The sequence below is a fragment of the Streptomyces sp. H51 genome, assembly GCF_035656535.1.
In the GTDB taxonomy this organism is placed as follows: Bacteria; Actinomycetota; Actinomycetes; order Streptomycetales; family Streptomycetaceae; genus Streptomyces.
On the sequence record NZ_JAYMHD010000077.1, the window covers coordinates 193,486 to 388,526 of the forward strand.

Annotated in this window: 174 protein-coding genes, 4 tRNA genes and 3 pseudogenes (1 of these 181 running past the window's edge); 56 read left to right on the forward strand and 125 right to left on the reverse strand. The window is 70.8% G+C overall.

Annotated elements, in window-relative coordinates; genetic code table 11:
• Window positions 1-460 (forward strand): annotated as a pseudogene (locus VKA29_RS29775) (site-specific integrase) (its annotated part extends 112 nt beyond the left edge of the window); the annotation flags it as partial.
• An 84-nt stretch (window positions 461-544) separates the two neighbouring features.
• Here the strand turns inward: VKA29_RS29775 and VKA29_RS29780 are convergent.
• On the reverse strand, window positions 545-859 hold the full coding sequence (locus tag VKA29_RS29780; protein WP_324789102.1) for a hypothetical protein: 315 nt from the start codon (window positions 857-859) through the stop codon (window positions 545-547).
• 92 nt (window positions 860-951) lie between these two features.
• On the reverse strand, window positions 952-5,430 hold the full coding sequence (locus tag VKA29_RS29785) for a polymorphic toxin-type HINT domain-containing protein (RefSeq protein WP_324789103.1): 4,479 nt from the start codon (window positions 5,428-5,430) through the stop codon (window positions 952-954).
• Window positions 5,431-6,050: 620 nt separating this feature from the next.
• Between VKA29_RS29785 and VKA29_RS29790 the strand changes: the two genes are divergently transcribed.
• Window positions 6,051-7,997 (forward strand): glycosyltransferase, encoded by a 1,947-nt coding sequence (locus tag VKA29_RS29790; RefSeq protein WP_420718593.1) that lies wholly within the window; start codon window positions 6,051-6,053, stop codon window positions 7,995-7,997.
• A gap of 22 nt (window positions 7,998-8,019) precedes the next feature.
• On the opposite strand, the gene VKA29_RS29795 is transcribed toward VKA29_RS29790, so the two are convergent.
• From VKA29_RS29795 to VKA29_RS29815, 5 genes are all read right to left on the reverse strand, one after another.
• The gene (locus VKA29_RS29795; RefSeq protein ID WP_324789105.1) at window positions 8,020-9,693 is read right to left on the reverse strand and encodes a serine/threonine-protein kinase; all 1,674 of its coding nucleotides are present in this window, start codon (window positions 9,691-9,693) and stop codon (window positions 8,020-8,022) included.
• A gap of 121 nt (window positions 9,694-9,814) precedes the next feature.
• Window positions 9,815-11,533, reverse strand: coding sequence for a serine/threonine-protein kinase (locus VKA29_RS29800; protein WP_324789106.1), 1,719 nt, complete (start codon window positions 11,531-11,533; stop codon window positions 9,815-9,817).
• Between the two features lie 71 nt (window positions 11,534-11,604).
• Window positions 11,605-13,380 (reverse strand): serine/threonine-protein kinase, encoded by a 1,776-nt coding sequence (locus VKA29_RS29805; protein WP_324789256.1) that lies wholly within the window; start codon window positions 13,378-13,380, stop codon window positions 11,605-11,607.
• 164 nt (window positions 13,381-13,544) lie between these two features.
• Window positions 13,545-16,121: a protein kinase gene (locus VKA29_RS29810; RefSeq protein WP_324789257.1), complete on the reverse strand. Its 2,577-nt coding sequence runs from the start codon at window positions 16,119-16,121 to the stop codon at window positions 13,545-13,547.
• A gap of 164 nt (window positions 16,122-16,285) precedes the next feature.
• A complete protein-coding gene (locus tag VKA29_RS29815; RefSeq protein ID WP_324789107.1) occupies window positions 16,286-18,307 on the reverse strand; it encodes a serine/threonine-protein kinase in 2,022 nt (673 codons plus the stop codon).
• A gap of 241 nt (window positions 18,308-18,548) precedes the next feature.
• Here VKA29_RS29815 and VKA29_RS29820 point away from each other — a divergent pair, with 241 nt between their 5' ends.
• Window positions 18,549-19,592, forward strand: coding sequence for a serine hydrolase domain-containing protein (locus VKA29_RS29820; RefSeq protein ID WP_324789108.1), 1,044 nt, complete (start codon window positions 18,549-18,551; stop codon window positions 19,590-19,592).
• 290 nt (window positions 19,593-19,882) lie between these two features.
• On the opposite strand, the gene VKA29_RS29825 is transcribed toward VKA29_RS29820, so the two are convergent.
• Window positions 19,883-21,589 carry a glycerol-3-phosphate dehydrogenase/oxidase gene (locus VKA29_RS29825; RefSeq protein ID WP_324789109.1) on the reverse strand — a complete coding sequence of 569 codons (1,707 nt, stop codon included), beginning with the start codon at window positions 21,587-21,589 and terminating at the stop codon, window positions 19,883-19,885.
• A gap of 328 nt (window positions 21,590-21,917) precedes the next feature.
• Between VKA29_RS29825 and VKA29_RS29830 the strand changes: the two genes are divergently transcribed.
• Window positions 21,918-23,126 carry a nucleotide sugar dehydrogenase gene (locus VKA29_RS29830; protein WP_324789110.1) on the forward strand — a complete coding sequence of 403 codons (1,209 nt, stop codon included), beginning with the start codon at window positions 21,918-21,920 and terminating at the stop codon, window positions 23,124-23,126.
• Window positions 23,127-23,662: 536 nt separating this feature from the next.
• Here the strand turns inward: VKA29_RS29830 and VKA29_RS29835 are convergent.
• The 4 genes from VKA29_RS29835 to VKA29_RS29850 form a co-directional block, all read right to left on the reverse strand.
• Window positions 23,663-24,787, reverse strand: a complete 1,125-nt coding sequence (locus tag VKA29_RS29835; protein WP_324789111.1) for a GuaB3 family IMP dehydrogenase-related protein — start codon at window positions 24,785-24,787, stop codon at window positions 23,663-23,665.
• 116 nt (window positions 24,788-24,903) lie between these two features.
• A complete protein-coding gene (guaB, locus tag VKA29_RS29840; protein ID WP_324789112.1) occupies window positions 24,904-26,409 on the reverse strand; it encodes an IMP dehydrogenase in 1,506 nt (501 codons plus the stop codon).
• Between the two features lie 173 nt (window positions 26,410-26,582).
• Window positions 26,583-27,170, reverse strand: a complete 588-nt coding sequence (locus VKA29_RS29845; protein WP_108013267.1) for a sigma-70 family RNA polymerase sigma factor — start codon at window positions 27,168-27,170, stop codon at window positions 26,583-26,585.
• 428 nt (window positions 27,171-27,598) lie between these two features.
• A complete protein-coding gene (locus VKA29_RS29850) occupies window positions 27,599-28,210 on the reverse strand; it encodes a response regulator transcription factor (protein ID WP_003948568.1) in 612 nt (203 codons plus the stop codon).
• Window positions 28,211-28,590: 380 nt separating this feature from the next.
• Here VKA29_RS29850 and VKA29_RS29855 point away from each other — a divergent pair, with 380 nt between their 5' ends.
• On the forward strand, window positions 28,591-28,920 hold the full coding sequence (locus VKA29_RS29855; RefSeq protein WP_324789113.1) for a WhiB family transcriptional regulator: 330 nt from the start codon (window positions 28,591-28,593) through the stop codon (window positions 28,918-28,920).
• A 206-nt stretch (window positions 28,921-29,126) separates the two neighbouring features.
• Here VKA29_RS29855 and VKA29_RS29860 read toward each other — a convergent pair whose 3' ends face one another.
• Entirely contained in the window at window positions 29,127-30,026 is a 900-nt protein-coding gene (locus VKA29_RS29860; protein ID WP_324789114.1) for a LysR family transcriptional regulator, read from the reverse strand.
• Between the two features lie 81 nt (window positions 30,027-30,107).
• On the opposite strand from VKA29_RS29860, the gene VKA29_RS29865 reads away from it, so the two are divergent.
• Window positions 30,108-30,776 carry an MOSC domain-containing protein gene (locus tag VKA29_RS29865; protein ID WP_324789115.1) on the forward strand — a complete coding sequence of 223 codons (669 nt, stop codon included), beginning with the start codon at window positions 30,108-30,110 and terminating at the stop codon, window positions 30,774-30,776.
• A gap of 97 nt (window positions 30,777-30,873) precedes the next feature.
• Entirely contained in the window at window positions 30,874-31,647 is a 774-nt protein-coding gene (locus VKA29_RS29870) for an SDR family oxidoreductase (protein WP_324789116.1), read from the forward strand.
• 403 nt (window positions 31,648-32,050) lie between these two features.
• Here VKA29_RS29870 and VKA29_RS29875 read toward each other — a convergent pair whose 3' ends face one another.
• On the reverse strand, window positions 32,051-32,938 hold the full coding sequence (locus VKA29_RS29875) for an AraC family transcriptional regulator (protein WP_324789117.1): 888 nt from the start codon (window positions 32,936-32,938) through the stop codon (window positions 32,051-32,053).
• A 423-nt stretch (window positions 32,939-33,361) separates the two neighbouring features.
• Here VKA29_RS29875 and VKA29_RS29880 point away from each other — a divergent pair, with 423 nt between their 5' ends.
• The 3 genes from VKA29_RS29880 (at window position 33,362) to VKA29_RS29890 (ending at window position 39,579) form a co-directional block, all read left to right on the forward strand.
• Entirely contained in the window at window positions 33,362-33,565 is a 204-nt protein-coding gene (locus tag VKA29_RS29880) for a hypothetical protein (protein WP_324789118.1), read from the forward strand.
• 217 nt (window positions 33,566-33,782) lie between these two features.
• On the forward strand, window positions 33,783-38,195 hold the full coding sequence (gene pglW / locus VKA29_RS29885) for a BREX system serine/threonine kinase PglW (RefSeq protein WP_324789119.1): 4,413 nt from the start codon (window positions 33,783-33,785) through the stop codon (window positions 38,193-38,195).
• Between the two features lie 121 nt (window positions 38,196-38,316).
• Window positions 38,317-39,579: a hypothetical protein gene (locus tag VKA29_RS29890; protein WP_324789120.1), complete on the forward strand. Its 1,263-nt coding sequence runs from the start codon at window positions 38,317-38,319 to the stop codon at window positions 39,577-39,579.
• Window positions 39,580-39,762: 183 nt separating this feature from the next.
• On the opposite strand, the gene VKA29_RS29895 is transcribed toward VKA29_RS29890, so the two are convergent.
• Together VKA29_RS29895 and VKA29_RS29900 are read right to left on the reverse strand one after the other, a co-directional pair.
• A complete protein-coding gene (locus tag VKA29_RS29895; protein WP_324789121.1) occupies window positions 39,763-40,362 on the reverse strand; it encodes a hypothetical protein in 600 nt (199 codons plus the stop codon).
• 55 nt (window positions 40,363-40,417) lie between these two features.
• Complete coding sequence (locus VKA29_RS29900; RefSeq protein WP_324789122.1) at window positions 40,418-43,309, reverse strand: putative dsRNA-binding protein; 2,892 nt, start codon at window positions 43,307-43,309, stop codon at window positions 40,418-40,420.
• Window positions 43,310-43,923: 614 nt separating this feature from the next.
• Between VKA29_RS29900 and VKA29_RS29905 the strand changes: the two genes are divergently transcribed.
• The 3 genes from VKA29_RS29905 (at window position 43,924) to pglX (ending at window position 50,386) form a co-directional block, all read left to right on the forward strand.
• Window positions 43,924-45,351, forward strand: a complete 1,428-nt coding sequence (locus VKA29_RS29905; RefSeq protein ID WP_324789123.1) for a hypothetical protein — start codon at window positions 43,924-43,926, stop codon at window positions 45,349-45,351.
• Window positions 45,352-45,380: 29 nt separating this feature from the next.
• Complete coding sequence (locus VKA29_RS29910; RefSeq protein ID WP_324789124.1) at window positions 45,381-46,445, forward strand: hypothetical protein; 1,065 nt, start codon at window positions 45,381-45,383, stop codon at window positions 46,443-46,445.
• A gap of 161 nt (window positions 46,446-46,606) precedes the next feature.
• Entirely contained in the window at window positions 46,607-50,386 is a 3,780-nt protein-coding gene (pglX, locus tag VKA29_RS29915; RefSeq protein WP_324789125.1) for a BREX-2 system adenine-specific DNA-methyltransferase PglX, read from the forward strand.
• Between the two features lie 50 nt (window positions 50,387-50,436).
• On the opposite strand, the gene VKA29_RS29920 is transcribed toward pglX, so the two are convergent.
• Together VKA29_RS29920 and VKA29_RS29925 are read right to left on the reverse strand one after the other, a co-directional pair.
• Entirely contained in the window at window positions 50,437-50,643 is a 207-nt protein-coding gene (locus tag VKA29_RS29920; RefSeq protein ID WP_324789126.1) for a DUF397 domain-containing protein, read from the reverse strand.
• Window positions 50,640-51,482 carry a helix-turn-helix transcriptional regulator gene (locus VKA29_RS29925; protein ID WP_324789127.1) on the reverse strand — a complete coding sequence of 281 codons (843 nt, stop codon included), beginning with the start codon at window positions 51,480-51,482 and terminating at the stop codon, window positions 50,640-50,642. The genes VKA29_RS29920 and VKA29_RS29925 overlap by 4 nt, the downstream gene beginning before the upstream one ends.
• A gap of 261 nt (window positions 51,483-51,743) precedes the next feature.
• Here VKA29_RS29925 and VKA29_RS29930 point away from each other — a divergent pair, with 261 nt between their 5' ends.
• The 7 genes from VKA29_RS29930 to VKA29_RS29960 all read left to right on the forward strand — a co-directional run bounded on the left by VKA29_RS29930 (window position 51,744) and on the right by VKA29_RS29960 (window position 60,255).
• Complete coding sequence (locus tag VKA29_RS29930) at window positions 51,744-52,838, forward strand: hypothetical protein (RefSeq protein WP_324789128.1); 1,095 nt, start codon at window positions 51,744-51,746, stop codon at window positions 52,836-52,838.
• A gap of 46 nt (window positions 52,839-52,884) precedes the next feature.
• Window positions 52,885-53,331 carry a hypothetical protein gene (locus VKA29_RS29935; protein WP_324789129.1) on the forward strand — a complete coding sequence of 149 codons (447 nt, stop codon included), beginning with the start codon at window positions 52,885-52,887 and terminating at the stop codon, window positions 53,329-53,331.
• Window positions 53,332-53,547: 216 nt separating this feature from the next.
• Complete coding sequence (locus tag VKA29_RS29940; protein WP_324789130.1) at window positions 53,548-53,859, forward strand: hypothetical protein; 312 nt, start codon at window positions 53,548-53,550, stop codon at window positions 53,857-53,859.
• A gap of 7 nt (window positions 53,860-53,866) precedes the next feature.
• Window positions 53,867-58,255 (forward strand): DUF6531 domain-containing protein, encoded by a 4,389-nt coding sequence (locus tag VKA29_RS29945; RefSeq protein WP_324789131.1) that lies wholly within the window; start codon window positions 53,867-53,869, stop codon window positions 58,253-58,255.
• Window positions 58,252-58,566 (forward strand): hypothetical protein, encoded by a 315-nt coding sequence (locus VKA29_RS29950; protein ID WP_324789132.1) that lies wholly within the window; start codon window positions 58,252-58,254, stop codon window positions 58,564-58,566. Before VKA29_RS29945 ends, VKA29_RS29950 begins: the two co-directional genes overlap by 4 nt.
• Before the next feature lie 110 nt (window positions 58,567-58,676).
• Window positions 58,677-59,039 carry a hypothetical protein gene (locus VKA29_RS29955; RefSeq protein WP_324789133.1) on the forward strand — a complete coding sequence of 121 codons (363 nt, stop codon included), beginning with the start codon at window positions 58,677-58,679 and terminating at the stop codon, window positions 59,037-59,039.
• 673 nt (window positions 59,040-59,712) lie between these two features.
• Window positions 59,713-60,255 (forward strand): HIT family protein, encoded by a 543-nt coding sequence (locus VKA29_RS29960; protein ID WP_324789134.1) that lies wholly within the window; start codon window positions 59,713-59,715, stop codon window positions 60,253-60,255.
• A gap of 14 nt (window positions 60,256-60,269) precedes the next feature.
• Here VKA29_RS29960 and VKA29_RS29965 read toward each other — a convergent pair whose 3' ends face one another.
• The 4 genes from VKA29_RS29965 to VKA29_RS29980 are packed head-to-tail and all read right to left on the reverse strand — an operon-like array spanning window position 60,270 to window position 63,537.
• Window positions 60,270-61,037 (reverse strand): hypothetical protein, encoded by a 768-nt coding sequence (locus VKA29_RS29965; RefSeq protein ID WP_324789135.1) that lies wholly within the window; start codon window positions 61,035-61,037, stop codon window positions 60,270-60,272.
• Window positions 61,034-62,146: a thiamine-phosphate kinase gene (thiL, locus tag VKA29_RS29970; protein ID WP_324789136.1), complete on the reverse strand. Its 1,113-nt coding sequence runs from the start codon at window positions 62,144-62,146 to the stop codon at window positions 61,034-61,036. Before thiL ends, VKA29_RS29965 begins: the two co-directional genes overlap by 4 nt.
• 3 nt (window positions 62,147-62,149) lie before the next feature.
• Window positions 62,150-62,833, reverse strand: coding sequence for a (d)CMP kinase (locus VKA29_RS29975; RefSeq protein ID WP_324789137.1), 684 nt, complete (start codon window positions 62,831-62,833; stop codon window positions 62,150-62,152).
• Window positions 62,834-62,853: 20 nt separating this feature from the next.
• Window positions 62,854-63,537, reverse strand: coding sequence for an HIT family protein (locus VKA29_RS29980; protein WP_324789138.1), 684 nt, complete (start codon window positions 63,535-63,537; stop codon window positions 62,854-62,856).
• A 317-nt stretch (window positions 63,538-63,854) separates the two neighbouring features.
• Between VKA29_RS29980 and VKA29_RS29985 the strand changes: the two genes are divergently transcribed.
• From VKA29_RS29985 to VKA29_RS30010, 6 genes are all read left to right on the forward strand, one after another.
• Window positions 63,855-64,355 (forward strand): class I SAM-dependent methyltransferase, encoded by a 501-nt coding sequence (locus VKA29_RS29985; protein ID WP_324789139.1) that lies wholly within the window; start codon window positions 63,855-63,857, stop codon window positions 64,353-64,355.
• A gap of 128 nt (window positions 64,356-64,483) precedes the next feature.
• Window positions 64,484-64,954: an ATP-binding protein gene (locus VKA29_RS29990; protein ID WP_324789140.1), complete on the forward strand. Its 471-nt coding sequence runs from the start codon at window positions 64,484-64,486 to the stop codon at window positions 64,952-64,954.
• Window positions 64,955-65,211: 257 nt separating this feature from the next.
• Window positions 65,212-69,114, forward strand: coding sequence for a hypothetical protein (locus VKA29_RS29995; RefSeq protein WP_324789141.1), 3,903 nt, complete (start codon window positions 65,212-65,214; stop codon window positions 69,112-69,114).
• Window positions 69,114-71,843: a BREX-2 system phosphatase PglZ gene (gene pglZ, locus VKA29_RS30000; RefSeq protein WP_324789142.1), complete on the forward strand. Its 2,730-nt coding sequence runs from the start codon at window positions 69,114-69,116 to the stop codon at window positions 71,841-71,843. The genes VKA29_RS29995 and pglZ overlap by 1 nt, the downstream gene beginning before the upstream one ends.
• A complete protein-coding gene (gene brxD / locus VKA29_RS30005; protein WP_324789143.1) occupies window positions 71,840-73,189 on the forward strand; it encodes a BREX system ATP-binding protein BrxD in 1,350 nt (449 codons plus the stop codon). The genes pglZ and brxD overlap by 4 nt, the downstream gene beginning before the upstream one ends.
• Window positions 73,186-75,366, forward strand: coding sequence for a DEAD/DEAH box helicase (locus VKA29_RS30010; RefSeq protein ID WP_324789144.1), 2,181 nt, complete (start codon window positions 73,186-73,188; stop codon window positions 75,364-75,366). Before brxD ends, VKA29_RS30010 begins: the two co-directional genes overlap by 4 nt.
• A gap of 74 nt (window positions 75,367-75,440) precedes the next feature.
• On the opposite strand, the gene groL is transcribed toward VKA29_RS30010, so the two are convergent.
• From groL to VKA29_RS30030, 4 genes are all read right to left on the reverse strand, one after another.
• Complete coding sequence (gene groL, locus VKA29_RS30015; RefSeq protein ID WP_324789145.1) at window positions 75,441-77,066, reverse strand: chaperonin GroEL; 1,626 nt, start codon at window positions 77,064-77,066, stop codon at window positions 75,441-75,443.
• Between the two features lie 116 nt (window positions 77,067-77,182).
• The gene (gene groES, locus VKA29_RS30020; RefSeq protein WP_055493212.1) at window positions 77,183-77,491 is read right to left on the reverse strand and encodes a co-chaperone GroES; all 309 of its coding nucleotides are present in this window, start codon (window positions 77,489-77,491) and stop codon (window positions 77,183-77,185) included.
• Between the two features lie 266 nt (window positions 77,492-77,757).
• Entirely contained in the window at window positions 77,758-78,333 is a 576-nt protein-coding gene (locus VKA29_RS30025) for a polysaccharide deacetylase family protein (protein WP_420718594.1), read from the reverse strand.
• Window positions 78,334-78,908: 575 nt separating this feature from the next.
• Window positions 78,909-79,805 (reverse strand): polysaccharide deacetylase family protein, encoded by an 897-nt coding sequence (locus tag VKA29_RS30030; RefSeq protein WP_324789146.1) that lies wholly within the window; start codon window positions 79,803-79,805, stop codon window positions 78,909-78,911.
• Window positions 79,806-79,940: 135 nt separating this feature from the next.
• Between VKA29_RS30030 and VKA29_RS30035 the strand changes: the two genes are divergently transcribed.
• Complete coding sequence (locus VKA29_RS30035) at window positions 79,941-81,116, forward strand: class I SAM-dependent methyltransferase (protein ID WP_324789147.1); 1,176 nt, start codon at window positions 79,941-79,943, stop codon at window positions 81,114-81,116.
• A 4-nt stretch (window positions 81,117-81,120) separates the two neighbouring features.
• On the opposite strand, the gene VKA29_RS30040 is transcribed toward VKA29_RS30035, so the two are convergent.
• From VKA29_RS30040 to VKA29_RS30055, 4 genes and pseudogenes are all read right to left on the reverse strand, one after another.
• The gene (locus VKA29_RS30040; RefSeq protein ID WP_420718595.1) at window positions 81,121-82,440 is read right to left on the reverse strand and encodes an RNA polymerase sigma factor; all 1,320 of its coding nucleotides are present in this window, start codon (window positions 82,438-82,440) and stop codon (window positions 81,121-81,123) included.
• A 44-nt stretch (window positions 82,441-82,484) separates the two neighbouring features.
• Complete coding sequence (locus VKA29_RS30045; protein WP_324789148.1) at window positions 82,485-82,841, reverse strand: YciI family protein; 357 nt, start codon at window positions 82,839-82,841, stop codon at window positions 82,485-82,487.
• Window positions 82,842-83,223: 382 nt separating this feature from the next.
• A pseudogene (locus tag VKA29_RS30050) lies at window positions 83,224-84,151 on the reverse strand (endo-1,4-beta-xylanase).
• A 229-nt stretch (window positions 84,152-84,380) separates the two neighbouring features.
• Complete coding sequence (locus tag VKA29_RS30055) at window positions 84,381-85,433, reverse strand: LacI family DNA-binding transcriptional regulator (RefSeq protein ID WP_324789149.1); 1,053 nt, start codon at window positions 85,431-85,433, stop codon at window positions 84,381-84,383.
• A gap of 131 nt (window positions 85,434-85,564) precedes the next feature.
• Between VKA29_RS30055 and VKA29_RS30060 the strand changes: the two genes are divergently transcribed.
• Window positions 85,565-87,871 carry a glycoside hydrolase family 3 N-terminal domain-containing protein gene (locus tag VKA29_RS30060; RefSeq protein ID WP_324789150.1) on the forward strand — a complete coding sequence of 769 codons (2,307 nt, stop codon included), beginning with the start codon at window positions 85,565-85,567 and terminating at the stop codon, window positions 87,869-87,871.
• A gap of 102 nt (window positions 87,872-87,973) precedes the next feature.
• On the opposite strand, the gene VKA29_RS30065 is transcribed toward VKA29_RS30060, so the two are convergent.
• From VKA29_RS30065 to tsaB, 4 genes are read right to left on the reverse strand one after another with little or no spacing between them, the layout of a single operon-like run.
• Window positions 87,974-88,231: a hypothetical protein gene (locus VKA29_RS30065; protein ID WP_324789151.1), complete on the reverse strand. Its 258-nt coding sequence runs from the start codon at window positions 88,229-88,231 to the stop codon at window positions 87,974-87,976.
• Window positions 88,228-89,373 carry a tRNA (adenosine(37)-N6)-threonylcarbamoyltransferase complex transferase subunit TsaD gene (gene tsaD, locus VKA29_RS30070; RefSeq protein WP_324789152.1) on the reverse strand — a complete coding sequence of 382 codons (1,146 nt, stop codon included), beginning with the start codon at window positions 89,371-89,373 and terminating at the stop codon, window positions 88,228-88,230. Before tsaD ends, VKA29_RS30065 begins: the two co-directional genes overlap by 4 nt.
• The gene (gene rimI, locus VKA29_RS30075) at window positions 89,366-89,872 is read right to left on the reverse strand and encodes a ribosomal protein S18-alanine N-acetyltransferase (protein ID WP_324789153.1); all 507 of its coding nucleotides are present in this window, start codon (window positions 89,870-89,872) and stop codon (window positions 89,366-89,368) included. Before rimI ends, tsaD begins: the two co-directional genes overlap by 8 nt.
• Window positions 89,869-90,525 (reverse strand): tRNA (adenosine(37)-N6)-threonylcarbamoyltransferase complex dimerization subunit type 1 TsaB, encoded by a 657-nt coding sequence (tsaB, locus tag VKA29_RS30080; protein WP_324789154.1) that lies wholly within the window; start codon window positions 90,523-90,525, stop codon window positions 89,869-89,871. Before tsaB ends, rimI begins: the two co-directional genes overlap by 4 nt.
• A 114-nt stretch (window positions 90,526-90,639) precedes the next feature.
• On the opposite strand from tsaB, the gene VKA29_RS30085 reads away from it, so the two are divergent.
• Window positions 90,640-91,194 (forward strand): hypothetical protein, encoded by a 555-nt coding sequence (locus tag VKA29_RS30085; RefSeq protein WP_324789155.1) that lies wholly within the window; start codon window positions 90,640-90,642, stop codon window positions 91,192-91,194.
• A gap of 281 nt (window positions 91,195-91,475) precedes the next feature.
• Here the strand turns inward: VKA29_RS30085 and VKA29_RS30090 are convergent, their stop codons facing one another.
• The 8 genes from VKA29_RS30090 to VKA29_RS30125 form a co-directional block, all read right to left on the reverse strand.
• Window positions 91,476-91,670 carry a hypothetical protein gene (locus VKA29_RS30090; protein WP_324789156.1) on the reverse strand — a complete coding sequence of 65 codons (195 nt, stop codon included), beginning with the start codon at window positions 91,668-91,670 and terminating at the stop codon, window positions 91,476-91,478.
• Between the two features lie 146 nt (window positions 91,671-91,816).
• Window positions 91,817-92,329 (reverse strand): tRNA (adenosine(37)-N6)-threonylcarbamoyltransferase complex ATPase subunit type 1 TsaE, encoded by a 513-nt coding sequence (tsaE, locus tag VKA29_RS30095; RefSeq protein WP_324789157.1) that lies wholly within the window; start codon window positions 92,327-92,329, stop codon window positions 91,817-91,819.
• Window positions 92,295-93,593 carry an alpha/beta hydrolase gene (locus VKA29_RS30100; protein WP_324789158.1) on the reverse strand — a complete coding sequence of 433 codons (1,299 nt, stop codon included), beginning with the start codon at window positions 93,591-93,593 and terminating at the stop codon, window positions 92,295-92,297. Before VKA29_RS30100 ends, tsaE begins: the two co-directional genes overlap by 35 nt.
• Window positions 93,594-93,691: 98 nt before the next feature.
• Window positions 93,692-94,885, reverse strand: coding sequence for an alanine racemase (gene alr, locus VKA29_RS30105; protein ID WP_324789159.1), 1,194 nt, complete (start codon window positions 94,883-94,885; stop codon window positions 93,692-93,694).
• A 566-nt stretch (window positions 94,886-95,451) separates the two neighbouring features.
• Window positions 95,452-96,888 carry an NAD(P)H-hydrate dehydratase gene (locus tag VKA29_RS30110; RefSeq protein ID WP_324789160.1) on the reverse strand — a complete coding sequence of 479 codons (1,437 nt, stop codon included), beginning with the start codon at window positions 96,886-96,888 and terminating at the stop codon, window positions 95,452-95,454.
• Window positions 96,889-96,934: 46 nt separating this feature from the next.
• A complete protein-coding gene (locus VKA29_RS30115; RefSeq protein ID WP_324789161.1) occupies window positions 96,935-97,306 on the reverse strand; it encodes a holo-ACP synthase in 372 nt (123 codons plus the stop codon).
• Between the two features lie 27 nt (window positions 97,307-97,333).
• On the reverse strand, window positions 97,334-98,287 hold the full coding sequence (locus tag VKA29_RS30120; protein WP_324789162.1) for a hypothetical protein: 954 nt from the start codon (window positions 98,285-98,287) through the stop codon (window positions 97,334-97,336).
• 80 nt (window positions 98,288-98,367) lie between these two features.
• A complete protein-coding gene (locus VKA29_RS30125; RefSeq protein ID WP_324789163.1) occupies window positions 98,368-98,775 on the reverse strand; it encodes an ATP-binding protein in 408 nt (135 codons plus the stop codon).
• A 229-nt stretch (window positions 98,776-99,004) separates the two neighbouring features.
• Here VKA29_RS30125 and VKA29_RS30130 point away from each other — a divergent pair, with 229 nt between their 5' ends.
• Both VKA29_RS30130 and VKA29_RS30135 read left to right on the forward strand, forming a co-directional pair.
• Window positions 99,005-99,856 carry a helix-turn-helix transcriptional regulator gene (locus VKA29_RS30130; RefSeq protein WP_324789164.1) on the forward strand — a complete coding sequence of 284 codons (852 nt, stop codon included), beginning with the start codon at window positions 99,005-99,007 and terminating at the stop codon, window positions 99,854-99,856.
• A gap of 7 nt (window positions 99,857-99,863) precedes the next feature.
• Complete coding sequence (locus tag VKA29_RS30135; RefSeq protein WP_324789165.1) at window positions 99,864-100,052, forward strand: DUF397 domain-containing protein; 189 nt, start codon at window positions 99,864-99,866, stop codon at window positions 100,050-100,052.
• A gap of 10 nt (window positions 100,053-100,062) precedes the next feature.
• Here VKA29_RS30135 and VKA29_RS30140 read toward each other — a convergent pair whose 3' ends face one another.
• The gene (locus VKA29_RS30140) at window positions 100,063-100,251 is read right to left on the reverse strand and encodes a hypothetical protein (RefSeq protein ID WP_324789166.1); all 189 of its coding nucleotides are present in this window, start codon (window positions 100,249-100,251) and stop codon (window positions 100,063-100,065) included.
• A gap of 204 nt (window positions 100,252-100,455) precedes the next feature.
• Here VKA29_RS30140 and VKA29_RS30145 point away from each other — a divergent pair, with 204 nt between their 5' ends.
• Together VKA29_RS30145 and VKA29_RS30150 are read left to right on the forward strand one after the other, a co-directional pair.
• Window positions 100,456-101,439 (forward strand): hypothetical protein, encoded by a 984-nt coding sequence (locus VKA29_RS30145; RefSeq protein WP_324789167.1) that lies wholly within the window; start codon window positions 100,456-100,458, stop codon window positions 101,437-101,439.
• A gap of 29 nt (window positions 101,440-101,468) precedes the next feature.
• Window positions 101,469-103,283, forward strand: coding sequence for a M16 family metallopeptidase (locus VKA29_RS30150; protein ID WP_324789168.1), 1,815 nt, complete (start codon window positions 101,469-101,471; stop codon window positions 103,281-103,283).
• Between the two features lie 48 nt (window positions 103,284-103,331).
• On the opposite strand, the gene glmS is transcribed toward VKA29_RS30150, so the two are convergent.
• The gene (gene glmS / locus VKA29_RS30155; protein ID WP_324789169.1) at window positions 103,332-105,179 is read right to left on the reverse strand and encodes a glutamine--fructose-6-phosphate transaminase (isomerizing); all 1,848 of its coding nucleotides are present in this window, start codon (window positions 105,177-105,179) and stop codon (window positions 103,332-103,334) included.
• A 222-nt stretch (window positions 105,180-105,401) separates the two neighbouring features.
• Between glmS and coaA the strand changes: the two genes are divergently transcribed.
• The gene (gene coaA / locus VKA29_RS30160) at window positions 105,402-106,370 is read left to right on the forward strand and encodes a type I pantothenate kinase (RefSeq protein ID WP_324789170.1); all 969 of its coding nucleotides are present in this window, start codon (window positions 105,402-105,404) and stop codon (window positions 106,368-106,370) included.
• Window positions 106,371-106,386: 16 nt separating this feature from the next.
• Window positions 106,387-107,334: a DUF389 domain-containing protein gene (locus VKA29_RS30165; RefSeq protein WP_324789171.1), complete on the forward strand. Its 948-nt coding sequence runs from the start codon at window positions 106,387-106,389 to the stop codon at window positions 107,332-107,334.
• 34 nt (window positions 107,335-107,368) lie between these two features.
• Here VKA29_RS30165 and glmM read toward each other — a convergent pair whose 3' ends face one another.
• The 3 genes from glmM to rplM all read right to left on the reverse strand — a co-directional run bounded on the left by glmM (window position 107,369) and on the right by rplM (window position 109,911).
• On the reverse strand, window positions 107,369-108,727 hold the full coding sequence (gene glmM, locus VKA29_RS30170) for a phosphoglucosamine mutase (protein WP_324789172.1): 1,359 nt from the start codon (window positions 108,725-108,727) through the stop codon (window positions 107,369-107,371).
• A 185-nt stretch (window positions 108,728-108,912) separates the two neighbouring features.
• Entirely contained in the window at window positions 108,913-109,425 is a 513-nt protein-coding gene (gene rpsI, locus VKA29_RS30175) for a 30S ribosomal protein S9 (RefSeq protein WP_030173946.1), read from the reverse strand.
• Window positions 109,426-109,467: 42 nt separating this feature from the next.
• Entirely contained in the window at window positions 109,468-109,911 is a 444-nt protein-coding gene (gene rplM, locus VKA29_RS30180) for a 50S ribosomal protein L13 (RefSeq protein ID WP_324789173.1), read from the reverse strand.
• A gap of 323 nt (window positions 109,912-110,234) precedes the next feature.
• Between rplM and VKA29_RS30185 the strand changes: the two genes are divergently transcribed.
• The gene (locus VKA29_RS30185; protein WP_324789174.1) at window positions 110,235-111,116 is read left to right on the forward strand and encodes a hypothetical protein; all 882 of its coding nucleotides are present in this window, start codon (window positions 110,235-110,237) and stop codon (window positions 111,114-111,116) included.
• A gap of 12 nt (window positions 111,117-111,128) precedes the next feature.
• Here VKA29_RS30185 and truA read toward each other — a convergent pair whose 3' ends face one another.
• From truA to rpsJ, 31 genes are all read right to left on the reverse strand, one after another.
• Window positions 111,129-111,983 (reverse strand): tRNA pseudouridine(38-40) synthase TruA, encoded by an 855-nt coding sequence (gene truA / locus VKA29_RS30190; RefSeq protein ID WP_324789175.1) that lies wholly within the window; start codon window positions 111,981-111,983, stop codon window positions 111,129-111,131.
• 77 nt (window positions 111,984-112,060) lie between these two features.
• The gene (gene rplQ / locus VKA29_RS30195) at window positions 112,061-112,585 is read right to left on the reverse strand and encodes a 50S ribosomal protein L17 (protein ID WP_324789176.1); all 525 of its coding nucleotides are present in this window, start codon (window positions 112,583-112,585) and stop codon (window positions 112,061-112,063) included.
• Window positions 112,586-112,776: 191 nt separating this feature from the next.
• Window positions 112,777-113,799, reverse strand: a complete 1,023-nt coding sequence (locus VKA29_RS30200; RefSeq protein WP_003966937.1) for a DNA-directed RNA polymerase subunit alpha — start codon at window positions 113,797-113,799, stop codon at window positions 112,777-112,779.
• A 149-nt stretch (window positions 113,800-113,948) separates the two neighbouring features.
• A complete protein-coding gene (rpsK, locus tag VKA29_RS30205; protein WP_003956432.1) occupies window positions 113,949-114,353 on the reverse strand; it encodes a 30S ribosomal protein S11 in 405 nt (134 codons plus the stop codon).
• Between the two features lie 66 nt (window positions 114,354-114,419).
• Entirely contained in the window at window positions 114,420-114,800 is a 381-nt protein-coding gene (rpsM, locus tag VKA29_RS30210) for a 30S ribosomal protein S13 (protein WP_020135802.1), read from the reverse strand.
• A 195-nt stretch (window positions 114,801-114,995) separates the two neighbouring features.
• Window positions 114,996-115,109, reverse strand: coding sequence for a 50S ribosomal protein L36 (gene rpmJ, locus VKA29_RS30215; protein WP_003998809.1), 114 nt, complete (start codon window positions 115,107-115,109; stop codon window positions 114,996-114,998).
• A gap of 59 nt (window positions 115,110-115,168) precedes the next feature.
• Window positions 115,169-115,390: a translation initiation factor IF-1 gene (gene infA / locus VKA29_RS30220; RefSeq protein ID WP_003948620.1), complete on the reverse strand. Its 222-nt coding sequence runs from the start codon at window positions 115,388-115,390 to the stop codon at window positions 115,169-115,171.
• Window positions 115,391-115,540: 150 nt separating this feature from the next.
• Window positions 115,541-116,377, reverse strand: coding sequence for a type I methionyl aminopeptidase (map, locus tag VKA29_RS30225; protein WP_324789177.1), 837 nt, complete (start codon window positions 116,375-116,377; stop codon window positions 115,541-115,543).
• A gap of 97 nt (window positions 116,378-116,474) precedes the next feature.
• Window positions 116,475-117,137 carry an adenylate kinase gene (locus VKA29_RS30230; protein ID WP_324789178.1) on the reverse strand — a complete coding sequence of 221 codons (663 nt, stop codon included), beginning with the start codon at window positions 117,135-117,137 and terminating at the stop codon, window positions 116,475-116,477.
• Window positions 117,137-118,450, reverse strand: a complete 1,314-nt coding sequence (gene secY, locus VKA29_RS30235) for a preprotein translocase subunit SecY (protein ID WP_324789179.1) — start codon at window positions 118,448-118,450, stop codon at window positions 117,137-117,139. Before secY ends, VKA29_RS30230 begins: the two co-directional genes overlap by 1 nt.
• 189 nt (window positions 118,451-118,639) lie before the next feature.
• Entirely contained in the window at window positions 118,640-119,095 is a 456-nt protein-coding gene (gene rplO, locus VKA29_RS30240) for a 50S ribosomal protein L15 (protein ID WP_324789180.1), read from the reverse strand.
• Between the two features lie 2 nt (window positions 119,096-119,097).
• A complete protein-coding gene (gene rpmD / locus VKA29_RS30245; RefSeq protein WP_003974250.1) occupies window positions 119,098-119,280 on the reverse strand; it encodes a 50S ribosomal protein L30 in 183 nt (60 codons plus the stop codon).
• A gap of 2 nt (window positions 119,281-119,282) precedes the next feature.
• Window positions 119,283-119,888 carry a 30S ribosomal protein S5 gene (rpsE, locus tag VKA29_RS30250; RefSeq protein ID WP_019753099.1) on the reverse strand — a complete coding sequence of 202 codons (606 nt, stop codon included), beginning with the start codon at window positions 119,886-119,888 and terminating at the stop codon, window positions 119,283-119,285.
• Window positions 119,889-119,924: 36 nt separating this feature from the next.
• Window positions 119,925-120,308 (reverse strand): 50S ribosomal protein L18, encoded by a 384-nt coding sequence (gene rplR / locus VKA29_RS30255; protein WP_324789181.1) that lies wholly within the window; start codon window positions 120,306-120,308, stop codon window positions 119,925-119,927.
• A 3-nt stretch (window positions 120,309-120,311) separates the two neighbouring features.
• Window positions 120,312-120,851 carry a 50S ribosomal protein L6 gene (rplF, locus tag VKA29_RS30260; protein ID WP_324789182.1) on the reverse strand — a complete coding sequence of 180 codons (540 nt, stop codon included), beginning with the start codon at window positions 120,849-120,851 and terminating at the stop codon, window positions 120,312-120,314.
• A gap of 24 nt (window positions 120,852-120,875) precedes the next feature.
• Window positions 120,876-121,274, reverse strand: coding sequence for a 30S ribosomal protein S8 (rpsH, locus tag VKA29_RS30265; RefSeq protein ID WP_014674378.1), 399 nt, complete (start codon window positions 121,272-121,274; stop codon window positions 120,876-120,878).
• A 237-nt stretch (window positions 121,275-121,511) separates the two neighbouring features.
• Window positions 121,512-121,697, reverse strand: coding sequence for a type Z 30S ribosomal protein S14 (locus tag VKA29_RS30270; protein WP_003948630.1), 186 nt, complete (start codon window positions 121,695-121,697; stop codon window positions 121,512-121,514).
• Window positions 121,698-121,702: 5 nt separating this feature from the next.
• A complete protein-coding gene (gene rplE / locus VKA29_RS30275; RefSeq protein ID WP_053661885.1) occupies window positions 121,703-122,260 on the reverse strand; it encodes a 50S ribosomal protein L5 in 558 nt (185 codons plus the stop codon).
• Complete coding sequence (gene rplX, locus VKA29_RS30280; RefSeq protein WP_076097138.1) at window positions 122,260-122,583, reverse strand: 50S ribosomal protein L24; 324 nt, start codon at window positions 122,581-122,583, stop codon at window positions 122,260-122,262. The genes rplE and rplX overlap by 1 nt, the downstream gene beginning before the upstream one ends.
• 2 nt (window positions 122,584-122,585) lie before the next feature.
• Window positions 122,586-122,954, reverse strand: a complete 369-nt coding sequence (gene rplN, locus VKA29_RS30285) for a 50S ribosomal protein L14 (RefSeq protein ID WP_003998823.1) — start codon at window positions 122,952-122,954, stop codon at window positions 122,586-122,588.
• Window positions 122,955-123,083: 129 nt separating this feature from the next.
• Window positions 123,084-123,371, reverse strand: a complete 288-nt coding sequence (gene rpsQ / locus VKA29_RS30290) for a 30S ribosomal protein S17 (RefSeq protein WP_003992363.1) — start codon at window positions 123,369-123,371, stop codon at window positions 123,084-123,086.
• The gene (gene rpmC, locus VKA29_RS30295; RefSeq protein WP_003974259.1) at window positions 123,371-123,595 is read right to left on the reverse strand and encodes a 50S ribosomal protein L29; all 225 of its coding nucleotides are present in this window, start codon (window positions 123,593-123,595) and stop codon (window positions 123,371-123,373) included. The genes rpsQ and rpmC overlap by 1 nt, the downstream gene beginning before the upstream one ends.
• A complete protein-coding gene (rplP, locus tag VKA29_RS30300) occupies window positions 123,595-124,014 on the reverse strand; it encodes a 50S ribosomal protein L16 (protein WP_007494765.1) in 420 nt (139 codons plus the stop codon). The genes rpmC and rplP overlap by 1 nt, the downstream gene beginning before the upstream one ends.
• Window positions 124,015-124,019: 5 nt before the next feature.
• Entirely contained in the window at window positions 124,020-124,841 is an 822-nt protein-coding gene (gene rpsC / locus VKA29_RS30305; RefSeq protein WP_014674374.1) for a 30S ribosomal protein S3, read from the reverse strand.
• A complete protein-coding gene (gene rplV, locus VKA29_RS30310) occupies window positions 124,841-125,188 on the reverse strand; it encodes a 50S ribosomal protein L22 (protein WP_030345431.1) in 348 nt (115 codons plus the stop codon). The genes rpsC and rplV overlap by 1 nt, the downstream gene beginning before the upstream one ends.
• 45 nt (window positions 125,189-125,233) lie before the next feature.
• On the reverse strand, window positions 125,234-125,515 hold the full coding sequence (gene rpsS / locus VKA29_RS30315) for a 30S ribosomal protein S19 (RefSeq protein WP_030233885.1): 282 nt from the start codon (window positions 125,513-125,515) through the stop codon (window positions 125,234-125,236).
• A 12-nt stretch (window positions 125,516-125,527) separates the two neighbouring features.
• Window positions 125,528-126,364, reverse strand: a complete 837-nt coding sequence (gene rplB / locus VKA29_RS30320; protein WP_324789183.1) for a 50S ribosomal protein L2 — start codon at window positions 126,362-126,364, stop codon at window positions 125,528-125,530.
• A 38-nt stretch (window positions 126,365-126,402) separates the two neighbouring features.
• Entirely contained in the window at window positions 126,403-126,822 is a 420-nt protein-coding gene (gene rplW, locus VKA29_RS30325; protein ID WP_324789184.1) for a 50S ribosomal protein L23, read from the reverse strand.
• Window positions 126,822-127,478 carry a 50S ribosomal protein L4 gene (gene rplD, locus VKA29_RS30330; RefSeq protein WP_324789185.1) on the reverse strand — a complete coding sequence of 219 codons (657 nt, stop codon included), beginning with the start codon at window positions 127,476-127,478 and terminating at the stop codon, window positions 126,822-126,824. Before rplD ends, rplW begins: the two co-directional genes overlap by 1 nt.
• A gap of 8 nt (window positions 127,479-127,486) precedes the next feature.
• Window positions 127,487-128,131, reverse strand: a complete 645-nt coding sequence (rplC, locus tag VKA29_RS30335) for a 50S ribosomal protein L3 (protein WP_324789186.1) — start codon at window positions 128,129-128,131, stop codon at window positions 127,487-127,489.
• Window positions 128,132-128,149: 18 nt separating this feature from the next.
• Window positions 128,150-128,458, reverse strand: a complete 309-nt coding sequence (gene rpsJ / locus VKA29_RS30340; protein ID WP_003948644.1) for a 30S ribosomal protein S10 — start codon at window positions 128,456-128,458, stop codon at window positions 128,150-128,152.
• A 692-nt stretch (window positions 128,459-129,150) separates the two neighbouring features.
• Here rpsJ and VKA29_RS30345 point away from each other — a divergent pair.
• Window positions 129,151-129,300 carry a hypothetical protein gene (locus VKA29_RS30345; RefSeq protein ID WP_324789187.1) on the forward strand — a complete coding sequence of 50 codons (150 nt, stop codon included), beginning with the start codon at window positions 129,151-129,153 and terminating at the stop codon, window positions 129,298-129,300.
• Window positions 129,301-129,432: 132 nt separating this feature from the next.
• On the opposite strand, the gene VKA29_RS30350 is transcribed toward VKA29_RS30345, so the two are convergent.
• The 3 genes from VKA29_RS30350 to VKA29_RS30360 all read right to left on the reverse strand — a co-directional run bounded on the left by VKA29_RS30350 (window position 129,433) and on the right by VKA29_RS30360 (window position 130,215).
• Entirely contained in the window at window positions 129,433-129,780 is a 348-nt protein-coding gene (locus VKA29_RS30350) for a hypothetical protein (protein ID WP_324789188.1), read from the reverse strand.
• Window positions 129,777-129,974, reverse strand: a complete 198-nt coding sequence (locus tag VKA29_RS30355) for a hypothetical protein (RefSeq protein WP_324789189.1) — start codon at window positions 129,972-129,974, stop codon at window positions 129,777-129,779. The genes VKA29_RS30350 and VKA29_RS30355 overlap by 4 nt, the downstream gene beginning before the upstream one ends.
• Before the next feature lie 115 nt (window positions 129,975-130,089).
• On the reverse strand, window positions 130,090-130,215 hold the full coding sequence (locus VKA29_RS30360) for a hypothetical protein (RefSeq protein WP_324789190.1): 126 nt from the start codon (window positions 130,213-130,215) through the stop codon (window positions 130,090-130,092).
• Window positions 130,216-130,297: 82 nt separating this feature from the next.
• Between VKA29_RS30360 and VKA29_RS30365 the strand changes: the two genes are divergently transcribed.
• Both VKA29_RS30365 and gdhA read left to right on the forward strand, forming a co-directional pair.
• Window positions 130,298-131,095: a YqjF family protein gene (locus tag VKA29_RS30365; RefSeq protein WP_420718596.1), complete on the forward strand. Its 798-nt coding sequence runs from the start codon at window positions 130,298-130,300 to the stop codon at window positions 131,093-131,095.
• Window positions 131,096-131,302: 207 nt separating this feature from the next.
• Window positions 131,303-132,661 (forward strand): NADP-specific glutamate dehydrogenase, encoded by a 1,359-nt coding sequence (gene gdhA, locus VKA29_RS30370; RefSeq protein ID WP_324789191.1) that lies wholly within the window; start codon window positions 131,303-131,305, stop codon window positions 132,659-132,661.
• 93 nt (window positions 132,662-132,754) lie between these two features.
• Here the strand turns inward: gdhA and VKA29_RS30375 are convergent, their stop codons facing one another.
• The 16 genes from VKA29_RS30375 to VKA29_RS30450 all read right to left on the reverse strand — a co-directional run bounded on the left by VKA29_RS30375 (window position 132,755) and on the right by VKA29_RS30450 (window position 152,911).
• Window positions 132,755-133,891 carry an acyltransferase gene (locus VKA29_RS30375; RefSeq protein ID WP_324789192.1) on the reverse strand — a complete coding sequence of 379 codons (1,137 nt, stop codon included), beginning with the start codon at window positions 133,889-133,891 and terminating at the stop codon, window positions 132,755-132,757.
• Window positions 133,892-134,142: 251 nt separating this feature from the next.
• Complete coding sequence (gene tuf / locus VKA29_RS30380) at window positions 134,143-135,336, reverse strand: elongation factor Tu (protein WP_324789193.1); 1,194 nt, start codon at window positions 135,334-135,336, stop codon at window positions 134,143-134,145.
• A gap of 155 nt (window positions 135,337-135,491) precedes the next feature.
• Window positions 135,492-137,618, reverse strand: coding sequence for an elongation factor G (gene fusA / locus VKA29_RS30385; RefSeq protein ID WP_324789194.1), 2,127 nt, complete (start codon window positions 137,616-137,618; stop codon window positions 135,492-135,494).
• A 39-nt stretch (window positions 137,619-137,657) separates the two neighbouring features.
• Window positions 137,658-138,128 carry a 30S ribosomal protein S7 gene (gene rpsG / locus VKA29_RS30390; protein WP_003998848.1) on the reverse strand — a complete coding sequence of 157 codons (471 nt, stop codon included), beginning with the start codon at window positions 138,126-138,128 and terminating at the stop codon, window positions 137,658-137,660.
• A 2-nt stretch (window positions 138,129-138,130) separates the two neighbouring features.
• Window positions 138,131-138,502, reverse strand: a complete 372-nt coding sequence (gene rpsL, locus VKA29_RS30395; RefSeq protein WP_003948652.1) for a 30S ribosomal protein S12 — start codon at window positions 138,500-138,502, stop codon at window positions 138,131-138,133.
• Window positions 138,503-138,880: 378 nt separating this feature from the next.
• Window positions 138,881-139,429, reverse strand: a complete 549-nt coding sequence (locus VKA29_RS30400; protein WP_420718600.1) for a DUF1707 and DUF4190 domain-containing protein — start codon at window positions 139,427-139,429, stop codon at window positions 138,881-138,883.
• A gap of 207 nt (window positions 139,430-139,636) precedes the next feature.
• Window positions 139,637-143,536, reverse strand: a complete 3,900-nt coding sequence (locus tag VKA29_RS30405; RefSeq protein ID WP_324789195.1) for a DNA-directed RNA polymerase subunit beta' — start codon at window positions 143,534-143,536, stop codon at window positions 139,637-139,639.
• 94 nt (window positions 143,537-143,630) lie between these two features.
• The gene (gene rpoB / locus VKA29_RS30410) at window positions 143,631-147,116 is read right to left on the reverse strand and encodes a DNA-directed RNA polymerase subunit beta (RefSeq protein ID WP_324789196.1); all 3,486 of its coding nucleotides are present in this window, start codon (window positions 147,114-147,116) and stop codon (window positions 143,631-143,633) included.
• Between the two features lie 559 nt (window positions 147,117-147,675).
• On the reverse strand, window positions 147,676-148,059 hold the full coding sequence (gene rplL, locus VKA29_RS30415) for a 50S ribosomal protein L7/L12 (RefSeq protein ID WP_324789197.1): 384 nt from the start codon (window positions 148,057-148,059) through the stop codon (window positions 147,676-147,678).
• A 117-nt stretch (window positions 148,060-148,176) separates the two neighbouring features.
• The gene (rplJ, locus tag VKA29_RS30420) at window positions 148,177-148,707 is read right to left on the reverse strand and encodes a 50S ribosomal protein L10 (RefSeq protein WP_324789198.1); all 531 of its coding nucleotides are present in this window, start codon (window positions 148,705-148,707) and stop codon (window positions 148,177-148,179) included.
• Window positions 148,708-149,003: 296 nt separating this feature from the next.
• Window positions 149,004-149,924 (reverse strand): hypothetical protein, encoded by a 921-nt coding sequence (locus tag VKA29_RS30425; RefSeq protein WP_324789199.1) that lies wholly within the window; start codon window positions 149,922-149,924, stop codon window positions 149,004-149,006.
• Between the two features lie 193 nt (window positions 149,925-150,117).
• Window positions 150,118-150,843 (reverse strand): 50S ribosomal protein L1, encoded by a 726-nt coding sequence (gene rplA, locus VKA29_RS30430; RefSeq protein WP_324789200.1) that lies wholly within the window; start codon window positions 150,841-150,843, stop codon window positions 150,118-150,120.
• A gap of 76 nt (window positions 150,844-150,919) precedes the next feature.
• A complete protein-coding gene (gene rplK, locus VKA29_RS30435) occupies window positions 150,920-151,354 on the reverse strand; it encodes a 50S ribosomal protein L11 (protein ID WP_031167035.1) in 435 nt (144 codons plus the stop codon).
• Between the two features lie 170 nt (window positions 151,355-151,524).
• Window positions 151,525-152,367 carry a transcription termination/antitermination protein NusG gene (gene nusG, locus VKA29_RS30440; protein ID WP_324789201.1) on the reverse strand — a complete coding sequence of 281 codons (843 nt, stop codon included), beginning with the start codon at window positions 152,365-152,367 and terminating at the stop codon, window positions 151,525-151,527.
• A gap of 80 nt (window positions 152,368-152,447) precedes the next feature.
• A complete protein-coding gene (gene secE / locus VKA29_RS30445) occupies window positions 152,448-152,732 on the reverse strand; it encodes a preprotein translocase subunit SecE (protein WP_324789202.1) in 285 nt (94 codons plus the stop codon).
• 106 nt (window positions 152,733-152,838) lie between these two features.
• Window positions 152,839-152,911, reverse strand: a tRNA-Trp gene (locus tag VKA29_RS30450).
• A 249-nt stretch (window positions 152,912-153,160) separates the two neighbouring features.
• Here VKA29_RS30450 and VKA29_RS30455 point away from each other — a divergent pair.
• Together VKA29_RS30455 and VKA29_RS30460 are read left to right on the forward strand one after the other, a co-directional pair.
• Window positions 153,161-154,387 (forward strand): pyridoxal phosphate-dependent aminotransferase, encoded by a 1,227-nt coding sequence (locus VKA29_RS30455; protein WP_324789203.1) that lies wholly within the window; start codon window positions 153,161-153,163, stop codon window positions 154,385-154,387.
• Between the two features lie 135 nt (window positions 154,388-154,522).
• Window positions 154,523-155,551 carry an adenosine deaminase gene (locus VKA29_RS30460; protein ID WP_324789204.1) on the forward strand — a complete coding sequence of 343 codons (1,029 nt, stop codon included), beginning with the start codon at window positions 154,523-154,525 and terminating at the stop codon, window positions 155,549-155,551.
• A gap of 251 nt (window positions 155,552-155,802) precedes the next feature.
• Here the strand turns inward: VKA29_RS30460 and VKA29_RS30465 are convergent, their stop codons facing one another.
• The 8 genes from VKA29_RS30465 to VKA29_RS30500 all read right to left on the reverse strand — a co-directional run bounded on the left by VKA29_RS30465 (window position 155,803) and on the right by VKA29_RS30500 (window position 160,873).
• Window positions 155,803-156,858, reverse strand: a complete 1,056-nt coding sequence (locus VKA29_RS30465) for a UDP-N-acetylmuramate dehydrogenase (RefSeq protein ID WP_324789205.1) — start codon at window positions 156,856-156,858, stop codon at window positions 155,803-155,805.
• A gap of 174 nt (window positions 156,859-157,032) precedes the next feature.
• On the reverse strand, window positions 157,033-158,478 hold the full coding sequence (locus VKA29_RS30470) for a DHA2 family efflux MFS transporter permease subunit (protein WP_324789206.1): 1,446 nt from the start codon (window positions 158,476-158,478) through the stop codon (window positions 157,033-157,035).
• A 121-nt stretch (window positions 158,479-158,599) separates the two neighbouring features.
• Window positions 158,600-159,169, reverse strand: a complete 570-nt coding sequence (locus VKA29_RS30475; RefSeq protein WP_324789207.1) for a helix-turn-helix domain-containing protein — start codon at window positions 159,167-159,169, stop codon at window positions 158,600-158,602.
• Between the two features lie 160 nt (window positions 159,170-159,329).
• Entirely contained in the window at window positions 159,330-159,758 is a 429-nt protein-coding gene (locus VKA29_RS30480) for a MaoC family dehydratase (protein ID WP_324789208.1), read from the reverse strand.
• A gap of 7 nt (window positions 159,759-159,765) precedes the next feature.
• Window positions 159,766-160,218: a MaoC family dehydratase N-terminal domain-containing protein gene (locus tag VKA29_RS30485; RefSeq protein ID WP_324789209.1), complete on the reverse strand. Its 453-nt coding sequence runs from the start codon at window positions 160,216-160,218 to the stop codon at window positions 159,766-159,768.
• Between the two features lie 208 nt (window positions 160,219-160,426).
• Window positions 160,427-160,591, reverse strand: coding sequence for a 50S ribosomal protein L33 (rpmG, locus tag VKA29_RS30490; RefSeq protein ID WP_003948671.1), 165 nt, complete (start codon window positions 160,589-160,591; stop codon window positions 160,427-160,429).
• 90 nt (window positions 160,592-160,681) lie between these two features.
• A tRNA-Met gene (locus VKA29_RS30495) sits at window positions 160,682-160,754 on the reverse strand.
• Window positions 160,755-160,800: 46 nt separating this feature from the next.
• Window positions 160,801-160,873 (reverse strand) — tRNA-Thr (locus tag VKA29_RS30500).
• A gap of 274 nt (window positions 160,874-161,147) precedes the next feature.
• On the opposite strand from VKA29_RS30500, the gene VKA29_RS30505 reads away from it, so the two are divergent.
• Together VKA29_RS30505 and VKA29_RS30510 are read left to right on the forward strand one after the other, a co-directional pair.
• Entirely contained in the window at window positions 161,148-162,374 is a 1,227-nt protein-coding gene (locus VKA29_RS30505; protein ID WP_324789210.1) for an amidohydrolase family protein, read from the forward strand.
• A 502-nt stretch (window positions 162,375-162,876) separates the two neighbouring features.
• Window positions 162,877-163,533, forward strand: coding sequence for an NAD(P)H-binding protein (locus VKA29_RS30510; protein ID WP_324789211.1), 657 nt, complete (start codon window positions 162,877-162,879; stop codon window positions 163,531-163,533).
• A 43-nt stretch (window positions 163,534-163,576) separates the two neighbouring features.
• On the opposite strand, the gene VKA29_RS30515 is transcribed toward VKA29_RS30510, so the two are convergent.
• The 3 genes from VKA29_RS30515 to VKA29_RS30525 form a co-directional block, all read right to left on the reverse strand.
• Entirely contained in the window at window positions 163,577-163,789 is a 213-nt protein-coding gene (locus VKA29_RS30515; RefSeq protein ID WP_324789212.1) for a hypothetical protein, read from the reverse strand.
• 83 nt (window positions 163,790-163,872) lie between these two features.
• On the reverse strand, window positions 163,873-164,346 hold the full coding sequence (locus tag VKA29_RS30520) for an NUDIX domain-containing protein (protein ID WP_324789213.1): 474 nt from the start codon (window positions 164,344-164,346) through the stop codon (window positions 163,873-163,875).
• 47 nt (window positions 164,347-164,393) lie between these two features.
• Window positions 164,394-164,645, reverse strand: a complete 252-nt coding sequence (locus tag VKA29_RS30525) for a hypothetical protein (protein WP_324789262.1) — start codon at window positions 164,643-164,645, stop codon at window positions 164,394-164,396.
• Between the two features lie 433 nt (window positions 164,646-165,078).
• Between VKA29_RS30525 and VKA29_RS30530 the strand changes: the two genes are divergently transcribed.
• The 5 genes from VKA29_RS30530 (at window position 165,079) to VKA29_RS30550 (ending at window position 168,834) form a co-directional block, all read left to right on the forward strand.
• Window positions 165,079-165,282, forward strand: a complete 204-nt coding sequence (locus VKA29_RS30530; protein WP_030173817.1) for a cold-shock protein — start codon at window positions 165,079-165,081, stop codon at window positions 165,280-165,282.
• Window positions 165,283-165,529: 247 nt separating this feature from the next.
• Complete coding sequence (locus tag VKA29_RS30535) at window positions 165,530-167,134, forward strand: DEAD/DEAH box helicase (RefSeq protein ID WP_324789214.1); 1,605 nt, start codon at window positions 165,530-165,532, stop codon at window positions 167,132-167,134.
• Window positions 167,135-167,310: 176 nt separating this feature from the next.
• Window positions 167,311-167,577 carry a CBS domain-containing protein gene (locus VKA29_RS30540; protein ID WP_420718601.1) on the forward strand — a complete coding sequence of 89 codons (267 nt, stop codon included), beginning with the start codon at window positions 167,311-167,313 and terminating at the stop codon, window positions 167,575-167,577.
• A gap of 116 nt (window positions 167,578-167,693) precedes the next feature.
• A complete protein-coding gene (locus VKA29_RS30545; protein WP_324789216.1) occupies window positions 167,694-168,008 on the forward strand; it encodes an SCO5918 family protein in 315 nt (104 codons plus the stop codon).
• A 475-nt stretch (window positions 168,009-168,483) separates the two neighbouring features.
• Window positions 168,484-168,834, forward strand: coding sequence for a MerR family transcriptional regulator (locus VKA29_RS30550; protein ID WP_324789217.1), 351 nt, complete (start codon window positions 168,484-168,486; stop codon window positions 168,832-168,834).
• 23 nt (window positions 168,835-168,857) lie between these two features.
• Here the strand turns inward: VKA29_RS30550 and VKA29_RS30555 are convergent, their stop codons facing one another.
• Window positions 168,858-170,375, reverse strand: coding sequence for an FG-GAP-like repeat-containing protein (locus VKA29_RS30555; RefSeq protein WP_324789218.1), 1,518 nt, complete (start codon window positions 170,373-170,375; stop codon window positions 168,858-168,860).
• Window positions 170,376-170,479: 104 nt separating this feature from the next.
• Window positions 170,480-171,916 carry a hypothetical protein gene (locus tag VKA29_RS30560; protein ID WP_324789219.1) on the reverse strand — a complete coding sequence of 479 codons (1,437 nt, stop codon included), beginning with the start codon at window positions 171,914-171,916 and terminating at the stop codon, window positions 170,480-170,482.
• A gap of 394 nt (window positions 171,917-172,310) precedes the next feature.
• Here VKA29_RS30560 and VKA29_RS30565 point away from each other — a divergent pair, with 394 nt between their 5' ends.
• Entirely contained in the window at window positions 172,311-172,649 is a 339-nt protein-coding gene (locus VKA29_RS30565) for a DUF6233 domain-containing protein (RefSeq protein ID WP_324789220.1), read from the forward strand.
• Between the two features lie 209 nt (window positions 172,650-172,858).
• Complete coding sequence (locus VKA29_RS30570; RefSeq protein ID WP_324789221.1) at window positions 172,859-174,865, forward strand: cell wall-binding repeat-containing protein; 2,007 nt, start codon at window positions 172,859-172,861, stop codon at window positions 174,863-174,865.
• Between the two features lie 124 nt (window positions 174,866-174,989).
• On the opposite strand, the gene VKA29_RS30575 is transcribed toward VKA29_RS30570, so the two are convergent.
• Window positions 174,990-175,071: transfer RNA gene (locus VKA29_RS30575), tRNA-Tyr, on the reverse strand.
• 224 nt (window positions 175,072-175,295) lie between these two features.
• Here VKA29_RS30575 and VKA29_RS30580 point away from each other — a divergent pair.
• A complete protein-coding gene (locus tag VKA29_RS30580; protein WP_324789222.1) occupies window positions 175,296-175,784 on the forward strand; it encodes a YajQ family cyclic di-GMP-binding protein in 489 nt (162 codons plus the stop codon).
• 205 nt (window positions 175,785-175,989) lie between these two features.
• Here VKA29_RS30580 and VKA29_RS30585 read toward each other — a convergent pair whose 3' ends face one another.
• Complete coding sequence (locus VKA29_RS30585; protein ID WP_324789223.1) at window positions 175,990-176,256, reverse strand: GlsB/YeaQ/YmgE family stress response membrane protein; 267 nt, start codon at window positions 176,254-176,256, stop codon at window positions 175,990-175,992.
• Between the two features lie 161 nt (window positions 176,257-176,417).
• Here VKA29_RS30585 and VKA29_RS30590 point away from each other — a divergent pair, with 161 nt between their 5' ends.
• Window positions 176,418-177,677 carry an APC family permease gene (locus VKA29_RS30590; protein WP_324789224.1) on the forward strand — a complete coding sequence of 420 codons (1,260 nt, stop codon included), beginning with the start codon at window positions 176,418-176,420 and terminating at the stop codon, window positions 177,675-177,677.
• 196 nt (window positions 177,678-177,873) lie between these two features.
• On the opposite strand, the gene VKA29_RS30595 is transcribed toward VKA29_RS30590, so the two are convergent.
• The 13 genes from VKA29_RS30595 to VKA29_RS30655 form a co-directional block, all read right to left on the reverse strand.
• Window positions 177,874-178,437: an SMI1/KNR4 family protein gene (locus VKA29_RS30595; protein ID WP_324789225.1), complete on the reverse strand. Its 564-nt coding sequence runs from the start codon at window positions 178,435-178,437 to the stop codon at window positions 177,874-177,876.
• A 121-nt stretch (window positions 178,438-178,558) separates the two neighbouring features.
• On the reverse strand, window positions 178,559-178,951 hold the full coding sequence (locus VKA29_RS30600) for a YccF domain-containing protein (RefSeq protein WP_324789226.1): 393 nt from the start codon (window positions 178,949-178,951) through the stop codon (window positions 178,559-178,561).
• Complete coding sequence (gene htpX, locus VKA29_RS30605; RefSeq protein ID WP_324789227.1) at window positions 178,948-179,811, reverse strand: zinc metalloprotease HtpX; 864 nt, start codon at window positions 179,809-179,811, stop codon at window positions 178,948-178,950. Before htpX ends, VKA29_RS30600 begins: the two co-directional genes overlap by 4 nt.
• Window positions 179,812-180,026: 215 nt before the next feature.
• Window positions 180,027-181,550, reverse strand: coding sequence for an NADH-quinone oxidoreductase subunit N (locus VKA29_RS30610; RefSeq protein WP_324789228.1), 1,524 nt, complete (start codon window positions 181,548-181,550; stop codon window positions 180,027-180,029).
• Entirely contained in the window at window positions 181,547-183,121 is a 1,575-nt protein-coding gene (locus VKA29_RS30615; RefSeq protein WP_324789229.1) for an NADH-quinone oxidoreductase subunit M, read from the reverse strand. The genes VKA29_RS30610 and VKA29_RS30615 overlap by 4 nt, the downstream gene beginning before the upstream one ends.
• 6 nt (window positions 183,122-183,127) lie before the next feature.
• A complete protein-coding gene (locus VKA29_RS30620) occupies window positions 183,128-185,122 on the reverse strand; it encodes an NADH-quinone oxidoreductase subunit L (protein ID WP_324789230.1) in 1,995 nt (664 codons plus the stop codon).
• Window positions 185,119-185,526 (reverse strand): NADH-quinone oxidoreductase subunit NuoK, encoded by a 408-nt coding sequence (gene nuoK / locus VKA29_RS30625; RefSeq protein ID WP_324789232.1) that lies wholly within the window; start codon window positions 185,524-185,526, stop codon window positions 185,119-185,121. The genes VKA29_RS30620 and nuoK overlap by 4 nt, the downstream gene beginning before the upstream one ends.
• Window positions 185,526-186,149: an NADH-quinone oxidoreductase subunit J gene (locus tag VKA29_RS30630; protein ID WP_420718597.1), complete on the reverse strand. Its 624-nt coding sequence runs from the start codon at window positions 186,147-186,149 to the stop codon at window positions 185,526-185,528. Before VKA29_RS30630 ends, nuoK begins: the two co-directional genes overlap by 1 nt.
• Complete coding sequence (locus VKA29_RS30635; protein ID WP_324789233.1) at window positions 186,146-186,826, reverse strand: NADH-quinone oxidoreductase subunit I; 681 nt, start codon at window positions 186,824-186,826, stop codon at window positions 186,146-186,148. Before VKA29_RS30635 ends, VKA29_RS30630 begins: the two co-directional genes overlap by 4 nt.
• Before the next feature lie 2 nt (window positions 186,827-186,828).
• Complete coding sequence (locus VKA29_RS30640; protein ID WP_324789234.1) at window positions 186,829-187,797, reverse strand: complex I subunit 1 family protein; 969 nt, start codon at window positions 187,795-187,797, stop codon at window positions 186,829-186,831.
• Complete coding sequence (locus VKA29_RS30645; protein ID WP_324789235.1) at window positions 187,794-189,167, reverse strand: NADH-quinone oxidoreductase subunit C; 1,374 nt, start codon at window positions 189,165-189,167, stop codon at window positions 187,794-187,796. Before VKA29_RS30645 ends, VKA29_RS30640 begins: the two co-directional genes overlap by 4 nt.
• Window positions 189,164-189,847 (reverse strand): NADH-quinone oxidoreductase subunit B family protein, encoded by a 684-nt coding sequence (locus VKA29_RS30650; RefSeq protein ID WP_324789236.1) that lies wholly within the window; start codon window positions 189,845-189,847, stop codon window positions 189,164-189,166. The genes VKA29_RS30645 and VKA29_RS30650 overlap by 4 nt, the downstream gene beginning before the upstream one ends.
• Window positions 189,838-190,230, reverse strand: coding sequence for an NADH-quinone oxidoreductase subunit A (locus VKA29_RS30655; RefSeq protein WP_324789237.1), 393 nt, complete (start codon window positions 190,228-190,230; stop codon window positions 189,838-189,840). Before VKA29_RS30655 ends, VKA29_RS30650 begins: the two co-directional genes overlap by 10 nt.
• A gap of 436 nt (window positions 190,231-190,666) precedes the next feature.
• On the opposite strand from VKA29_RS30655, the gene VKA29_RS30660 reads away from it, so the two are divergent.
• The 4 genes and pseudogenes from VKA29_RS30660 to VKA29_RS30675 all read left to right on the forward strand — a co-directional run.
• Window positions 190,667-191,878: a sensor histidine kinase gene (locus VKA29_RS30660; protein ID WP_324789238.1), complete on the forward strand. Its 1,212-nt coding sequence runs from the start codon at window positions 190,667-190,669 to the stop codon at window positions 191,876-191,878.
• Window positions 191,879-192,000: 122 nt separating this feature from the next.
• Entirely contained in the window at window positions 192,001-193,494 is a 1,494-nt protein-coding gene (locus tag VKA29_RS30665) for a sensor histidine kinase (protein WP_324789239.1), read from the forward strand.
• Window positions 193,495-193,801: 307 nt separating this feature from the next.
• A complete protein-coding gene (locus tag VKA29_RS30670; protein WP_324789240.1) occupies window positions 193,802-194,461 on the forward strand; it encodes a response regulator transcription factor in 660 nt (219 codons plus the stop codon).
• Between the two features lie 260 nt (window positions 194,462-194,721).
• Window positions 194,722-195,041 (forward strand): annotated as a pseudogene (locus VKA29_RS30675) (2-oxoglutarate ferredoxin oxidoreductase subunit alpha); the annotation flags it as partial.

Below are 195,041 nucleotides of genomic sequence, written 5' to 3' on the forward strand. Positions count from 1 at the left end.
TGACCGTCCTGAACACCAAGACGCTTGCTTCCGAAAGCCGCATCGCCCTTCCCACCGCATCAGCTCCCTCAAGATCCACCAGGAACGGCAGGAGGAAGAGCGCCAGGCGGCCGGAACGGGCTGGATGGACAACGGGCTCGTCTTCACCACCCCGAAGGGCAAGCTGCTCGACCCCGGCAACCTCACCCGCCGCTTTCGCCGCCTCCTCCACAGCGCAGGACTCCGGACCATCCGCTTCCACGATCTCCGGCACTCGACCGCGACCCTGCTCCTGGAACAAGGCGTCGACCTCGTCGTCATCAAGGAGCTGCTTGGCCACGCCCACATCGGCGTCACCGCCGGCATCTACGCCCATGTGCGGCTGCGCCTCCAACGCCAGGCCATCGACACCCTCAACGACGCGCTCAGCGCGACCAATAACGCCCCTGAAGACCCGTCGGCCACAGCAGCCGTCCGCTGACGTTGCCGTCAGCGCTGCCGTCAAACCGCACTGATGGCCCCACCGGAATAATCCGGTGGGGCCATCAGATTCACCCAAGGTGAATCAACTCCGTTTCATGCGAAACAGTTCCCGCATTGCCGCTAGTTGGTCTTCTAGCGTTGCGACTTCGGAACAGTCTGCTGGAGCGAAGATATCCACGAGATCGTCATCAGAGAGTTCTTTTCCGGCTTCCAACGAGTAGGCCAATCGACCTTCCGTCATCTGCCTCGCCATCCCCGACGGGAAGACATTCAATCTCGCACCCTGGCAACACAGGAGCAGACCCATGGCTTCGAGATCGCGGCGCGCTGATTTGAGACATTCCAGCAAATCAACCTCTTCGTAGACTCGCTCAAACTCTTCATCGGTCAATCTCATCCGAAGAGTCGAAGGCGGTGTAGAAACCTGGAGCAAAACGTTCACCTTCTCCCCGTTTTCCCTGGTTGCAGTCCGAGCCAACTCCTCCACAATCATCCCCCGCCATAGTTGGGGTTCGGAACCCTAGTTCCGTCTCGAAGTCTGCAAGCAACGATGCAGCTCGTATCAACCCGCCCTGGAATTGCAATCTCCCTTTCATGCGCAAACGGATTCCCAGGAAATTCCTTGTTCACGTCCACTCCATCAACGCCGCGAATTTCGTAGACGTTTCCGCCGCGCTTGATCGCCACAGACTCTGAAGTGGTGGTGGAAATATATCCAGAGTCCCTTGAGTATCCGGATGCGTGCTCCAGGAGGTCCATATTGTCACCTCTCGGCTCAAATCCCGACTCAAATATCTCATCCGGGCCGCGGGTGTCACTTCGGTAGAGCGGACAGGTGCCACCTGAATTGTGAACGAGTACCGGCGTGTTCCCCGCCAGCACATAGTACGTATGCAGGTCACTGACCGTCAGGTTGTGCACCGTCGCTGTCAGAGCCGTCCAGCGCTTCACCGCGGTGATCTGGACCCGTGTTCCCGCGCTGGTGCGCAGCCAGGTGCCGGCCTTGAGGTCCGTCGCCTCGAGCCACTCGCCGAGTTCCGGGACCCAGAAGGGGTGTCCGTCGGTGGCGGTGACCGAGGCGGTCCTGGTGCCCTTCCTGCCGTCGATGTCCACGGTGATCTTGACGAGGTGCTTCAGGCCCTTGCCCTTGATCTCCGCGGTGACCGTCTCGGTCTTGGTCTCGCCCGTCTCGGGGTCGGTGGCCAGGACCTTGTCGCCGACGTCGACGTCCTTGATCTTCTTCGTCGAGCCGTCGGCCATCAACACCTTGGTGTCCGGGGCGAAGCTGTTGACCAGGCAGGACGCGGCAGCCTCGACTTTCTCCGCCGCCTTCTTGCTCCTCCGCCAGCCCTTGAACTCGGCCCACAGCTTCCTGCCCAGGCCGACGATCCGCTTGCCCACGGCAATGGCCTTGTCGACCCTGAGCCCATACTTGACCGCCAGCCGGGCAGCGGGACCGCCGCCGATCAGTGAGGTGATCACATTGAGCGCGGTGGAGCCGCAGGAGCCCAGGCTTCCCGTCGTGAAGCAGTCAAGCGCGTCCGTGAGGCCCAGTTCGTCCGCGATGATCTGGCCGAGTTCCTTGGCTATGGCGATGGCCCGCTGCTTGGCGGCGTCCTCCTTGGCGCGGGCCTCGTCCGCCTTGGCCTGAGCCGGCGTGTAGGTGTACGTGCTGTCGTACGGAGTCTGGCCACCCGACAACCCGGACGCGTTGTCCGTCCACGCGCCCCGGTTCTTCGAGGTTCCTGGTCCGCACTCGTTCCAGCCGCCCACGCAGTTGGCCAGCCGCAGACCCGAGGCGTCGCTGTACGTGACCGGGCTGTTGTTCGCGTACGCGTAGCCGTTGATCTGCTGCGGGTCGCTGTAGTCGATGACCGGGTCGGCCGAGATGAAGCGGCCCGTGTCCGAGTCGTACTCCCGGGCCCCGAGCGTCGTCAGGCCCGTGGACTTCTGGACGGTGCCACCCACGAAGCCCTTGTCGTTGACCCAGCCCGAAGACGAGGAGGACGACGAGGACGACGACGTGGACTCGTCCCGCAGGGTGCCGAACGGGTCCGTGCGCCGGCGGGAGGTCTCCCCCGTCTTGGCGTCGATGGCCAGTTCGGCCGTGCCCTGGTGGTCCGAGGCCAGGAAGTGGACACCGTCCGCCTCCCGCATCGCGACCGTCTGCCCGCCGAAGGAGTAGTAACGGGTCGCCGTCACCGCCTTCGTCGACTTGTCCAGGTGGATCTCCGTGCCCGGCAGGTAGAGCGTCTTCTCGTCCGGCGTCTCACTGGTGATCCGCTCGCCCGAGGCGTCGTACTTGTACGAGGTCACCGTCCCGTCGGCGTTGGTGACCTTGGTCAGCTCGCCCTGCTTGTCCCAGTCCAGGGACTGGGTGTCGCCCCCCAGGACGCGCGTCGCGGTATTGCCGGAGGCGTCGTAGGTGTACGTGTCCCGGGACGTGACCTGCGGGGTCGTGCTCGTCGCCTCGGTCGTCTGCGTCACCGACGAGACCGTGTGCGGGCCGGAATCCGTCCCGTTCGGGCCGGAACCCTCCCCGTACGCGTACGAACGCGTGGACGTCGCGGCTCCGCCGAGCCCGTGCCGCACCTCGCTGGTGCGGTTGCCGATCGAGTCGTAGCCGTACTCCGTCCAGTACGGGGACACACCGCCGACCGTCGAGGACGAGGCGCCCGACGCGCACGCCGCGTCCGTGCTGCCCGTGCCCGACGCGTTGTCGGAGGACACCGACGACGTCCAGGCGTCCGTCAGCCGCTGCAGACCGTCGTAGCCGAAGCACTGCACGTCGCTCGCGCCGGTGCCCGGGGTGTCCGCGATCGACAGGACGTCGCCGACGGCGTCGTAGGTGTAGCGCGCGTCGTACGCCAGAGTCGAGGCACCGCCGACCTTCACCGTCGCGCGGGACAAGCGGTCGGTACCGGTCTCGTAGCCGTACGACAGGGTCGACTTCGGGTCGTCGGTCCCACCGGTCGTGAGCTGCAGCGCCGTCAGAAGCGACGTCGCCGAGTAGGTCGCGTCGGAGACGTAGCTCAGGCCGCCCAGAGACGTGCTGAGCCCCACCGGACGCTGCAGGCTGTCGTACTGGTAGGACAGCGCCTCCGCCGACAGGTCACCGGCCGCCGGGAGCCCCTGGCTCAGCACCGTCCCGTCGTCGTTGTACTGGGTCGTGAACTCGTAGGTGCCACCCAGTTCCGGTTCGGCGGTCTTGGAGACCACGTACCGGGTCAGGGTCGGCCGGTAGTCGTTGTTCTCGTCCAGCTTCGGGTACAGCAGCGACGAATAGACCGCGCCGTCCTTGTAGGTGTAGGTGCCGTACAGCCCGCCCTTGTAGAGCGTGTCGTACTTCGCGACCGACAGCTTGGTCCCGGTGTCCACCTCGCCCTGCCAGGTCGACACCACACGGCCCAGCTCGTCGTACTTGGTCGACTTCTTGTTGCCGCGGCTGTCCGTCACCGAGGTCGGACGGTCCAGCACGTCGTACGTGTAGGACGAGGTGCCGGTGTCCGGGTCGACAGCCGTCTTCTTGCGGCCCAACTCGTCGTAGTAGTACTGCCAGACGTTGCCCTTGTCGTCCGTGACCTTCGACAGCAGTCCCGCGGCCGTGTACTTGTACGCCGTGGTGACCGCGTCACCGTCGGCCGGGTACTGGATCTGAGTGGTCGTCCAGCCCCGGGCGTCGGTCACGGCCGTCGTCTTCGTTCCGCCGGAGGGCGGGGTGGTGGTGACGCGGTCACCGCCGTAGGCGTAAGACGTCCGGTACTTTTCCTGTCCCTTGCCCTTGAAGACAGTGGCGGTGGTGCGGCCCGCGCCGTCGTACTCGGTCACCGTCTGCGCGTCGAGGTCGGAGTCGACGGGTTGGAAGAGCGTCGCGGACGGGGCGCCGGTGGTGTAGTAGGTGTCGTTGACCTTGACCACGCGGCCCGAGCCGTCGTAGCGCGTGTCCGCCACCAGGCGGTTGCCGCCCGGCCCCTCGGTCTGCTCCTGGCGCGGTCGCAGCAGGCCGTCGTACAGCGACCATTCGCTGCCGTAGGACGTGCCGTCCTTCTCCACCTTCTGGGTGTGGACGGCGACGGGACCGCTGTCGCCGCGGACGAGGTACTCGTACTTGATGGAGGGCGTCTTGCCGATACGGTCCGGCAGCCAGACGGAGGTCAGGCGGCCAAGTCCGTCGTAGGCGAGCTCGGTGCGCTTGCCGTTCTGGTCTACCTTCGCGCTCGGCGCCCCCCACTGCGGGGCGTACTCCGTCGAGGTCGTCCAGCCGTCGATGTTGGTCACCGTCGACTTGGTGGCCAGCCCGTAGGTGTCCACGTACGTGGTCGACGAGGTGTATGTGGTGGAGGACGTGTAGGTCCGGGCGTCCTTCACCACGAGCGGGCGGCCGTAGTCGTCGTACGTCGTCACGGCGGTCGTCTGGTACGTGGCCGTCTTTCCGTCGTGCGCGGACAGCCGCTTGACCGTCGTCACGTCGCCCTTGGTGGGCGCGGCTCCCAGCACGGTCGAGCCGTCGTAGAAGGTCAGGTCGTCGGAGATGACGTCCTTGGAGCGGTCCGGGGTGGTGGAGCAGTCGACGCCGACCTTCTCCACCCGTGACACGTACGTGTACAGGTGCAGGCTCGCGCTGTCCGCGTACTCGGTGCGGGTGCACTGGTTGTCGGCGACGCCGACCTCGCCGTCGTCGTCGACCTGCGTCGCACGGCCGGTCACGTCGTCGTAGCTGGTGGTCGACTTGGTGTGCTGCCAGCCGCCCACCGCGAGGGCCGTGTACGTGTCCGTGGAGCCCGCCGCGATGTAGCGCGCCCTGCGCGTGCCGAAGTCCTCCGTCTGGGTCGCCGTCACCGCGGTCCACGGCACCGTCACCGACTTCTGCGTGACGTCGGAGCCGTTGTAGGTGATCGTCTCCAGCTCCTGGCCGGCCTTCCAGTCGGAGTCGTCGTAGGAGACCCCGCCCGAGTCGGTGACCGTCACCGAACGGGTGTTTCCGTCCTTGTCCACATCCCCGTCGAGGCCGCGGAAGAAGACGTGCTCGGTCCTGGTGTTCGAGGCGCAGTCGCCTCCGGCGCCGCGAGCGACACCGACCCCGCCGCCACACAAATATGCCGGCTGCGGCAGTCACCGCCGCAGTCACGCATGTACGCCGGCGCACACCCCACCCCTTGTCCATGCCGCGGACGGACCTCCCCGGCCCGACCTGTGAATGCAGTGAGCGTCGACCAAATAGGGGTTGGACAAACATCGTCAAGGCCTGATCCACAACTCGCCTGCACACAGCATCCACACGGCACGTAACGAACTCCCCCCCTTGCCCAAGTTAATCGTAAGGCAAGAATCTGACTAAAGTTGGACATCGAGGCCTTCACCCTGGTGGCCGAAAACTGGCTATGGGCTGGGACTTCACCGACTGCACACCATGTCGGCACGGGCCAGTCATGGTAAGTTCACAGGCCCGCAGCCGCCCCTCACCACGCACAGGGAAAAGCCTCAGCGGTAGCGAAATACCGCAAGCGCCGGGGAGTTCTCGGTACGTATTGGAGAGCTTGAAAATGACCACCCCGACCGTTTCGGTGATTATCGCCGCCTACAATTCGATGCCCTACTTGACGCGTTGCGTTTCTTCCGCAGTCGAGCAAAGCATCGGTCGGGAAAACCTCGAGGTCATCGTCGTCGACGACGGTTCGACCGACGGGACCGCCGCCGAACTGGAGCGCTTGAGCAGCTTGTACCCGGGGTTGCTGCAGGTCGTCCGTCAGGTGAATTCCGGTGGCCCGTCGGCGCCCAGGAACGTCGGGCTGGACCGGGCGCGGGGGCGGTTCGTCTTCTTCCTCGACGCCGACGACTACCTCGGCCCCGAAGCGCTGGAGCGCATGGTGAGGGCCGCCGAGCAGAACGGCACGGACATCGTGCTCGGCAGGATGGTGGGAGTCGGCGGCCGTGGAGCGCCCACGTCGATGTTCCGGCGCAGTCAGCCGCGCACCGACGTCTTCTCGTCGCGCGTGTACTGGACGCTGAACCCCATGAAGCTGTTCCGTCGGGACCTGCTGGAGCGCCATGGGCTGCGGTTCCCGACCGATCTGACCATCGGTGAGGACCAACTCTTCGTGGGCGCCGCCTACCTGAAGGCGTCCGGTATATCCGTGGTGGCCGACTACGACTGCCTCTTCTGGGTCCTCCGTGACGACGGCGCCAACATCACACGACGCACGTCGAGTTCCGAAGTGCGTATGCGATTTCTGCCGCGCGTGGTCGACATGGTCCTGGAGTACACATCGCCCGGTCCGGGCCGCGACCATCTGGCGCACCGGCACCTCACCGTCGACGTGTGGGAGCTGCTGGCCGACCAGTGGGTCTTCGAACCGCGCGGGATGCAGCAGAAGATGCTCGCCCAACTGGCCGAGGCCGTGGAGCCCCTGTGGCACGAGGGGATGAACGAACGTCTCTCGGCCATGGCCCGGCTGCGTCTGCACCTCATACGGCATCGGATGCTCGACGAACTGCTGAAGGTCGTCGAGTTCGAGAAGGAGATCTCCCGGAGCAAGGCGGCAACCCCTGTCGTGGTGGCCGAGGGTCGCGCCTACGCCCACTACCCGTACCTGCGCGACCCCGCCCGCGCCATCCCCGACTCCTGCTACGACGTCACCGCTCAGCTCGGCACACGTCACCACGTCAGCCGGGCGGAATTACGCGCATCCGTGCTGCACTTGGCCGGCCATGCCTACCTCCACCGGGTCGAAACCCGGGGCGTCACCACCGAACTGATCCTGCGGGAACGCGACACGGCGGTCGAGTACCGGCTCCCGGTCACCCACACCGCCACACCCGGACTCGGCGCGGACGCGGACGAGGGCAGGTTCACCTACGACCTGGCCGGCTTCGAGGCGGCCGTCGACATCACCACGGCCGCCGACGGCGGGCCGCTCGGCGACGGCCTGTGGGACCTCTACCTCTCCGTGGGAGCCCAGGGGATCTCCAAAGAGGTCCGCATCGGCGCGAAGCGGGCCGAAGGCGTCTCCGCCGGGCCCAGCACATACCTGGTCGACGTCGACGGCGTATTGCGCTCCCTCACCCTCTACGCCACCAAGCCGCACGGCAACTTCACGCTGGACCTCGGTGAGCGCAAGCACGAGGTACTGCCCCGACTGGGCCTCGACGGCATCGGCTGGGCGGCTGGGGCGCCGACCGAACTGGAGATCACCGGGCGGTGCGCCCTGGACGGGTATCCGGACGGCGCCCTGAAGGTGGTGCTCGACGAGGGCCGGGGCGGCACCGTGAGCTTCACCGCCCGGCAGGCCGCCGACGGCCGATTCGTCGTCCGGGTCCCCGTACGGGAACTCGCCGCCGGCGTCTGGGGCGGCGAACTGCGCATCGGAAGCTGGGCATTGCCCCTCCCGCAGGTTCCCCGGAGCCTGTCCCCGGCCACGTGGCGCCGCCGCGCCCTGCCCTGGTACGCCGAGCCGGTTCGGGACGCCGGTGGCCGGTTCGCGCTGCTGGTGGCGAGGGCCGGTCTGGTCAGGGGGCTCGCCGGGCCGGGCACGTGACGCGGAGCGGCGGGCGTTCGGCTCAGGGCTTGTCGATCCGCCAGTTCGCCACGGCCGCCGCCGCGATGCGCTTGCCCTCGTCGGTGAAGTAGCCCTTGCCCGGGTAGTCGATCCAGATCCAGTACATGTCGCCGTTGCCGGCACGGTAGTAGAGGGCGCGAGCCTGGCGGACGCGGGGGTGCGTGGGGTCCGTGGTCGTGTAGGTGATGAGGTTCTCCGCGGCCTTGCCGCCCCGGTACGTGGTTTCCCGCGGCTCACCCTTCGGCGCGGGGTCGGCGGCGATGTTCCAGCCGTACTCGCCGTCCTTGAGGTTCGCCCAGTCCGCGAAGGCCTTCTCCGACGCGGACGCGGGGATCTCGTCGTCCTTGTCGTCGGCCTTGACGTCGCGGTTGACGTAGATCCGCACCGCTCCGCTGGGGTCGCTGAACTGCGCGTCCGTGCCGTCGGAGCCGGAGAGGTCGTCCGCGGTGAACGCAGCGGGCACGCTGACGGTCATCCCGGCCTTCGAGCCGAGGTCGTGCGTCTTCCAGCCCTCCGGCAGCGTCCCCGCGAACGGATCCGCGATCAGCAGGTACGCCGCCACCGCGGCCGCGACGACCCCCGCCCCGAGCCCGAGCCACGCCTTGCGGCCCGGCCGGAGACCGCCGCGCACCACCCGCACGGCCTGGGTGGGCGGCGGCGCGGGCGGGTCCGCGGCCTCCCGCAGCAGCGCCCGCACCCGGTCCGCGCCGGGCCTGCGCGCCGGGTCCTTCTGCAGCAGGCCGTTGATGGCCTCGGCGAGCGGGCCCGACGCCGAGGCGGGCGGCGCCGGAGTGGCGTTCAGGACGGACTGCAGGGTGGCCGGCGTGTTGCTGCGGCGGAACGGCGAGACGCCCTCCGTCGCCGCGTACAGCACCACGCCCAGCGACCACAGATCGGAGGCCGGGCCGGGGCGCTGCCCCAGCACCCGTTCCGGGGCGATGTACTCCGGCGAGCCGACGAAGCCGCCGGTGTCCGTCAGGTTGGTCTCGCCCTCGATCTGCGCGATGCCGAAGTCGGTGAGGACGACCCGGTCGTGGCTGCCCAGCAGGACGTTGTCGGGCTTGACGTCCCGGTGCAGGATGCCCGCCGCGTGCGCGGCCTCCAGCGCGCCGAGCACCTCCAGGCCGACGCGGGCCGCCTCGCGCGCGTCCAGCGTGCCTTCCCGCAGGGCGCTGCCGAGCGAGCGGCCCCGCACCAGCTCCATGACGATCCACGGCTGCCCGTCGACCACGGCCACGTCGTGGACGTTGACCACAGCGGGGTGGTCGAGACGGGCGGCGGCACGTGCCTCGCGGCGCATCCGCTCGAAGGCGTTGGCGCGTTCGCGTTCGGGAAGGTGGTCGGGGACGCGGGGCTCCTTGACGGCGACCTCGCGGTCGACCGTCTCGTCCTTTGCGTGCCACACCGTGCCCATGCCGCCGTGTCCGAGCTTGCTGAGCAGCCGGTAGCGGCCGGCGATCAGCCGCCCGGCGCCCGGGTCCTGCGGGGCCTGCGCGGACTGGGCAGCATGTGCCGCATGGGCGGACTGCGCCTGGGGCGGGACCATCCGGGTGGGCGCCGGGTGCGGGTCCGCGTGCGGGTCCGCGTCCGGGCTTCCGTGTGGCCACCTCGGCGGTTGCAGTACAAAACTCGTCGTGTCGTCGGACTCACGACCGGGGCCCCCGTTGCTGCTCATGCGTCCATCCATATCGCGCCGCGCGGCCCCGCAGCCACACCGACGGCCCACTGGTCACAGACCCGTGACTTTCCGGGCACGCCCCGTTCCGGCGTGCCCCCGCCCGGCCCCACGAACGCGGTCAGGCAGGCGTGAATGTGTCGACGGCGACGTCGAAGTACTCCCTCGCCTCCCGCACCTTGCCGACCGGCGCCGACACCCACACGTCGTACAACCGCCCGCCCTCCTCCCAGCACAGGTCGTAGGTGTGCCGGGCGCCTTCCGCCCGCGTGAAGCCGTTCCAGGTGAACTCCCAGAGCGCGGCCGGGTGTCCGTGGTGCCGTGTCTCGCTGACCCGGCCGTCGCGGTAACCGGGGTTGTTCTCGGGGCCGTCGGCGGCCGCGCGGCGCATCACCGCGGTGGGGCCGCCCGCTTCGGCGTCGGCGAGCCGCACGCCGATGCGGAAGGTGTCGTCGGGCGACGTGTAGAAGATCCGTTCCCCCTGCGGACTGCGGGTGAAGCCCTCCGGCACGGCGAGGGCGAAGCCGGCCGGGTCGTCGGCGAGGCGGTAACCGGAAGGGACCGACGGGAGCCTGCGGTCGGCGCGGGAGCCGGTGGCCGACGGGGTGCCCGGCGACGCCGACGCGCTCGCGGAGGTCCCCGGCGACGGGCCGGCCGAGGTCTCCCGTGAGGCGTCGGCCGACGTCCCGGACGCCGGGCTCACCGGCGTACGGCCGCCGCCGTCGCCGCCGTCCGTCAGCAGCGCCGCGGCGGACACGCCCGCCCCGGCCATCGCGGCGACCAGCAGCGCGGCGACCAGCACGCCCCGGATCGAGGGCCGGGTCTGCGCGGTGGGGGACGACGGCGCGGACGGGTGGGGGACGTCCGGCCGGGTGGGGGTGTGGCCGTGGAAGGGCTGCGGGGTGCGGCCGAACGGGAACTGCGGGGTGCGGCCGGACGGGAGCCGCGGGGTGCGGCCGGACGGAAGCCGCGGGGTGCGGCCGGACGGGAGCCGCGGGGTGCGGCCGGTGTCGTGGAACTCGCGCAGCATCCGCTCCGCCCGGTCCGCGTCCAGGCGCCGGCCGGGGTCGCGTTCCAGCAGGCCGCGCACGACCGGCAGCAGCGGCTCGGCCTGCGGGGGCGGGCGGATCTCGTCGAACACGACCGCGTGCAGGATGCCGCCCAAGGAGTCGCGCCGGAACGGCGACCTGCCGCTCAGCGCCGTGCACAGCAGCGCGCCCAGCGACCACAGGTCGGACGCCGGCCCGGTGCCGACCCCGGACATCCGCTCCGGCGCGGTGTATTCGGGCGAGCCGACGAAGGCGCCCGTCTCGGTGAGGGTGGTGGCCCCGGCGACCTGGGCGATGCCGAAGTCGGTGAGGACGACCCGGTCGGTGCCGGGCTCCAGCAGGACGTTGGCGGGCTTGACGTCCCGGTGCAGCACGCCGGCCTGGTGCGCGGTGCGCAACGCGCTCAGCAGGTCGGCGCCGATGCGCGCGACCTCGGCGGCGTCGAGCGGCCCGTGCGCGGAGATCCGGTCGGCCAGGGAGCCGCCGTCGATCAACTCCATCACCAGGTAGGGGCGTTCGTCCTCCTCGACGACGTCGTGGACCACGACGATGTGCGGATGGCGCAGCTGGGCCACCGCGCGCGCCTCGCGCAGGGTGCGGTCGCGCTGGCGGCCGGCCTCCTCCGCGGAGAGCGTCTCGTCCAGATCGAGGGGTATCTCCTTGACCGCCACCTGCCGGCCGAGCAACTGGTCGGTCGCCCGCCACACCACGCCCATGCCGCCGCGTCCGAGCCTGGCCTCGAGCCGGTACCGGCCCGCGATGACGCGGACGCCTTCCCCCTCGGTCCCCATGCGCCCCATCATGCCGCACCGGACGGACCGGCTCCGGGACGCCGACCGGCCAACTCCTCAGTTCGGCCGGATCAGGGCGTCTGCTCCTGCCAGCCCCGCAGCACCGCCGTGAACTGCATGCTGGTGCGCGCCCAGTCCGCCGCCGGCGACGACATGTAGAGCACGTACTCGGTGCCGTTCCGGGCCATGTACGCCTCCTCGACGGCGCGCCGCGGGCCGGGGAACGGTGTGTCCTTGGGCTGCGCGGTCCAGGTGTACTCCCAGATGGAGCCGCTGCGGTCGCGGTAGACGTTCTGCTGGAGCCGTATGACGTTGAAGTCGACCAGCCGCTGCAGTTGCTGCTCCAGGTCGGACTGGTGCGAGTAGGCGTCGTTGAAGTCGGGCGAGGTGTCCACGGCGATGCGGAGGAAGTGCTCGCCGCCGTCGGGCGTGTAGTCGACCTGTCTCAGGTCGGGGTCGGCCTGACTCGGGTCTCCCTCCAACTCGACGACCTGCCGCTTCCAGCCGGAGGGCAGGTAGACGCTGAAACCCCACGGGTCGTCGTAACGCTTCCACGTGGCGGGAACGATTCCCCCGGGCTGCCCGGTGAGCGTGTTCGTCGCCGTCGGGGAGGGGGCGGGCGTCGGCGACGCGGTTCCCCCGGCCGTGCCGTCCTGCCGTCCCGCCTCCCACTTCTGCAGCGCCACGACGGTGCCCGCGCCGACGATCGCGGCCAGGGCCAGCGCGAGCGCGAAGGTGCGCAGCCGCAGGCGCCGGCGTTCGGGCGGCGTGGGCGTGCGGTGCGCGGGCCCGGTCGGCGTGGGTCCGACCGCGGTGGGTCCGACCGCGGTGGGTCCGACCGCGGTGGGGCTGCTGGCCGTGGGTCCGCCGGCCGTGGGTCCGGCCGTCGCGGGCCGGACGGCCGTCGGTCCGGTGACCTGGGGGTACGAGGTGGCGGTGGCCGGGTGCGGCCCGGTGCGCGGCTCCGGCGCCCGGCGGACGGGGCCGGCCTGCGTGGCCCGCGTGGGCACGAACGCCTGCGCCGCGTCGGGCCGGCGCCCCTCGGCGGCCTCGGCGAGCATCTGCTCGGCGGCGTCGGCACCGGGGCGCGCGGCGGGATCCTTGTGCAGCAGCGCGGCGATGACCGGTCCGAGCGGGCCGGCGTGGAGCGGCTCGTCGGCCGCCTCCTCGACGACCGCCTGCATGGTGGACAGCGGCGAGGTGCGCCGGAACGGCGACCTGCCCTCGACCGCCGTGTAGAGCGTCGCGCCGAGCGCCCACAGGTCGGAGGACGGGCCGGGATCGTGTCCGCGGACGCGCTCGGGGGCGAGGTAGTCGACCGAGCCGACGACCTCCCCGGTGCGCGTGATGGTGGTGTCTCCCTCGATCTGGGCTATGCCGAAGTCGGTGAGCAGGACGCGCCCGTCGTGTCCGAGGAGGACGTTGCCGGGTTTGACGTCGCGGTGCAGGACGCCGGCCGCGTGCGCGGCGCGCAGCGCGCGCAGCACCCACAGGCCGATCCGCGCGGCCTCGGCGGAGTCGAACCGGCCGTGCTGCCGGACGGCCTCGGCCAGCGAGCGCCCCTCGACCAGCTCCATCACGATCCACGGGCGCCCGTCGTGTTCGAGCACGTCGTGCACGGTGACGACGGCGGAGTGGTTGATCCGCGCGGCGGCCCGGGCCTCGGCCCGGGTGCGGGCGAGCAGGCGCTCCCGGTCGCTCTCGGAGACGTAGAGCGCGGCCGTCAGCTCCTTGATCGCGACGGCCCGGTGCAGCACCTCGTCGTGGGCACGCCACACGCGGCCCATGCCGCCGGTACCGATCGAGTCGGCGAGCCGGTAGCGGCCCGCGACGAGCTGGCCCTGCATCTGATTCACGTGCCCCCGCAAATGGTCTTGACAGGGTCAGACTAAGGATCGGTCGGCGTCGCGGGAAGCGGCGGCACGCCACGGAGACCGCACTGTGACGGTTGTCGCTCCCGGCTCGGGGGAGCAACCGTTCGGGCCCGTCACGGACCGTCGGGGGGCCGGGGTCAGCCGGTGACCCGGTACGTGGCCGACGCCTGCTCGAACAGCCGCGTCACCTCGTCCCGTTCCGACTCCGGTCCGCGTACCTGTACGACGTGGTAGCGGCCCTTGATCAGGATGGCGAGGTTGCGCACGAACAGGTCGTGCCCCGCGTCGTCGGTCCAGGTGAACTGTCCCTCGGCCATGGTCCGTCCGCCCACCTCGATGGTCCGCAGGCCGGTGGCGGTGGCCCAGCTGGAGCTGCGGTAGGGCTGCAACTCGTTTTCCTTGTCCCGCTGGTAGGCCATCGGGTCGCTGCCGTAGGTGCCCGCGCCGTCCCGGCCGGGCACGACGATGAGCTCGAAGTCGCCGTGTGCGTAGACCACCTGGTTCCGGTTGTTCCTGGGCGTGCGGGACCAGCCCTTGGCCACGGCGACCTGGAAGCCCTCCGGGTCCGTGCGCAGGGTGAAGCCGTCGGCGACGTCGGGGCCGGTGGTCTGCGTCTCGGTGGCGGCGGCCGACTTCGAGGCGCTGGGCTCGGACCCGGGCGAGGTCTGGTCGGGCCGCGGCTCGCTGCTCGCGCTGTCCGACTGCTCGGGCGCCGGGCCGGCCTGGCCCGCCGCCCGGGTGCGGTCACCGCTCGCCGTGCCCTGGTCGCCGGCCTTCGGCATGAACATCACGGCGTAGGCGACCGCCCCGGCCAGCAGGAGCAGGATCAGCACCAGCAGGGTGCGGCCGAGCCGGCGCGGCGAACCCGCCTCCTGACGGGCCCGCTTGTGCCGCCCGTGCGCAGTGGTCGCGGGCAGCCCGGCGCGCCGTCTGCGCACCAGCTCGCCCCGCCGCCGCACGACCGGGAGCCGGCTGACGTCGACGGGCGGCGCCGGGACGACGTGGGTGCCGGCGTCCGGTTCGGGCGCGGACCGCACCAGCGACCGCAGCCAGCCCCCCAGTTCCTCGAAGTCCAGTCGTTCGGTCGGATCCTGACGCAGCAACGACTCCACGACCGGCCTGAGCGGCCCGCACTCCTCGGCGAAGGCGGGCGGCTCGGCGCACACCATCTGCACCAGTTCGGCCGTCGACTCCTCCGGGTACGGCGCGTGCCCCTGCACGGCCCTGAACAGGAGCGCCCCGAGCCCCCACAGGTCGGTCGCGGGCCCGATGGGCGGTGCGAGCTGCCAGTTCTCGTGCACGGGCCCGGCCTGCTCCGGCGCCCACCGCTCGGTCACCGGGCCCACGACCGCCATCCGCGCCTGGCGCGCCCGTTCGGCGGCGAGTGCGGTGGCCGGGCCGCGGTGGCGGGCGGGGGTGCCGGCCACCGGGTCGTCCCAGCGGCCCGTCGACCGGGCGGCGGGGGCCGCGAGGCTGTCAGGGGTGCCGGAAGCGCCGGGGACGTCAGGGGTGCCGGGGGTGCGGCCCGTCGAGGTGCCGACGGCCGGGGGGAGCGCCCCTGCCGCCGGGCCGGGGCCCGCCGTGGTGCGGGGCGACGCGCCGTGCCAGGGCTTGCCGCCCACGCCGTAGGGGTCGGCTATCCGGCCCGGAGGTGTCGTGCTGCCGGGCTGCTGTGCCGGGTCGCCCGCCTGGGTCACCGCGCCGCTCTCGGAGGCGGGGCGGGCGCCGGGCAGGGCCGTCCGTCCGCCCTGCTGTGCCTCCTGGACGCGGGCCGCCGCCCGGGCGCCCGCCCGGTAGGCGGCGATGGCCCCGGCGCGGGCGGCCCTGATGTCCCCGCCCGTTTCGAGCGCGGGGCGCGCGAGGGCGCCCGAGGCGCCGTTCGCCGTGCCGCCACCGGCCTCGGTCGTGGCCGCGGGCAGTCCACCGGCGGCCCGTGCCTCGATCGCGGCTCGCCGGGCGGCTTCCGGATCCCCGGCGAACGCCCCGCCCTGGCCGCTCGTACCCGCGTGACCAGCGGGACCTCCGGGACCGCCGTGGCCTCCGGCGATCCCGGCGCCGCCGGGCTGCGCCGCGCCCGGCCCGGTGTGCTCGTCGTCCGGCGCCGGCACCGGGTCGTAGCCGCACAGCGCCTCCTCGGCGGCGCCCACCGCGAGCCCGGTCAGCATGACCCGGCCGTCGTCGCAGACGAGCACGGTCCGGGCGGTGATGTTCCGGTGCACCCAGCCGTGGGCGTGCAGCACGCGCAGCGCCATGAGGACGTCGGAGGCGACCTCGGCCGCCCGGTACGGCGTCAGCGGCTTCTCGGCGAGCAGGGCGGCGAGTGGCCGCGCGGCCACCGACTCGCTGACGATCCACAGCGAACCGCCCTCGGCGAACACGTCGAAGACCTGGTCAAGGCGTGGGTGGTCGGGAATCCGGGCGGCGGCCTGCGCGGCCTCGACCGCCCGCAGTACGGCCGGATCGGTGGGCCGCCGCTGCCCGCCGCGGCCCGGTGCGCGCCGCGGCCCGCGGTCACGCGCCGTGAAACCGTCGGGCAGCCCCTCCGCGTCGAGCACCTCCGCCTCGACGATCTCCGGCAACGGGACCTGCCGGACGAGGACTTCCTGCCCGCTGTAGGTGTCGAAGGCCCGGGTCTCGGTGAGTTCGTACTCGTCCGAGGGCGGTAGCGGCAGACGGTAACGGTCGGCGAGGACCCGTCCCGCGTAGTCGTTCACGTTGCCTCCCCCGGCCGTCCGGTTGGTCAGATCCGTTCGTCTCACGTCCCGTTCCGTGACTTCGCCCGGCTGCGTACGGTCCGCGAGCCTTCACGATACGTGCCGGAGGCAACCCGCAGAGAGGGGATGTCAGATCTCGCGCCCCGAACACGGGACCGGAGCGTTCACGACTTGGGTTCGAACGCCTTCGCGAGGGTCTTCCAGGTGTCCTCACGGAGGCCGGTGTCCCAATTCGCGGCTTTCGCGGTGTACATCAGCGCATACCCGAGATGGTCGTTGACCACGAAGCCCCGGTCGATGGTCCGGTACTTGGTCCCGCTCTCCTGATAGGTGAATTCCCAGTCGGCCGCGTTCCAGCCGCGGTAGTCCACCTTCTCTATGCGGATCCTGCGGTACTGGGAGCGCGTCATGTAGCGCTCCTGGTTCTTCCAGTCGGCCACCGGGTCGCTCTTGGGCGTGGACGTCCAGGCGATGAGGAGCTTCTGGCCGTCGGGCCCGGTGAACCGGTCCCCGGCGGCCCCCGTCGACCGGTACTTCCAGCCTTTGGGCAGCCCGATCGAGTACCCCTGGCTTCCGTGGTACGTCGACTCGGCCGCGCCGTCGTCACCGGACGAACCGCCGGCGGCCGCGCCGCCCGTGCCGGCGCCGCTGGAGTCGGAGGCGCTCGCGCTCGCGCCGGAGTCGCCGGACGTCGGGGACGCCGACGCGGAAGGGGGCGTCGCGGACCCGTCGGTACGGGTCCCGTCGCCCTTGTCCTCCTTGGTGTCGGTGCCGGAACTCGCGCTCGCGGCGGTCTTGCCCGCACCGCTCCCGGCGCCCTGCGAGCCGTTGTCGTCCCCGCCGAGGGTGAAGGCCAGCACGGTGCCGAGCACGGCGAGCGCCACGGCCACCGCGAGGATGACCAGCGTCCGCCTCGGCACCACGTCGGTGAGCGGCGCCCGGGGCGCCGGCCGCGGCGGCAGATCCGGCGGGGTCATCACGGGCCAGCCCGAACTCCGACCGGCAGGGCGCGTGGTGTCTCCCTGCGCCGCCGGGTTCGGCCCGCCCGGTGAGGCGCCCGCGGCGGACACGGCCGCCGTCGCCGAAGGGGCCGGGGAGGACGTCGCGGCAGCCTGCGACGCCGGGGCGGCCGGTGCTCCCTCGTCCGCGGTGACGTCCTCCCGCTTGCTGCGGGACTTGGCGGCGGCACCGGCCGCCCCGGTGACCAGGCCGGCCTTCCGCACCGAACGCAGCGCCCCACGCAGCCGGTCGGGCTGCTCGGGCAGCGGCACGACCTTCGTCGCGTCGTCCGACGGCTCGGACGGGGCCGCCTTCGGGTCGGGCGCGTGGATGACGGCGTTGAGCATCGCGCGCGCACCAGCGTCGTCGAGTCGCTGCGCGGGATCCTTGGTCAGCAGGCCGTAGATGACGTCCCGCAGCGGCCCGGCGTTCTTCGGTTCCTCCAGCGGCTCGGTCATCACCGCGGTGAGGGTCGCGATCGCGGAGCCCTTGTCGTACGGCGGGACGCCCTCGACCGACGCGTACAGCAGCCCGCCGAGCGACCACAGGTCGGCCGCGGGTCCCGGCTTGTGCCCGCGGGCGCGCTCCGGGGAGATGTAGGAGGGCGCGCCGACGAGCATGCCCGTCGAGGTGATGGACGGGTCGCCCTCGACCTGCGCGATGCCGAAGTCGGTGAGCACGACCCGGTCGGTCCCGGACTCCAGCAGCACGTTGGACGGCTTGACGTCGCGGTGCAGGATGCCTTCGCGGTGCGCCGACCTGAGCACGTCGAGGACGGCGAGGCCGACCTCGGCGGCCCGCTTCGGCTCCAGCAGGCCGTCCTCCCGGATGACCTCGGCGAGCGACCTCCCCTCGACGAGTTCCATCACGATCCACGGCCGGTCGTCCTCGTCGACCACGTCGAAGACCGTGACGGCGCTGTTGTTGCGGATCCGCGCGATCGCCTTGGCCTCGCGCAGCGTGCGCGTGATGAGGCGGCGCTTCTCCTCCTCGTCGATGCTCGCCGGGAACCGCAGTTCCTTGACGGCGACCGTCCGCCCCAGGGTCTCGTCCTCGGCGCGCCACACCGTGCCCATGCCGCCGCGGCCGAGCACCTTTCCCAGCCGGTAGCGCCCGGCGAGAAGACGCTCGCTGTTGTCCTGACGAGTGTCCTGACGGGATGTGCCCGCCCGCTCCGCCTCCGACATGCGTCCCCTCATGCAACCCGCCCTGACAGAGCCTCCATTGTCCCTCACCCGACAAGTGCCCGACGCCCAGGGTGCTTATGGCCCCCTGTCGGCCCCGGCGCGCCCGGCCCGCATGGTTCCGGACACTCGGTGAACCCGGTTCCGGACGCCCTCGCGCCCCGGTCGACGCGGGCCCGGTCCCGATGAAGTGGCCTTTCAGCCGACCTGGATGATGGGCCGCGAGAAGGGAAGGACCCCTGCGATGCCACCGATTCGGACACTTCCGGCCGTACCTGTGGCCGTCGCCCTGCTCGCCCTGTGCCCTGCCGCCTCCTCCGCACCCTCGGTACCGGCGACGGACGCCGTCCTCCCGCTGCTGGTCACCCGGGGCGGAGCCCCCGCCGCGGCCCTGCTCGCCCACGAGGAGACCGGTACCCGCTACGACGGGGCGGGCCGGGGCATCGCCCGCGCCGACCGCTTCCGTGCCGGCAGCATCACGAAGACCTTCCTCGCGACGGTCGTCCTGCAACTGGCCGCGCAGCACCGGCTGTCCCTGTCCGACACCGTGGAGCGGCACCTGCCGGGCGTGGTGCGCGGAGCGGGCAACGACGGTCGCGCGCTGACCCTGCGCGCCCTGCTCACCCACACCAGCGGCCTGTACGACTTCACCCGGGACACCGGAGGCGTCGTCCCCGTCTCCCCTCGCCAGGCATTGCACATCGCGCTCACCCATCCCCCGGCCGATCGCGGCCGCTTCGCCTACTCCAACACCAACTACGTCCTGCTCGGCCTGGTCGTCGAGCAGGTCACCGGCCGCTCCTACGCAGCCGAGGCCGAACGCCGGATCATCGCTCCGCTGGGCCTGACCGGCACCTCCTTTCCCGGTTTCCGCGCCACTCTTCCCTCCCCGCACGGCCACGCCTACGACGCCGACGGGACCGATGTCACCGACCTCGACCCGCGAGTGGCCGGCGCCGCGGGCGAGTTGGTGACCACGCTCGCCGACCTGGACCGCTTCTACGCGGCGCTGCTCGGCGGCGAGCTGCTGCCGGCGCGCGCCCTGCGCGAGATGCTCGACACCCGTGCCGCACACGGCGCGTACGGCATGGGCCTGTTCCCCGCGAGGCTGCCGTGCGGCGTCACGGTGTGGGGGCACAACGGGCGCATCACCGGCAGCTACGTGCGCACCGCGGCCACCGTGGACGGCCGTCGCGTCCTCACCTTCCGCGTGAACACGACGTCGATCGCGGATCCCGGCCTGGAGCCCCGCCTGCTCGCCGCCGAGTTCTGCCCTCGCACCCCGTAGAACGACCGGGCCCCGAACGGAGATCCCACCTCGCGCCACTCGTTCGAGTGAAGCCCGGGCAGTCACCGCGATCCGCCGGGACAGCCGGAGCCGCAGGGACCGCCCGAGCCCCGCAAACCGCCCGAGCCCCTCAAGCCGTCCGAGGCCCGCAAACCACCCAGCCCCTCAAGCCGCGCAAGCCGCGCAAGCCGCCCGAGCCGCCCGCGCCGCCCGAGCCGCCCGAGCCGCACGAGTCTCAGGCACCGCCGGAGCCGTCGGCCGCACCGCCCCACCGGTCGCTCCGACCGCCGTCACAACGGCACGATGTCCGGCGCCCCCAGCCGCGCCGCGTCCGCCGTCAGGTCGTCCGGCTGCCGCTGCGACTCCCGCTCGGCCTCCACCCGCTTCTCGTAGTGCGCGACCTCGCGTTCGACGTGGTCCTTGTCCCAGCCCAGCACCGGCGCCATCAGTTCGGCGGCCTCACGGGCGCAGCGCGTGCCCCGGTCGAACGTCTCTATCGAGATGCGGGTGCGCCGCGTCAGCACGTCGTCCAGGTGCCGGGCGCCCTCGTGCGAGGCGGCGTACACGACCTCGGCACGCAGATAGTCGTCGGCGCCCTGCAGGGGCCGGCCCAGCGAGGCGTCGGCGGCGACCAGGTCGAAGACCTCCTCCGCCATGGTGCCGAACCGGTTCAGCAGATGTTCCACGCGCGCCACGTGCAGGCCGGTCCGGGCGGCGATCCGCGCCCGCGCGTTCCACAGCGCCCGGTAGCCCTCCGCCCCCAGCAGGGGAACGTCCTCCGTCACGCTCTCGGCGACCCGCAGGTCGAGGCCGTGCACCGCAGCGTCCACCGCGTCCTTGGCCATCACCCGGTACGTGGTGTACTTGCCGCCCGCCACCACCACGAGCCCGGGCACCGGGTGCGCCACGGTGTGCTCCCGCGACAGCTTGCTGGTGGCCGCCGACTCGCCCGCCAGCAGCGGGCGCAGACCGGCGTACACGCCCTCCACGTCGTCGCGGGTGAGCGGTACCGCGAGCACCGAGTTGACGTGCTCCAGCAGGTAGTCGATGTCCGCGCTGGACGCGGCCGGGTGCGCCTTGTCGAGGTCCCAGTCGGTGTCCGTGGTGCCGATGATCCAGTGCCGGCCCCACGGGATGACGAACAGCACCGACTTCTCGGTGCGCAGGATCAGCCCCGTCGAGGAGTGGATGCGGTCCTTGGGCACGACGAGGTGGATGCCCTTGGAGGCCCGGACGTGGAACTGGCCGCGCTCCCCCACCATGGCCTGGGTGTCGTCGGTCCACACGCCCGTGGCGTTGACTATCTGCTGCGCGCGCACCTCGTACTCGCCGCCCGCCTCGACGTCCTGCACGCGCGCGCCGACGACCCGTTCGCCCTCGCGCAGGAAGCCCGTCACGCGGGCGCGGTTGGCGACCTTCGCGCCGTACGACGCGGCGGTGCGCACCAGCGTCGTCACGAAGCGGGCGTCGTCGACCTGGGCGTCGTAGTACTGCAGGGCCCCGACGAGGGCGGACGCCTTCAGCGCCGGTGCCACCCGGAGTGCGTGACGGCGACTCAGGTGACGGTGCATCGGCAGTCCCCGGTCGTGGCCGCGGGTCATCGACATGGCGTCGTAGAGCGCGACGCCCGACCCGGCGTACAGGCGCTCCCAGCCCTGGCGTTGCAGGGGGTACAGGAACGGCACCGGTTTCACGAGGTGCGGGGCGAGCCGCTCCAGCAGCAGCCCGCGTTCCTTCAGGGCCTCGCGGACGAGCGTGAAGTCGAGCATCTCCAGGTAGCGCAGGCCGCCGTGGATCAGCTTGCTGGACCTGCTGGAGGTGCCCGACGCCCAGTCGCGTGCCTCGGCCAGGCCCGTCGACAGGCCGCGCGTCACAGCGTCCAGAGCGGTGCCCGCGCCGACCACGCCGCCGCCCACCACCAGCACGTCCAGTTCTCGCTCGGTCATCGCCGCCAGTGACTCGGCGCGCTGTGCCGGTCCCAGAGTCGCTGTCCTCACCGCTGCCTCCCGCTCTCCCGCTATCGGTCGCGCAGGCCGCACCCGGTGGGCGAAGCCCGGTTCCTTACCCTCATGCCCAAATTCTGACCGGCTCGCCCTGCTTCAGCCACCACGCGCCCCAGCCTGTGGACAACCACTCACCCCCAGCCTGTGGACAACCGCTCACCCCCCAACCTGGCGACAGCCTTCACGGCCCGCCGGAAAACACAGACGACCAATGCCGCATATCGGTCATATTTACTCCTAGTCTGACATTGCGCTCGCCCGTTCTGTCCTCAGGGCTTGCGCACCTGTCCCGCGTCGGTTACTGGGAAGGACGGCCCACGCCATGCCCGCAGATCTCGCCGTCATCGGACTCGGCCCCTACGGCCTGCCCCTGGCCCAGGCGGCCGTCGCCGCCGGCATCCCCACGCTCGGTTACCGCACCGGACCCGAAGCCGGCTCCCTCAGCCCCGCCGAGCTGCGCCGGATGCTCGCGGGGGGCTTCCGGCACGCCTCCGGACCCGCCGAACTGGAGCGCGTCCGCACCGCCGTCATCTGCGCGCCGACCCCGCGCGGCACGGACGGCCGCCTCGACCTCGGCCAGGTCGAGGCGGCGGCCCGGGTGCTGGCGGCGCGCCTGCGCCCGCACACCACCGTGATCCTGGAGTCACCGGTGCCCCCCGGTACCACGGAGGACTTCCTGCGCCCGCTCCTCGAAGAGGGCTCCGGGCTGTGCGCCGGCCGCGACTTCCACCTCGCCTACTCGCCCACCCGGGTGGATCCCGGCAACCGCGACCACACCCCGGCCAACACTCCCAAGGTGATCGGCGGCCTGACCCCGGCCTGCACCGAGTCGGCCGCCGCGTTCTACGGCCGCCTCACCGACAAGGTGGTACGCGCGCGCGGCCCCCGCGAGGCGGAGACCGTGCAGCTGCTGGAGACCAACTTCCGGCACGTCAACATCGCCCTGGTCAATGAGATGGCCGTGCTCTGCCACGACCTGGGCGTCGACCTGTGGGACGTCGTGCGCTGCGCGGAGACCAAGCCGTTCGGCTTCCACACCTTCCGCCCCGGGCCCGGCGTCGGCGGCCACGCCGTCCCGCAGGACCTGGCCGGGCACGCGGGCCGCACCCTGCGCATGGTCGAACTCGCCCAGCAGGTCAACACCCAGATGCCCCGTTACGTCGTCCAGCGCGCCGCCGCCCTCCTCAACGAGCACGGCAAGTCGGCCCGGGGCGCGCGCGTGCTGCTGCTGGGCGTCACCTACAAGCCCGACCTCGCCGACCAGCAGGCCACCCCCGCCCGGGAGGTCGCCGTACGCCTGATGGAGCTCGGCGCCCTCGTCAGCTACCACGACCCGCACGTCCCGTCCTGGAACGTCCTCGACCGCCCGGTCCCGCGCGCGGACTCCCTCTACGAGGCCGCCGCCGACGCCGACCTGACGATCCTGCTCCAGCAGCACCGCACGTACGACCTGCAGGGCCTGTCGGTGAAGGCGCAACTGCTGCTGGACACCCGGGGGGCGACACCCACGGGGGCGGCGCACCGGTTGTGAAGGGGGGCGCGCACCGACGGCCGTGCGTCCGGGGCAGCTGGCACGCCGGTCACCGCGCCGCTAGCCTGTGAACAGGCGGAGCCCACCGCAGTGGCTGCTGCGGCAGGCTCCTGGATGGTGCACGGAGTGTCCGCCCCTAGGTTGTGTGGGGGCGGCCGCTCACCGTCCGAAAATCCGCAAGATCCACCTCCTCCGGCACTGCACCGTCCGAAGACGGATCCGGTCCCAGCGGGTCGGCTTGCGGTGACGTCCCATGGGCGCCCCCTTCCACGACACCGCCCAGTAGCCCGGTGGACGGTCCGTCGGAAATCGGGCCGGGCCCCGAGGAGCGGGGTCCGGAACCAAGTCCTGGGAAGGGGGCGCTTCAGCAACCTGGGGCGCCGATACGGACGTTATCGCTCGCGAACCGGCTGACCAGCCGATATCCGCCGCGAACGCAACCGCGCGCCCCCGCTTCACGCCAGGCGCCGCACGCAGGCCCCGGGGCATACGAAAGGGGGCCGGTCGTCCGACCGGCCCCCTCGGCGTCCTACGGCTTACCGCCTGTGCTGCGAGTCCGCCACCGTCACCTCGACGCGCTGGAACTCCTTCAGCTCGCTGTAGCCGGTCGTCGCCATGGCCCGGCGCAGCGCGCCGAAGAAGTTCATCGAGCCGTCGGGGGTGTGCGACGGGCCCGTCAGGACCTCCTCGATGGTGCCGACCGTGCCCAGGTCGACCTTCTTGCCGCGCGGCAGTTCCTCGTTGACCGCCTCCATGCCCCAGTGGTGGCCCTTGCCGGGCGCGTCCGTCGCGCGGGCCAGCGGGGAGCCCATCATCACCGCGTCGGCGCCGCAGGCGATGGCCTTGGGCAGGTCGCCGGACCAGCCGACGCCGCCGTCCGCGATCACGTGCACGTACCGGCCGCCGGACTCGTCCATGTAGTCGCGGCGGGCGGCGGCCACGTCCGCGACCGCCGTCGCCATCGGGACCTGGATTCCCAGCACGTTGCGCGTGGTGTGCGCGGCCCCGCCGCCGAAGCCGACCAGCACGCCCGCGGCACCCGAGCGCATCAGGTGCAGGGCCGCCGTGTACGTGGCGCAGCCGCCGACGATCACCGGCACGTCGAGTTCGTAGATGAACTGCTTCAGGTTCAGCGGCTCGGCCGCGCTGGAGACGTGCTCCGCCGAGACCGTGGTGCCGCGGATGACGAAGATGTCCACGCCCGCGTCGACGACCGCCTTGGAGAACTGCGCGGTGCGCTGCGGGGAGAGCGCGGCCGCGGTGACCACGCCCGAGTCGCGCACCTCCTTGATGCGCGCGCCGATCAGCTCCTCCTTGATGGGGGCCGCGTAGATCTCCTGCAGGCGGCGGGTCGCCGCGTCGGCGTCCAGCCCGGCGATCTCGTCGAGCAGCGGCTGCGGGTCCTCGTACCGCGTCCACAGGCCCTCGAGGTTGAGCACACCGAGGCCGCCGAGCTCGCCGATACGGATCGCGGTGGCCGGCGAGACGACCGAGTCCATGGGGGCGGCCAGGAAGGGCAGCTCGAAGCGGTAGGCGTCGATCTGCCAGGCGATCGAGACCTCCTTCGGGTCCCGCGTACGGCGGCTGGGGACGACGGCGATGTCGTCGAAGGCGTACGCCCGGCGGCCGCGCTTGCCGCGCCCGATCTCGATCTCAGTCACGTCTGTGGCCTTTCCCTGATGCGTTGCAGCGTCTTCCAGTATCGCCGACGGGCACGACAAGGGCGGCCCCGGATGTTCCGGGACCGCCCTCGGTGTGCCTCACGTGTGCGCGTGCGTCACACCCTGCTGCCGTAGTTCGGCGCCTCGACCGTCATCTGGATGTCGTGCGGGTGGCTCTCCTTCAGGCCCGCCGAGGTGATCCGCACGAACTTGCCCCTGGCCTGCAGCTCCGGGACCGTCCGGCCGCCGACGTAGAACATCGACTGGCGCAGGCCGCCGACCAGCTGGTGCACGACCGAGGAGAGCGGGCCGCGGTAGGGCACCTGGCCCTCGATGCCCTCGGGGATCAGCTGCTCGTCGGAGGCGACGCCCTCCTGGAAGTAGCGGTCCTTGGAGAACGACTTGCGGTCGCCGCGGGACTGCATGGCGCCCAGCGAGCCCATGCCGCGGTAGGACTTGAACTGCTTGCCGTTGATGAACAGCAGCTCGCCCGGCGACTCCTCGCAGCCCGCGAGCAGCGAGCCCAGCATCACCGTGTCGGCGCCCGCGACCAGGGCCTTGGCGATGTCGCCGGAGTACTGCAGGCCGCCGTCGCCGATGACCGGCACGCCGGCGTCCTTCGCGGCGAGCGCGGCCTCGTAGATGGCCGTGACCTGCGGGACGCCGATGCCGGCGACGACGCGGGTCGTACAGATGGAGCCGGGGCCGACGCCGACCTTGATGGCGTCGGCGCCCGCGTCGACGAGGGCCTGGGCGCCGTCGCGGGTGGCGACGTTGCCGCCGATGACATCGACGGAGGAGTTCGACTTGATCTTGGCGATCATGTCGCCGACCAGCCGGGAGTGGCCGTGCGCGGTGTCGACGACGATGAAGTCGACGCCCGCCTCGATCAGCGCCTGGGCGCGCTCGAAGGCGTCACCGGCCACGCCGACCGCGGCGCCGACCAGCAGCCGGCCCTCGGCGTCCTTGGCGGCGTTCGGGTACTTCTCCGCCTTGACGAAGTCCTTGACGGTGATCAGGCCCTTGAGCACGCCCTCGTCGTCGACCAGCGGCAGCTTCTCGATCTTGTGCTTGCGCAGCAGCTCCATGGCCTCGACGCCGGAGATGCCGACCTTGCCGGTGACCAGCGGCATCGGCGTCATGACCTCGCGGACCTGGCGCGTGCGGTCGTTCTCGAAGGCCATGTCGCGGTTGGTGACGATGCCGAGCAGCTTCTTGTTGCCGTCCGTGACGGGCACGCCGCTGATGCGGAACTTGGCGCACAGCGCGTCGGCCTCGGCGAGGGTGGCGTCCGGGTGCACCGTGATCGGGTCGGCCACCATGCCGGACTCCGAGCGCTTCACCAGGTCGACCTGGTTGGCCTGGTCCTCGATGGAGAGGTTGCGGTGCAGGACGCCGACACCGCCCTGGCGGGCCATCGCGATCGCCATGCGCGATTCGGTGACCTTGTCCATGGCGGCGGACAGCAGCGGGATGTTCACCCGCACGTTCTTGGAGACGTACGAGGCGGTGTCGATCTCGTCGGGTGCCATGTCCGACGGGCCCGGCAGCAGCAGCACGTCGTCGTAGGTCAGCCCGAGTGTCGCGAATTTTCCGGGCACTCCGTCGACGTTGGCAGTCATGACACCTTCCCCAAATGGCCTTGCTCGGTGCGGATGTCCATGCTAACGGGAAGCGCGGCTGTCCCATTCCACGGTTTGAGGCCTGTGCGGGCTTCGGATGTTCGTATGTTCCTACGGAACTGGCTCGCATGTTCCTGCGGAAGCGGCGCACCGCCTGTTCAACTGAGGGAGGCCTACTGCTCGGCGAGGGCGCGCAGCCGGCTCAGCGCCCGGTGCTGCGCGACGCGCACGGCCCCGGGTGACATTCCCAACATCTGGCCGGTCTCCTCGGCCGTGAGACCCACCGCGATGCGCAGCAGCAGCAGCTCCCGCTGGTTCTCGGGCAGGTTGGCCAGCAGTTTCTTGGCCCATTCGGCGTCGCTGCTGAGCAGCGCGCGCTCCTCGGGGCCCAGCGAGTCGTCCGGGCGCTCCGGCATCTCGTCGGACGGGACGGCCGTCGAACCGGGGTGCCGCATGGCCGCCCGCTGCAGGTCGGCGACCTTGTGGGCGGCGATGGCGAAGACGAACGCCTCGAAGGGACGCCCGGTGTCCTTGTAGCGCGGCAGGGCGAGGAGGACGGCGACGCAGACTTCCTGCGCGAGGTCCTCGACGAAGTGGCGCGCGTCGCCGGGCAGGCGGGACAGCCGGGTGCGGCAGTAGCGCAGGGCCAGCGGGTGGACATGGGCGAGCAGGTCGTGCGTGGCCTGCTCGTCCCCGTCGACGGCGCGGTGGACGAGCGCACCGATCGCCCCCGCGGCGCCCGCCGCCTCGTCCTCGCGCATCGGTCCATGGTGCCTTGCGGCCGTGCGGTCCGTGACACCGCGCCCGATGTTGTGCACCGAAGCGTTATGAGCAGGTGCGCCGGCACTCATCCCCTGCGCCCTCCCCTTCCGCTCGACCGACTCGTCCCCGGAAGACTCCACATCTCAAGGATGCGGCATCCGCGCCGAAACGAGCAGCGGGCACCCGGCGGTCGCCTCCGCGCGGCGGTTTCGGGGAGGTGCGGGCGCGTGCCGCGCGTCCGGACTCCCCTCGGATCGCCGCGCCCCGCCCGCCCGGCGGCAGGCGGGGGTGTCCGTGCCCCCGCCGCTGCGCACGAGGCGTCCGCGCACGGCGTGTCCGCGCACGAGGCGTCCGCGCACGAGGCGTCCGCGCTCGGAACTGCTCCGCATGGGGCTTCCGCGCAAGTGGTGTCCGCGCACGGGGTGTCCTAACGGACCAGACCCCACCGGAAGCCGAGCGCCACGGCGTGTGCCCGGTCCGAGGCGCCGAGCTTCTTGAACAGCCGACGCGCATGCGTCTTGACGGTGTCCTCGGAGAGGAACAGCTCGCGGCCGATCTCCGCGTTGGACCGGCCGTGGCTCATGCCTTCCAGCACCTGGATCTCACGCGCGGTGAGGGTGGGCGCGGCGCCCATCTCGGCGGAGCGCAGGCGGCGGGGGGCCAGACGCCAGGTCGGGTCGGCGAGGGCCTGCGTGACGGTGGCGCGCAGCTCCGCGCGCGAGGCGTCCTTGTGCAGGTAGCCCCGGGCGCCGGCGGCGACCGCGAGGGCCACGCCGTCCAGGTCCTCGGCCACGGTGAGCATGATGATGCGTGCGCCGGGGTCGGCGGACAGCAGCCGACGCACGGTCTCGACGCCGCCCAGTCCGGGCATGCGCACGTCCATCAGGATCAGGTCCGAGCGGTCGGCGCCCCAGCGGCGGAGGACTTCCTCGCCGTTGGCCGCGGTCGTCACGCGCTCGACGCCGGGCACGGTCGCGACCGCGCGGCGGAGCGCCTCTCGGGCGAGCGGGGAGTCGTCGCAGACGAGGACGGATGTCATGGCCGCCCTCCGCAGCTGATGCACGTCACCTTGAGCCTCCAGGCTGGTACGAATCGTCACCTGTGCGGTCGACCCGCTCGGACGCCTGCCCGAGCACTTGCGATGCCAACCGCCTCCGCCTTCTCAACGACGGTCACTCGAAAGAGTTACGGGGCCGTGTGCCATTTTCGGCACTCTACGTGAGGGGCCGGACACGATGGAGACATGAGCGGGGGACGCACCACGTTTCGCTGCGAGGCATGCCCCATTCGGACCCTTTTCTTCCCATCTACAGGTGTCTGCGGCTAGATTCGCAATGAGTCATATTTTCATCTCCTTAGATCGTAGTTGTGCGGTCATCGCCACCGTATCCGCTCAGAACGGCTACAAGGGGTCATGTAATGGCAGATTTCTCCCGCCTTCCCGGACCGAACGCGGACCTGTGGGACTGGCAGCTCCTGGCCGCCTGCCGCGGGGTGGACAGCTCGCTCTTCTTCCACCCGGAGGGTGAGCGCGGTGCGGCCCGGAGCGCTCGTGAGAACTCGGCCAAGGAGGTCTGTATGAGGTGCCCGGTCCGCGCGCAGTGCGCGGCGCACGCGCTGGCCGTGCGTGAGCCGTACGGCGTGTGGGGCGGCCTGACCGAGGACGAGCGCGAAGAGCTCATGGGAAGGGCGCGCAACCGGCTGGTATCGGCTTCGGCGGCCGGTGGGGACAGCGTCTCGAACAACTGAAGGAACGTTTCTGCAAGACACGATGGGTACGCGCACGCGTGCCCATCCCTCTGTCCCCCGGTGGCTCGCCCCGGCCACCGGAACCCCCGGCTGCCCCGCCCCGACCCCGAAATCCCCGGCCGTGCCGCCCCGACCCCGGAACCCCCGGCTGCCCCGCCCCGGCCCCGGAAGCCCCGTCTGCCTCGCCCCGGCCACCGGTCCCCCGGCTACCGCACGGTCGCGTGCGCGAGCTGGTCCAGCGTGGCCGCCACCGCCGGCACCTGCGCCAGGTCCGGCAGCGTCAGCGCGACGATCTCCCGCCGCACGGCCGGCTCCAGCGTCAGCACGCGCGCGTGCCGGGGCCGTACGGCCTCCAGCGCGAGCTGCGGCAGCACGGCCACGCCGAGGCCGGCGCCGACCAGGCCGACGACCGCCGGATAGTCGTCGGTGGCGAAGTCGATGCGCGGGGTGAATCCCGCGCTCTCGCACACCTCGACCAACTGCCCGCGGCAGCGCGGACAGCCGGCGATCCACGGCTCCGCGGCGAGTTCGCCGATGCCGACGGACTCAGCGCCCGCGAGCCGGTGCCGCTCCGGCACCAGGCCGACGAGCCGGTCGGTCAGCAGCGGCCGTACGACGAGGTCGTCCCACTCCTCCGCGCCGCCCGGCGCGCCCTCGTACCGGAAGGCGAGCGCGATGTCGCAGTCGCCCTGGCGCAGCAGTTCCACCGACTTCGGTGGCTCGGCCTCCTCCAGGAAGACCCGGGTGCCGGGATGCGCGGCGCGCAGGGCGGCGAGCGCCGTCGGGACGAGGGTGGAGCTGCCGCTGGGGAAGGACACCAGCCGCACGCGCCCGGCGCGCAGCCCGGCGATCGCGGCGACCTCCTCCTCGGCGGCGGTGAGCCCGGCGAGGATGCCGCCCGCGTGCCGGACGAGCGCCTCTCCGGCCTCGGTCAGCCGCATCTCGCGCCCGCTGCGGACGAGCAGCGGGGTGCCGACCGACGCCTCCAGGGCCTTGATCTGCTGGCTGACGGCGGGCTGGGTGCAGCCCAGTGCGCGCCCCGCGGCGGAGAAGGAGCCGGTGGTGGCGACGGCGCGCAGTACGCGCAGATGACGAGCCTCGAGCACACCGCCGAGGATAAGCGGTCCTTTGGCCGGGCGCCGGATAATGCGTCGACGCTTTGACCGCCCTTCCCCTACCGTGCGGCCATGGAGCTTCTGTCCGTCAACGTCGGTCGCGCGCGTCCCGTGCCCTACACGGACCAGCCGCAGGGGCTGACCGGCATCGACAAGCGGCCCGCGGACGGGCCGGTGCGGGTGGCCGCGCCGGGGCCCAAGGGCGTGGGGGCGAGCGGGCTCGCCGGGGACGCGGTGTGCGACACGCGGCACCACGGCGGCGACCACCAGGCGGTGTACGCGGTGGCGCGCGAGGACCTCGACGGCTGGGAGCGCGAGCTGGGGCGGTCGTTGGCGAACGGCGCGTTCGGGGAGAACCTCACCACCCTGGGCCTGGACGTGTCCGGCGCGCTGATCGGCGAGCGCTGGAGAATCGGACCGGAGGTGGTGCTGGAGGTGACCTGCGGACGGATCCCGTGCCGCACCTTTCAGGGCCATATGGGTGAGAAGGGGTGGGTGAAGCGGTTCACACTCAAGGGTGCGCCGGGGGCGTATCTGCGGGTGATACACCCCGGCGAGATCCGCGCCGGTGATCCGGTCGAGATCGTGCACCGGCCCGGACACGACGTGACGGTGGCCCTGCAGTTCCGTGCGGCGACGACCGAACGGGCTTTGCTGCCGCGGCTGTTGGCAGCCGTGGACGCGCTGCATCCGGAGGCGGCCGAGGCGGTACGGAAGTACACCGCGCGACAGCCGACCTGATCACCCGTCAGATACCGCTCTCTTCGCGGGTGCTTCACCACCGCCGGGACCTGTGCAGACAGCGGACTCGCGCGGTCCGGGTAACTACGCTTGGGCCATGACAACGGCTCTGATCACAGGAGCGACCGCGGGCATCGGCGCCGCGTTCGCACGTCGGCTGGCGGCCGACGGGCACGACCTGGTGCTCGTGGCGCGCGACACCGAGCGGCTGCGCGAGCAGGCGACCGAACTGCACGACCGGCACGGCATCGAGGCGGAGGTGCTGACCGCGGACCTCGCCACGGACGACGGCATCGAGACGGTGGCCGCGCGGCTGTCCGACCGCAAGAACCCCGTCGACCTGTTGATCAACAACGCCGGCTTCGGCAACAAGGGCCGCTATCTCGACGTGTCGATGGCGGACGAGCTGAGGATGCTGAAGGTGCACTGCGAGGCGGTGCTGCGACTGACCTCGGCGGCGGCGGAGGCGATGCGGGAGCGGGGGCGCGGCGGCGTGGTCAACGTCGCCTCGGTGGCCGCCTTCGTGCCGCGCGGGACGTACGGGGCGTCGAAGGCGTGGGTCGTGCAGTTCACGCAGGGCGCGGCGAAGGACCTGGCGGGCAGCGGCGTACGGCTGATGGCGCTGTGCCCTGGCTTCGTGCGCACGGAGTTCCACCAGCGGGCCGGGATGGGCACGGACAACATCCCGAACTGGATGTGGCTGGACGCGGACAAACTCGTCGCGGCGGCGCTGGCGGACCTGGCGCACGGGAAGTCGCTGTCGATCCCCGATCCGCGCTACAAGGCGCTGATGGGCCTGGTGAAGGTCACCCCCCGGGCGCTGCTGGGCGGGATCTCCTCCAAGACCGGACGCAAGTACGGCCCCCAGTAGCTGCCGTTGCGGCCGGTCGGAAGAACGGTGCTGTCCGACCGGGCCGGACCCGGGGGGCCGGAGGCGGCACCATGGCCTTGGTACAGCTCATCGACGGCCGGACCAGCCGGTTCGACGAGTGGCACCGGTTCCGGGACGGACGGATCCGCGAGAGCCGGTGGCAGTACGACCGTGCGGGACTGTGGAGCAATCGGGGGTACTCGGCGAGCAGCCCGCGAAGGGGGACGGCCCCCGCTCCGTCGATCGCTGCAATTCCGGCTTCCGCCGGGGCGGGGGCGTCGTCCGCCCCCGGCCGGATGGACGAGTCGGACGGGCGGACGGGTCGGACGGGCGGACGGGTCGGACGAGTCGGACGGGCGGACGGGCGGGTCGGGAAGGCGCCGACCAGGCCGTTTCTTTCCGATCAACAGATCGTCGGCTTGACCGTGGTGCGGGTCACCGGGATCCACAGCTGCGCGTCGGACTGCGCCGGGTCGTGCTGAGTCGGGCGAGTGCGCAGCATCTCCGGTCCCGGACGGTACTCGTACGGGTTGGACGGGATCCACTGGGCCGCGACGTCGGCCCACATCTGCTGCAGCGCCTGCGGGAACGGCCCGGTGTTCTCGAACACGGCCCAGGTGCCCGCCGGGCAGTCCAGCACGTCGAGGTCCTCGGGCACATCGGCGGCACTGGTCGCCACGGCGTGGTAGTAGTCGAGTGCGCTGCCCTCCTCGAAGCCGTCCGACAGGCGCACGGTCGCCGAGACCACGCCCTCCGGGTCCTGGTCCGAGAGGCCGGCGATCCGCTGCATCGTCTCCGGTGGGATGCTCCGGATGTGCTCGGCGATGTGCGGGTTGGCGCCCTGGTGGATCAGCGGGACCCGGGCCTTCCTGCCGACGACCCGGAATGCTTCCTTCTCCACGATGCGGTACCGCATGGTGCTGTTCCCTTCGACGGTGAGGCGGAAGGACAGCCGGGGCTGCGAGTTCAGAGCCGCGCCGGTACGCCTGGCCTCGCCGGGACCGACGCCGTGCACGGCGCGGAACGCCCGGGCGAAGGCCTCCCCCGAGCTGTAGCCGTAGCGGATCGCGATCTCCAGCAAGGTCGGTTCCCCGGCCAGCACCTCCGCCCCCGCGACGGTGAGCCGCCGGCGTCGGATGTACTCCGACAGCGGCATCCCCGCCAACGACGAGAACAGCCGCCGGAAGTGGTACTCGGACGTGCCCGTGATCCGGGCCAGCGCGGATGCCTCGATGTGCTGGTCGAGGTGATCCTCGATGTGCTCCATGGCCTGGTTCAGCCGATCCAGCAACTCCGGCCTCCTTCGCTTTCGATCACCCACGTTAGGAAGGACCGACCCTGCCCCACCCGACATCCTGTGCCCGCTCCGGTCGGGTGGGTATGCCATCCGAGAAGATCTTCACGAGCGCCCTGCGTCCGTCCACGATCATGGAATCTTGCCGCGAAAAGCACTGATCTCCCTGCACGGCCGGTAAGGGGGTCTTCTTTCACAGGAGGCACTTGTGGACTGGGACCACTATCTGACCGCGGCCGTCGACATCCGCTTCCCGGACCGGACCGTTCACGTCGAACCACGTCCCTCCGGCCCGGCCGAGGGTTCCTTCCCGGTGGCGGCGGCAGGCGGGTCCTGGCCTGCGACACCGGCACCGCCAGGGTGAGCGGGTGGGCCGCCTCCGAGCGGAGCCGCTCCTCGGGTCCCGGCAGGCGTTGAACCATGGGCATGTACCCGATGCGTACGCCGGACCACTGTCCACGCTGCGGGAGGCGTCTCGCCGGTCCCCCGGCCGAGCGGGTCAAGGCCGACTTCATCGACCCGATCAAGGTCACCCGCTCCGTCCTGGATACTCGCGCGTCCGAGCACGACGCGGCGCAGTCCGGCGCACAGCTCCGGATCCCGGTGACCCGCACCACGGTCTGAGCCGTGATCCGGGTGAGCCGGGCGCCGGATATGGGCAAGCCCCCGCTCCGGCGGAAGTGATCCACAGGGCGGGGGCCGTGTCTGTCCCGTACCGGCACGGACGGATTGTCGGAGGCGCCGACTAGGATTCTCGGTCTGTCCCAGTGGAGCCGGCTCCGTGTGTCTCTGACCGGGGCCCTCCCTGTCGTTCAGTGCCGTTTCCGTCCGGAGGTGCTCGGTGCCCGCTGTTCCCAAGCCGACAGAGCCTGCTCCGCGGGAGCGCTGGTTCCAGCCGCGGCGATCGGGCTTCCGGTGGGAGCAGGAGGGTCTGGACCACCTCCGGGCGCTGATGCCGAAGACGGAGCCCTATCGGGCGTGGGCGACGTTCCAGTTCACGGGAGCTTCCGGGCGCATCAACGAGTGCGACGTGCTGATCGCCGTGCCCGGTGGGCTGTACCTGCTCGAGCTGAAGGGGCATCCCGGACGCGTCGTCAATCACGGTGACACCTGGCAGTTCCACGGTGACCGGGTTCGCACCCTCCGCAATCCGCTGCACCTGACCGATCTGAAGGCCAAGGAGCTGAAGGGTCAGCTGGAGCGGGCGGCTCGCGCGCTCGGCATGGATCCGCGGCAGGTTCCCTTCATCAAGCCCGCCGTCTTCCTCCACGACCCGGGTCTGGTCAGTGAGCTGGACGAGTTCCAGCGCACCTCCGTCTACGGCCGCAACGACGGGGCGAGCGGTCTGCCGAAGGTCTGGGACGACCTGCTGGGCCGTCCGCCGGAGCGGGAGAGCTGGCGGATCACACCGGTGATCAGCCAGCGTCTGGAACAGCTCATGCAGCGGATGGGCATCAGCCACTCGACGGCCCACCTGCGTTTCGGCGACGACTGGAAGCTCGCCCCCCGGGCCCTGGACGCGGGTCCCGGCTGGGAGGACCGGCTCGCCGTGCGGGACGACGGGCTGGTGCAGGAGAGCGGCCGTGTCCGTATATACCTGGCCGGCGCCGCCGCGTCGGACGAGCAGCGGGCGAAGCTGGACCGTGCGGCCCGCCGCGAGTACCAGGTGCTCCAGGGCATCAACCATCGCGGCATCGTGCAGGCGGTGCAGATCCGCGAGCACCAGGGCGGACCGGCCATCCTGTTCCGCCACCGGGAATCCGACCTGCGGCTGGACGCCTACCTCGACGCGTACGGCGGCCTGCTCACCCCGCTGGTCCGCCTCGATCTGGTCCGTCAGCTCGCCGAGGCGGTGCGCTACGCGCACAACCGGTCCCTCTACCACCGGGCGCTGTCGGCGCGGTCGGTCTACGTCTCGGCCCGCGAGGACGGCAGCGACCCGGTGCTGCGCATCGCCGACTGGCAGACCGCGGCCCGTGACTTCGAGACCACCCTCCATTCGCTGGGTGACACGCCCCTGGACACGGGCCTCATCGCGGACACGGCGCAGGTGTACCTGGCGCCGGAGACCGACCAGGAGTTCGCCGATCCCGTCGACCTGGACGTGTTCGGCCTGGGCGCGCTCACCTACCTGCTGCTCACCGGCCGCCCGCCCGCCGATCGCCGCAGTTCCCTCCTGGAGCGGCTGCAGGGCGACAAGGGGCTGCACCCCTATGCGGTCTCGGACTCCGTGTCGGCCGCCCTGGACGCCCTGGTGTTCCGGGCCACGGCAGCCGATGTGCGGGACCGTCCGGCATCCGTCGACGAGTTCCTGGACCTGCTGGCCGCCGCGGAGTCGGACGCGGCGGCCCCGCAGCCGTCCGGCCGGCCGGAGGCCGACCCCCTCACGGTGCAGCCGGGGCAGCCCCTGGACGGCGCCTGGACGGTGGTCCGTGTGCTCGGCACCGGTGCGACGGCCCGCGCGCTGCTGGTCCGCCGCACCGCCGACGGCGGTGGCGACGACTCCCTCCGTGTCTTCAAGGTCGCTCTGGACCAGGAGAAGGACGCCCGGCTCCTGGCGGAGGCGAAGGCGCTGAAGGAGGTGGGCGGCGGGCGCATCGTGAAACTGCTCGCCGAGCCGCGCGAACTCGCGGGCCACACCATCCTGGAGATCGAGTACGCGGGTGGCTACCGCGCGGCCGACGACCGTGAGCCGGTCAGTCTGGGCTCGCGGCTGCGCGACCAGGGCCCGCTCGGCTACGACCAGTTGGAGCGATTCGGCAACGACCTGTTCGACGCCCTGGACACGCTGGCGGCGCGCGGGGTGCGGCACCGGGACGTCAAGCCCGACAACCTGGGCCTGTTCAAGCGCAGCGACGGCTCCTGGCAGCTCATGCTGTTCGACTTCTCCCTGGCCGACGCGCCGGACCAGGACCTGCACGCGGGCACGCGGGCATATCTGGATCCGTTCCTGGGCAGCGCCGGCCGTTCGCGGTACGACGACCACGCCGAGTGGTACGCCGCCGCCGTCACCCTGCACGAGATGGCGTCCGGGGAGAGGCCGGTGTGGGGCGACGGCCAGGGCGATCCGCGCATGGTGCCCGACGCGGAGCTGCACGTGTCGGCCGAGCTGTTCCCCTCCGCCCTCAGCGAGGGCCTGAAGGGCTTCTTCGAACGGGCCCTGCACCGGGACGTGGAGCAGCGCTACGACAGCCTGGGGCAGTTGCAGGAGGCGTGGCGGCAGGTCTTCCGCACCGCGGACGCTGCGCGTCCGGCCACCACTCCCGCGACGGTCGGCATGAGTGCGGAGGATCTGGAGGACGCACGGGAGCAGGCCGCCGAGGCCGCGGGTCTTCGGACTCCGCTCGCCGCCGCGGGCCTTTCCCCGCGGGCCGTGGCGGTGGCCGAGAGCCTCAAGGCCCACACGGTCGAGCAGTTGCTCAACATTCCGCCGCACCACATCGCGCGGGCGCGCGGCGCCGGCAACGCGATCCGCAAGGAGCTGAACCGCCGCCACCGGCAGTGGACGCAGGTGCTGCGCCGCCGCGCGACCGTGCAGAGGCCGCTGACGCTCGCCCCGGACGCGCCGGAGGAGGTGCTGGAGTCCGTCGACACCCTGGCGGCGCGTCTGACGCCGCCGGAGGGCAAGCGCCGTACGCGGCCCCGCTCCGACGTCGTCCGTGCGACGCTGCAACTGCCGGGCGCGCTGGAGGCCGGTGAGGCGCTGGAGCCGTGGCCGGCGCAGAGTGCGATAGCGCAGGCGCTGGGCATCAGCCAGCCGACCGTGTCGCAGAACGTGCAGGTCGCGGTCGAGCAGTGGGCGGGGCTGCCGTGGCTGGGCAAGGTCCGCGACGAACTGGTGGCGATCCTGACCGACCGGGACCGGGTCTCGACGGCCGGGGAACTGGCGTCGGAGCTGCGGGCCCGGCACGGCGCCGGAACCGAGGATCCGGCCGAGGCCCAGGCCAAGGCGCTGGCGGTGGTGCGGGCGGCCGTCGAGACGGAGATCCGCAGACGCCCCGACGAAGCACAACCCGGCACCGAAGGAGAGCCGCCGGCCCGCCTTGCCGTGCAGCGCCGGGTCGGCCGGGTCGTCGTCGCGCTGGAGGACCAGCCGGGCGCCGACGAGCCGACGCCTGCGGAACTCGCCGACTACGCGGCCGAGTTGGGCCTGCGAGCGGCCGAACTGGCCGGGCGTGACCCGTTGCCCGGCCGGACGACCGTACTGCGGGAGCTGCGCGCGGTGCCGGCCCCGGACGGCATGCCCCCGCTCGCCGACACCCGGCTGGTGGAGCTGGCCGCCTCGATGGCGCAGGACGTCGCGGTGTCCCCGCGGCTGGAGCTGTTCCCGCTCGGTCTGTCGCTGGCGCGTGCCCTGCGCATCTCGCAGGCGCCGGCGGGGGTCCGCCCGGAGACCGGGATCACCACCGCGGACCTGCTGTCCCGGGTCCGGGCGAGGTTCCCGGGCCTGGCCGTGCTGGACGAGACGACATACGTCGAGCTGGGCGAGGCGCTGACCGAGGCCGGGTTCCCGGTGGTCCACGATCAGGAGCGGCGGCGTTTCGTCCCGCAGCGGCCGAAGGACGGCACGGCCAGCCGGCCGGCGTTGTCTTCCTCGGTGCTGACCAGCACCGGCTCGCTGTACGCCGCCGCGCAGGGCAGCATCGCGGAGGGCCGGGACCCGCGCGAGGTGCTGTCCGCCCGGCTGGCGGACGCGCGGCGGCGGGGTGGGTTCCTGGCGCTCACGTTGAGGGGGGCGGAACTGCCGGGGGTCGCACCGGCCCTGGCGGAGCGGTACGAGGTCACCGCCGTGTCGCTGAGCGGGCTGTTCCTGGACGCGTTGAAGGAGCTGGCCGAGGAGCAGTCGGTGCGCTGGCAGGCGCTGCTGAAGGCGGACGCCAAGTACGCGGCGACCGGCACGCTGGGCGCGGCGCTCGCCTCGTACACGCGGCTGGCGGCCGAGCGGGTCCGCCAGCGGGTGCTGGACCTCGCGGAGCGGTCCGGGCCGCGCGCCGTCCTGCTGGTCCACGAGGCCGGGCTGATCGCCCGGTACTGGGAGGCGGGCGGCAGGGAGCTGCTGGCGGCTCTGCAGCAGTCGGCGCGGCGGCCCGCGGACACCCCGCACGGCCTGTGGCTGCTGCTGCCGGCCGAGGACGCGCGGGCCACGCCCACGCTGGACGGCCGCACGGTGGAGGTGGTGGACCGGGCCAGCGAGTGGGAGGTGCTGGACGGGCTGTTCGTGAAGAGCCTCCAGACGGCCGGTTCACCCTCCTGATTGCCCGATCAACTTGCCGCGTATCGCGGTCGAGGGACACCGAAAGCCTTGCCCGGCCACATCAAGATCCTTACGCTTCTCATCTCTTTTGCAAGGACAGAGCACCTGGGGGGCGGCTGCCATGAAGGTCGGCGAGAGACTTCTCGGCAAGAAGATCGCCAAAGCTCACCCACCTCATGGTGACATCCAACTGGTCCGGCTGGAGGCGGTCGTCTCCTTCACCTGTTCACGGTGCGCGCAGACCAAGACGGCACGCTCCGTCGCCGTACGCGGTGACGGCCTGTTCTGCAACGGCTGCTACGGAAACATGCAGGCGTCGGCGCCGGAACAAGATCAGGCACCGCGGGGAAGTACGAACCTGCTGCCTCGGGCCTCCTCGTCCCCGTCGGTCGGGGACGTTCAGCCGTCGCTCCCTGAGACAGGCGACCCCGAGCGGGTCGTTGTCGAGGAACTCGACAGTGGGCTTCCTCACTCGGTGGTCAACACCGGTCTCACGGTCGAGTGGAAGTTCTACGTCCGGGCGGAACATCTGCTGCACGGCACATGTCCCGTACCGGCCGAGATGGCCACTCGGGCCGCCCCGCACGAGCCGCTGGACCTCACGTTTCTGCGGGGCCGTCACCGGATCCGGGTGCTTGACGAGCAGACGGGTGTCAGGCTCCAGGTGAGGGGCGGCGAGACGCTTCTGACGGGGCTGGTGTGGCAGCCCTTCGTCCTTCCCGGCACGCGCGTGTCGGTGCGGTGGGACACCTGGAAGAAGCTCCGCCTGGCCTACACCCCGCTGGACGAGCCTGTCGTCTTCGGTGGCACCGTCGTCCGCTATGCCCACGACCCGCGCATCATGACCCGCGAACTGGCGGCTTTCGACGCCCGCGTGGACCGGGTGGAAGAACTCGTCCTGATCGCGCTGCGCGAGCTGGGGTACCTCGACGAGAAGGGCCGGGCGCTGCTTCCGCGGGAGGCACTGATCCGGAACACGCTCGAGCGCGCGCAGCAGGAACGACCGGCGAGGAAGAAGATCTACGGAGCGGTCGAGAGGCTCCTGTCCCGTGGCGTCCTCACCTGGGAACGAGGCAGCGTCAACCAGGCGGGCATGCTGCACTACCCCGCACGGCACGGGGAGACGCCGGTGCGGCTGCTCTGCTACACCCCGACGCTTCGGCCGGCTGAACGCGAGGACCTGCGCAATGACGAAAGCGCCGCGTACAGCGTGAGCGCCCACCGCGTCGCGGGACATCTGATGCGCATCGGTCACCTCGGCAAAGGAGCCAGCGCGGAGGCGAGAGCCGCCTATCGTGAAGATCATCAGAGGGCCGGTCTGGCCGGGCCGCACGAGTTGCCGCGTGGCTACACGTACGTTCGTGAGCACGACCGGGGGGTGTAGGCCAGCACAGGTGTGCCGCTTGCCGGGGCGCAAGGTCGTGTCAGAGATCCCGGGGCCTGGTGAGGCGCGTTCTGGGGCCTCACCAGGCCTGTGGCCTCACCAGGCCTGCGAACCGGGCGAGTGCGGCCTGCGCGGACCTTGGCCGGCTCTGGGGCTCAGTGGCCGGTCCGGCAGTCCCCGTCCTCACTCACCGCCGGCCGGTTGCAGTTCGTCCGGCCAGCCGGTGATCGCCCCCGTGTCGCGCAACCGGTAAAGATCGCCCATCAATCGGGCCTGTGCGCCGCCGGTCCGGGTCGTCCAGCCGAAGAAGGCCACCGCTTCGGCGACGGCCTGCTCAGCGCCGAGACGGTGTGGCCGGTCCTCGACGAGGCCGAGCAGGGCGCGGCGCCGCTCGGCCGGGGCGACGTGTTCGACCGGCCGCTTGGTCAGGCCGGGCAGGGGCCACCGGGCCTGCGTGCAGATCCGGCCGGGGAGGTCGAGGAACGCGTCCGTCTCGGTGATGCGTCCGTCGTCCACGAGCCGGTCGGCTGCTGCCTCGATCGACGCCTTCCGCCGGGTCGGCCGGTGTTCGTACCTCAGCTCCGCGAGGTGCCGCACGAGCACCTGCCGGTGGATCGGGCCCTCGACCTCGACGAGCCGGTACACGGCCTCTTCCATCGGCGGTTTCGGTATCCCGCCCCGCTGGTCGGCCGTGGCGGGGTCCAGGTCGGCCACGTCGGCGGGCTGGTACGGGACCGCCCAGTCGCCGTGGTCGGGGACGGAGCGGGAGGTGCGGTGCGGCACGGGTCTACCTGATTCCTTCAGTGGGTCTGGGCTGGGGCACTGTCGCGGAGGCCGCTCAGGGGGCTGGTTCTTCCCGAAGCGCCGTGACGGGTGGCCGGCGGGTTTCGCCCCCGCTCAGGTAGGCGTCCACGCCGGCTTCCGCGAGCGGTGGCAGGGACTCCGTGTCGGGCCTGCCGTGCAGCCTCAGCAGCACGTGGTCGTCGTCGACGAGGCAGTCGGTGCAGGGCAGGGTGCGGGACAGGAGGCGGGCGAAGTCGTCGCAGGTCGTCCTGGCGTCCACGCCGTGCAGACCGATCCCGGTGTGCAGGGTGCCGTCCTGGATGGTCAGTTCGACGTCGATCGGAGTGTTCGCCGCCTCGGCCGCCTCACCGCACCAGCCCAGTGTTTCGCGCAGTGCGGCGAGTTGGGCCGCGAGGGGCAGGAAGCTCTCCTGACGCATGTCGTCCCGGACCGTGACCCCGGTCCGTGGCGCCTGGTCACGCCACCAGTCCTGAACGACGTCCCGGACGGAGGCACCCCATGAGCGGGGGTCGGCGGCACGTCGTACCGTCTCGGCCGCGTTGCGACGGACCGTCGCCGTGTGGTCGGTTCCCTGGTCGGCCGCCATGCGGCGCAGGAGGGAACTGGGACCGGAGCGGGTGTCGTGGACGATCTGCCGGTACAGCTCGCGCAGCGTGTCGGGTACGGCGGTGTCCGCGGGGCCGAGCAGGGAGCCGACGCGTGCGGCCCAGGCGCCGAAGGCGTCGAGGTCTCCGGTGGCGAGCAGGTCGGTGCCGAGCAGGCCGCCGCCGGCCATCCGGGCGCGCTGGCGTGCGTTCGTCGGCCCGAGTCCGTCGAACTGGGCGCGCAGCAGGTAGCGCAGCAGGTCCCGTTCGGCCGGGAGAAGCGTGTCGACGAGGTCCTCGGCCGGCGCGGAGAGGATGTCGAGGACGTCGCGGGCGGTCGCCTTGTCCGCGTCCGACTTGGAGCAGGGTCTGTCCGGCTGGGCGGTCCACCGGTGGACGCGGCCCCGTGCGTCGTGCAGTACGAGGGTGGAGGTGAAGGTCTGCAGGTGGTCCGGGCCGGTGAGTTCGTGTTCGAAGGCGTACGTCATCCCGAAGGCGACCATGAGCTGGTTGACGGCCGTGACCGGGTCGTGCTGGTGCTGAAGTCCGGCAAGCCAGTCGTCGAGCAGGGCGGGTCTGCGGTGCAGCAGTCGTGGTCCGTGGGTCCGCCAGGCGGTGGCGACGACGGCCTGGGCGGCGTCGGCGACCGTGCCGGGTCGTTGCCCGGTCTCCCCACGGCCGGTGAGGACGGCCTCGCTCAGGACAAGGGCGGTGCCGAGCCGGGTGGTGTCCTCGTTGGCGGGGGTGTGGATGCGGGCCTCATCCTCGTCGGGCACGAGTCCCCGGGCCAGGACCTGGCGTGTCCTGGTGTGCCGGGCCAGGTGGTTGAGGACCACGGAGCCGTGGTGGGCGAGCAGGTGGTTGTCGCGCTGCCGGTGGGCGGCGGCCTCCTCCTGGTTCTCGTAGACGTACGACGCGTGGGTGAGGGCCTGGGCGAGCAGTCCCGCGGCGCGCCGGCCGTCGAGTTCGAACATGGCCGTCAGGTCGGCGAAGGCGTCCCGGTACCTCAGCGGGACGTTGCGGTAGGGCTGCGGCGGAACCGCGATCCGTGGGGCGGCGGCCTGTCCGCCGCGGGGTGCTGCCGCCTGCGCGTGGCCGCGCAGAAGGGCGCGGGCGGCCGCGGCCCTCGCGGCCTTCTTCGACGGCCCGCTGCCGTGTGCGGTGCGGCCGTCGCGGAGCCGGGCGGTGGCGACGAACGTCTTGTTGTGGTCGGGTCCCTGCTCGGCGTAGTCGTAGGTGAGCCCGTCCCGGTCGAAGAGGGTCTGTGCGGCGGTGGTGGGGTCCGCGCCGCCGACGTCGTCCGGAGCGCGGTCGATACCGGCGCAGACGTTCTCGACCAGCCGCCGGGCGGTGTCGTGTGCGTCGGTGAGACTGAGCACGCCGAGGATCTGCTTGGCGATGCTTTCTGCGACGGAGGGTGCCGGATGCTGGGCCTCACCGGCCCCCATGCGGACGAGGCCGCGCCCGGCCGCCCATGCGCCTAGGGCCCTCCGGGCGGCCGCCGAGCGTCGGTGGTGCTCGCTCGACTGGACACCGACCTTCTCCGGTTCGTGATCCGCGACGTAGGCGTCGACGAGGATCACGTCGAGGGTGCTCCGGCCGAGCTTGTCCAGCATGGCCAGGACGTGCTGTGTCACGGCGGTCTCGGCCAGCCCGCTCTCGTAGAGGTGGCTGCGGTGCGATGCCGCCAGCCCGAGCCAGGCCACCGTCTCCGGCCCGGCGTCCCATTCCCCTACGGAGTCCCTGATCGCAGCACACACCACGTCCCCGAACGTGCCCACCAGAGCTGCGGGCGGCTGTGTCAGCGGCGCAGGGACGACGTCCCGCACGGTGCGCTGCCGCTGGACGCGGACGTACGGCCGCGGCGGCGGCTCCGGTGCCGGCCGGTGCCCGCCGCGGTCGGGGCGGGCGGGCGCCGTGCGGGCGGGTGCGGCGGGTTTGGCTTTCTTGGGCGGCCGTGACGACCCGGACCTGCGGCTCCCGGTCCGCGTGGCCTGTGGCTTGTGCTGCCGGGCCCGCCTGCCGGCCGGGGCGGCGTCGGCGTCGAGTACGGCCCGCAGTTCGCCGGTCAGCCAGCGGGGCAGCTCGCCGACGTACCCGCCGCCGTCGAAGAAGTCGCCGGCCAGGTCGATGCAGTACGACCATCTGTCCCACTGCGAGTCGGCCGCGTAGCGCTGGCCGACCCGCCGCAGCGCGGCCCGCATCCGCTCGTACGGCACCTGCCGTCCGCCGAGGCTGTACGACGTGCGTTTCCGCGCGGCCTCGATGGCCAGCGCGATCCGGTGTACGGGTGTCGGCGCCGCGGTGTCCCGCAGCGAGACGATGCCGACCCAGCGGTTCATGCCCCTCCCGGTCCCGGACCGCACCGCGCGTCCGGCCCGCCGACTGGCGGCGTCTGGCCACTCCCCGGCGTCGCACGGACGGGCTGTCTCCCGGCCCGCTGTTCCCCTCCGTTTCCGCCGTACAGAGCCAAGCCTCAGCCCGGTCGGCGGAATCCCCAGGTCAGCGTATGGCTCCACCGGCCGGTCCGGGGAGGGTTCAGCGAGACTCGGCGGAACGGCCACGCTCGCGCCGCTCGTCGGTGTCAGTCCTCCGGCGGGACGGGGCAGCACGGCCGGCGGAGGGTCCACTCGCCGTCGGTCTCGTAACCGGCCTCACGCACCTGCTCCCTCAACATCCTTGCCCGTCAGCGGAATTGAGGCCGCTTCACCTGACAGCGCCGCGGCGTCGCCGTATGATGGCCAGTCCCTGTCGGCTCCTGATAGCGGGGGGACGGATGGCCGGCACCGCCCTCGGCCCTACCGAATCAAGCCGTACGTTACGACCCACCGCACCGGGACAGACGGCCACACCCCGGCGGGCAACCGCGTCGGGCGCCCGGCCGTGCGTCCCTTCCGGGCGGCAGCAGTCCGCAGGACCACATCCCCGCCGGCCCGCGCGAGCCTGGCCGGCACTGGTGCAGGAACTGCGGGACCCCACCGTCGAGGCGTTTTCCCGAGCGTGCCGGGAATTCGTGGCGGCTGATGCCGAACTCTGCGGAATGAGCGCCCGGGACTTCGACATACAGTTACGTCTGCACGCCCCTTCCGTATTCCCCGAAGAAGGGCCGCAAAGGACCCACCGGAATATTTACGACCAGTTGCGTCCGCAGCTCATCGCACGCTGCAGCAGAATTTCGAGTTACGTCAGGGACGCCGATCTCCTCGCCAACAGTTCCCTGCTGCTGGGCGGCAGCGAGGCTCGGCGGGACTTCACCATCCGGCGCACCGACGGATCCTCCGTCGGAGTGAATTTCGCTCCGGTGCCACCGAGTGTCGGTCATCTGTACCAGTCCAAGCTGCACTACCTGCTCTGCGCACGGGCCGACACCATGGTGGAAGTCGGATGCTACCTCCAGGGAGCCTCGCACCCCTTCGCCTACCTGGCGTTCTCCATGTGCGACAGGCCGGGTGTCATCAGGGCGCTGAGGACGCACGGCATTCCGGCGGAACGCGGCAACTTGCTCATCCTCACCCGCGCCCTAGGATTGTCGGACGCAGCACGGAACCTCATGAGTTTCACCGTCGGGCAAGCCGTGAAGCACCTCCGGGCCATGGGATGCAAGTTCATCGTGACAGCGTTCAATCCGCTGCTCGGTTTTTCCGGCTCGGCATTGCACGCCACCAACTTCGTCCCCTTCGCCACCGCCCCGGTGGCGTACTACTACGACACCTTCGGCCGCTACCTCACCCGACGCCAGTCATCGTCGGACCATTGCACGGACCGCCGGCCGGGGAAATACCGGAATCTCCTGGTGGTCCTCGGCACGGACAGTACAGCGAGAAAAGAAACCCGAAAAGTGACAACCCTCCAGCATGTAGCAGAGCCTTCCGCCGACGCGCCGTCCGGTCGACGGCGCACCCCGCCCATCGAGGAGTTGCGGCGCTACCGGGATCGGCTGGAGGCCGCGTGGTCGCTGGGCACCGCGCATCCCAGCTACGCCCGCGAGCCGCTCTCGTCGAAGGGGCAGTGCGGAGTGAGTTCCGTCTGGCTGGCGCGACGCCTGCGGCAGCAGGAGATCGAGGCGACGTACTGCTACGGCCGTCTTCGTTTCACCGACCCGCGGATCTCGTCCGTCGACCACCACTGCTGGATCGAGATCGGCTCCCCCGACGATCCCGCCCGCCAGGTGATCGACCTCACCTGCGACCAGGCGGACGGTTTCGAGGAGAAGGTGATCTGCCGTCGTCACGACGAACTCGTCCGTGCCGGCATCCGCTACGAGCCGGCGGCGCGCCTGACCGTCGACGAGCTGCCCGGCGACCGCGTCTGGCCCCGCTACCTCTCTCTCGAGGAGTCCATGCAGGCCCGGTGGGGCATGCAGCCCCTGTACGACGCGGTCTGACAGCTCCGCCTTCACGCTTCGGGGGGAACGTGACCAACCAGGAAGAGCGTCCGCAGGTCCTGCTGCTGTCGTCGAACGCGCGGCGCCGCTACTCCGAGGACATCCTCACCGCGCTGGCGCTCCCACGGGGTGCGTGCATGCAGTTCCGCTACGAAGCCCGGTACGTCGCCTCGCCCCTCCAGCAGAAGGTGGCCAACGGGAGCGTCCTCGGCATGCGGGCGCTGCTGGGCTTCGTCGCCGACGCCGCATCGCCCGACGACGCCTTCCTGCTGCCGGTCAGGGTCGCCGAGATCGTGGCCGCCGAATGCGCGGCCGAGGTGTTCCTGTTCAAGTTACGCGTCACCGACCACGTCGATCTCGACGACTACTCGCTCTCCCTGGCGGAGATCCGGAGCGACAGCCGCAGAGCCATCGCCAAGATCGTCGAGGGGAACTCCGGCACCTACTTCCCCGCCGTGCTGAAGTTCCCCGCCTTCCCGATACGGACCGGCGGGGACCAGGCACAGTTGTGGATCAGCGTGGCCCGTCGCCTCGCTCTCCATCCGACGTTCGAGAACGCGTACTTCATGCGGATCGACCCGCCGACGCACCTGGCCCATGCCAGGGCCTTCACCTTCGAGGCGGGAGGCCGGCTGAGTCTGGGGGATCTTCAGCCCGCACGGCTGCCGGTCAGCTTCTACTCCGAGCGGTATGCCGAGACCCCGAAGATCACGCTGGCCTGTGACACGGACGGCCGTTTCCTGCGCGTCTCCTCGGACGCCTCGCACGACGTGGCCCTGCGCTACGACTCCACCGAGTTCTGGCTCCAGCCGGACGCGGCCTCCTTCGACGCCCTCACCCACGTCACCGTCCGTCTCGGCCCCGACGATCCCGGCAGCACGCCGGTGGCGGCCGTACGCCTGCCGGTCATCATCAAGCACTCCCGCATGCGCCTGCTGTGGCGCGTCGCGATCAGCGCCCTGGGCGCGTTCCTGGTCGCCACGCCGGCCATCCTCGGCCCGACGTCGTCCCTCACGCTCCGTATCTTCCTGGCGGTGATCGGCTCCGCGGCCCTCAGCACGGCCACCATCGTGATGGGCCGGCCCCGTAGCTGAACCGGCACCGCCGCAGGTCTCCGGCCCGGGAAGCGCGGGGAGGACCGGCCGGGGGCGGCACGGGAGCTGGCAGGATGGGACGGCGGGCCTTGGGGGGTTCGCCGGGAAATCGGTGCGTCCGCGGTGATCGCGGGGCCGTGAGCAGGATGTGAGGTGCGGCTGTGACGGTGACGGCGGAGGGGACGCAGGGGGCGGGGGCCTCGCTGGACCGGGTGCGGCTGCTGAAGGACCTCCAGGCGCAGGCCCGCCTGCTGGAGGACGACCTGCGGGAGCGCACCGACAGCGAGCCGGAGTTCCGGGCCGCGCTGCGCGCCGAGTACGACCGGGCCCTCGCCGCGGAGCGCACGGCCGCGATGTACGAGACGTGGCGGGACGAGCGGGTCGTGCAGATCGCCGCCGCGTGGGTGCTGGCGTGCGTGTTCGTCCGGTTCGCCGAGGACAACGGCCTGATTCCCGACCCGTGGCTGGCCGGTCCCGGCGAGCGGCTGGCGGAGGCGCAGGACCGGCACGACGACTTCTTCCGCCGCCACCCGCAGAAGAACGACCGCGACTGGCTGTTCGAGGCCTTCGACGCGCTCGCCGCCGCCCACCCGACGGCCGCCGGCCTGTTCGACCGCGCGCACAATCCGCTGTACGAGGTGGAGCCCTCCTACGAGGCCGCGTCCGCCCTGCTGGCGTTCTGGCGGCAGCGCGGCGCCGACGGCGAGATCGTCCACGACTTCACCGACCCCGCGCTGGGCACGCGGTTCCTCGGCGACCTCTACCAGGACCTCTCCGAGCACGCCCGCAAGACCTACGCGCTGCTCCAGACCCCGGTGTTCGTCGAGGAGTTCATCCTCGACCTGACGCTGGAACCGGCCGTGGAGGAGTTCGGCCTCACGCCGGCCTGGAAGCACCGGCCCGACGGCTGGGGCGGCGAGCTGTGGGCCGACGGCCCGGACGGCGCGGAGGTCGTACGGGGGCTGCGCTCCATCGACCCGGCGTGCGGCTCCGGGCACTTCCTGCTGGGCCTGTTCCGGCGGCTGCTGGCCAAGTGGCGGGAGGCGGAGCCGGGCACCGAGCAGTGGGTACTGGTCCGGCGCGCCCTGGAGTCCGTCCACGGCGCCGACAAGAACCCGTTCGCGGTGGCCATCGCCCGGTTCCGGCTGTTGGTGGCCGCGCTGGAGGCTTGCGGGGTACGGGAGTTGAGCGCGGCGCCGGAACTGCCGATCCGGGTGGCGGTCGCGGACTCGCTGCTGCACGGGCGGGGCGCGGAGACGGTCACGGAGGCGCTGGACACGCTGTTCGCGGAGAACGAGCCCTTCTACTACCGCACGGAGGACGTGGACCTGTACGCCCGGGAGGTGGACCTGCTCGGGCGGGGGTCGTACCACGTGGTGGTGGGGAACCCGCCGTACATCACGGTCAAGGACAGCCAGGAGAACCAGAACTACCGGTACGCCTACTTCTCCTGTGCCGGGAAGTACGCGCTGTCGGTGCCCTTCGCCCAGCGGATCTTCGAACTGGCGATCCGCGCGGAGGGTGACCAACGGGACGGTGGCTTCACCGGGCAGATCACCTCGAACTCGTTCATGAAGCGGGAGTTCGGCAAGGTCCTCATTGAGGCGTACTTCCATGGGGGACGGCTGTACAAGGACCCCAAGTCGGGCCAGAAGAGGGATTTCCAGGGTGTCACCCTCACCCACGTCATCGACACCTCGGGCGCATTCATTCCGGGCCACGGGACCCCTACGGTGATTCTGGCCGGACGCAATCACCAGTCGAGGCAGGCCGACGTGATCCGAGCGGTGCTCGGCGTTCGGGGAGAGCCCAACCAACCGGAGGACGCCGCGAAGGGGCTGGTGTGGACGGCGATCACGGAGCAGGTGGGACGGCCGGGGAGCGAGTCGGAATGGGTGAGTTGTACTGATGCTCCGCGCTCGACCTTTGCCGAGTTCCCTTGGAGCCTTTCAGGCGGTGGCGCCTCGGAGGTGATGGCAAATCTGGAGGCTGGCCACTCCCGTCTGGGCGCACTACTCGACAAGGCCATCGGATTCGCCAGCTTCCCCGGACAGGATGAGGTCTTCTTCCTGTCAAATCCGTGGTTCAAGCAACGCCCCGATACCGTGTCACTCAAACGCGCGCTGATCACCGGAGATGTCGTACGCGATTGGGACATCGCCGATAATCAGCCAGCTCTCGTCCCGTATGACGCATCCCAGAAACCAATCCCCTTCGCCGCCGATGCCACTTGGGGACACCACCTCTGGACCATGCGCACCATTCTTGGTGCAACAACAGGCTTCGGCGGCCAGACCCGCGCCGAGTCGGATGAGCCATGGTGGACCTGGTACCGATGGGTCAGCGAACGCTATCGGACACCCTTTTCAATCACGTTCGCGTTCGTGGCCACGCACAACCACTTCGTGCTGGACCGGGGTGGGAAGGTGTTCAAGCAGTCCGCGCCGGTGATCAAGTTGCCGGAGGGAGCGAGTGAGGAGCGGCATCTGGAGTTGTTGGGGGTACTGAACTCTTCGGCTGCTTGCTTCTGGTTGAAGCAGGTTAGCCAGGGCAAGGGCGGCAGCGGACTCGGGCGTGGGCTGCAGGACGAGGACTGGGAGGAGCGGTACGAGTTCACCGGTACCAAACTCCAGGAGTTCCCACTCCCCAAGCAACTTCCCCTCTCCCTCTCTCGTGACCTCGATGCCCTCGCCCAGGAATCAGCCAAGCACGAATCCTCCATGCTCACCCGAGCTGCCGTCCCAACCCGTGCTGCCCTTGATCAAGCCCGCCGGACGCAGGAACGGATCCGGGGCCGCGCGATCGCGCTGCAAGAGGAGCTGGACTGGACCGTCTACGGGGCCTACGGGCTGCTCAGCCCAAAGGAGGTCGCGCAGACCACCATCGCTGAGGTACCCGAAGTCGCGCTCGGCCAGCGGGCGTTCGAGATCGTGCTCGCGCGGAAGGTTGCCGCCGGGGAGGCCGAGACCGCCTGGTTCGTGCGGCATGGATCCACGCCTGCCACGGAGATCCCCGCGCACTGGCCCGAGGCATACCGCAAGGTTGTCCAAGCCCGGATCGACCTCATCGAGGCCAACAAGGACATCCGGCTTATCGAACGCCCCGAGTACAAGCGCCGTTGGTCCGTCGAGCCCTGGGAGAAGCGGGAGGGCACCGCTCTTCGGAACTGGCTGCTCGACGCCGCCGAGCGCGAGGAACTGTGGTTCGAGGAGCGGGACGGGTTCACCGTGCCGCGTCCGCTCACCGTCAACCAGCTCGCCGATGCTCTCCGCCACGACCCGGACGTGCAGGCCGTCGCCGAGCTGTACGCCGCCGACCACCTCGGCAAGCGTGACGCCTCCCTCGCCACCGTCCTGGCCGCCATCGTCGAGCCCGAGCACGTGCCGTACCTCGCCGCCCTCCGCTACAAGGACTCCGGCCTGCGCAAGCGCGCCCAGTGGGAACAGGCGTGGGAGCAGCAGCGCGAGGAGGACCGGGCCGGGAAGCGGCTCGACATCAAGGTGCCGCCCAAGTACGCCAGCGCGGACTTCCTCAAGAACTCCTACTGGTCGAACCGCGGCAAGCTCGACGTCCCCAAGGAGCGGTTCATCTCCTACCCCGGGGCCTCCCTCGACTCCGACCCGTCCCTCCTGCTCGGCTGGGCCGGCTGGAACCACCGCGAGCAGGCCGAAGCCCTTGTCGGGTTCCTCACGAACCGTGTCGAGAGTGGTGGTTGGGCCAAGGACGACCCCCGGTTCGTCCCGCTGCTCGCCGGGCTGCGCGAGGTCATGCCCTGGGTGCACCAGTGGTACGACGAGTACGACGAGGAGTGGGAGGGCAACCCCGCCGAGGAGTTCCAGGCCGCCCTCGACTCCGGCCGCACGGACCGGGGCCTGTCCGACGCCGACCTGACCAACTGGCGCCCCGAGAAGAAGACGCGGGGCCGGAAGAAGAGCGAGTGACATGAGGGAGGGGCGGCTGTACCAACCGGCCGCCCCTCCCTCACCACACGTCAGCCGCGCGCGGCCATCCGCACGAACGCGGTCCACTCATCGACGCTGACGGAGAGAATCGCCTTCTCCGGCCGCTTGGAGTCCCTGATCAGTACGGCAGTGCCGGCGTCCGCGACCTCGACGCAGTCGCCGCCATCACCCGCGCTGTAGCTGCTCTTGAACCAGCTCAGTTGCTGGATGGCAGGCTCGGGGCTGCTTGCCTTCATAGCTCTCCCAACAGCTTCTCGATGAAGGCCAGAGACTCACGGGGGGTCAACGCCTGCGCTCGGAGAACGCCGTACGTCGCTTCCAGCGAACTGACCTTCTTCGGATCCGTGTGCAAGGAACTCAGCCCCTGCACTTCCACGTACGCCATCCTGCGCTGATTCTCCAGGTGGATCAACGTGAACGGTCCAGCCAGCCCGGCATGCTCTTCCCGGTCCAGCGGCATGACCTGCATCTCGATGTTGCGCTCGTGTCCGTAGAGCAAGAGCTGTTCTAACTGGCCTCGTTGAACCTCTCGCCCGCCAAGGGGCCTCCTCAGCACGTGCTCGTCAATGACGAAGCTTAGGAGCGGTGCGGGCCGACGCGTAAAGAACCTCTGTCGTTCCATCCGCGTGGCGACGCCCTGCTCGATCGCCTCTTCGCTCAGCAACGGACGCCACATCTGGAAGACGGCCCGCGCGTAATCCTTGATCTGCAAGAGCCCCTTGACCACATGGTTCATGTAGGCATGCAACTCAACCGCTTCCGCCTCCAGTTGCACGTACCGCCGGAAGAACGACGGATACCGAGCCTTCGCCACCTCCTCCTTCATCGCCGCCAGCACACCCCGTGCCCCCACCGCCCGGTCCACCGCGTCGATCAGTTCCGGCTTCGGAATCCGCCGCCCCTGCTCCACCGCCGCGATCTGCGCCTCGCCGTAACCGACCCGCTCGCCCAACTGCGCCTGCGTCAGCCCGGCCGCTTCCCGCAGCAGCTTCATCTGGCGGCCGAAGCACCGCAGGAAATCCCCGCTGGAGTCGGGTTCCGCGCCACCCACACCCGAGTCCGCACCCACGTCCACGTCCCTCGCCTCCCGCCGCCGGACCGACCGTCCACCCTTCCCGCAGGCTAGGAACACCCGTGCGTCAAGGGCGCCCGAACAGGGACAAGTTGGCTCGTACGAGTGACAGGCCCCCACAGGAACCGTTCTTCACGGATAGCGCTCACGCGAACACTTTGCGTGCGCTACCGTCACCTCAGCGCACCACACAAAACGGCCCCCGCGACGGCTGCAACCGTCCGCGAGGGCCTGGACCACCAGTGGAAGTCGAGACCTCCCACAGTGATTTACCGGCACTTTATCGCGCCCCCGCGCGCCTTCACGCAGTTCTCCCACGACCTCATCCGGCACCCCCGGCTGTCCTCCGACGCCGTCCGCCTCCTGACCTGGCAGCTCTCCCTGCCCGAGGGCGCCCGCGAATCACTCTCCCGGACCGCCGAACGCGCCCGCATCGGAGGCTGCGCCTTCACCCGGGCCAAGCGGCAGCTCAAGGACGAGGGCTTCGTGCACGAGCGGCGCGTCCAGGGGCCCGGCGGGCACTGGGTCACCCAACAGCTCGTCTCCAACGTGCCGTTGAGCCCGGGGGAAGCCGCCAAGCTCCTTGCCCGGATGCCCGTATCGCCGCAGGTCGCGCCGAGTGCCCCGAATCCGATCGTCGGTGAGCGGACTGGTCGGCTCACCGACGGTCTTCCCCACCGCAACACCCGTGGGAACACCTCCAACCAACCCCCCGAACCCCCCGAGGACGCACCCGATGCCGCCGAAGCCGCCCAAGCCCCCGAAGCCCCGCACCCCTCGCCAGCCCCGCAAGCCGCGGACTCCCCGCAAGCCCAGGAGGGGGTAGGCCACGACCACGAGAACCACCGGCCCGATCCCCCGCTCCCCCACCTCGACCAGGCCCGCGCCCTCGTCGACGCCTTTCCCGCCCTCTCCCCCGACCTGCGGCACATCCCGCGCGCGATGCACGCCGAGCTGACGGACCTCACCGCCCGCTGGCTGGCCGCCGGCCACCCGCCCGCCACCGTCCGCCTGCACATCCTGCGCGGCCTGCCCGACGACGGCACCCCCGTCCACCGCCCCGGCGGCCTGCTGCGGCACCTCCTGCGCGACGTACCGCCCCCGACACCGCCCGCACCGGCACCGGCAGCCGCCGCGTCACTCCCGCGCACCCCCGACGCCGGGCAGCCCGGCCCCCATCCGTCCCCGCGCCTCTCCGCCCGTCTGATGGGCACCCGTGAGTGCGCGGGCGACCACCTGCAGCCGACACTGTTCCGGCCCGTCGGCGACGAGACACTGTGCCGTCACTGCCTCAACACCCCGCCGGCCGAACGCAGTCGACACGCACCGCCCGCACCACTGCCCCAGGTCCCCGCATGACTCTCCTGACTCCCCGTTGTCAGCGGCCCCTGGCAGGATGCGCGCCATGGGAGCGAGAGACGACAGCGACGAGGCGTACGTCATCGGCCTGTGCAACCGGATCCTCGGCGAAACGGCCCTGACACAGCACCGGTTCGACTGGCTGCTCGGGGACCCGGGAGCCGGGGGCAGGCGGGTCAGGCTGCCGGTCGACGCGTACTGGCCCGGTCACCGGCTGGTGGTCGAGTACCGGGAACTCCAGCACGACCGGCCGGTGCCGCACTTCGACAAGCCGGACCGGCTCACCGTGAGCGGTGTCCACCGGGGTGAGCAGCGCGCCCTGTACGACGCGCGCCGTGAGACCGAGATACCCGCCCACGGGCTGCGGCTGGTCGTGATCCGGCCCGCCGACCTCGACGCGGACAAGCGCGGGCGGCTGCGGCGCGACGAGACGGCCGACCTGCCGGTCCTGCGGCGGATCCTCGCCCAAGCCGGCGACGAGGACCGGGTATGAGGTGACGGGGGCGGCAGGGGCGGTGCGTACGCTGGACGCGGGACTCCGGGCTGTTCCGGCCCGTCGGCGACGAGACACTGTGCCGCCGCTGCCTCACATTTCACGAGCCGACCGCCTTTACCCCTGCTTGACAGCCGCCTTACCTCGCGCATAACCGCCTTCAATAGTGTCGTGAGGTTGGCATGTGCACAGCGTGAATAGCGGGGGGTGGGTGGCGTGTCGGACCTGAAGAAGACAGCCACGTCCATGCACAAGGCGGCGACGGGGCTACGGCATGCGGGGCATCACACGGCGAAGCCGTTGCAGGAGTTCAGGGCTCAGTCCCACGACCTGGGCGCGCTCGGCGCACTCGGCTCGCTGCTCAGCGCCACGGACGAGATCCGCAAGGGCATGACCACCCTGACCAGGCTGACCAAGGCGCTGGAAGAGGAGTGGGAGGCGGAGGCGAAGCTGATCGGCGAGGTCTCCGACGCCTTCGACCTGCTGGATGTGCTGATCGCTGCCACGGCGCAGGAAAAGAAGGGCTGAGCCGGGCGTGGTCGACCTCAACCCCCTCCACTACGTCAACAAGTTCAACCACATGTTCGGCGACTCCATCGCCAGTGGTCTGGAGTTCCTGGGCATCTCGGATCCGGCGGTGGACCCGGACGGGGTGCGGGAGATCGCCAAGAAGTGGCGGCATCTGGCCACCGGCCTGGACGACGCCGCGGAGGCGTCCCGCAAGGCCGTCGCCGAGGTGGAGTGGGAGGGCAAGGCGGCCAAGGCCTTCGACAAGCGCTCCAAGGCCGCCCGCAAGCAGGCCAGGGAGATGGCCCACTCGCTGCGCGAGGGCGCCAAAGCTCTGGACGACTTCGCGGACAAGGCGCACGAGTTGCTGTCCGAGATCGGGGTGATCCTGGCGGAGATCGCCGAGTTCGAGATCGCGGGCCTGGCCCTGTCGATCCTGACCGCCGGCGCCTCGGAGGTGGCCTCCACCCTCATGGCGGGCGAGCGGGCGCTGAAGGTCGTGGCGCTGATCGGCCGGATCGAGGAGGAGGGCACCGCGCTGGGCTCCGTCATCCGCGGGGTGATGGAGGTCATCCGGGGCGTGGAGCGGGCGCTGAAGACGCTCAAGGAGATCCGGGGCGTGGCTGCGGTGGCCAAGATGGCCAAGGGTGGCGCCGAGTTCACGGCGTTCGAGACGCTGCTGCAGGATCCCTCCGCGTTCAAGGACCCGGAGAAGCTGGCCGGGATCCTGGCCGAGGGCGCGGTGATGGGCGTCGGCTTCGGCGTCCTGGGAAAGGCCCTGGGCAAGGGATTGAAGGCGCTGGGCCCCGCCGCCTTGGCCAGGCTGAGCAAGGGCATGGGGCTGGACTGCGCCGCCTTCGAGCGCCTGAAGCTGAACCCGGGCTTCGACAAACTGCCCGCCTCCGTCCGCAACATGGTCAAGAAGTTCGTGCGCGACCCGATCGACGTGGCCACCGGCGACATGGCCCTCACCCGCACCGACGTGAGCCTGCCGGGCGTGCTGCCGCTGATCCTCACGCGCACGCACCTCTCCTCCTACCGGTGGGGCGGCTGGTTCGGCCCCACCTGGGCCTCCACCCTCGACCAGCGCATCCAGGCCGACGACGAAGGCTTCGTCTACGCGGCCCCGGACGGCGCCCGCCTCTGCTTCCCCCGCCCGGACCCGGAGACCAACGACCCCGTCGGTCCGCAGACGCCCGGCTCCCGCCTCACCCTGTCCTGGGACACCGAGACCGACGGCGCCGTCCGCGTCACCGACCCCGACACCGGCCTGACCCACGTCTTCCACTCCCCGGTCCCGGCGGCCGACGACACCGCCGTCGACCTGCCCCTCCAGCACATCACCGACCGCAACGGCAACCGCATCACCGTCCACTATGCCGACGGGGACATCCCCGCAGCGGTGATCCACTCCGGCGGCTACCGCATCGCCCTCGACCACGACCGGTCCCGCTCCCGCATCACCGGCCTGCGCCTGCTCGGCCCCGCGCACCCGGACCGCCCCGGCACCACCCTGCTCACCTTCGGCTACGACGAGCAGGGCCGGCTGACCGAGGAGACCAACTCCTCCGGCCTGCCCATGCGTTACACCTACGACGCCGAAGGCCGCATCACCTCCTGGACCGACCGCAACGACACCACCTACTGGTACCGCTACGACGACCAGGGCCGCGTCACCGCCACCGGCGGCACCGGAGGTGCCCTCGCCTCCACCCTCACCTACGACACCGCCACCCGCACCACCCGCGTGACCGACTCCCTCGGCCACACCCGCACCTACGAACACAACGAGAATCTGCGCCTCATCCGCGAAACCGATCCGCTCGGCAACGTCACCACCCGGGAATGGGACGACAACCTGCAACTGGTGGCGGTGACCGACCCGCTCGGCCACACCACGCGCTACGGCTACAGTCCCCGTGGGCGAGTGGTCACGATCACCTTTCCGGACGGCCGTCGAACGACCGCCGAATACGGTGACTTCGGCCTGCCCACATCGGTGACCGGCGCAGACGGCGCCGTATGGCGTCTGGAGTACGACGAGCGGGGCAACCGCACCGCTGTGTCGGACCCGTCCGGCGCCACCACACGCATCGCGGTCAACCGGGCGGGTCACCCCACCTCCACGGTCGACCCGCTCGGCAACACCACGCTCATCCGCTGTGATGCCGCCGGCCTGCCGCTTCAGGTCACGGACCCGCTGGGAGCCGTCACGACCTATGAGCGCGACGCTTTCGGGCGTCCGATCGTGATCACAGATCCATCCGGGGCCACCACGCGGCTGACCTGGACGACCGAGGGCAAGCCGGCCCGTTCCGTCGGCCCGGACGGAGCCGTCGAGTCGTGGGGCTATGACGCCGAGGGCAACTGCATCAGCCACACGGACGCGATGGGAGCCGTCACCCGGTTCGCCTACACCCACTTCGACCTGATAGCGGCTCGTACCGGTCCGGACGGTGCGCGCCACGAGTTCATCCACGACACCGAACTCCGCCTCACGCAGGTCATCAACGCACAAGGGCTCACCTGGGACTACGCCTACGACCCCGCGGGACGCCTGATATCCGAGTCCGACTTCGACAACCGCACGCTCACCTACCGTCACGACGCAGCAGGTCGCCTCGAAAGCCGTACCGGGGCCATGGGGCAGACGATCCGCTACGTGCGCGATCCACTGGGCCAGATCCTGCGCAAGGACGTCGAAGGCGCGATCACCACCTACGACTACGACCCCGCCGGCCGGCTCGTCCTGGCGGTCGGGCCGGATGCGACCCTGGCTCTGGAGTACGACAACACCGGTCGGGTGCTGTCCGAAACCATCAACGGCCGGACCGTCCGCCATGAATACGATCCTCTGGGTCTCCGCACGAAGCGCACCACGCCCAGCGGATCAACCAGCCACCGGGATTACGACGCGGCGGGTCACCTCGTCGAGTTGGTGACCGCCGGCCGGTCGTTCCGCTTCGAGTACGACCCGGCCGGCAGGGAACTCTCCCGTCGCCTGGACGGCACCGTGAGCCTGGCGAACACCTACGATGCCGCGGGCCGTCTGACTTCTCGATCAGTACGCGACGACGTCGGCCGAATCGTTCAGGCACACACCTATGCCTACCGGCCGGACGGAAACCCTTCCCGCCATGACGACCTGCTGAACGGAGTACGCTCCTTCGACCTGGACACCGCGGGCCGGGTCACCGCCGTGCAGGGCCGGGACTGGACCGAAAGGTACGCCTACGACGAGGCCGGAAACCAGACCCGGGCGACATGGCCGACAGCTCATCCGGGCCAGGAGGCGACCGGCTTCCGCTCCTACACGGGCACCCGCATCACCAGCGCGGGGAACGTTCGCTATGAACACGACGCACAGGGACGCATCGTCCTTCGGCAGAAGCGTCGGCTGTCCCGCAAACCGGACACCTGGCGCTACACATGGGACGCCGAAGACCGGCTGGTTTCCGTGGTCACCCCGGACGGCAGCCGATGGCGCTACACCTACGACCCGCTGGGCCGCCGCATCGCCAAGCAACTGCTCGCAGCCGAAGGCGATTCAGTCGTCGAACAGGTCGAGTTCGCCTGGGACGGCACGACCCTCTGCGAACAGACCGCCGTCTCCGCCGCTCAACCGAACGCCGTCACCCTCACCTGGGACCATCTGGGCCTGCAGCCTGTGGCCCAGACGGAACGCATCACCGCTGCGGAGGCGCCCCAAGAGGAGATCGACGCCCGGTTCTTCGCCATCGTCACCGACCTCATCGGGACACCTACCGAACTCGTCGACGAGCAGGGCGACATCGCCTGGCGAACACGCAGAACTCTGTGGGGATCGACCGCGTGGGCTTCGGACAGTACCGCGTACACGCCGCTCCGCTTTCCGGGCCAGTACTTCGACTTCGAAACCGGCCTGCACTACAACTACTTCCGCCACTACGACCCCGAGACCGCACGCTTCCTGACGCCCGACCCCCTCGGCCTGACGCCGGCCCCCAACCCGCTGGCCTATGTCCCCAACCCCCTCGTCTGGATAGACCCGCTCGGTCTCGAGGCCTGTACCTATCCGACCGACGCCGACACTGTGCCGGGCATCGTCTTCCGGGCTCTGAGCGAGGGAGAAGACCCCGCACTCGGCCTCACGGCGCGAGCACCGGACAATATCAATGTGTCTCCCTTGTCCCATGTAGCCGGCAAGAAACTGTCCCCTTGGATATCCACGGCCAAACTGCCGAGCGTCGCCTTCGAGAAGTACAATGGCGGCCACGGGGTTGTGGCGATCGATCTGTCGAAGATACCGGGACGCGTCGAGGATGTTTCCGGTGGATTCCCGGGCAAGGGGCGGATCGACCTCTACGCAAAAAAGGACCAAGAAGTCCTAATATTCCAGAAGATACCACGAGAAGCGATCATTGGAGTTTGGGAGTGAAGCATTCCGACCCCCAGGTACTGGAGGCGCTCGACCTCGCATGGGATCCCGATCAAGGGCCGCTGGGGAAGCTCAGGGCAGGAGACTTCGACGCAGAACTCGCCCAGCGGTACATCGATCTGCTGAAATCCATCGAGGTCCCGGAAGGCGAGTCTCTGCACCAGGATTTCGTCAGGCTCCTCTGGTTCGCTCCCCTGTTCACCGAGTGGCAGATCGAACGGGCTGTGAAGCGTGGGGCCGACCAGCAGGATCTCTCGAATTTCTGCGACCTGGTCAGGGAATGCGTGATGGAAATTCTCGGCACGCCCTGAAGGCCAAGGGGGTGGGCGTTCTCAGATGATGGGCGCGATGCCTGACCGCTTCCTTCATTGCTTTCCGGCCCCGGGCGCCGCGCCGCCGGAAACATCGACAGCGATTTCACATGGAACGTGAGACTTTGCAGCGCCTGCTCCGAACGGGCGGCCACGTTGCGCAGCAGTGCGCCGACGCCCTGGCACAGGGCGCAGAATTCGAACTGTGGCCGGACCGGGCGCCAAAAATGCGCTTGGTCTCCCTCTACGCCCGCAGAGAGCGGACGCTCCAGAAGACCGGCCAGCCTTCCATTGGATTCACTGCGGCTGTCGAGGATCTCCGCGCATACCCGGGAGAAATCCTGCTGACGGGATACGTCGACGACCGACCGAACGACGGCTACCACTTCCAGATCTTCACCGATCCATCGATGGAGACTCTGATTGCCTGCCTGGGCGTGAGGCCGTCCCCGGACGAGCCTCCGCCTACCTGAACGCCATCTTCGGCAAGCGCCGGCTCCAGGACGCCGCGGCCACCCGCCGGTCGGCCTGCGCGCGGAGCCGGGGCTCGTCCCGCCCTTCCCGTCCGGTCGCCTCGCCGCTCTCCGCGAGCCGTGACGGACCGGCCACACGGCCTGGCGCACTGCACACCATGCCGACACCGATGCCGGTCGGAGACGGAACCGTAGCCGCAGGGTAGGCCCGACACACGTCAACCGAGTCTCGAACGGCACCGGTTGCCTCCTGTGAGTGAACTGGCGCCGCACCTTCCCATCCTCGGACCACCCCACCCCTTTTCGTGCGATACCGTCGCCTCCGCAACCAGCCGGTCCGCACCGCAGCGATCGCCGGCTCAGCCCCCGGTCCCCGAAACGCACCGGTAGGACTTTCTGAGCGTGCGGCCTGCTCGCACCCACGCCTCACCGTGTCAGGCGTGGAGGACGGCTAGCGTACCGCCGAGGATTTCGCTACCGTTCGAGGTGCTAACCATCAGTCCACCCAAACTCATCACCATCGCCCGATTTTTGATGAAGTGCATGACTGTGGACGGGGCACCCGGGGCTGTGCGACAAGAGTTCCCAACAACACCCCACAAGCCCGTCTGCCGCGACATCATGGTGCGTGCGCGGCTACACGGAGTCGACCTCAGAGAGAATGGAGCGAGCGATGGACCAGGAACGGTCGGACGCCGAAGGAATTTTCCCCTCGCTCTTCAGAAGGTTAAGCCACTGGATTCGACGCAGTTCGGCGGAGACCGATTCCGCATGCATTTTCTGCCGGCGGAACCAACCCGATCTGAACAGGATCCTGCAGCAGAACAAGACGTTCTACGTCCGCTATGACAACTTCCCGGCCACCGCCGGCCATGTGGAGGTCGTTCCCAAACGCCACGTGGAGTCCTTCTTCGAGCTGACCCCCAGAGAGGTCAAGGACGCCTATGCCCTCATCCTCGCCACGCGGGAACGCCTCACGGAGGAACACGGCGACCTCGACGGGTTCACCATCGGCGTCAACGAGGGGCGAGCGGCCGGACGGACCGTCGACCACCTGCACATCCACCTGATCCCCCGGCGCTTCGGGGATGTCGCGGATCCCCGCGGCGGAATCCGGCAGGCGGTCCCGAACTGCGAGCCGGACCTCTGGGCCGCCAAGCCCGACGAGGAACCCGGGCTGAGGCAGCTCACCGACGCTCATACCGGCCGACGCTGAGATCCACGACCGGATCACAGGACGTCGAAGTCGTCCTGCCCGATACGGGAGCACAACGAGTTCAGTTCGTGCCAGAAGTCATCCACGTCCATGGCGGCGTGGCCGTGTCGGGCATCGACGCTGACGCATCCGATGAAGTCACCCCCGCGGCTCCTGATCGGGCTCGCGAAGACCGCCCCGCGGTGCGCCACACGCCGGAACTCCGACCAGGTCAGGCCCATCACCGCGTCGGCGCCCCGGGCCTCCCGGTACCGCTCGAACTCCTGTTGGTCCGTCAGCCGGTCCGCCAGTTCCCGCACGTCGAAGGAAACCTCCTCGTTCCGCTTCCAGCAGAGGCCCACGACGCCCACCCCTTTGGTCGGCGCGAAGGACCTGGTGGCCGGGGTGCTTCCGAGGCGATACGTGACGGTGCGCCGGAGGTACCCCCGCAGCGGATGACGAAGCGAACGCTGGATCTGCCACACATGCAGCCCCAGATCACCCGTGTCCACGGGCGGCTGCGCGTTTCGCGCCACGGCCAGCATCTTGCCGAAGTGCGCCAGCACCTGCTGCCGGACGACGACCCGGCGCCCCACCCGCTGCCGGTCCGCGTAGCTCTGGAACGGGGTGAGGGCGCCGAACAGGGCGACCGTGCAGACGAGCGTGACGACAACATACGGATGGTTCAGCATCGCGTCGGCCCAGAACTGCTTGCTCGGCAGGTCGTACTGCCGGGCTATCAGCACCAGAGATGCCCCGAGCAGTATCGACCGGTCCAGGAACTTGGCGGTCAGCGCTCTCATCCGGACTGCGGGTCGGACGAGCCGGAGGCCAGCAGGCTGACGTCGGACTTCTGGTGCTTCCACGCCACCCCGGGCAGCGGGCGCGTTCCCTCATCACTCACCGCCCACGCCTCTCCGTCGTCGGTGGCTTCGCCGATCACGAAGAATTCCAGCCCCATGGCCGCGAACTCCGCGCGGCACGCCTCCAGATCATCCGGGGCAAGGGTGAAGGCCAACTGGAAGTCGGACGAGGCGCTCATCGTCAGAGCCAGCGGATCGACCTGCATGAGGTCCGCGACCATGCGCACCGCGGGGTCGACGGGGACGTCCCGCTCCGTGACGCGGAAGCCCACCCCGCCGGCCTGCATGATCTGCTCGATGGTGGCCTTGAGCCCGTCAGAGGTGTCCTGGCACGACGTGGCGAACGGCTTCTCGGCCAGGACACGTCCCTCGGCGACGCGGGCCCGGGGCCTGCGCCAACTGTCCAGGAGCCTTTGCGCCGCGTCGGCAGGAAGCCTGCGAGGCAGGAAGGAGTCCTCCTTCGGGAAATACGCGACCGCGGCTCCGAGCAGGCCGCAGGCGCCGGTGACACAGAGGAGGTCTCCCGGCCTGGCGCCGCTCCGTTTGAGTACCTTGCCCGGCCGGCAGACGCCCAGGGCGGTTCCGGAGAGGATGACGCGCTCGGCGTTGCCGATGTCGCCGCCCACGTTGAGGGTTCCGAAATCGGTACACGCCTGATGGATTCCGGCCATGACCTCGCGGAACCCCGCATCGTCCAGCTCGTGCGGGTAGCGGACGACGCTGAGCAGGCCGATGGGTGTCGCGCCCATGGCGGCGATGTCGCTGATATTGGCCGCTGCCAGGTAATAGCCGATGTCGAAGTCCGATAACAGGCCCATTTCGTGGAGAATGAATTTCGGGCCGCGGATGTAGTCCGATCCCACGACGAGGGTCACCGGCGAGCCGATTTCATACACGGCGCAGTCGTCCCGCACGTCCGCGCCCATGCTGAGGACCACGTCCAGTCCGTCCGGTCCCACACCGGCTCCGGACTGGCCGCTGAAGAATTCGCTGACCAGTTGCTTCACCCGTGTCGGCTCATCCGAGTAGACCGGTTCCTGGGAGCTCACGATTCATCGCACCTTTCTCTGAGTACCTGGCGCCGAGGCGTTCGTCAGCCTGTTCAGGGCGCATGTGGACACCGCCGAAGCGGGAAGATACGTCGTGTCGATCTCGATGGAGTCGGGGAGCGACCGGACGGCGGCCCGGTTCTCCTCGTCGCGCTGCGTGGGCGGGCCCACTGCCGTGGAGCGGTCGCTCCGGTCGCGGTACTGCGCACGCCGCCGCTCCCTGCGCACGGCCAGACTGGCGGTCAGGTAGATCCGCAGACGCGCCGCCGGCAGGAGAGTCATGGCCACGTCTCTGCCGACGGCGACGACATCGCCGTGCTTCTCGACGATGGCCTGATGCATGCCCAGGATCTCCTCGCGCCAGGCGGAATCCCCTGCGACCGCCTTGAGTCCGCCGTCCAGGGACATGTCCCAGATGTCCTCGGTGATGTCCTCACCGTGCAGGAGAATGGCGTGATCCTGCACCACCTCTCCCGACCTGTCATACACGACGGGCCGGTGCTCCAGAGCGGAGTGCAGTCGGGTGCGCAGGCTCTCCGCCGGCTCCCGGGAGAGAGCGTAGGCCAGGCTTCGATAAGTGAGTCCGGTATCCAGGAAAGCCAGTCCGAGGGACTGGGCAAGACATGTGGCCAGAGTGGTTTTTCCACTGGCCGTGGGTCCGTCGATGGAAATCGAGATGCGCGGCACGCGCCGCCCTCCACATGTGCTCAGAATGACGTCCCCACGGCCGGCAGGGCGTCCCGCCAACTCCTGGTGAGCGTCATGGTCTCGCGGAGCATTTCCTTGCGGACGACCAGGGCGTAGTCCCAGAGCGGGTCGGGGATGTCCAGCAGACGGCCGACGACGGAGCGCAGATACTGGCTGCGCATGGGGGTATGCCCGTCGTACACCTTGTATTCGCCCTCATGGGCGCAGAGAAAATACGGCTCGCCCCGCAGGGCCGCCAGGCCTTTGATGTCCGCGAGGGAAACAGCGGGCAGCCCGTCCGCCGCTATCAGAGAATCGACGTGATGACCGTCGACGGGCAGTATGTGCCAATGTGCGTGAGAAATGCACGCGCGTGTCCGCATGGCGGCGGAGGATCCGTGCTCAAGTATCGTAAGCGGTCCGAAGACACTTCGATATAAGGAGCCTAAGACCGAGAACACGGCCGCCAGTTCACCATGACGCACATCGATGAACTCCGCGAAGCTGAGATAATGTTCGACCGGGAGAAGCAGCAGATGACCGGCACACAGGGGGGACATGTCGGCGATGAGACGGAACCGCGAGGTCTCCCAGATGACACGGCTCGGCGGGTCACCCCCGTAAATCGCCGAGAAAGTGGTGTCCGGCGCACCGGCGATTTCCTCACAGAATTCCGAATCGACACAGCGGAGTCCGCTTTCCATGCCTACCCCTTGCCCAAGGGCTCAGCCGAGGAGAGAATAAAGACGGGAGGACTTTACAGGATGTCGCAGGGGCACACAAGTAAAAAGACTGTCGCTCGCCGAAGTTGACTGAAACAATGTACGTCAGATTACCTGCGCCTTTTCGGCCCTGCCTTCTGCATGGATGGTGAGTAATGCGTGAGGCTGAGAGAAACCACCCAGCGGGTCCAGGACAGAGTAGACGCTCCTCCCCCGCGGGCACGACGGGCTATGGCGCCGCGGCCGAAGATCTCGCGCGCCAGTACGAAAGCATCTCCTTCCAAAATGTCCACGGTGAGATGCTCCCTCTGTTTCCGCCTCCTCCCGCCAGGGTCGCCGACCTGGGCGCGGGGTCCGGCAGGGACGCGGCGGCGCTCGCCGTGCTGGGCCACGACGTGGTGGCGGTCGAACCGACGCCCGAACTCCGCGAGATCGGACAGCGACTGCACGCGGACGCGGCCATCACCTGGATCGACAGCGCACTGCCCGGGCTCCCCGGCGTGCACGGCCCCTTCGACCTCGTGCTGATCGTCGCCGTATGGATGCACCTGGAGCACGGAGACCGGGAGGCAGCGATGACGCGCGTTCGATCGCTGCTGTCCCCGACGGGGCGCGTGCTCATCACCCTTCGGCACGGTCCCGTCCCACCCGGGCGGCATATGTTCGATGTTCCCCTGTCCGAGACGGTCCGGCTGGCGCGCCGCGCCGGACTCGACGTGCTGACGGTCCGCGAGCAGTCGGACCTGCAGCAGCGCCCAGGGGTCTCGTGGAGCGTGCTGCTACTGCGGGCGAGGCTCTGACCGGGCGAAGCACGCGCCTGCCGGGGGACCCCGACAACCCCGACAGATCTGCCTGCCGCCCCCACAGAGCGCCACCGTGGGGGTGTCGTACCTGGTGAGCGGGGGTTCCGCCACGGGATCTTCGGGACATGACCACGTCCCCCCGCCAGGAGCGGCGGTCCACGCTGCCGCTCCCGCTCGCCGACCAGACGGTTCTCTCGTTCCGCTTCACCGCGTCCCCACGCGGCGCCCGGCTCGCCCGCCGGCTCGCCTCCTGCCAGATGGACGCCTGGGGATGGCCGTACGGCAGCCCGGCCCACGACGCCGTCGAGCTGATCGTCGCGGAACTGGCGGCCAACGCCGTCACACACGGCCTGGTCGCCGGGCGGGACGCCGAGCTTCGGCTGAGCCGGGAGAACGGCTGGAGCGTGCGCGCGGAGGTGAGCGACGCACGGGGCGAACGGCTGCCTGAGGCGCGGGATGCCGGAGCCGGGGAGGACGGCGGCCGGGGGCTCCTCCTCGTCGCGGCCCTCGCCGCGGCATGGGGCACGGCCCCTCGCCCCGGCGGTGTCGGCAAGACGGTCTGGGCCGTGGTGCCCGCCCCGTGCGGGACGGGATGAGGCAGCCGCCCGCACCGCACACGTCACACGGCGCCGGTGCGGCCGTCCCCGGAAAACAACCGCCGCCTCCCGCGGCCGGCCTCCGTCACAGTTGAGCACGATCCCTGTTCGGACGGTGACTCTCCGGTCCGCGGTGCCGCCCGTGCTGGCAGGATAGGGGGGAGTTGTAAGGGGCACGGGTTTTCACCGGCGCGGGCCCCGGGGAAAGCCGGGCCACGGGGGCGGCCGGGCGCGTGCCAGGGGAGTGGGAGCGGCTGATGGCCAGGGGTGGCGACACCGTCGTACTGAGGGACGTCCTCGACATCAAGGAGGACGTCTACGCCGGCGACTTCAAGGTCGAGCTGTCCCAGGGGTTCACCGGCAGGGCCGCCGGGCGCGTCGAGGAGTACGTCGTCACCCCGCAGTTGCAGGAGCAGTTCCGCAAGGCGCTGAACCTGGTGCGCGGCGCGGTGCGCAAGAACACCTCCTACGCCGCCTACCTGCACGGCTCCTTCGGCGCCGGTAAGAGCCACTTCCTGACCGTGCTGCACGCCGTCCTCAACAACGACCCCTCCGTGCGGACCAAGCCCCGGCTGCGGGAGGTCGTCGCCGAGCACGACGACTGGCTGCGCGGGAAGCGGTTCCTGATGGTGCCCTACCACCTCGTGGGCGCCGCCAACCTGGACGAGGCTCTGCTCGGCGGGTACGTGCGGGCGGTACGCGAGCGGCATCCGGAGGCGCCCACCCCGATCGTGTTCCGCTCCGACGCCATGCTGGCGGACGCCCGGCGCATGCGGGAGCAACTCGGGGACGACGCCTTCGTCCGGCTCCTCCCGGCCGACAGCGGGGCCGGGGACGACGAGGACGGCGAACTGCAGGTGATCGGCGCCGGCGGGGCCTGGACCTCCGGCGAGCTGGACGACGCCTTCACCGCGCCCGCCGGGGACCAGCGGCGCGAGCGGCTGGTGTCCGCGCTGCTCAGCGGGCCGATGCGGTCGTACGCGGAGAGCGCGCACGGTGACGCGGCCAAGTACGTGCCGCTGGAGACCGGGCTCGCCGCGATCAGCCGGCACGCCCGCGCGCTGGACTACGACGGCGTGGTGCTGTTCCTCGACGAGCTGGTGCTGTGGCTCCAGGCACACATGCGGGACCGCACCTTCGTCAACAGCGAGATCCAGAAGCTGGTGAAGCTGATCGAGTCGGGCGACGCGGACCGGCCCGTGCCGATCGTGTCGTTCATCTCGCGTCAGCGCGACCTGTCCCAGCTCGTCGGCTCCGACGTGCTCGGCGCCGACGTCAAGGCGATGGAACAGGCCCTCGAATACCTCAACGAGCGGTTCGACACCGTCGACCTGGAGGACCGCAACCTGCCGGAGATCATCAAGGAGCGGGTGCTGAAGCCGCTCCCCGGCAAGGAGGCGGTCCTGGAGAACGCCTTCGCCGGCATCGACCGCTCCAACCAGCAGGTCAAGGACATCCTGCTGGACGGAGGCGGCGCCACCCAGGCCGACTGGGCCGACTTCCGGGCCGTGTACCCGCTGTCCCCGGCACTGCTCAACGTCCTCGTCGCCCTGTCCGGCGCCCTCCAGCGCGAACGCACCGGCCTCAAACTCGTCCAGCAACTGCTGCAGCACAACGCCGACGCCGCCGTCGGCCGGCTCATCCCGCTGGGCGACCTGTGGGACGTCCTCGTCGACGGCACCCGCGCCGCCTTCACCGACAAACTGAAGCGCGAGTCCGAGGCCGCCGTGAAGTTCCACGCCAAGGCGCGCGCCCACCTGCTCGACAAGTACGGCTCCGACACGCACACCGACCTTCAGGCCGACGACCGGTTCGTCAAGACGCTGCTGCTGGGCGCCCTCGCCCCCGACGTGCCCGCCCTGCGGCGGCTGACCGGGGCACGGCTCGCCGCACTCAACCACGGCTCGGTGCGCTCCCGCACCGTGCCCGCCGGCGACGTCGTCGTGCGACGGATGCGCGACCTGCAGGCCGCGTTCCCGTCCGAGGTGCGCTCCGACGGCGAAGCCGACCCCGTGTTCTCGCTGCACCTGTCCGACCTCGACATCGAGCCGCTGCTCGACGCCGTCGCCGAGGAGGACAAGGCGGGCGTGCGCCGGGTCTGGCTGCGCGACCGGCTGTGGGACGCCATCGGCGTGCGGGACGGGCAGTTCGTCGCCGAGAAGGAGATCGTCTGGCGCGGCACCCGGCGCGTCGCCGAGTTCGTCTTCGGCAACGTACGCGACCGCGCCGACCTGCCCGACGAGCAGTTCACCCCGGCCACGTCCGGCAACGTGCGGTTCGTCGTCGACTACCCCTTCGACGACGGCGACCACTACCCCAGCGACGACTTCCACCGCGTCGAGGAGCTGAAGAAGGACGGGCTGACCGCCCCCACCCTGGTCTGGCTCACCGACTTCTTCTCCGACCAGCGCAAGGCACAGCTCGGCCGGCTCATGCGGATCACCTTCCTGCTGGAGCGCGACCGGCTCGCCGACTACACCGGCACCTTCCCGCCCGACGACCGGGCCAAGGTCCGGCGGCAACTCGAAGTGGCCCGTGACACGCTCACCGACCAGCTCACCGGGGCGCTCGCCGAGGTGTACGGGCTGGCCCGGCCCACCGACGCCAACCCCGGCCCGGAAGTCCCCGACGGGCGGCACGTGCTCTCGCTCCAGCCGGAGTTTGCGCAGCCCCGCACGGAGGGCGGCAAGGGCTTCGAGGCGAACGCGCAGCACCTGGCCGACGGCATGTTCTCCGCGCTCTACCCCAAGCACCCCGACTTCGGGCCGGACCCCAAGGGGCAGCGCAAGGCGGTGACGGCCGGCGAGCTGCGCACGGCCCTGGAGTGGATCACCCGGGCGATGGACGAGGGCGGGCGTGCCCAGAACGTCGACAGCCACCACCTGAAGACCGTCAAGCGGATCGTGGAGCCGCTGGAACTCGGCACCGTCCACGACGGCCCCCTCGTCATGCGGCAGGACTGGCGCACCCGCATCAACCAGGCCGCGTCCGCGCACAAACAGCGCGGCGACCTCGCCGTCGAGGACATCCGCGCCTGGATCACCAAGGACCTCGGCCACGGCGGGCTCGACAAGCTCACCGGGAACCTCCTCATCGCCGCGTACGCGCTGCTCGACGACCGGGCCTGGGTGTACCAGGGCGGCCCGGAGCGGGAGGCGCCCGCCCTGCACGAGATCGGGCCCGGCTGGTCGCTGCGGTCCCAGCCGCTGCCCGGCGAGGACGAGTACGCGGTGGCCCGGGACCGGGCGGCCCGGCTGTTCGGCGTCACCGCCAAACCGGCCATGTACGCGCGCAACGTCAACCGGCTCGCCGAAGGCATCCGCGCCCGTGCGGAGTCCTGGGAGAAGGACGTGGCCGGGGTGCGGGCGTCGCTGGAGCGGCACGCCGCGCTGCTCGGTCTGGACGCCGAGGGGCAGACCGCGCCGCGTACCGCGATCCTGCGGGAGGCCGCGGGTCTGCTGGCCCGGCTGACCCGGCACGGCAGCGACGCGACCGCGCTGGTGCGCGAGCTGGCGTCGGCCTCGTTCACCGCGACCGAGCGGGACCTCAACACCGCCATGGGCAGCGCCGGCGAGGTGCTGCGGGCGCTGGACGACGCCGCCTGGCCGGCCCTGACGAACGTACGCGGCCTGACCGGCCGTGAGGACGGCGTGGGCGACCGGGCCCGACGGCTGTTCGACGAGATCGCCATCACCGCCCGGGCCTCCGAGTTCGAGCGGTCGCTGGTGCCGGTGCTCGGCGAGGCGGGCGAGAAGGCCAACGCGATCATCAACGCGGCGCTGGCGGTGGAGACCGCGTTCACGCCCCGGCAGGAGCCCGCGCCGGGCGCGCAGCACGTACGGGTCAGCGAGCCGGAGGTGGCGACCCACCACCCCGCGGGCCCGCGGCCGGGGGCGGGCGGCACGGTGGTGCCGCAGACCGGCCCCGCAGCCCAGGCGCCGGACGCCTCCGGCACGCCGCCGCGCGCTCCCCGGCCGGGGCGCCGGGTCGTCGCCGCGGCCGGTGCGACACCGCTGGAGGAGCTGCTGGCCGGTGAACTCGCCGGCGTCCGCGACGACATCCGGGCCTACCTCACCGCCCACCCGGACGCCGCCGTGGAGATCACCTGGCGGCCGGTGGAGTCCGCGGAGGGCGCCGAGAGCGCCGGGGAGGCCCGCTGATGGCGGCCCGGCCCGCCGCCGGGCGGCGCGCCGTCGAAGTACTGCTGGAGACGGAACTGCCCGGGGCCGAAGGCCGCCGCCTCGTGCTGGTCGACGCCGTGTGGGCGGGCAGCGACGAGGAACGCGAGTTCACCGTGCAGGTGGACGGCAGCACGCGCCGCGTCCGCGTCACCGACCAGGACTCGCCGCTCGGCATCGCCGACGCCTGGCGGCGCCACCTCGCCGAGACCGGCCCGGACGGCGACGGCGTCCTCGTCGTCACCGGCACCGTCCCCGCCGACCAGCTCGGCTGGGACGTGCGCGGACACGCGGTCCGCCGCCGGCCGCTGGCCGTCGAACGGGCCGACATCGTCAAGCAGCTGTTCGGAGCCGGCGACCTCGACACCCGGATGGTGCGCGAGACGTGGCTGCTCGACGCGCTCCTGGAGGCCGAACCGCCCGGCGGCTGGCCGCGGACGGGTTCCGTCCTCACCCGCGACCGGGCCGTACGCGCCCTGCTCGCCGCCCGCGTCGGACTCGGCGACGCCGCCGACGACTCCCCGGACCTGGACGCGGACACCCTCTTCGACTGGAGCCGCACCCCGGCCGGGCCGCGGCGCTTCGCCGAGCTGCCGCAGCAGGAGCGCGCCGGGCTCACCGTCTGGCTGGAGGAGGTGGCCGGGCCCGCAGCGCCGACCCTGCTCGCGCTCGCCGCCGACGGCAGCGGCGCCGACGCGCTGCCGCTGGGCGCGCTCGCCTCGGCCGCCCTCGCCTGTCCGGCCGCCGCCGACGCGGGGTTCGCCCTGGGCACCCTCTTCGGCGGAGCACTACGGTCCTTCGACGCGCTGACGCCGTACGCGGCCGCCGCCACCGGAGTGCTGACCCGGTGGATCGCGCAGGCGGAAGCCGGCGGCCCGTCCGGGGCGGACGCCCGCGCCCGGGTGCTGGCCGTGCTGGAGCAGGCCGACCGGCTCGCCGAGACCGCGCGCCTGACCGGCCTGCTCACCGGCGACCGGCTGCTGCCCTCCGGATACCGGGCCCGGCTGCGGACCCTCGCCACCACGCTCGACGCCCGCCCAGCCGCCGCCGAGGCCGCGCTGCGCGACCTCGCGGACCACCAGCTCACCAGGATCCACGCGGAGTCCACCGAGCGGGCACGCACCGCCGTCCGACTCCTGCGCTGGCTCGACACCCCACTTCCCCCGCTGGAGTCGGTCGGCCAAAGCGTGTGCCATCACATGGAGTCCACCGGCTGGGTGGACCTGGCGACCGGCATACTCGCCGAGGGCGACACCTCACGCGACGGCACGGTCGGGGAGGCCTACCACCGGCTCATCGGCCGGGTGCGGGACCGACGCCGGCAACTCGACGAGCGGTTCGCCCGACTCCTCGCCATCTGGGCCGAAAGCGCGTCGCAGCAGGCACCGAACGGGGCGCTGCTGATCGAGGACGTGCTGACGGAGGCCGCCGCTCCGCTCGCCCGGGAGGGCGGCCGGCCGCTGATCCTCGTCCTGGACGGGATGAGCGCGGACGTCGCCGCCGAACTCGCCGCCGGGCTCGACCGGCGGGACTGGACCGAGATCGTCCCCACCGCACCCACGGGACGCCGTCCCGGCCGGCTCGCCGCGGTCGCCATGCTGCCGACCGTCACCCGGATCAGCCGGGCCTCCCTGCTCGCCGGAACCGCCACCGAAGGCGGCCAGGACGTCGAGCGCGCCGGATTCACCGCCTTCTGGAAGAAGCGGCGGCGGACGGCCAGGCTCTTCCACAAGGGAGGCTACGAAGGAGCCGCCGGGCACCGCCTCGCGCCCGAACTGCTCGGCGCGCTCCAGGACGACGACACCGTCGTCGGGGTCGTCCTCAACACCATCGACGACGCGCTCGCCGACGGGCGGGACAACGGACGTGCCCGATGGGGCACGTCCGACATCGCCAAACTGGCCGACCTGCTCGACGCCGCCCGCGGCGCGGGCCGGCCGGTCCTGCTCGTCTCCGACCACGGGCACGTCCTCGACCGCAGCCCGCGCGAGGCGGGCCCCACACCGGCCGACGGCGTGCAGGGAGCACGCTGGCGCACCGGACCGGCCCAGCCCGGCGAAGTGGAACTGACCGGACCGCGCGTGCGGGCGGGCAGCGGGCGGATCACCGCCGCCTGGCGTGACGACCTGCGGTACACCTCCCGCCAGGCGGGCTACCACGGAGGCGCCTCACTCTCCGAGGTCACCGTGCCGGTCCTGGCGTTCGTCCCGTCCGGCAGCGAGATCCCGTCCGGCTGGACGGCGCTGCCCGCCGAGAACACCGCCCCCGCATGGTGGCGCGGCGGCGAGACGGCCGAACCGCCACAGCCCGCCGCGGTACCGCGCGGCAGGGACACCCGCAGGCGGCAACCGCAGTCCGAAGGGCTGTTCCCGCAGCCCGGACACGGCACACTCGGCGAGCGGACCGTGCGCAGCAAGCCGTACGAGACACAGCGCGAGTTCGTGCGCAACGCGCCCGGCAACGCCGCCGTGGCCGCGGCACTCGACGCGCTGCTCGAAGCGGGCGGCAAGCTGTCGCCAGCCGCCGTCGCCGCGGCCGCGCAGTCGGCCACCGGCAGGTCGGAGCGCAACCCCCAGCGCTTCGTCACCATGCTCGAACGCCTGCTCAACATCGACGGTTACCCGGTGCTCCAGCTCGTGGAATCCGGGCGCACCGTCCACCTCGACAGGGAGCTGCTCCGGCAGCAGTTCACGGAAGGCACGCAGGCGTGAGCACCCCGACTCCCCGACCTCCCGGCACCGCCGGGATCAGCGCCGCACGCGCCCGGGACGTCGTCGACGCCCTGCGCCGCGGCACCGTGCCGCAGCAGGGACTCGGCCTGTTCGCCGTCGGCCTCGACCGGTTCGCCGACGCCCTGGACGACGACCTGTCCACCGTCGCCCGCGGCGGCAGCGCCTTCCACGCACTGCGCGGCGAGTACGGCTCGGGAAAGACGTTCTTCGCCCGCTGGCTCGCCGAACGGGCCAAGAAGCGGGGCCTGGCCGTCAGCGAGGTGCAGATCTCCGAGACGGAGACCCCGCTGCATCGTCTGGAGACCGTCTACCGCCGGCTGACGGAACGACTGACGACGTCCACGCATCCGCCCTCCGCGCTGCGCGCCGTGATCGACTCCTGGTTCTACGCCCTGGAGGAAGAAGTCATCGGCGCCGGGGACGCCGCCGAGGACGACGAGGCCGGACTCGCCCGTGCCGTCGACACCCTGCTGGAGCTGCGGCTGACGGACGTGGCCCGCACCACCCCCGCCTTCTCCGCCGCCCTGCGCGGCTACCGCGAGGCGGTCGCGGCGGGCGACGGGGCACGCGCCGAGGCGCTGATCGCGTGGCTGGGCGGACAGCGGTCCGTGGCCGCGTCGGCCAAGCGGGCCGCCGGGGTGCGGGGCGACCTGGACCACTTCGCCGCACTGGGCTTCCTGCAGGGCCTGCTGACCGTACTGCGGGACTGCGGGCACCCCGGGCTGCTGCTCGTCCTCGACGAGGTGGAGACCCTGCAGCGGGTGCGCGGCGACGTACGGGAGAAATCCCTGAACGCCCTGCGCCAGCTCCTCGACGAGATCGACGCCGGACGGTTCCCCGGCCTGTTCCTCGTGATCACCGGCACACCCGCGTTCTACGACGGTCAGCAGGGCGTGCAGCGCCTGGCACCGCTGGCCCAGCGGCTGGCCACGGACTTCACCACCGACCCGCGCTTCGACTCCCCGCGGGCCGTCCAGCTCCGCCTGCCGGGCTTCGACCTCGCCTCGCTCGGCGAGCTGGGCCGCAAGGTACGCGCGGTGTACGAGGCCACCGCACGCCACCCCGAGCGCGTCGCCGGACGGGCCGACGACGCCTACCTCGACGAACTGGCGCGCGCCGTCACCGGTTCCCTCGGCGGCAAGGCCGGCATCGCGCCCCGGCTCTACCTGCGGAAACTGGTGGCCGACGTACTCGACCGGATCGACACGTTCGACGACTTCGACCCCCGCGTCCACTACACGCTCACGGTCAACACCACGGAACTCGACGAGGTGGAACGCAACGCCGCGGCGAGCGCCGGGGACGTGGACCTGGAGCTGCCGTGAGCGCCGACGCGCTGGACCTGCTGGACCCGATCCTGACCCACCACATCGTCAACACGCTCGGCTGGCGCTCGCTGCGCCCGCTGCAGGAGGAGGCGATCGGGCCGCTGCTGTCCGGGCAGGACGCCGTACTGCTGGCCCCCACCGCCGGAGGCAAGACCGAGGCCGCCACCTTCCCCCTGCTCACCCGGGCCCAGCGGCACGGCTGGAAGGGCACCGGCATTCTGTACGTCACTCCGCTGAAGGCGCTCCTGAACAACCTGCACCCGAGGCTGGAGACGTACGCGGGCTGGGTGGGCCGCACCGCGGAGCTGTGGCACGGCGACATCGCGACCAGCAGACGCCGCCGCATCCTGGCCCAGCGGCCGGACCTGCTCCTCACCACGCCGGAGTCGCTGGAGGCGATGCTGGTCAGCACCCACGTGGACCACCGCACGTTCTTCTCCGGTCTGCACAGTGTGGTGGTCGACGAGGTGCACGCCTTCGCCGGTGACGACCGCGGCTGGCATCTGCTCGCCGTGCTGGAGCGGCTGCAGCGGATCGTCGGGCGGCCGGTGCAGAGGGTGGGCCTGTCGGCCACCGTCGGCAATCCGCACGAACTGCTGGACTGGCTCCAGGGGTCGGGGCGGGGCCGACGGCCCGGGCAGGTCGTCGCACCCGGCGTGGCGCTCCCCGGATCCGGCACCGTGGCGGCCCCGCCCTCGGCTGCCGAGCCCTCAGCAGCCCGGCCCACCACGGCTCCCCCGCCGGGCGACATCGAGCTGGACTACGTCGGCTCCGTCGCCAACGCGGCCACGGTCGTCGCCGCCCTGCACCGGGGCGAGAAGCGCCTGGTGTTCTGCGAGAGCCGCCGCACCGTCGAGGAACTGGGCGAGCAGCTCAGACTGCGCGGCGTCACCACGTTCCTGTCCCACGCCTCACTGTCGGCGGACGAACGACGACGTGCCGAACATGCCTTCGCGGAAGCCCGGGACTGCGTGATCGTGTCCACCAGCACCCTCGAACTCGGCATCGACGTCGGTGACCTGGACCGGGTGATCCAGCTCGACGCGCCGCAGACCGTCGCGTCGTTCCTGCAACGCCTGGGCCGTACCGGCCGTCGCCCCGGCACCCGCCGCAACTGCCTCTTCCTCGCCCTCACCGACGCCGGTCTGCTGTCCGCGGCGGCCCTGCTGCTCGCCTGGTCGCGCGGCTGGGTGGAACCGGTGACACCGCCTCCCGAGCCGCGGCACCTGGTCGCCCAGCAGGTGCTCGCCCTGTGCCTGCAGGAACACCGGGTCGGGGAGAAGCTGTGGCAGGAATGGTGGGGCGGACTGGACACCTTCGGGAAGGCGGCCGAGCCCATCGTGCACCACCTGGTGGAGCAGGGTTACCTGGACCGGGACGGCGGCCTGCTGTTCATCGGGCCCGAGGCCGAACGGCGTTTCGGGCACCGCCACTTCATGAACCTGACGGCGTCGTTCACGGCCCCGCCGGAGTTCACTGTGCTCAGCGGGCGGACGGAGATCGGCCGCACCGACCCGGACCTGCTCACCGAGGAGGTCGAGGGGCCGCGGAAGCTGCTGCTGGCGGGCCGCAGCTGGCTGGTGACGTACATCGACTGGCGCCGCAGGCGCTGCTTCGTCGAGCCCGTGGACGAGGGCGGGCGTGCCAGGTGGAACGGCTTCGGCCCGGACCGTGTCCGGTCGTTCACCCTGACCCGTGCCGGGCGGGAGGTCCTGCTGGGCGCCGCCCCGCCCGTCGTCCTCACCCGCCGCGCGCAGGCGAAACTGGCCGAGGCACGCGACGCGCACCGGGACGTGGTGCACCCGGCCGGTACGGTCGTCACCCGCCGGGGGGACGGCGACGTGCGGTGGTGGACCTGGGGCGGACACCGGGCGAACGCCACACTGGCCGCCTCCCTCCCCTCCGTCGTGCTGCCGCACCGGGTCACCGACGACCGGTTCGTGAGGCTGCGTGACGACGTGACCCCGCAGACCTGGCGGGCCGCCGCAGCGGACGCCGGCAACGGCGTGACGCTGCCCGAGGTGGACCTGCGCGCCGTTCGGGGCCTGAAGTTCGCGGAGGCGCTCCCCCCACGGCTCGCGGAGGCCACCCTCGCCGCCCGTCTGGCGGACACGTACGGGGCGCGGGCGCTGCTCGCGGAGCACGTCAGGTTCCTGGTGCGCACCGACGGCTGACCGGACCCGCCGCGAACAAGGGGGAAGGCCCTGCTCCGGTCAACCGGAGCAGGGCCTTCTTGTGAGCATGCGGCTCAGTGGCTGTGGCCGTGGCCGTGGCCCGCGGCGGCCGGCTCTTCCTCTTCCTTCTTCTCGACGACCAGGGTCTCGGTCGTCAGCAGGAGGGAGGCGATGGAGGCGGCGTTCTCCAGGGCGGAGCGGGTGACCTTGACGGGGTCGATGACGCCGGCCTTGACCAGGTCGCCGTACTCGCCGGTGGCGGCGTTGTAGCCGTTGCCCTTCTCCAGCTCCTTGACCTTGGAGACGATGACGTAGCCCTCGAGGCCCGCGTTCTCCGCGATCCAGCGCAGCGGCTCGACGACGGCGCGCGCGACGACGGAGACGCCGGTGGCCTCGTCGCCGGTCTTGTCGAGGTTGCCCTCGAGGACCTTGGCGGCGTGGACCAGCGCGGAGCCACCACCGGAGACGATGCCCTCCTCGACCGCGGCGCGGGTCGCGGAGATGGCGTCCTCCAGGCGGTGCTTCTTCTCCTTCAGCTCCACCTCGGTGGCGGCGCCGACCTTGATCACGCACACGCCGCCGGCCAGCTTGGCGAGGCGCTCCTGGAGCTTCTCGCGGTCCCAGTCGGAGTCGGTGGTCTCGATCTCGGCCTTGATCTGGCCGACGCGGCCCTGGACGTCCTCGGACTTGCCGGCGCCGTCGACGAGGGTGGTGTCGTCCTTGGTGACCGTCACGCGGCGGGCGGAGCCCAGCACGTCCAGGCCGACCTGGTCGAGCTTGAGGCCGACCTCCTCGGAGACGACCGTGGCGCCGGTGAGGATCGCCATGTCCTGCAGCATCGCCTTGCGGCGGTCGCCGAAGCCGGGGGCCTTGACCGCGACCGCGTTGAAGGTGCCGCGGATCTTGTTGACCACCAGGGTCGACAGGGCCTCGCCCTCGACGTCCTCGGCGATGATCAGCAGCGGCTTGGAGGAGTTGGCCTGGATGACCTTCTCCAGCAGCGGCAGCAGGTCGGCGATCGCGGAGATCTTGCCCTGCGTGATCAGGATGTAGGGGTCGTCGAGGACGGCCTCCATGCGCTCCTGGTCGGTGACGAAGTACGGCGACAGGTAGCCCTTGTCGAAGGCCATGCCCTCGGTGAAGTCCAGCTCCAGACCGAAGGTGTTGGACTCCTCGACGGTGATGACGCCGTCCTTGCCGACCTTGTCCATAGCCTCGGCGATGAGCTCGCCGACCTGCTGGTCCTGGGCGGACAGCGCGGCGACGGCGGCGATGTCGGACTTCTCCGCGATCGGGCGGGCCGACGACAGCAGGTCCTCGGAGACGGCGGCGACGGCGGCGTCGATGCCCTTCTTCAGGGCGGCGGGGGAGGCGCCGGCGGCCACGTTCTTCAGGCCCTCGCGGACCAGGGCCTGGGCCAGCACGGTGGCGGTGGTGGTGCCGTCACCCGCGATGTCGTTGGTCTTGGTCGCCACCTCCTTCACCAGCTGGGCGCCGAGGTTCTCGTACGGGTCCTCGACCTCGACCTCGCGGGCGATGGTGACACCGTCGTTGGTGATGGTGGGAGCGCCGAACTTCTTGTCGATGACGACGTTGCGGCCCTTGGGGCCGATCGTCACCTTGACCGTGTCGGCAAGCTTGTTGACGCCGCGCTCGAGGGCGCGACGGGCGTCCTCGTCGAACTTCAGGATCTTCGCCATGACAGCGTGAGCCCTCTCGGAAATCTAGGTGAAAGAAACTGCGCCCCGGGCGCCCGGCTTCTTGTGTGGTCGCGGGGGCCAGGGGCGCAGCTAAGAGCGGAATGCTCGAGGTGGGACTACTTCTCGATGATCGCGAGGACGTCGCGAGCCGAGAGGACGAGGTACTCCTCGCCGTTGTACTTCACCTCGGTGCCGCCGTACTTGCTGTACAGCACGATGTCGCCGGTCTTGACGTCGAGCGGGAGACGCTCGCCGTTCTCGAAGCGGCCCGGGCCCACGGCCAGGACGACGCCCTCCTGGGGCTTCTCCTTGGCGGTGTCCGGAATGACCAGGCCAGAGGCCGTGGTCTGCTCGGCGTCCAGCGGCTGGACCACGATGCGGTCCTCGAGCGGCTTGATGGCAACCTTGGAGCTGGCGGTCGTCACGATCCGACCTCCCCCTTCGGAGATCTCACGGGGTTAACTGTCTGAGGTGGCGACCAGGTCGATCCGTCGTCGCGGGTGCCGGACCTGCCCGTCGCGTTGTTGGCACTCTCCAGGGGGGAGTGCCAGACCCGAGACTATGACCGCGATTAGCACTCGGTCAAGCGGAGTGCCAATCCCCGCGGCGCGTCGGCCGGGGTTCCGCACCGTACGGGGGCCCTGCGAGGGCTGTACGGGGCCGTACGGCCGTCACCCGGGTCGGGCCGGCGTCAGACGTAGTCCTCCAGCCGCGCCACCGTCAGTCCCCGGCCGCACGCCTCCCGCAACAGCCGCGCCGTCCGCTCCCCGAGCGTCGGTCCGGCGCCCCCGCCCGCGGCCACGGCCACGACGTCGCCGGGGCCGAGGCGGTGCTCGCCGCCCGCGTACGTCAGTTCGCCGTCCCCCGTCATCGCCGCCCGCCACAGCACGACCGCGGAGATGCCGCAGTCCGCCGCGGCGCGCAGGGTGGTCGCGTCGTACCTGCCGTAGGGCGGGCGGAAGAGGCGGGGGCGGACGCCGAAGCGGGCGGTGAGCTTGTCCTGCTGGCCGCAGATCTCGGCGCGCTGGCCGGCGTAGGGCAGGCCGCGCAGGGCGCGGTGGTCGAGGGTGTGGTTCTGCAGGCTCACTCCGACCGACCGCAGGCGGGCGAGGCGGGCGTAGCCCGGGCCGGCGGCCCGGTCGGTGAGGAAGATGCTGACGGGCAGGCGCAGCGCCCGGACCGTCTCGACGAAGCGGGGGTCCGTCTCCGCGCCGTCGTCGTAGGTGAGGAAGACGACCTTGTCGCGGGTGGGAACGCGGGGGACCACGCGCGGCAGGCCCCCGTCCGCGGCGCGGGCGGCCGGAACACGGGACGGTCTCGCGGCCTCGTGACCCCGGCCGCGGGACGGCGGCCCACCGGCCGGGAGGTCCCTGCCGCGGGACGACGGCCGACCGGCCGGGAGGCCCCTGCCGCGGGACGGCGGCCGACCGGGCGGGAGGCCCCTGCCGCGGGACGACGGCCGACCGGCGGCGAGATCCCGGCCGCGGGACGGCAGTTGCCCGGCGTCAGGCTGCCCGCCGTCCGGGCGACCGGCGGCACGGTGCCCGCCGTCGTACGACGGCCGCCCGGCGGCCCTGGCCCCGGCGCCGGTCGGCCGGTGCCCGGCACCCCCGTCCTCCGTGCCACGGGGACGGCGCCCGGCGCCCCCGTCCCCGCCGTGCGTCCGGTGCCCGGCGGCTGTGTCCCCCGTGTCGTGCGGCGGTCGGCCGGCGGTCGCCGTGCCGTGCGGGCGCATGTGCCGGGCCGCCTTCTCGCCGAGCCGTTGGATGGGGTCGACGGACGGGGCGCAGCCGGTGAGCAGGACGGTGGCCGCCAGCGCCCCGGCCGCCAGGCGGCGCCGCCTCACAGGTAGTCCTCCAGCCGGGCCACCGCGTATCCCTGGGCGGTGACCTTGTCCAGGAAGCGGCGGAGCATGTCGGGCATGGTGCCCTTCCACTGCGCGCGGCCCCGGAAGTGGGTCAGGACGATGTCGCCGGGGTGCAGGAAGCGGTCGTCGCGGTACTCCCAGCGGTCGACGAAGACCTCCTCGTCCCAGATGGGCGCGTACCGGATGCCGCAGGACTTGGCGGCGAGCAGGGTGTCCTGGTTGTAGCTGCCGTAGGGCGGGCGGAAGAGGCGGGGGCGGACGCCGTAACGCTCCTCGATCACGTCCTGCATGCCGCAGATCTCGCGCTTCTGCTCCTTGTAGGACAGGCCGCGGAGGTAGGGGTGGTGCAGGGTGTGGTTGTTCAGCGTCACCCCGTCCTGCCACATCTTCCCGAAGTAGCCGTAATTGTCCCGGATCAGGAAGTCGCTGAGGAAGGCGGAGTACGGGATCTTCAGCTCGCGCGTCATGCGCAGGAACGCCGGGTCCTTCTCGGCGCCGTCGTCGATGGTGAGGAAGACGACCTTCTCTTCGGTGGGGACGGTGGTGAAGACCGGGGGCAGGTCCAGTTCGCGCTGGCCGTCGACCTCGAAGCCCTTGCGGGCGGTGATCACCGGCTTCTTGGCGGGCGGCGGCGGGGCGGCCAGCGGCACCTTCGCCAGGCCCCAGCGTCTGGCCGCCGCGGCCCGGGCGACGTAGGCGGCGCGCAGCCGCGCGGCGTACGCCTCCAGGGCGCGGGCCGGGGCCGCCCTCAGGGGCGGCTGGCCGGCGGCCGGGGTCACCTCGGCCGAATCCACCTCGGAGGCGTCGCCCTGCGCACAGCCGGAGGCGATGGCGGCCGCGGCGAGCAGGGCGGCCCCGCAGCGGACCCGCATCCCGAACGACGCCCCATTTTTATCGTTTTGTCGTACTGCTCGCATGATGCCGGATCCTCGCAGCCCCCGTCCCGCGTCCCGGCCCGACACCGCGGCCGGCGGCACACCATCCACCGACTGGCCCACAATGAGCCGGTGAACGACCTCGCCTGCCTCCTCGCCCCCGAAGGCCGCGCCCTCCTCGAAGAGGTGCGCGACACCGCCCCGGCCGACGAACTCGCCGTCGCCACCCGGCTGCGCCGCGAGCACCCCGCCGAACTGGTGTCGGCGGCGCTCGGGCAGGCGCGGCTGCGGCAGCGGGCGGCGGCGAAGTTCGGGGCGGCGGACGCGCGCCGGATGTTCTTCACGCCGAACGGGGTCGAGCAGTCGACCCGGGCGAGCGTCGCGGCGTACCGGGCCGGGCGGCTGCGCGAACTGGGCGTGACCTCGGTGGCCGACCTGTGCTGCGGGATCGGCGGGGACGCGGTCGCGCTGGCGCGGGCCGGCATCAGGGTGCTCGCCGTGGACCGCGACCCGGTGACGGCGGCCGTGGCGCGCGCGAACGCCGACGCGCTCGGGCTCGCGGAGCTGATCGAAGTGCGCCAGGCCGACGTGACCGAGGTGGACACGGCCGGCTGGGACGCCGTGTTCGTCGACCCCGCCCGACGCGGCGGACGCGGCCGCGTCTTCGACCCGGAGGCCTACTCGCCCCCGCTCTCCTGGGCGGTCGGCGCGGCCCGCACGGCGCCGCACGCCGCCCTCAAGGTCGCGCCCGGCATCCCGCACGAGGCGGTGCCCGCCGACGCCGAGGCCGAGTGGATCTCCGACGGCGGGGACGTGAAGGAGGCCGTGCTGTGGTTCGGGACCGCGCCGGGCGCGGTGCGGGCGACGCTGCTGCCGGGCCCCCGCGCGCTGCACGGCCGGGGCCTGCCCGACCCCCCGGTCCGCCCCGTCGGCCGGTACCTGTACGAGCCCGACGGGGCCGTCATCCGCGCCCACCTGGTCGCCGAGGTGGCCGAGGAACTGGACGGCGGCCTGATCGACCCGACCATCGCCTACGTCACCGCCGACCACCTGCGGCCCACGCCGTACGCCGTGCCGTACGAGATCACCGACCGACTGCCCTTCAACCTGAAGAAGCTGAAGGCGCTGCTGCGGGAGCGGGAGGTCGGGACGCTGACCGTGAAGAAGCGCGGGTCGGCGGTGGAGCCGGAGGAGCTGCGCAGGAAGGTCAAGCCGCAGGGGCCGAACGCGGCGACCGTGTTCCTGACCCGGGTCGCGGGGGCGCCGACGATGCTGGTCGGGGCGCCCGCGCGGCCGGAAGCGCGGTAGGACCTCAGACGCCGGGGAGGGACCGGAGCCGGTCCAGCAGCAGTTGCCGCTCGCGGGCGTTGCGCGTCAGCCCGGCCGCCCGGGCCAGTTCCTCGCCCGCCTCCGCCGTGCGTCCCAGGCGGGCCAGCAGGTCACCGCGGACGCTGGGCAGCAGGTGGTAGTCGCGCAGGGCGGGCGCGGCGGCGAGGGCGTCGACGATCTCCAGCGCCTTCGCCGGGCCCTCGGCCATGGACACGGCCACCGCGCGGTTGAGCTCGACGACCGGGGACGGGGCGCGTGCGGCCAGCAGCCCGTACAGGGTGGCGATGCTCGCCCAGTCGGTCTCCTCGTAGGAGTGCGCGTGCGCGTGGCAGGCGGCGATGGCGGCCTGGAGGGCGTAGGGGCCCGGGGCGCCGGACGGGGAGGCGGCCCCGGCGCGGTCGAGGGCGGCGATGCCGCGGGCGATGAGCATGCGGTTCCAGCGGCGGCGGTTCTGGTCCTTCAGCAGCACGGGTTCGCCGCCCGGGCCGGTGCGGGCGGCCGTGCGGGACGCCTGGAACTCCAGCAGCGCGGTCAGCCCGTGCACCTCGGGCTCCCCGGGCATCAGCTGCGACAGCACGCGGGCCAGCCGCAGCGCGTCCTCGCACAGGGCGGGGCGCAGCCAGTCGTCGCCGGCCGTGGCGGCGTACCCCTCGTTGAAGACGAGGTAGACGACGTCGAGGACCGACCCGAGCCGGGCCGCGCGCTCCGGCCCGTACGGCACCTCGAAGGCGACGTTCTTCGCGGCCAGCGTCCGCTTGGCGCGCACGATGCGCTGGGCGATCGTCGGCTCGGGGGTGAGGAACGCGCGGGCGATCTCGGCCGTGGTCAGGCCGCCGAGCAGGCGCAGGGTCAGCGCGATGCGGGCTTCGGCGGACAGCACCGGGTGACAGGCGGTGAACACCAGCCGCAGCAGGTCGTCGTCGATGCCATCAGGGTCGCGGGAGTCTGCGGGCTCCTCGAACGGCGCCGTCGTCTCCAGGTCCCGCCCGATCTCGCGCAGCTTGCGGGCGTAGGTCTCCCGGCGCCGGACCAGGTCGACGGCGCGGTGCCGGGCGGTGGCCATGAGCCAGGCGCCCGGGTTGTCGGGCACCCCGTCCCGCGGCCACTGCTCCAGCGCGGCGACCAGCGCGTCCTGCGCGAGTTCCTCGGCGATGCCGACGTCGCGGACGATGCGGGCGACGCCCGCGATGACGCGCGGGGACTCGATGCGGAAGACGGTGTCGATGGCCTGGCGGGGATCGGCGGCCCGGCAGGGGTCCGGGTCGGCGGCCCGGCGGGGGCCGGCGGTGGGCTGCGGTGTCACAACCCACCATCGAACACCCCGCGGCGGCCGGAGGCCAGGAGGAATCAGCCCTCCGCGATCTCGCGCACCTCGCAGGTCACCTGCCACTCCTCGCCGTGGACCTTGAGGAACCGCGAGGCCCACTCCAGCGCCTCGGCCTTGTCCTTGCACTGCATGATCGCGTAACCGCCGATGACCTCCTTGGACTCGGTGAAGGGTCCGTCGGTGACGGAGGTGTTCCGGCCGTCCCAGTGCACCCGGGTGCCCTGCGCCGACGGCGTCAGCCCGGCGGTGTCCAGCATCACCCCGGCCTTGGTGATCTCCTCGATCAGCTCTCCCATCCGCTGCATCATCTCCGGGCTGGGGCCCCCGGCAGGCGCGGAGTTCTCGTCGATCCGGACCAGTGACATGAAGCGGGGCATGGTGGCTCCTCGGTCGTTCGGTGGTCGTTCGGTGGTCGTTCGGTCTGCGGGCCGGTTCCTTCGTTTCCGGCCTCTCACCCAGTTCGTCGAACGAACGACGGCCGGATCGACAGGCGCGCCGGACTTCTTCGAAGATTTTTTCCGGCCCGCGCACGGAGGCCGTGGCGGCGGAGTGAGGCCGACGGCCCTCAGCGCTCTCGGCCGTCGGCCTCCGGGTCCGCCCGCGTCGGCGTTCTCGTGTCCGGTCACGGGCGGGACGGTGAGTCCGCGGTATCGGGGGATGGTCGGAGGCGCGCTGCGGGCGGTCCCTTCGGGGAGTCTCGCGCTTCCCGGCCCTCACGGTGCCGCGCTCGGCCCCGCTCGGCCCCGCCCGGTCCCCGGCTCAGCCCAGTGACACCGTGGGCACCGGATTGCTGCCGCTCCAGGACCCGTTGAACCCGAAGGTCACCGAACCGCCGTCCGGAACCGTGCCGTTGTAGGAGGCGTCGGCGCACGTCACCGCCGCCCCGGACTGGGTGCAGGTGGCGTTCCACGCCTGGGTGACCTGCTGGCCGGCGCCGTACGTCCAGTTCACCTTCCAGGACGACAGGGACCCCCCGGAGCAGGAGATCCGCACCTCTCCCGTGAACCCGGTGCTCCACTGGTCGGTCACGCTGTACGCCGCCGTGCAGCCGTCCGTGGGCGGCGGGGTGGTCGTGCCGCCGAGCGCCTCCGCGATGCCGTGGTACGCGGGCTTGGGCGCGTGGTTGTCGTCGTACGGCGTCGCCGCCCCGTAGCCGGGGCTTGGCGGCCGGGTCGGCGGCGTGCGCCCAGGTGAGGGCGGTGGCGATGTAGTCGGCGCCGAGGCCGTTGTACCAGAGGGCGGAGCGGTAGGTGCCGTCCTCGTTGAAGGGCTCGTTGACGACGTCCCAGGCGGCGATCCGCCCCTTGTAGCGGCCGACCTCGGTGCTGATGTGGTTCTGCAGCAGGCTGCTGAGCCGGGCGGAGGTCCAGGAGCCGTTCGTCAGCCAGCTCGGGTTCTGGCTGTGCCAGACCAGGGTGTGGCCGCGCACCCGCTGGTCGTGCGCCTCGGCGAAGGCGACGATCTGGTCGGCCTCGGTCCAGTCGAAGCTGCCCTGCGTCGGCTCGACCGACTCCCATTTCATGGCGTTGCCGGGCGTGAGCGAGCTGAACTGGGTGCCCGCGATGTCGCCGTAGGTGCCGGTGAGCTTGGAGCCGGTCACCGCCGTGCCGACGATCTTGCCCTTGGCGGCGCCGAGGTCGCGCAGCGGGATGTCGGCGGCGTGCGCCGCGGGCGCCGTGAACAGCATCAGCGCGCCGGTGACCACTGATGCCAGGGATAAGCCGTTCTCAAAGATCTCATCGCGAGGGACCTCCGAAAGTTTCGACCGTGCAACCGATTGACTTCGGAGAGTGTCGGGCGGCCCGCCACACCCGTCAATACAGCAACAGACAGGCTCCCCCGTGCCGACCGCGCCCGGCCGGAGCCGTCAGGCCGCCGACGGCGCTGGGCCTCAGGCCGCCGGCGGCGCTGGGGCCTCAGGCCGCGGGCGGCGCTGCCGTGCTGCTGCGCACCACCAGGCTCGTCGCGAGTTCCACCCGGGTGGCCACCGGGGCCTGGTCCGCGCGGCCGAGGTCGAGGACCAGCCGGGCCGCCGTCTCGGCCATCTCCGTCAGCGGCTGCCGTACGGTCGTCAGCGGCGGACCCACCCAGCGGGCGACCGGCAGGTCGTCGAACCCGACCACGCTCAGGTCCTCCGGGATCCGCAGCCCGAGCTCGCGGGCGGCCTCGTACAGCCCGAGCGCCTGGAGGTCGTTGCCGGCGAACACGGCGGTCGGCCGGTCCGGGCGGCGCAGCAGCCGCAGCCCCTGCCGGTAGCCGGTCTCGTGACGGAAGTCGCCGGGCGCGATCATCGACGGATCGACCGGGAGCCCGGCGGTCTCCAGGGCCGCCCGGTAGCCGTCGACGCGGGCGCGGCTGCACATGATGCGGGACGGTCCGCTGATGGTGCCGATGCGGGTGTGGCCGAGTTCGACCAGGTGGCGGGTGGCGGCCAGCCCGCCCTGCCAGTTGGTGGCGCCGATCGACGGCACGTCGACGCCCGGGTCGCCCGCCGGGTCCACCACCACGAACGGGATGGAGCGGCTGGTCAGCAGGGCGCGCTGGGAGTCGTCGAGGCCGGACAGCACCAGGATCACGCCGTGCGGCCGGCGCGCGGCGACCTGGTCGGCCCAGGTGCGGCCGGGGGTGAGCCGGCCTGCGCTCTCGCTCAGCACGACGCTCAGGCCGGCGTCCCGGGCGACGTTCTCCACGCCCCGGATGACCTCCATCGCCCAGGCGCTCTCCAGTTCGTGGAAGACCAGGTCGATCAGGGGCGAGCGGCTGGTCTCGGCGCGCCGGCGCCGGTAGCCGTGGACGCGCAGCAGTTCCTCCACGCGGCTGCGGGTGGCCGGGGCCACGTCCGCACGTCCGTTGAGGACCTTCGAAACAGTCGGCGCGGACACGCCGGCCTCACGGGCGATCTCGGCGAGCGTCGCGCTCTGCGCCGACCGCGCCGCCGTCCGCGTTTCCTGGGGCTCCGGAGGGGTCATGGCGGCGATCGTATCCCTGCGTCCCCTCTTGACGAACCTTTCGTCACGGGCCTAGGTTCCGGAACATTCGACATACCTACCGAAACATTCGCGAGAGGGCCGCACCCCGCCTCGACAAGAGCAGGAGTTTCATGACCACCGCCCCCTGGCGTGACCCCGCCCTGCCCGCCGCCGCCCGCGTCGACGACCTCCTCTCCCGGATGACCCTGGAGGAGAAGACCGCCCAGTTGTACGGGGTGTGGGTGGGCGCCGCCACGGACGGCGACGGAGTCGCCCCGCTGCAGAGCCAGATGGCCGCCGACTACGACTACGACGAACTGATCACCCACGGCCTGGGCCAGCTCACCCGCTCCTACGGCACCGCCCCGGTGGACCCGGCGCTGGGCGCGCAGGCCCTGGCACGCGCCCAGCGGCGCATCGCCGCGGCCGGCCGCTTCGGCATCCCGGCCGTCGCCCACGAGGAGTGCCTGGCCGGCTTCACGGCCTGGGGCGCCACGGCCTACCCCGTCCCGCTGGCCTGGGGCGCCACCTTCGACCCCGGCCTGGTCGAGGAGATGGCCCGGCGCATCGGGCACGACCTGCGGGCGGCCGGCGTCCACCAGGGCCTCGCCCCGGTGCTGGACGTCGTACGCGATCCGCGCTGGGGGCGGGTGGAGGAGACGATCGGCGAGGACCCGTACCTGGTCGGCACCATCGGCACGGCCTACGTGCGCGGCCTGGAGTCGGCCGGCGTCGTCGCCACGCTCAAGCACTTCGCCGGGTACGCGTCCTCGGCCGGCGCCCGCAACCTCGCTCCCGTCCGGGCGGGCGTGCGCGAGTTCGCCGACGTGACGCTGCCACCGTTCGAGATGGCGCTGCGCGAGGGCGGGGCCCGCTCGGTGATGGCCGCGTACACCGACACCGACGGCATCCCCGCCTCCGCGGACCCCGCCCTGCTGACCGGGCTGCTGCGGGAGGAGTGGGGCTTCACCGGCACGGTGGTCGCCGACTACTTCGGCATCGCCTTCCTGCAGACCCTGCACCGCGTCGCGGGCTCCCCCGCCGAGGCGGCGCACGCGGCGCTGACCGCCGGGATCGACGTGGAGCTGCCCTCGCTGAACTGCTACGGCAGGCCGCTGCTGGAGGCCGTCCGGGCGGGCGAGGTCCCCGAGTCCGTGGTGGACCGGGCGGCCCGCCGGGTCCTGCTGCAGAAGTGTGAACTGGGCCTGCTGGACGAGGACTGGGATCCGGAGCCGGCCGCGGCGCTCGACCTCGACTCCGCGGCCAACCGCGATGTGGCCGGCCGGCTCGCCCAGGAGTCGGTGGTGCTGCTGGACAACCCCGACGGGCTGCTGCCGCTGGCGTCCGACACCCGGATCGCGGTGGTGGGCCCGAGGGCGGCGGACGCGCTGGCGATGCTCGGCTGCTACTCCTTCCCCTCGCACGTCCTGCCCCGGCACCCCGAGGTGCCCATGGGGATCGACATCCCGACCGTGCTGGACGCGCTGCGCACCGAACTCCCCGACGCCAAGGTCACGTTCGCGGAGGGCTGCGGGGTGTCCGACCCGGACGCCTCCGGCTTCGAGGAGGCGGTGGCCCGCGCGTCGGAGGCCGACGTGTGCGTGGCGTTCCTCGGCGACCGGGCGGGCCTGTTCGGCCGGGGCACCTCGGGCGAGGGCTGCGACGTGACCGACCTGCGGCTGCCGGGCGTGCAGGGCGAGCTGCTGGACCGCCTGGTCGCCACCGGGGTGCCCGTGGTGCTGGTGCTGCTGACCGGCCGGCCCTACGCCCTGGGCCGCTGGCACGGCCGGCTGGGCGCCGTCGTGCAGGCCTTCTTCCCGGGCGAGGAGGGCGGGGCGGCGGTGGCCGGAGTGCTGTCCGGCCGCGTCAACCCCTCGGGCCGCCTCCCGGTGAGCGTGCCGCGCGAGCCCGGCGGCCAGCCCTGGACCTACCTCCAGCCGCCGCTCGGCCTCGCGGGCGAGGTCAGCAACCTGGACCCGACCCCGCTGTACGCCTTCGGGCACGGGCGCTCCTACACGACGTTCGCCTGGGACGACTTCGCGGGCACCGCGCCCGAGATCGCCACGGACGGCTCCTACGACCTGTCGCTGACCGTCCGCAACACCGGCGACCGGGCCGGGGCGGAGGTGGTGCAGCTGTACCTGCACGACCCGGTGGCCTCGGTGACCCGGCCGGACGTGCGCCTGATCGGCTACCGGCGGCTGGAGCTGGAGCCGGGCGCGGCGGCCCGCGTCACCTTCCGCTTCCACGCGGACCTGTCGGCGTTCACCGACCGCTCCGGCACCCGGGTGGTCGAACCGGGCGCCCTGGAACTGCGGCTGGCGGCGTCCAGCGCGGAGGTCCGCCACACGGCACACCTCGCGCTGACCGGCCCGGTCCGGCCGCTGGGCGCGGACCGGCGGCTGCGCTGCGAGACGGAGGTGTCACCGGCGGAGTGACCCTGGGCGAGCCGGGGGACCGGGGCGCCCCTGGGTCACTCAGGTGACCCAGGGGCGACCGGGGTGACCCGGGTGCCCCGCCCGCCTCGGGGCACCCGGCCCCTACTCCGTCCCCACCGACTCGAACCGCCAACGGTGCACCGCTCGGGTGACCAACTCGGCGTCCGGCTCGGGCAGTTCGGGGAGATCGGCGTCGAGGGCCGCGTCCCACCAGGTGATGACGAGGACGCGGTCCTGCGGGGCGCGGAAGGTCTCCCGGCGCAGGGGGCGGGCCGGGAGTTCCCGGGCCCGCGCCCAGGCGAGCAGTTCCGCGCCGCGCCCCGCGGCGGCCCTCGCCTCCCACATCAGCGCGACGGTCACGAGTACAGGTTCTCCTTGGCGGTCTCGTGCACGTGATCATGACTATGCCCGTGCCCGTGCCCGCGCCCGTGACTGTTGCCGTGATCGTGGCCGTTGCCGTTGCCGGGTACGTGCGGGTCCGTCACCGGCAGCGAGGAGTCGGCCGACAGGTCCCAGCCGGACGCCGGCCGGTTCCGGGCCACCATCTCCGCGCCGAGCGCCGCCACCATCGCGCCGTTGTCCGTGCACAGCTTGGGCCGCGGCACCCTGAGCCGGATCCCGGCCGCCTCGCAGCGCGTCTGCGCCAGCGCCCGCAGCCGGGAGTTGGCGGCCACGCCGCCGCCGATCATCAGGTGGTCCACGCCCTCGTCCTTGCACGCCCGCACGGCCTTGCGGGTGAGCACGTCGACGACCGCCTCCTGGAAGGAGGCCGCCACGTCCCGCACCGGCACCTCCTCGCCCGCGGCCCGCTTGGCCTCGATCCAGCGGGCGACGGCCGTCTTGAGACCGGAGAAGGAGAAGTCGTACGCCGGGTCGCGCGGGCCGGTCAGGCCACGCGGGAACGCGATCGCGTCCGGGTCGCCCTCCCGCGCGTACCGGTCGATGACCGGGCCGCCGGGGAACCCGAGGTCCAGCACACGGGCGATCTTGTCGAAGGCCTCGCCGGCCGCGTCGTCGATGGTCGCGCCCAGCGGCCGGACGTCGGAGGTGATGTCGCCCGACAGCAGCAGCGACGAGTGCCCGCCGCTGACCAGCAGCGCCATCGTCGGCTCCGGCAGCGGGCCGTGCTCCAGCTGGTCGACGCAGATGTGGGAGGCGAGGTGGTTGACGCCGTACAGCGGCTTGCCGAGGGCGTAGGCGTACGCCTTCGCCGCCGAGACGCCGACCAGCAGGGCGCCCGCCAGCCCGGGGCCCGCGGTGACCGCGACGCCGTCCAGGTCGCGGGCGCTGACCCCGGCGTCCTTCAGCGCGCGGTCGATGGTCGGCACCATCGCCTCCAGGTGCGCGCGGGAGGCCACCTCCGGCACGACGCCGCCGAAGCGGGCGTGCTCGTCGACGCTGGAGGCGACGGCGTCGGCCAGCAGGGTGGTGCCGCGGACGATGCCGACGCCGGTCTCGTCGCAGGAGGTCTCGATGCCGAGGACGAGTGGTTCGTCAGCCATTGATCTCGGTTCCTTGTACGGAGGTGGAAGGGTCGGTCAGGCGCATCACCAGGGCATCGACGTTGCCCGGCTGGTAGTAGCCGCGCCGGAACCCGATGGCCTCGAAGCCGAAGCGCTCGTACAGCTTCTGGGCGCGGGTGTTGTCGATCCGGCACTCCAGCATCACCTCGGAGCACTCGAACGCGGTCGCCGCCCGCAGCAGCTCGGTCAGCAGGCGTCCGCCGAGCCCGGTGCCCTGGTGGTCGCGGGCGACGGCGACGGTCTGCACGTCGGCGAGGTCGCCGGAGGCGGCGAGCCCGGCGTACCCGACGATCCGGCCGCCGGCCTCGGCGACGAGGTAGCGGCGCGTCGCCTCGGGGCCGCGCGCGTGGGCCAGTTCGGACCAGAACATGCCCCGGGACCAGGCGTCCTCGGGGAACAGGTCCTTCTCCAGCTCCAGCACGGGGTCGATGTCCCACCAGCGCATCTCGCGCAGTCGGGGGGTCTCGGGTCCGGTCACTTGGGGGTGACCACCTTGTAGTTCTTGGGCACCTGGGCGTCGGGCCGGCGCAGGTACAGCGGCCGTGGAGCGGGCAGTTCCGTGCCGGCGGCGAGCCGCTCGGCGGCCAGCGAGGCCAGCGCGGCGGCCGACACGTGCTCGGGCTCGTGGGCCCGCGGGAAGGTGTCCGGGTACAGCAGCGCGCCCGCGCCGACGGCCGGCAGCCCGGCGACCCGGTCGGCGATGTCGGCGGGCCGGTCGACGGCCGGGCCGGTCAGACGGGTGCGGGAGTCGGCGTAGGTCGCCCAGTAGACCTCCTTGCGCCGGGCGTCGGTCGCCACGACGAAGGGGCCCTCCTCGATGTCCGCCGCGTAGGCGAGGCCGTCGAGCGTGCACACGCCGTGCACCGGGACACCGAGCACCAGCCCGAAGGTGTCCGCGGTCATCAGGCCGACCCGCAGCCCGGTGTACGGGCCGGGGCCGACGCCGACGACGATGCCGGTGACGGCGTCGATCTTGAGTCCGGCCTCGGCGAGCAGCCGGTCGACGGCCGGCAGCAGCAGCTCTCCGTGCCGGCGCGCGTCCACCTGGGTCGAGGAGGCGATGACGTCCGTTCCGTCGTGCAGGGCGACGGTGACGGCGGGGGTGGCGGTATCCAGAGCGAGCAAGAGCACGCAAACAGCCTACGGCTCCCGCGGCGCGCGCACGGCCGCCCGGTCCGGGCGCACGGGGGCTGCTACGGTCGCCCGGAAGCACGACGTACGACGCGACGGCTGAGGTGGTCGACGGTGGCAGGCGGCAGCTCAGGAATCGTGTTCGGGCTCACCACGGCGGCCGTCGCGACGGTCGGCGTCCTCGCCTTCCATGCCTCCGCGGGCGTCCCGGACGGCCTGGGCGGACCGCACGCCGGCAGGTCGCCGTCGGCGGCGCCCACGCACCCGGCCCGCGGCCCGAAGGACCCCACCGCGCTGCCCGTCGACTCCGGCACGGGCGCACGGGTCGTGTACTCGGTGACCGGCGACCGGGTGTGGCTGGTCGGCGCGGGCGGCAAGGTGCGCCGCACGTTCCTGGTGCTGCCCGGCAAGGTGGACCCGGCGCCGGGCACCTACGAGGTCACCTCCCGCTCGAACTCCGTCACCGGCACCGACGGCGCCCCCGTCCGGCACGTCGTCCGCTTCGCCGACGTGGACGGCGTCGCCGTCGGGTTCAGCACACCGGCGGGGCCGGCGACGGCGAAACCGGACGAGGGCGTGCGCACGGGCGGCATCCGCGAGTCCCGCCAGGACGGCGACGCGATGTGGGCGTTCGCGACGATCGGCCGCCCGGTCGTGGTGGTCCGCTGAGCGCTCCGCCGGACGTGCCGCGCCGTGCCGCCTGCCGCCCGCCGCACCGTCGTGGCCGGTCGCGCAGTTCCCCGCGCCCCTTCAGGACGCCACCGGACCGCTGCCGAAGCACCACCGGACGTACCGCGCCATGCCGCCCGTCACCCGCCGCACCGTCGTGGCCGGTCGCGCAGTTCCCCGCGCCCCTTCAGGACGCCACCGGACCGTCGTGGACTTCGTCCGGCCTGCTCCGGGTCCGTCCGCCCGGCGCCGCGCCGGGGCCGGGCCCTCGGCCGGGGAGCTCAGGCGGCGTCCCGGTGCGCGGCTTCCCGGTGCCCGGTCTCCCGGCGCGGGGGGTTCGGCCGGGCCGCCTCGGGGTCGGGCAGGCGCGGCGGGGTGGAGACGGCCTTCGCCGCGGCGCAGGACGCCAGCAGGGCGCTCATGGGCACCGCGGAGACCTCGCGCGGCGGCGCCTCGTCTCGTTCCGTGGCCGGCATGGGCGCCTCCTGGGAGCCGGGGGCGAGCATAGTTAGGTACACCTAACTACGTCGGAGACACCATGTGACCACGTATCGGACGCCGGACGCAACATCTTGCCGACATCGCGTCGGAACCCACCCCCGGGGAAGAGGGAGCGACCGCGTCAGGCCGACAGCACGCTCAGGTCGGCCGCCGCCCACCGCTCCCCCAGCCCGGTCACCGTCACGTGCCGGACCTCGTCCGCGGTGTCGCCGACGGCCCGGTGGATGACGACGTGCAGGCGGTCGTCGGTCAGCTCCTCGACCTTGCCCTCGCCCCACTCCACGACGACCACCGAATCCGGCAGCGAGACGTCCAGGTCGAGGTCCTCCATCTCGTCCAGCCCGCCGCCCAGCCGGTAGGCGTCGACGTGGACCAGCGCCGGACCGTCGGCGAGCGACGGGTGCACCCGGGCGATCACGAAGGTCGGGGAGGTGACCGCGCCCCGGACGCCGAGCCCCTCGCCGAGGCCGCGGGTGAGGGTCGTCTTGCCCGCGCCGAGTTCGCCGTTGAGCATCACCAGGTCACCGGCGCGCAGCAGTTTCGCCAGTCTGCGGCCCAGTTCCCGCATCTGCTCGGGGGAGGTGACGGTCAGCTCGGTCTCAGCCGCGTCGTGCGGTGCTGCTGGTGCTTCCATAGCCACCCACGGTAGCCCCTGCGGGCACGGCTCCCACACGGGTCAGCAGGTCGGCGAGCCGGTCGGTGACCACCTCCGGGTGCTCCAGCATCACCAGGTGCCCGGCGTCCGGCACGAGCACCAGTTCGGAGTCCGGCAGCAGGTCGGCGATGGCCTCGCTGTGCTCGCTGGGCGTGACCAGATCGCCGATACCGGCCAGCACCAGCACGGGTATGTCCCTGAACAGCGCGAGCGCCTCGGTCTTGTCGTGGTCGTCGAACGCCGGGTAGTACTCGGCGACGACGTCGATCGGCGTGCCCTCGATCATCCGCTCGGCGAACCGGGCGACGGCCGGGTCGACGTCCCGGGAGGCGAACGAGTACCGCTTGACGACCCCGGCGAACAGGTCGGCGGTGGCCCGCCGCCCCTTCTCCACCAGCTCCGCCCGCTGCCCCAGCACCTTCAGCACTCCGGGCAGCACCCGCCGCACGGCGTTGACGCCGGCCACCGGCAGGCCGAAGTTGACCTCGCCGAGCCGCCCGGACGACGTGCCGACGAGGGCGACCGCGACGACCCGGTCGCGGATCAGCTCGGGGTACCGGTCGGCCAGGGCCATCACGGTCATGCCGCCCATCGAGTGCCCGACCAGCACGATCGGGCCCTCCGGCGCGGCGGCGTCGATGACGGCCTTCAGGTCTTGTCCCAGCTGCTCGATGGTGACCGGCACCCCGTCGCGTACCTGCCGCACGCCCCGCCCGGAGCGGCCGTGGCTGCGCTGGTCCCAGTGCACGGTCCGCACCACGCCCCGCAGGGCCGCGCGCTGGAAGTGCCAGGAGTCCTGGTTGAGGCAGTAGCCGTGGCTGAAGACGACGGTGACCGGGGCGGGGGCCTTGCGCCCGAACAGCCGGCGGCGGCGCGGGGTCAGTGCCGGGGCCGTCTCCGGGTCGACGTCGTCGACCTCGTAGTACAGCTCCGTCCCGTCGTCGGCGTACGCCTTGCCGGGGGTGCCGCGCAGCGCCCCGTACGGTCCGGTGGAGTCGAGGGCGAGCCGCGCCTTCTTCCGCATGTCGCGGCCGACGGTGAGCCGTTCGATGGCGACGCCGGCGGCGGCGCCCGCGGCGACCACGCCTATCGCGGCACCCGCGATGCCGGTCACCTTGCGCCAGGTCCCGCCCGTCCCGCCAGTCGCGCCCGCCGCGGCCGTCGTGGCGGTCGCGGCCGTCACGGCCGTCGCCTGCGCGGCGGAGGCGACGGCCGTGAGGGCCTCCGCACTGCTCTCGCTCACGTACCCGCTCCCCTTCGACGGACTGCTGTTCGATGGCTCGCGCGGCACCGGGCCGGTGCCGCCCACGGACGGTGTGACGCCGTCGGAACCCTGAGCGGCTACCCCGCTTGCCCCTCGCCCACATGGTCGTCCGTACGGACATGTGTATGGACGCGAGGAACACGCGTTCCGATGCGGGTGACGATCTCATACGCGATGGTGCCCGCGGCCTGCGCCCAGTCCTCGGCGGTCGGCTCGCCGCGGTCACCGGGCCCGAACAGCACCGCTTCGGCGCCGGCCTCGGGCTCGTCTCCCCCGAGATCCACGACGAACTGGTCCATCGCCACCCGCCCCGCGACCGTGCGCCACTTGCCGCCGATCAGGACGGGGCCGGTGCCGGAGGCGTGCCGCGGGATGCCGTCGGCGTATCCGACGGGGACGAGGCCGAGGGTGGTGTCGCCGGGGGTGGCGTAGTGGTGGCCGTAGCTGACGCCGTGGCCGCCCGGCACGTGCTTGACCAGGGCGAGGGACGCCGACAGCGTCATCACCGGGCGCAGCCCGAAGTCGGCGGGGGTGCCGATCTCGGGGCTGGGCGAGATGCCGTACATCGCGATGCCGGTGCGGACCAGGTCGAAGTGGCTCCGGGGAAGCGTGAGCAGGGCCGGCGAGTTGGCCATGTGCCGCACCTCGGGCCGCACGCCCTGCGCCTCGGCGTGGGCGGCCATCTCCTCGAACAGGGCGAGCTGCGCGGCGATGGAGGGGTGTCCGGGTTCGTCGGCGCAGGCGAAGTGGGACCACAGGCCGGTGACCCGCAGCAGCCCGTCGCGCTCGGCGCGGCGGGCCGCGCCGACGAGTTCGCTCCAGTCGGCGCCCGGCTGGCATCCGTTGCGGCCGAGGCCGGTGTCGGCCTTCAGGTGCACGCGGGCGGGCCGGCCGGCCCGCCGGGCGGCCTCGGTGACCTCGGCCAGGGCCCACATGGCGCTGACCGACACGTCGACGTCGGCCTCGATGGCCTGCTGCCACGGCCCGCCGGGGGTCCACAGCCAGCACATCACCCGCCCCGGAAGCCCGGCGGCCCGCAGCGCGAACGCCTCCTCGGGGGTGGCCGTGCCTAGCCAGGTCGCCCCCGCCTCGACGGCCGCGCGGGCGCACGGCACGGCCCCGTGGCCGTACGCGTCGGACTTCACGACGGCCATGACGGCCGCCCCGGACGCGACGGCACGCAGGGCCCGCACATTGGCCCGCAGGGCAGCGAGGTCGATCTCGGCGCGGGCCCGCAGGGTCGCGGTGGGGGCAGCTGCTGTCTCGTTCATGGCGCCCCCAGTCTCTCAGAGGCCCCAGCCGGACCCGACAGACACCTGCCGCCGCCCCGGCCCCCGGCGCCCGCGTCCCCCCGCACCGACGGACCCGCTCAACGGATCGACGGACGAGTTCAGCGGCCCAGGCCGGCCGCCCCCGGCAACGCCCCGGCCACGTCGCGGGCCCCTCGATCACACGAAGGCCGACCGCGGTCATGCCGGACCGCGCCACCCACACCGGCGAACCGCTCAACGACCCGGCAAAGGCCCAACTCAACGACAGCCCCGCCGCACCCCCGCCGGCGCGCCGGCCACATCACGGGCCACTCGGTCCCACGAAGGCCGACCGCGGTCGTGGACCGGGCCGTACCCCGCACCGAGGCCACGTGCCGACGCCCCGCCGTACCGAACCGCGTACGACGCCCCGCCGTACCGAGGCCGGCTACCGACCCCGCACCGACGCCCCGCCCCGTACCGACCCCGTACCGACGAGCCGACCCCATATCGACGGACCCACGCAGCGGCTCGGCGGACCCGCTCAACGGATCGACGACCCCGCTCAGGGGGATCGACGACCCCGCTCATCGGCAGACGTCCCGCCACGCCCGCGGCAGCGCCTCGGCCACGTCGTGGGCCCCCGCCGGCGCCCCGTCCGCCGCGAAACGCCCCGCCAGCCCGTGCAGATAGGCGGCCGCGCTCCCGGCGTCCGACGCCGACAGCCCGGACGCCAGCAGCGATCCCGCGAGTCCCGACAGCACGTCGCCGCTCCCGGCCGTGGCCAGCCAGGACGTGCCGGTCGGATTCACCCGCACCGGCCCGCCGCCGGGGTCGGCGACGAGTGTGGTGGAGCCCTTGAGCAGGACGGTGGCGCCGTAGCGGGCGGCGAGTTCGCGGGCGGAGGCCAGCCGCGCGCCCTCGACCTCCTCCCGGGCCACGCCGAGCAGCGCGGCGGCCTCTCCGGCGTGCGGGGTCATCAACGTCGGCGCCGTCCGCGACCGTACGGCGCCGACGTCGGCGAGCCGCAGTCCGTCCGCGTCGATCAGCACCGGCACGTCCGCCGACAGCACCTCTCCGACGGCCGACGCGTCGTCCCCGGCGCCGGGGCCCACCACCCACGCCTGCACCCGCCCGGCATGCCTGGGGCCCTGGTCCGACACGAGCGTCTCCGGGAACCGGGCGATGACGGCGTCCGCGGCCGGCCCCACGTACCGCACGGCGCCGGCGCCGCCCCGGAGCGCGCCGGACACCGCGAGCACCGCGGCCCCCGGATACCGCGCCGACCCGGCGGCGATGCCGACGACCCCGCGCCGGTACTTGTCGCTCTCCGCCGTCGGCACCGGCAGCAGGCAGGCCACGTCGGCGTGTTGCAGCGCCTCCAGTTCGGGCTCGTCGGGAAGGACGTCGCCGAGCCCGATGTCGACGAGCCGCACGGACCCGGCGTGCGCGCGGGCGGGATCGATCAGCAGCCCCGGCTTGTGGGTCCCGAAGGTGACCGTCAGATCGGCGCGCACCGCGACTCCGCGCACCTCGCCCGTGTCGACGTCGACGCCGCTCGGCAGGTCGACGGCGACGACGGCCGCCCGCGACCGCTCGGCGGCGGCTGCCAGCGGCGCGGCGTCCGGCCGCAGCCCGCCCTGGCCGCCGATGCCGACGATGCCGTCGACGACGAGGTCGGCCCCTTCGATCAGCGGCTCGGCGTCCTCCGTCCGGACGGTGGTCCCCCCGGCCCGGCGCAGCGCGGCCAGTCCGCCGGCGTGCGCCCGCTCGGGCGCGAGCAGCACGGCCGTGACGCCGGCTCCGCGCCGGGCCAGCCGCGCACCGGCGTACAGGGCGTCACCTCCGTTGTCCCCGCTGCCGACGAGCACGACGACCCGGCTGCCGTAGACCCGCCCGAGCAAGTCGGCGCAGGCGGCCGCCAGTCCGGCCGCCGCCCGCTGCATCAACGCCCCGTCCGGGAGCCGCGCCATCAGCTCCCGCTCGGCCGCCCTCACCGTCTCCACGCTGTACGCAGTACGCATGGGGTCGAGTCTGCCCCGGAAGCGCCCGCGCCCGCACGTGGGCCGGTCAGCCCTCCGCGATCACCACGGCCGACGCGACTCCCGCGTCGTGGCTCAGCGACACGTGGAAGGACCGCACCCCCAGGTCCGCGGCGCGCGCGGCCACGGTGCCCTTCACCCGCAGCCTCGGCTGCCCGCTGTCCTCGACGAAGACCTCGGCGTCCGTCCACAGCAGCCCGGCCGGCGCGCCGAGCGCCTTGGCCAGCGCCTCCTTGGCGGCGAACCGGACGGCGAGCGAGGCGACGCCCCTGCGCTCCCCGCCGGGCAGCAGCAACTCGCCGTCCAGGAACAGCCGTCGAGCCAGTCCGGGCGTACGCTCCAGCGACGCCGCGAACCGCTCGATCTCGGCCACGTCGATACCGACCCCGATGATGCTCACCCGGGCACTCTACGATCGCCGCGCGGTTCAGGCCTGTTCAGAGCCGCTCGCGGGAACTTCCTGCTCCTCGGCGAACAGCTCCTCGGCAGCGGTGGCCGTCAGGGAGCGGTCGAACCAGCGAGCGAGCACGTCGAGGTCGGTGCACGAGGCGATGCGCTCCCGCACGTCCTCGGGAACGGGGACACCGTGCAACTCCAGCACGCGCAAAATCAGCGAGGCACGGTCTTCGGCCTTGCCTTCGATCTTGCCTTCGATCTTGCCTTCGGCCTTCCCTTCCAGGTAGGCGGTCTCACGAACCGTCCCGCGGCCGGGGAAGTAGCTGACGAACGACATGATTTCCTTCCATTGCTCTCCGGCTGGGGTGTTCCCCAGGTTGATTTCCAAGAAGTCGAAGAAGTACCCGGCCGTCTCAGGATCCGTTTCCTGGAGTTCCTGAAGGGCGCTGCTGATCGCCTCCAGTATGGCGCCGCAGTCGGTGCTTCGGGCGTGAGCCAGGGCCGAGAGCACGGCCAGCGGGAGATTCTTCGCCGCCGTCCGGGCGTCGATGATCACCGGAAGGTTGTCCGGGCCGACCACCAATGGATACGTCCGCTGAGCCGTCCAGTCGCGCGTGCCGCAGTCGAAGGGACCGGCCGCCCACTTGGCCGTGGCCCTGTCCTGGCAGACTACGAGAAGCAGCACGGGCAGACCGTACTTCGCTTGCAGGAACGCGACGTAGTACGCCCAGCTCGCCTCCTTGCCCGGAACTCGCTTCGACTGCGATTCGATGGCGAGCAGGAAGTCCTCGCCATCGGACGGGCCGATACGCAGCACGGTGTCCACGCGCCGTTCCAGCGGCCGGGCCTCTGTCACGTCCGTGGTGACAGCATCCACCGTCGCCTTCGCGGAGAACGGAAAACCCAGCACCCCGAAAACAGGAGCCAGTACCTCGGGCCGCTCCTGGAAGATGCGGTGCATTCCCTCGTGAGCTTGTGTGACCATGTGCGCAACCTAAATGGATCAAGGGATGGACTGTCCGGGCAACCGCAATGCGTTCACTCTTTCGAGCGGCGGGGAAACGTTCACGCCGTCGCCAGTTCGCACCACACGAATTTGCCCCGGTTGCCGTGCCGGGCCAGTGGATGCCAGCCCCACAGGTCGGCGCAGGCGCGGACGAGGGCGAGACCGCGGCCGTTCTCCAGGTCGGCGGGTTGGCCCGGAGACAGCGGCCGCTCGGGCGGCTCCGGGTCGGCGTCCCACGCCCCGATCCGCAGCACCCCGGCCGCACAGCGCACCCGCAGCGCGGCGGGCCCCTTGGTGTGGGACACGGCGTTCGTGACGAGTTCGGCCGCGAGGAGTTCGGCGACGTCGACCAGACGGATCAGTCCGTGCAGGGTCAGGATCAGGCGGAGGGTGCGGCGGCTGACGGTGACGGCACGGGGGTCGTTCGGGATGTAGAGGCAGTACTCCCACGGTTCACTTTCGGGCATGGGTCGACTCCGTTGACGGGCAGAGGGGTTCGAGGCCGGGCTCCGGTGTCATTGCCGCGTCCGTCACGGCAGGACGAAGCGGTGCGCTTCCGGCGCCCCGGCATTTCACAGAGTGCGCGACGCGTCACCGAGAGTAGGTCTAATTCTTCATGTCAAGCAAGCCGATCGCGTAACCTTGCGCTCGAACGAGTTGCGCCGGCATGCGCGTTGGAACCGAGGAGCAGCCCCGATGGCGTTGAGGCGCGAACCAACGGCACGTCAGTTGCGCTTGGCGCACGAACTACGCAGGCTCCGCGACGCTGCGGGCCTCACCGCGCGCGAGGCAGCAGCCCTGCTCGGGGTGAGCCCCGTCCAGATCAGCCACATCGAGTCCGCCCTCGCCGGGGTGAGCGAAGAGCGACTGCGTCGTCTCGCCGCGAACTACGCATGCCCGGAAACGGAGTTGGTAGATGCCCTGGTAGCCATGGCGACCGACCGCACCCGGGGTTGGTGGGAGGAGTACCGAGGTGTCCTCCCCGCCGCCTATCTGGACCTCGCCGAACTCGATCACCACGCCACGTTCCGCCACGACGTGGCAGTCATCCACGTGCCGGGCCTCTTTCAGACGGAGGATTACGCGCGGGCCCTCTTCTCCTACATGAACCCGGAGTTCCCGGACGACGAGGTGGATCTGCGAGTGACCCACCGCATGCGGCGGAAGGTCGTCATCGAGGGGCCCGGCCCCATCCCGTACGAGGCCGTGATCCACGAGGCGGCGCTCCGCATCAAGGTGGCGGGACGCTTCGCCACCCGCGCCCAGCTGACCCGCATCCTGGAAATGTCGGAGGCGGACCACATCACGGTGAGAGTGGTGCCGTTCGCCTTGGACGACTTCCCGGGAGCCGGAAGCGCCATGGTGCACGTGGGTGGAGCGGTGCCCCGGCTGGACACCGTGGTTCGGGACGCCCCACACGGCACTGCGTTTCTGGATTCCGAGGCCCAACTGGAGCACTTTCGAACGCTCTTCCGTAGGGTGAAGGAAGCGTCACTCTCCCCGGAGCAGTCACGTGACCTCATTCGCGGGTTGGCCAAGGAGCTGTGAGGACAGCATGACCCCCACTCAGTGGAAGAAGTCGTCCTACTCGGGCGGAGGCGAGGGCAACGACTGCGTCGAGATAGCCACCGGCCCCGCTCGCATATCCGTCCGCGACTCCAAGACCCCGGCCAGGGCGATTCTCACCTTCCCGGCCGAGGCCTTCGCCGCCTTCGTCGGTGCTCTGAAGCGCCGCGCTCGCTGACCGCGCCCGGTCAGATCCGCGAGACCGTGCCGCACCCCTCCACGCGGTTCCCGTCGAAGCCCTCGCTGCGGTCGTACGGATCGGTGGTCGGCCCGGTCGGGGCCGCCCCCGTGGGCTCGGCCGTCGGGAACCGCGGGTGCAGGAAGCCGTCGTACACGTCGCACGCGGAGTTGCCGAACTTCACGTCGTAGCGGACCACGGTGATCCGAGCTGGAAGGGAGACAGGGCATCACCCTATTGAGACGGTGCGGGTGGCCGCCGTCAGCGCGGTGGTGGAGCCGGCGCGGGACCATATATACGTGACTGACTGTCACACCTGCCTGCTAACCTGCGGAGACTCTCGCGCGCCTGGGGGGCCAGTCTGCGCGCCCGCACATTCCGTCGCGCCAAGGGGGGCGTCCGCATGGGCAGAAGCACCACAGGCAAGGGGACCGGTCAGGGCGGCAGACCCGTCGGCTCATCGGCTCCGGTGACCGATCCGTTCGACGCGCTGCCCGAGCTGGCCGCGCTGCGCACCGCCGCCTGGGACGGTGACTGGGCAGCCACCCGGGCCTTCTTCGCGGGGCTCGACTCCGTCGAAAAGGTCACCTTCGCCACCGGCCAACTCGCCGATCTGGAGCGGACCGAGACGTACCTGGAAGCCGCCGCCAAGGCCCTGCCCGCCGACCCGCTGCCGCGCACACTGCTCGCCGAGCGCTACATCCGCATCGGCTGGCGCGTCCGCAGCGGCGCCCGGGCCCAGCACGTGTCGCGGGATCAGTTCGACGAGTTCCACGCCTGGCTGCGCAAGGCCGAGCAACTGCTGATCGAGGTGTGCGCGGAGCAGCCCGCGTACGCGCCCGCATGGACCGCCCGGCTGCTCACCGCCCGCGGCCTGGAGCTGGGGCAGTCCGAGGCCCGGCGGCGCTACGAACGGCTGGCGGAGCACCACCCGCACCTCTTCCGCGCGCAGTCGCAGCTGCTGCAGCAGCTCTGCCCCAAGTGGGGCGGCAGCTGGGAGGCCGCGCACGGATTCGCCCAGGAGTGCGCGAGCAAGACGCCGGACGGCTCCTATGCCGGAGTCCTGGTCGCCGAGGCCCACATCGAGCACTGGCTGGACCTCGACGGCGCGAAGGCCCAGGAGTACCTCCGGGACATCGCGGTCCGCGACGACCTGCGCCACGCCGCCCAGGTCTCCGTGCTGCACCCCGGCCACCGTCCGGGCTGGCACCACATCGGCGGCCACAGCACCTTCGCCCTCGCCTTCTCGCTCGGCGGCCATCTCCACGACGCCGCACGGCACTTCGCGGCCCTGGGCGACACGGCCTCCGAGTCCTTCTGGCAGTACCTGCCGGACTGGAAGAGCCGGTTCGCGAAGTACCGCACAGCCGCGCTGGCGACGCTCTGAGGGGGGACGGACACACGATGGACGCACACATGACCACGCAGGACCACGCCCCGGTCGCGGAACCGACCTCGGAACCGGTCGCGGAACCGGTCGCGCCGCCGACGGCGAGCCCGGAACTCGCCGTCCTCGACGGCCTCGTCGACCACACCACCGTCCACGGCATCCCCACCCTGCTCGCCGCACGCCCCGGCGCCCTCACCGCCGGTCTCCTCTTCCGCGTGGGCCGCGCCGACGAGACCCTGCCCACCTCCGGCGTCACCCACCTCGTCGAGCACCTCGCCCTGCACCGCCTGGGCCTGTCCGACCTGCACTACAACGGGGCCACGGCGAACACGTACACCCTCTTCCACGTCACCGGCGACGAGGACGAGGTCGTCACCTACCTCAACGGCGTCTGCGCGGCCCTGCGCGACCTGCCGCTGGACCGGCTGGAGACGGAGAAGGAGATCCTGCGGACGGAGGCCCGCAACCGCGCGAACGGGCCCGCGTCCCAGCTGCCGCTGTGGCGTTACGGCGCCCAGGGCTACGGCCTGTCCAGCTACGACGAACTCGGCACCCGGAGCCTGACCGCCGATCAGGTGCGGCACTGGGCCGAGACCCGTTTCACCCGCGACAACGCGGTGCTGTGGATCACCGGCGACCGGGTGCCGGACGGCCTGGACCTCGACCTGCCCGCCGGCCGCCGCATCCCCGCACCGGCCGCGACCAGCGCCCTGCCCGTCACGCCCGCCTGGATCCGCGGCGACGACGGCCACCTCGTCTTCACCTCCGTGCTGCGCCGCTCCACCGCGGCCGCCGTGTTCGCCGAGGTCCTCGGCCGTGCCCTCTTCCAGGACCTGCGCCAGAAGGGCGGTTACTCGTACTCGGCGGAGGCCGACTACACCCCGCGCGACGCCGATTTCGCCACCCTGACCGCGTACGCCGACGCGCTGCCGCAGAAGCAGGACGCGGTGGTCGGCGGCTTCGTCGACGCCTTCGCCCGGCTGCGCGCGGGCCGCATCGAGCAGGCCGAACTCGACTCCGCCCGCGGCAAGTTGCTCAAGCTCTACGACATTCCCGACCTCGGCGCGACCATGCTGCCGTCGTACGCGCTGAGCCTGCTGCTCGGGCACCGGATCACCGGTCCGAAGGAGCACCGGGCCGAGTTGGAGGCGGTCACGCTCGCGGACCTGCGGGAGGTCGCCCGTGAGGCCTGGGACGCCGGACTGCTCCAGGTGCCGACCCGGGGCGCCGACTGGGCGGGCCTCACGCTCGCCCCGCAGTACTCCTCGTCCGGGGTCTCCGGCTCGCTGCACCCGTCCGTGGAGGACGACGACGTCACGCTGGTCATCGGGGACCGGGGCGTGACCCTGTCGCTGCCGGGCGGCCTGGTCACCGTGCGGTACGACGCCTGCGCCGCGATGACCACCCGCCCCGACGGCGCCCGGCACCTGACCGGCCTCGACGGCTTCCGCGTGGCCGTGGAGCCGACCCTGTTCCGGGACGTCACGGCCGAGCGGATCGCGGTGCTGGACGCCGCCGTCCCCGCCGACGCGGTCGTCGCGCTGCCGGCCCGCACCGAGGAGGAGATACCCCGGCCGCGCGAGCGGGCAGCCAACCGAAAGGCCGGGCAGGAGGCCGGGCGAAAGGCCACCGCCGGGCGGAAGCCCACCGGACGCGTGACGACCCGGTTCGTCTTCACGACCGCGCTGGCCGTGCTGTGGCCCGTGCTCCTGGTCGCCCTCGTCGTCAGCGACGAATCGCACACGATCCGCTTCCCCGGGATCGGCGGCCTCCTCCTGGAGTACTGGCTGATCCGCACCGCCCGCCGCCTCTACCGGGAGGACCAGCTCGGGAACGGCTGACGCCGGGGCGACATCCAGGGCCGGCCCGGCGGGTCAGCCGGACCGGCCCTACTCCACGGTCACCGACTTCGCCAGGTTCCGCGGCTGGTCCACCTCGTTGCCCCGCGCCGTCGCCAGCTCGCAGGCGAACACCTGCAACGGCACCGTGGCCACCAGCGGCTGCAGCAGGGTCGGCGTGGCGGGGATGCGGACGAGGTGGTCGGCGTAGGGGACCACCGCCTCGTCGCCCTCCTCCGCGATGACGATGGTCCGCGCGCCCCGCGCCCGGATCTCCTGGATGTTGGAGACGATCTTGTCGTGGAGCACGGACCGGCCCCGCGGCGAAGGCACCACCACGACGACCGGCAGGTCGTCCTCGATCAACGCGATCGGCCCGTGCTTCAGTTCACCCGCCGCGAAGCCCTCCGCGTGCATGTACGCGAGTTCCTTCAGCTTCAGCGCGCCCTCCAGCGCCACCGGGTAGCCCACGTGCCGCCCGAGGAACAGCACCGTGTCCTTGTCCGCCAGGGACCGGGCCAGTTCCCGCACCGGCTCCATGGTCTCCAGCACCTGCTCCACCTCGCCGGAGATGTGTGACAGGTCCCGGATGACGGCGGAGATCTCGTCGCCCCACTTGGTGCCCCGTACCTGGCCCAGGTACAGCGCCACCAGGTAGCACGCCACGAGCTGGGTGAGGAACGCCTTCGTGGAGGCGACCGCGACCTCCGGCCCGGCGTGCGTGTAGAGCACCGCGTCCGACTCGCGCGGGATCGTCGAGCCGTTGGTGTTGCAGATCGCCAGCACCTTGGAGCCCTGCTCGCGGGCGTGCCGCAGCGCCATCAGGGTGTCCATGGTCTCGCCGGACTGGGAAATGGCGATCACCAGCGACCGGGCGTCCAGGATCGGGTCGCGGTAGCGGAACTCACTCGCCAGCTCCACCTCGCACGGGATGCGGGTCCAGTGCTCGATGGCGTACTTGGCGATCAGCCCGGCGTGGAAGGCCGTACCGCACGCGACGATGACGACCTTGTCCACCTCGCGCAGCTCGGAGGCGGAGATCCGCACCTCGTCCAGGGTCAGCGCGCCGGACGCGTCGATGCGCCCCAGCAGCGTGTCGGCGACCGCCTTCGGCTGCTCGGCGATCTCCTTGAGCATGAAGTAGTCGTAGCCGCCCTTCTCCGCCGCGGACGCGTCCCAGTCGACGTGGTACGAGCGCACCTCGGCGGGCCGTCCGTCGAAGCCGGTGACCGTCACACCGTCCCGGCGCAGCTCCACCACCTGGTCCTGCCCCAGCTCGATCGCCGACCGGGTGTGCGCGATGAACGCGGCGACGTCGGAGGCGAGGAACGCCTCACCCTCGCCGACGCCCACCACGAGCGGGGAGTTGCGGCGGGCGCCCACGACCACGTCCGGCTCGTCGGCGTGCACCGCGACCAGCGTGAACGCGCCCTCCAGCCGCCGGCACACCAGCCGCATCGCCTCGGCGAGGTCGGCGCAGGAGGAGAACTCCTCGGCCAGCAGGTGCGCGACGACCTCGGTGTCGGTCTCGGAGGCCAGTTCGTGACCCCGCTCCGCCAACTCGGCCCGCAGGGAAGCGAAGTTCTCGATGATGCCGTTGTGGACGACGGCGACGCGGCCCGCGTTGTCCAGGTGCGGGTGCGCGTTGGCGTCCGTCGGTCCCCCGTGCGTGGCCCAGCGGGTGTGCCCGATGCCCGTCGACCCCGTCGGCAGGGGCCGGTCGGCCAGTTCCTTCTCCAGGTTGACCAGCTTCCCGGCCTTCTTCGCGGCGGCGAGCCCGCCGTCCACCGCCACGGCCACGCCCGCCGAGTCGTAGCCCCGGTACTCCAGCCGCCGCAGTCCGGCCATCACGACATCGAGCGCCGACTGCGCCCCCACGTATCCCACGATTCCGCACATGCGCAGCAGCCTACGGGCCGAGGCCCGGCGAAAAGAGGCACCGCGTGCCCGAAATCGGAAATTCCCACTGTCGTACGAGCACGCCGGCACGGTCCCCGTACGAGCACGCGCACCACCGTCCGCGACCCCGCGCGGCGAGCGTGACGGACAGCGTGACGGACCCCACCCACCAAGCTGTTCAAACTCCGTTAACAATGGACTGTGATCTCTCCGGTCCCCTCGATGCCCCGGAGCGCCCACCGGCAGCGGCCGGAGGCGACTCCCTACGTCGACCTCACCCGAGCCGAGTGGAGCGCGCTGCGCGACAAGACGCCGCTGCCGCTCACCGCCGAGGAGGTCGAGAAGCTGCGCGGCCTCGGCGACGTCATCGACCTCGACGAGGTGCGGGACATCTACCTTCCGCTGTCCAGGCTCCTCAACCTCTACGTCGGCGCCACGGACGGCCTCAGGGGCGCCCTGAACACCTTCCTCGGCGAGCAGGGATCCCAGTCCGGCACCCCCTTCGTCATAGGGGTCGCCGGTTCGGTGGCGGTCGGCAAGTCGACGGTCGCCCGTCTGCTGCAGGCGCTGCTGTCGCGCTGGCCCGAGCACCCGCGCGTCGAACTCGTCACCACGGACGGCTTCCTGCTGCCCACCAGGGAGCTCCAGGCACGCGGCCTGATGTCGCGGAAGGGTTTCCCCGAGTCGTACGACCGCCGCGCGCTCACCCGCTTCGTCGCCGACGTCAAGGCGGGGAAGGCCGAGGTGGCCGCGCCCGTCTACTCCCACCTGATCTACGACATCGTCCCGGGCGAGAGGTACGCCGTCCGCCGCCCCGACATCCTCATCGTCGAGGGACTCAACGTCCTGCAGCCCGCCCTGCCCGGCACCGACGGCCGCACCCGGGTCGGTCTCGCCGACTACTTCGACTTCAGCGTGTACGTCGACGCGAGCGCCGACGACATCGAGCGCTGGTACCTCAGCCGGTTCCGGAAGCTGCGGCAGACCGCCTTCCAGAACCCGTCCTCCTACTTCCGCAAATACACACAGGTGTCGGAGGAGGAGGCGCTGGACTACGCCCGCATGCTGTGGCGCACCATCAACAAGCCGAACCTCACCGAGAACATAGCGCCCACCCGGGGCCGCGCCACCCTGGTCCTGCGCAAGGGCCCGGACCACAAGGTGCAGCGCCTGCGTCTGCGCAAGCTGTGACCGCTACGCTGCGGCCATGCTGCATGTGCGCCTGATCACGCCGTCCGGGAAGACCGACGACGTGGTCCGCCTCATAGAGAAAACCGTCGGGACCGCCCACCTGGTCGTGCTGCCGGGTGCCGCGCGCAACCCGGCCGGGGACGTGGTGCTGTGCGACGTCGCCCGGGAGGCCGGCGACGAGCTCCTGTCCGAGCTGCAGGAGCTGGGCCTGGACCGCGAAGGCTCGATCGCCGTCGAGAACATCGACCTGTCCCTGTCCAAGCGCGCCGAGAAGGCCGAGGAGGAGGCGCCCGGCGAGGCCGCGGACGCGGTCCTGTGGGAGCACCTCACCGACGCCACGCACGAGGAGTCGACGCTCTCCGTCACGTACGTGTCCTTCATCGTCCTCGCGACGATGATCGCGGCCTGCGGTGTCGTGCTGGACAACGCCATCCTGATCGTGGGCGCCATGGCGGTGGGCCCGGAGTTCGGCCCGCTGGCCGGCATCTCCACCTCGATCGTGCAGCGGGCCCCGCGCCTGGCGCTGCGCTCCACGGTCGCGCTGCTGGTGGGGTTCGCGCTGGCGATGGCGGCGACGGTGGGCTTCAGCCTCTTCATGGACGCGCTCGGCCTGTTCTCGGAGGAGATGCTGGAGGGCGCCCGCCCCCAGACACGCTTCGTCTACGCGCCCGACGCGTTCAGCTTCATCGTGGCCGTCCTGGCCGGCGCGGCCGGCACGCTCTCCCTGACCTCGGCGAAGTCCGGCGCCCTGGTGGGCGTGGCCATCTCGGTGACGACCGTCCCCGCCGCCGCCAACGCGGCCATCGCGCTGAGCTACGGCGACACGCGGCAGACCTGGGGCTCCACCGAGCAGCTGCTGCTGAACCTGCTGGGCATCGTGCTGGCCGGCACGCTGACGCTGCTGTCCCAGAAGTGGTTCTGGACCAAGCAGCGCGAACGTCTCAGCAGGCGCCCGCGGCAGTGACCCCGGGCGCCTCCGGGAACTCGGTGCGCGGTTCCTAGCCCAGCGCCGACTTCACCACGTCGGCCAGCCGTCCGGCCACCGACCGCGCCTGCTCGATGTCCGCGGCCTCGACCATCACGCGGACCAGCGGCTCGGTCCCGGACGGGCGCAGCAGCACCCGCCCGGTCGCGCCCAGCTCCCGCTCGGCCTCGGCGACGGCGGCCGCCAGCTCCGCCGACGTGTTCACCCGGGACCTGTCCACGTCCGGCACGTTGATCAGCACCTGCGGCAGCCGCTCCATGACGGACGCGAGCTCCTTCAGCGACCGTCCGGTCTCGGTGACACGGGCGGCCAGCATCAGGCCGGTCAGCGTGCCGTCGCCGGTGGTCGCGTGGTCCAGGATGATCACGTGCCCGGACTGCTCGCCGCCGAGCGCGTAGCCGTGCTGCTTCATCTCCTCCAGCACGTAGCGGTCGCCGACCGCGGTCTGGACGAGCTTCAGCCCCTCCCGCTCCAGCGCCAGCTTGAACCCGAGGTTCGACATGACCGTCGCGACGACGGTGTCGGAGCGCAGTACGGAACGCTCCCGCATCGCCAGCGCGAGCACGGCCAGGATCTGGTCGCCGTCCACTTCCTCGCCGGTGTGGTCGACGGCGAGGCAGCGGTCGGCGTCGCCGTCGTGGGCGATGCCGAGGGCGGCGCCGTGCTCGACGACGGCTGCCTTCAGCTTGTCGAGGTGGGTGGAGCCGCAGCCGTCGTTGATGTTGAGCCCGTCCGGCTCGGCACCGATGGTGATCACCTCGGCGCCGGCCCGCGAGAACGCCTCGGGCGAGACCCGGGCGGCGGCGCCGTGCGCCTCGTCGAGGACGACCTTCAGCCCGTCCAGGCGGTTGGGCAGTACGGCGATCAGGTGGGCGACGTACTTGTCGAAGCCCTCCTCGTAGTCCCGCACGCGTCCGACGCCCGCGCCGGTGGGCCGCTCCCAGGGCTCACCGTGCCGGTGCGCGTCGTACACGGCCTCGATGCGGTCCTCCAGGTCGTCGGCGAGCTTGTGGCCGCCGCGCGCGAAGAACTTGACGCCGTTGTCGGGCATGGCGTTGTGGCTGGCGGACAGCATCACGCCGAGGTCGGCGCCGAGCGCGCCGGTCAGGTACGCCACCGCCGGCGTCGGCAGCACGCCGACCCGCAGCACGTCCACGCCCGCGCTCGCCAGGCCCGCGACCACGGCCGCCTCCAGGAACTCCCCGGACGCGCGCGGGTCCCGTCCGACGACCGCCGTCGCGCGGTGGCCCTCGAAGGTGCCCGCCTCGGCCAGTACGTGCGCCGCGGCCACGGAGAGGCCGAGCGCCATCTCCGCCGTCAGGTCCGCGTTGGCGACGCCACGCACGCCGTCCGTGCCGAAGAGTCGTCCCACTTGTCCTCCTGAGAAGCGTCAGTTTCGGAAGCGCCTGACGATGGATGACAAGCATCCGATCACACAAGCCGTTGAGCATCTTGTGCCGTTATACGCCCCCGACGGCGATAAACGAACGCCCCGACAGCACAGTGGCGTGCCGCCGGGGCGTTCGTACGAGCAGGCAGCTGCGAAAGCAGCCGCGTTTAGCGCTTGCTGTACTGCGGGGCCTTGCGGGCCTTCTTCAGACCGGCCTTCTTGCGCTCGACCGCACGGTCGTCGCGGCGCAGGAACCCGGCCTTCTTCAGCGGGCCGCGGTTGTTGTCGACGTCGGCCTCGTTCAGCGCGCGGGCGACACCGAGACGGAGCGCACCGGCCTGGCCGGAGACACCGCCACCGGCGATGCGGGCGATGACGTCGTAGCGGCCCTCGAGCTCGAGGACCTTGAACGGCTCGTTGACTTCCTGCTGGTGCACCTTGTTCGGGAAGTAGTCCTCGAGGGTGCGACCGTTGATCTTCCACTTGCCGGAGCCCGGAACGATCCGGACGCGGGCGATGGCGTTCTTGCGGCGGCCCAGGCCGGCGGCCGGCTGGGGCTCGCCGAAGCGCGAGGCGAGGGACTCGGAGGTGTACTCACCCTCCACCGGAACCTCGGACTCGGTGGTGTAGCTGTCGATGTCAAGCTCTTCGAGCGGCTGCTCGGCAGTGGTCTCGGCCACGATGCTCCTCAGATTCTCTTCGGTCTTAGGGGGTGGCCGGACTTACTGCGCGACCTGGGTGATCTCGAACGGAACCGGCTGCTGGGCAGCGTGGGGGTGGTTCTCGCCCGCGTAGACCTTCAGCTTCGTGAGCATCTGACGGCCCAGGGTGTTCTTGGGGAGCATGCCCTTGACGGCCTTCTCGATGGCCTTCTCGGGGTTCTTGTCCAGCAGCTCGTCGTAACGGACGGAGCGCAGACCACCCGGGTAGCCGGAGTGGCGGTACGCCATCTTCTGGGTCCGCTTGTTGCCGGAGAGGTGCACCTTGTCGGCGTTGATGATGATGACGAAGTCACCGGTGTCGACGTGCGGCGCGTAGATCGGCTTGTGCTTGCCGCGGAGAAGAGACGCGGCGGTCGTGGCCAGACGGCCCAGGACGACGTCCCGAGCGTCGATGACGTGCCACTGGCGAGTCACATCGCCGGGCTTGGGGCTGTATGTACGCACTTCGCAGCCTTTTTCTTCAGTGGATGGGTGCTGACACGTGGCATCACTGAAGCGATCGTGCAGCTGGGGACGACAATGCCGGGGACGCTGCCCGTATGCCGCCCACTGGTAACTGCTCCAGGGAACCTAGGTATGGGCCTCTCGCGTGAGAACGCGCGAGCCAATACACAACGAAGATGCAGGATACCGGGGTCGCACGTACGGGTCAAAACGAGCCCTCCGCGACACGGACGGGCCGAGATGTGCCGCCGTGCCGGAAAGGTCCCCGCGGGAGGCGCCGCGGCCACCACGGGGCGCGCCAACCCCCGTCTAAGATGCGCCCCATGAGCTTCGGGCAGCAGGGGGGACCCCCGTCCCAGTGGGATCCCTGGAAACCGCATTCCCAGCAGCCGTGGAACAACGGCAGCAGCGGCGACACACCGGACTGGGCCGCGCTCGCCGAGGCGTCCGAGACGCGCAACAAACGGCGCCGGCTGCTGTTCATCGGTGGCGGCGCCCTCGCCACCGTCGCGATAGGCACCGCCGTCGCGATGGCCGTGGTGTCCGCGAACGGCGACAACGACAGCTCCGACCGGACGACCGGGCTCCCCTCGACGGCGGACATCCCCAGCAGCAGCACGGCGGTCCCGTCCTTCGAGCCGACCAGCGCCCCGCCCCCGCTGGACCCGAAGGAGTTCGTCTCCAGCAAGACCAAGGACACGGCCCCGCTCGACGTCCCGGCGCTCTTCCCCGGCACGCAGCTGACCATGGGCTCGACCGTGTACAAGAAGGGCCCGACCGCGGACACCACGAACTGCGCCTCGGCCGCCCAGGGCACGCTCCCGAAGGTGCTCACCGCCAACAAGTGCACCCGCCTGATGCGGGTCACCTACGTCAAGGACGACGTCGCCGTGACGGTCGGCGTGGCCGTCTTCGACACCGAGGCCGCGGCGACCAGGGCCAAGGGCCAGGCGGACAAGCAGAGCATCGTCAGGTCCCTGTCCGGCAAGGGCGCCAAGGCCTTCTGCGACGGCGCCGTCTGCCGCTCCACGACCAACTCCTACGGCCGCTACGCCTACTTCACCATCACCGGCTTCACCAGCGGCAAGGACGTCACCACCAAGGACACCGCGGTCTTCTCCACCGGCGACGACCTGGCCCAGTTCACCTTCCGCCAGATCCACCGCCGCGGCGAGGCACAGGCCTCGGCGGCGGCGAACCGGTAGCCGGGCCGGGCGTCAGCAGCACCCGGCCCCGGGCAGCGACCGCTTGTTGCGCGCCTCCCGGCTGCGCGCGGCCAGCAGCTCGTCGGCCGGGTAGCCGACCTCCTCCAGGGTCAGCCCGTGCGGCCGTACGACGTGCACGGCCGAGTCCCGTACGCCGGCCGCCAGCACCTTCCCGGGCCAGTCCGTCCCGCGGTGCCCGTCGCCCACGAACAGCAGCGCGCCGATCAGCGAGCGCACCATGTTGTGGCAGAAGGCGTCGGCCCGGACGGTCGCGGTGATGATCCCGTCGTCGCCGCGCGCGAGGCCGAGTTCCTGGAGGGTGCGGATCGTCGTCGCGCCCTCCCGCTTCTTGCAGTAGGCGGCGAAGTCGTGCTCGCCGAGCAGCGCCCGGGCCGCCTCGTTCATGGCGTCGACGTCCAGCGGCCAGTCGTGCCACAGGACGTGGTTCCGCAGCAGCGGGTCGACGCCGCCGGGGTTGTCGGTGACCCGGTAGGCGTAGCGGCGCCAGACCGCCGAGAAGCGGGCGTTGAAGCCGCTGGGCGCCTCCCTGAGGGCCCACACCCGCACGTCCCTGGGCAGGCGGCCCGCGAGCCGCTTGAGGAGCTTGTCGTGGTGCTCGCCCCAGACCTCGTGCGGCAGGTCGACGTGCGCCACCTGCCCCCGGGCGTGCACCCCGGCGTCGGTCCGACCCGCCACCGTCAGCTCGTACGTCTCCCCGGACCGGGTGACCGTCCGCAGCGCGTCCTCGATCTCCCCCTGCACGGTCCGCCGGCCGCCGGCCTGCCTGGCCCAGCCGGAGAAGTCGGTGCCGTCGTAGGACAGGTCGAGGCGGACGCGGACATAACCGGGCTGTACTTCGTCACTCACCCCTGGATCCTCTCAGGAACACGGAAGCGGGCCCGCCCCCAGGGGGCGGACCCGCTCACGTCGCGTCAGGCAGAGCCTCAGGCGTCCTTGGACTCCTCGGAGCCCTCGGCGGCCTCGTCGGCCGGCTTGGCGTCCTCGACCGGGGCCTCGGCGGCCTTGGTCTCCTCCGCCTTGGCCTCCTCGGCCTCCTTGACCGCACGCTTGGTGGCGGCCTCGGCCTCACCGGTCGCCTGCTGCGCGACCGTCAGCGCCTCGACCAGCTCGATGACGGCCATGGGCGCGTTGTCGCCACGGCGGTTACCGATCTTGGTGATGCGGGTGTAGCCACCGGGACGGTTCTCGTAGCGCGGGCCGATCTCGGTGAAGAGCGTGTGGACGACGGCCTTGTCCGTGATGACCTGGAGCACCTGACGGCGGTTGTGAAGGTCGCCCTTCTTCGCCTTGGTGACCAGACGCTCGGCGTACGGGCGCAGACGGCGCGCCTTCGCCTCGGTGGTGGTGATGCGGCCGTGCTCGAAGAGCGACCTCGCGAGGTTCGCGAGGAGCAGCTTCTCGTGCGCGGCGCTGCCGCCCAGACGGGCACCCTTGGTGGGCTTCGGCATGTTCTTTCTCCTGTGTGTCTGCCCCGGCCGTATCAGGTACCGGAGTCAGTATCCGAGCGGGCGGGTTTGCCCGTCGGAGACCCCGCGCCCGAAGGGGCGCGGGGAACTGCGCGACCAGCCACGGCGGGCCCGCAGCCGAGGATCGACCCGGCGAGGCACCGTCCGAAGTCGGACCGCCCCGCCGGAGGCGATCAGTACTGCTCGGTCTCGACGAACCCGGCGTCCGCGTCGTCGTCCGCGCCGAACGCGTCCGCCGCGGCGGTGGGGTCGAATCCGGGCGGGCTGTCCTTCAGGGCCAGGCCCATGCCGGCCAGCTTCGCCTTGACCTCGTCGATGGACTTCGCACCGAAGTTGCGGATGTCCAGCAGGTCGGCCTCGGAGCGGGCGACGAGTTCACCCACGGAGTGGATGCCCTCACGCTTGAGGCAGTTGTAGGAGCGGACCGTGAGCTCCAGCTCCTCGATCGGCAGCGCGAGGTCGGCGGCCAGGGCGGCGTCCGTCGGGGACGGGCCCATGTCGATGCCCTCGGCGTCGATGTTGAGCTCGCGGGCCAGACCGAACAGCTCGACCAGGGTCTTGCCGGCCGACGCCATGGCGTCACGCGGACGCATGGCCTGCTTGGTCTCGACGTCGACGATCAGCTTGTCGAAGTCGGTGCGCTGCTCGACACGCGTGGCCTCGACCTTGTACGTGACCTTCAGCACGGGGCTGTAGATGGAGTCGACCGGGATACGGCCGATCTCCTGGCCCACCTGCTTGTTCTGCACGGCGGAGACGTAACCGCGGCCGCGCTCGACCGTCAGCTCCATCTCCAGCTTGCCCTTGCCGTTGAGCGTGGCGAGGACGAGGTCGGGGTTGTGCACCTCGACACCGGCCGGGGGCGCGATGTCGGCGGCGGTGACCAGACCCGGGCCCTGCTTGCGCAGGTACATCACGACCGGCTCGTCGTGCTCCGAGGAGACGACCAGCTGCTTGATGTTGAGGATCAGGTCGGTGACGTCCTCCTTGACGCCCGGCACGGTGGTGAACTCGTGCAGCACGCCGTCGATCCGGATCGACGTGACCGCCGCACCGGGGATCGAGGACAGGAGGGTCCGGCGGAGGGAGTTGCCGAGGGTGTAGCCGAAGCCCGGCTCCAGCGGCTCGATCACGAACCGGGAGCGGAACTCGTCGACGACCTCTTCGGTCAACGAGGGACGCTGAGCGATCAGCATGTGTGGAGATCCTTCATTCGTGGACGCCCGCTATTTGACGCCCGACGGAAACCGCGCCCGTGAAAAACGCGGGTACTGCAAGGGTACGGGCGATACGGCGCTTTGACAGTGCCGTACCGCCCGGTCCCGAAGCCGTGAAGCGACGCGCGTCAGACGCGGCGGCGCTTCGGCGGACGGCAGCCGTTGTGCGGGGTCGGGGTGACGTCCTGGATGGAGCCGACCTCGAGACCCGTCGCCTGCAGGGAGCGGATCGCGGTCTCACGACCGGAGCCCGGGCCCTTGACGAACACGTCGACCTTGCGCATGCCGTGCTCCTGGGCGCGGCGGGCGGCCGACTCGGCGGCCATCTGCGCGGCGAACGGCGTGGACTTCCGGGAGCCCTTGAAGCCGACGTGGCCGGCGGAGGCCCAGGAGATCACGTTGCCGGACGGGTCCGTGATGGAGACGATCGTGTTGTTGAACGTGCTCTTGATGTGCGCGTGGCCGTGAGCGACGTTCTTCTTTTCCTTGCGGCGCACCTTCTTGGCAGCGCCCTGACGACCCTTGGGGGGCATCTATTACTCCTACGGGGGAGGTGGTCGGTCCTGCAGCGAAGACCGTGGACAGGCGTCCGCTGAGGACTACTTCTTGCCCGGCTTCTTCTTGCCGGCGATGGCGCGACGCGGGCCCTTGCGGGTACGGGCGTTCGTGCTGGTGCGCTGACCGCGGACCGGCAGACCGCGGCGGTGACGGAGACCCTGGTAGCAGCCGATCTCGACCTTGCGGCGGATGTCGGCCTGGATCTCGCGACGGAGGTCACCCTCGGTCTTGATGTTGTTGTCGACGTACTCACGAATCGCGACGAGCTGCTCCTCGGAGAGGTCGCGAACGCGGGTGTTCGGGTCGATGCCGGTCTCGGCCAGCGTCTGCTGGGAGAGCGTCCGGCCGATGCCGAACACGTAGGTCAGGGCGACCTCCACGCGCTTTTCGCGCGGGATGTCAACACCGGAAACGCGTGCCATTCAATGGCTCCAGTTGATCTTCGGAGGTCTTCCGCAGCACCGTCTCCCGGCCGCCGTATCAGGTACGAACCGGGTCCCCGGCCTCCGAACCGGGGGTGTCGGGCGATCGCTCGCCCGGGTCCTGCGTATGAACAATTCAGCTCGCGTCGCGCGAATCCCTGCGATGTCGATGCAGAGGGATCGGTCGATCGTGCGTCAGCCCTGGCGCTGCTTGTGGCGCGGGTTCTCGCAGATGACCATGACCCGACCGTGACGGCGGATCACCCTGCACTTGTCGCAGATCTTCTTGACGCTCGGCTTGACCTTCATGGGATTGAGGTTCTCCGGGTCAGTGCCACCACCCCGCCGGAACGGGGTGCGGGCAAGATCTACTTGTACCGGTAGACGATCCGGCCACGCGTCAGGTCGTACGGAGACAGCTCCACCACGACCCGGTCGTCAGGGAGGATGCGGATGTAGTGCATGCGCATCTTGCCGCTGATGTGTGCCAGGACCTGGTGGCCGTTCTGGAGCTCGACCTTGAACATGGCGTTCGGCAGAGACTCGACGACAGTGCCCTCGATCTCGATGGCACCTTGCTTCTTGGCCACGCTTCGCCCTTCGAATCGACTACCTTGATCGACTCCCTCGCGTCCCTTACGGGCGCATGCGGACATGCGGGTGCACGAGAGCCGACGAGTCAGTCTACGTCAGCGCACCCGGAAAGACGAATCGAGGAAGTCTGCCCCAGGCAGAGATCATTAAGCGAGCGGGTCCGGAGCGGCCGTGACGCCGTGCTCCGCCAGCTTGGCCCGGCCGCCGTCCGGGGCCGTCAGGACCAGCGGGCCCTGCTCCGTCAGGGCCACCGAGTGCTCCCAGTGGGAGGACCAGGTGCCGTCCGTGGTGATGACCGTCCAGTCGTCTTCCAGGACCTGCGTCTTCGGGGTGCCCAGGGAGACCATCGGCTCGATGGCGAGGCAGAGGCCGGGAACCAGCTTGGGGCCCCTGCCGCGGCGCCGGTCGACGTAGTTCAGCAGGTGCGGGTCCATGTGCATCTCGGTGCCGATGCCGTGGCCGCCGTAGTCCTCGATGATGCCGTAGCGGCCGCCGCCGGGCTTGGGCTGACGGCGGATGTACGTCTCGATGGCGCGGGAGACGTCGACGAGCCGGTTGCCCTGCTTCATCGCCGCGATGCCGGCCCACATGGACTCCTCGGTGACCCGGGAGAGCTCGATCAGCTCCGGGGCGTGACCGGAGCCGACGAACGCCGTGTACGCGGCGTCGCCGTGCCAGCCGTCGACGATGGCGCCGCAGTCGATGGAGATGACGTCGCCGTCCTTGAGGACGACCTCGTCGGACGGGATGCCGTGGACGACGACCTCGTTGACCGAGGTGCAGATCGTCGCCGGGAAGCCGCCGTAGCCGAGGAAGTTCGGCTTGGCGTTGTGCTCGGCGAGCACCTTGCGCGCCACCTGGTCCAGATCCCTGGTGGTGGCCCCGGGCACGGCGGCCTCGCGGGTGGCCGCGTGGATGGCGGCGACGACCAGCCCCGCCTCACGCATCTTGGCGATCTGCTCGGCGGTCTTGATCTGCACCATGGGGCCCTGCGCTCTCCGTCACTCGCGTCAACCGGTTACTGCACAACAGTACGGCCGTGGCGCCCATCCGGGTGCCACGGCCGTACCGGACCGACGACTACTTGCCGTCGTCCTCGCGCTTGAGCGCCTCCAGGGCGCGCTGCGTGATCTCCTCGACCGGGCCGAGGGACGAGATCGTGACGACCAGTCCCTGCGACTTGTAGTAGTCGATGATCGGCTCGGTCTGCGTGTGGTAGACCTCGAGCCGCTTGCGGACCGTCCCCTCGGAGTCGTCGTCACGCTGGTACAGCTCACCGCCGCAGACGTCGCAGACGTCTTCCTGCTTCGGCTTGCTGTACGTCACGTGGAAGACGTGGGAGGAGTCGTTGCGGCAGATGCGCCGGCCGGCGATCCGCTTGACGACCTCATCCTCGGAGACTTCCAGGTCGAGAACCGCGTCCAGCTTGATGGCCTCGGTCGTCAGCAGTTCGTCGAGCGCTTCGGCCTGCGAGACGTTGCGCGGGAAGCCGTCGAGCAGGAAGCCGCCCTCGGCGTCCGGCTGCTCCATCCGGTCCTTCGCCATCGCGATCGTGACCTCGTCGGGAACGAGGTTGCCGGCGTCCATGTAGGACTTGGCGAGCTTGCCCAGCTCGGTCTGCTGGCTGATGTTGGCCCGGAACAGGTCGCCCGTGGAGATGTGCGGGACGCGCAGCTTCGCGGCGAGGCGCGTGGCCTGCGTGCCCTTTCCGGCACCCGGCGGCCCGACGAGGACGATTCGCATCAGCGGAGGAACCCTTCGTAATTGCGCTGCTGGAGCTGGCTCTCGATCTGCTTCACCGTCTCGAGACCGACACCCACGATGATCAGGATGCTGGTCCCGCCGAACGGGAAGTTCTGGTTCGCCCCAAACCCAACCAACGCCATCGTCGGCACGAGAGCGATCAGACCCAAGTACAGCGAACCCGGCCAGGTGATCCGGTTGAGTACATAGCTCAGATACTCAGCGGTCGGTCGGCCAGCCCGGATGCCCGGGATGAATCCACCATACTTCTTCATGTTGTCGGCGACTTCCTCGGGGTTGAACGAGATCGCCACGTAGAAGAACGCGAAGAAGACGATGAGCAAGAAGTACGAAGTGATGTAAATCGGGTGATCACCCTTGGTCAGGTTCTGCTCGACCCAGGTCTTCCACCCTGAATTGCCTCCGGAGAACTGGGCGACCAGTGCCGGGATGTAAAGCAGCGACGACGCGAAGATGACCGGGATCACACCGGCCTGGTTGACCTTCAGCGGAATGTAGGTCGACGTGCCGCCGTAGGAACGACGGCCGATCATGCGCTTGGCGTACTGCACCGGGATGCGGCGCTGGGCCTGCTCGACGAAGACGACCAGGCCGACCATGACCAGGCCGACGAGGATGACGGTGCCGAACTCGATCCAGCCGCCCGCCAGGTTGCCCTGCTTCTTGATGGCCCACAGGGCCGAGGGGAAGGTGGCGGCGATCGAGATGAACATCAGGATCGACATGCCGTTGCCGATGCCGCGGTCGGTGATCAGCTCACCGAGCCACATGACGACGGCCGTACCGGCGGTCATGCAGACGACCATGGTGATGGTGGTGAAGATCGCCTGGTCGGGGACGATGCTCGACGCGACCGTGCAGCCGTTGAAGAGGGCGCCGCTGCGGGCGGTGGCCACCAGGCCGGTGCCCTGCAGGATCGCGAGCGCCACCGTCAGGTAACGGGTGTACTGGGTGATCTTCGCCGTACCGGCCTGGCCCTCCTTCTTGAGGGCCTCCAGACGCGGGATCACCACGGTCAGCAGCTGCAGGATGATGCTCGCCGTGATGTACGGCATGATGCCCAGCGCGAAGACCGTGATCTGCAGCAGCGCGCCGCCGCTGAACATGTTGACCAGGCCGAAGAGGCCCTGGTTGCCGGAGGCCTCGTCCACGCACTGTTGGACGGCCGTGTAGTTGACGCCGGGGATCGGGATGTGGGTACCGACCCGGTAGACCACGATGATGCCGAGCGTGAAGAGCAGCTTCTTGCGCAGGTCGGGCGTCTTGAACGCCCGGGCGAACGCGGTGAGCACGGTGCCTCCTGCGACCCCCGCGCAACAGCGTCAAGGGTGACGGTCTTGAGGTTCGACGAATAAGGAAGTGAACAGTGCAGGCCACCTTACCGGCGACACTGCCCCCCTTGGAACGACCAACCGGGGATACCTCATTGTGAGGTATCCCCGGTCGGGAGACGCTTACGTCATCGAGACGTCCGAACGGACTCAGACGAGCTCGGTGACGGTGCCGCCGGCGGCGGTGATCTTCTCCTTGGCGGAGCCGGAGACGGCGTCGACCGTCACCTGCAGCGCCACCGAGACCTCACCCTGGCCGAGGACCTTGACCAGGCTGTTCTTGCGAACGGCGCCCTTGGCCACCAGGGACTCGACCGTGACCTCGCCACCCTCGGGGTAGAGCGCGGCCAGCTTGTCGAGGTTGACGACCTGGTACTCGGTCTTGAACGGGTTCTTGAAGCCCTTCAGCTTCGGGAGGCGCATGTGCAGCGGCATCTGGCCGCCCTCGAAGCGCTCCGGAACCTGGTAACGGGCCTTCGTGCCCTTGGTACCACGACCGGCCGTCTTACCCTTCGACGCCTCACCACGACCGACACGGGTCTTGGCGGTCTTGGCGCCCGGGGCGGGACGGAGGTTGTGGATCTTGAGCGGGTTCTGCTCCGCCATGATCAGTCGACCTCCTCGACCGTCACGAGGTGGCGGACGGTGTGCACCATGCCGCGGAACTCGGGGCGGTCCTCCTTGACGACCTGCGTGTTGATGCCCTTGAGACCAAGGGAGCGCAGGGTGTCACGGTGGTTCTGCTTGCTGCCGATGTAGGACTTGACCTGCGTGATCTTGAGCTGCGCCATGATTACGCACCCGCCCCGGCACGCGCACGCAGCAGAGCCGCGGGAGCGACGTCCTCGAGGGGCAGACCACGGCGGGCCGCGATCTCCTCGGGGCGCTGCAGGCCCTTGAGGGCCTCCACGGTCGCGTGCACGATGTTGATCGCGTTGTCGGAGCCGAGCGACTTCGACAGCACGTCGTGGATACCGGCGCACTCGAGCACGGCACGCACCGGGCCACCGGCGATGACACCGGTACCGGGCGACGCGGGCTTGAGCAGCACGACACCGGCCGCCTTCTCACCCTGGATGGGGTGCGGGATGGTGCCCTGGATCCGGGGGACCTTGAAGAAGTGCTTCTTGGCCTCCTCCACACCCTTGGCGATGGCGGCCGGCACCTCCTTGGCCTTGCCGTAACCGACACCCACGGTGCCGTCACCGTCGCCCACCACGACCAGCGCGGTGAAGCTGAAGCGACGACCACCCTTCACAACCTTGGCGACGCGGTTGATCGCGACGACGCGCTCAACGTACGCGGTCTTCTCGGCGGCAGCAGCGCCGCCGTCACGGCCCTTCCGGTCCCGCCGCTCGCCGCCACCGGCACCGCTTCCGCGGCGCTGGGGTCCAGCCATTGGATTACCTCTCTCTTTCCGCTAGCTACAAGCGGCTCAGAACTTGAGCCCGGCTTCGCGGGCGGCGTCCGCCAGGGCGGCGATGCGCCCGGCGTACTGGTTGCCACCACGGTCGAACACGACGGCCTCGACACCGGCGGCCTTGGCACGCTCGGCGACCAGGGCGCCGACCTGCTTGGCCTGCGCGGACTTGTCGCCCTCGCCACCACGGATCGACGCGTCCAGGGTGGACGCAGACGCCACGGTGTGGCCCTTCAGGTCGTCGATCACCTGCGCCACGATGTGGCGGTTGGAGCGGGTCACGACCAGACGGGGACGCTCCGCCGTACCGGAGACCTTCTTGCGGATCCGGATGTGGCGGCGCTTGATCGCGGCGCGCTTGTAGGCGTCGCCCTTGAGGATCTTCTGCCCGTATGCCATGGCTTACTTACCCGCCTTTCCGACCTTGCGGCGGATGACTTCGCCCTCGTACTTGACGCCCTTGGCCTTGTACGGGTCGGGCTTGCGCAGCTTGCGGATGTTGGCCGCAACCTCGCCGACCTTCTGCTTGTCGATGCCCTCGACCTGGAAACGGGTCGGGGTCTCCACCTTGAAGGTGATCCCCTCGGGGGCCTCGACCGTGATCGGGTGGCTGTAGCCGAGCGCGAACTCGAGGTTCGAGCCCTTGGCGGTCACGCGGTAACCGACACCACTGATCTCGAGCTTCTTCACGTAACCCTGGGTCACGCCGGTGATCATGTTCGCCACCAGCGTGCGGGAGAGGCCGTGCAGGGCCTTGCTCTGACGCTCGTCGTTGGGGCGGGTCACCTGCAGGGTGCCGTCCTCGCCCTTGGCGATCTCGATCGGCGCCACGACGGTGTGGGTCAGTTCGCCCTTGGGGCCCTTGACCGAGACCGTACGGCCGTCGATGGTGACGTCCACGCCGGCGGGAACCGCGATGGGGAGCTTGCCGATGCGCGACATAGCTGTTTCCTCCGTTCCCTTCCGCTACCAGACGTAGGCGAGGACTTCCCCACCCACGCCCTTCTTGCCGGCCTGCTTGTCGGTGAGGAGCCCGTGCGACGTGGAGATGATCGCCACGCCCAGGCCGCCGAGCACCTTCGGCAGGTTGGTGGACTTCGCGTACACCCGGAGACCGGGCTTGGAGATCCGCTTGATGCCCGCGATGGAGCGCTCACGGTTGGGGCCGAACTTCAGCTCGAGGACGAGGTTCTTGCCGACCTCGGCGTCCTCGACCTTCCAGCCCGTGATGAAGCCCTCCTGCTGGAGGATCTCCGCGATGTGGGACTTGATCTTGGAGTGCGGCATCGACACCGAGTCGTGGTACGCCGAGTTCGCATTCCGCAGACGCGTCAACATGTCTGCGATCGGATCAGTCATGGTCATGAATTGGCCTGTGGCCTTTCTCGCCGGGGTTTCCTATATGCGCCATCCCTCTCCCCGTACATGGACGGGACGGGTGCGGCGCGGGGACCTACGGCGTAGTAAGCAATCGTTGGCGGACACTGTCCGCGGGCGTTCAGGGCGGCAGAGGCCCAACCCTCCCAGCCTACGGCATGGAAGGCGGGGCCCCTGCCAACCCGGTTGCTTACCGAGAGGTCCAGGAATCCCTGCTTACAGGGATTACCAGGAGCTCTTGGTCACGCCCGGCAGCTCGCCACGGTGAGCCATCTCACGAAGGCACACGCGGCAGAGGCCGAACTTGCGGTACACGGAGTGCGGACGACCGCAGCGCTGGCAGCGGGTGTAGCCGCGCACACCGAACTTGGGCTTACGGGCAGCCTTCGCGATGAGAGCCTTCTTCGCCATCTCGCTCACGCCTCCTTGAAGGGGAAGCCGAGGTGACGGAGGAGCGCGCGGCCCTCAGCGTCGTTGGTCGCCGTGGTGACCACGGTGATGTCCATACCCCGGACGCGGTCGATCTTGTCCTGGTCGATCTCGTGGAACATGACCTGCTCCGTGAGACCGAAGGTGTAGTTGCCACGGCCGTCGAACTGCTTGGGGGACAGACCGCGGAAGTCACGGATGCGCGGCAGCGCGAGCGACAGGGTGCGGTCCAGGAACTCCCACATGCGGTCGCCACGGAGCGTGACGTGGGCACCGATCGGCTGGCCCTCACGCAGCTTGAACTGCGCGATGGACTTGCGGGCCTTGGTGACGGCCGGCTTCTGACCGGTGATCGTGGTGAGGTCGCGGATGGCGCCCTCGATCAGCTTCGAGTCGCGGGCGGCGTCGCCCACACCCATGTTGACCACGATCTTGACGAGGCCGGGGACCTGCATGACGTTCTCGTACTTGAACTCGTCACGCAGCTTGCCCGCGATCTCCTCGCGGTACTTCGTCTTGAGACGCGGAGTGGTGGTGGTAGCCATCAGATGTCCTCACCCGTCCGCTTGGCAACGCGGATCTTGTTGCCCTCGTCGTCGAAGCGGTAGCCGACACGCGTGACGACCTTCTGACCGTCCTTCTCGACGACCAGCTGGACGTTGGAGACGTGGATCGGCGCCTCGGTCGTGACGATGCCGCCGGCCTGGGAACCGCGAGCGGTAGGACCGGCCTTCGTGTGCTTCTTGACCCGGTTGACACCTTCGACCAGGACGCGCTCCTCGCGCGGGTAAGCGGCAATGACCTTGCCCTGCTTGCCCTTGTCCTTGCCGGTGATGACCTGGACCAGGTCGCCCTTCTTGATCTTCATGCTTACAGCACCTCCGGCGCGAGCGAGATGATCTTCATGAACTTCTTCTCGCGCAGCTCACGCCCGACCGGGCCGAAGATGCGGGTGCCGCGAGGGTCGCCGTCGTTCTTCAGAATGACGGCGGCGTTCTCGTCGAAGCGGATGTACGAGCCGTCCGGACGGCGGCGCTCCTTGACGGTGCGAACGATGACCGCCTTGACGACGTCACCCTTCTTCACGTTGCCACCGGGGATCGCGTCCTTGACGGTGGCGACGATGACGTCACCGATGCCCGCGTAGCGGCGACCGGAGCCACCGAGCACACGGATGCAAAGGATCTCCTTCGCACCAGTGTTGTCGGCGACACGCAGTCGCGACTCCTGCTGGATCACGTCTATCTCCTGAATGTCTGCCGGTTCCCCGGGGGCCGCTCGGCGAGCGGCCCCCGGAGCCTGGCGGAACTGTCCTGCGAGGGGTGCCCCGCAGGAACGTACTTTTGGGAATTCCCTTGCGGGAACTACCTACTTGGCCTTCTCGAGGATCTCGACGACGCGCCAGCGCTTCGTCGCGGACAGCGGCCGGGTCTCCATGAGGAGGACGCGGTCGCCGACACCCGCGGCGTTCTGCTCGTCGTGGGCCTTGAGCTTGTTCGTACGGCGGATGACCTTGCCGTACAGCGCGTGCTTGACACGGTCCTCGACGGCGACGACGACGGTCTTGTCCATCTTGTCGCTGACGACGAGACCCTCGCGGGTCTTGCGGAAGCCGCGGGCCTCTGCAGTCTGCTCAGTCACGTTGCTCTCACTCATCAGGCGCTCTCCACCGTCTCGATGCCCAGCTCGCGCTCACGCATCAGGGTGTAGATCCGCGCGATGTCCTTGCGGACGGCCTTCAGCCGACCGTGGTTCTCGAGCTGACCGGTCGCCGCCTGGAAGCGGAGGTTGAACAGCTCTTCCTTGGCCTCGCGGAGCTTCGCCAGAAGCTCCTCGTTGCCCAGCTCGCGCAGCTCGGACGCCTTGGTACCGGCCGACATCACGCTTCACCTGCCTCGCGCTTGACGATCCGGCACTTCATCGGCAGCTTGTGGGCCGCACGGGTCAGCGCCTCACGGGCGATCTTCTCGTTGGGGTACGACAGCTCGAACATGACGCGTCCGGGCTTGACGTTGGCGATCCACCACTCCGGAGAACCCTTACCGGAACCCATGCGGGTCTCGGCCGGCTTCTTGGTGAGGGGACGGTCCGGGTAGATGTTGATCCAGACCTTGCCGCCACGCTTGATGTGGCGGGTCATCGCGATACGGGCCGCCTCGATCTGGCGGTTCGTCACGTAGGCCGGGGTCAGCGCCTGGATGCCGTACTCGCCGAACGCAACCGTGGTGCCACCCTTGGCAGCGCCGCTGCGTCCCGGGTGGTGCTGCTTGCGGTGCTTGACCCTACGGGGGATCAGCATGACGGTCAGGCCTCCGTTCCGGTGCTCTCAGCCGGAGCGGCGGCGGGAGCCTCGGCCTTGGGGGCCTCGGCGCCGGCAGCCTGCTGCGGCTTGCGACCGCGCCGCTCGCCACCGCGGCCACCACGGGCCGGGCGGTCGGCGCCACCGCGGGCCGGGCGGTTACCCGCACGGGCGGCAGCGTTCTCGGCGCGAACCTCGGCGATGTTCTTGACGTCGCCCTTGTAGATCCAGACCTTCACACCGATGCGGCCGAAGGTCGTCTTGGCCTCGAAGAAGCCGTAGTCGACGTTCGCGCGGAGCGTGTGCAGGGGCACGCGGCCCTCGCGGTAGAACTCCGAGCGGGACATCTCGGCGCCGCCGAGACGGCCACCGCACTGGATCTTGATGCCCTTGGCGCCCGCCTTCATCGCCGACTGCATGCTCTTGCGCATGGCACGGCGGAAGGAGACGCGGGAGGAGAGCTGCTCGGCGACGGCCTGGGCGACCAGCTGGGCGTCGGTCTCGGGGTTCTTGACCTCGAGGATGTTCAGCTGGACCTGCTTGCCGGTGAGCTTCTCGAGGTCGCCGCGGATGCGGTCGGCCTCGGCGCCGCGGCGGCCGATGACGATGCCCGGACGAGCGGTGTGGATGTCCACCCGCACGCGGTCACGGGTGCGCTCGATCTCGACCTTGGAGATGCCGGCGCGCTCCATGCCGGACGTCATCATCCGACGGATGGCGACGTCTTCCTTGACGTAGTCCTTGTACAGCTTGTCGGCGTACCAACGGGACTTGAAGTCCGTGGTGACACCGAGCCGGAACCCATGCGGGTTAACCTTCTGGCCCATTACCGGGTTCCTTCCTTGCTGCTGACGACCACGGTGATGTGGCTGGTCCGCTTGCGGATCCGGTAGGCACGGCCCTGGGCGCGCGGCCGGAACCGCTTCAGGGTCGGGCCCTCGTCGACGTACGCCTCGGAGATGAAGAGGCTGTCGGCGTCGGTGTGGTCGTAGTTGTGCGCGGCGTTGGCGATGGCGCTGTCCAGCACCTTGCCGACCGGAACCGAGGCTGCCTGCGGAGCGAATCGCAGAACAGCCTGGGCCTCCGTGGCGTTCATGCCACGGATGAGGTCCACCACACGGCGGGCCTTCATGGGCGTGACGCGGATGTACCGCGCCTGGGCCCTGGCTTCCATGGTTGTCCCTTCAGAGTTACTTACGTGTCTGAATGCGATCCGCTGCTAGCGGCGCTTCGACTTCCGGTCTTCCTTGACGTGGCCCCGGAAGGTGCGGGTCGGCGAGAACTCGCCGAGCTTGTGGCCGACCATCGACTCGGTGACGAACACCGGGATGTGGGTCTTGCCGTTGTGCACCGCCAGGGTGTGGCCGAGCATGGCCGGGACGATCATCGAGCGACGGGACCAGGTCTTGATGACGTTCTTGGTGCCGGCTTCGTTCTGGGCGTCCACCTTCTTCATCAGGTGGTCGTCGACGAAGGGCCCCTTCTTCAAGCTACGAGGCATCTCAACCCGTCCTTAGCGCTTCTTGTTCGTCTTGCGGCGGCGGACGATGTACTTGTTGCTCGCCTTCTTGGGAGCACGAGTACGACCTTCCTTCTGACCCCAGGGGCTGACCGGGTGGCGACCACCGGAGGTCTTGCCCTCACCACCACCGTGGGGGTGGTCAACCGGGTTCATCGCCACACCGCGAACGGTCGGGCGGACGCCCAGCCAGCGCTTGCGGCCGGCCTTGCCCCAGTTGATGTTGCTCTGCTCGGCGTTGCCGACCTCGCCGACCGTGGCGCGGCAGCGCTGGTCGACCAGGCGGATCTCACCGGACGGCATGCGGAGGTGGGCCATCGTGCCCTCCTTCGCGAGCAGCTGCACGGAGGCACCGGCGGAGCGGGCGAACTTGGCGCCGCCGCCCGGACGAAGCTCCACGGAGTGGATCGTCGTACCGACCGGGATGTTGCGCAGCGCCAGGTTGTTGCCGGGCTTGATGTCGGCGCCGGGGCCGTTCTCGATCCGGTCGCCCTGGTTCAGGCCCTTGGGGGCCAGGATGTAGCGCTTCTCGCCGTCCGCGTAGTGCAGGAGCGCGATGCGCGCGGTGCGGTTGGGGTCGTACTCGATGTGCGCGACCTTCGCCGGCACGCCGTCCTTGTCGTGACGACGGAAGTCGATCAGACGGTAGGCGCGCTTGTGTCCGCCACCCTGGTGGCGAACGGTCACACGACCGGCGTTGTTACGGCCGCCCTTGCTGTGCAGCGGGCGAACCAGCGACTTCTCCGGCGTGGACCGCGTGACCTCGACGAAGTCGGCGACGCTGGCGCCACGACGGCCCGGCGTAGTCGGCTTGTACTTGCGGATTCCCATTTCTCAGTCCTCGTCCGATATCGGACGATCCGACCCGCTTACGCGGTCGGACCGCCGAAGATGTCGATACGGTCGCCCTCGGCGAGGGTCACGATCGCGCGCTTGGTGGCGGCACGCTGGCCGAAGCCCGTGCGGGTCCGCTTGCGCTTGCCGGCGCGGTTGATCGTGTTGACCCCGGTGACCTTGACGTCGAAGACCGCCTGGACGGCCTCCTTGATCTGGGTCTTGTTGGCCCGCGGGTCGACGATGAACGTGTACTTGTTCTCGTCGAGGAGCGCGTAGCTCTTCTCGGAGACGACCGGCTTCAGCAGCACGTCACGGGGGTCCGTGTACGACTTGCTGAGCGGGGTCTCGACGGTGTTCTTGCCCTCGGCGGCGTGGCGACGCGCCTTGGCGACGCGCGCGGCCTTGGCGGCCTTGGCGGCCTTCGAGGCAATGGCGGGGTGACGGATGGCCATCAGACCTCGCTCCCTTCGGTGTCGTTGGCCTTGTTCGGGCCGGCGACGAAGGACTCGAAAGCGGCCTGGGTGAAGACCACGTCGTCCGAGACGAGAACGTCGTACGTGTTCAGCTGGCCCGGCTCCAGGATGTGGACCTGGGGCAGGTTGCGGGCGGACAGCCACGCGGCCTCGTCGGAACGCTCGGCGACCAGGAGCAGGTTCTTGCGCTCCGAGATCTTGCCGAACAGGTTCTTCGCGGCCTTGGTGGAGATCGCACCCTCGACCACGCCGGAGACGACGTGGATGCGGTTGTGACGCGCCCGGTCGGTGAGGGCGTGGCGCAGGGCCGCGGCCTTCATCTTCTTCGGGGTCCGCTGCGAGTAGTCGCGCGGCACGGGACCGTGCACGACGCCACCACCGGCGAACTGCGGCGCGCGGGTCGAACCCTGACGGGCGCGACCGGTGCCCTTCTGGCGGTACGGCTTCTTGCCACCGCCGCGGACTTCGCCGCGCGTCTTGGTCTTGTGGGTGCCCTGGCGGGCAGCGGCCAGCTGCGCGACGACGACCTGGTGGATCAGCGGGATGCTGACCTTCTCAACGCCGAAGATCTCCGCGGGGAGCTCGACGGTACCGGCCTTGTCGCCCGCCGGCGAAAGGATGTCAACAGTGCTCATCGGTTACCTCAGGCCCCCTTGGCCGCGGTGCGGACCAGGACGAGGCCGCCGTTCGGACCGGGAACCGCGCCCTTGATGAGCAGCAGACCCTTCTCCGCGTCAACGGCGTGGACGGTCAGGTTCTGGGTGGTGACCCGCTCGTTGCCCATGCGACCCGCCATGCGGAGGCCCTTGAACACACGGCCCGGGGTGGCGCAGCCACCGATGGAACCGGGCGAGCGGTGCTTGCGCTGCGTGCCGTGACCGGCGCCGAGGCCACCGAAGTTGTGGCGCTTCATGACACCGGCGAAGCCCTTGCCCTTGCTCTTGCCGGTGACGTCGACCTTCACACCGGCCTCGAACACCTCGGCGGTGATCTCCTGGCCGAGGGTGTACTCGCTGGCGTCAGCGGTACGGATCTCGACGAGGTGACGGCGCGGGGTGACGTCGGCCTTGGCGAAGTGGCCCTTGAGGGGCTTGTTCACCTTGCGCGGGTCGATCTCGCCGAAGGCGATCTGGACCGACTCGTAGCCGTCGGTGTCGTTCGTACGGACCTGGGTGACGACGTTGGGCCCGGCCTTGACGACGGTGACCGGAACAACACGGTTGTTCTCGTCCCACACCTGCGTCATACCGAGCTTCTCGCCCAGGATGCCCTTGATCTGCTTAGCCATCTCTCAGATCACCGCGCCTCAGAGCTTGATCTCGATGTCGACACCGGCCGGGAGGTCGAGTCGCATCAGAGAGTCAACGGTCTTGGGGGTCGGGTCGAGGATGTCGATCAGGCGCTTGTGCGTGCGCATCTCGAAGTGCTCGCGCGAGTCCTTGTACTTGTGCGGCGACTTGATGACGCAGTACACGTTCTTCTCAGTGGGCAGCGGCACCGGGCCCGCGACCGACGCACCAGTGCGGGTCACCGTCTCGACGATCTTCTTCGCCGAGGAGTCGATGACCTCGTGGTCGTAGGCCTTGAGCCGGATGCGGATCTTCTGTCCCGCCATGGCTACTCAGTAGTCCTGTCTCTTCTCACGCTCTGGACCCGATGTCACTCCACCCTCGTCCTCCGACCCACGCGGTCGGGCGTGTCGCGCTCCCGCTCACACAGATGTCCCTTGTTCGGACATCCCTGCGGGGAACGCACACGGCCCTTCCGGAACCGCAAGCCGGGGACGAAAGTCCACCGGGCGCCTGGCCGGTGCCGCGCCGACACTTCCCGGAAGATTCCCGTACGTCCGCCCCAGCGCTGCCTGACGGCAGTTAGGGCGACGAGTACTGTGGGACTCGCTTCCGGTCCCCCCGGCGGGAGGCGCGCAGCATCAACACTCGACCGAGCAACTCGGACAGTCTGCCATACGGGGCAGGCAGCTGGCCAATCGAGCCGGAGAGAATACCCCCAGGGTGACGCAGGTCAAACCCGCACCCTCCCCGCGCGCTCCTCGCAGCTCTCCCAGCACTCCGGGCTCGTTCATGTTCGTGAACATGAATCACGTACGCGACCTTTGACGCGTCCACGACAGACGCTTACGGTCCCACACGGACACGAGAAGGCGCTTTCCCCTGCACGGCACCCCTGGTCACGGACGAACCGGAGGCACCACCATGCAAGTGAAGCCCGTCATCGCGCGCGTCAGTCTGCTGGCAGGCGCGCCGGTCGCGCTGTCCGGCGCTCCAGGCCGCGAGCACCACGCAGTACGTGTCGCCCAGCGGCACCGCCGGCGCGGCCGGAACCCAGTCCGCCCCGACGACGCTCGCCACCGCGATCAGCCGCATCGCGCCGCGGGAGCCGTTGGTACCGGTCCAGAACTGGTTGGAGCTGTCGGCGTCGCCGACCGTCTGGTCGTGACGCCGTAGGGCCGGGCCGGCCCGACGGATCCGCCGACGCCGACGCCGACGCGCCCCGCTCCCGGTTCTCCCCGGGAGCGGGGCGCGTCACCGGTGTGCGGCCGACGTGACAGGGGGCGCCGGTCGGACGCGGTCAGCCGGTGGCGCCGAGCGGGAGCGGGCCGCCCCGCAGCCACTGGGCGCCCTGACGGCTCAGCATGACCCAGTCACCCTCGGCCTTGGGCCGCAGGTCGTCGACGATGATCATCCGCAGCCGCAGCCACGCCACCGCCTCGCTGATGGCGCCCAACGCCTCGGGATCCTTCAGCTGCCGGTAGTCCCGGCGGACCCGGTGCAACCAGCCGGAGATGTACGGCGTGCCACCGCCCGGCCTGAACAGATCGCCCACGACGCTGCGGGCGAGGGTTTCGAGCGGAAGCGCCACCACCTGCTCGGCCGAGAGCGAGGACAAAGCCGGTGTACTCCCCTGTATGCCTGTCATGGGCAGAAAGGTAACTCAGTTCGCCGACACCGCAATTGGCGTGGCGCGGTGGGTCCGGTGATCGCACCCTGGCCCGCGCCGAATCCGGAGACGGACGTCAGCAGGCCCTCGCCGTCGTACACGAACGACTGCGTGTCGCCGTTGATCGTGCGGGTGTCGGTACGCCCCGCGTCGTCGTAGGTCGCCGAGTTCACCTCGGTGACCGTCCTGGTCCCCGAGTCCGCCGACGTGACCGTCTTCTCCGTCCAGCCGGTCAGGGTGTCCGGCTGCCCCGCCCCGCCCCGCCCCGCCCCGACGACCGTGGACTCCTCAGCTCCGCTCGGCGAGGACGAGCAGCACCGCCGTGCCGCGTCGCGCGTGTCCTGCCTCCGGCGCCTGCGGGCCGTGGCGGGTCCGCGGAATGACGATCAGCGTCTGCCGCGGGACGGCGCCCATGAACGGCCGCGGACCGTGGTGGCGCCACGGGCCCGTGGATGCGGTCCCGAACGGCGTGCTGAAGCCTGGAACACTGACTGCCGTGCCTCCGACACCGCAGTCACCAGCGCCACTGCAGCCACGACCGCCGATACCCCCGCACCCCATAACGGCCGACCCGCCCGAGGCCATCGCGCGGCCCCTGCTCACCCAGTCCTGGCTCGATCTGACCTTCCTGCACTGGGCGGTGGACCCGGCCGACGTGGCCCGTCTGCTGCCGACGGGCGCCGTGCCCGACACCCTGGACGGTGTCACGTACGTCGGTCTCGTCGCCTTCCGCATGCACCGCGTGGGCTGGCTCCGCCTCCCGGGCGTCCCCTACCTCGGCACGTTCCCCGAGACCAACGTCCGCCTGTACTCGGTGGACGCGCACGGGCGGCGCGGCGTCGTCTTCCGCTCCCTGGACGCCTCGCGCCTGATCCCCGTGGCGGTCGGGCGCCTGGGCTTCCGCATGCCGTACCTCTGGTCCCGGATGGACATCCGGCACGACGGGGACACCGTGACGTACACCAGCTCACGGCGATGGCCGGGCCCGCGCGGCGCCCGGAGCCGTATCACCGTGCGGACGGGCGAGCCGGTCGAGGAGCCCACCGAGCTGGAGCACTTCCTGACCGCCCGATGGGGCATGCACGGGGCCTTCTTCGGCCGGTCGATGTATCTGCCCAACGCCCATCCGCGCTGGCCGCTGCACCGGGCCGAACTCATCGAGTGCGACGAGGACCTGGTCACGGCGGCCGGTCTGCCGGCACCGGAGGGGGAACCGGTGAGCGTCCTGTACTCGCCGGGCGTCCCCGCCCGCTTCGGGCGCCCGGCCCGGCCGGCCGGCATCGCCACGCCGTGACCGGTTCTCAGGCATCTCGTTCTCGTATACGCAATCTCACATACGGAACACCGTCCTGGCCTCTTGGTCTTCTCTTTAACATGGGAGCAGCACTGAAGCGCCGGCTGCTCGCGGAGGCGGGCGGTCGACATTCCCGCGCGCGGCAATGGCGCCGAGCGCCCCTCACCGGCTCTGTCCCGGTGTCAGCCGTGCCTGAAAGGGACCTCCGTGACCTCACGCCCCGACCCCAAGACCGCCCTCGAATTCCTGCGCACCGAGATCGAGCGCCGCAACCCGGCGGAGCCCGAGTTCCACCAGGCCGCCCGCGAGGTGCTGGACAGCCTCGGCCGGGTGCTCACGGCCCGCCCCGAGTACGCCGACCCGGGCCTCGTCGAGCGGCTGATCGAGCCGGAGCGGCAGATCATCTTCCGAGTGCCGTGGCAGGACGACCGGGGCCGGGTCCACGTCAACCGCGGCTTCCGCGTCGAGTTCAACAGCGCCCTCGGCCCGTACAAGGGCGGCCTGCGCTTCCACCCGTCCGTGAACCTCGGGATCATCAAGTTCCTCGGCTTCGAGCAGATCTTCAAGAACGCGCTGACCGGCCTCGGCATCGGCGGCGGCAAGGGCGGCAGCGACTTCGACCCGCAGGGCCGCAGCGACGCGGAGGTCATGCGCTTCTGCCAGTCCTTCATGACCGAGCTGTACCGGCACATCGGCGAGTACACCGACATCCCGGCCGGTGACATCGGGGTCGGCGCCCGCGAGATCGGTTACCTGTTCGGCCAGTACCGGCGGATCACCAACCGCTGGGAGGGCGGCGTGCTGACCGGCAAGAGCGCCGGCTGGGGCGGCTCGCTGATCCGTCCGGAGGCGACCGGATACGGCAACGTGCTGTTCGCGGAGGCCATGCTGCGCGCCCGCGGTGAGGATCTCGACGGGCAGACGGCGGTCGTCTCCGGCTCCGGGAACGTCGCGATCTACACCATCCAGAAGCTGGTGGCTCTCGGCGCCAACCCGGTGACGTGTTCGGACTCCAGCGGCTACGTGGTGGACGAGAAGGGCATCGACGTGGACCTGCTGCGTCAGGTCAAGGAGGTCGAGCGCGGCCGGGTGAGCGACTACGCCGAGCGCCGCGGCGCCTCCGCACGGTTCGTCCCCGGCGGGCGGGTCTGGGAGGTCCCGGCGGACCTCGCCCTGCCGTCGGCGACGCAGAACGAGCTGAACGCCGCCGACGCCGCCGAACTCATCCGCAACGGCGTGAAGGCGGTCTCGGAAGGCGCGAACATGCCGACCACCCCGGAGGCGGTGCAGCTCCTGCAGCGGGCCGGGGTCGCCTTCGGCCCCGGCAAGGCCGCGAACGCGGGCGGGGTCGCGGTGAGCGCCCTGGAGATGACGCAGAACGCGTCGCGTACGTCGTGGAAGGCCGAGCAGGTCGAGAACGAACTGGCCCGCATCATGACCGACATCCACACCACCTGCGCCGAGACCGCCGAACGCTACGGCGCCCCCGGCGATTACGTGGCCGGCGCGAACATCGCCGGATTCGAGCGGGTGGCGGACGCGATGCTGGCACAGGGCGTCATCTGATCCAGGGGCCCTGCCCCCGCCCGGTCGGGACGGGCGCCGAGGTGGGCGGGGGCACCGGTGAGCGTGGGAACGCCCACCGGTGCCCCCGCCGGGTCATCCCGCGTTTCGCAACCGCGCGAACGACGTGTCCAGCCCCCGCTTCAGCAGCCTCGACACCGGGCGCTCCACGAACCGGTGCACCAGCCAGCTCAGCAGCAGGAACCCGGCGATCACCGACGCGACCAGCAGCCGGGCGTCCATGGTGTCCCGCAGGCGGTTGATGACCGCCGTACCGGCCGCGTAGTGCAGCAGGTAGAGGGGGTAGGTCAGGCTCCCGGCGGTCGCCGGCCACTTCCAGCGCATCCGGTCCGTCGCGCCGAGCGCGATCGCGGCCATGGCGAGCAGGAACACCGTGTAGATCAGCACGCTCCCCCGCCAGCCGGAGACGTGCTCGACGTTGTCGATGCGCAGTCCCAGTTCCCGCTGTCCCATCAGCCAGGCCATCGCGAGGATGCCCCACAGCAGCAGGTCCTGGCCGAAGCGGTGCATCAGGTAGAGGGCCAGGCCGGCGATGAAGTACCAGGCGCCGTCCGGGTCGGCGGCCAGGACCAGCAGGTGGAACCTGGACACCGGGGCGAGCATCGCCGCGGCGCCCCACACGCAGCAGAAGACCACGACCCGCTTGTACGTGAGCCCCATCGCGACGACGACCAGGAACAGCAGGTAGAAGCGGAGTTCCGACCAGAGCGTCCAGTACACCGCGTCGATGTCGGCCACCCCCGAACCGGACTGCAACATCGTCAGGTTGAGGAGTACGTCGCTCAGGGGCAGGCGGTCCCAGACACCGGGGAGGGCCACCAGGACGGCCGTGGTGAACGCCACGGCGAACCAGTAGGCGGGGTACAGCCGGATCACCCGCGAGACGAAGAACTGGCGCGGGGTGCGGCCCCAGCAGGACATGCAGATCACGAAGCCGCTGATGACGAAGAAGATCTCGACACCGATCCAGCCGTACGAGGCCAAGTGGTACACCGTCGGCATGATGTCGGACGCCGGCCGGTCCCAGACGGCGTTGTGCGGCCGGTCGACGCGGCGCGTGCCGGCGTAGTGGTGCACGGCGACCATCAGGGCGGCGAGCAGGCGGATGCCGTCGACGGCGTACAGGCGCGGGCGCCGGGGCGGGGCCGGGTCGCGGCGCGCCCGCACCGTCCGCGCTCGCTGTGCCGGCCGGTCGGCCGTCGTCACGGACATCAGCCCTCACCCCTGTCTGCCTCCGGTGCGAGCGTCCACGCTAGGGCGGAACAACCGGCCCACAGCGAGCGGACAGGAACATTCGGGACGCCTCCGGCGCGGAGTTGGCGCAACTCTCGGCGGCCGGTCCCGCGGGGTTCGCCGGGACTTCACCGGGCCGCCGTCCGCCCTCCCGGCGCGGGGAAGGCGAAGGGGCCCGTACGACCGAAGTCGTACGGGCCCCTTCAGAGACCTACCGGGTCAGTCGAAGATCACTTGTTGATCTTGGTGACCTGGCCGGCGCCCACGGTCCGGCCACCCTCACGGATGGCGAACTTCAGGCCCTCTTCCATGGCGACGGGCTGGATGAGCTCCACCTTCATCTCGGTGTTGTCACCCGGCATGACCATCTCGGTGCCCTCGGGGAGGGTCACCACGCCGGTCACGTCCGTCGTACGGAAGTAGAACTGCGGACGGTAGTTGTTGAAGAACGGCGTGTGGCGGCCACCCTCGTCCTTGGACAGGATGTAGGCCTGCGCCTCGAACTCGGTGTGCGGGGTGACCGAGCCCGGCTTGATGATGACCTGGCCGCGCTCGACGTCCTCGCGCTTGATGCCGCGGAGCAGCAGACCGACGTTCTCACCGGCCTGGCCCTCGTCGAGCAGCTTGCGGAACATCTCGATGCCGGTGACCGTGGTGGTGGTCTTCTCGGTCTTGATGCCGATGATGTCGACGGTCTCGTTGACCTTGAGGACACCACGCTCGATACGGCCGGTGACGACCGTACCGCGACCGGTGATGGTGAAGACGTCCTCGATCGGCATCAGGAACGGCTTGTCGACGTCACGCTCGGGCTCCGGGATGGAGGTGTCGACGGCGTTCATGAGCTCGAGGACCGAAGCGGTCCACTTCTCGTCGCCCTCGAGCGCCTTCAGCGCGGAGACGCGGACGACCGGCAGGTCGTCGCCCGGGAACTCGTACTCGGAGAGGAGCTCACGGACCTCGAGCTCGACGAGCTCCAGGATCTCCTCGTCGTCCACCATGTCGGCCTTGTTCAGGGCGACGACGATGTAGGGGACGCCGACCTGGCGGGCCAGGAGCACGTGCTCCTTGGTCTGCGGCATCGGACCGTCGGTCGCGGCGACCACGAGGATCGCGCCGTCCATCTGGGCGGCACCGGTGATCATGTTCTTGATGTAGTCCGCGTGACCCGGGCAGTCGACGTGGGCGTAGTGACGCGCCTCGGTCTGGTACTCGACGTGCGCGATGGAGATGGTGATACCGCGCTGACGCTCCTCGGGCGCCTTGTCGATGTTGTCGAACGGGGTGGCCTCGTTCAGGTCCGGGTACGCGTCGTGCAGCACCTTGGTAATGGCGGCCGTGAGGGTCGTCTTACCGTGGTCGATGTGACCGATGGTGCCGATGTTGACGTGCGGCTTAGTCCGCTCGAACTTCGCCTTCGCCACTGGGGTCCTCCTGGGAGTGGTTCTGGTACGCCTTACTTCATCGGCGCCAGGTGATCTTTGCTGGAAAGCCCGGGCCCTGGGACGAACACCGTCGGATGGGGGTGTCCGTCCCGTGAGGCTCCGGAGTCAAGCCTACGGCGTGTGAACGCGGTGCGTTACTCGCCCTTGGCCTTCGCGATGATCTCCTCGGCGACGTTCCGCGGAACCTCGGCGTAGGAGTCGAACTGCATCGAGTAGCTTGCGCGACCCGACGTCTTGCTGCGGAGGTCTCCGACGTAGCCGAACATCTCCGAGAGGGGCACGAGGCCCTTCACGACGCGGGCACCCGCCCGCTCCTCCATGGCCTGGATCTGGCCACGGCGGGAGTTGATGTCGCCGATGACCTCACCCATGTAGTCCTCGGGCGTGGTGACCTCGACGGCCATCATCGGCTCGAGGAGCACGGGGCTGGCCTTGCGCGCGGCCTCCTTGAAGGCCTGCGAACCGGCGATCTTGAACGCGAGCTCGGAGGAGTCCACCTCGTGGTAGGCACCGTCGAGCAGCGTGACACGCACACCGGTCATCTCGTAGCCGGCGAGGATGCCGAACTGCATGGCCTCCTGCGCACCGGCGTCGACCGAAGGGATGTACTCCTTCGGCACGCGGCCACCGGTCACCTTGTTGACGAACTCGTACGAGGCGTCGCCGCCCTCGATCGGCTCGATCGCGATGATGACGCGGGCGAACTGGCCGGTACCACCCGTCTGCTTCTTGTGGGTGTACTCGACCTTCTCGACCGCCTTGCGGATGGTCTCGCGGTACGCGACCTGCGGCTTGCCGACGTTGGCCTCGACCTTGAACTCACGGCGCATGCGGTCGACCAGCACCTCGAGGTGCAGCTCGCCCATGCCGCCGATGATGGTCTGGCCGGTCTCCTCGTCGGAGTGGACCTGGAAGGAGGGGTCCTCCTCGGCCAGGCGCTGGATCGCGACGCCGAGCTTCTCCTGGTCGCCCTTCGACTTGGGCTCGATGGCGACCTGGATGACCGGCGCCGGGAAGTCCATGGACTCCAGGATGACCGGCTGCTTCTCGTCGCACAGCGTCTCACCGGTGGTGGTCTGCTTCAGGCCCATGACGGCGACGATGTCGCCGGCGCCCACCGACTCGATCTCCTCACGCTTGTTGGCGTGCATGCGGTAGATCTTGCCGATGCGCTCCTTGCGGCCCTTGACCGAGTTGAGCACGGCGGAGCCGGACTCGAGACGGCCGGAGTAGACGCGCACGAAGGTGAGCTTGCCCAGGTGCGGGTCGCTCATGATCTTGAACGCCAGCGCGGACAGCGGCTCGTCGTCGGACGGCTTGCGCTTGACGACGACCTCGGGGTCCTTGACGTCGTGGCCCTCGATGGCCTCGATGTCGACCGGGGACGGCAGGTAGCGCACGACCGCGTCGAGCAGGGGCTGCACGCCCTTGTTCTTGAACGCGGTGCCGCAGAACACCGGGGTCACCGTGGTGCCGGTGCCCTTGCCGGACGCGATGGTGATACGACGGATCGCCGCGTACAGCTGCTCCTCGGTGGGCTCCTCGCCCTCGAGGTACAGCTCCATCAGCTCCTCGTCGTTCTCGGCGACGGCCTCGAGCAGCTTGCCGCGCCACTCCTCGGCAGCCTCGGTGTGGGTGGCCGGGATGTCGACGACGTCGTACATCTCGCCCTTGGTCGCCTCGGCGGACCACACGAAGGCCTTCATCGTCACCAGGTCGACGACGCCCTTGAAGTCGGCCTCGGCGCCGATCGGCAGCTGCATGACCAGCGGCTGCGCGCCCAGACGGTCGGAGATCATGTCGACGCAGCGGTGGAACTCGGCACCCGTGCGGTCGAGCTTGTTGACGAAGCAGATACGCGGAACGCCGTAGCGGTCCGCCTGACGCCACACCGTCTCGGACTGGGGCTCGACACCGGCGACGCCGTCGAACACCGTCACGGCACCGTCGAGCACACGCAGGGAACGCTCCACCTCGACGGTGAAGTCGACGTGACCCGGGGTGTCGATGATGTTGATGGTGTGGTCGACGTTGTCCAGCGACCAGTGACAGGTGGTGGCAGCAGAGGTGATCGTGATGCCACGCTCCTGCTCCTGCTCCATCCAGTCCATGGTGGCAGCGCCGTCGTGGACCTCACCGATCTTGTAAGACACACCGGTGTAGAACAGGATCCGCTCGGTGGTGGTCGTCTTGCCCGCGTCGATGTGGGCCATGATGCCGATGTTGCGCACCTTGGCCAGGTCAAGTGAAGTGGTAGCCATAAGGCTTCAGTCTTCTCTCGGTCTCGATGTGGGTAGCGACTACCAGCGGTAGTGCGCGAAGGCCTTGTTGGACTCGGCCATCTTGTGGGTGTCCTCGCGCTTCTTCACGGCCGCACCGAGGCCGTTGGAGGCGTCGAGAAGCTCGTTGAGGAGACGCTCGGTCATGGTCTTCTCGCGACGGGCGCGGGAGTAACCGACCAGCCAGCGCAGCGCCAGGGTGTTGGCACGGCCGGGCTTGACCTCGACCGGCACCTGGTAGGTGGCGCCACCGACACGGCGGGACTTGACCTCGAGGGTCGGCTTGATGTTCTCGAGAGCGCGCTTGAGCGTGATGACCGGGTCGTTGCCGGTCTTCTCGCGCAGGCCTTCCATGGCGCCGTAGACGATGCGCTCGGCGGTGGAGCGCTTGCCGTTCAGCAGCACCTTGTTGATCAGGGAGGTCACCAGAGGAGAGCCGTAGACCGGGTCGATGATGACCGGGCGCTTCGGGGCGGGGCCCTTACGAGGCATTCTTACTTCTCCTTCTTGGCGCCGTAACGGCTGCGAGCCTGCTTGCGGTTCTTGACACCCTGGGTGTCGAGCGAGCCACGGATGATCTTGTAGCGAACACCCGGCAGGTCCTTCACACGGCCGCCGCGCACGAGCACGATGGAGTGCTCCTGCAGGTTGTGTCCCTCACCCGGAATGTAAGCGGTGACCTCGATCCCGCTGGTCAGACGCACACGCGCGACCTTACGCAGGGCCGAGTTCGGCTTCTTCGGGGTGGTCGTGAACACACGCGTGCAGACGCCACGACGCTGAGGGGAACCCTCGAGTGCGGGCGTCTTGTTCTTCTCGACCTTGTCCTGCCGGCCCTTGCGGACCAGCTGCTGGATCGTAGGCACTACTTCTCCGGTTTCTGTGTGCCGATAGGTACAGCTAACCTGGAACATCTCCGACCCACGCGGTCGGGTGTGTCGAATCCCGCGGACTCCCGCCGGGCGGCAGAAAGAGGCGCAGATCACGGTGGCCGTTCACGGCTCCCTATGCGGTTTGAAGGCACGCAGGAGAGCCAAGGCACACCCCAGGCACAAGGTCTGAGCGTACCTACCTCATTCGCTGCGGTCAAAACAAATGGGCCTCGCCCGCATCGTCACCCGACACATGTCAAGCCCATACACCGGCTTCGGGCTTCGGACGGGTGATCCCCTCGCTTCCCCCGGCACCCTGCGCGGGCGCGCCCCCGCGGCCGTACCCGGGACCCCGGCCGCCCCGCGGCCCCGTCACCCGCCGCCCGACACGACCGCGGACACCATGCCCAGCACCAGCACCAGGGCCCAGAAGCCGGTGGCCAGCCAGCCGAGGATCACGCCGGTCAGGGCGAAGCCGTCGCCGGGCTCGCCGGTACGGCGGATCTCGGCGCGGGCGGTGTGGCCCAGGACGATCGCCGGGATGCCGGTGAAGCCCATCGTCGGCACGCACAGCAGACCGCAGACGAAGGCGCCCACCGCCTTGCCGTTGGTCCGCGCCGGGGGCACCGGCAGGAAGGTGCCCGGCAGGGGCGCCGGGGCCGTCGTCATCGGCATCGGGCCGTGCGGCAGGTCGGCGACGAGGAGGGCCAGTTCCCCGACCGTGCGGGACGCGTAGGCGCGTGCCACCCGCTTCTCGAACTCGGGCTGCTCCAGGCGTCCCTCGCCGAACCCCGCTCTGAGCACGTCCACGGTCCGCTCACGGTCGGCGTGCGAGGCGAGCATCCCCGACGACGACGCCGACGGCATGCCCTGACCTGCCCACGGCTGCGGCATGCCCTGGCCGGCCCACGGCTGCGGCATGCGGGGCCCCTGCTGCCAGGGCCGCGACGACTGTTCGGACACGGAGCACCTCCCCCACAACCCCTAGGTCCCTCCATCATCTGCCAAGTGGGCAATTCCGGCACAGTCCCACGGCCCACAATCACGACATCGGGACAGGACCGTGAAGAACGCCGACGGGCGGCCACCCCGGAGGGTGACCGCCCGTCGCTCTCAGCGGATGCTCGCCTACTGGTTGTACGGACCGTAGTCGTAGTCCTCCAGCGGGACGGCCTGGCCGGAGCCGGTGCCGAACGGCGAGTAGTCGATGTCGTCGTAGCCGACGGCCGAGTACATCGCGGCCTTGGCCTCCTCGGTCGGCTCGACCCGGATGTTGCGGTAGCGGGACAGGCCCGTACCGGCCGGGATGAGCTTACCGATGATGACGTTCTCCTTGAGGCCGATCAGGGAGTCGGACTTGGCGTTGATCGCCGCGTCCGTGAGGACCCTGGTCGTCTCCTGGAAGGACGCCGCCGACAGCCACGACTCGGTCGCCAGCGAGGCCTTGGTGATACCCATCAGCTGCGGACGGCCGGAGGCCGGGTGACCGCCCTCCTGGACCACACGACGGTTCTCCTGCTCGAACTTCGAGCGCTCGACCAGCTCGCCGGGCAGCAGCTCGGCGTCGCCGGACTCGATGATCGTCACGCGGCGGAGCATCTGCCGGATGATGATCTCGATGTGCTTGTCGTGGATCGACACACCCTGCGAGTTGTAGACCCGCTGGACCTCGCCGACCAGGTGGACCTGGACGGCGCGCTGGCCCAGGATGCGCAGCACGTCGTGCGGGTTGGTGGCACCCACGGTGAGCTTCTGGCCGACCTCGACGTGCTCGCCCTCGCTGACCAGCAGACGGGCACGCTTCGAGATCGGGTACGCCGTCTCGTCGCTGCCGTCGTCCGGGGTGATGACGATCTTCTTGGTCTTCTCCGTCTCCTCGATGCGGACGCGGCCGCTCGCCTCGGAGATCGGAGCCACACCCTTCGGGGTACGGGCCTCGAAGAGCTCGACGACACGCGGCAGACCCTGGGTGATGTCGTCACCGGCCACACCACCGGTGTGGAAGGTACGCATCGTCAGCTGGGTGCCGGGCTCACCGATGGACTGGGCGGCGATGATGCCGACCGCCTCACCGATGTCGACCAGCTTGCCGGTGGCCAGCGAACGGCCGTAGCACATCGCGCAGGTGCCGACGGCGGACTCGCAGGTCAGGACCGAGCGGGTCTTGACCGTCTCCACGCCGTGCCGGACGAGCTCGTCGATGAGCACGTCGCCGAGGTCCGTGCCGGCCGGGGCCAGCACCTTGCCGTCGACCACGATGTCCTCGGCGAGGCAGCGCGCGTACACGCTCGTCTCGACGTTGTCCGCCTTGCGCAGCACGCCGTCCGCGCCGCGCTCGGCGATCGCCAGCTTCAGGCCGCGGTCGGTGCCGCAGTCCTCCTCGCGGATGATGACGTCCTGCGAGACGTCGACCAGACGACGGGTGAGGTAACCCGAGTCGGCGGTACGCAGGGCGGTGTCCGCCAGACCCTTACGGGCACCGTGCGTGGAGATGAAGTACTCCAGCACGGACAGGCCCTCACGGAAGGACGCCTTGATGGGACGCGGGATCGTCTCGTTCTTGGCGTTGGACACCAGACCGCGCATACCGGCGATCTGACGCATCTGCATCATGTTCCCTCGGGCGCCCGAGTTCACCATCATGAAGATCGGGTTGGTCTTCGGGAAGTTCTCGTTCATCGCCTCGGCGACCTCGTTGGTCGCCTTGGTCCAGATCGCGATGAGCTCCTGCGTGCGCTCGTCCTTGGTGATCAGACCGCGCTCGTACTGCTTCTGGACCTTCTCGTCCTGCGCCTCGTAGCCCTTGACGATCTCCTTCTTCGCCTCGGGAACGACGACGTCGGAGATGGCGACGGTGACGCCGGAACGGGTCGCCCAGTAGAAGCCGGACGCCTTCAGGTTGTCGAGCGTCGCCGCCACGATGACCTTCGGGTAGCGCTCGGCGAGGTCGTTGACGATCTCGGAGAGCTGCTTCTTGCCGACCTCGTAGTCGACGAACGGGTAGTCCTCGGGCAGCAGCTCGTTGAAGAGCGCACGGCCGAGCGTGGTCTTCAGCCGGAAGCTGTCACCCTGCTGCCACTCCGGCTCGCCCTCCTCGCGGGCCGGCGGGGTCCAGCCGCGCGGCGGGATGGTGCCCACCGGGAAGCGGATGTCCACGCGCGACTGCAGCGAGAGCTCGCCGGCGTCGAACGCCATGATCGCCTCGGCCACGGACGCGAAGGAGCGGTCCTCGCCCTTCACGTTCCGCATCTCGCCGTCGGTGGTGAGGAAGAACAGACCGAGGACCATGTCCTGGGTCGGCATCGTCACCGGACGGCCGTCGGCCGGCTTGAGGATGTTGTTCGAGGACAGCATCAGGATGCGGGCCTCGGCCTGCGCCTCCGCCGACAGCGGCAGGTGCACGGCCATCTGGTCACCGTCGAAGTCCGCGTTGAACGCGGTGCACACGAGCGGGTGGATCTGGATGGCCTTGCCCTCGACCAGCTGCGGCTCGAAGGCCTGGATGCCGAGGCGGTGCAGGGTGGGAGCACGGTTCAGCAGGACCGGGTGCTCGGCGATGACCTCTTCGAGGACGTCGTACACGACCGTGCGGCCGCGCTCCACCATGCGCTTGGCGCTCTTGATGTTCTGCGCGTGGTTCAGGTCGACCAGGCGCTTCATCACGAACGGCTTGAACAGCTCCAGCGCCATCGCCTTCGGCAGACCGCACTGGTGCAGCTTCAGCTGCGGACCGACGACGATCACGGAACGCGCCGAGTAGTCGACACGCTTGCCGAGCAGGTTCTGACGGAAGCGGCCCTGCTTGCCCTTGAGCATGTCGGACAGCGACTTCAGCGGACGGTTGCCGGGGCCCGTGACCGGGCGGCCGCGGCGGCCGTTGTCGAAGAGCGCGTCGACGGCCTCCTGGAGCATGCGCTTCTCGTTGTTCACGATGATCTCGGGCGCACCGAGGTCGAGAAGGCGCTTCAGGCGGTTGTTGCGGTTGATCACGCGGCGGTACAGGTCGTTCAGGTCGGAGGTCGCGAAGCGGCCACCGTCCAGCTGCACCATCGGACGCAGGTCCGGCGGGATGACCGGCACGCAGTCGAGCACCATGCCCTTGGGGCTGTTGGACGTCTGCAGGAACGCGGAGACGACCTTCAGGCGCTTGAGCGCGCGGGTCTTCTTCTGGCCCTTGCCGGTGCGGATGATCTCGCGGAGGCGCTCGGCCTCCTCCTCCAGGTCGAAGGACTCCAGGCGCTTCTGCAGCGCCGCGGCGCCCATCGAGCCGTCGAAGTAGGTGCCGAAGCGGTCGCGCAGCTCGCGGTAGAGGAGCTCGTCGCCCTCCAGGTCCTGGACCTTGAGGTTCTTGAACCGGGTCCACACCTCGTCGAGACGGTCGATCTCGCGCTGCGCGCGGTCGCGCAGCTGCTTCATCTCGCGCTCGGCGCCCTCGCGCACCTTGCGGCGCACGTCGGCCTTGGCGCCCTCGGCCTCCAGCTCGGCCAGGTCGGCCTCGAGCTTCTTGGCGCGGGCCTCCAGGTCGGCGTCGCGGCGGTTCTCGATCTGCTGCCGCTCGACGGAGACGTGCGCCTCCAGGGAGGGCAGGTCGCGGGTACGGCGCTCCTCGTCGACGTACGTGATCATGTACGCCGCGAAGTAGATGACCTTCTCGAGGTCCTTGGGAGCCAGGTCGAGCAGGTAGCCCAGGCGGCTCGGGACGCCCTTGAAGTACCAGATGTGCGTGACGGGCGCGGCCAGCTCGATGTGGCCCATCCGCTCACGGCGCACCTTGGCGCGGGTGACCTCCACGCCACAGCGCTCGCAGATGATGCCCTTGAAGCGGACGCGCTTGTACTTGCCGCAGTAGCACTCCCAGTCCCGGGTCGGACCGAAGATCTTCTCGCAGAAGAGTCCGTCCTTCTCGGGCTTGAGGGTGCGGTAGTTGATGGTCTCGGGCTTCTTGACCTCGCCGTGGCTCCACTGACGGATGTCGTCAGCGGTGGCCAGGCCGATCCGGAGCTCGTCGAAGAAGTTGACGTCGAGCACTATGCGTCAATCCCTCTCAGGGTTGTGAGTCTTGGGGTCTGATACGGGGGTCCTGGGGCCGGGAGCCTTCACCAGGAAGGCTCCCGGACTCCCGTCAGACCTCTTCGACGCTGCTCGGCTCGCGCCGGGACAGGTCGATGCCGAGCTCCTCCGCAGCGCGGAAGACATCCTCGTCGGTGTCACGCATCTCGATGGACATACCGTCGCTGGACAGGACCTCCACGTTCAGGCAAAGGGACTGCATCTCCTTGATGAGGACCTTGAAGGACTCGGGGATGCCGGGCTCGGGGATGTTCTCGCCCTTGACGATGGCCTCGTAGACCTTCACGCGGCCGGTGACGTCGTCGGACTTGATGGTCAGCAGCTCCTGGAGGGCGTAGGCGGCGCCGTACGCCTCGAGCGCCCACACCTCCATCTCGCCGAAGCGCTGGCCACCGAACTGGGCCTTACCACCCAGCGGCTGCTGGGTGATCATCGAGTACGGACCGGTCGAGCGGGCGTGCAGCTTGTCGTCGACCAGGTGGTGCAGCTTCAGGATGTACATGTAGCCGACCGAGATCGGGTCCGGGAACGGCTCACCGCTGCGGCCGTCGAACAGCCGCGCCTTGCCGGACGGGAGCACCATGCGCTCGCCGTCCCGGTTCGGGATGGTGTGCTGCAGCAGACCCGCGAGCTCGTCCTCGCGCGCGCCGTCGAAGACGGGGGTCGCGACGTTGGTGCCCGGGTCGACCTGGTCGGCGCCGATCGCCTGGAGACGCTGCGCCCACTCCTCGCCGAGGCCGGAGACGTCCCAGCCGCGGCTGGCGAGCCAGCCGAGGTGGATCTCCAGGACCTGTCCCGGGTTCATTCGGGACGGCACACCCAGCGGGTTGAGGATGATGTCGACCGGGGTGCCGTCCTCCAGGAACGGCATGTCCTCGATCGGCAGGATCTTGGAGATGACACCCTTGTTGCCGTGCCGGCCGGCGAGCTTGTCACCGTCGGTGATCTTGCGCTTCTGCGCCACGTACACGCGCACCAGCTGGTTCACACCGGGGGGAAGCTCGTCGCCCTCCTCGCGGTCGAAGACGCGCACGCCGATGACCTTGCCGGTCTCGCCGTGCGGCACCTTCAGCGAGGTGTCACGGACCTCACGGGCCTTCTCACCGAAGATCGCGCGCAGCAGGCGCTCCTCCGGCGTCAGCTCGGTCTCGCCCTTCGGGGTGACCTTGCCGACGAGGATGTCACCGGCGATGACCTCGGCGCCGATGCGGATGATGCCGCGCTCGTCGAGGTCGGCGAGGACCTCCTCGGAGACGTTCGGGATGTCCCGGGTGATCTCCTCGGGGCCGAGCTTGGTGTCACGGGCGTCGACCTCGTGCTCCTCGATGTGGATCGAGGAGAGGACGTCGTCCTGCACGAGGCGCTGCGACAGGATGATCGCGTCCTCGTAGTTGTGACCCTCCCACGGCATGAACGCGACCAGCAGGTTCTTGCCGAGCGCCATCTCGCCGTTCTGGGTGGCCGGACCGTCGGCGAGGACCTGGCCCTCGATGATCCGGTCGCCCTCGTTGACGATGACCTTCTGGTTGACCGAGGTGCCCTGGTTGGACCGGGCGAACTTGGCCAGGCGGTACGTGATGTACGTGCCGTCGTCGTTGGCGGTGGTGATGTAGTCCGCGGAGACCTCCTGGACCACACCGGCCTTCTCGGCCTTGACCACGTCGCCGGCGTCGACGGCGGAGCGGTACTCCATGCCGGTGCCGACGAGCGGGGCCTCGGACTTGATCAGGGGCACGGCCTGGCGCATCATGTTCGCGCCCATCAGGGCACGGTTGGCGTCGTCGTGCTCGAGGAACGGGATCATGGCGGTCGCGACCGACACCATCTGGCGCGGCGAGACGTCCATGTAGTCCACGTCGTCGCCGGGGACGTAGTCGACCTCTCCGCCACGACGGCGGACCAGCACCCGGGACTCCTCGAACCGCATGTCGTCACTGAGCGTGGCGTTGGCCTGCGCGATGACGAAGCGGTCCTCCTCGTCGGCCGTCAGGTAGTCGACCTCGTCGGTGACCTGGCCGTCGACGACCTTGCGGTACGGGGTCTCCACGAAGCCGAACGCGTTGACCCGGCCGTAGGACGCCAGCGAACCGATCAGACCGATGTTCGGGCCTTCGGGCGTCTCGATCGGGCACATGCGGCCGTAGTGGGACGGGTGCACGTCACGGACCTCGAAGCCGGCCCGCTCACGGGAGAGACCACCCGGACCGAGCGCCGACAGGCGGCGCTTGTGGGTGAGACCCGACAGCGGGTTGTTCTGGTCCATGAACTGCGACAGCTGGCTGGTGCCGAAGAACTCCTTGATGGAGGCGACGACCGGCCGGATGTTGATCAGGGTCTGCGGCGTGATCGCCTCGACGTCCTGCGTGGTCATGCGCTCGCGGACGACGCGCTCCATGCGCGCCAGACCCGTGCGGACCTGGTTCTGGATGAGCTCGCCGACGCTGCGCAGACGACGGTTGCCGAAGTGGTCGATGTCATCGGTCTCGACGACGATCGTCTGACCGCTGTCGCCGACCGTCTCGGTCTCACCGGCGTGCAGCTTCACCAGGTACTTGATCGTCGAGATGATGTCCTCGACGGTCAGGATGCCGGCGTCCAGCGGGGCGTCCGCGCCCAGCTTCTTGTTGACCTTGTAGCGGCCGACCTTGGCGAGGTCGTAGCGCTTGGGGTTGAAGTACAGGTTCTCCAGGAGCGTCTGCGCGGCCTCACGCGTGGGGGGCTCGCCCGGACGCAGCTTGCGGTAGATGTCGAGCAGCGCGTCGTCCTGGCCCTGGGTGTGGTCCTTCTCCAGGGTGGCGCGCATGGACTCGTACTCGCCGAACTCCTCGAGGATCTGCTCGGTCGTCCAGCCGAGCGCCTTCAGGAGGACGGTGACGGACTGCTTGCGCTTGCGGTCGATGCGGACACCGACCATGTCGCGCTTGTCGATCTCCATCTCCAGCCAGGCACCCCGGGACGGGATGATCTTGGCGGAGAAGATGTCCTTGTCGGACGTCTTGTCGATGGAGGAGTCGAAGTAGACACCCGGCGAACGGACCAGCTGCGACACCACGACACGCTCGGTGCCGTTGATGACGAAGGTGCCCTTGTTGGTCATGAGCGGGAAGTCGCCCATGAAGACCGTCTGGGACTTGATCTCGCCGGTCTCGTTGTTCGTGAACTCGGCCGTGACGAAGAGCGGGGCGGCGTACGTGAAGTCGCGCTCCTTGCACTCGTCGATGCTGTTCTTCGGCGGCTCGAAGCGGTGGTCGCGGAACGTCAGCGACATCGACCCGGAGAAGTCCTCGATCGGGGAGATCTCCTCGAAGATCTCCTCGAGACCGGACTTGGTGGGGACGTCCTGACCGGACTCCAGAGCCTCCTCGACCCGACTCTGCCAGGCGGTGTTCCCGAGCAGCCAGTCAAAGCTCTCGGTCTGCAGCGCGAGCAGGTTGGGAACCTCGAGAGGCTCCTTGATCTTTGCAAAAGAGATGCGCAGCGGGGCGGTGCTGGCGCCGTTGTTCGTATTCGCGGTCGAGGCAGTGCGCGAGGCGGCCAAGAGGGGGTCCTTCCGAGGGCTCGGACTCACTACGCGCGTACCGGTCCCTCTCCCGCGCACAGAGACAGAAATCCCAGTTCAGAGATCATCCGGTCATCGGTGCTCGAGCGAGGGCATGCCCCTGGTGACGGGCAGGGGACAGCTAACAGGCAGCGCAAAGGGTCAGTGTAGCCACTTGGCACACTGATGTCCAGCCCCGATTTTTCGTGACCCTCGTCGTCCTCAACGCCCTCGGCATGCTGCCCTCAACGCACGTTGATACTGCCCTCTTCGTCGTCGATCCATGCCTCGGATTCGGATCCTGTGACGACGCGTCCTGAGAATTGCGCGCTGCGTGCGGTTCGTCAAGGCCCCCTGCCCGGACCCTGGGCGGCCGGGAGCACAACGAAGATCACCCTACCCCCCGCGAACGCGGGTTCAAGGCAACCGTGGCCGCGCCCCCCGGAACGCGAAGGAGCGACCACCCGGATGGATGATCGCTCCTCGGTGCGTTCGCGTTACATCCCCGAGGGGGACGCGTTCAGCGGTCGCGAGAGTGCGGTACGGGACCGCGGAGGTGTTACTTGACCTCGACGGAGGCGCCGGCGCCCTTGAGGGACTCGGCGGCCTTCTCGGCGGCGTCCTTGGCGACCTTCTCCAGGACGGGCTTCGGGGCGCCGTCCACGAGGTCCTTGGCCTCCTTCAGACCCAGCGAGGTCAGCTCACGCACGACCTTGATGACCTGGATCTTCTTGTCGCCGGCACCGGTGAGGATGACGTCGAACTCGTCCTTCTCCTCGACGGCCTCGGCGGCCGGAACACCCGGGACACCGGCGGCCACGGCGACCGGGGCGGCGGCGGTGACGTCGAACTTCTCCTCGAACGCCTTCACGAACTCGGAGAGCTCGATGAGGGTCATCTCCTCGAACTGCGCGAGCAGGTCTTCCTGGCTGAGCTTCGCCATGATGGGCGATCCTTCCACTAATTCGGCTGGTGCCGGATGTACATGAGTGGCGGGCGTACGTTGGCCCGCTGTGACCTCCGCCGCCGTCAGGCGGCCGAGGTCAGAAAGCGAGCCGAATTACTCGGCACCGCCCTGCTCGTCCTGCTTGGCACGAAGCGCGTCCAGGGTGCGGACGAGCTTCGACGGGAGCGCCTGGAAGACGGCGGCAGCCTGGGACTGCTTGCCCTTCATGGCGCCCGCCAGCTTGGCGAGCAGAACCTCGCGGGACTCGAGGTCCGCAAGCTTCTTGATCTCGTCGGCGGACAGCGCCTTGCCGTCAAGGACACCGCCCTTGATGACGAGATTCGGGTTGTCCTTGGCGAAGTCACGAAGACCCTTCGCCGACTCCACCGGGTCACCGGTGACGAAGGCGACCGCCGTCGGACCGTTGAACAGGTCGTCGAGCGTCGAGATGCCGGCCTCGTTGGCCGCAATCTTGGTCAGCGTGTTCTTCACCACGGCGTAGGACGCGTTCTCACCGAGAGAACGGCGCAGCGTCTTGAGCTGCGCCACGGTGAGACCGCGGTACTCGGTCAGCACGGCGGCGCTCGAGTTGCGGAACTTGTCCGTCAGCTCGGCAACCGCGGCAGCCTTGTCGGGCCTCGCCATAGAGCCTCGGCCTCCTTCCGGGTGATTCGGACCGCGCGGACCCGAAGGAGGACTGGGGAAAACGAAACGCCCCGGCGCAGGCGCACGGGGCGGACTCGACCGGTCGTACGAGCGCTGAGCGCACGTACTCCGGGAGCTCTTCCACTGTCACCTGCGCGGGTCGCCCGCATTTTCAGCGGATCCTTCGGCCACCGCGCCCTCGTACGAGCGCACGGCAACGACCAGCGGTCTTTGGCTTCAGTAGGGAGAGTAGATACATCGCGCCCGTATAGCAAATCCGCCCGGGCCTGCCGGGATCAGGAGGTCGTGCCGGTCCCGGCCTGCTGCCGCACGAGCGTGGTGAAGTCCTCGGTGTCGCCGGCCGGGGGCCGGCCGGCGGAGACCCGCACGCCGTAGTCGCTGTAGTACGCGGTCTGGGTGTACTCGCCGAGCGCCATCCGGCCCTTCTCGACCTTCTTCACCAGCAGGTCCCGGTCGTCGACCCAGATGTGGACGGTCTCGGTGGTGACGCCGGCCTGGGTGAGCTGCCTCTTCAGACCGGCCAGCCGGTCCGCGTCGAGGCCGGGGTTCCCGGTGGTGAGGTCGGCGACGTCCACGGTGCCGGCGTAGTGCGTGGTGTTCTCGCCGCGCACCTTCTCCGTGCCGACCTTCTCGACGTCGCCGGAGGCCAGCAGCAGCTTCACCGACTGGTTGGGCGTGGCGTTCCGCATCTGGTCGCGGAGGAAGGCGCCGGAGCTGCCGCCGAGGTCGGCGAGGTCCGCGTAGCCGTACCGGATCCAGTGCTTGCCGCCCGCCTGCTCGGCGAACTTCTCGCCCATCTTCGCGTAGTAGGCGTCGGGCAGGTAGCGCGCCTCCATGGAGGTGGTGCCGAGCCCGCGCATGGAGTCGGCGACCCAGCCGTCGGTGTACGTGATGGTGAGGTTGCCGACGAGGCCGTCCCCCCAGCCCATGGCGCCTGCTGCCTTCATCGACATCATCGAGCCCATGGTCGTGACGGACTCGACCCTGGCGGACTCGGCCCGGTGGGTGGACCTCTCGGCGCTGCGCAGGGCCGCGACGGGGCGCACGTGCGCCGCGTTGCCGCCGGACGCGCCGTCGTCCCTGCCGGAGCCGCCGGAGGAGCCGGAGGAGCCGAGGGGACCGCAGGCGACCGCGCCCGACAGCACGCTCACCGCCGCGGCCGAGAGCGTCATGCGGCGCACCGTCGTGCTCTTCATTCGTCCCACTCCTGTGCGGTCGCGGTGCCGGCACGCCGGCCCGGCGCGCTGACGGGCGTGCGGAAAGACCGTACAGGCAAAGGCTGTTCGGAAGGACCGCACATGAACGGAGACGGGCCCCGCAACCCGAAGGTTGCGGGGCCCGTGCTCGCTGGACGCGTCCCTGACGCGGCTACCGGGGTGAGCTCGGGGCTCAGACGGCGGCCGGGTCCTCCTCGACGAGGAGGTTGCGGGTGCGGTTGGGGTCGACCGGGATGCCGGGGCCCATGGTGGTGCTGACCGCGGCCTTCTTGATGTAGCGGCCCTTGGCGGCGGACGGCTTCAGACGGAGGATCTCCTCCAGCGCGGCGCCGTAGTTCTCCACCAGCTTGGTGTCGTCGAACGACGTCTTGCCGATGATGAAGTGCAGGTTCGAGTGCTTGTCGACGCGGAACTCGATCTTGCCGCCCTTGATCTCGGTCACGGCCTTGGCGGTGTCCGGGGTCACGGTGCCGGTCTTCGGGTTCGGCATCAGACCACGCGGGCCGAGGACGCGGCCCAGACGGCCGACCTTGCCCATGAGGTCCGGGGTGGCGACGACGGCGTCGAAGTCCAGACGGCCCTTCGCCACCTCGTCGATCAGCTCGTCGGCACCGACGATGTCGGCGCCCGCGGCACGCGCGGCCTCGGCACGGTCACCGGTCGCGAAGACCAGGACCCGGGCGGTCTTACCGGTGCCGTGCGGAAGGTTCACGGTGCCACGGACCATCTGGTCGGCCTTGCGCGGGTCGACACCCAGACGGAAGGCGACCTCGACGGTGCCGTCGAACTTGGTCGTGGAGGTCTCCTTGGCGAGACGGACGGCCTCGAGCGGGGCGTAGAGCTTGTCCCGGTCGATCTTGGCGTCCGCAGCGCGGAGAGACTTGCTGCGCTTGCTCACTACTGCTCCTGTTGGTTCTTAGGAGTTGTGGTCAGGGCCGAGCAGGCCCTCCCACGACTTCTGCGGGTGGTGGAGGTCAGCCCTCGACGGTGATGCCCATGGAACGGGCGGTGCCGGCGATGATCTTCGACGCGGCGTCCAGGTCGTTGGCGTTGAGGTCGGGCATCTTGGTCTGGGCGATCTCGCGGACCTGCGCCTCGGTGATCTTGGCGACCTTGGTCTTGTGCGGCTCGCCGGAGCCCTTCTCCACGCCCGCGGCCTTGAGGATCATCTTGGCGGCCGGCGGCGTCTTGGTGACGAAGGTGAAGGAGCGGTCCTCGTAGACCGTGATCTCCACCGGGATGACCCAGCCACGCTGCGACTCGGTCGCGGCGTTGTAGGCCTTGCAGAACTCCATGATGTTGACGCCGTGCTGACCCAGCGCGGGGCCGACCGGCGGGGCGGGGTTCGCCGCACCGGCGTTGATCTGGAGCTTGATGAGCCCCGTGACCTTCTTCTTCTTGGGAGGCATAGCTCTCCGGGTCCTTTCGATTCGGGTCCTGCCGGCGCAAGGGACGCGACCCTGACGCAGGCATACCGCACAACGATAACGGGTATAGATGCGCGGCCAAAAACCGAGCAGGTCAGACCGACGCGCGAGCGTCCGCCTGACCTGCTCGTAAGCGGTTCGTCCAGGAAGAACTAGTTCTTCTGGATCTGGTCGAAGCTCAGCTCGACCGGGGTCTCGCGGCCGAAGATCTCGACCAGGCCCTTGACCTTCTTCGAGTCGGGGTTGATCTCGTTGATGGTCGCCTGCAGCGTGGCGAACGGGCCGTCGGTGACGGTGACCGAGTCGCCGACCTCGAAGTCCAGCACCTGGACCTCGACCTTGCGCTGCGGGGCCGGCTTGCCCTCGGCCTCGGCGGCCTCGCGGGCGGCCTTCTCCTCGGCCTCCGGGGCGAGCATCTTGACGATCTCGTCCAGGGTCAGCGGGTACGGGTCGTAGGCGTTGCCCACGAAGCCGGTGACGCCGGGAGTGTTGCGGACGACGCCCCAGGACTCGTTCGTCAGGTCCATGCGGACCAGGACGTAGCCCGGCAGCTTGTTCTGCTTGATCGTCTTGCGGTCGCCGTTCTTGATCTGGACGACCTCTTCCTGCGGCACCTCGGCCTGGAAGATGTAGTCCTCGACGTTCAGCGAGACGGCACGCTGCTCGAGGTTGGTCTTCACGCGGTTCTCGTAACCCGCGTAGGTGTGGATGACGTACCACTCGCCGGGAAGCGAGCGCAGTTCCTCGCGCAGGGCCTCGACGGGGTCGACCGGCTCGGTCTCCTCCTCGGCGGCCTCGTCCTCGGCTTCGTCGGCTTCGTCGGCTTCGTCGACGTCCTCGCCGGACTCGTCCTCGGCGGTCTCGTCCTCGACGTGCAGGGCGGCTTCCTCGGCAGCCTCGAACTCGTCTTCCTCGTCCGCGCCCTCGACGATGTCGAGCTCGTCATCCACCGACTCGTCGGGCTCGATGGCGTCGTTCAGGTTCGGGTCAGACACGGTGGCTGCTTCTTCCTGGATACATAGGGGTGGAACACGCGAAAGGGGCGCCGGTAACCACGGCGCCCTTCGCTCTCGGTTCAGCCGAAGACGTACTTGGCGGCGTGGCTGAGCCCATAGTCAATCACGGTCACCAGGGCGATCATGATGGCGACGAAGAAGATCACGACAGTCGTGTACGACGTGAGCTGGTTGCGCGTCGGCCAGACGACCTTGCGGAGCTCCGCGACGACCTGGCGGTAGAAAAGGGCGAGCCGCTTCAGCGGACCCTTCTTGGCGCGCTTGCCGCCCTTGCGGGCCTTCTTCTTCTCCTGCGCCTCGTCCTGGGCATCAGGCGTGTCGATGGAGCCCACGGCGTCCGCCATTCGTCCTCACCTGATTCCGGGTCATGGCCGTGCCGCGCCCGGTCTGAGCCGCACGGCGGTGCATTGCTGTACGTACATGCGCACACCCTGGCGAAGGTGTGTGTAGCAGGGCCGGAGGGACTTGAACCCCCAACCGCTGGTTTTGGAGACCAGTGCTCTACCAATTGAGCTACGACCCTTTGGTTGTCCCCCAACGTACCGCATCCCGGTGGGTGCTCGATGTGCACCGCCCGTGCGCGGCCCGTGTGAGGCCAACGAGGAGAGAGTGTACGTGTTCCGGGGCCGGTCGTCGAACAGAAAGTGCCTGTAGGGACTTTGATCGCGTCGGATCGCCCGGGCCGGTGGCCGGATCCGGACAGTTGTTCAGTCGCTGTTCAGTCTGTGAAACCCGCGTGCCGGGGGAGTTTCCGGTCTGAAACGATGGACTCATGAGCGCTGCAACCCCTCCCACCGAGCGCCGGGTCTCCGCCCGAGTCGGCGCGATCTCCGAGTCCGCCACCCTCGCCGTGGACGCCAAGGCCAAGGCCCTCAAGGCCGCCGGACGTCCGGTGATCGGCTTCGGCGCCGGTGAGCCCGACTTCCCGACCCCGGACTACATCGTCGAGGCCGCGATCGAGGCCTGCAAGAACCCGAAGTACCACCGCTACACCCCGGCCGGCGGTCTGCCCGAGCTGAAGTCCGCGATCGCCGCGAAGACGCTGCGCGACTCCGGCTGGGAGCCGGACGTCTCGCAGATCCTGGTCACCAACGGCGGCAAGCAGGCCATCTACGAGGCCTTCGCCGCGATCCTCGACCCGGGCGACGAGGTCATCGTCCCGGCGCCGTACTGGACGACCTACCCGGAGTCGATCCGCCTCGCCGGCGGTGTCCCGGTCGAGGTCGTGGCCGACGAGACCACCGGCTACCGGGTCAGCGTGGAGCAGCTGGAGGCCGCCCGCACGGACCGGACCAAGGTCGTCCTCTTCGTCTCCCCCTCCAACCCGACCGGCGCGGTGTACTCCGAGGCCGAGACCGAGGCGATCGGCCGCTGGGCGCTGGAGCACGGCCTGTGGGTGCTGACGGACGAGATCTACGAGCACCTGGTGTACGGCGACGCGGTCTCCGTGTCCCTGCCGGCGCTGCTGCCCGAGCTGCGCGACAAGTGCGTCGTCGTCAACGGCGTGGCCAAGACGTACGCCATGACGGGCTGGCGCGTGGGCTGGATCGTCGGCCCGAAGGACGTGGTGAAGGCCGCGACGAACCTGCAGTCGCACGCCACGTCCAACGTCTCCAACGTGGCGCAGGTCGCCGCCCTGGCCGCCGTCTCCGGCGATCTGCAGGCCGTGGCGAAGATGCGTGAGGCCTTCGACCGCCGCCGCAAGACCATCGTGCGCATGCTGAACGAGATCGACGGCGTGGTCTGCCCGGAGCCGGAGGGCGCCTTCTACGCGTACCCGTCGGTCAAGGCGCTGATCGGCAAGGAGATCCGCGGCAAGCGTCCGCAGAACACGGTGGAGCTGGCCGCGCTGATCCTGGAGGAGGCCGAGGTCGCGGTCGTGCCGGGCGAGGCCTTCGGCACGCCGGGCTACCTGCGGCTGTCCTACGCGCTGGGTGACGAGGACCTCGTCGAGGGCGTGAGCCGGATCCAGAAGCTGCTGGCGGAGGCGCGGGACTGACGGGACCGAAAGGTCCACGCGCGCGCCTGCGGGCCGCTTCCCCCTGAAGGGGAGGCGGCCCGTTTCTTTGTGCGGGCAACACCCCGTACGGGCAATCCGCTACCGGGACCGCGGGGCGTGCGGCAGGATCTTCGAATGGAGCGTGTACGTGATGTCTCTGAGCTGCCGAAGGCCCATCTGCACCTGCACTTCACCGGGTCGATGCGGCCCGCCACTCTGCTGGAGCTGGCCGACAAGTACGGCGTGCGGCTGCCCGAAGCGCTGACGGAGGCACTGACCGGCGGGGAGCCGCCGCGCCTGCGGGCGACCGACGAGCGCGGCTGGTTCCGGTTCCAGCGGCTGTACGACGCGGCGCGTTCGTGCCTGAGGGAGCCCGAGGACATCCGGCGCCTGGTGCGGGAGGCCGCGGAGGAGGACCTGAAGGACGGCTCGGGCTGGCTGGAGATCCAGGTGGACCCGACGTCGTACGCGCCGCGGCTGGGCGGTCTGATCCCGGCGCTGGAGATCATCCTGGACGCGGTGGAGTCCGCGATGCGGGAGACCGGGCTCGGCATGCGGGTCGTGGTCGCCGCGAACCGGATGAAGCACCCGCTGGACGCCCGTACCCTGGCCCGCCTCGCGGTGCGCTACGCCGACCGGGGCGTGGTCGGCTTCGGCCTGTCGAACGACGAACGCCGGGGCATGGCGAGGGACTTCGACCGCGCCTTCCACATCGCGCGGGAGGGCGGGCTGCTGTCGGCGCCGCACGGCGGTGAGCTGGCGGGGCCGTCCTCGGTCCGGGACTGCCTGGACGACCTGTACGCGCAGCGCATCGGGCACGGCGTGCGGGCGGCGGACGACCCGCGGCTGCTGAAGCGCCTGGCGGACCGGGGGGTCACGTGCGAGGTGTGTCCCGCCTCGAACGTGGCCCTCGGCGTCTACGAGAAGCCGGAGGACGTCCCCCTGCGCACGCTGTTCGACGCGGGCGTACCGATGGCCCTGGGCGCCGACGACCCGCTCCTGTTCGGCTCCCGCCTGGCCGCCCAGTACGAGATCGCCCGCCGCCACCACGACTTCTCGGACGAGGAGCTGGCGGAGCTGGCCCGTCAGTCGGTACGGGCCTCGGTCGCACCGGAGGACGTGAAGGCGAAGTTGCTGTCCGGCGTGGACGACTGGCTGGCCTGAGCCGGCCCGGCCCGCGTGGAGGGCGGGCGGGGGCGCGCGGGGGCGCGGGGTTCGCGCCGGGCGTGCGGCGGAGGCATCCGCGCCGACCGCACGGCGGAGGCGTCGGCGGGGTCGGCTTCGGCTTCGGCTTCGTCGGCGGCGGCGTCCAAGCCGATCCGCCCGGGTTCCTGCTCGGGCCGCCGGATGGCGGCCGGGCCGGCGTGGCGCGCGGTGCCACGGGCTGGACCGCCGTCCGGTCGCCGGCCGGGGTCCTACAGGGTGACGCCCACCGTCACCGGCTCGTTGACCAGCGTGACGCCGAAGGCCTCGCGGACGCCGGCCACGACCTCGCGGGCCAGCGCGAGGAGGTCCTCGGTGGTGGCCGCGCCGCGGTTGGTGAGGGCGAGGGTGTGCTTGGTCGAGATGCGGGCCGGACCGGTGCCGTAGCCCTTGGTGAAGCCCGCCTTGTCGATCAGCCAGGCCGCGGAGGTCTTGGTGCGGCCCTCCCCCGCCGGGTAGGCCGGCGGTTCCACGCCGTCGCCGAGCCGTTCCCGCACGCGCGTGTGGAAGGCGGCGAACTGCTCGTCGGTGAGGATCGGGTTGGTGAAGAAGGAGCCGGCCGACCAGGTGTCGTGGTCCTCGGGGTCCAGGACCATGCCCTTGCCGGCCCGCAGCTTCAGCACGGTCTCGCGGGCGGCCGCCAGCGGCACCCGGTCGCCGGGCTCGACGCCCAGCGCGCGGGCGGTCTCGGCGTATCTGATCGGCGCCGACAGCCCGTCCGCGTCCTCCAGCAGGAAGCGCACGCGCAGCACGACGTACCGCTCGGGGTCGGACTTGAAGCGGCTGTGGCGGTAGGAGAACGCGCAGTCGGCGTTCGGGAGGGTGACCGTCCGGCGTGCGGTGCGGTCGTAGGCGACGACCTCGGTGATCGTGGAGGAGACCTCCTGGCCGTACGCGCCCACGTTCTGGATGGGGGTCGCGCCCGCGGAGCCCGGGATGCCGGCCAGGCACTCGATGCCGGCGTATCCGGCCTCGACGGTACGGGCGACGGCGTCGGTCCACACCTCGCCGGCGGCCAGCTCCAGCCGCGCCCCGTCCAGCGAGAAACCCTTGGTGGCGATGACGAGCGCGGTGCCGGCGAAGCCCTTGTCGCCGATGACCAGGTTCGAGCCGCCGCCGATCAGCAGCAGCGGCGTTCCGGTGTCGTCGGCCTCGCGGACGGCGGCGATCACCTCGTCGTCGGTGGTCGCGGTGACGAGCCGGTCCGCGGGACCGCCCAGCCGGAAGGTGGTCAGCGGGGCGAGGGGGGCGTCGTGGAGTTCCTGCACGGGCCCAAGACTACGAGACGCCGCCGACAGCCCCTCCCCCCGCCGCATCACCGGCGGCAGGGCTTCACCACGCGCGCGTGCGGCCCGCCCGGTGGGCGGGCCGCGCGTGTGTGCGCGTTCGGCGCAGGCGTCGGCCTCGACGCGTCCGGCGCGGTGACCGAGCGCGTGTCCGGGTCAGCGCAGGGCGGGCTCGGCGACCGCGGCGGACGCCGGTTCCGACCGGCCGCCCGGGAGCTGCCCGGCGCGTCGCCGGGCGGGGATGAGCAACGCGGCCACCGCGGCGAGCGCGACCATCGCGGAGCCGGTGACCAGCGCGGGCCGCAGGCCGTCGACGAAGGCCCGCCCGGACTCGTAGCCGCCCTGGGCGGAGAAGATCGACGACATGACGGCGATGCCGAGCGCGCCGCCGACCTCGCGCAGCGCGTTGTTGGCGCCGGAGGCGATGCCCTGCTCCCCGGGCAGGACGCTGGACATGACGAGGTTGGCGGCCGGCGCGAAGTACAGGGCCATGCCGATGCCGCTGACGATCAGGCCGGGCAGCTGGACGGCGTAGGAGGCGTCGGCGGTGGCCACGGCGGCCATCCAGGCGAGTCCGGCGGCCTGCAGGAGGAGGCCGGTGGCTACGACGGGACGGCCGCCGACGCGGTCGGAGAGGAGACCGGCGATCGGCGCGACGAGCATCGGCATGCCGGTCCAGGGCAGCATCCGCAGGCCCGCCTCGGTGGGCGAGTAGCCGAGGACGCCCTGCATGTACTGGCTGAGCAGGAAGATCGAGCCGAACATGCCGAGGAACATCAGCAGGCTCGCCGCGTTGATCCCGGAGAAGGCGCGGGAGCGGAAGAGCCGCATCGGGAGCATGGGGTTCTCGGCGCGGGTGCTGTAGAGGACGAAGCCGACCACCAGCGCGGCGCCGGCGAACAGCCCGGTGAGCACCAGGGCGCCGGTCCAGCCGTCGGCGGGCCCGCGGACCAGGCCGTAGACGATCCCGAAGAGGCCGCCGCTGGCGAGCAGGGTGCCGGGGACGTCGAGCGGGGCGCCGGTGCCGTGTGACTCGGCGAGGCGCAGCCGGGCGAGCGGCAGCAGGGCGACGCCGAGCGGGACGTTCAGCCAGAAGATCCAGTGCCAGGAGACGTGCTCGGTGAGGCTGCCGCCGATCAGCGGCCCGGAGGCCACCGCGAGCCCGTTGACCGCGCCCCAGATGCCGTACGCCGTCCCGCGCTTGGCGGCGGGCACGGCCGCGGTCAGCAGGGTCAGCGTGAGCGGCATCATGATCGCCGCTCCGACTCCCTGGACGGCGCGGGCGATGATGAGGGCATCGATGCCGGAGGCCATGGCCGCGGCGGCGGACGCGCCGGTGAAGACGGTCAGACCGGCGAGGAAGAGGCGGCGCCGGCCGAAGCGGTCGCCGAGCGCGGCGCCGAACATCAGCAGGACGGCGAACGTGAGCGTATAGGCGCTCACGGTCCACTCCAGGTCGTCCAGGGCGCCGCCGAGGTCCTCGCGGATGGAGGGCAGCGCGGTGGTGACGACGAGGTTGTCGAGGGCCGCCATGAATCCGGCGACGCTGGTGATGACGAGGGCCCAGACTGCTCCCCCGCGACGTGCGGTCTGCTCTGGCATCGCTCCCCCTGAGGGCGTTCGGCTTCCGTGGCCGGCCGCCGATCCTTAGTTATTGATTACTAACTTTTACGCCCGTGAAAAGGCGCCCACGGCCGCCTTCCGGCTTCACCGCCGCTTGCCGCTACTTCTCCGGCCGGCCCTTGATCCGCGCCGACGGATACAGCCCTTCCCAGACCCGGTGGCCGGGAGGGAACCCCATGGCGACCAGGCAGTTGATGAGCATCCCGTACGCCATGAAGGTGGTGGTCTCCCCGGCGTCGGCGCCGAGCGGCAGGTGCACCGTGTCCCACAGCCGCATCCAGCCCGCCCGGACCTCCTCGCCGAGCTCACGGTCACCGGCCTGCTCGGCGGCGGCCACGGCGACGTACATCTGCATCTGCATCAGCAACTGCTCCGGCTGCTCCGCGATGGCCTCGGTGTACGCGTTGGCCATGGCGTGCAGCGCTTCTTCGCCCTCCAGCCCCTCGGCGGCCTGCTGGAAGGTGCGGACCGTGTCCTCCATGCAGCGCTGGGCCACCGCGAGGAACAGGGCCTTCTTGCCAGGGAAGAGCCGGAAGAGGTACGGCTGCGAGACGCCGACGCGCTTGGCGATCGCCTCGGTCGACGTGCCGTAGTAGCCGCCGCGGGCGAACTCGGCCGTCGCCGCGCGGATGACGCTCTCGCGCCTCTCCTCTGCGCTCATCCTGACCATGGATGAAAGTTAGTACTCAATCACTAACTACGTCAACGAGGACGCGGCCCGGGGAATCCACCGGCGTCCGCGCACCCGGACGCGGTGAGGGGTGCCCCGCTGCGGAGTGCGCCCCTCACCTCGCGCTGCTTCGTCACTTCGCGTCACTGCCGCCGGCGTCTCAGGCCAGCCGTACGACCGCCCGTGACATCCCGAGCACCTTCTGGCCCGCGCTGGTGGCCGTGAGGTCCACGCGGACCGTGTTGTCGTCGAGTTTGGCCGCGACCTTGGCGCCGACCTCGATCACGGCTCCCCGGTCGTCGTTCGGGACGACGACGGGCTTGGTGAAGCGGACGCCGTACTCGACGACCGCGCCCGGGTCGCCGAGCCAGTCGGTGACCACGCGGATGGCCTCCGCCATGGTGAACATGCCGTGCGCGATGACGTCCGGCAGGCCGACCTCCTTGGCGAACTTCTCGTTCCAGTGGATCGGGTTGAAGTCCCCGGAGGCGCCCGCGTAGCGCACGAGCGTGGCACGGGTCACCGGGAAGGTCTGGGCGGGCAGCTCGGTGCCGACCTCGACGTCGTCGTAAGCGATCTTCGCCGTCATCGGTTCCTCACGCCTCCTCTGCCGCACGGGCGACCAGCTTGGTCCAGGCGGTCACGACGTGCTCGCCGGCCTCGTCGTGGACCTCGCCGCGGATGTCCAGGATGTCGTTGCCGGCCAGCGACTTGATCGCCTCGATGGTGGAGGTGACGGTGAGCCGGTCACCGGCGCGCACCGGGCGGGTGTAGGCGAACTTCTGATCGCCGTGCACCACACGGTTGTAGTCCAGGCCGAGCCGGGGGTCCTGGATCACCTGCGCCGCGGCCTTGAAGGTGATCGCGAAGACGAAGGTCGGCGGGGCGATCACCTCGGGGTGGCCGAGCGCCTTGGCGGCCTCCGGGTCCGTGTACGCCGGATTGGCGTCCCCCACCGCTTCCGCGAACTCCCGGATCTTCTCCCGGCCCACCTCGTAGGGCTCGGTGGGCGGGTAGCTCCGCCCCACGAAGGACTGGTCGAGCGCCATGGCTCGGCACCTCCTGGTGTCTGCTGTTGTTTGACCTGGTGGCCCGCCCGCGGGCCACCCGCCGGGCCCGCCCGTGGGGCGGCCCGTGGGGCGGCCCGCCCTGCGGGACCCGTCCCTGCGGTTACCGGCCGGTTCCGGTCGGTAACCGGGACCGAAACGACACGAGGCCGCCCCCGACTGCGGGGGCGGCCTCGTGTACGAGCCTTGTTTATCGCGTTTCGCGGTGCGCGGTGTGCGCGTTGCAACGCGGGCAGTGCTTCTTCATCTCCAGTCGATCCGGGTTGTTACGCCGGTTCTTCTTGGTGATGTAGTTCCGCTCCTTGCACTCCACGCAGGCCAGCGTGATCTTCGGGCGGACGTCGGTGGCAGCCACGTGAGTGCTCCTAAGACGAACGGATGGACTGATTCAACGCAAGAAAGAGTAGCCGATCGAAGGACCGACCCCACAATCGGCTACTGTGAGTAGCGGTGACCGGACTTGAACCGGTGACACAGCGATTATGAGCCGCTTGCTCTACCGACTGAGCTACACCGCTTCGGTGGGATCGGGCCCCGCCTGACGGCGGGAACCTCTCTCACCAGAGCCCCAATACGGAATCGAACCGTAGACCTTCTCCTTACCATGGAGACGCTCTGCCGACTGAGCTATTGGGGCGAGCGATGAAGACATTACACGGTCCGCAGCCGTTCGCCCAAATCCGTTTCGCCGCCCCCGTCCGGGCGCGTCCCCCGGCCCTCCGGTGAGCCGCCGCGGCCGCTCCCGCACCCCGCGGGAGCACGCCGGATCGCACCGGACCACGCCGGTACGACTATTGCGCTCCTCCCCGCCGGGGACGGGTCACCGCCCTAGGCTCGACTCACTCTGCGTGATCTTGTGCCCCTGCGCAGTCCCCGGGCTTGCGCAACCCCGCCCGAGCCTCTGGAGCGCGATGCCCGACAGCCAGCCGCAGCCGCCCCGCCCGTCCGCCCTGCTGTTGTGCGGGGCGCGGCTGACCGACGGCCGGACGGTGGACGTGCGGTTGGGCGGGGGACGGATCGAGGCGGTGGGCACGGCGGGCAGCCTGACGGCAGGCGGGGTGCGGGGCGGCGGCACGCGCGTGGACCTCAGCGGCTATCTGCTCGTACCGGCCCCGGCCGAGCCGCACGCCCACGGCGACACCGCCCTGTCGGCCGCCGACGACGGCCCGGCGTCGTACGACCCCCACGACGTCCAGCGCCGGGTCACCGAGGCGGCGCTGCTGCAGCTGGGGCACGGGGCGACCGCGCTGCGGGCACACGTGCGCGTGGGCGACGTGCGGGGACTGGGCGCGCTGGTGGCGGTGGAGCGGGCGCGGCGTTCGCTGCGCGGGCTGACGGAGCTGACCGTGGTGGCGATGCCGCGGCTCCTGACGGGCACGGCGGGAGCGGACGGGCTCGCGATGCTGCGGGACGCGGTGAAGATGGGCGCCGACGTGGTGGGCGGCTGCCCGGACCTGGACCCGGACCCCATCGGGTACGTGGAGGCGGTGCTCGAGGTCGCCTCCGAGCACGGCTGCCCCGTCGACCTGCACACCGACGCAGTCGATCCCGCCCGTCTGGCCCGCCTCGCCGCGGTGGCGGGCGGGCTGCGCACCGGCGTCGCCCTCGGCCCGTGCGGCGGTCTCAGCCGGCTTCCGGCCGACGCGATCTCGCGCACGGCCGATCAGCTCGCGGCGGCCGGGATCACGGTGGTGTGCCTGCCCCAGGGCGGCTGCGGCGGCGCCGACCGCCGGGGCACGGCTCCGGTACGGCTGCTGCGGGCGGCCGGCGTGCGGGTGGCGGCGGGCAGCGGCGCGCTGCGGGACGTCTCGAACCCGGTGGGACGCGGGGACCCTCTGGAGGCCGCCTACCTGCTGGCCTCCCGCCACGCGCTTCGTCCCGAGGACGCCTATGACGCGGTGAGCTCAGCGGCACGGGCCGCTCTGGGCCTGCCCGAGGTACGGGTGGAGGCCGGCTTTCCGGCCGAGTTGCTGGCGGTACGCGGCGACCGTCTCACGGACGCGCTGTCGCTCGCGTACAGCCGGATCGTCGTGCACCGGGGGCGGGTGGTCGCGCGGACGAGCGCGGTACGGGAGTACTGCAGCTCGGCCGCGGCGGAACTGGGGCTGCCCCGGCAGGGGCGGGGCGAGCTGTCGTGAGGGCGCGGGCGGGCTCGGCCGGGCGGGCTCGGGCGCGCCCGGGCGTGCCCCGCTCGCCCGGGACGATCCGGCGCGTGCAGTGGTGCGCACGCCCGGCGTGCGGGAGGAGCACGCGCCCTGCTTGCGAGGAAGGCCACGCGCCCCGCTTACGGAAGGAGCACGCGCAGGACGGCTCGCGGTACGAGTGCGCAAGCCCGGCGTGCGGCGTAGGCGTGCCCGCCCGCGCGTGGCTCCGGGTTCACCACCTGGTCAGCTGCCCGGGTGCCTCGGCAAGCCAGGGGTTGTGCAGTGGAGGCGTACGCGCCCGGCGCGAAACCGCACGGCGCGTGCGCCGGGAGCAGGCGTACGGGGGGCGGGTGTGCGGGGGCGAGCGCCCGGCGTGCGGGAGGCAGGCGCCTGCGCTCGGCGCGTGCGCCGGGCGTCCCCGGGGGTGCGGGTGCCCCCGGGGACGTGGGCTCAAGTCATGCGGCGGATACGGCCGTCCGGGCGTACGGTCGGAGACATGCGCATAGTCATCGCTGGTGGTCATGGTCAGATCGCGCTGCGGCTGGAGCGGCTGCTCGCCGCGCGTGGTGATGAGGTCGCGGGGATCATCCGCCACGCCGAGCAGGGTGACGACCTGCGAGAAGCCGGCGCAGAACCGGTTCTTCTGGACCTGGAGTCGGTGTCCGTCGAGGAGGTCGCGGCCCATCTGCAGGGCGCGGACGCGGCGGTGTTCGCGGCGGGCGCGGGTCCGGGCAGCGGGGCGGCCCGCAAGGACACGGTGGACAAGGGGGCGGCCATCCTGTTCGCGGACGCCGCGGTCCGGGCGGGCGTGCGCCGGCATGTCGTCGTGTCGTCGATGGGCGCGGATCCGGCGCGCCGGGGAGACGACGTCTTCGACGCCTACCTGCGCGCGAAGGGCGCGGCCGACGCCCATGTGCGGAGTCTGGACGCCCTGGACTGGACGATCCTGCGCCCCGGCAGCCTGACGAACGACCCCGGCACCGGTCTCGTCCGGCTGGAGGCCCACACCGGTCGTGGCGCGGTCCCCCGCGACGACGTCGCCACCGTCCTCGCCGAGCTGGTGGACACCCCGGCGACGGCGGGCCTGGTCCTGGAGCTGGTGAGCGGGTCCACGCCGGTGTCGGTGGCGGTTAAGTCGGTGGCCGGGCCCTGAGCGGCCCCGCCGCGCCCGAGCGTTCGCGGTCGGTCGCGCCCGCTCAGAAGAGGGGCAGTTGCCCGGGGAACTCGGGCACGACGTAGCCGTCGAGCGTGGGCTGGGCCGCGTCGGATTCGGCCTGGCGGCGGGAGCCGGCGCAGGAGACGAGCATCCCGTTCTCGCGCGCCCCCGGCGGGTCGTGCCGGGCGAACCGGCCGGCCACGACGGCGATCTCGCGCCGGCATTCGGGGCAGCGTCTGCGACGAGTGGACATGTGGTCAGTGTGCCCCGGACGGAGGCGCGTCGGGGTGGCGGCCGGCCGCCCGCGCCTGACGCCGGCACTCGTGTCCGCGGGCGTCAGCCGATGTGGGGGGCGGTCCGCGTCGGGTCCAGGGCGTGGTCGATCCGCAGGCGCATGGTGGGGTGGATGTCCAGTCCGGCCAGGTCGGCCGGGTCGACCCAGCGGACCTGGGTGGTCTCGTCGCTCGTGCGGAGTCCGCCGCCCGTGGGGCGTGCCCGGAAGCAGATGCTGAACTGCTGGCGGACCTCCCCGTCGTCGTACCGCATCACGTGGCCGGGGTCGGTGTAGATGCCGGTCAGGCCGACGACCTCCACATCGATCCCGGTCTCCTCGCGGACCTCGCGGACCACCGTGTCGCTGATGGACTCCCCCACGTCGTGACCGCCTCCGGGCAGGGCCCAGCGTCCGTTGTCGGACCGCTGCACCATCAGCACCCGCCCCGCGTCGTCGCGCACGAGGGCCACGACGGCGGGCACGACGGAGTCGGCGGGCGGGGCTTCGGGGTCGTGCAGGTAGTCGATCCGTCCCATGCCGACGTGCCTACCACACGGCCCTGTCCCACGGCCCCCGCACGTGATCAGTGGGCGGCGAACTGCACGCGGGTGGGTTGCACGGCGTCCGGCCGGAGCGCGATGCCGTCGACGACCAGTCGTTCGCCGTGGATGTCGGTGATCCGCAGCCCGCCGCCGCACCCGCTGCCGTGCTCGGAGAGGAAGCAGTTGAAGTCGGTGCGGACCTCCCGGTTGCCGGAGCGGCCCGGCGTTGTTGCCGGAGCGGCCCGGCGTTGTTGCCGGAGCAGCCCGACGCTGCTGCCCGAGCCGCCCGGCACTGCTGCCCGAGCGGCCCGGCGTTCCTCTCTGGCAGGATCGCGGTGCCGGGAGATTGTGACCTTCGTCGCCGCAGGGCGTCCCGTGGGTGTCCCGCCGCATACCGGGCGCCGGTGGCGTCGGTGGCCGTACGTCCGGCTTCGCGGGAGGTCAGGGCTCCGCGACCGCCCGGCCGCCGCCAGGAAACACCGCGACCGGCGAGCCAATATCTGTGTTCGCGAAGTGAGAATTAGGCACGGCGCGCACCGAGTATTCCCGACCGCCGGACCAGGGCGAAATCATCGACAGTGCAGGGCCGGTCGCGCCATGCTACTGTCGATCTCAGTTGCAGGTGTGATTGCCAGAAGGTTCATTTCTTCCTACGGCGTCATCATCACGGCGACACGGAACCCGCACAGGGCGGATTCCCGACACCGCCTCCGAAGGAGAAATGAAATGGCTACTGGAACCGTGAAGTGGTTCAACGCGGAAAAGGGCTTCGGCTTCATCGAGCAGGACGGCGGCGGCGCCGACGTCTTCGCCCACTACTCGAACATCGCCGCCCAGGGCTTCCGCGAGCTGCTGGAGGGCCAGAAGGTGTCCTTCGACATCGCGCAGGGCCAGAAGGGCCTGACGGCCGAGAACATCGTTCCCGCCTGACATACCGCACCGTCACACACTTCGCAGTTGGGGCCCGCGCCTAGGGGTGCGGGCCCCGACTCGCTGTATTCAGGGGCGCCTGACGAAAGGCTCCTCCGCAGTACCGGCGGTGGCGCATTCTCCGTCACCCCGACCGTCGTACGACGACTTTGGCTCGTTCTCGCAATTCTCTGCGCCGCTCATTCGCTGCGGGAATTCCTTGCACGTGCCGCATCAATGCCATGTGCCGCGACAAGGAAGGTTCCGCATGAATCGCGCCCGCACGTCCCGCACCTACGACCGCTCCCGAGGGGGCTCCGGCGCCCACCGCTCCGGCTCTCCGCGCCGCTCGCGGGGGTACGGCAACCGACCGGCCGCGCCTGCCGAGTTCGCACTGCCGGAGACGGTCACGCCTCCGCTGCCCGCCGTCGAGTCGTTCGCCGAACTCGCCCTGCCGGCGCGGCTGCTGGCCGCGCTGGGTCATGAAGGGGTGACCGTACCGTTCCCGATCCAGGCGGCGACCCTGCCGAACTCGCTGGCCGGGCGGGACGTGCTCGGCCGCGGTCGCACCGGTTCGGGCAAGACGCTCGCCTTCGGTCTCGCGCTCCTGGCCCGGACCGCGGGACGACGCGCGGAGCCCCGGCAGCCGCTGGCCCTCGTCCTCGTTCCCACCCGCGAACTCGCCCAGCAGGTCACCGACGCGCTCACCCCGTACGCCCGTCCCCTCGGGCTGCGGCTGGCCACCGTGGTCGGCGGAACGTCGATCGGCAGGCAGGCGGGCGCGCTGCGGGGCGGGGCGGAGGTCGTGGTCGCGACGCCCGGGCGGCTGAAGGACCTGATCGGCCGTGGTGACTGCCGGCTGGACGACGTCGACATCACCGTCCTGGACGAGGCCGACCAGATGGCCGACATGGGCTTCATGCCCCAGGTCACCGCCCTGCTCGACCAGGTGCGTCCGGGAGGTCAGCGGATGCTCTTCTCGGCCACCCTGGACCGGAACGTCGACCTGCTGGTGCGCCGCTACCTCAGCGACCCGGTGGTCCACTCCGTCGACCCGTCGGCGGGCGCGGTCACCACGATGGAGCACCACGTGCTGCACGTGCACGACGCGGACAAGCACCGGACGACCACCGACATCGCGGCGCGCGACGGTCGCGTGATCATGTTCCTGGACACCAAGCACGCGGTGGACCGGCTGACGAAGCACCTGCTGAGCAGCGGCATCCGCGCCGCGGCCCTGCACGGCGGCAAGTCGCAGCCGCAGCGCACGCGGACCCTCACGCAGTTCAAGAGCGGGCACGTGACCGTCCTGGTGGCCACCAACGTCGCCGCGCGCGGCATCCACGTCGACAACCTCGATCTGGTCGTCAACGTCGATCCCCCCAGCGACCACAAGGACTACCTGCACCGCGGCGGCCGTACGGCCCGCGCCGGCGAGTCCGGCAGCGTGGTCACCCTGGTGACGCCCGATCAGCGCCGCGACATGAGCCGCCTGATGGCCTCGGCCGGCATCACCCCGCGGATCACTCAGGTGCGCCCGGGTGACGAGGAGCTGAGCCGCATCACGGGGGCCCAGACCCCCTCCGGCGTCCCGGTCGTCATCGCGGCGCCGGAGACGGAGAGCCCTCGCCGCGCGTCCTCCTCGTCACGCAGCCGCGGGGGGCGTGGCGGACGCGGCAGCCGCGGCGGCGGTGACCGTCGTGAGGCTCGTGACGCCCGCGACGGTGGCGGTAACGCCCGGAGCGGCGAGAGCGGCGAAAACGGCGGGACCGGCGGGACCGGTCGTGGGGAGCGCGCTGTCGAGGGCCGCCCGGCCGGTGAAGCGGCCCGTCGCAGGCCGCGGCGGCAGCGCGCCTACGGATCGGCCGCGTAACCGCCGTGCGGCGCCAGGCGCCTGCCGCGTTCGTACCTCTCACCCCGCCGGTTGTCCCGCTGGTCCAGCCGGTTCCACCCGTCCGGCCGGCTGCGCCCGTCCAGCCGGTTTCGCCCGTTCGGCCCGTCCGGTCCGTCCGGGTCAGCGCCTCAGGAGGCACCTTGACGCAGGACCGGATTCAGGACCGTGGGCCGGCTTCCGGTCCCGGGAGCCCGGCAGATGTGGACACCTGCGGACCACGGGTCCGTGACGACATGACGGTGGAGGTCGCCCTGGCCGTCATGGCCGCCGCCCGGGTCGAGCACCTGACCCTGTGCGACAGGGACGACCAGAGCACGGGCCGGATCACCCTGGCCCGACTCGCGGTCCTCCGTGAAAGTGCCACGTACACGGACCGGATCCGGCTGCGGGACGTCCTCGACGGACCCTTGGCCGCCGCCTAAGACCGCACGTGTCGCACGAGCCGCATGTGTCGCATGAGCCGCACGCGTCGTGGACACCTTCCACTGGTTCACCTGACCAGGGCCCCCTCCGTTCCCTCTTCCCACTGTGAGGCATCATGCGCTGCATCATCGCCCGCTACCCGTTCGAGCTGACCAAGGCCGGAGTGCTGGAGTCGATGAAGGGCGTCACGCCCGAACTCGTCACGGGAGAGTCCGTCACCATCGGCCGCCGCCGCTACCCCGTCAAGCAGGTGGGCCAGATCATCACCCGGCAGGACCGTCGTGACTTCACCAGCGGTGAGGTCACCCGCGCCATGACCCGCCTCGGCTTCACCTGCCACGCCGCTCCCTCCGCCGAGCCGGCGCAGAACCTCACTCCCCTCCAGACCGCGGCGGCACTGCTCGGCGACAGCGGCCCACTGGGTGCGTGAACGGCGGATCCCGCCGCCAGAACAGTTGTGGGCCCTGCCGACGCGTGTCGGCAGGGCCCACAACTGTCTCTCCAGGCCATCCCTGGTCCAGCAGAACGTTCCGTGGTCCGGCAGAACGTTCCGTGGTCCGCCCAGGGCCCTCCCGAGCTCAAAATCTATCTTTGTCAGAGTAGACATTCGCTTCCCGCAGGCTTACGCTTTTTCTTGAAGACAGTAAGACTCGACAGGAACGGAGGAGCAGACGCCATCAGGATCGCCCGGCCCGAACGCCCTCGGACCGGGTACCGCGAGGACCCGGATGGGATGGTGGTCCACCGTCACGGAGCTGCGATCCCCGCACCCGGCCCGTAACGAGCCGGACAGCGGAAAGACGAGGTCGGCGCAGCGATAGCGCCGACAGATGGTGTTCAATTTCCTCGGGGCCCCGGTGCCGCACGGCACCAGGGGCCCCTCGACGCGTGCGCAACGAGGTGAAATGACAGCAGACAGCCCCCTCAACGACCGCCTGGAAGACGACGATTACCCCGCATACACGATGGGCCGGGCCGCCGAGATGCTCGGCACGACCCCGGGCTTCCTCCGAGCCATCGGCGAAGCCCGCCTGATCACGCCGCTCCGCTCCGAGGGCGGGCACCGCCGGTACTCCCGCTACCAGCTGCGGATCGCAGCGCGCGCCCGCGAACTCGTCGACCGGGGGACGCCGATCGAGGCTGCCTGCCGCATCGTCATCCTCGAGGACCAGCTCGAAGAGGCTCAGCGCATCAACGCCGAGTACCGCCGCGCCGCGCAGGAGGCGTCCAGCGGTTCGGCGTCCGAGTCCGCCTGACCGCAGGGACCGCCTCCCGGCCGTCAGACCGTGGAGCGGGCTCCGGGGAGGGCACCGCCGAACTCGATCTCCGAGTACCGGCGCCCGAGTCCGGCCCCGGTTCCGCTGATCGTCGTGGACCCGCTGGTCACCGGGCCGGCCGTGGATCCCCGGGCCGTCCACAGCAGGCCGTCGAGGTTCTCGCCCGGGACGCCGACCGCCACCTCCGCCCTGCCGTCCTTGGTGACGTCGACGAGATGCGTCGCCGCGGCGAACTGATCCCCGGTCTCCGCGGTTCCGGGCACGCCGGCCGTGTTCTGGGTGTAGGCGCGCGAGCCGGTCGCGGTCAGACCGGCGGCCGAACCGCGCAGCAGCGTCGCCTGTCCCGCGGCCTTGGCGGATCCCAGCGCCTCGCCCGGAGCGCCGACGACGACATCGGCGTACTTGTCGCCGTCGGTGTCGCCGACGCTGAGCGACGCCCCGAACTGGTCGCCGTCCTCGCCCGCACCGGGCACCCCGGCGGTGTCCTGGTGGATGACCTGCGGTTTCTGGTCCGGTGTGATGCCCTGCGGGCCGCCGTAGAGGATCTGGATCTCGCCGCCGCGGTGGGCCGGGGTGGAACCGGACGTCAGGGACGCGTCGTAGGGCACCCCGGTGACCAGGTCGCCGTAGCCGTCGCCGTCGATGTCGCCGATCCGGCCGGACAGGCCGTCGGCGAGAGGCAGTTCGGTGTACCGGCCGTCGTGCCCCTCGGCGAAGACGGGCCCGCTGACGTCTCCGTCGGTGGGACCGGGCAGCCAGAAGCGCTCGGCCCTTCCGTCGCCGTCGACGTCCCCCACGACGACACCGCGGTTGGTGCCCAGGGCGTTCACGAAGGCCCGCCGGGCCGGCGCACCGGTGCGGGTGAACGGCCCGTTGTACGTGGTGGCGCCGCAGTCGCCGGTGACCGCCACATCGGGGGCTCCGTCGCCGGTGACGTCACCCACCGCGATGCCGGCGGCGAAGCCGCAGCCCTCGTCCAGGCCGGTCGGCGGTGAGACGGCCGCTCCGCCCTTGAGGCCGCCGGCGCTGCCCCACACCACGGTGAGCGAGCCGATGCCCCACATGGTGCCCGCGGACTCGTCCGGGGTGCCGATCAGCAGGTCGGCGTAGCCGTCACGGTCCAGGTCCGCGGAGGCGACCGCGCTGCCGAACTCGTCCCATTCCTCCGGCGCGCCGGGGATGCCGGCCGTGGCCTGCGTGATGACCGTGCGCCGGGAGGCCGAGACCCCGCCGGCCGAGCCGTACAGCACGACGACCGCGCCCGCGGCGTCGACCGTGCCGTTGGCGGCGCCGGGCGCGCCGACGGCCAGGTCGCGGTAGCCGTCGCCGTTGAAGTCGTCCTGCACGGCCGCCGTGTTGGCGCCCTTGTACGGGGCACCGGCCGCCGCCGCGGGACCGGCCGGCAGCGCGACGACGGTCAGTGTGGCGGCCGCGCACACGGCGATGGCGGAGGCGACCAGCCGCGAGGCGAAGGCGCGAGCCGGGACGCGGGCGGAGGTGGCGGGGGCGCGGGAGGACATGACGACTCCGGACTCGGGGGCGGACTGGACGGGACGGGCGGACTGGACGGGACGGCGGGTGTGGGTGGGGCGGACCCTGGTGGGGCCGGCGGGCCGGGGGCGCGTCACCGGCTGGTCACCACACCTCCGAAGCGGCCGGCGCCGGCCGAGCCGAGGCCCACGCCGCCGGTGCTGACGCTGGTCGCGGCGGCCGCGGTGACGGAGACCGCCGAGCCCCGCAGCGACCACAGGGCGCCCGCGCCGCCGTTCTCGCCGGGGGCGCCTATGACGAGGTCCGCGTAGCCGTCCTTGTTCGTGTCGAGCACGCGCAGGGCCGCGCCGAAGGCGTCGCCCGTCTCCGAACTGCCCGGAACGCCGGAGCTGTTCTGCGTCCAGGTGCGGGCGTGTGCGGTGTCCAGTTCCGCGCTGGTACCGCGTACGACGGTGACGGCGCCGCTGCCGCCGTTCTCGCCCGGGGCGCCGATCACGAGGTCCGCCCGGCCGTCCTTGTCGGTGTCACCGATGGCGACCGAGGCGCCGAAACGGTCCTTGGCCTCGCCGGAACCGGCCACCCCCGGCGTGTCCTGCGTGATCGTCTCGACCCGGCTCGGGGAGCCCGAGTACCCGGCGTCGTAGTAGACCGTGACCCGGCCGCCGAGTGAGGTGTCCGGGCTCTGCGACGGGTCCTCGGGGTTGCCGATGACGAGGTCGGGAGCGCCGTTGCCGTTCAGGTCGCCGACCGCCGACACCGTGCCCGCGGGCAGGGTGGCGTCCTGGAAACCGGCCGGATCGGCGAGGTGCGTACGGGGGTCGTCGCCGGTCCCGTCGTAGCCCCAGCCGCCGTCCCAGTCGCCCCGGCCGTGGACGATCAGGCGGTCGTCGTCGGTGTTGGGCAGGTCGATCGGGGTCATCGCGACGATGCCGTACGCCGGGTTGAACGCGAAGCCGTTGCCGGAGGTGCCGGACTGCGCCGACAGGTCCGCCGGCATGAAGGTCACCTCGGCGTCGTTGGCGCCGACGGCTATCGACAGCTTGCCGTCGTTGACCGGGTTCAGCCCGTCGTAGACGCCGACGGCGAGGGTACGGCCGTAGGCGTCGTGCGAGTTCGGCCACGGGTCGTCGACCGTCTTGCCCTTGGTCAGGCCGGACGCGGTGCCGTAGACGACCGTGACCGAGCCGCCACCGTCGTCGCCGGCCACGTCCTCGCCGGGGGCTCCCACGACCACGTCGCTGTAGCCGTCGCGGTTGAGGTCGTACACGACGACGGCGGCGCCGAACCGGTCACCGGCCTCGGCGGTCCCGGGAACCCCGGTGGAGTTCTGCGTCAGCAGGGCGCGCCTGGAGGGGTCGATGCCGTGCGAGGTGCCGTACATCACGACCACGGCACCGGCCTTGGCGTGACCCGCCACCTTGGCGTCGGGCGCGGAGACGACGACATCGCGGTAACCGTCCTTGTTCAGGTCGCCCGGCGCGCCGGCGGCTGCACCGGCACTCGCCGCGACGAGCGGGGTGAGCCCCGAGGCCAGCAGTGTCGCGGACATCAGCAGAGTGCGCTTGCGCACGGGCTCCTCCAGAGGCGGCATCCGGAACGACGATCGACGCGCCGACCGGTGCGACCCCGCCGCGCGTCCACGGCAGACCCGACGTGGCATGACGTGGCGTGGCAGGGCGTGGCAGGGTGACATGACAGCGTCAGGGTCGGCGAAGAGAAGACCACCGGAAGGGCCGGAGGGTTGTACGCGAAGGCCTGCGGCAAGGCAATGAGTCACCCGCCCGCAGCGAACCAGCGCGGGCAGGCGCAGGCAGGCGCGGACACCGCCGAACGAGCGGGGCGGCGCCGGGGCGGCGCTGGGGGCGGCGCCCTCCCGCCACACCGGACGGACAGCCCTCCCTGACCGCACCACCGCGGCACGCCGTCCCGGCCGCAGAACCACCAGAGCGGATAGAATCGAACATGTGAACGACTCTGGCCCCTCGCGGCTCACCCTGCTCCGCTTCCTGGAGCGCGTGCAGGTGCGGGACCTGGAGCGCACCCGCCGGTGGATCGCCGACGAGGAACGCCGCGAGGCCGAGCGGCAGCGCGGCGTCAAGGCCCGTCCTCCCGCCCCGGACTGGCTGATCGAGCCGGGCCTGAACCGCGGGACCGCGGTGTACGTCCACGTCGGCGGCTGCTGGAACGCGGCCAGGCGCAGCCGCGCCGCGAGCCGGGAGCAGGCACTGCGCGCACTCACCGAGGGCGTCAGACCCTGCCCGCAGTGCCACCCGGACACCGCACTGGGATTCCTGGACGGGTGAGCCGACCGCCCCGATCAAGGACCATCCGGATCGAGGCCCGTCCGGCCTCCGCCCGCCCCTTGCCGCGGGTCCCCTGCCTTCACAGCTGCCGCGGGCCGCCACTAATGTTTCGCCGCTGCCGTGCGGACGATCACGACGCCGTCCGTTCACCTCGGGGGAGAGTGCACGGCAGCCATCCATTCACTTGTGGGGGCACCTTGAACATGCGTATGCGCCGCATACTTGCCGCGCTCACCGGCACCGCCACGCTCGCGGCGGGGCTCGTCGCCGCGCTTCCGGGACCGGCGGCAGCCGTCCCCGGCAGCTGGCCCGCCACCGACGGGAAGCTGCTGTACACGGACGTCGGCGGCTGGATGCACTTCATCAACACCGACGGGTCCTGGAACTCCCAGTTCGGCACGTCCGGAAACCAGGGCGCCTGGTCCGCCGACGGCAGTCAGGTCGCCTTCGTGAACGGCGACCGCATCGGCACGGCATGGGCCGATTCCGAGGACATCGGCATCAGCATCGCCATGCCGTCGGGCAGCGGCTGGCATCCGCAGGATCCGACCTTCTGGTACGGCGGCGGCGACATCGTCTTCACGGCCGGTGGGCGGCTGCGCCTGACCGCGGCGGACGGCACCCGTACGCCCAAGGCCCTCTTCGGCACCGATGTCGATGGCTGCGACTCCCAGCCGAGCGGCGCGGTGAACGGCATGCTCGCCTTCGTACGGACGGGGACCAGTTGCGCCACGGCCGGCACCCCGGCCGTCTGGGTCTACAACGGCCGTTCCGGCGCGTTCACCAAGGTGGCCGCCGACGCGAACCAGCCGAGCATCTCCCCCGACGGCCAGTCGGTGGCCTTCACCCGGTCGATCGACGGGCACAAGCAGATCTTCACGGTCAGGACCGACGGCACCGGGCTGACCCAGCTCACCACCGACGCGACCGACCACTACCGTCCCGCCTGGTCGCCGCAGGGCGGCCGGATCGCGTACGACATCTACGTCTCCGGCAATCCGGACGTCGCCCAGGGCCCGCAGGTCTGGATCCACGACCTCGGCACGGGTACGCAGACCCAGGTGCCCATGGCCGACGGCACCAACGTGGCCTGGCAGCCACTCCGTGACAACGCGATCTCCCGTGTCTGGGGTTCCGACAATTACGGCACGAACATCGCCGCGTCCAAGTGGACCTGGAACACCGTCGGTACGAGCACTCCCGGCTTGAGGAACGCCAACGCGGCCGTGCTCATCAGCAAATCCGACGCGGCGTACGCCACGACCGCGACATCGCTGGCCGGCAAGAAGCGGGGGCCGGTGCTGATGACCTCCCGCACGGGCCTGGACTCCTCGGTGCAGACGGAACTCAAGCGCATGCTGCCGAAGGGCAAGACGGTCTACCTGATCGGCGGAAGCACGATCCTCAACAGCACGGTGGCCTCCAAGGTGACGTCGCTCGGCTACGTGGCCAAGCGGCTGTCCGGCACCTCGCGCTACTCCACCTCGGTGGCCGTGGCGAAGACCGTCACCAGCACGCCGAAGTACATCTTCCTGGCAACCGGCACCGACTACCACAACGCCATGGCGGCGAGCTCCGCCGCCGGTTCCATGGGCAGCTCCGGAACCGCGAACGTCGTGCTGACCGACGGCACGACCATGACGTCGTCGGTCTACGGGTACCTCAACAAGTACAGTCCGAGCACGACGAAGATCATCACGGTGGGGACCGACGCCGAGTCGGCACTGGCCAAGGCGTACAACGCCGGCAAGATGCCGAACTGGCCCAGCAAGTACAGCTATTACCGGGTCGCCGGCGCCACTCCGCAGTCGAACGCCATGCGCCTCGCCGACCTGTGGTGGTCGCTGCCTTCGAATGCCGCGGTGGCTTCCGTGGGCAGTTGGCGCGACGGTGTCTCCGCGTCGTCGGCGATGACCACGTACGGTCCGCTGCTGTGGACCGACACCACCTCGCTGCCGTACGACACCAAGCGGTACCTGATGCGTATGTCGTCGAGCATGTACCACGTGGCCGTCTTCGGCGGTGGCGCATCGGTCGACGCATCCGTAGTTCCCAAGATCGGTGCGGCCATCGGAGTGGGCACCCACTACGTCTACACGCCGTACTACAAGGGCGTGGTGTCACAGACCACGACTGCTCAGCCACTGTCCACCGGCAGCAACGCGCCCGCTCCGAGCCCGGACCTGGCCCCTCTCCGGATGACGATCAAGAGGTGACTGCCTCGCCCTGGGCCGCCGACGGCGACGGCCCAGGGCGCCGGCACTCGAAAGATCACCCCGAAACGTGAAGAGACCCCCTCCGCTCTGCGTTCTCGCAGAGCGGAGGGGGTCTTCCCCAATGTGGCGGCGCCAGGATTCGAACCTGGGAAGGCTGAGCCGGCAGATTTACAGTCTGCTCCCTTTGGCCGCTCGGGCACACCGCCGGGGTTGATGCCGGGTGAACCGCTTTTCGGCGGTGCTCCCTGGCAACGACGTAAACAATACCCGATGCACAGGGGTGCTTCGCCACCCGATTGATCTGCTCCTGGAGGGCGTCAGGTGACTAGGCTTGTCCGGATGCGGCCCGGACCACGCCGGGCTCGGCGGTCGCCCCCACGTACGCCGACAACGCACCCGATACGCACTCTGATACAAGGAGCCACAGGACATGGCCGACTCCAGTTTCGACATCGTCTCGAAGGTCGAGCGGCAGGAGGTCGACAACGCCCTCAACCAGGCCGCCAAGGAGATCTCGCAGCGTTACGACTTCAAGGGCGTGGGCGCCTCGATCTCGTGGTCCGGTGAGAAGATCCTCATGGAGGCGAACTCGGAGGACCGCGTCAAGGCCGTCCTCGACGTCTTCCAGTCCAAGCTGATCAAGCGCGGCATCTCGCTGAAGGCCCTGGACGCGGGCGAGCCCCAGCTCTCCGGCAAGGAGTACAAGATCTTCGCGTCGATCCAGGAGGGCATCTCCCAGGAGAACGCGAAGAAGGTCGCGAAGATCATCCGTGATGAGGGCCCCAAGGGCGTCAAGGCCCAGGTGCAGGGCGAGGAGCTGCGCGTCAGCTCCAAGAGCCGGGACGATTTGCAGGCCGTGATCGCCCTTCTGAAGGGCAAGGACTTCGACTTCGCGATGCAGTTCGTCAACTATCGGTGAGCTGGTCACCGGCCGGTGACCCCGGCGCGGAGAGGGCGTGAGACGGGCCGAGGTGCCCGCCTCACGCCCTCTCCGCGTCCGCACGCAACTGCGCCGCGGATGACGGCCGTTGGAGCCGGAGGCGCGTGCGTGCCAGCCGCAGGGGAGGGCGGGTGCCCGAGAGGGGCCCGTCCTTCCCCGTTGCCGACCTCAGTCCAGGGCGCGCTCAGTCGCGCGAGTTGCCGAACAGGATCCGGTAGGCGATCAGCAGAACCAGCGAGCCGCCGATCGCCGCGGCCCAGGTCGCGCCGTCGTAGAAGTCCTTGGTGATCGGGTGGTCCAGCCAACGGGCCGATATCCAGCCGCCGACGAACGCGCCCGCGATGCCGATGAGCGTCGTGCCGATGAAGCCGCCCGGGTCGCGGCCCGGCAGCAGGAACTTGGCGATGGCCCCGGCCAACAGCCCCAGGAGGATCCAGCTGATGATGGTCATGCCGTGAACCTGCCCTTCTTTTGCTGTGCCCGCACTGTCCCGGTCCTGTGACTGCGGTCCGGGCCCGCTGTGCGTCGTGCCGCGCCTGTGTTCGCGCTGCGTTGTCGGGGAAGACGTCACCGCGCCATCCCCCGGTTGCGCTGATCAGTAGGGTGCGAGCCATGACACAGTCCGGTTCCGCCGCCGAAGCTCCCGAGCTCCGGCGCACTCTCGGTGTGGCGGACGCCGTCGTCATCGGACTCGGCTCGATGGTCGGGGCGGGGATCTTCGCCGCGCTGGGGCCCGCGGCACGCGCGGCCGGGTCCGGGCTGCTGCTCGGGCTCGCGGTGGCCGCCGTGGTCGCCTACTGCAACGCCACGGCGTCGGCACGGCTGGCCGCCCGGTACCCGGCGTCGGGCGGCACGTACGTGTACGGGCGCGAGCGGCTCGGGGAGTTCTGGGGCTATCTCGCGGGCTGGTCGTTCGTGGTCGGGAAGACGGCCTCCTGCGCGGCGATGGCACTCACCGTGGGGACGTACGTGTGGCCCACGCAGGCGCACGCGGTCGCCGTCGCGGCCGTGGTGGCGCTGACCGCGGTGAACTACGGCGGCATCCAGAAGTCCGCCTGGCTGACACGGGCGATCGTGGCGGTGGTCCTGGCTGTCCTCGCTTCCGTGGTGGTCGTGTGTCTGGGCTCCGGCGCGTCCGACGCCGGGCGGCTGGACGTCGGGGCGTCCGGCGGCGCGGGCGGGGTGCTGCAGGCGGCCGGTCTGCTGTTCTTCGCGTTCGCCGGGTACGCGCGCATCGCCACGCTCGGCGAGGAGGTACGGGATCCGGCGCGCACCATCCCGCGGGCGATCCCGCTGGCCCTGGGCATCGCGCTCGTCGTGTACGCGAGCGTGGCGGTGGCCGTCCTTTCCGTGCTGGGTCCCGACCGGCTCGGGCACGCGGCCGCGCCGCTGGCCGACGCGGTGCGGGCGGCCGGGGTGCCGGGGCTGGCGCCGGTGGTGCGGGCAGGCGCGGCCGTGGCCGCGCTGGGTTCGCTGCTCGCCCTGATCCTGGGCGTCTCGCGGACCACGCTGGCCATGGCCAGGGACCGGCACCTGCCCGGCGCGCTGTCGGTCGTGCATCCCCGTTTCCAGGTGCCCCACCGGGCCGAGCTGGCCGTGGGCGCGGTGGTCGCCGTCCTCGCCGCCACGGTGGACGTGCGGGGCGCCATCGGCTTCTCCTCCTTCGGTGTGCTGGCCTACTACGCGGTGGCCAACGCCTCGGCCTGGACCCTCGACCGGGCTGCGACGGCGCGGGCGCTGCCGGCGCTCGGCCTCTTCGGCTGCGCGGTCCTCGCCTTCGCGCTGCCGGCAGTGTCGGTGGTCGTGGGCGCGGGTGTGCTGGTGGTGGGTGTGGTGGCGTTCTGGGCTCGAAGGTGGATGGCCGCGCGGTAGCGGGCCGGGGCGAGGGCGGGCGCGGGAAGGGGCCACGGCTGTGGGACGTGCCGAGGGCGCGGGAACGGGCCGGAGGCGACACCGAACGGGCAGGGCTGGACAGGGCCGAGGGTCGACGCCGTGCCCGCACCGCAGGGAGCGTCGCCGCGGGCACCGCCGGGCGTGCGCGGTCGTCCTGTGTCGCGTCGGGCCCGGGTCAGGCTCCAGTCCGCGTCGTGCGTATGCGGAGGTCGGTCCAGGGCGCCAGGTCCATGCCCTCGGCCGTCTGCTCGTACCAGCCCGTGCCGTCGACCCAGGCGCGCAGCCATTCCGTGAGACTGGGAGCGTCGATGAACCAGGCGTGGTCGGCGTCGTCCGCGTTCGGCTCGAAGAGCAAGACCGGTGCCTGAGGGCTGTGGCAGTCCACACACGCGTACATGGCACAGCCCCAGTGGGATATCGGCAGGACGCCCTCGGGCCACGGCCAGTGAGGGTCCTTGCGGGCGTCGGCGCGGTTGGCGAGGTACTGCACGACGGCGGCGGGCTCACCGGCCGGCGGGCCGTCGAGGAGGGGCAACAGGCCGTACTCCGGACCGAATCCGCCGTCCCCTATCCGCAGGTAGAGATCGGCGAGCAGCGGGGGCAGGGGGAAGCCCAGGGCGGCCTCGGCGCGGGTCAGGGTGGCCGCGTCGACGGGGGCGGGGAGCGAATCCCAGCCCCAGGGACGGGTGTTCCGCGCCTTCTCGGCCACTCGTGCCAGCAACTGCTCGTTCTCGGTCATGGGTTCATGATGCAGCGCGGCACTGACAACCGGGCCGGCCTGTGGACAGCCCTCGGGCTGTGGAAAACCTGGTCACCCGGACGGGGGGTGGAGGGGCCGCCCCCGACGACATCGTCGCTGCTCAGCGCGATGCGAACGCTTGGTCCGTCCGCACGATCTCGCGTCCGAGCGGCATCAGCGAGACCGGGATCAGCTTGAAGTTGGCGATGCCGAACGGGATCCCGATGATGGTGACGCACAGCGCGAGACCCGTGACGATGTGAGCGATCGCCAGCCACCAGCCCGCGAGGACCAGCCAGAGGACGTTGCCGAGGCAGGAGGGTGCGCCCGCGTCGCGCCGCTCGACCGTCGTGTACCCGAAGGGCCACAGGGCGTAGACGCCGATGCGGAAGGCCGCGACGCCGAACGGGATCCCGATGATGGTGACGCACAGAAGGATGCCCGCCGCCAGGTAGCCGAGGAACAGCCAGAAGCCGCTCAGGACGAGCCATATGACGTTCAGGATGGTTTTCACTGGAGACGACCTGCCATCTTCTCGAGCCGGGCGATACGTTCCGCCATCGGCGGGTGCGTCGAGAACATCTTGGACAGCCCCTGCCCCGGGCGGAAAGGGTTCGCGATCATCATGTGGCTCGCGGTCTCGATGCGCGGCTCGGGCGGCAGCGGCAGCTGCTTGGTGCCCGCCTCCAGCTTGCGCAGGGCGCCGGCGAGTGCGAGGGGATCGCCGGTGAGCTGGGCGCCGGACGCGTCGGCCTCGTACTCCCGGGAGCGGCTGATGGCCAGCTGGATCAGGCTCGCCGCGAGCGGGCCCAGGATCATGATCAGCAGCATGCCGAGGAGGCCGGGGCCGTCGTCGTCGTCCGAGCGGCCGATCGGGATGAGCCAGGCGAAGTTGACCAGGAACATGATCACGGAGGCGAGGGCGCCGGCGACCGACGAGATCAGGATGTCGCGGTTGTAGACGTGGCTGAGCTCGTGGCCGATGACACCGCGCAGCTCCCGTTCGTCGAGGAGGCGCAGGATGCCTTCGGTGCAGCACACGGCGGCGTTGCGCGGGTTGCGGCCGGTGGCGAAGGCGTTGGGGGCCTCCGTCGGGGAGATGTACAGGCGCGGCATGGGCTGACGGGCCTGGGTGGAGAGCTCTCGGACCATGCGGTAGAGCGCCGGGGCCTCGAACTCGCTCACCGGGCGGGCGCGCATCGCACGCAGCGCCAGCTTGTCGCTGTTCCAGTACGCGTACGCGTTCGTGCCCAGCGCGACCAGGACCGCGACGACCAGCCCCGTGCGGCCGAAGAAGCTGCCGATGACGATGATGAGGGCGGACAGTCCCCCGAGGAGTACTGCGGTCCTCAGTCCGTTGTGCCGGCGGTGCACGGTACGCCCTCCATGTGGTGCAGCAGGGGAACCCATCGCTTGCGGGTCTTGCTCGCTGTATCCGAGCCACCGGTGCCGTGGTGTCACGTCCAGTGGACCCTCCCGCTCTGGTCAACGCCAGGCGAGGGTCACTAGTTCCCTTGTGCGCGCGGGCTGCCCGTTGAGCCGTCCGGGTGAGGCGAGGGGCGGGCCGGACGGCCGAGGGTGCCGGAGGCTCAGAAGAGCGTCGTGTCGGCGAACCGGAGGACGAGTTGCGGGGCTCCGGACAGGGCGATGCCGACGACGCCGGTGAGGGTGACGGCGGCGGTGAGGGGCGCCGGGAGGCGGTGGCTGACGGGTTCGCCCTCGGGGGCCCGGAACAGCAGGGCGGTCCACTGGAGGTAGTAGAAGAGCGCGATCACGACGTTGACCGCCATCACCACGGCCAGCCAGCCGAGTCCCGCGTCGACGGCCGCGGAGAACACGGTGACCTTGGCGAACAGGCCGATGACGCCGGGCGGCAGGCCGGCCAGGCAGAGCAGGAAGAAGGCCAGCAGGAGGGCGGCGAGCGGGTTGCTCGCGTAGAGGCCGCGGTAGTCGGTGATGCGGTTGGCGGACCGGGTGCGCCCCACCAGGGCGGCCACCGCGAAGGCGCCGAGGTTCACGGCGGCGTACATGAGGGCGTACGCGAGCGTGGAGCCGACCGAGTGCTCGGCGTCGTCGGAGTAGGCGGCCGCGGCGATCGGCACCAGGAGGTAGCCGGCCTGGCCCACGGACGACCAGGCGAGGAGGCGTACGGCGCTGTACGCGCGGGTGGCCTGCTGGCGCAGGGCGCCGACGTTGCCGACGGTCATGGTGAGCGCGGCCAGGGCGGCGAGGGCGGGGCCCCAGACGTCGGCGTACGACGGGAAGGCGACGACGGTGACGAGGATCAGGCCGGAGAAGCCGACCGCCTTGCCGACGACCGACAGGTAGGCGGCGATCGGCAGGGGCGCTCCCACATAGGTGTCCGGCACCCAGAAGTGGAAGGGCACCGCGGCCGTCTTGAAGGCGAAGCCGACGAGGGTGAGGACGACGCCGGTCTGGGCGAGGGTGTGCAGCTGTCCGTCGACGTGCTGGATGCGGCCGGCGACCTGGGTGAGGTAGAGGGTGCCGGTGGAGGCGTAGACGAAGCTGATGCCGAGGAGGCTGACGGCGGTGGCGGTGACCGACGACAGGAAGAACTTCAGGGCCGCCTCGGAGGACTTCTTGTCCCCGTGCCGGATGCCGACCAGGGCGAAGGCGGGCAGGGAGGCGACCTCCAGGGCGACGACGAGGGTGGCGAGGTCGCGGGAGGCGGGCAGCAGGGCCGCGCCGGCCGCCGAGGACAGCAGCAGGAACCAGTACTCCCCTTCGGGGAGCCGCCGGTCGGCGTCCTTCAGCGCGGTGACCGACAGCAAGGCGGAGAGGAGGGCGCCACCGAGGACGAGGAACTGGATGACGAGGGTGAAGCGGTCCGCGGTGTAGCTGCAGGCGCCGGCGCCGTCCTTCAGGCAGAAGGTGGAGCGGTCGCCGTCGAGGAGGGGCAGCAGCAGGGCCGCGGAGGCGGCGAGTCCGGCGACGGAGACCCAGCCGAGCAGCGGTTTCCCGGCCTCGCCGACGAACAGGTCGGCGACGAGGACGACGAGGGCGACGACCGCGGCGAGGGTGGGCGGCGCGATGGCGAGCCAGTCGACGGACTGGACGAGGTTCGCGGCCGCCTGCTGGGCGAGGTGGCTCATCGGGTGCCTCCTGCGAGGAGCTGCTGCACGGCCGGGTCGGTGAGACCGAGGAGGACCTTGGGCCACAGTCCGGCGACGACGGTGAGGGCGACGAGCGGCGTCCACGCCGCGAACTCGTAGGCCTGGACGTCGGCGAGGGTCGGCGCCTGCTGCGGTACGGCGCCCATGCAGACGCGGCGGACCACGACGAGCATGTACGCGGCCGTCAGCAGCGTGCCGAACGCGCCGATGGCCATGAAGGTGAGGAAGGCGGGGCGACTGAGGTCCGCGGCGGGCTTGAAGGCCCCGAACAGGGCCAGCATCTCGCCCCAGAAGCCGGCGAGGCCCGGCAGGCCGAGCGAGGCGACGGCGCCGAACGCCAGCAGGCCGCCGAGGCGCGGGGCCCTGCCGTACAGAGCGGCACCGGTCTGCTCGGCCAGGGTGTCGAGGTCGGTGCTGCCGGTGCGGTCCTTCACCGCGCCGACCAGGAAGAACAGCAGGCCGGTGATGAGGCCGTGGGCGATGTTGGCGAACAGGGCGCCGTTCACGCCGGTCGGGGACATGGTGGCGATGCCGAGCAGGACGAAGCCCATGTGGCCGACGGAGGAGTAGGCGATGAGGCGCTTGAGGTCGCCCTTCGCGCCCTGTCTGGCGAGGGCCAGGCAGGCCAGCGATCCGTAGATGATCCCGACGACGGCGAAGGCGGCGAGGTAGGGCGCGAAGGTGTGGAAGCCGTCCGGAGCCACCGGAAGGAGGATTCGCACGATTCCGTACGTACCCATCTTCAGCAGGACGCCGGCGAGCAGGACCGAGCCGACGGTCGGCGCGGCGGTGTGCGCGTCGGGCAGCCAGCTGTGCAGCGGCCACATCGGCGTCTTGACGGCGAGCCCGATCCCGATCGCCAGAACGGCGATGACCTGCACGGATGTGGTCAGCGACCGGCCGTTGTCAGTGGCGAGTGCCATCATGTCGAACGTGCCCGCATTGATTCCGATCAGGAGCAGGCCGAGCAGCATGACGACCGAGCCGAGCAGTGTGTAGAGGATGAAACGCCAGGCGGCGGCCCGGCGGCCCTCGCCGCCCCAGCGGGCGATGAGGAAGTACATCGGGATGAGCACCGTCTCGAACGCGAGGAAGAACAGCAGCAGATCGAGGACGGCGAAGGTCGCGAGGGTGCCGGACTCGAGGACGAGCAGCAGTGCGACGAACGCCTTCGGGGTCGGGCCCGCGGGCATCTTGAAGTAGGAGTAGAGCGCGCAGAGGAAGGTCAGCAGCGCGGTCAGGACCAGAAGGGGGAGGGAGATGCCGTCGATGCCGAGGTGGATCCGCACGTCGAGTGCGGGAATCCAGCTGATGTCGGTCGTGGCCTGCATCCTCGACGGATGGCCGTGGTCGAAGCCGAGCGCGAGGACAATCGCGGCGACGAGGACCGCGCCGGTCACGGTCACGCCGTGCCGCAGCACGGCCTGCTCGGGCGACTTCCCCTTCAGCCCGGGCGGGGCCGGCAGGAGAGCGGCGGCCGCGCCGAGCAGCGGGCCGACGACGACGAACGCCAGGAGGAACTGCATCACGGACTCGCTGATATCGATCACGCCTGCTCACGCTCCCGTGGCGACGAGGACGGCGGCGACCACCAGGACGACGGTGCCGGCGAGCAGCGCGCTCACATAGGTCTGCACATTGCCGGTCTGGGCGCGCCGTACGGCGGCGCCCAGCAGGCGGGGTAGGGCGCCCGCACCGCGTACGTAGGTCTCGACGACCTCGCGGTCGAGGAACCGGACGAGATCCGCTGCGGCCTGGACGGGGCGGACGAAGAGGGCCGCGTACACGGCGTCGAGGCGGAAGCCGACGGCCGCGTGCCGGTGCAGCGGGCCGAGCAGCAGCCGGCCCGGGTCGGCCGGGTCGGGCGCGTGGGCGACGCCTCCGTACGCGGGTGTGTGGGCGGCGATGGCTGCGGCCTCGACGTGCCCGGCGTCGCCCTCGGGGTGGGCGGCGACCGCGCCGAGCGGTTCGCGTGCCGCGAGCGCCGTGGTGTGCCGCCAGGCGGCGTAGGTGACGATGCCGCCGACGAGGGCCACGCCCGTGCCGAGGACGGAGGTGGTCAGGGTGGGGGCGAGGCCACGGCCGTCGAACCAGTCGGGCAGGAACCGGAAGGCGAACCCGCCGAAGGCGAGGGACGGGACGGCGAGCACCCAGAGCACGACGGTCATGGTGAGGGGCTGGCGGCCGTGGTCCGGGGCGTCCGCGCCGTGTCCGCGGAAGGCCAGCAGCCACAGGCGCGTCGCGTAGGCCGCGGTGAGCAGAGCGGTGAGCATTCCGGCGACGAGGACGGTCCAGCCCGCCGCCCCGGGTGCGTGCTCGGTGTAGCCGGTGGCGACGTGCTCGGCGGCGCCGAGGACGGACTCCTTGGAGAAGAAGCCGCTGAACGGCGGGATCGCGGCGAGCGCGAGCAGCGCCACGGTCATCGTCCAGTAGGCGTCGGGGACGCGGTCGCGCAGATGGCGCATGCGGGACATGGCGGCCAGCGAGTTGGTGCCGGCGGCGTGGATGATCACGCCGGCCGCGAGGAACAGCAGCGCCTTGAAGGCGCCGTGGGACAGGAGGTGGAAGACGGCGGCCGACCGGTCGCCGACGGCGAGGGCGCCGGTCATGTAGCCGAGCTGGCCGATCGTCGAGTAGGCGAGGACGCGCTTGATGTCGTCCTGGGCGAGGGCGGCGAGACCGGAGCCGAGCATCGTGACGGCGGCCATGACGGCGAGGACGACCATCGCGGCCGAGGAGGCCTGGAAGACGGGGAGGAGACGGGCGATGAAGTAGACACCGGCGGCGACCATGGTCGCGGCGTGGATCAGCGCGGAGACGGGGGTGGGGCCCGCCATGGCGTCGGGGAGCCAGGTGTGCAGCGGGAACTGGGCCGACTTGCCCGCCACGCCGGCCAGGAGCAGCAGGGCGATGAGCGTCGGGTGGTCGAGTCCGCCGCTCGCGACGGTGCCGAGGATCTTCGTGATGCGGAAGGAGCCGGCTTCGGTGGCGAGCGCGAGCAGGCCGATCAGGAAGGGGACGTCACCGAGCTTGGTCACCAGGAAGGCCTTGATGGAGGCGGCGCGGGCCTCCGGGGTCTCCCAGTAGTGACCGACGAGGAAGTACGAGCAGATGCCCATGATCTCCCAGCCGACCAGCAGCACGATCAGGTCGCCGGAGTAGACGACGAGCAGCATCGCGGAGGTGAACAGGGAGACGAGGGCCGCGTAGGACGGGTATCGCGGGTCGTCCCGCAGGTAGCCCGTGGAGTAGATCTGCACGCAGGAGGCGACGAGGCCGACGAGGACGGCGACGAGGGCGGCGAAGCCGTCGATGTGGAAGGCGAGTTCGACCGGGACCGAGCCGGTGGGAGTGAGCTCGGAGACGGCGTCGACGGCCGGGCCGCCGCCCTGGCGCACGGCGACCAGGACGGCCAGCACGAGGGAGGTGAGGGGCGGCAGGACGGCGAGGGGACGGACGAACCCGGGCGCCGAGCGGCCCAGGAGCAGGCCCGCGGCCGCTCCCAGGAACGGCAGGAGGGGGACGAGGACGGCGAGGGTGGTCGTGGTCACGCGGTGGCCTCAGCCTTCTCGGCCTTCTCGGTCGGTCCGGCCTGGTCGGACGCGGCGTCGTCGCTGTCGGGGTCGTCGGGCCCGTGGCCCTCGGCGCTGTCGCGGAGCTTGTCGATGTCCGCGGTGCCGCGGTTGCGGTGGACGGCGAGGACGATCGCCAGGCCGATGCCGATCTCGGCGGCTGCGATGGCGATGGTGAAAAGAGTCAGGGCCTGTCCGGAGTGCAGGGTCTCCTCGGCGGCCATGCTGAGCCAGACGTCGAAGGCCACCAGGTTGAGATTGACGGCGTTGAGCATCAGCTCGACCGACATCAGCACGAGGATCGCGTTGCGGCGGGCGAGGACGCCGTACAGGCCCGTGCAGAACAGGAGGGCGGAGAGGACGGCGGGATAGGCGAGGTGCATCAGCGGACACCACCCTTGGCGGTCTGTTCGGCGCCCTCGGTCTTGGCCTTGCGGGACAGGACGATCGCGCCGACCAGCGCGGCGAGGAGGAGCACGGAGAGGGCCTCGAACGGGAGGACCCAGTTCTGGAAGAGGCTCGCTCCGGTGGCCTCGGTGGAGCCGGCGGCCGGGCCCTCCAGGTCGATCCAGGTGGTGCGGAACGCGTCGACGACGACCCAGACCAGGGCGACCGCGGCGGCGACCGCGACCGTGAGGGCGGCCCAGCGGTTGCCGGAGTCGGCGTCCGGGGAGCGGCCGATGGGGGCCTTGGTGAGCATCAGCCCGAACAGCAGGAGGACGACGACGGAACCGACGTAGATGAGGACCTGCACCCAGGCGATGAACTCGGCGGTCAGCAGCAGGTACTCGACGGCCAGGCCGCCGAGGGCGACGACCAGCCACAGGGCGGCGTGCACGAGCTGCCGGGTGGTGACGGTGACGAGGGCGGCGCCGAGGGTGACCAGGCCGACGAGGACGAAGGCGATCTCGACGCCCGTCGGGGAGAGAAAACCGCGGGTTGCGGCCGTCGTGGTCGTGGTGTGGGCGGCCGTCGCGGTGGCCGTCACGGCGGAGACGAAGGTCACTGCTGTCCTTCCTGCCTCGGCCGGTCGATCTGCTGCGCGGAGTCGCCGACCGCGCGGCCGGGCTGCTCGGCGGCGCGGGCCTGCTCGTCCGCCTGCGGCTCGGCGTCCGGCGGGGCCTGCTGGGCCTGCTCGGCGTGCTGGGCCTGCTGGGCCTGCTGGGCCGCGAGCTTTTCGGCGGTCTTGCGGGCGGCGGCGATCTCCTTCGGTTCCTCCGCGCCGGGGTCGAGGGCGGGCGGGGCGGGAACCGTCCACATCCACTCGCGGAGTTTGTCCCGCTCGTGGGTGAGGTCGCGGATGTCGGTCTCGGCGTACTCGAACTCCGGGGACCAGAACAGGGCGTCGAAAGGACAGACCTCGATGCAGATACCGCAGTACATGCACAGGGAGAAGTCGATGGCGAAGCGGTCGAGGACGTTGCGGCTGCGTTCGCGGCCGCCGGGGGTCGTCGCCGGGATCGTCTCCTTGTGGGAGTCGATGTAGATGCACCAGTCCGGGCACTCGCGGGCGCAGAGCATGCAGACCGTGCAGTTCTCCTCGAACAGGCCGATCACGCCGCGGGTGCGGGGTGGGAGGTCGGGCTGGACGTCGGGGTACTGCGCGGTGACGGTCTTCTTCGTCATCGTGCGGAGGGTGACGGCCAGGCCCTTGGCCAGGCCGCTGCCGGGGATGGGGGCCATAGCTACTGGATCACCACCTTGACGATGCCGGTGAGGGCGATCTGGGCGAGGGAGAGGGGGACGAGGAGGGTCCAGGAGAGCTTCTGGAGCTGGTCCTCGCGCAGGCGCGGGTAGGTCACGCGGAGCCAGATGACGACGAAGGCGAGCACGGCGGTCTTCAGCAGCGTCCAGACCCAGCCGAGGCCGTCGGCGCCCCAGGGGCCGTGCCAGCCGCCCAGGAAGAGGACGGTGGTCAGGCCGCACAGGACCACGATCCCGGCGTACTCGGCGAGGAGGAACAGCGCGAAGCGGAGACCGGTGTACTCGGTGTAGGCACCGAAGATGATCTCGGAGTCGGCGACCGGCATGTCGAAGGGCGGCCGCTGGAGTTCGGCGAGCCCGGCGACGAAGAAGACGATCGCGCCGGTGATCTGCCAGGGCAGCCACCACCAGTGGAACGCGTCGAGGATGCCCGGGAGCGAGACCGTGCCGGCGGCCATGGCCACCGAGGCGGCGGCGAGCAGCATCGGAAGTTCGTAGGCGAGCAGCTGGGCGGCGGTGCGCAGGCCGCCGAGGAGGGAGAACTTGTTGGCGCTGGCCCACCCGGCCATGAGGGCGCCGAGGACGCCCACGCCCATCACCGCGAGCACGAAGAACACGCCCGCGTCCAGGACCTGGCCGACGGCGCCCTCGCCCGGCCCGATGGGGATGGCGAGGAGGACCAGGAGGTACGGCAGGAGGGCCACGGCGGGGGCGAGCTGGAAGACGCGGCGGTCCGCGCCCGCGGGGACCACGTCCTCCTTCTGCGCGAACTTCACTCCGTCCGCGACGAGCTGGGCCCAGCCGTGGAAGCCGCCGGCGTACATCGGTCCGAGGCGGCCCTGCATGTGGGCCATCACCTTGTGCTCGGTCTGGCCGACGATCAGCGGGAAGGTGAGGAAGACGACGAAGACGATCAGGAGTCGCAGGGCGACGTCGAGAGCGCCGTTCACTGCGGGCCTCCTGCGGGGTGGTCGTCCGGGGTGGGGGTGTCGCGGTCTTCGGGGGCTTGAGCGTTTTCGGAGGCTCGAACGTCTTCGGCCGGTTCGGAGCCCGCTGAGGCAGCAGAGCCCGCTGAGGCATCAGAGTCCATGGGGGCATCAGAGTCCACGGGGGCATCACCGGAGCCCTTGCCATCGGAGCCCTGCGCATCGGAGCCCTTGTCACCGGAGCCCTCGGCGTCGGGGGTGCCCGGGGCCTGGGCCTCAGGGGTGGGGTTCTCCGGCTCGTCGAAGGCCGGGCGGGCGTGGTGCCAAGGGGCGTCCGGACTGCGCGGGGCCTTGGACGCCGTGGGCGCTTTGGGCGGGGTCGTGTCCCCGGCGCCCGGGGCCTGCGCGCCCTCGGCTCCCTCGCCACCGGCCGTCTTCCCGCCCGAAGCGGCCCGCCGGCCAGCGGAACCCTCCGAGGCGCTGCGCGCCCGGCGAGGACCGGCCGGGGCAGCACCCGCTCCCGCACGCTGCGACGCCGACCCCTCGCTCGCGCTCCGCGCGCGCCTCGGGGCGGCGGGCGCTCCGGCCTCCGGAACCCTGGCACCGGCACCGGCGTTCGGGGACCCGTCGGCCGGAGGCGTCGCAGGAGGAGCCGTCGGGGACGCTGACAGGGACGCCGGCGGAGATGCCGCCGCCCCACCAGCGGGCTCGGACCCGGTGGCCGCCTGGCTGACGGATCCCTCCGCCGCCGAACGCGTACGCCGGACCGGCCGCTCCCCCGCGGCCCGGCCTGCCCCACGGGCCGGGCGGGCCGGGGCAGGGGGAAGCTGGCCCTTGAGGGGGCCCCATTCGTTCGGGTCGGGGACGCCCGGCGGCAGCATCTGGCGCCGCTTGGGGCCGCCGTGCTCCGACTCGCCCGGTTCCTTGGCGCCCGGCCAGGCCTTGGCCACGCGGGCCGCGAGGACGAAGTCCTTGCGCAGCGGGTGGCCTTCGAAGTTTTCCGGCAGCAGCAGGTGGTCGAGGGCGGGGTGGCCCTCGAAGGCGACGCCGAACATTTCGTGCGTCTCGCGTTCGTGCCAGGCCGCGCCGGCGTAGACGTCCACCGCGCTCGGCAGCACCGGCGCCTCGTGCGGAACCGTGGTGCGCAGCAGCAGGCGGCGGACCGGTGACAGGGCGACGACGTGAGCCGAGACGCGGAAGCCGGTGCCCGGTTCGTCGACCGCGCTGAGCCAGTCGAAGTAGGTGCAGGAGAGGGTCGTACGCGCCGTCTCCAGCGCGGAGATCCAGGAGGACGGCGGGACGTCGACCGTCAGGACGTCGTACGCCTCCTCGGCCGTGGCCTCGGCGCCGAAGAGGTCCTCGGCGGGGGCGGGGAGCCAACCGACCGTGCTCATCGGTCCTCCCCCGGGGAAGTCCGGGCTCCGTCGGCCGGCGGTCGCACCAGGCCGCTCTGCAGGGCAGCCGCCGAGGGCCGGCCCGTGCCCGAAGACCCGTACCGCTCCCCCAGCGACTCGCGCGCGATCTTCTCCTGGAGCTTGAGGATGCCCTGCAGCAGCGCCTCCGGGCGCGGCGGGCAGCCCGGCACGTACACGTCCACCGGGATGATCTGGTCGACGCCCTTCGTGACGGAGTACGAGTCCCAGTAGGGGCCGCCGCAGTTGGAGCAGGCACCGAAGGAGATGACGTACTTCGGCTCCGGCATCTGCTCGTACAGGCGCTTCACCGCGGGGGCCATCTTGTCCGTGACCGTGCCGGAGACGATCATCAGGTCGGCCTGGCGCGGGCCGGGCGCGAAGGGGATCACGCCGAGCCGGATGAAGTCGTGACGAGCCATCGACGCGGCGATGAATTCGATCGCGCAGCAGGCGAGACCGAAGTTGAAGACCCAGAGCGAGTAGCGGCGGCCCCAGTTCAGGACGACCTTCATCGGCTCCGGGGCGAGGCGGGCCAGCGCGCCCAGCCTCCCCCTGTTCTCGGCGGGCGGACCACCGGCGGGACCACCTGGTTCCGGCAGGAGGACCGGGTCCGGAAGGAGGACGGGTTCCGGCGTGTTCACTTCTGGCGTCACGTCCATGCCAGGACGCCCTTCTTGTATGCGTACAGCAGGCCGACGGTCAGGAAGCCGAGGAAGACGAACATCTCCACGAGGGTCGTCGCGCCGTAGCCAGGGGCGGCGAAGACCGTCGCCCAGGGGAAGAGGAAGATCGAGTCGACGGCGAAGATGACGTACAGGAAGGCGTAGACGTAGTAGCGGACCTGGGTGTGGGCCCAGCCCTCGCCGACGGGGTCGACGCCGCACTCGTAGGTCAGGAGTTTCTCCGGGGTCGGCACGGCCGGGCGCAGCAGGCGGCTCGACCCGAAGGCGACGGCGACGAAGAGCACGCCCACGACGGCGAGCAGTCCGACGACCGAGTACGACTGGAAGTAGTCCGCCGCGACGACGGTCGGTTCCCGCACGTCCGTCTCCTCGCTCCCTGTCCTGCGACCCCGCGGGCCGCGTCTCCTGTGGCCGTATGCCAAAGACCGTACGACCTGTGACCGTACGACCAAGGCCTTGCGGCCCGTGACCGTATGACCAGAGCCTCGCGGCCCTTGACCGCATGACCCGTGGCCGCATGACCCGTGGCCGCAATGACCAGGGCCTTACGACCGCGACCTTACGGTCCGTGACCGTACGACCCGTGGCCGTGTGCCCGAGACCGTGCGGCCCGTCGCCTGCGGCCCTGGCCTCGGTGCTGCTGTTCGACGATCTGTACGCACGGGAGTCTAGGCCCTGATAAAGAGACGGTAAGCAGCCCGTCACACCTTGAGATGCCGAGGTGGGGTTTTCCCCAGGCGCCCGCGGCGGTCCGCCTCATGGCGCGGGGGCACGGCGCGCGGCACGCTAGCCCATATGACCGAACGCCTCCCGTCATCGAGCCGCGCCCGGGAAACGGCCGCGGACGATCCGCTGCCGCCCGTCCGCTTCGCCTACGACCCGCACACCTGGCGGGAGATCGTGCACCTGCTGGCGAACCTCCCGGTGGCGCTGGCCGGGTTCGTCTACGTGATGACGGTCCTGTTCACCGGGTTCTGGCTGACCGTCACGGTGATCGGCTTCCCGCTGCTGGCGGCCGGGCTGACCGGCTCGCGGCTGCTGGGCAGGATGGAGCGGGCCCGTGCCAGGGCCTTGCTCGGGGTCCACGTGGACGAGCCGAGTCCGCTGCCCCGACGCGGCGCCGGGTTCCTGACCTGGCTGTGGATGACGCTGAAGGACCCGGTGGCCTGGCGCACGGTGCTGTACGACTTCGTCCGGCTGCCGTGGGGCATCCTCACCTTCGTCATCACGTTGACCTCGTTGTTCCTGCTGTGGCCGGTGCTGCCGTTCATCGCGCGGGGGCTCGCCAACGCGGACCGGGCGATGGTGCGCGGACTGCTGTCGCCGTCGGACGAACTGGAGCGGCGCATCGCAGAACTGGAGTCCGACCGGGGGGTCGTGGTCGACACGGCCGCCGCCGACCTGCGGCGCATCGAGCGGGACCTGCACGACGGGGCACAGGCCCGTCTGGTCAACCTGGCGATGGGGCTCGGCCTGGCGAAGGAGAAGCTCCTGGAGGACCCCGACTCGGCCGCGACGATGGTCGCGGAGGCGCACGGCGAGGTGAAGCTCGCGCTGCAGGAACTGCGGGACCTGGCCCGCGGCATCCACCCGGCCGTGTTGACGGACCGCGGCCTGGACGCCGCGCTGTCGGCCGTCGCGTCGCGCTGCACCGTGCCGGTGAAGGTGACGGTCGACCTCACGGCGCGGCCGGCCGCGGCCATCGAGGGCATCGCCTACTTCACCGTCTCCGAACTGCTGCAGAACATCAGCAAGCACAGCGGGGCGCGCACCGCGTCCGTCGAGGTGTGGCGTACGCGGGACCGACTGCTGATCCAGGTGCGGGACGACGGTCGCGGGGGCGCGCGCCTGGACGGCGGCACGGGGATGCAGGGGCTCGCCGACCGGCTGGGCGCCGTCGACGGGCTGTTCGTCATCGACTCCCCGCAGGGCGGACCGACCACGGTCACGGCGGAGCTGCCCTGGCGGGAGCGCGCCCCGGAGAAGGGCGCCCCGGAGAAGAGGTAGGGAAAACCCCCCTCCCGAGACTCCGACGGACTCCATGGTCCGCGGACCTGCGGCGCAGCAGTGTGGAGGTACGGACAGGACAGCCGCAGGACCAGCGGGACGAGTAGAACGGGACGGCACCGATGGCCACGGAATACGGACAGGGCTACGCGCCCGGAGACGGGCACGGGTACGACGGGTACGACGGCGGGCGCGGCCACGGGTACGACAGCGGGCTCGGGTACGGGTACGACAGCGGGCTCGGGTACGGGTACGACAGCGGGCTCGGGTACGGCAGCAGCCTCGGGTACGACCTCGACCGCGGCCTCGCCCGGGAGCGTCGGCGCCGGCTGCCCGCCGTGCTGCGGGCGCCGTTCGAGGCGCGCAGCTGGCGTGAGTTCGGATACGTGCTGCTCAGCCTGCCGATCGGGATCATGCTGTTCGTCTACGCCGTCACGATGGTGTCGCTGGGGGCGGGCCTGCTGGTGACGTTCCTCGGCGTTCCGGTGCTGGCGGCGGGACTGGCCGGCTGCCGGGGGTTCGGGGCGATGGAGCGGGCCCGGGCACGCGGAATGCTGCGGCTCGAGGTGGCCGACCCGGAGCCGCTGCGGACGAGGAAGCAGGGCGTGCCGGCCTGGATGGGGGCCGTGCTCAAGAGCGGCACCTCGTGGCGGGCGCTGCTGTACGCGGTGGTGCAGTTCCCGTGGTCGGTGTTCTCCTTCGTCGTCGCCGTGAACTTCTGGGCCTACGGCTGGGCCCTGCTGACGTACCCCCTGTGGTTCTGGGTCTTCCCGGTGTACGCCGGTCAGGGCGGACTCCAGCTGTACGGCGACACGGCGCACAGCGTCTACCTCGACAACCCCTTCGAGATCACCGTCACCGCGCTGGTGGGGCTGCTGTTCACGCTGGCCACACCGTGGATCGTGCGGGCGCTGACGATGGTGGACCGGCTGCTGGTGCACGGCCTGCTGGGGCCGTCGCGGCTGTCGGCGCGGGTGGTGGAGCTGGAGTCGGACCGGGGAGTCGTGGTCGACACGGCCGCCGCCGACCTGCGGCGCATCGAGCGGGACCTGCACGACGGGGCGCAGGCGCGGCTGGTGGCGCTGGCCATGGATCTTGGTCTGGCGAAGGAGAAGCTGACGGAGGATCCGCAGGCGGCGGCTCGGATGGTGGACGAGGCGCACGGCGAGGTGAAGACGGCGCTGCAGGAACTGCGGGACCTGGCCCGCGGCATCCATCCGGCGGTGCTGACGGACCGCGGCCTGGACGCCGCGCTGTCGGCCGTCGCCTCCCGGTGCACGGTGCCGGTGCAGGTGGAGGTCGACCTGGCGGAACGGCCCGCGCCCGCCATCGAGGGCATCGCCTACTTCACCGTCTCCGAACTGCTGCAGAACATCAGCAAGCACTCGCGGGCCACGTGGGCCGCGGTGGACGTGTGGCGGGTGGACGGCCGGCTGCTGGTGCAGGTCGTCGACAACGGCATAGGAGGCGCCGATGTCTCCGCGGGCTCGGGCCTCGCCGGGCTGGCGGAACGCCTGGACGCGGTGGACGGGATCCTGATCGTGGACTCACCGACGGGCGGCCCGACCCGGGTGACGGCGGAGCTGCCGTGGCGGGGGGAGCGGGCGCTGGGGTGACCGGCCGCGCGGAGGCGCGGACGGTAGGTGCGGGGTGCGAGGTGCAGGTGTGCGCCCCGGGCCCCGCCTGCGTGTGCGAGGTCCGCGGTGCAGACGTGCGCCCCGGGCCCCGCCTCCATGTGCGAGGTCCGCGGTGCAGACGTGCGCCCCGGGCCCCGCCCCCGTGTGCGGGGCCCGCTCACCCGAGGCGCACCCCGACGGGATTCGTGCCGCCCGTGCACGCACGGCTGGAATGCTGGAATGCTGGACGCGCAGAAGCACTGCAGAGGCATTCGGGCGTGGGGGGCCGGGGATCGTGGAGGACAGGGTGCGAGTGGTCATCGCCGAGGATTCAGTGCTGCTCAGGGAGGGCCTGACCCGGCTGCTGACCGACCGCGGGCACGATGTCGTCGCCGGGGTCGGCGACGGGGAAGCGCTGGTCAAGACCATCACCGAGCTGGACGCGGAGGGTGCGCTGCCGGACGTCGTGGTCGCGGACGTGCGGATGCCGCCCACGCACACGGACGAGGGGGTGCGGGCCGCCGTGCAGTTGCGCAAGGCGCATCCAGGGCTCGGCGTGCTGGTGCTGTCGCAGTACGTGGAGGAGCGGTACGCCACTGAACTGCTGGCCGGGTCCAGTCACGGCGTCGGCTACCTGCTCAAGGACCGGGTCGCCGAGGTGCGGGAGTTCGTGGACGCGGTGGTGCGGGTGGCCCGCGGGGGCACCGCGCTCGACCCCGAGGTGGTGGCGCAGCTGCTCGGGCGCAGCCGCAAGCAGGACGTGCTCGCCGGGCTGACCCCGCGTGAGCGGGAGGTCCTGGGGCTGATGGCCGAGGGGCGCACGAACTCGGCCATCGCGCGGCAGCTCGTGGTGAGCGACGGGGCCGTGGAGAAGCACGTCAGCAATATCTTCCTCAAGCTCGGGCTGTCGCCGAGCGACGGGGACCACCGGCGTGTTCTGGCCGTTCTCACCTACCTGAACTCCTGATCCCGGATCATCCGGACTCCCCACCCCGCTGACCACGGCCCGGCCGCTGTCCGGTCCGGAACCGGACAACGGCGGGGGAGCGTCTTCAACGTGGGCGCCGAGGGCGGGATCATGACGAGTGAGGGCGTCGCTGCGTCCCGAATCCGCGTCCATCATGCGAATGGCCGAGGGAAGGCGACCCTTACGGACGTAGGGTTGATGTTGGGAGGGCCTGCGGGAAGGCCGGTCCCAGACAGCCGCCTCGAGGGAGGTCCAGTTCAGTGACCAGCCAGGTCAGCAGGGCAGCGGAGCAGGTCGACGACGCCGTCGCGGGAGAGCAGCGCAATCCGGCGCAAACGAAGGACGTACGCCGACTGGACCGGGTGATCATCCGGTTCGCGGGTGACTCGGGTGACGGTATGCAGCTCACCGGTGACCGTTTCACCTCCGAGACGGCGTCGTTCGGCAACGACCTGTCGACGCTGCCGAACTTCCCCGCCGAGATCCGCGCTCCCGCAGGCACGCTGCCGGGCGTGTCGTCGTTCCAGCTGCACTTCGCCGACCACGACATCCTCACCCCCGGCGACGCCCCGAACGTACT

What these genes read in the sequence shown, in the direction of transcription:
- VKA29_RS29800 (WP_324789106.1), bottom strand. Translation starts at nt 11,533, where the DNA reads ATGGGGACCGAGGGGGAAGGCGTCCGCGTCATCGCGGGCCGGTACCGG.
- VKA29_RS30645 (WP_324789235.1), bottom strand. Translation starts at nt 189,167, where the DNA reads ATGAGCACGGTCGGTTGGCTCCCCGCCCCCGCCGAGGACCTCTTCGGC.
- secE (WP_324789202.1), bottom strand. Translation starts at nt 152,732, where the DNA reads ATGGCGGACGCCGTGGGCTCCATCGACACGCCTGATGCCCAGGACGAG.
- pglZ (WP_324789142.1), top strand. Translation starts at nt 69,114, where the DNA reads ATGGCGGCCCGGCCCGCCGCCGGGCGGCGCGCCGTCGAAGTACTGCTG.
- rplO (WP_324789180.1), bottom strand. Translation starts at nt 119,095, where the DNA reads ATGGCGGAGCAGAACCCGCTCAAGATCCACAACCTCCGTCCCGCCCCG.
- glmS (WP_324789169.1), bottom strand. Translation starts at nt 105,179, where the DNA reads ATGTGCGGAATCGTGGGATACGTGGGGGCGCAGTCGGCGCTCGATGTC.
- VKA29_RS30635 (WP_324789233.1), bottom strand. Translation starts at nt 186,826, where the DNA reads ATGGCCCCCATCCCCGGCAGCGGCCTGGCCAAGGGCCTGGCCGTCACC.
- rplC (WP_324789186.1), bottom strand. Translation starts at nt 128,131, where the DNA reads ATGGCTAAGCAGATCAAGGGCATCCTGGGCGAGAAGCTCGGTATGACG.
- VKA29_RS30590 (WP_324789224.1), top strand. Translation starts at nt 176,418, where the DNA reads ATGACACAGTCCGGTTCCGCCGCCGAAGCTCCCGAGCTCCGGCGCACT.
- rpsG (WP_003998848.1), bottom strand. Translation starts at nt 138,128, where the DNA reads ATGCCTCGTAAGGGCCCCGCCCCGAAGCGCCCGGTCATCATCGACCCG.
- VKA29_RS29935 (WP_324789129.1), top strand. Translation starts at nt 52,885, where the DNA reads ATGGGAGCGAGAGACGACAGCGACGAGGCGTACGTCATCGGCCTGTGC.
- VKA29_RS30350 (WP_324789188.1), bottom strand. Translation starts at nt 129,780, where the DNA reads ATGACAGGCATACAGGGGAGTACACCGGCTTTGTCCTCGCTCTCGGCC.
- VKA29_RS30425 (WP_324789199.1), bottom strand. Translation starts at nt 149,924, where the DNA reads ATGAAGAGCACGACGGTGCGCCGCATGACGCTCTCGGCCGCGGCGGTG.
- VKA29_RS29920 (WP_324789126.1), bottom strand. Translation starts at nt 50,643, where the DNA reads ATGAAGGCAAGCAGCCCCGAGCCTGCCATCCAGCAACTGAGCTGGTTC.
- VKA29_RS30360 (WP_324789190.1), bottom strand. Translation starts at nt 130,215, where the DNA reads ATGGGCGCCGTCCCGCGGCAGACGCTGATCGTCATTCCGCGGACCCGC.
- VKA29_RS30130 (WP_324789164.1), top strand. Translation starts at nt 99,005, where the DNA reads ATGGCGTTGAGGCGCGAACCAACGGCACGTCAGTTGCGCTTGGCGCAC.
- VKA29_RS29960 (WP_324789134.1), top strand. Translation starts at nt 59,713, where the DNA reads ATGGACCAGGAACGGTCGGACGCCGAAGGAATTTTCCCCTCGCTCTTC.
- VKA29_RS30060 (WP_324789150.1), top strand. Translation starts at nt 85,565, where the DNA reads ATGACCACCGCCCCCTGGCGTGACCCCGCCCTGCCCGCCGCCGCCCGC.
- VKA29_RS30455 (WP_324789203.1), top strand. Translation starts at nt 153,161, where the DNA reads ATGAGCGCTGCAACCCCTCCCACCGAGCGCCGGGTCTCCGCCCGAGTC.
- VKA29_RS30550 (WP_324789217.1), top strand. Translation starts at nt 168,484, where the DNA reads ATGACAGCAGACAGCCCCCTCAACGACCGCCTGGAAGACGACGATTAC.
- alr (WP_324789159.1), bottom strand. Translation starts at nt 94,885, where the DNA reads ATGAACGAGACAGCAGCTGCCCCCACCGCGACCCTGCGGGCCCGCGCC.
- VKA29_RS30145 (WP_324789167.1), top strand. Translation starts at nt 100,456, where the DNA reads ATGGGCAGAAGCACCACAGGCAAGGGGACCGGTCAGGGCGGCAGACCC.
- VKA29_RS29980 (WP_324789138.1), bottom strand. Translation starts at nt 63,537, where the DNA reads ATGGAAAGCGGACTCCGCTGTGTCGATTCGGAATTCTGTGAGGAAATC.
- VKA29_RS30545 (WP_324789216.1), top strand. Translation starts at nt 167,694, where the DNA reads ATGCGCTGCATCATCGCCCGCTACCCGTTCGAGCTGACCAAGGCCGGA.
- guaB (WP_324789112.1), bottom strand. Translation starts at nt 26,409, where the DNA reads ATGACTGCCAACGTCGACGGAGTGCCCGGAAAATTCGCGACACTCGGG.
- rplV (WP_030345431.1), bottom strand. Translation starts at nt 125,188, where the DNA reads ATGGAAGCCAGGGCCCAGGCGCGGTACATCCGCGTCACGCCCATGAAG.
- rplK (WP_031167035.1), bottom strand. Translation starts at nt 151,354, where the DNA reads ATGCCTCCCAAGAAGAAGAAGGTCACGGGGCTCATCAAGCTCCAGATC.
- rpsH (WP_014674378.1), bottom strand. Translation starts at nt 121,274, where the DNA reads ATGACCATGACTGATCCGATCGCAGACATGTTGACGCGTCTGCGGAAT.
- rpsK (WP_003956432.1), bottom strand. Translation starts at nt 114,353, where the DNA reads ATGCCCCCCAAGGGTCGTCAGGGCGCTGCCAAGAAGGTGCGCCGCAAG.
- VKA29_RS30110 (WP_324789160.1), bottom strand. Translation starts at nt 96,888, where the DNA reads ATGCGTACTGCGTACAGCGTGGAGACGGTGAGGGCGGCCGAGCGGGAG.
- VKA29_RS30090 (WP_324789156.1), bottom strand. Translation starts at nt 91,670, where the DNA reads ATGCCGGCCACGGAACGAGACGAGGCGCCGCCGCGCGAGGTCTCCGCG.
- VKA29_RS30150 (WP_324789168.1), top strand. Translation starts at nt 101,469, where the DNA reads ATGACCACGCAGGACCACGCCCCGGTCGCGGAACCGACCTCGGAACCG.
- VKA29_RS29995 (WP_324789141.1), top strand. Translation starts at nt 65,212, where the DNA reads ATGGCCAGGGGTGGCGACACCGTCGTACTGAGGGACGTCCTCGACATC.
- rpsM (WP_020135802.1), bottom strand. Translation starts at nt 114,800, where the DNA reads ATGGCACGCGTTTCCGGTGTTGACATCCCGCGCGAAAAGCGCGTGGAG.
- VKA29_RS29815 (WP_324789107.1), bottom strand. Translation starts at nt 18,307, where the DNA reads ATGTCGGAGGCGGAGCGGGCGGGCACATCCCGTCAGGACACTCGTCAG.
- VKA29_RS29850 (WP_003948568.1), bottom strand. Translation starts at nt 28,210, where the DNA reads ATGACATCCGTCCTCGTCTGCGACGACTCCCCGCTCGCCCGAGAGGCG.
- VKA29_RS30185 (WP_324789174.1), top strand. Translation starts at nt 110,235, where the DNA reads ATGAGCTTCGGGCAGCAGGGGGGACCCCCGTCCCAGTGGGATCCCTGG.
- VKA29_RS30485 (WP_324789209.1), bottom strand. Translation starts at nt 160,218, where the DNA reads ATGGCGCTCGACCAGTCCTTCGTGGGGCGGAGCTACCCGCCCACCGAG.
- VKA29_RS29855 (WP_324789113.1), top strand. Translation starts at nt 28,591, where the DNA reads ATGGCAGATTTCTCCCGCCTTCCCGGACCGAACGCGGACCTGTGGGAC.
- VKA29_RS30555 (WP_324789218.1), bottom strand. Translation starts at nt 170,375, where the DNA reads ATGTCCTCCCGCGCCCCCGCCACCTCCGCCCGCGTCCCGGCTCGCGCC.
- VKA29_RS30535 (WP_324789214.1), top strand. Translation starts at nt 165,530, where the DNA reads ATGAATCGCGCCCGCACGTCCCGCACCTACGACCGCTCCCGAGGGGGC.
- VKA29_RS30165 (WP_324789171.1), top strand. Translation starts at nt 106,387, where the DNA reads ATGCTGCATGTGCGCCTGATCACGCCGTCCGGGAAGACCGACGACGTG.
- VKA29_RS30510 (WP_324789211.1), top strand. Translation starts at nt 162,877, where the DNA reads ATGCGCATAGTCATCGCTGGTGGTCATGGTCAGATCGCGCTGCGGCTG.
- rplB (WP_324789183.1), bottom strand. Translation starts at nt 126,364, where the DNA reads ATGGGAATCCGCAAGTACAAGCCGACTACGCCGGGCCGTCGTGGCGCC.
- rplF (WP_324789182.1), bottom strand. Translation starts at nt 120,851, where the DNA reads ATGTCGCGCATCGGCAAGCTCCCCATCGCGGTTCCCGCCGGCGTGGAC.
- VKA29_RS29955 (WP_324789133.1), top strand. Translation starts at nt 58,677, where the DNA reads ATGGAACGTGAGACTTTGCAGCGCCTGCTCCGAACGGGCGGCCACGTT.
- VKA29_RS30460 (WP_324789204.1), top strand. Translation starts at nt 154,523, where the DNA reads ATGGAGCGTGTACGTGATGTCTCTGAGCTGCCGAAGGCCCATCTGCAC.
- VKA29_RS29805 (WP_324789256.1), bottom strand. Translation starts at nt 13,380, where the DNA reads ATGCAGGGCCAGCTCGTCGCGGGCCGCTACCGGCTCGCCGACTCGATC.
- VKA29_RS30665 (WP_324789239.1), top strand. Translation starts at nt 192,001, where the DNA reads ATGGCCACGGAATACGGACAGGGCTACGCGCCCGGAGACGGGCACGGG.
- groL (WP_324789145.1), bottom strand. Translation starts at nt 77,066, where the DNA reads ATGGCGAAGATCCTGAAGTTCGACGAGGACGCCCGTCGCGCCCTCGAG.
- coaA (WP_324789170.1), top strand. Translation starts at nt 105,402, where the DNA reads ATGCCCCGGAGCGCCCACCGGCAGCGGCCGGAGGCGACTCCCTACGTC.
- rpsS (WP_030233885.1), bottom strand. Translation starts at nt 125,515, where the DNA reads ATGCCTCGTAGCTTGAAGAAGGGGCCCTTCGTCGACGACCACCTGATG.
- VKA29_RS29890 (WP_324789120.1), top strand. Translation starts at nt 38,317, where the DNA reads ATGAAGGTCGGCGAGAGACTTCTCGGCAAGAAGATCGCCAAAGCTCAC.
- VKA29_RS29985 (WP_324789139.1), top strand. Translation starts at nt 63,855, where the DNA reads ATGCTCCCTCTGTTTCCGCCTCCTCCCGCCAGGGTCGCCGACCTGGGC.
- rplE (WP_053661885.1), bottom strand. Translation starts at nt 122,260, where the DNA reads ATGGCTACCACCACCACTCCGCGTCTCAAGACGAAGTACCGCGAGGAG.
- VKA29_RS30125 (WP_324789163.1), bottom strand. Translation starts at nt 98,775, where the DNA reads ATGCCCGAAAGTGAACCGTGGGAGTACTGCCTCTACATCCCGAACGAC.
- VKA29_RS30270 (WP_003948630.1), bottom strand. Translation starts at nt 121,697, where the DNA reads ATGGCGAAGAAGGCTCTCATCGCGAAGGCTGCCCGTAAGCCCAAGTTC.
- VKA29_RS30475 (WP_324789207.1), bottom strand. Translation starts at nt 159,169, where the DNA reads ATGGTCAGGATGAGCGCAGAGGAGAGGCGCGAGAGCGTCATCCGCGCG.
- VKA29_RS30480 (WP_324789208.1), bottom strand. Translation starts at nt 159,758, where the DNA reads ATGACGGCGAAGATCGCTTACGACGACGTCGAGGTCGGCACCGAGCTG.
- nuoK (WP_324789232.1), bottom strand. Translation starts at nt 185,526, where the DNA reads ATGCACCTCGCCTATCCCGCCGTCCTCTCCGCCCTCCTGTTCTGCACG.
- rplD (WP_324789185.1), bottom strand. Translation starts at nt 127,478, where the DNA reads ATGAGCACTGTTGACATCCTTTCGCCGGCGGGCGACAAGGCCGGTACC.
- VKA29_RS30030 (WP_324789146.1), bottom strand. Translation starts at nt 79,805, where the DNA reads ATGCGGGTCCGCTGCGGGGCCGCCCTGCTCGCCGCGGCCGCCATCGCC.
- rpsE (WP_019753099.1), bottom strand. Translation starts at nt 119,888, where the DNA reads ATGGCTGGACCCCAGCGCCGCGGAAGCGGTGCCGGTGGCGGCGAGCGG.
- VKA29_RS30660 (WP_324789238.1), top strand. Translation starts at nt 190,667, where the DNA reads ATGACCGAACGCCTCCCGTCATCGAGCCGCGCCCGGGAAACGGCCGCG.
- VKA29_RS29790 (WP_420718593.1), top strand. Translation starts at nt 6,051, where the DNA reads ATGCCCTACTTGACGCGTTGCGTTTCTTCCGCAGTCGAGCAAAGCATC.
- VKA29_RS30650 (WP_324789236.1), bottom strand. Translation starts at nt 189,847, where the DNA reads ATGGACGTGACGCCAGAAGTGAACACGCCGGAACCCGTCCTCCTTCCG.
- rpsC (WP_014674374.1), bottom strand. Translation starts at nt 124,841, where the DNA reads ATGGGCCAGAAGGTTAACCCGCATGGGTTCCGGCTCGGTGTCACCACG.
- VKA29_RS30520 (WP_324789213.1), bottom strand. Translation starts at nt 164,346, where the DNA reads ATGGGACGGATCGACTACCTGCACGACCCCGAAGCCCCGCCCGCCGAC.
- VKA29_RS30055 (WP_324789149.1), bottom strand. Translation starts at nt 85,433, where the DNA reads ATGACCCCTCCGGAGCCCCAGGAAACGCGGACGGCGGCGCGGTCGGCG.
- VKA29_RS29780 (WP_324789102.1), bottom strand. Translation starts at nt 859, where the DNA reads ATGAGATTGACCGATGAAGAGTTTGAGCGAGTCTACGAAGAGGTTGAT.
- rpmC (WP_003974259.1), bottom strand. Translation starts at nt 123,595, where the DNA reads ATGTCGGCCGGTACCAAGGCGTCCGAGCTGCGCGAGCTGGGCAACGAG.
- VKA29_RS30135 (WP_324789165.1), top strand. Translation starts at nt 99,864, where the DNA reads ATGACCCCCACTCAGTGGAAGAAGTCGTCCTACTCGGGCGGAGGCGAG.
- VKA29_RS29965 (WP_324789135.1), bottom strand. Translation starts at nt 61,037, where the DNA reads ATGAGAGCGCTGACCGCCAAGTTCCTGGACCGGTCGATACTGCTCGGG.
- fusA (WP_324789194.1), bottom strand. Translation starts at nt 137,618, where the DNA reads ATGGCTACCACTTCACTTGACCTGGCCAAGGTGCGCAACATCGGCATC.
- VKA29_RS29865 (WP_324789115.1), top strand. Translation starts at nt 30,108, where the DNA reads ATGGAGCTTCTGTCCGTCAACGTCGGTCGCGCGCGTCCCGTGCCCTAC.
- rpmJ (WP_003998809.1), bottom strand. Translation starts at nt 115,109, where the DNA reads ATGAAGGTCAAGCCGAGCGTCAAGAAGATCTGCGACAAGTGCAGGGTG.
- tsaD (WP_324789152.1), bottom strand. Translation starts at nt 89,373, where the DNA reads ATGGCTGACGAACCACTCGTCCTCGGCATCGAGACCTCCTGCGACGAG.
- VKA29_RS30610 (WP_324789228.1), bottom strand. Translation starts at nt 181,550, where the DNA reads ATGAGCCACCTCGCCCAGCAGGCGGCCGCGAACCTCGTCCAGTCCGTC.
- rpsJ (WP_003948644.1), bottom strand. Translation starts at nt 128,458, where the DNA reads ATGGCGGGACAGAAGATCCGCATCCGGCTCAAGGCCTACGACCACGAG.
- rplW (WP_324789184.1), bottom strand. Translation starts at nt 126,822, where the DNA reads ATGGCCATCCGTCACCCCGCCATTGCCTCGAAGGCCGCCAAGGCCGCC.
- VKA29_RS29845 (WP_108013267.1), bottom strand. Translation starts at nt 27,170, where the DNA reads ATGCGCGAGGACGAGGCGGCGGGCGCCGCGGGGGCGATCGGTGCGCTC.
- VKA29_RS30200 (WP_003966937.1), bottom strand. Translation starts at nt 113,799, where the DNA reads ATGCTGATCGCTCAGCGTCCCTCGTTGACCGAAGAGGTCGTCGACGAG.
- VKA29_RS29795 (WP_324789105.1), bottom strand. Translation starts at nt 9,693, where the DNA reads ATGAGCAGCAACGGGGGCCCCGGTCGTGAGTCCGACGACACGACGAGT.
- VKA29_RS30570 (WP_324789221.1), top strand. Translation starts at nt 172,859, where the DNA reads ATGCGCCGCATACTTGCCGCGCTCACCGGCACCGCCACGCTCGCGGCG.
- VKA29_RS30045 (WP_324789148.1), bottom strand. Translation starts at nt 82,841, where the DNA reads ATGCCCCGCTTCATGTCACTGGTCCGGATCGACGAGAACTCCGCGCCT.
- VKA29_RS30230 (WP_324789178.1), bottom strand. Translation starts at nt 117,137, where the DNA reads ATGCGAATCGTCCTCGTCGGGCCGCCGGGTGCCGGAAAGGGCACGCAG.
- VKA29_RS30595 (WP_324789225.1), bottom strand. Translation starts at nt 178,437, where the DNA reads ATGACCGAGAACGAGCAGTTGCTGGCACGAGTGGCCGAGAAGGCGCGG.
- VKA29_RS30120 (WP_324789162.1), bottom strand. Translation starts at nt 98,287, where the DNA reads ATGGTCACACAAGCTCACGAGGGAATGCACCGCATCTTCCAGGAGCGG.
- rplP (WP_007494765.1), bottom strand. Translation starts at nt 124,014, where the DNA reads ATGCTGATCCCCCGTAGGGTCAAGCACCGCAAGCAGCACCACCCGGGA.
- VKA29_RS29820 (WP_324789108.1), top strand. Translation starts at nt 18,549, where the DNA reads ATGCCACCGATTCGGACACTTCCGGCCGTACCTGTGGCCGTCGCCCTG.
- tsaE (WP_324789157.1), bottom strand. Translation starts at nt 92,329, where the DNA reads ATGGAAGCACCAGCAGCACCGCACGACGCGGCTGAGACCGAGCTGACC.
- VKA29_RS30505 (WP_324789210.1), top strand. Translation starts at nt 161,148, where the DNA reads ATGCCCGACAGCCAGCCGCAGCCGCCCCGCCCGTCCGCCCTGCTGTTG.
- VKA29_RS30530 (WP_030173817.1), top strand. Translation starts at nt 165,079, where the DNA reads ATGGCTACTGGAACCGTGAAGTGGTTCAACGCGGAAAAGGGCTTCGGC.
- VKA29_RS30585 (WP_324789223.1), bottom strand. Translation starts at nt 176,256, where the DNA reads ATGACCATCATCAGCTGGATCCTCCTGGGGCTGTTGGCCGGGGCCATC.
- rplR (WP_324789181.1), bottom strand. Translation starts at nt 120,308, where the DNA reads ATGGCATACGGGCAGAAGATCCTCAAGGGCGACGCCTACAAGCGCGCC.
- rplL (WP_324789197.1), bottom strand. Translation starts at nt 148,059, where the DNA reads ATGGCGAAGCTCAGCCAGGAAGACCTGCTCGCGCAGTTCGAGGAGATG.
- map (WP_324789177.1), bottom strand. Translation starts at nt 116,377, where the DNA reads ATGGTGCAGATCAAGACCGCCGAGCAGATCGCCAAGATGCGTGAGGCG.
- VKA29_RS30375 (WP_324789192.1), bottom strand. Translation starts at nt 133,891, where the DNA reads ATGTCCGTGACGACGGCCGACCGGCCGGCACAGCGAGCGCGGACGGTG.
- VKA29_RS29990 (WP_324789140.1), top strand. Translation starts at nt 64,484, where the DNA reads ATGACCACGTCCCCCCGCCAGGAGCGGCGGTCCACGCTGCCGCTCCCG.
- VKA29_RS30580 (WP_324789222.1), top strand. Translation starts at nt 175,296, where the DNA reads ATGGCCGACTCCAGTTTCGACATCGTCTCGAAGGTCGAGCGGCAGGAG.
- rplX (WP_076097138.1), bottom strand. Translation starts at nt 122,583, where the DNA reads ATGAAGATCAAGAAGGGCGACCTGGTCCAGGTCATCACCGGCAAGGAC.
- VKA29_RS30400 (WP_420718600.1), bottom strand. Translation starts at nt 139,429, where the DNA reads ATGCCGCAGCCGTGGGCCGGCCAGGGCATGCCGCAGCCGTGGGCAGGT.
- rplQ (WP_324789176.1), bottom strand. Translation starts at nt 112,585, where the DNA reads ATGCCGAAGCCCACCAAGGGTGCCCGTCTGGGCGGCAGCGCCGCGCAC.
- rpsQ (WP_003992363.1), bottom strand. Translation starts at nt 123,371, where the DNA reads ATGAGTGAGAGCAACGTGACTGAGCAGACTGCAGAGGCCCGCGGCTTC.
- rpmD (WP_003974250.1), bottom strand. Translation starts at nt 119,280, where the DNA reads ATGGCGCAGCTCAAGATCACGCAGGTCAAGTCCTACATCGGCAGCAAG.
- VKA29_RS30470 (WP_324789206.1), bottom strand. Translation starts at nt 158,478, where the DNA reads ATGCCAGAGCAGACCGCACGTCGCGGGGGAGCAGTCTGGGCCCTCGTC.
- VKA29_RS29880 (WP_324789118.1), top strand. Translation starts at nt 33,362, where the DNA reads ATGGGCATGTACCCGATGCGTACGCCGGACCACTGTCCACGCTGCGGG.
- rplJ (WP_324789198.1), bottom strand. Translation starts at nt 148,707, where the DNA reads ATGGCGAGGCCCGACAAGGCTGCCGCGGTTGCCGAGCTGACGGACAAG.
- VKA29_RS30515 (WP_324789212.1), bottom strand. Translation starts at nt 163,789, where the DNA reads ATGTCCACTCGTCGCAGACGCTGCCCCGAATGCCGGCGCGAGATCGCC.
- VKA29_RS29870 (WP_324789116.1), top strand. Translation starts at nt 30,874, where the DNA reads ATGACAACGGCTCTGATCACAGGAGCGACCGCGGGCATCGGCGCCGCG.
- VKA29_RS29900 (WP_324789122.1), bottom strand. Translation starts at nt 43,309, where the DNA reads ATGAACCGCTGGGTCGGCATCGTCTCGCTGCGGGACACCGCGGCGCCG.
- VKA29_RS29830 (WP_324789110.1), top strand. Translation starts at nt 21,918, where the DNA reads ATGCCCGCAGATCTCGCCGTCATCGGACTCGGCCCCTACGGCCTGCCC.